The organism is Paenibacillus sp. FSL R5-0713, assembly GCF_037973325.1.
Classification (GTDB): domain Bacteria; phylum Bacillota; class Bacilli; order Paenibacillales; family Paenibacillaceae; genus Paenibacillus.
The window spans coordinates 5190434-5421119 of the sequence record NZ_CP150229.1; the positions used below are offsets into that span (position 1 = coordinate 5190434).

195 protein-coding genes, 11 tRNA genes, 3 rRNA genes and 2 other annotated features (1 of these 211 only partly in view) are annotated in these 230686 nt (G+C 47.7%); of the genes, 23 read left to right on the top strand and 186 right to left on the bottom strand.

What is annotated here, in order from left to right; all coding sequences use genetic code 11:
• Positions 1-760: the 3' portion of a tRNA 2-thiouridine(34) synthase MnmA gene (gene mnmA / locus MKZ12_RS23115; RefSeq protein WP_150364602.1), read on the top strand. It extends 365 nt beyond the left edge of the window; only the last 760 of its 1125 coding nucleotides appear in the window; its start codon lies beyond the left edge, outside the window; its stop codon occupies positions 758-760.
• A gap of 130 nt (positions 761-890) precedes the next feature.
• Here mnmA and crcB read toward each other — a convergent pair whose 3' ends face one another.
• From crcB to MKZ12_RS23135, 4 genes are read right to left on the bottom strand one after another with little or no spacing between them, the layout of a single operon-like run.
• Positions 891-1250: a fluoride efflux transporter CrcB gene (crcB, locus tag MKZ12_RS23120; RefSeq protein ID WP_339256984.1), complete on the bottom strand. Its 360-nt coding sequence runs from the start codon at positions 1248-1250 to the stop codon at positions 891-893.
• Entirely contained in the window at positions 1247-1648 is a 402-nt protein-coding gene (locus tag MKZ12_RS23125) for a CrcB family protein (RefSeq protein ID WP_339256985.1), read from the bottom strand. Before MKZ12_RS23125 ends, crcB begins: the two co-directional genes overlap by 4 nt.
• A 33-nt stretch (positions 1649-1681) precedes the next feature.
• On the bottom strand, positions 1682-2989 hold the full coding sequence (locus MKZ12_RS23130) for a replication-associated recombination protein A (protein ID WP_339236977.1): 1308 nt from the start codon (positions 2987-2989) through the stop codon (positions 1682-1684).
• 42 nt (positions 2990-3031) lie between these two features.
• A complete protein-coding gene (locus MKZ12_RS23135; RefSeq protein WP_339256987.1) occupies positions 3032-3919 on the bottom strand; it encodes a LysR family transcriptional regulator in 888 nt (295 codons plus the stop codon).
• Between the two features lie 136 nt (positions 3920-4055).
• Between MKZ12_RS23135 and MKZ12_RS23140 the strand changes: the two genes are divergently transcribed.
• Positions 4056-4799, top strand: coding sequence for an SDR family NAD(P)-dependent oxidoreductase (locus tag MKZ12_RS23140; protein WP_339256989.1), 744 nt, complete (start codon positions 4056-4058; stop codon positions 4797-4799).
• The gene (locus MKZ12_RS23145) at positions 4796-5698 is read left to right on the top strand and encodes an EamA family transporter (protein WP_339256991.1); all 903 of its coding nucleotides are present in this window, start codon (positions 4796-4798) and stop codon (positions 5696-5698) included. The genes MKZ12_RS23140 and MKZ12_RS23145 overlap by 4 nt, the downstream gene beginning before the upstream one ends.
• A 125-nt stretch (positions 5699-5823) precedes the next feature.
• On the opposite strand, the gene MKZ12_RS23150 is transcribed toward MKZ12_RS23145, so the two are convergent.
• From MKZ12_RS23150 to MKZ12_RS23220, 15 genes are all read right to left on the bottom strand, one after another.
• Positions 5824-8004, bottom strand: a complete 2181-nt coding sequence (locus MKZ12_RS23150; RefSeq protein WP_339256993.1) for a UvrD-helicase domain-containing protein — start codon at positions 8002-8004, stop codon at positions 5824-5826.
• A 136-nt stretch (positions 8005-8140) separates the two neighbouring features.
• A complete protein-coding gene (locus MKZ12_RS23155; protein ID WP_339236988.1) occupies positions 8141-8311 on the bottom strand; it encodes a hypothetical protein in 171 nt (56 codons plus the stop codon).
• A 41-nt stretch (positions 8312-8352) separates the two neighbouring features.
• A complete protein-coding gene (locus MKZ12_RS23160) occupies positions 8353-9144 on the bottom strand; it encodes a DUF4097 family beta strand repeat-containing protein (protein ID WP_339256995.1) in 792 nt (263 codons plus the stop codon).
• Positions 9145-9182: 38 nt separating this feature from the next.
• Positions 9183-9848, bottom strand: coding sequence for a TetR/AcrR family transcriptional regulator (locus tag MKZ12_RS23165; RefSeq protein WP_339236992.1), 666 nt, complete (start codon positions 9846-9848; stop codon positions 9183-9185).
• 153 nt (positions 9849-10001) lie between these two features.
• Positions 10002-11801: an ABC transporter ATP-binding protein gene (locus MKZ12_RS23170; protein WP_339256997.1), complete on the bottom strand. Its 1800-nt coding sequence runs from the start codon at positions 11799-11801 to the stop codon at positions 10002-10004.
• An 85-nt stretch (positions 11802-11886) separates the two neighbouring features.
• A complete protein-coding gene (locus MKZ12_RS23175) occupies positions 11887-13185 on the bottom strand; it encodes an NCS2 family permease (RefSeq protein ID WP_339236997.1) in 1299 nt (432 codons plus the stop codon).
• Between the two features lie 471 nt (positions 13186-13656).
• Entirely contained in the window at positions 13657-14415 is a 759-nt protein-coding gene (locus MKZ12_RS23180; RefSeq protein ID WP_091020457.1) for a tRNA threonylcarbamoyladenosine dehydratase, read from the bottom strand.
• Between the two features lie 18 nt (positions 14416-14433).
• Positions 14434-16212: an aspartate--tRNA ligase gene (aspS, locus tag MKZ12_RS23185; RefSeq protein ID WP_091027644.1), complete on the bottom strand. Its 1779-nt coding sequence runs from the start codon at positions 16210-16212 to the stop codon at positions 14434-14436.
• Positions 16213-16424: 212 nt separating this feature from the next.
• Complete coding sequence (gene hisS / locus MKZ12_RS23190) at positions 16425-17678, bottom strand: histidine--tRNA ligase (RefSeq protein WP_339257000.1); 1254 nt, start codon at positions 17676-17678, stop codon at positions 16425-16427.
• An 822-nt stretch (positions 17679-18500) separates the two neighbouring features.
• Complete coding sequence (locus MKZ12_RS23195; RefSeq protein WP_339257002.1) at positions 18501-19769, bottom strand: SEC-C metal-binding domain-containing protein; 1269 nt, start codon at positions 19767-19769, stop codon at positions 18501-18503.
• A gap of 668 nt (positions 19770-20437) precedes the next feature.
• Positions 20438-20884 (bottom strand): hypothetical protein, encoded by a 447-nt coding sequence (locus MKZ12_RS23200; RefSeq protein ID WP_215074538.1) that lies wholly within the window; start codon positions 20882-20884, stop codon positions 20438-20440.
• Between the two features lie 105 nt (positions 20885-20989).
• The gene (locus MKZ12_RS23205) at positions 20990-21496 is read right to left on the bottom strand and encodes a type 1 glutamine amidotransferase domain-containing protein (RefSeq protein WP_339237008.1); all 507 of its coding nucleotides are present in this window, start codon (positions 21494-21496) and stop codon (positions 20990-20992) included.
• A 264-nt stretch (positions 21497-21760) separates the two neighbouring features.
• The gene (locus MKZ12_RS23210; protein ID WP_253440218.1) at positions 21761-21928 is read right to left on the bottom strand and encodes a hypothetical protein; all 168 of its coding nucleotides are present in this window, start codon (positions 21926-21928) and stop codon (positions 21761-21763) included.
• 91 nt (positions 21929-22019) lie between these two features.
• Positions 22020-22466: a D-aminoacyl-tRNA deacylase gene (gene dtd, locus MKZ12_RS23215; protein ID WP_339257003.1), complete on the bottom strand. Its 447-nt coding sequence runs from the start codon at positions 22464-22466 to the stop codon at positions 22020-22022.
• Positions 22467-22478: 12 nt separating this feature from the next.
• Complete coding sequence (locus MKZ12_RS23220) at positions 22479-24656, bottom strand: bifunctional (p)ppGpp synthetase/guanosine-3',5'-bis(diphosphate) 3'-pyrophosphohydrolase (protein ID WP_339237014.1); 2178 nt, start codon at positions 24654-24656, stop codon at positions 22479-22481.
• Positions 24657-25029: 373 nt separating this feature from the next.
• On the opposite strand from MKZ12_RS23220, the gene uraA reads away from it, so the two are divergent.
• Entirely contained in the window at positions 25030-26346 is a 1317-nt protein-coding gene (uraA, locus tag MKZ12_RS23225; protein ID WP_339257005.1) for a uracil permease, read from the top strand.
• 161 nt (positions 26347-26507) lie between these two features.
• On the opposite strand, the gene MKZ12_RS23230 is transcribed toward uraA, so the two are convergent.
• From MKZ12_RS23230 to MKZ12_RS23255, 6 genes are all read right to left on the bottom strand, one after another.
• Positions 26508-27023: an adenine phosphoribosyltransferase gene (locus tag MKZ12_RS23230; RefSeq protein ID WP_124115601.1), complete on the bottom strand. Its 516-nt coding sequence runs from the start codon at positions 27021-27023 to the stop codon at positions 26508-26510.
• A gap of 37 nt (positions 27024-27060) precedes the next feature.
• Entirely contained in the window at positions 27061-29469 is a 2409-nt protein-coding gene (gene recJ / locus MKZ12_RS23235) for a single-stranded-DNA-specific exonuclease RecJ (RefSeq protein ID WP_339257007.1), read from the bottom strand.
• A gap of 40 nt (positions 29470-29509) precedes the next feature.
• Entirely contained in the window at positions 29510-30469 is a 960-nt protein-coding gene (locus tag MKZ12_RS23240; protein WP_339257009.1) for a cation diffusion facilitator family transporter, read from the bottom strand.
• Positions 30470-30542: 73 nt separating this feature from the next.
• The gene (secF, locus tag MKZ12_RS23245) at positions 30543-31454 is read right to left on the bottom strand and encodes a protein translocase subunit SecF (RefSeq protein ID WP_339237024.1); all 912 of its coding nucleotides are present in this window, start codon (positions 31452-31454) and stop codon (positions 30543-30545) included.
• On the bottom strand, positions 31444-32694 hold the full coding sequence (gene secD, locus MKZ12_RS23250; protein ID WP_339237028.1) for a protein translocase subunit SecD: 1251 nt from the start codon (positions 32692-32694) through the stop codon (positions 31444-31446). Before secD ends, secF begins: the two co-directional genes overlap by 11 nt.
• Positions 32695-32785: 91 nt before the next feature.
• Positions 32786-33025, bottom strand: coding sequence for a post-transcriptional regulator (locus MKZ12_RS23255; protein ID WP_036617497.1), 240 nt, complete (start codon positions 33023-33025; stop codon positions 32786-32788).
• Positions 33026-33252: 227 nt separating this feature from the next.
• On the opposite strand from MKZ12_RS23255, the gene spoVB reads away from it, so the two are divergent.
• Positions 33253-34887, top strand: a complete 1635-nt coding sequence (gene spoVB, locus MKZ12_RS23260; RefSeq protein WP_339237030.1) for a stage V sporulation protein B — start codon at positions 33253-33255, stop codon at positions 34885-34887.
• 3 nt (positions 34888-34890) lie between these two features.
• On the opposite strand, the gene MKZ12_RS23265 is transcribed toward spoVB, so the two are convergent.
• Complete coding sequence (locus MKZ12_RS23265; protein WP_339237033.1) at positions 34891-35649, bottom strand: DUF421 domain-containing protein; 759 nt, start codon at positions 35647-35649, stop codon at positions 34891-34893.
• A gap of 182 nt (positions 35650-35831) precedes the next feature.
• Between MKZ12_RS23265 and MKZ12_RS23270 the strand changes: the two genes are divergently transcribed.
• Positions 35832-36224: a TIGR04086 family membrane protein gene (locus MKZ12_RS23270; protein WP_339237035.1), complete on the top strand. Its 393-nt coding sequence runs from the start codon at positions 35832-35834 to the stop codon at positions 36222-36224.
• Positions 36225-36352: 128 nt separating this feature from the next.
• Here MKZ12_RS23270 and yajC read toward each other — a convergent pair whose 3' ends face one another.
• From yajC to MKZ12_RS23600, 66 genes are all read right to left on the bottom strand, one after another.
• Positions 36353-36667, bottom strand: coding sequence for a preprotein translocase subunit YajC (gene yajC / locus MKZ12_RS23275; protein WP_339237038.1), 315 nt, complete (start codon positions 36665-36667; stop codon positions 36353-36355).
• Positions 36668-36734: 67 nt separating this feature from the next.
• Complete coding sequence (tgt, locus tag MKZ12_RS23280) at positions 36735-37871, bottom strand: tRNA guanosine(34) transglycosylase Tgt (RefSeq protein WP_253440252.1); 1137 nt, start codon at positions 37869-37871, stop codon at positions 36735-36737.
• Positions 37872-37914: 43 nt separating this feature from the next.
• Positions 37915-38943, bottom strand: a complete 1029-nt coding sequence (queA, locus tag MKZ12_RS23285) for a tRNA preQ1(34) S-adenosylmethionine ribosyltransferase-isomerase QueA (protein ID WP_339257011.1) — start codon at positions 38941-38943, stop codon at positions 37915-37917.
• Between the two features lie 7 nt (positions 38944-38950).
• Positions 38951-41035: a SpoIID/LytB domain-containing protein gene (locus tag MKZ12_RS23290; protein WP_339257013.1), complete on the bottom strand. Its 2085-nt coding sequence runs from the start codon at positions 41033-41035 to the stop codon at positions 38951-38953.
• 122 nt (positions 41036-41157) lie between these two features.
• Positions 41158-42168 (bottom strand): Holliday junction branch migration DNA helicase RuvB, encoded by a 1011-nt coding sequence (ruvB, locus tag MKZ12_RS23295; protein WP_091020485.1) that lies wholly within the window; start codon positions 42166-42168, stop codon positions 41158-41160.
• A 55-nt stretch (positions 42169-42223) separates the two neighbouring features.
• Complete coding sequence (gene ruvA, locus MKZ12_RS23300) at positions 42224-42838, bottom strand: Holliday junction branch migration protein RuvA (protein ID WP_339257015.1); 615 nt, start codon at positions 42836-42838, stop codon at positions 42224-42226.
• On the bottom strand, positions 42835-43338 hold the full coding sequence (gene ruvC, locus MKZ12_RS23305; RefSeq protein ID WP_076252971.1) for a crossover junction endodeoxyribonuclease RuvC: 504 nt from the start codon (positions 43336-43338) through the stop codon (positions 42835-42837). The genes ruvA and ruvC overlap by 4 nt, the downstream gene beginning before the upstream one ends.
• Before the next feature lie 306 nt (positions 43339-43644).
• Positions 43645-44337, bottom strand: coding sequence for a BofC C-terminal domain-containing protein (locus tag MKZ12_RS23310; RefSeq protein ID WP_339257017.1), 693 nt, complete (start codon positions 44335-44337; stop codon positions 43645-43647).
• A gap of 242 nt (positions 44338-44579) precedes the next feature.
• A tRNA-Pro gene (locus MKZ12_RS23315) sits at positions 44580-44653 on the bottom strand.
• 7 nt (positions 44654-44660) lie between these two features.
• Positions 44661-44739: transfer RNA gene (locus MKZ12_RS23320), tRNA-Leu, on the bottom strand.
• A gap of 17 nt (positions 44740-44756) precedes the next feature.
• Positions 44757-44833, bottom strand: a tRNA-Arg gene (locus MKZ12_RS23325).
• A gap of 6 nt (positions 44834-44839) precedes the next feature.
• Positions 44840-44914 (bottom strand) — tRNA-Gly (locus MKZ12_RS23330).
• 23 nt (positions 44915-44937) lie between these two features.
• Positions 44938-45015, bottom strand: a tRNA-Asp gene (locus tag MKZ12_RS23335).
• Between the two features lie 27 nt (positions 45016-45042).
• Positions 45043-45116 (bottom strand) — tRNA-Met (locus MKZ12_RS23340).
• Between the two features lie 18 nt (positions 45117-45134).
• Positions 45135-45210: transfer RNA gene (locus MKZ12_RS23345), tRNA-Val, on the bottom strand.
• 6 nt (positions 45211-45216) lie between these two features.
• A tRNA-Glu gene (locus MKZ12_RS23350) sits at positions 45217-45288 on the bottom strand.
• A gap of 4 nt (positions 45289-45292) precedes the next feature.
• Positions 45293-45368 (bottom strand) — tRNA-Asn (locus tag MKZ12_RS23355).
• Positions 45369-45452: 84 nt separating this feature from the next.
• Positions 45453-45569 (bottom strand): 5S ribosomal RNA (gene rrf / locus MKZ12_RS23360).
• A gap of 75 nt (positions 45570-45644) precedes the next feature.
• Positions 45645-48570 (bottom strand): 23S ribosomal RNA (locus MKZ12_RS23365).
• 311 nt (positions 48571-48881) lie between these two features.
• Positions 48882-50433: ribosomal RNA gene (locus MKZ12_RS23370) — 16S ribosomal RNA — on the bottom strand.
• Together the 16S, 23S and 5S rRNA genes with 9 tRNA genes alongside form the textbook arrangement of a ribosomal RNA operon.
• A gap of 544 nt (positions 50434-50977) precedes the next feature.
• Positions 50978-52606: a LysM domain-containing protein gene (locus MKZ12_RS23375; RefSeq protein ID WP_339257019.1), complete on the bottom strand. Its 1629-nt coding sequence runs from the start codon at positions 52604-52606 to the stop codon at positions 50978-50980.
• Positions 52607-52802: 196 nt separating this feature from the next.
• The gene (gene ilvE, locus MKZ12_RS23380) at positions 52803-53687 is read right to left on the bottom strand and encodes a branched-chain-amino-acid transaminase (RefSeq protein ID WP_339237053.1); all 885 of its coding nucleotides are present in this window, start codon (positions 53685-53687) and stop codon (positions 52803-52805) included.
• 146 nt (positions 53688-53833) lie between these two features.
• Positions 53834-54706, bottom strand: a complete 873-nt coding sequence (pheA, locus tag MKZ12_RS23385) for a prephenate dehydratase (protein ID WP_339237055.1) — start codon at positions 54704-54706, stop codon at positions 53834-53836.
• A complete protein-coding gene (thrB, locus tag MKZ12_RS23390; protein ID WP_339257021.1) occupies positions 54703-55671 on the bottom strand; it encodes a homoserine kinase in 969 nt (322 codons plus the stop codon). Before thrB ends, pheA begins: the two co-directional genes overlap by 4 nt.
• Positions 55668-56738, bottom strand: coding sequence for a threonine synthase (thrC, locus tag MKZ12_RS23395; RefSeq protein ID WP_339237058.1), 1071 nt, complete (start codon positions 56736-56738; stop codon positions 55668-55670). Before thrC ends, thrB begins: the two co-directional genes overlap by 4 nt.
• A 104-nt stretch (positions 56739-56842) precedes the next feature.
• On the bottom strand, positions 56843-58129 hold the full coding sequence (locus MKZ12_RS23400) for a homoserine dehydrogenase (RefSeq protein WP_339257023.1): 1287 nt from the start codon (positions 58127-58129) through the stop codon (positions 56843-56845).
• A gap of 58 nt (positions 58130-58187) precedes the next feature.
• Positions 58188-58625, bottom strand: coding sequence for an ACT domain-containing protein (locus MKZ12_RS23405; RefSeq protein ID WP_017692625.1), 438 nt, complete (start codon positions 58623-58625; stop codon positions 58188-58190).
• Positions 58626-58854: 229 nt separating this feature from the next.
• Positions 58855-60165 (bottom strand): GTPase ObgE, encoded by a 1311-nt coding sequence (gene obgE / locus MKZ12_RS23410; protein ID WP_339237061.1) that lies wholly within the window; start codon positions 60163-60165, stop codon positions 58855-58857.
• A 17-nt stretch (positions 60166-60182) separates the two neighbouring features.
• Complete coding sequence (locus MKZ12_RS23415; protein WP_339257025.1) at positions 60183-60980, bottom strand: Spo0B domain-containing protein; 798 nt, start codon at positions 60978-60980, stop codon at positions 60183-60185.
• 90 nt (positions 60981-61070) lie between these two features.
• Positions 61071-61382 carry a 50S ribosomal protein L27 gene (gene rpmA / locus MKZ12_RS23420; RefSeq protein WP_017692622.1) on the bottom strand — a complete coding sequence of 104 codons (312 nt, stop codon included), beginning with the start codon at positions 61380-61382 and terminating at the stop codon, positions 61071-61073.
• Positions 61383-61405: 23 nt separating this feature from the next.
• Positions 61406-61735, bottom strand: a complete 330-nt coding sequence (locus tag MKZ12_RS23425) for a ribosomal-processing cysteine protease Prp (RefSeq protein WP_036605912.1) — start codon at positions 61733-61735, stop codon at positions 61406-61408.
• A 14-nt stretch (positions 61736-61749) separates the two neighbouring features.
• Positions 61750-62061: a 50S ribosomal protein L21 gene (gene rplU, locus MKZ12_RS23430; RefSeq protein ID WP_017692620.1), complete on the bottom strand. Its 312-nt coding sequence runs from the start codon at positions 62059-62061 to the stop codon at positions 61750-61752.
• Between the two features lie 14 nt (positions 62062-62075).
• Positions 62076-62160: a sequence feature (ribosomal protein L21 leader region), on the bottom strand.
• Positions 62161-62216: 56 nt separating this feature from the next.
• Positions 62217-63467, bottom strand: a complete 1251-nt coding sequence (locus MKZ12_RS23435) for an Rne/Rng family ribonuclease (RefSeq protein WP_339257027.1) — start codon at positions 63465-63467, stop codon at positions 62217-62219.
• A 107-nt stretch (positions 63468-63574) separates the two neighbouring features.
• Positions 63575-64435, bottom strand: a complete 861-nt coding sequence (locus MKZ12_RS23440; RefSeq protein WP_339257029.1) for a M50 family metallopeptidase — start codon at positions 64433-64435, stop codon at positions 63575-63577.
• Positions 64428-65276, bottom strand: a complete 849-nt coding sequence (locus MKZ12_RS23445; protein WP_339257031.1) for a M23 family metallopeptidase — start codon at positions 65274-65276, stop codon at positions 64428-64430. Before MKZ12_RS23445 ends, MKZ12_RS23440 begins: the two co-directional genes overlap by 8 nt.
• Before the next feature lie 150 nt (positions 65277-65426).
• On the bottom strand, positions 65427-66221 hold the full coding sequence (gene minD / locus MKZ12_RS23450; protein WP_024633965.1) for a septum site-determining protein MinD: 795 nt from the start codon (positions 66219-66221) through the stop codon (positions 65427-65429).
• 3 nt (positions 66222-66224) lie between these two features.
• Entirely contained in the window at positions 66225-66887 is a 663-nt protein-coding gene (minC, locus tag MKZ12_RS23455; RefSeq protein ID WP_017692615.1) for a septum site-determining protein MinC, read from the bottom strand.
• Positions 66888-66961: 74 nt separating this feature from the next.
• Positions 66962-67495 carry a rod shape-determining protein MreD gene (mreD, locus tag MKZ12_RS23460; RefSeq protein ID WP_036605906.1) on the bottom strand — a complete coding sequence of 178 codons (534 nt, stop codon included), beginning with the start codon at positions 67493-67495 and terminating at the stop codon, positions 66962-66964.
• On the bottom strand, positions 67495-68367 hold the full coding sequence (mreC, locus tag MKZ12_RS23465; RefSeq protein ID WP_339237077.1) for a rod shape-determining protein MreC: 873 nt from the start codon (positions 68365-68367) through the stop codon (positions 67495-67497). Before mreC ends, mreD begins: the two co-directional genes overlap by 1 nt.
• A gap of 185 nt (positions 68368-68552) precedes the next feature.
• Complete coding sequence (locus MKZ12_RS23470; protein ID WP_024633969.1) at positions 68553-69587, bottom strand: rod shape-determining protein; 1035 nt, start codon at positions 69585-69587, stop codon at positions 68553-68555.
• A 184-nt stretch (positions 69588-69771) separates the two neighbouring features.
• Entirely contained in the window at positions 69772-70461 is a 690-nt protein-coding gene (gene radC / locus MKZ12_RS23475) for a DNA repair protein RadC (protein WP_339237080.1), read from the bottom strand.
• Positions 70462-70498: 37 nt separating this feature from the next.
• Positions 70499-71110, bottom strand: coding sequence for a Maf family protein (locus MKZ12_RS23480; protein WP_339257032.1), 612 nt, complete (start codon positions 71108-71110; stop codon positions 70499-70501).
• Between the two features lie 93 nt (positions 71111-71203).
• A complete protein-coding gene (locus MKZ12_RS23485) occupies positions 71204-71446 on the bottom strand; it encodes a DUF4321 domain-containing protein (RefSeq protein ID WP_047841183.1) in 243 nt (80 codons plus the stop codon).
• A 145-nt stretch (positions 71447-71591) separates the two neighbouring features.
• Positions 71592-72815: an SPOR domain-containing protein gene (locus MKZ12_RS23490; RefSeq protein WP_339257034.1), complete on the bottom strand. Its 1224-nt coding sequence runs from the start codon at positions 72813-72815 to the stop codon at positions 71592-71594.
• Positions 72816-72932: 117 nt separating this feature from the next.
• Positions 72933-74252, bottom strand: a complete 1320-nt coding sequence (gene murC / locus MKZ12_RS23495) for a UDP-N-acetylmuramate--L-alanine ligase (RefSeq protein WP_339261502.1) — start codon at positions 74250-74252, stop codon at positions 72933-72935.
• Between the two features lie 56 nt (positions 74253-74308).
• Positions 74309-75685 (bottom strand): folylpolyglutamate synthase/dihydrofolate synthase family protein, encoded by a 1377-nt coding sequence (locus tag MKZ12_RS23500; protein ID WP_339257036.1) that lies wholly within the window; start codon positions 75683-75685, stop codon positions 74309-74311.
• Positions 75686-75763: 78 nt separating this feature from the next.
• On the bottom strand, positions 75764-78430 hold the full coding sequence (locus MKZ12_RS23505) for a valine--tRNA ligase (RefSeq protein ID WP_339257038.1): 2667 nt from the start codon (positions 78428-78430) through the stop codon (positions 75764-75766).
• A gap of 67 nt (positions 78431-78497) precedes the next feature.
• Positions 78498-78779 (bottom strand) — a binding site (T-box leader).
• A 155-nt stretch (positions 78780-78934) separates the two neighbouring features.
• Complete coding sequence (locus MKZ12_RS23510; RefSeq protein WP_339257041.1) at positions 78935-80467, bottom strand: LysM peptidoglycan-binding domain-containing protein; 1533 nt, start codon at positions 80465-80467, stop codon at positions 78935-78937.
• Positions 80468-80772: 305 nt separating this feature from the next.
• Positions 80773-81678, bottom strand: coding sequence for an RluA family pseudouridine synthase (locus tag MKZ12_RS23515; RefSeq protein ID WP_339257043.1), 906 nt, complete (start codon positions 81676-81678; stop codon positions 80773-80775).
• The gene (gene hemL, locus MKZ12_RS23520) at positions 81675-82979 is read right to left on the bottom strand and encodes a glutamate-1-semialdehyde 2,1-aminomutase (protein ID WP_339237097.1); all 1305 of its coding nucleotides are present in this window, start codon (positions 82977-82979) and stop codon (positions 81675-81677) included. The genes MKZ12_RS23515 and hemL overlap by 4 nt, the downstream gene beginning before the upstream one ends.
• Before the next feature lie 26 nt (positions 82980-83005).
• The gene (gene hemB / locus MKZ12_RS23525; protein ID WP_017692601.1) at positions 83006-84007 is read right to left on the bottom strand and encodes a porphobilinogen synthase; all 1002 of its coding nucleotides are present in this window, start codon (positions 84005-84007) and stop codon (positions 83006-83008) included.
• A 100-nt stretch (positions 84008-84107) separates the two neighbouring features.
• On the bottom strand, positions 84108-85670 hold the full coding sequence (cobA, locus tag MKZ12_RS23530; RefSeq protein WP_339237099.1) for a uroporphyrinogen-III C-methyltransferase: 1563 nt from the start codon (positions 85668-85670) through the stop codon (positions 84108-84110).
• A gap of 4 nt (positions 85671-85674) precedes the next feature.
• On the bottom strand, positions 85675-86631 hold the full coding sequence (gene hemC, locus MKZ12_RS23535; RefSeq protein WP_339237100.1) for a hydroxymethylbilane synthase: 957 nt from the start codon (positions 86629-86631) through the stop codon (positions 85675-85677).
• 2 nt (positions 86632-86633) lie between these two features.
• Positions 86634-87284, bottom strand: coding sequence for a bifunctional precorrin-2 dehydrogenase/sirohydrochlorin ferrochelatase (locus MKZ12_RS23540; RefSeq protein ID WP_339237102.1), 651 nt, complete (start codon positions 87282-87284; stop codon positions 86634-86636).
• 5 nt (positions 87285-87289) lie between these two features.
• Positions 87290-88078, bottom strand: coding sequence for a cytochrome c biogenesis protein CcsA (gene ccsA, locus MKZ12_RS23545; RefSeq protein ID WP_339243188.1), 789 nt, complete (start codon positions 88076-88078; stop codon positions 87290-87292).
• Between the two features lie 53 nt (positions 88079-88131).
• Entirely contained in the window at positions 88132-89517 is a 1386-nt protein-coding gene (gene hemA / locus MKZ12_RS23550; RefSeq protein WP_339237104.1) for a glutamyl-tRNA reductase, read from the bottom strand.
• A gap of 343 nt (positions 89518-89860) precedes the next feature.
• Positions 89861-90262 carry an adenosylmethionine decarboxylase gene (gene speD / locus MKZ12_RS23555; RefSeq protein ID WP_339237107.1) on the bottom strand — a complete coding sequence of 134 codons (402 nt, stop codon included), beginning with the start codon at positions 90260-90262 and terminating at the stop codon, positions 89861-89863.
• Positions 90263-90598: 336 nt separating this feature from the next.
• Positions 90599-91186, bottom strand: a complete 588-nt coding sequence (locus tag MKZ12_RS23560; RefSeq protein ID WP_339257045.1) for a non-ribosomal peptide synthetase module — start codon at positions 91184-91186, stop codon at positions 90599-90601.
• 267 nt (positions 91187-91453) lie between these two features.
• Positions 91454-92110, bottom strand: a complete 657-nt coding sequence (gene yihA, locus MKZ12_RS23565) for a ribosome biogenesis GTP-binding protein YihA/YsxC (protein WP_339237111.1) — start codon at positions 92108-92110, stop codon at positions 91454-91456.
• A 156-nt stretch (positions 92111-92266) separates the two neighbouring features.
• Positions 92267-94606 carry an endopeptidase La gene (gene lon / locus MKZ12_RS23570; RefSeq protein ID WP_339237113.1) on the bottom strand — a complete coding sequence of 780 codons (2340 nt, stop codon included), beginning with the start codon at positions 94604-94606 and terminating at the stop codon, positions 92267-92269.
• Positions 94607-94692: 86 nt separating this feature from the next.
• A complete protein-coding gene (gene lonB, locus MKZ12_RS23575; RefSeq protein WP_339237116.1) occupies positions 94693-96447 on the bottom strand; it encodes an ATP-dependent protease LonB in 1755 nt (584 codons plus the stop codon).
• Between the two features lie 165 nt (positions 96448-96612).
• Positions 96613-97710: a flavodoxin-dependent (E)-4-hydroxy-3-methylbut-2-enyl-diphosphate synthase gene (ispG, locus tag MKZ12_RS23580; protein ID WP_339257047.1), complete on the bottom strand. Its 1098-nt coding sequence runs from the start codon at positions 97708-97710 to the stop codon at positions 96613-96615.
• Between the two features lie 120 nt (positions 97711-97830).
• On the bottom strand, positions 97831-99084 hold the full coding sequence (clpX, locus tag MKZ12_RS23585) for an ATP-dependent protease ATP-binding subunit ClpX (RefSeq protein WP_253440333.1): 1254 nt from the start codon (positions 99082-99084) through the stop codon (positions 97831-97833).
• Between the two features lie 12 nt (positions 99085-99096).
• The gene (gene clpP / locus MKZ12_RS23590) at positions 99097-99687 is read right to left on the bottom strand and encodes an ATP-dependent Clp endopeptidase proteolytic subunit ClpP (RefSeq protein ID WP_036605886.1); all 591 of its coding nucleotides are present in this window, start codon (positions 99685-99687) and stop codon (positions 99097-99099) included.
• Positions 99688-100066: 379 nt separating this feature from the next.
• Entirely contained in the window at positions 100067-101407 is a 1341-nt protein-coding gene (tig, locus tag MKZ12_RS23595; RefSeq protein ID WP_339237122.1) for a trigger factor, read from the bottom strand.
• Between the two features lie 138 nt (positions 101408-101545).
• Positions 101546-102388, bottom strand: a complete 843-nt coding sequence (locus MKZ12_RS23600) for a hypothetical protein (RefSeq protein WP_339243189.1) — start codon at positions 102386-102388, stop codon at positions 101546-101548.
• Positions 102389-102715: 327 nt separating this feature from the next.
• On the opposite strand from MKZ12_RS23600, the gene MKZ12_RS23605 reads away from it, so the two are divergent.
• Together MKZ12_RS23605 and MKZ12_RS23610 are read left to right on the top strand one after the other, a co-directional pair.
• Positions 102716-102789 (top strand) — tRNA-Arg (locus tag MKZ12_RS23605).
• Between the two features lie 651 nt (positions 102790-103440).
• On the top strand, positions 103441-104670 hold the full coding sequence (locus tag MKZ12_RS23610) for an MFS transporter (RefSeq protein ID WP_339257048.1): 1230 nt from the start codon (positions 103441-103443) through the stop codon (positions 104668-104670).
• 125 nt (positions 104671-104795) lie between these two features.
• Here MKZ12_RS23610 and MKZ12_RS23615 read toward each other — a convergent pair whose 3' ends face one another.
• The 3 genes from MKZ12_RS23615 to MKZ12_RS23625 form a co-directional block, all read right to left on the bottom strand.
• A complete protein-coding gene (locus MKZ12_RS23615; protein WP_339257050.1) occupies positions 104796-108755 on the bottom strand; it encodes a S8 family serine peptidase in 3960 nt (1319 codons plus the stop codon).
• A gap of 382 nt (positions 108756-109137) precedes the next feature.
• On the bottom strand, positions 109138-109908 hold the full coding sequence (locus MKZ12_RS23620; protein ID WP_339257052.1) for a class I SAM-dependent methyltransferase: 771 nt from the start codon (positions 109906-109908) through the stop codon (positions 109138-109140).
• 372 nt (positions 109909-110280) lie between these two features.
• A tRNA-Arg gene (locus MKZ12_RS23625) sits at positions 110281-110354 on the bottom strand.
• 337 nt (positions 110355-110691) lie between these two features.
• Between MKZ12_RS23625 and MKZ12_RS23630 the strand changes: the two genes are divergently transcribed.
• Positions 110692-110985, top strand: coding sequence for a DUF4870 domain-containing protein (locus tag MKZ12_RS23630; protein WP_253440343.1), 294 nt, complete (start codon positions 110692-110694; stop codon positions 110983-110985).
• A gap of 167 nt (positions 110986-111152) precedes the next feature.
• Here MKZ12_RS23630 and MKZ12_RS23635 read toward each other — a convergent pair whose 3' ends face one another.
• On the bottom strand, positions 111153-111509 hold the full coding sequence (locus MKZ12_RS23635; RefSeq protein WP_339237134.1) for a hypothetical protein: 357 nt from the start codon (positions 111507-111509) through the stop codon (positions 111153-111155).
• Positions 111510-111540: 31 nt separating this feature from the next.
• On the bottom strand, positions 111541-111840 hold the full coding sequence (locus MKZ12_RS23640) for a hypothetical protein (protein ID WP_339257055.1): 300 nt from the start codon (positions 111838-111840) through the stop codon (positions 111541-111543).
• Positions 111841-112033: 193 nt separating this feature from the next.
• On the opposite strand from MKZ12_RS23640, the gene asnB reads away from it, so the two are divergent.
• Positions 112034-113878, top strand: a complete 1845-nt coding sequence (gene asnB / locus MKZ12_RS23645; protein ID WP_339257057.1) for an asparagine synthase (glutamine-hydrolyzing) — start codon at positions 112034-112036, stop codon at positions 113876-113878.
• 148 nt (positions 113879-114026) lie between these two features.
• Here the strand turns inward: asnB and MKZ12_RS23650 are convergent, their stop codons facing one another.
• The 9 genes from MKZ12_RS23650 to MKZ12_RS23690 form a co-directional block, all read right to left on the bottom strand.
• A complete protein-coding gene (locus MKZ12_RS23650; protein ID WP_339257059.1) occupies positions 114027-115724 on the bottom strand; it encodes a methyl-accepting chemotaxis protein in 1698 nt (565 codons plus the stop codon).
• 368 nt (positions 115725-116092) lie between these two features.
• Positions 116093-116953 (bottom strand): STM4011 family radical SAM protein, encoded by an 861-nt coding sequence (locus MKZ12_RS23655; protein ID WP_339257061.1) that lies wholly within the window; start codon positions 116951-116953, stop codon positions 116093-116095.
• Entirely contained in the window at positions 116950-118320 is a 1371-nt protein-coding gene (locus MKZ12_RS23660) for an STM4012 family radical SAM protein (protein WP_339261505.1), read from the bottom strand. Before MKZ12_RS23660 ends, MKZ12_RS23655 begins: the two co-directional genes overlap by 4 nt.
• Positions 118321-118405: 85 nt before the next feature.
• Positions 118406-119191: an STM4013/SEN3800 family hydrolase gene (locus tag MKZ12_RS23665; RefSeq protein WP_339257063.1), complete on the bottom strand. Its 786-nt coding sequence runs from the start codon at positions 119189-119191 to the stop codon at positions 118406-118408.
• Positions 119184-120449, bottom strand: a complete 1266-nt coding sequence (locus MKZ12_RS23670) for an STM4014 family protein (protein WP_339237150.1) — start codon at positions 120447-120449, stop codon at positions 119184-119186. Before MKZ12_RS23670 ends, MKZ12_RS23665 begins: the two co-directional genes overlap by 8 nt.
• Before the next feature lie 3 nt (positions 120450-120452).
• Entirely contained in the window at positions 120453-121295 is an 843-nt protein-coding gene (locus tag MKZ12_RS23675; RefSeq protein WP_339237153.1) for an STM4015 family protein, read from the bottom strand.
• Positions 121296-121646: 351 nt separating this feature from the next.
• Positions 121647-122270, bottom strand: a complete 624-nt coding sequence (locus MKZ12_RS23680) for an XTP/dITP diphosphatase (protein ID WP_091011846.1) — start codon at positions 122268-122270, stop codon at positions 121647-121649.
• Between the two features lies 1 nt (position 122271).
• Positions 122272-123027 carry a ribonuclease PH gene (gene rph, locus MKZ12_RS23685; RefSeq protein ID WP_253440370.1) on the bottom strand — a complete coding sequence of 252 codons (756 nt, stop codon included), beginning with the start codon at positions 123025-123027 and terminating at the stop codon, positions 122272-122274.
• 118 nt (positions 123028-123145) lie between these two features.
• On the bottom strand, positions 123146-124201 hold the full coding sequence (locus MKZ12_RS23690; protein ID WP_339237159.1) for a GerMN domain-containing protein: 1056 nt from the start codon (positions 124199-124201) through the stop codon (positions 123146-123148).
• Positions 124202-124393: 192 nt separating this feature from the next.
• On the opposite strand from MKZ12_RS23690, the gene MKZ12_RS23695 reads away from it, so the two are divergent.
• Positions 124394-124960, top strand: a complete 567-nt coding sequence (locus MKZ12_RS23695) for a phosphatidylglycerophosphatase A (RefSeq protein WP_105601152.1) — start codon at positions 124394-124396, stop codon at positions 124958-124960.
• 160 nt (positions 124961-125120) lie between these two features.
• On the opposite strand, the gene MKZ12_RS23700 is transcribed toward MKZ12_RS23695, so the two are convergent.
• From MKZ12_RS23700 to MKZ12_RS23720, 5 genes are all read right to left on the bottom strand, one after another.
• Positions 125121-125774, bottom strand: a complete 654-nt coding sequence (locus MKZ12_RS23700; RefSeq protein ID WP_339257066.1) for a ferric reductase-like transmembrane domain-containing protein — start codon at positions 125772-125774, stop codon at positions 125121-125123.
• Between the two features lie 36 nt (positions 125775-125810).
• Positions 125811-126854, bottom strand: a complete 1044-nt coding sequence (locus tag MKZ12_RS23705; protein WP_339257068.1) for an FAD:protein FMN transferase — start codon at positions 126852-126854, stop codon at positions 125811-125813.
• Positions 126851-127267, bottom strand: a complete 417-nt coding sequence (locus MKZ12_RS23710) for a hypothetical protein (protein ID WP_339257070.1) — start codon at positions 127265-127267, stop codon at positions 126851-126853. The genes MKZ12_RS23705 and MKZ12_RS23710 overlap by 4 nt, the downstream gene beginning before the upstream one ends.
• A gap of 214 nt (positions 127268-127481) precedes the next feature.
• Complete coding sequence (locus tag MKZ12_RS23715; RefSeq protein ID WP_339257072.1) at positions 127482-128474, bottom strand: MBL fold metallo-hydrolase; 993 nt, start codon at positions 128472-128474, stop codon at positions 127482-127484.
• Between the two features lie 28 nt (positions 128475-128502).
• Positions 128503-129246: a methyltransferase domain-containing protein gene (locus tag MKZ12_RS23720; protein ID WP_339257075.1), complete on the bottom strand. Its 744-nt coding sequence runs from the start codon at positions 129244-129246 to the stop codon at positions 128503-128505.
• A gap of 233 nt (positions 129247-129479) precedes the next feature.
• Between MKZ12_RS23720 and MKZ12_RS23725 the strand changes: the two genes are divergently transcribed.
• On the top strand, positions 129480-130355 hold the full coding sequence (locus MKZ12_RS23725) for a DUF72 domain-containing protein (RefSeq protein ID WP_339237186.1): 876 nt from the start codon (positions 129480-129482) through the stop codon (positions 130353-130355).
• 140 nt (positions 130356-130495) lie between these two features.
• Here the strand turns inward: MKZ12_RS23725 and MKZ12_RS23730 are convergent, their stop codons facing one another.
• The 9 genes from MKZ12_RS23730 to MKZ12_RS23770 all read right to left on the bottom strand — a co-directional run bounded on the left by MKZ12_RS23730 (position 130496) and on the right by MKZ12_RS23770 (position 144880).
• Positions 130496-131578, bottom strand: a complete 1083-nt coding sequence (locus tag MKZ12_RS23730; protein WP_339257077.1) for a nucleotidyltransferase domain-containing protein — start codon at positions 131576-131578, stop codon at positions 130496-130498.
• Positions 131579-131734: 156 nt separating this feature from the next.
• Positions 131735-132001 (bottom strand): CD3324 family protein, encoded by a 267-nt coding sequence (locus MKZ12_RS23735; protein ID WP_339237191.1) that lies wholly within the window; start codon positions 131999-132001, stop codon positions 131735-131737.
• 334 nt (positions 132002-132335) lie between these two features.
• Positions 132336-134495, bottom strand: a complete 2160-nt coding sequence (locus tag MKZ12_RS23740; RefSeq protein ID WP_339257079.1) for a glycoside hydrolase family 88 protein — start codon at positions 134493-134495, stop codon at positions 132336-132338.
• A 56-nt stretch (positions 134496-134551) separates the two neighbouring features.
• On the bottom strand, positions 134552-135373 hold the full coding sequence (locus MKZ12_RS23745) for a polysaccharide deacetylase family protein (RefSeq protein ID WP_339257081.1): 822 nt from the start codon (positions 135371-135373) through the stop codon (positions 134552-134554).
• A gap of 17 nt (positions 135374-135390) precedes the next feature.
• Positions 135391-138744: a glycosyl hydrolase gene (locus MKZ12_RS23750; protein WP_339257083.1), complete on the bottom strand. Its 3354-nt coding sequence runs from the start codon at positions 138742-138744 to the stop codon at positions 135391-135393.
• Positions 138745-138788: 44 nt separating this feature from the next.
• Positions 138789-140294 (bottom strand): extracellular solute-binding protein, encoded by a 1506-nt coding sequence (locus MKZ12_RS23755; RefSeq protein ID WP_339257085.1) that lies wholly within the window; start codon positions 140292-140294, stop codon positions 138789-138791.
• 18 nt (positions 140295-140312) lie between these two features.
• Positions 140313-141200 (bottom strand): carbohydrate ABC transporter permease, encoded by an 888-nt coding sequence (locus tag MKZ12_RS23760; protein ID WP_253440410.1) that lies wholly within the window; start codon positions 141198-141200, stop codon positions 140313-140315.
• A 12-nt stretch (positions 141201-141212) separates the two neighbouring features.
• Positions 141213-142142: a sugar ABC transporter permease gene (locus MKZ12_RS23765; RefSeq protein WP_339261506.1), complete on the bottom strand. Its 930-nt coding sequence runs from the start codon at positions 142140-142142 to the stop codon at positions 141213-141215.
• Positions 142143-142474: 332 nt separating this feature from the next.
• A complete protein-coding gene (locus MKZ12_RS23770; protein WP_339257087.1) occupies positions 142475-144880 on the bottom strand; it encodes an AraC family transcriptional regulator in 2406 nt (801 codons plus the stop codon).
• Positions 144881-145095: 215 nt separating this feature from the next.
• Here MKZ12_RS23770 and MKZ12_RS23775 point away from each other — a divergent pair, with 215 nt between their 5' ends.
• The 3 genes from MKZ12_RS23775 to MKZ12_RS23785 all read left to right on the top strand — a co-directional run bounded on the left by MKZ12_RS23775 (position 145096) and on the right by MKZ12_RS23785 (position 149897).
• Complete coding sequence (locus MKZ12_RS23775) at positions 145096-146451, top strand: dipeptidase (RefSeq protein WP_339237208.1); 1356 nt, start codon at positions 145096-145098, stop codon at positions 146449-146451.
• A gap of 1091 nt (positions 146452-147542) precedes the next feature.
• Positions 147543-148157 (top strand): TetR-like C-terminal domain-containing protein, encoded by a 615-nt coding sequence (locus MKZ12_RS23780; protein ID WP_339257089.1) that lies wholly within the window; start codon positions 147543-147545, stop codon positions 148155-148157.
• 153 nt (positions 148158-148310) lie between these two features.
• Positions 148311-149897 carry an oleate hydratase gene (locus MKZ12_RS23785; protein ID WP_339257091.1) on the top strand — a complete coding sequence of 529 codons (1587 nt, stop codon included), beginning with the start codon at positions 148311-148313 and terminating at the stop codon, positions 149895-149897.
• A 587-nt stretch (positions 149898-150484) separates the two neighbouring features.
• Here MKZ12_RS23785 and MKZ12_RS23790 read toward each other — a convergent pair.
• The 4 genes from MKZ12_RS23790 to MKZ12_RS23805 all read right to left on the bottom strand — a co-directional run bounded on the left by MKZ12_RS23790 (position 150485) and on the right by MKZ12_RS23805 (position 153779).
• Complete coding sequence (locus MKZ12_RS23790) at positions 150485-150856, bottom strand: hypothetical protein (protein ID WP_339237218.1); 372 nt, start codon at positions 150854-150856, stop codon at positions 150485-150487.
• 115 nt (positions 150857-150971) lie between these two features.
• Positions 150972-152186 carry an N-acetylglucosamine-6-phosphate deacetylase gene (nagA, locus tag MKZ12_RS23795; RefSeq protein ID WP_339237221.1) on the bottom strand — a complete coding sequence of 405 codons (1215 nt, stop codon included), beginning with the start codon at positions 152184-152186 and terminating at the stop codon, positions 150972-150974.
• Positions 152183-152911: a glucosamine-6-phosphate deaminase gene (gene nagB / locus MKZ12_RS23800; RefSeq protein WP_221820902.1), complete on the bottom strand. Its 729-nt coding sequence runs from the start codon at positions 152909-152911 to the stop codon at positions 152183-152185. Before nagB ends, nagA begins: the two co-directional genes overlap by 4 nt.
• Positions 152912-152915: 4 nt before the next feature.
• Positions 152916-153779 carry a MurR/RpiR family transcriptional regulator gene (locus MKZ12_RS23805; RefSeq protein ID WP_017692537.1) on the bottom strand — a complete coding sequence of 288 codons (864 nt, stop codon included), beginning with the start codon at positions 153777-153779 and terminating at the stop codon, positions 152916-152918.
• Positions 153780-154006: 227 nt separating this feature from the next.
• On the opposite strand from MKZ12_RS23805, the gene MKZ12_RS23810 reads away from it, so the two are divergent.
• Complete coding sequence (locus MKZ12_RS23810; protein WP_339257093.1) at positions 154007-154357, top strand: hypothetical protein; 351 nt, start codon at positions 154007-154009, stop codon at positions 154355-154357.
• 165 nt (positions 154358-154522) lie between these two features.
• Here the strand turns inward: MKZ12_RS23810 and MKZ12_RS23815 are convergent, their stop codons facing one another.
• The 7 genes from MKZ12_RS23815 to MKZ12_RS23845 all read right to left on the bottom strand — a co-directional run bounded on the left by MKZ12_RS23815 (position 154523) and on the right by MKZ12_RS23845 (position 161532).
• On the bottom strand, positions 154523-155062 hold the full coding sequence (locus MKZ12_RS23815) for a DUF4303 domain-containing protein (RefSeq protein WP_339257095.1): 540 nt from the start codon (positions 155060-155062) through the stop codon (positions 154523-154525).
• A 488-nt stretch (positions 155063-155550) separates the two neighbouring features.
• Positions 155551-155775 (bottom strand): helix-turn-helix transcriptional regulator, encoded by a 225-nt coding sequence (locus MKZ12_RS23820; RefSeq protein WP_017692532.1) that lies wholly within the window; start codon positions 155773-155775, stop codon positions 155551-155553.
• Between the two features lie 258 nt (positions 155776-156033).
• Positions 156034-157023 (bottom strand): YhcN/YlaJ family sporulation lipoprotein, encoded by a 990-nt coding sequence (locus MKZ12_RS23825; RefSeq protein ID WP_339237251.1) that lies wholly within the window; start codon positions 157021-157023, stop codon positions 156034-156036.
• A gap of 268 nt (positions 157024-157291) precedes the next feature.
• Positions 157292-158251: a DUF4340 domain-containing protein gene (locus tag MKZ12_RS23830; RefSeq protein ID WP_339257097.1), complete on the bottom strand. Its 960-nt coding sequence runs from the start codon at positions 158249-158251 to the stop codon at positions 157292-157294.
• On the bottom strand, positions 158248-159642 hold the full coding sequence (locus tag MKZ12_RS23835) for a GldG family protein (RefSeq protein WP_339257099.1): 1395 nt from the start codon (positions 159640-159642) through the stop codon (positions 158248-158250). Before MKZ12_RS23835 ends, MKZ12_RS23830 begins: the two co-directional genes overlap by 4 nt.
• 4 nt (positions 159643-159646) lie before the next feature.
• Positions 159647-160363, bottom strand: coding sequence for an ABC transporter permease subunit (locus MKZ12_RS23840; RefSeq protein ID WP_339237259.1), 717 nt, complete (start codon positions 160361-160363; stop codon positions 159647-159649).
• Positions 160360-161532 (bottom strand): ATP-binding cassette domain-containing protein, encoded by a 1173-nt coding sequence (locus MKZ12_RS23845; RefSeq protein WP_339257101.1) that lies wholly within the window; start codon positions 161530-161532, stop codon positions 160360-160362. Before MKZ12_RS23845 ends, MKZ12_RS23840 begins: the two co-directional genes overlap by 4 nt.
• A gap of 244 nt (positions 161533-161776) precedes the next feature.
• On the opposite strand from MKZ12_RS23845, the gene MKZ12_RS23850 reads away from it, so the two are divergent.
• The gene (locus MKZ12_RS23850) at positions 161777-162850 is read left to right on the top strand and encodes a glycosyltransferase family 4 protein (RefSeq protein WP_339237264.1); all 1074 of its coding nucleotides are present in this window, start codon (positions 161777-161779) and stop codon (positions 162848-162850) included.
• 64 nt (positions 162851-162914) lie between these two features.
• Here MKZ12_RS23850 and MKZ12_RS23855 read toward each other — a convergent pair whose 3' ends face one another.
• Together MKZ12_RS23855 and MKZ12_RS23860 are read right to left on the bottom strand one after the other, a co-directional pair.
• A complete protein-coding gene (locus tag MKZ12_RS23855; protein ID WP_339257103.1) occupies positions 162915-164399 on the bottom strand; it encodes a DHA2 family efflux MFS transporter permease subunit in 1485 nt (494 codons plus the stop codon).
• Between the two features lie 263 nt (positions 164400-164662).
• Positions 164663-165061: a hypothetical protein gene (locus tag MKZ12_RS23860; RefSeq protein ID WP_339237270.1), complete on the bottom strand. Its 399-nt coding sequence runs from the start codon at positions 165059-165061 to the stop codon at positions 164663-164665.
• Between the two features lie 145 nt (positions 165062-165206).
• Between MKZ12_RS23860 and MKZ12_RS23865 the strand changes: the two genes are divergently transcribed.
• Both MKZ12_RS23865 and MKZ12_RS23870 read left to right on the top strand, forming a co-directional pair.
• Positions 165207-166445, top strand: a complete 1239-nt coding sequence (locus tag MKZ12_RS23865; protein WP_339237273.1) for a glycosyltransferase family 4 protein — start codon at positions 165207-165209, stop codon at positions 166443-166445.
• Complete coding sequence (locus MKZ12_RS23870; protein ID WP_339257105.1) at positions 166442-166612, top strand: hypothetical protein; 171 nt, start codon at positions 166442-166444, stop codon at positions 166610-166612. Before MKZ12_RS23865 ends, MKZ12_RS23870 begins: the two co-directional genes overlap by 4 nt.
• A gap of 182 nt (positions 166613-166794) precedes the next feature.
• Here the strand turns inward: MKZ12_RS23870 and MKZ12_RS23875 are convergent, their stop codons facing one another.
• The 22 genes from MKZ12_RS23875 to modA all read right to left on the bottom strand — a co-directional run bounded on the left by MKZ12_RS23875 (position 166795) and on the right by modA (position 184554).
• Positions 166795-167328, bottom strand: a complete 534-nt coding sequence (locus tag MKZ12_RS23875) for a GNAT family N-acetyltransferase (protein ID WP_339237277.1) — start codon at positions 167326-167328, stop codon at positions 166795-166797.
• Between the two features lie 255 nt (positions 167329-167583).
• On the bottom strand, positions 167584-168300 hold the full coding sequence (locus MKZ12_RS23880; protein ID WP_339257107.1) for a glycosyltransferase: 717 nt from the start codon (positions 168298-168300) through the stop codon (positions 167584-167586).
• 45 nt (positions 168301-168345) lie between these two features.
• The gene (locus MKZ12_RS23885) at positions 168346-168486 is read right to left on the bottom strand and encodes a hypothetical protein (protein ID WP_339257109.1); all 141 of its coding nucleotides are present in this window, start codon (positions 168484-168486) and stop codon (positions 168346-168348) included.
• A 16-nt stretch (positions 168487-168502) separates the two neighbouring features.
• Positions 168503-169219: a glycosyltransferase gene (locus MKZ12_RS23890; protein WP_339257111.1), complete on the bottom strand. Its 717-nt coding sequence runs from the start codon at positions 169217-169219 to the stop codon at positions 168503-168505.
• Entirely contained in the window at positions 169216-170157 is a 942-nt protein-coding gene (locus tag MKZ12_RS23895; RefSeq protein WP_339237286.1) for an NAD-dependent epimerase/dehydratase family protein, read from the bottom strand. Before MKZ12_RS23895 ends, MKZ12_RS23890 begins: the two co-directional genes overlap by 4 nt.
• Positions 170139-170966: an SDR family oxidoreductase gene (locus tag MKZ12_RS23900; RefSeq protein WP_339237288.1), complete on the bottom strand. Its 828-nt coding sequence runs from the start codon at positions 170964-170966 to the stop codon at positions 170139-170141. Before MKZ12_RS23900 ends, MKZ12_RS23895 begins: the two co-directional genes overlap by 19 nt.
• Positions 170963-171949 (bottom strand): polysaccharide biosynthesis protein, encoded by a 987-nt coding sequence (locus MKZ12_RS23905; RefSeq protein WP_339257113.1) that lies wholly within the window; start codon positions 171947-171949, stop codon positions 170963-170965. The genes MKZ12_RS23900 and MKZ12_RS23905 overlap by 4 nt, the downstream gene beginning before the upstream one ends.
• Positions 171942-173033 (bottom strand): UDP-N-acetylglucosamine 2-epimerase (non-hydrolyzing), encoded by a 1092-nt coding sequence (gene wecB, locus MKZ12_RS23910; RefSeq protein WP_339237292.1) that lies wholly within the window; start codon positions 173031-173033, stop codon positions 171942-171944. Before wecB ends, MKZ12_RS23905 begins: the two co-directional genes overlap by 8 nt.
• Positions 173034-173047: 14 nt before the next feature.
• Positions 173048-174673 carry a glycosyltransferase family 4 protein gene (locus tag MKZ12_RS23915; protein WP_339257115.1) on the bottom strand — a complete coding sequence of 542 codons (1626 nt, stop codon included), beginning with the start codon at positions 174671-174673 and terminating at the stop codon, positions 173048-173050.
• A 66-nt stretch (positions 174674-174739) separates the two neighbouring features.
• Positions 174740-175879 (bottom strand): glycosyltransferase, encoded by a 1140-nt coding sequence (locus MKZ12_RS23920; protein WP_339237296.1) that lies wholly within the window; start codon positions 175877-175879, stop codon positions 174740-174742.
• Between the two features lie 60 nt (positions 175880-175939).
• Positions 175940-177034: a glycosyltransferase gene (locus MKZ12_RS23925; protein WP_339257117.1), complete on the bottom strand. Its 1095-nt coding sequence runs from the start codon at positions 177032-177034 to the stop codon at positions 175940-175942.
• A 355-nt stretch (positions 177035-177389) separates the two neighbouring features.
• Positions 177390-177731 carry a hypothetical protein gene (locus tag MKZ12_RS23930; RefSeq protein ID WP_339237300.1) on the bottom strand — a complete coding sequence of 114 codons (342 nt, stop codon included), beginning with the start codon at positions 177729-177731 and terminating at the stop codon, positions 177390-177392.
• Positions 177732-177735: 4 nt separating this feature from the next.
• Positions 177736-178032 (bottom strand): hypothetical protein, encoded by a 297-nt coding sequence (locus MKZ12_RS23935; RefSeq protein ID WP_339237302.1) that lies wholly within the window; start codon positions 178030-178032, stop codon positions 177736-177738.
• A complete protein-coding gene (locus MKZ12_RS23940; protein ID WP_017692510.1) occupies positions 178029-178370 on the bottom strand; it encodes a hypothetical protein in 342 nt (113 codons plus the stop codon). Before MKZ12_RS23940 ends, MKZ12_RS23935 begins: the two co-directional genes overlap by 4 nt.
• Before the next feature lie 23 nt (positions 178371-178393).
• Complete coding sequence (locus MKZ12_RS23945) at positions 178394-178681, bottom strand: hypothetical protein (RefSeq protein WP_017692509.1); 288 nt, start codon at positions 178679-178681, stop codon at positions 178394-178396.
• 121 nt (positions 178682-178802) lie between these two features.
• Positions 178803-179555 (bottom strand): amino acid ABC transporter ATP-binding protein, encoded by a 753-nt coding sequence (locus tag MKZ12_RS23950; RefSeq protein ID WP_339257119.1) that lies wholly within the window; start codon positions 179553-179555, stop codon positions 178803-178805.
• The gene (locus MKZ12_RS23955) at positions 179552-180262 is read right to left on the bottom strand and encodes an amino acid ABC transporter permease (protein ID WP_339257120.1); all 711 of its coding nucleotides are present in this window, start codon (positions 180260-180262) and stop codon (positions 179552-179554) included. Before MKZ12_RS23955 ends, MKZ12_RS23950 begins: the two co-directional genes overlap by 4 nt.
• A gap of 217 nt (positions 180263-180479) precedes the next feature.
• Positions 180480-181235, bottom strand: coding sequence for an amino acid ABC transporter permease (locus MKZ12_RS23960; RefSeq protein ID WP_339257121.1), 756 nt, complete (start codon positions 181233-181235; stop codon positions 180480-180482).
• A gap of 23 nt (positions 181236-181258) precedes the next feature.
• Positions 181259-182098, bottom strand: coding sequence for a transporter substrate-binding domain-containing protein (locus MKZ12_RS23965; RefSeq protein WP_339237311.1), 840 nt, complete (start codon positions 182096-182098; stop codon positions 181259-181261).
• 296 nt (positions 182099-182394) lie between these two features.
• Positions 182395-182727, bottom strand: coding sequence for a hypothetical protein (locus MKZ12_RS23970; protein ID WP_339257123.1), 333 nt, complete (start codon positions 182725-182727; stop codon positions 182395-182397).
• A 271-nt stretch (positions 182728-182998) separates the two neighbouring features.
• On the bottom strand, positions 182999-183685 hold the full coding sequence (modB, locus tag MKZ12_RS23975) for a molybdate ABC transporter permease subunit (protein WP_339257125.1): 687 nt from the start codon (positions 183683-183685) through the stop codon (positions 182999-183001).
• Positions 183682-184554, bottom strand: coding sequence for a molybdate ABC transporter substrate-binding protein (modA, locus tag MKZ12_RS23980; protein ID WP_339257128.1), 873 nt, complete (start codon positions 184552-184554; stop codon positions 183682-183684). Before modA ends, modB begins: the two co-directional genes overlap by 4 nt.
• Before the next feature lie 238 nt (positions 184555-184792).
• Between modA and MKZ12_RS23985 the strand changes: the two genes are divergently transcribed.
• Positions 184793-185797, top strand: coding sequence for a helix-turn-helix transcriptional regulator (locus MKZ12_RS23985; protein ID WP_339257130.1), 1005 nt, complete (start codon positions 184793-184795; stop codon positions 185795-185797).
• A gap of 139 nt (positions 185798-185936) precedes the next feature.
• Here MKZ12_RS23985 and MKZ12_RS23990 read toward each other — a convergent pair whose 3' ends face one another.
• The gene (locus tag MKZ12_RS23990; protein ID WP_339257132.1) at positions 185937-188009 is read right to left on the bottom strand and encodes a beta-galactosidase; all 2073 of its coding nucleotides are present in this window, start codon (positions 188007-188009) and stop codon (positions 185937-185939) included.
• A 175-nt stretch (positions 188010-188184) separates the two neighbouring features.
• On the opposite strand from MKZ12_RS23990, the gene MKZ12_RS23995 reads away from it, so the two are divergent.
• Complete coding sequence (locus MKZ12_RS23995; RefSeq protein WP_339257134.1) at positions 188185-189042, top strand: AraC family transcriptional regulator; 858 nt, start codon at positions 188185-188187, stop codon at positions 189040-189042.
• 116 nt (positions 189043-189158) lie between these two features.
• Here the strand turns inward: MKZ12_RS23995 and MKZ12_RS24000 are convergent, their stop codons facing one another.
• From MKZ12_RS24000 to MKZ12_RS24140, 29 genes are all read right to left on the bottom strand, one after another.
• Entirely contained in the window at positions 189159-189494 is a 336-nt protein-coding gene (locus MKZ12_RS24000; RefSeq protein WP_339237327.1) for a DUF3024 domain-containing protein, read from the bottom strand.
• Positions 189495-189606: 112 nt separating this feature from the next.
• Positions 189607-189876, bottom strand: coding sequence for a 30S ribosomal protein S14 (rpsN, locus tag MKZ12_RS24005; RefSeq protein WP_339257136.1), 270 nt, complete (start codon positions 189874-189876; stop codon positions 189607-189609).
• A gap of 233 nt (positions 189877-190109) precedes the next feature.
• Complete coding sequence (locus MKZ12_RS24010; RefSeq protein ID WP_339257138.1) at positions 190110-191306, bottom strand: GTP-binding protein; 1197 nt, start codon at positions 191304-191306, stop codon at positions 190110-190112.
• Between the two features lie 336 nt (positions 191307-191642).
• Positions 191643-192908 carry an MFS transporter gene (locus MKZ12_RS24015; protein WP_339237331.1) on the bottom strand — a complete coding sequence of 422 codons (1266 nt, stop codon included), beginning with the start codon at positions 192906-192908 and terminating at the stop codon, positions 191643-191645.
• On the bottom strand, positions 192905-194098 hold the full coding sequence (locus tag MKZ12_RS24020; RefSeq protein WP_339257140.1) for an MFS transporter: 1194 nt from the start codon (positions 194096-194098) through the stop codon (positions 192905-192907). The genes MKZ12_RS24015 and MKZ12_RS24020 overlap by 4 nt, the downstream gene beginning before the upstream one ends.
• 14 nt (positions 194099-194112) lie before the next feature.
• A complete protein-coding gene (locus MKZ12_RS24025) occupies positions 194113-194865 on the bottom strand; it encodes an ABC transporter ATP-binding protein (protein ID WP_339257142.1) in 753 nt (250 codons plus the stop codon).
• On the bottom strand, positions 194866-195675 hold the full coding sequence (locus MKZ12_RS24030) for an ABC transporter ATP-binding protein (protein WP_339257144.1): 810 nt from the start codon (positions 195673-195675) through the stop codon (positions 194866-194868).
• On the bottom strand, positions 195656-196552 hold the full coding sequence (opp1C, locus tag MKZ12_RS24035) for a nickel/cobalt ABC transporter permease (protein WP_339257146.1): 897 nt from the start codon (positions 196550-196552) through the stop codon (positions 195656-195658). The genes MKZ12_RS24030 and opp1C overlap by 20 nt, the downstream gene beginning before the upstream one ends.
• A complete protein-coding gene (gene opp1B, locus MKZ12_RS24040) occupies positions 196552-197484 on the bottom strand; it encodes a nickel/cobalt ABC transporter permease (protein ID WP_339257148.1) in 933 nt (310 codons plus the stop codon). Before opp1B ends, opp1C begins: the two co-directional genes overlap by 1 nt.
• 13 nt (positions 197485-197497) lie before the next feature.
• Entirely contained in the window at positions 197498-199126 is a 1629-nt protein-coding gene (gene nikA, locus MKZ12_RS24045) for a nickel ABC transporter substrate-binding protein (protein WP_339257150.1), read from the bottom strand.
• 214 nt (positions 199127-199340) lie between these two features.
• The gene (locus MKZ12_RS24050) at positions 199341-200642 is read right to left on the bottom strand and encodes an opine metallophore biosynthesis dehydrogenase (protein ID WP_339257152.1); all 1302 of its coding nucleotides are present in this window, start codon (positions 200640-200642) and stop codon (positions 199341-199343) included.
• A 66-nt stretch (positions 200643-200708) separates the two neighbouring features.
• A complete protein-coding gene (locus MKZ12_RS24055; RefSeq protein WP_339257154.1) occupies positions 200709-201665 on the bottom strand; it encodes an SAM-dependent methyltransferase in 957 nt (318 codons plus the stop codon).
• Positions 201666-201708: 43 nt separating this feature from the next.
• Positions 201709-202569 (bottom strand): diaminopimelate epimerase, encoded by an 861-nt coding sequence (locus MKZ12_RS24060; RefSeq protein WP_339257156.1) that lies wholly within the window; start codon positions 202567-202569, stop codon positions 201709-201711.
• 330 nt (positions 202570-202899) lie between these two features.
• Positions 202900-204081, bottom strand: a complete 1182-nt coding sequence (locus MKZ12_RS24065) for an amidohydrolase (protein ID WP_339261508.1) — start codon at positions 204079-204081, stop codon at positions 202900-202902.
• 95 nt (positions 204082-204176) lie between these two features.
• Positions 204177-205238 carry an LLM class flavin-dependent oxidoreductase gene (locus MKZ12_RS24070; protein WP_339257158.1) on the bottom strand — a complete coding sequence of 354 codons (1062 nt, stop codon included), beginning with the start codon at positions 205236-205238 and terminating at the stop codon, positions 204177-204179.
• Positions 205239-205475: 237 nt separating this feature from the next.
• Complete coding sequence (locus MKZ12_RS24075) at positions 205476-206348, bottom strand: LysR family transcriptional regulator (protein WP_339237357.1); 873 nt, start codon at positions 206346-206348, stop codon at positions 205476-205478.
• A 69-nt stretch (positions 206349-206417) separates the two neighbouring features.
• Positions 206418-206966 (bottom strand): NADPH-dependent FMN reductase, encoded by a 549-nt coding sequence (gene ssuE, locus MKZ12_RS24080; RefSeq protein WP_339257160.1) that lies wholly within the window; start codon positions 206964-206966, stop codon positions 206418-206420.
• A gap of 25 nt (positions 206967-206991) precedes the next feature.
• A complete protein-coding gene (locus MKZ12_RS24085; RefSeq protein ID WP_339257162.1) occupies positions 206992-207909 on the bottom strand; it encodes an ABC transporter permease in 918 nt (305 codons plus the stop codon).
• 60 nt (positions 207910-207969) lie between these two features.
• Positions 207970-208902 carry an ABC transporter permease gene (locus tag MKZ12_RS24090; RefSeq protein ID WP_036605816.1) on the bottom strand — a complete coding sequence of 311 codons (933 nt, stop codon included), beginning with the start codon at positions 208900-208902 and terminating at the stop codon, positions 207970-207972.
• 41 nt (positions 208903-208943) lie between these two features.
• Positions 208944-210590: an ABC transporter substrate-binding protein gene (locus MKZ12_RS24095; RefSeq protein ID WP_339257164.1), complete on the bottom strand. Its 1647-nt coding sequence runs from the start codon at positions 210588-210590 to the stop codon at positions 208944-208946.
• 198 nt (positions 210591-210788) lie between these two features.
• Entirely contained in the window at positions 210789-212132 is a 1344-nt protein-coding gene (locus MKZ12_RS24100; protein ID WP_339257166.1) for an LLM class flavin-dependent oxidoreductase, read from the bottom strand.
• A gap of 342 nt (positions 212133-212474) precedes the next feature.
• Positions 212475-212753 carry a glutaredoxin family protein gene (locus MKZ12_RS24105; protein ID WP_339257167.1) on the bottom strand — a complete coding sequence of 93 codons (279 nt, stop codon included), beginning with the start codon at positions 212751-212753 and terminating at the stop codon, positions 212475-212477.
• Between the two features lie 200 nt (positions 212754-212953).
• A complete protein-coding gene (locus tag MKZ12_RS24110; RefSeq protein ID WP_339257169.1) occupies positions 212954-213922 on the bottom strand; it encodes an aminoglycoside phosphotransferase family protein in 969 nt (322 codons plus the stop codon).
• A 422-nt stretch (positions 213923-214344) separates the two neighbouring features.
• Positions 214345-216054, bottom strand: coding sequence for a glycosyltransferase family 2 protein (locus tag MKZ12_RS24115; protein ID WP_339257171.1), 1710 nt, complete (start codon positions 216052-216054; stop codon positions 214345-214347).
• A gap of 66 nt (positions 216055-216120) precedes the next feature.
• Entirely contained in the window at positions 216121-216960 is an 840-nt protein-coding gene (locus tag MKZ12_RS24120; protein ID WP_339257173.1) for a GT-D fold domain-containing glycosyltransferase, read from the bottom strand.
• Between the two features lie 713 nt (positions 216961-217673).
• Complete coding sequence (locus tag MKZ12_RS24125) at positions 217674-218405, bottom strand: sugar phosphate nucleotidyltransferase (RefSeq protein WP_339257175.1); 732 nt, start codon at positions 218403-218405, stop codon at positions 217674-217676.
• On the bottom strand, positions 218402-219175 hold the full coding sequence (locus tag MKZ12_RS24130) for a glycosyltransferase family 2 protein (protein ID WP_339257177.1): 774 nt from the start codon (positions 219173-219175) through the stop codon (positions 218402-218404). The genes MKZ12_RS24125 and MKZ12_RS24130 overlap by 4 nt, the downstream gene beginning before the upstream one ends.
• Positions 219172-220287: a glycosyltransferase family A protein gene (locus MKZ12_RS24135; protein WP_339257179.1), complete on the bottom strand. Its 1116-nt coding sequence runs from the start codon at positions 220285-220287 to the stop codon at positions 219172-219174. The genes MKZ12_RS24130 and MKZ12_RS24135 overlap by 4 nt, the downstream gene beginning before the upstream one ends.
• A gap of 41 nt (positions 220288-220328) precedes the next feature.
• Positions 220329-221285 carry a glycosyltransferase gene (locus tag MKZ12_RS24140; protein ID WP_339257181.1) on the bottom strand — a complete coding sequence of 319 codons (957 nt, stop codon included), beginning with the start codon at positions 221283-221285 and terminating at the stop codon, positions 220329-220331.
• A 771-nt stretch (positions 221286-222056) separates the two neighbouring features.
• Between MKZ12_RS24140 and MKZ12_RS24145 the strand changes: the two genes are divergently transcribed.
• Positions 222057-223622 carry a M4 family metallopeptidase gene (locus MKZ12_RS24145; protein WP_339257182.1) on the top strand — a complete coding sequence of 522 codons (1566 nt, stop codon included), beginning with the start codon at positions 222057-222059 and terminating at the stop codon, positions 223620-223622.
• A 173-nt stretch (positions 223623-223795) separates the two neighbouring features.
• On the opposite strand, the gene MKZ12_RS24150 is transcribed toward MKZ12_RS24145, so the two are convergent.
• A complete protein-coding gene (locus tag MKZ12_RS24150) occupies positions 223796-229045 on the bottom strand; it encodes a WIAG-tail domain (protein WP_339257184.1) in 5250 nt (1749 codons plus the stop codon).
• A 480-nt stretch (positions 229046-229525) separates the two neighbouring features.
• On the opposite strand from MKZ12_RS24150, the gene MKZ12_RS24155 reads away from it, so the two are divergent.
• Positions 229526-230659 (top strand): YheC/YheD family protein, encoded by a 1134-nt coding sequence (locus MKZ12_RS24155; protein ID WP_339237397.1) that lies wholly within the window; start codon positions 229526-229528, stop codon positions 230657-230659.
• The last annotated feature ends 27 nt before the right edge of the window (positions 230660-230686 follow it).

Here is a 230686-nt window from a genome sequence, read left to right on the forward strand (position 1 = left end):
AGATTATGTAGCTACAGGACACTATGCTCGTCTGATTGAAGAAGATGGCACATTCAAACTACTGCGCGGTGTGGACAACAATAAGGACCAGACGTATTTCCTTAACGCACTCAATCAGAACCAGTTGTCCAAAGCCATGTTCCCGATTGGTCACTTGCCCAAACCGGAAGTACGCAAAATTGCAGAAGCGGCTGGCTTGTATACTGCCAAGAAAAAAGACAGCACAGGTGTCTGCTTCATCGGTGAGCGTAATTTCAAAGAGTTCCTGAGTAACTATCTGCCTGCCAAAGGTGGAGACATGGTTGATATCGTGACCGGTGAAGTCAAAGGCCGCCATGATGGTCTGATGTACTACACACTTGGACAGCGCCAAGGTCTTGGCATTGGTGGTTCAGGCAATGGTGAGCCCTGGTTCGTTGCAGACAAGAATCTGGAGAAAAATCAACTGCTTGTTGTTCAGGGCGATGCCCATGCAAGCCTGTACTCCACTGGTCTAACCGCAACGGGTGTGAACTGGATTGCTGGTACAGAGCACATGCCTAATGTGCCATACCGTTGTACTGCCAAATTCCGCTATCGTCAGCCGGATCAAGGTGTTACACTGACCTGGCAGGAAGATGGAAGTGTGGACGTGCAATTTGATCAGCAGCAAAAAGCCATCACGCCAGGACAAGCCGTTGTTTTCTACGACGGAGAAATCTGTCTGGGTGGGGGTACGATCGATCAGGTGCAAAAGGTACCTGTACCCGCAATGCAATAATAGAGCTTGTCCATAAAATGCGGATTATACACAATACCGTGTATCCCTATTAAAAAAGCCGTCTTTCATGTATACCATGAAGGATGGCTTTTTTCCTGCTTTTCTTTGCAAAATAAATAAAAATAGTTCGTTATGCAGTCAACCAGAATCCTGCCAAGGAGGCCAAAACCCCAACTCCAACCGAACTGACGACATAGAGCGCCGCGCTAGCGTATCGTTGACGACCCATAAGTCCTAACGTTTCATAGCCAAAAGTGGAGAATGTGGTGAACGCACCGCAGAATCCGGTTCCCCAGATCACCCAGATTACATCTGAGATCATTACCGATTGATGCCACCCGTATAACAGCCCCAGCAACAGTGAACCACTGATGTTAATGATCCATGTCCCCCATGGAAAAGTCGTTCCCAGCAAGCCCGAGACCCATTTGCCTAGACTGAAACGCAGTACTGCACCCAGTACACCAGCCAAACCAATCCATACGATCATGAGGCATCACCCTCTTGTCTTGGCGATCCCAACATACGCTGTCCGATGCTCATTCCCAACGCACAAAGCATTAATCCTGCTAACACACTTGCGATCATATAAAGGGCGGCATTCACCCATTCGCCCCCTTCGGATAAACGAACAATATCCAATGTAAACGTGGAGAACGTCGTAAATGCGCCGGTAAAACCTGTGCCAATTGCCAGTCGAAGTTGTGGTGTTATTTTGCCTGGAATAGCGATGGTAAAGAACCATCCTAAAAAAAGACTTCCCATTGCATTGATTAGCAGCACTGCCCAAGGGAACCCCCCGTAGACAGTTGGTATCGCTAACTGTATAGCATATCGGGTTAATGTCCCAAGAAATCCACCCGCTCCTATATACATAAGCTCTTTCATGTTGTGTGCATCTCCCGATTGATCTGTCTGTTCTTAAAATTCCCTGCGCCGCTGTTGGTTCAGCCTGATCTTCGATTCGTTGCCTTGTTCCGTTGCCTCATAGAATACTCTACGTGAAAGCTGTTTTGGTAAATATTCCTGTTTCACATAATGCCCCGGGTAATTGTGCGGATATTGATAGCCCTCATGCCCTAGTTTCACGGCACCCGAATAATGCGTATCTCGCAAGTGCAGCGGAACTTCTGCCGATTTCACTTCATCAATGGCGTTCATGGCTTTGGAGATGGCGGTGTATACCGCATTGGATTTTGGACTTTCGACCGCGAACAGAATCGCTTGTGCGATGTTCAGCTTGGCTTCGGGCCAGCCGTTATTCCGGTATGCATCAAGTGCTCCAATGGCCTGGGTCATGGCTTGCGGGTTCGCAAGCCCAATGTCTTCACTGCTTGCTGCAATCAGACGCCGGATGAAGGTCATTGGGTCCATACCGAGCTTCTCCACCGCGTATAGAAACCAGAATAGCGCCGCATCACTAGACCCCCGGATACTCTTGTGAAAAGCAGACAGCACATCATACTGGGTAGATTCATCGGCCTTCACAATAGGGCGCCGAATAGACTCTTCAGCTACACCAAGCGTAATATGAATGGAGCCATCCTTCTCCGGTGGCGTCGTCAACGCAGCCAGTTCAAGTGCGTTAAGCGCACGCCGAATATCCCCATTAGCCATCGTGGCAATATGCTCAAGCGCCTCATCGTCTGCCTGTAATTCCATGAACCCCAGACCTTTGTCCGCATCACTCAATGCTCTGCGCATCGCAATAAGGGAATGATCCTTGTTCAGCGATTCTAGCTGGAACAGAGTTGAACGGCTCATTAGGGCCCCATTGACGTAATGAAAGGGATTCTCTGTCGTCGCGCCGATAAAAATAATCGTGCCCTTCTCTACCGCTGGCAATAACGCATCCTGACGTGAGCTGTTAAACCGATGCACCTCATCGAGGAACAAAATGGTTTTGGTTCCATACAGCTGTTTGTTCGTTTGCGCCTGTTCGATGACTTCACGCACATCCTTGACAGAAGCTTCCACTGCATTCAGGCGAACGAACTGTCCCTGCGTTTGCTGAGAAATAATATGTGCCAGGGTTGTCTTGCCACATCCCGGAGGGCCATATAACAAGATGGACGAAATCTGATCCGCCTCGATGGCGCGCCGTAGTAATTTCCCCGGTCCAATAATATGTTCCTGTCCAATATATTCATCCAGATGCTCTGGCCGCATGCGGTCCGCGAGCAATCTGGCTTGTGGTTTGGAGTCCTGCTGAAACGAAAATAAATCCATTGCTTATCACTTCCTTAACGGATTGCCTTAACATGTGTACATTTACACTTCTGATGTATTACCACTCTCTATCATATCATACTCCCGTGGTAACATAGCTATAAATGCGCCAAGCGCACTGCTGACAAACGCATCCTTGCGTGTAATAAAACGAGTCATCATTCTACTTATGCCAGAAGGTAGCGAATGTTTGCGAAGATTTCCACTTGCGATTTGCTGCCGAATCACAATCTCTGGTAACAGAGAAATCCCCATTCCGGACGTCACTCCACTAATAATCGCCTCCAGCGTTCCAAACTCCATAATCACTGGACGATTTACCCCACTTGAGAGCAACCACTCCTCTAAAATCTGTCGGTAGGAGCATCCCATGCTGTAGACAAGGATCGGTTTACGGGTAAGCTCTTCTTCGGGCCCCACACCCGACGAGACCACAAATAACTCTTCATCATATACATCGATGGACTCGATATCGGGATGATCACAGGAACAACCAATGAAAGCCCCTTCCAATTCATACCCAATAACTTGATCAATAAGCATCTGCGAATTGCCCGTAGCCAGTGACAAGGACACTTCGGGATAATGTTGATAATATTTTGCAAAAAGCTCAGGTAAACGAACTGCTGCTGCCGTCTGAGTAGACCCTATTTGCAACGGACCCGATGGTGTGCTCGTCGCCCGTAGTGCCTTGGAAGCATCATTCAGCAAACCAATAATTTTATCCGCATACGTCAGCAGCATCTCTCCGGCTGGAGATAACGTCATGCCCCGGTTATGACGAATGAACAACGTTGTACCCACTTCTGCTTCCAGATGCCTGATACGTGCCGTTACATTGGATTGAACATACCCCAGTTTAGCAGCAGCTTTGGTCAGATTCCCTTCCTGTGCAACACACTGAAATATTCTAAGATCCCCGCTCTCCATGGTCCCCCCACTCTGACATCATTAAAAATGATATCCACTTCATTACCAATCATTATACTTCATGTGCAAACCGGACTACAATTCATGTAGATCCCTAACCAGTCCTCTGACTGGATGATGATAAGGAGTGTTCAGCATGACATACTGGAAAAATAGAGTTGCTTTGATCACAGGTGGCGGAACAGGCATAGGCCGTGCTGTAAGTCTAATGCTGGCTAAGCGTGGAGCGTTGGTCGCCGTCAACTATTCGCGCTCCAAAGATGCAGCAAGCGAGACTGTTCAACACATTTTGGATACGGGCGGCCATGCATTCGCCGTTCAAGCTAATGTTGCCAATGATCTTGATGTCCGGCGCATGGTCACCACAATAACTGAAACCTATGGCCCAATTACTGCACTTGTAAATAACGCCGGAATCACGCATCACATCCCCATGCACGATCTGGAGTCTGTTACAGATGACGTCTGGAATGAGCTGGTGGATGTGAATGTGAAAGGCATGTTTCATTGCGTGCGTGCAGTGACGGAAGGCATGAGACAGGCTGGTGGGGGTTCCATCGTGAATCTGGGCAGCATTGCAGGCAGTACGGGTTCTGGCTCATCCCTCCCTTACGCCGTCTCCAAAGCGGCAGTTCACGGCCTGACCTTATCCCTTGCGCATGCACTCTCACCACACATTCGGGTGAATGCTATCGTCCCTGGCGCAGTTGCTACAAGGTGGTGGGCTGGAAACGAGGAGCGAATGCATCGTCTCAGTGGAGAAGTATTATTGCAGAAAATTGCCTCGCCTGAGGATATCGCACACATGATCTGTGCTGCGCTTGAACAGCAATCCATGACCGGGCAGCTCATTACTGTAGATAGTGGACAAACGTTATGAACTCCAGACATGAAAAAGGTATCCGCACCATCCAACCCTTGAAGTATACAATTTTGATCATTCTGACAACGCTAATCATGGGTACTTCGTTTCCAATCGGCAAGATCGGTATGTTATATGCTCCACCTTTCCTGCTCATGGGTCTACGTTATGTACTGGCAGGCAGGTTGATGGCCTGGTATCTACGTAAACGCCCATTACCTACCCAGTGGCAGTCTTGGTTGAAAATAATCCTTATTGGCCTGTTCCAATCCGCAGGAGTGATGGGCTGCGCCTACTACAGCATGAACTGGATTACCTCTGGCGAATCGGCCATTATTACATTTACCAATCCGTTGCTGGTCATTATCCTCAGTGCTTTCTTATATAGACTGACCTACCGCTTCAGTCAGTGGATCGGTGTTATGCTCGGTTTCATGGGGATTATGTTAACCTTTGGATGGCAGATGAGTTTTAGTCCTGGCACCTGGATTGGATTCGGTGGTGCGATCTCCTTTGCCGTGTCCACAATGCTTATCAAACGCTGGGGCGATGACTACGATACTTTTGTCTTAACAGCCTATCAGATGCTCGCGGGAGGTGCTGCGCTTCTTCTACTGAGCGTATGGACTGAACATCCTCACTTTATAGTGAATACCACCTCGGTTATCGTACTGCTTTGGTTAACGCTTGTTTGCTCCATCATGCAATTCTCGCTTTGGTTTTATTTGCTGCAACATAGTGATCCGGCTCAAACCAGTTCCTATCTGTTCCTGGCACCATTCTTTGGTGTATTGTCGAGTTGGATCTTGCTGGGAGAACATGTCCAGTGGTTTGCATTGGCAGGTGGTTTACTCATTGCTATCGGCATATTCCTGGTGAACCGTCGCTCGTCCAGAATGGGAAATAGGGTAACATAACCCTAAACTTCCACTGTCGTTCTTTCTCAGAGGTTTAAGCATTCTTGCACAAATGCAGAAAAGGCATGCGCTTATGGGACATTTCCCCATGAACGTCATGCCTTTTAATGTTTAACAGACTTTATTCACCCAAGTTCTGGCCAACCCTGAATAGTTACGGGCTCGCCGCCCGGATTATGTGTTGCGGCTGCGTACTCTGGCAAATCACCATCATGGAAGAGCCACAATTCGTGCAAGGCCCGTGTACACCCCACGTACAACAGCTTTGCATCACCGGCATTCGGCAGATAATGCTTCTGATCTACGTCTGCCACGATAACGGCATCAAACTCCAACCCTTTGGACAGATAAACAGGTAAAACAGAGTGTCCACCCGTGTACTGCTTTTTGCCACCATCGATCAGGTTCAGATCCCAGCCTGCGGCCTGAAGGTCACGGTGAAGTTCCTCTGCTTCATGCAGGGTACGGGTCAGGATGGAGACCGTTCGGTAGTCTTTGACAGTTAACACCTTCAAAGCCTGCTCCAGACTTGCCGTCCGCCCTTCGCCTCCATAAGCCAATGTCCGAACCGGATCACCACTACGGAAAACAGGGATCGCCGTAATTCCGCTCTTGACACCACGTTCCAGAATCGTATTGGCATAGTCGATAATTTCCATCGTTGAACGATAACTTCGGGTCAATGCAAAGTATGCATTCTGCTCCTCAGGAAACAGAGAACTCATCTCATCCCACGCATGAACACCACGGTACTCATGAATCCCTTGGGACAAGTCACCCAGTATGGTGAAGGAATGCCCTTTGACGAACTGATCCAATAACGCCACATGAAAAGGGGAAAAGTCCTGCGCTTCATCGATCACGACATGATCGAACCGCTCCGAACCCTCAATATCATGAACCAATGTATGAATGTATACCAATGCAGGCAGATCCTCTTCACGGACGATATCCTGCTTCAGATCTGCTGCCGTTTGTTTCATGACCAATTTTGGAATAAGCCCGCTGAGCGAGGCTGGCACTGAGCCACCCTTTGCAGCTTTGAAAAGTTGTTTGTATAACGTAAGCGGCTCGTATTGAGGCCATTTTTTGGCATAAGCTTTCTCACGAGTAGATGCTTTTTTCTTGCGTTCTTTACGCACAGCTTCTGGCATCGGTTTCTTAAGTTCCATCTCAATCCAGCGGTGAACCCGCGCCATGACCCGTTCTTTGCGTTTGGCCAGCGGATAATGTTTGTATTCCTCACCGAACCAGTTCTCAATCTCCGTCTTGCTAAGCACCTTACCATCCCATGGACTGAAATCCATATCCGGTACGGAGTCCGCTTCCATCCCCGACAGCCACTCTCGAATAAGTTCCATGAAACGGATCGATCCTTTATACCGTCCAGGTACATCATCATTCAATTCAGGCCGTGCATCTGGTGTTTCGAACCAGGTGTTGAGCGTATCTGACGTATTCGCCAAAGACATCTCCAGCCCCAGCAGGTTCATCGCCCAATCCGGGAATGTCCGCTGCTGGATGTCCCCTACTCCGAGTTCCGGGAGCACATCCGAGATGTAATCCAGGAACATGTGGTTGGGTGCAAAAATAACCATTTTCTCCGCAGATACCTGCTCCTTGTACTGATACAGCAAAAAGGCCAGCCGATGCAGGGCAACCGTTGTTTTCCCGGATCCAGCCACACCCTGAATGATCAATGCGGTGTTTCTCGCCGCACGAATGATCAGATCCTGCTCCGCCTGAATCGTAGATACGATGTCACGGAGCTTGTTATCCTTGTTCTCCCCCAGACGATAAACGAGGAATTCATCAGATACCGCTGGCTGGTCGCTGTCACGGTTATATGTATCCGCCACACGTTCCAATATCCGCTGTCGAATGACAACGTTTCGTTTCAGGTACACCAGACCTTCAATTAGCCCTTCCGGGGCTTCATACGTTGCGGAGGCTTCGCCTCCTGTAAATGAGTAAAACAGGCTGGCGACAGGAGCACGCCAGTCGATGACGAGCGGATGCTCTCCCACCTCTTCGCGGTCTACGCCGACTTTGCCAATATACAGCGGTTTCCGTGCACCACTGCCCTGTTCTTCGAAATCCAAGCGTCCGAAATAGGGTTGCTGCGCGCTCTTGGACAAGGCGGTGCGGCGCTCTTCGCGTCCAGCTTCCAGCACTTGTTCTGTGAAGTCGTGGCCGGTATACACCGGAATATTTTGCAGTCGTTGCAACTGACTGTCCACTTCCTCCATCGTTCGCTCTAACCTGTACTCTTCTTCTTGATAGGCACTTTGAAAGCTGTCTGACATGTTTCAGTTACCTCCTAAGAATATGTTTTGCTCTGTATCGCCTAGATCTGGAAATACAAAAGGATACTTACTATATCACATAGGGCAATTGAAAGCCACATCCGTTTTGTAGGCTTACTTTTGTAATATATGAGGCTCATCTGAATTGATAATTAATGATGGCACTGACAAGCGCACAACAACCAAACAAAATAAACCACCAGGCCCACTTGTTTCTGGTCTGCCTGTGCCTGCTGTTCAATACGCCGTAAATCCCAATTAGCAATACGATGGTGGAAAAACTAATTCCTACGATCCAACCAGCCATGATATCTGCCCCCATTGTTTTCAGTACACACGATTAGTCTCTTATTTCCTGTGTTTTAAATGAAAAGCTCCTCCTCGAATATCCACTTGGAATTCACTTTTTCCACTTTTGTGTATTAGATTATTGCTGTCCCCGTGAAGGGGAGTCAAATCAAATTCACTTTTAAGTGCTCCTGATCTTTCTTTAAGTATAATTTGGAAACCTTCGTTATCTGGAATGGAGACTACTGCCTGTCCCCCCGTGGATACGGAATACAAGCTCTCCGGCATATTAAGACATTCCATATTTAAACTTCTGCCTGTAATGGTAAATTGCAAGTGACGGAATTCTCCCGAAATGTCGATTTTGGCTGAAGTGGATTGAAGATTGAATTTATCTGCACAAAGATGTTGTGCACTCACTGTGGATGCCACTGCGTACAATTCAAGCTCACCCATCTTCCCTGACAATTCTACACGACCTGAGGTGATCTTACATTGACAGCGAGTGGCCAGAAGTCGATTCAACCGGAGTTGTCCTCCTGTGGAGTTTAGCAAAATACGTTTATAAACCCGAGCTGGTAGATGAATTTTCAATGCTGTTCGACCTATATTTAACCCGATGAGACCTCTCATCTTTCTTCCGTCTACGATGTTTAAGGTTCCTCCACGTATGTCAACTTGCATCAGTCTTCGCTTGGAGAACCACACATCCGCATATTGCGTGACGTGAATCAGTTCATCCACACTCGGAAGAATACTGATATCTCCTGATAACCAATTTAGCTGTATATCATGAATGGATTGATCAATATCTAGGCTCTTGCATAGGGCAAGCTCACTATTTTTGAACATCGTTCCCATCTCCATTTCAAACAAGCATGTGTGTGTGCTTACTCCGGATTCACATAACCTCCCGTGCTGGCATGCCGATTGGTAATACGTTGAATAAGCTGTTCACTTACGATATCCACTCCCAAAAGCTTCATCATGTGCTGTAGAAACTTGAGTCTTTCCAATGTCTGTGCCTCATCCCGTCCAAAAAGAAGAGGGTTGATCCAGATATTAACGAGTAGCATGAAGATTTCAGCGCATTCCAGCGGATATTCGACAGAGATCGATCCATCACTCTTGCCTTGCTCCATGATATTGGCAATAATTCGTGCGTCTTTTAGAACACCCTTCCTGATTCCACCAAGTACAAACTGTGGATTCTTGATCTGAGTGCTTAGAACCTGATCAATGGAGTTAGACTGAATGCCAGGATCAACAATAATATTTTCCAAAATACTGATGAGCTTCTGTCTGGCATTCGGAGCATGCGTGTTCTGGATGAGTTCCATAAACATGTCTTCTGCCCGCCCAAGCTCCTTCTCCATCACTGCACTAAGGATATCCTCCTTGGACTTGAAATGATGATATATTGCACCTTTGGACATACCTAATTCATCTATAATGTCTTGAATACTGGTCTTTTCATATCCCTTTTCGGTAAACATTTGAGTTGAGACTGCCAGAATCAGGTCCAGTGTCTGCTCAGGGTATTTATTTCTGGCCATAATGCCCTCCTTATACATACCAACGGTCGGTATCTATAATATAGAGTATGTTGGTCCTACTGTAAATATGAGGAATTTCAAAAAAAAAAAAAAGGAAAAGGATCTCCGTTGAAATACCTCAGAGGTATAACGGAGATCCTGCAATAATGGGAATTACTCTTCGTTTTGTACTGTAGCTGCGTTTCCTTCCTGTGCCACAAACTGTTTCTGTGCTAATTCACGGTATACCGGATGATTGCCAATTAATTCAGCATGAGTTCCTGTTCCGGTCACATGTCCATGCTCTAGTACAACAATCTGATCGGAGTCCACCACGGTGGACAATCGGTGTGCGATCACGATTGTAGTTCTGCCCTCCATCAAATTGGACAATGCCTGCTGTACTTCATACTCCGAGGTACTGTCCAGACTGGACGTTGCTTCATCCAACATGAGAATGTCAGGACTTCGTAGTAGCGCCCGTGCAATAGCAATCCGCTGACGTTGTCCCCCGGATAACTTAATTCCCCTCTCGCCTACTTCCGTCTCATATCCCTGTGGCAACTTGTCGATAAAATCGGCAGAATAAGCCATCTCGGCAGCTCGACGGATCTCATCCATCGTGACCTCACGGTCCAATCCGTACGTGATATTGTCTTTGATCGTACCCGCCATAAGGGGACTTTCCTGAGATACATACCCAATCTTGCTGCGCCAGGATGACAAAGAATAGTCCGTTATCGCTTGTCCCCCATACGAAATATGGCCTGAATCGGGCATATAGAACTGCTCCATCAAAGAGAACAGTGTTGATTTACCGCTACCGCTTGGACCAACAATCGCGGTCACTTTACGTGTAGGTACCGTCAGATTAATTCCGTGCAACACTTCTTCACCTGTGACATAGGAAAAGTGTACATCATGGAACGCAATCGTCTCATTTCCTTTTGGAGCTACCTTGGTGCTGTGATGCGGCTCTTCCTCATCAGCAAGAATAGCTTGTATGCGCTCTGTCGCACCTACAACTTTTTGCAAACGGGAGTATAGTGTTGTGAACTGCCCCATTGGCATAATGACCTGGAACAACAGCAATATAAAGGCGACCAGTTCACCTGGTGACAGCATACCAGACGCTACACGCATTCCCCCTACACCAAGAATAACGACCAATACTGCCGTCATGACAAATGTAAACAAAGGACCGATCAGCGCAAGGATGCGTGCTTCCTGCAAGCCAAAAGCAAACATTTTACGAATCCGGGAATCCCCGGCTTCTGATTCCTGTTTCTCCGTTCCATAGGCTTTGACCAAGCGAATCTCACCAATAACCTGACTAAGTACGGATGTAAGACCTGCCATCTCATCCTGCTGTTTCTTGGAGATTTTGTACATCTTCCTCCCCACTGGCAACAGGATCAACAGCGTAAGTGGCACCAGACTCAGAATAATGAGTGACATCACCCAATCCAAATAAAAAAGTAACGCCACCCCACCTACAACGGCAACGATGTTCGACACAAAGGAGACCAGATAATCTGCAATCAACGTCATGATCTGGCTTGTATCATTCGTAATCCGGCTCATCGTATCGCCTGTCCGATTGCGATCGAAATATGGCATTCGCAGCGACAATACTTTGTTCCACAGCTTCGTGCGAAGTGTGGCGACCACACGTTGTCCTGCGTAATTTAACATATAAATGCTGATACCCGAGGCAATCGCCTGAATCACAAATGCACCGAGCAACAATAAAATAACCGATTTGTTCAGTGCCGAAGTGGTTAGTCCATCAATCAGACCTTTGGTCATCAGTGGCACAATCAGTCCGGCCGTCGTCTGAATCAAGGTCAGGATGAGGGCCAGGATCAGGATCAGTTTTGGCGGGTTCGTGGAAGCGATCAGCTTGACGAAATCCTTAAATCCTTTTTTTCCTACCTTCGGTTCCTTCTGCCCTGCTTGCTGCTGTTCTTCCATTCCCGTTCCTCCCGTTCTACATCTGCTCACCAGAAATCATACGTATGAACTTATATAACGTTGCCTTTTGTTGTATAACACAACTTTACAAGATGCCGTGCAGCACAAAATTGGCCAAAAAGAGGATGGATATGCCATACATGACCACAGGCACCTGTTTACCCTGACCTGCTGCCAGCTTCGCAAGTGGATAGGCAATAAATCCAAACGCCATCCCGTCCACGATGCTATATGTGAATGGAATCATGACCATGATCAGAAAAGCAGGAAAAGCCTCTGTAAAGTCACCAAAGTCCATATCTTTCACACCTTGCACCATCAGACCGCCAATAATGATCAAAATGGGTGCAATCGCACTGTCTGGAATGTAACCGAGCAGAGGGATGAAGAAAAAGGTTGCCCCAAACAACACGGCTGTAACGAGCGGAGTTAACCCTGTGCGTCCACCTGCGGCAATACCAGCTGTCGTCTCGGCGGCGGCCACTGGAGGACTGCTTCCAAATATGCCTGCCAGCACGGTACTAATCGATAGTGCCCGCAGACTTCCCTTGAAGCGCTTCGGACGACCAATCATCTGTGTCTGAGCTGTAATTAAACCGATATTTTCGAACACCACAATCAGCAGCAACAAAAATACCGCGATCCAGAATGCTACATCAGCCAGCTTCATCAAGGACAATTCACCAAACAAACCGCCATATTGACGTAGCGCATCCATCGCTGATACGGATTCACCCGGATTCACTGCTCCAAGTACATAGGCAAGACCTGTCCCGACCAAAATACTAATTAGAAGTCCGCCTTGCACATTACGGATAAATAAAATCAAGGCCAGCACCAGCGTAACGCAGGCTGTAATGACATTCGGATCATTAAAGTGACCAATCGCGACAAATGTGGTCTGGTGCGCGATAACGATTCCACTTTTTTGCAAACCAATAAACGTGAGAAACAAACCAATCCCCACCGTAATGCCATGCTGCAGATTTTTCGGGATTGCTTCGCTAATCATTTTGTATAATGACGTAAACGCAACAATGGCAAACAGTATACCTGTAACGGTTACAACAGCCAGCGCTTCTTGCCAGCTTAATTTCATGGAATGTACAAGTGTATACGTGAAAAATGCATTAATCCCCATTCCGGGTACAACGATAATCGGTGATTTTCCGCCAAATGCCATGAGTAAACAGCCTGCGATCGATGTCAGCAGGGTTCCAACCATAGCTGCCTGCAAAGGCATTCCGGCATCGGAAAGAATTGTAGCATTGACCATAACGATATAGACCACGGCAAAATAGGAAATGGCTCCCGCCACAACTTCCTTCTTCCACTGGTCTCCTGGCTCCATGCCAAGACGTCTGGCCATCCATCCGTGTTTCATTTCGTTCTATTCCCCTCTCTCTATATAAGCTGAATAACTGAGTATTTACACTCCACCACTACGTTAACAGAACAACCTTCCGATCGCTGTTATCCCCAGATTTTTTGTTTGAATTTTTAAATGTACGAATCCGGTGATAGCGTATGCTTCCGATGTAGCTTTCTTTAAGAAAGCTTTTAGGCGAACGCTCTGCTTCTTCAGGTTTCTTCTGTCCTCTTCGTTCTTGTGTAAACCTTATTCAGCTTATATAGCCGCAAATTCTTTTATGTATGTATCATCATTTCGCGCAGCAGTGAATATCATACACGGTTTTGACGTTGAAGTACATGACGTAACTCTGACATTTCTTCAGGAATGCGGTTCGTCTATCATAGACGTTTGATGTCTCATCCGCTCCATCTTCCGGGGTATAATCATACAAAAAAGCGCAGATGCCTTAAGGGCATCTACGCTTCTTCTGTTGGCAGCAAGTTATTGCTGCTTGTTCTCTGCAATTTCTAACAAATCCTTAATTGCAACACTGACCATAATCAGTCCGGCTACCGGAGGCACGAATGAGTTACTCGCAGGTGGCTGTTTGGCCTTGCGAATTTCCGGAGCATTCTCGGGAACGATTTTTTGGGTTACGTCCTCGCGCGGTTTCATCGGCTTTTCAGTCGAGAAGACCACTTTTACACCTTTTTTAATGCCGTCTTTACGAAGTGTGGTACGCACAACACGGGCAATCGGGTCCATGGTCGTTTTCGAAATATCCGCAACCTGGAATTTCGTTGGATCCATTTTATTCGCCGCACCCATGCTGGAAATCATCGGAATTTTACGTTTCAGGCACTCTTTAATGAGATGGATTTTGTAGATAATCGTGTCGGATGCATCCAGCACATAATCCAGTTCATATTTGAACAGTTCCTCATACGTTTCTTCCGTGTAAAACATATTCAATGCAATGGCATCACATTCCGGATTGATCAGTTTCACCCGTTCCACCATCAGGTCCGCTTTTTTCTGTCCCACTGTTGTGGTCAGCGCATGAATCTGGCGGTTGATGTTGGTAATGTCCACGACATCTTTATCAATCAGAATGATGCGTCCAACGCCGCTACGGGCAAGAGCTTCTACAGCAATTCCACCCACGCCGCCAATACCGAGCACAGCGACTGTACTATTTTTCAATGCGTCCAGACCTTCAGGTCCGATCGCAAGCTCTGTTCTTGAAAATTGATGGAGCATTGAGAATCGATGCCTCCTTTATTTCTTTTCCGCTACCGGTTTACGGGCTACGCGAATATGAAGTTGTTCCAATTGCGAGTCATCCACTTCGGAAGGTGCATTCATCAGCAGATCCGTTGCACTTGCCGTTTTCGGGAAGGCAATCGTTTCACGCAAATTCGTGCGGCCCGCCAGCAACATCACCAAACGGTCAAGACCAAAGGCAATTCCGCCATGCGGTGGAGTTCCATATTCGAATGCTTCCAGCAGGTAGCCGAATTTCTCATTCGCTACTTCTGGAGAGAGTCCAAGGGCAGCAAACATTTTCTCCTGAACGTCACGTTTGTAGATACGCATCGAACCGCCACCTACTTCATAACCATTGAGAACAAGGTCATAGGCTTGAGCACGAATAGCACCCGGGTCTGTGTCGAACAGATGTACATCTTCGTCTTTTGGACGTGTGAACGGATGGTGTTCTGCCACATAACGTTTAGCGTCTTCATCATATCCAAGGAGTGGGAAGTCCACAACCCAAGCAAATTTGAATTTGCTGTCATCGATCAGGCCGAGTTGACGGCCGATTTTCAGACGCAATGCGCCCAGTACGTCAGCAACCACTTTTTTCGTGTCTGCGGAGAAGAGCAACAAGTCGCCATCCTCAGCACCTGTACGTTCTTTGACAGCTTCGATTTCTTCAGGCGTGAAGAACTTCACGATTGGCCCTTTGAACTCGCCGTCTTTTACTTGAATCCAAGCCAGACCTTTCGCACCGTAACGTGCAGCAAATGGTCCGAGATCATCAATCTCTTTACGACTCCATGTGCCACAACCTTTAGCGTTGAGCACTTTCACTTCTCCACCTTTTTCGATGACGGAAGCAAATACTTTCACACCACTGTTTGCTACGATATCGTTCATTTCAACCAGTTCCATACCGAAGCGCAGATCTGGTTTGTCTGAACCGTATTTACCCATTGCATCTGCATACGTAATCCGTTGGAAAGGCAGTTCCAGCTCAATGCCTTTTGTTTCGCGCAACAATTTAGCCATCAGTTCTTCCATCATTGGCAGCAAGTCATCCTGTTGCAGGAAGGAAGTCTCGATGTCGACTTGCGTGAATTCGGGTTGACGGTCTGCACGCAGATCCTCATCCCGGAAACAGCGAGCGATCTGATAATAACGCTCAAGTCCACCCACCATCAGCAATTGTTTGTAGATTTGTGGGGATTGTGGCAAAGCGAAGAATTCACCTTCATGCACACGGCTCGGTACGAGATAATCACGCGCACCTTCCGGGGAGCTCTTCGTCAGGATTGGTGTTTCCACTTCAACGAACTCTTCGCCATCCAGGTAGTCACGGAACACTTTGGATGCTTTGGAACGCAGTTTCAGTGTTTCAAACATTTCCGGACGACGCAGGTCCAGGTAACGATATTTCAAACGAAGGGATTCATCCACTTCTACACCATCTTCAATGAAGAATGGAGGTGTTTTGGCTGCGTTCAGCACTTCGATTTCAGTGATTTGAACTTCAATTTCGCCAGTAGGCAGGTTTTTGTTCACTGTTTCTGCATCACGTTTAACGACTTTACCCGTTACAGCGATAACATACTCGCTACGTACACGATCTGCAATTTGCAGAGCTTCGCCGGAATAAGCCGGGTTAAAGACAACTTGTACAATCCCGCTGCGGTCACGCAGATCGATGAAGAGTACGCCCCCCAAGTCACGACGGGTTTGAACCCAACCGTTCAATGTTACTGTTTCACCGATGTGTGCGGGTGTTAATGCGCCGCAATGATGACTTCTTTTCATAACCAAACTCCTCATTATGTGAATTTCCGTTCTGCATGGGCAAGTGGTACCTGCTCTTCAACAGTCCGGTTACGTGTAGATCATGTATTCGAAAAGGCTTGTTACCTCTGGCTCACCAGCTCCCCATTCGTTAGAAACGTTGATGAACCTCAGTAATTTTGCCGGATCAATGTGTTAATGGAACGTTTTAATCTCCATGTTACAGTTCGTGCTTATTTACTTTCGCGAATGGCTGATACCAGATCATCAAGCTTCACGGTTTGTTGCTCTCCCGTATCCATCGACTTGAGGGCGATCTCACCACGCTCCAGCTCGTCATCACCAAGGATGGCGGTATAGCGGGATTTGAAACGATCAGCTGATTTCATCTGTGCTTTCATCTTGCGGCCCAGATAATCACGTTCCCCAGACAGTCCAGACTGACGAATTTTGAACAACAGTCGGTTCACTTCACGATCAGCGGCCTCTCCCAGAGCAACAAAGTACACATCCAGTGGAGCGAGCGTAGTCACCTCAATATTTTGGTGCTCCAGAATCAGTTGAATACGCTCCAGACCAATACCGAAGCCGATGCCCGGCTGATCAGGTCCGCCGATATCTCCAACGAGACCATTGTACCGGCCACCGCCACCAACCGTATCAATTGCTCCAATCCCTTGGGCTTTTAATTCGAACGCAGTCAGCGTGTAATAATCCAAGCCCCGTACCAGACGATTGTTCACAGCATAATCTACTCCGAAATCATCCAGGTATGCCTGCAGCTTGGCAAAGTGACTCAAAGACTCTTCATCCAGGCTGTCCAGTATGGACGGTGCCCCTACGAATTTGTCCTGATCGACTTTGCAGTCGAGTACACGCAGCGGATTACGCTCCATCCGGGACTGACAGTCCTTGCACAGGCTGTCTTTCATTGGTCTGAGGAACCCAAGCAACGTCTCCCGGTATTCTGCACGGCTGGTCGAGTTACCAACGGAGTTGATCTCCACTTTAACATCCTTCAAGCCGAGCTCTACACACAACTGGTAGCCCAGTGCGATGACTTCGGCATCAATCGCCGGGTCCAGTGCACCGATGGCTTCTACACCAAACTGGTGGAACTGACGCTGACGACCTGCCTGCGGACGCTCATACCGGAACATCGGACCGATGTAATACAACTTGCTCACATCCGGTTCGCCGTAGATTTTATTCTCTACATACGCACGGACAACACCGGCTGTTCCCTCTGGACGAAGAGTCATGCTGCGATTGCCTTTGTCATCAAAGGTATACATTTCTTTCTCAACGATATCGGTAGTCTCTCCTACACCACGTACAAATAAAGAAGTCTGTTCGAAGATCGGTGTACGAATCTCGCGGTAATTAAACCGTCGACACAGATCTCGTGCTTTTTCTTCTACGTACTGCCATTTCTCGACAACTCCAGGAAGTAAGTCCTGCGTCCCCGTCGGTTTTTGAAAAGCCATCTTGATCCCTCCAGCATTGATTTTTTTCTCTAAAAGTTAAAAAATTCTACACGTGATCACTGCGCGGGCAGAACAACCTTACAATCGCTGTTATCCTCAGATTTTTTAAATTTTCATTCTAAATGTGAAAATCCGGTGATAGCATATGCTTCCGATGCAGCTTTCTTTCAGAAAGCTTTCAGGCGAACGCTTCGCTTTTACAGGTTTTTTCTGCCCTCTCCGTTTTTGTGTATTCCTTTTAAATCAACTTATATAACAAAAAAATCCCTCGCCCTGTCGCTGTATATACAGCAAACAAAGGGACGAGAGATTGTGTAATATACATTCACCCGTGGTACCACCCACATTTCGGAAACCTGACACTTTAGCCGTTCAGGTGATCTCTGATGATTCAGGATTGCCTATTGCACCCTGATCAAGCAGATATTCCGCTCTACGTGTAACGCACGTCCTGCGCAGGCCGGCTACTGTTTAACAGATCATGTCTGCCATGTTCGCCGTCTGTTCTCGGGGAAGTCATTCGTCCGCTCATCAAGAGAATCCTTACAGCCCTGGGGATTCCTCTCTGGTCATGTGGGCACGGAGTACTTGGTCCCGTCATCAAATCAGTAATATAGTTCAAAAATCGACTTGTATTGACTATAGTCAACGTATTATTTTCTGATTGTAATGAACCGCAGTGCTAAAGTCAAGGGTTAACATGAAAAGATAGCATTAAAAAAATTCTAAGCACACGCCGTACTGGATAGAGAGTACACTCCAATTATGGCGGATAGAAGCTGGATTCCTCAAACGAATTCCAACTCCAATCCCTACATAACTCTATTGTTTCAGCATCCACTTCAGCAGATCAGGCATGCTCGCCCATAGACGGGAGTGCATAATGACATATTCAATCGCTTCATTGGAATCGCCCATTCCGACAAAATCAGGGAGGTTATGCGGCAGGCGTTTCAAACCCAGCAGGTAATCCGGCACATGTTTGTTCATCCCCCGAGCCACACGGTACAGCTTTTCGAGCTGCGAGGTTATTCCATTTTTCTTATACTCCAGAATGATCTGGTCATAGGCAAAGGCCGTTGAGGCGCCACCTTTTCCATACTTCTCCATCAATTGTTCTGCATGCTTCAATTGGTTGCTGTACAAATACACAGCAGCGAGCAGATAACGTGCTCCGGTATTGTCTTCTGTATTAAGTTCCAACATACGCTCCAGGGTTTGTGCAGCTTCTTGGGTATCCCCACCAAACCAGCAAGATTCCGCGTAGCTTTTGCATACCCGGATATATGGACGAGTCTCTTGAAGCCCCCAGAAGTGCCCTTTGTTCTTCTCAAAAAACAGGTCACCCAGTTCGCGTTCTCCAGCAGCAATTCCGGCCTTGAGGTAAGCCCGTGCATCTGATTCGTTGTCCGATTCCTCAGCCAGTATAAGATATGCATCCGAGCTGTCAGGATATACCTCCAGCACCGTTTTCGCCAGTTGTATTCTGCGTTTGGCAGAACTGGCTTCCCTCGCCTTATGTAGCAGAGCCTCCGCTTTGTCCTTTGGTGTACCTGGACCGTTCAGCACCATTAGCTCGTCCGTTTCGCCGCCCATTCCGTATTCTTCAATGTAACTGAACATCTCATTGACCTTCCGGGAGATCGTACCTGTCGTTACCTCATATTTAGTGGCCATATCAGGTTTTGAGACATTGAAGCCGTATTCCTCGGACAGCAAATATTCAATTGCAGCACAGAAGGAACCTGTCTTCTTCACAGTGGGGCGCGTCTGGCGGGAATAACCGTTCCATAACATCAGAGCTTCCGAAATCAGCTCTCCCTCGTATTGGTTCCGCATGTTCTCAATCAGCTCCAGGGCCAACTGTTCGTGAGAAGGATGTTCCCATTTCAGCTCTTGCGTTACCATCCTTTTCAGTTTGGTTGGAGTCAGCTTGCTCTCAGGCTGAACTGTAGCTTCTTGGACAGGCTGCTCCGTTGATATCAGGCGCAGTATAGATTCTGCGGGTGAGGACTCCTTATTCAAACAGCACTTCTTATATTTTTTCCCACTTCCGCATGGGCATAACTCATTTCTTCCAACCTTACTCAAAACTAATTCCCCCTTAAATCTGTCACTAGCCAGTTGTATGAGAACACAGTTGCATTAACATTTAGGTGCCGTTTCTCGTACGAGGCATTCTATATGATTTGCAGTTTCCAGCGAGCAAGCAGAACGGCTACCCCGCCCTTGTATAAGGACGGGGGGCGTTTCTGCGAGTATTAGAAGGATTAGAGACAACCCGAAACTCCTTTTATACTGTTCATGTGCAATAAGGCGGTTCTCTCTGGCGATGTGTTCCTCATACACACTGTCGTTGAATTGCATTCGCCTGAGCCCAAATGCTAAATGCTTGCTTTATGCTTGATATACCATCCGATGAAGCTAAACTATGAAACAACTGGCTTTAATATATTCGAATCCATTCCTCTATTCTAGCAAAAATTATATAAAGGGGTAAGCTTTACACAAAACATATACATTTTCATTCCAAAAAAATAGCCTGCACACGGTGTGCAGGCTCAAAAGATATATAAAAAAAGGGGGTCATGTGTGTTATTATAAGCCCACTATGTTAAAGGCTTATGTAACTAATATTACAGTAATATTACAAAAATGATAGCGCTTTATTTCTTTAAAAAGTATAGACATAATTAAAAGCCCTTGCACATTACTCGACTCTGTAGTCAAGCAGTGCAAGGGCAAAAGGGATCTACACGTTAATTCAGTTCTTCCACATAGGCATGGTTGGAACGAAGCTTATGAACAATCTCGTCATAATCCTCATCCCTTACTTTGGCAGACAGAACATAGTGCAGATCATCATAATCGGCCGAAGACACGTCCGCAGCATCCAGCATGTCTCCATCCTCATTCACTCTGTCACGAGAGTCCCGTTCTGCATCACGATCCACATTGGATACCACAGGGATCACATTTTCGCTGGCTGGAACACCGGGAGCGGCACCAACACCCATTGCTCCGTTCGTGCCTACGCCACCCGCAGTATTATATGGTACCAGTGGTACCATAACCCGCGTGTCTCTACCAATCGCACTATCGAGTTGACCTACTTCCAAATGCTCTGTACGGAACGTCTGAAGTGAGGTTCTTGCTCCCTCCGCCTCGTCTTCGGTTCGAAAATACGCCTGAATATGTTTTGTCATGTCAAACCCTCCTTTTTCGGAATGAAATGCAAACGTGAAGTTTGTATAAGTCACGATGTAACGTAGTTACAATACTTCAATGTATGTCAGTTAAAACTGGTGAAGTTAAATCACTTTTAGCAGTTCACGCACAAATGCTGGCTCATCTTCAGGCGTTCGGGATGTAATATAGTTTCCATCCACAACAGCCTCATGATCCTTGAACTCTGCTCCTGCGTTTACCATGTCATCCTTGAGCGGTGGATAGGATGTAATCGTACGGCCTTTCAACAGATCGGCACTAGCCAAAATCTGCGGACCATGGCATATCGCCGCGATTGGTTTCTTCGCACTGTTGATCTCGGTGACAAACTTCAAGATGTGCGCATCACTTCGCAAATTCTCAGGGGATGATCCACCAGGAATCACGACTGCATCATACTCTGAAGCGGATGCGTCAGCAATCGCCTTATCTGTCGTATAGGAGGCTTTTCCTCCTTTACCTTTAAGGGTCTCACCAGCTTTTAAACCGATAATCTCCACTTCGTGTCCAGCTTTTTTTACTTCGTCATACGGCACCTGCATCTCCGAATCTTCAAAGTCATTCGCCAATAAAAAAGCAACTTTACTCATAATGTATGTTCTCCTTTCCGTGTTCGAACTTTCTTTATGAATCGGGCCTTGCAGTACAATGGCACTTCGTTGTGCCTCGTTTTGTTATTACCCTCACCAGAGCAATTTATAACAATCCGATGTAATTTCATTTTCTAGGAAAATCGACTAACGAGTATTTTATAAAAATCAACTCATGACAAAAAGACCTGATTCGGTGAGGAATCAGGTCTTTTTCAAAATCTGTATAATCCAAATTTCAGATGTTTATACAAGTGTGGACAATCAAGATCGCGGAAGATGACTCTGTTTCCCTTTGTCGGAATCCTCAAGTGCCCAGATCGTTGCAACACACTCAGCAGCCGCACGGGCAAGATGCAATGATTCATACAGGTTGCCAGGGAGTAACAAAGGTTCTGTACGGATACGTGTTTCTTTCGCAGATTGGCGCATAATTGGCTGGATACTCCTTTGATCATAAAATAGTCATCAACGAATTATCCTTCATTATGGCCTGAACCCGAAGAAATTATGCACGTGGTTCCTAACGAACCGGACTTTCAAGCATCAAAGTCACGGGTCCCCAGTTGGTAAATGTTACATCCATCATCGCTCCGAAACGGCCGGTTTCAACCTGAATCCCTTTATCTCGTAAAAGTTGATTAAACGTCTCATATAAACGTTCTGCCGCTTCCGGTCGGGCCGCAGCTGCAAAGCTAGGACGCTTTCCTTTGCGACAATCTCCGTACAGGGTGAACTGGGAAACGGACAGTACAGCACCGCCTACATCAAGCAGGCTGAGGTTCATCTTCTCCTGATCATCCTCAAATATCCGTAACCCGCTAATTTTGTCAGCCAGATACTGAGCATCCTTCTCCGTGTCCTCATGGGTAATACCTACGAGCAACATTAATCCGGATTCGATCTTACCCGTCAGATCGTCTCCCACAGTCACCTGAGCCTCTTTACAGCGTTGAACAAGCACCCTCATCTTACAGGCTCCTTACTGCATAATCCGATGCACCGAATAGACATCTTTCACCCGTTTGATCCGATCTACAACGGATTGCAGATGATCCGTATTACGAATCAGAATTGTGACGTGCACCAATGCTAATTTATTTTTATCTGTCCGTCCGGTAACGGCAGAAATATTGGTTTTACTTTCAGATACAGCCTGAAGTACCTCATTAAGCAAGCCATTCCGATCATGGCCTGTAATCTCAATATCCACACTGTAACTCGCTTCGATATTCTCTTCCCACTCGACCTCAATAACACGTGCTGCTTCTTCTCCGTCTGCACTTGTCGGAATATTCGGACAGTCACTACGGTGCACGGAAACGCCGCGTCCGCGTGTAACGTATCCGATAATGTCATCCCCAGGCACAGGATTACAGCATCGTGCAAATCGAACAAGCAGATTATCGATGCCCTTGACACGAATGCCGTTGGTTGGTCGATTTCTCCGTTCAGGTGCAGGTTTCAGCTCGCGCATCTCGGAATTTAATTCCAGCAAACTGGACTCTTCCTGCTCTTTACGCAGCTTTTCTGTTGCTTTGGTTACGATCTGTGCAGCAGTAATTCCACCGAAGCCAACAGCGGCAAGCATGTCCTCAATATCATTAAACGCATATTTTTTGGCAGCTTCCATCAACTTGTCATCCGTCATCCACGCAGAAGGATCAAGCCCCATGCGTTTCAGTTCACGCTCACAGCTCTCCCGACCTTTTTCAACGTTTTCTTCACGGCGTTCCTTCTTAAACCATTGTTTGATCTTCGCTCGTGCATGAGAAGATTTCGCAATTTTCAGCCAGTCCTGACTAGGTCCGTAAGAATGTTTGGACGTCAAAATTTCGATGATATCACCTGTCTTCAGATGATAGTCCAGCGGAACAATTCGACCGTTCACTTTGGCACCGATGGTCCGATTACCAACCTCCGTATGGATTCGATAAGCAAAATCCAAAGGAACAGACCCGATTGGCAATTCAATGACTTCTCCTTTTGGAGTAAATACAAATACAAGATCCGAGAAGAAATCCATTTTGAGCGATTCTACGAATTCTGACGCGTCCTGTGCTTCATTTTGGAGTTCAAGAATTTCGCGGAAGAACGTAATTTTATCTTCAAATTGCGGACCTGCCGCTGCGCCTTCCTTATATGCCCAGTGAGCAGCGATACCAAATTCAGCAGTCCGGTGCATATCCCATGTCCGAATCTGTACCTCGGTTGGTTCGCCATTGGGACCGACTACTGTTGTATGCAGCGATTGATACATATTCGCCTTAGGCATTGCAATGTAGTCTTTAAAGCGTCCAGGCATCGGTTTCCATAACGTGTGTATAATTCCCAGGGTAGCATAACAATCCTTGATATTATCCACAATAATACGAATGGCAAGCAGATCATAAATTTCATTAAACTGCTTGTTTTTGGTCGTCATTTTCTTGAACACGCTGTAGATATGCTTCGGACGGCCAGAAAGGTCTGCCTGAATGCCCATCTCATCGAGCTTGTTCGTAATTCCGTCCATAACCGTATCGATATATTGCTCACGTTCGGCACGCTTTTTGTGCATCAGGTTCGCAATACGGTAATATTGCTGCGGATTCAAATAACGGAGGGCGATGTCCTCCATTTCCCATTTGATCGCAGAGATCCCCAGACGGTTCGCAATCGGACAGAAAATTTCCAGCGTCTCATATGAAATCCGGCGCTGGCTTTCTTCCGATTGAAACTTGAGTGTCCGCATATTATGCAGACGGTCAGCCAATTTGATCACGATGACACGGATGTCCTGCGCCATGGCGATGAACATTTTGCGGTAGTTCTCGTTCTGCTGTTCTTCCTTGGAGCGGAACTTAATACGTTCCAGCTTCGTCAAGCCGTCAACAAGCATGGCACACGTATTGCCGAAATGATTGCGGATCTCTTCAAGTGAGACCGTAGTATCCTCTACTACATCATGAAGAAGCGCTGCTATTATGGAGATGGTGTCCATCTGCATGTTCACAACAATGTCGGCAACCGCAAGCGGATGCAGAATATACGGTTCTCCCGATTTTCGCGTCTGTCCATGGTGGGCCTGATCAGCAAATTCGTAAGCTTCTCGTATGCGCACCAGATCGGGTTCTTTGATATATGCCCCGGCCTTCTCGAGTAATTGCTCTATGCCCATTCTGATCTGTTCCGTGTCCTTTCTATACCAAATGGAACCCGTGACATTGCTGCAACACAGGTTCCCCGTAAAAGTAATTTCCTATAATTATGACGCTTCGCCCGTTTCCCGTCAACTGCTGACGAATAAGAGCGCTTATCCATTTTTTATATTGGTGCTCTGTATTACTTTTAACCGGTTTCCCTATGACTCACAAGGGATTGAATGCATTTTTTATTTCTTATGTATTATTGCCGTTATTTGCTGAAATAGAAGGATAATTCATGAAAATATAAATTCCATCGCTCTGCTGCGTCAAAAATGTTATTGCTTAATTAAGAGAAACTCTGTAATCTATTGAAAGTTTGTGTTTCGGAAAAGGAGATGAAATTCATTGCAACGCGAAATTCAGGTTAATCAAAAGATGCCACTTGGCTCAGGTTCACTGCTTAGCCTTCAGCATTTGTTCGCCATGTTTGGCAGTACGGTGCTTGTACCAAACCTGTTCGGTGTCGATCCAAGTATGATCCTGCTGATGAACGGAATTGGAACACTATTGTACATACTGATGTGTAAAGGAAAGATACCCGCATATCTTGGTTCCAGTTTTGCCTTTATCGCACCTGTCACAATGGTATTAAAACAACATCCAGAGAATGGCTACTCCATGGCACTTGGAGCTTTTATCATAACAGGACTTGTTTTCTGTCTCGTGGCCCTCATTATTAAATTTGCGGGTACCGGATGGATTAACGTAGTCTTCCCACCAGCGGTTATGGGCGCGATCGTTGCTCTGATTGGTCTGGAGCTTGTACCTGTGGCTGCAGGAATGGCTGGATTGATTAATTCTGATCCCGTGGCTAACCCCAATTGGGTGCCTCAAGCCAAACCCATTATTTTATCCTTGGCTACGCTTGGCATCACGGTCATTGGTGCAGTAACGTTCCGTGGATTCCCCAAAATCATTCATATTCTAATCGGTATTGTAGTTGGTTATATTCTTGGTTACTCTATGGGTCTGGTTGATAAACAAGCTATTGGAAACGCAGATTTCATCTCACTGCCAACCGTAACCACACCTACATTTGACTGGTCCGTTATTTTCACCATTTTACCTGTAGCGCTTGTCGTTATCGTAGAGCATATCGGACATTTGCTTGTAACGAGCAGCATTGTGGGCAAGGATCTTTCGAAAGACCCGGGCCTTCATCGTTCCCTGCTCGGTAACGGGGTCTCCACCATCCTTTCCGGGTTTGTAGGATCTACTCCCAATACAACTTATGGTGAGAACATCGGTGTTATGGCACTGACTCGCGTCTACTCCACATATGTCATTGGTGGGGCAGCGGTTATTGCCATCGTGCTCTCCTTCTCAGGAACATTCTCGGCGCTTGTAGCCAACATTCCTGTACCTGTAATGGGTGGAGTATCACTACTTCTCTTCGGGGTTATTGCAGCATCGGGTCTGCGTATTTTGGTTGAACAGAAAGTCGACTTTGCCAAGCCAACCAATCTGCTGCTTACCACACTTGTACTGGTCATTGGACTGAGTGGTACTGAGGTTGTCTTCTACGGCGTTCATCTAAAAGGAATGGCACTGGCAACCATCGTCGGAATCCTGATGAGCTTATTGTTCAAACTGTTTGAAGTAATGGGTTGGTTGAATGACGATTCGCAGAAACAGCCTATCACTGAAAAAACACCTGATTAATTTCACAGTATCGTATATAAATCAAAAAAGCCTGTTCTATCCAACCTCAATGGTTGGATAGAACAGGCTTTTTTATAATCATTAATGCTGTATATTATTTCCCGGGAAAAGGGAAAAGCAATTCAGGTTTTAATCACAACACTCCAAGTGGAGATTTAAACTTAGTAGTTCATCAATGTGAATACATCGATTTTTTCAGGCAATTTAGCACGACCATTCAAATCAGTCAGCTCGATCAGGAATGCAGCACCGACAACGTTCCCACCCAATTGTTCAATCAAATTGATGGAAGTTGCAATCGTTCCCCCCGTTGCGAGCAGATCATCTGCGATAAGGACATTTTGACCTTTCTCAATCGCATCTGTGTGCATAGCGAGTGTATCCTTGCCATACTCGAGATCATAACCGACTTCAATCGTCTCTCCAGGCAGTTTTCCACTTTTGCGAATCGGAGCAAAACCGACACCAAGAGCGTACGCCAGAGGGGCGCCCACAACGAAACCACGTGCTTCAGGTCCAGCAATGACATCAATTTTGAGATCAGAAACCATCACTTTCAATTCATTGATCGCATTGCGGTACATTTCTCCATCTTTCAACAATGTCGTAATGTCCTTAAAGCTGATTCCCGGTTGTGGAAAGTCAGGAATGACACGAATATAATCTTTAAAATCCAAAATAATCTCCTCCTAAAATAAATACACAAACTTCCATCTAAGATACGCCCTTCATCCGGGATATCATCCATTGTGTCAGTTGCGGTGTGGCTGCATCCAGCATCACCTGTTCTATCTCGGCCATGTTTTCGAGCGCCTGATAGTGACGAGAAGCGGTTAGTTCACGCTTAGGCGGGTTATCCACAAACGCAATTTTGCCGTTATCACGGGTAATGAAGGAAAGCTCTTCGAATACATCCAACATCATCGTAATCATGCGCGGCGAACAACCACACTGACGACTGAGCACAGGAGTAATCTCTTGTTCCTCCACGGGTTCAGCTTTCCATTTCAACACCTGCATATAAATACGCTTAAAGAGATCTCTGGAAGGCATCTGAAGGCGATCTCGGCGGTTGCCTGATCCGTGCAGAAGGATGATATTCTCAGCTCCACTGAACAAAGCCAGCATGGCATCAAGTTGTTCCGGGGTTTCCGGCGTATCAAACACAAATAACGTCCGGACTTCTTCCTGTCCATAATGCTGTGCAGCAGCATTACACGGAAATAACCCGACCTTTCTATCATATACCCAAAGGCAAGGTTCATACAATGAATTTCCCTCGGAAACGTCTGTTTCTTTCCGAACAATAGCACCAACAGAACCTGATTTGTATCGCAGATGCACCTCAAGTGAGCTCAAAAATTGCTTCATCGCATTCAATGGCTCGGCATTACCGCGCATATCAAACACTTGAACCTGAGGAACATGAATGTCCTGAAGCATCAGTTGCGGTTTTCTCATCCCATTCCATTCATTAATGGACAGTTCTCCCATCACATCAATAACGGAACCTGGGAGAAGGAACTCCGCTAACGCCCCCTTGCCAAAAGCGACAGTTTCAAGTTGCTGACCATCCTGTTCCAGAACCAGTTTCAAATGGCGTTTCTCTCGTCCCATCGTTCTGGTTTCCTTCACAGTCACGCTTCTCAGTACGAATCTTGGCGAAGGATTGCTCATCCCGAAAGGCTGCAATCTGTCGATCTCCTGGATCACTTTCAGCGGAACATCACTGATTCTGCATTCATCATCTGCAAGACGCTGAGGTACAAAGTCCTCTTCAGTCAATACAGATGCAGCAAACTCATTCAAGCCATCCTCAAGTTCTTTCAGCTGATCCCGATGCAAGGTCATACCTGCTGCAGCAGGATGGCCCCCGTAATGGTCCAGACTGTGTTTATTAACTGTGAGCGCCTCATAGATATCCAAGCCCTCAATGGAGCGCGCAGAGCCCTTACAAACACCGCTATCTGGATCAATTCCAAGAATAAGAGTAGGTCGGTAATAACGCTCCAGCAACTTGGAAGCCACAATACCCACCACTCCAACATTCCAGCCTTCACCAGCCAATACGATAACATCCGGAACAGCTCCTGAACGTAGCTGTATCTTTTGTTCCAGCTGCGCAGTTGCTTCTTGTAGTATGCCCTCTACGACTTGCTGCCGCTCTCTGTTCAGTAGATCAAGTTGACCCGCAAGCGTATGAGCTTCATCCAGGTTCTCCGTGGTGAGAAGTGATACCGCTCTCCCGGCATGATCCAAACGTCCACTGGCATTAATACGAGGAGCCATGGCAAAGGCAATATTAATTGAAGTCACCTGACTTTGATCCACTCCACTGATTTCCAGTAATGCCCCCACACCTGGAAGACGTGAACCACGCATCGACTCTATTCCATAACTGACGATAACCCGGTTCTCCCCTTCCAAAGGCATCAGATCGGCCACGGTACCGATGGCAGCAATCTCCATCCATTCACCGGGCACTTCCCCGATCAGTGCCTGGGCAAGTTTCAGGGCTACTCCCGCTCCGGCCAAACCTTTAAAGGGATACGGACATCCCGGAAGTTTGGGATTAATAAGGGTAAAGGCTTCTGGCAAAATTTCAGGCGGCTCGTGATGGTCTGTCACAATGACTTCGATACCCAGTGTTGCCGCATAGGCAATCTGTTCAACAGCGCTGATTCCGGTATCCACGGTAATAATCAACGAAACACCTTGTTGATGGGCCCAATCCAATGCATGGTTGTGCAATCCATACCCTTCATTCGAGCGATGAGGGATATAGATATCGTACGAGGCACCAAGATGACGCATCAAATGGATCATGAGCGATGTGCTGGATACGCCATCGGCGTCATAATCACCATAGATCAAAATATGTTCTTCGCGCTCCAAAGCCAATTTGATGCGAGGCACAGCTTCATTCATGCCGAGTAGCAGATAGGGATCATGCATTTGATTCAGATCAGGATGCAGAAAACGTTCGGCCTCCTTCTCATTGTGCACGCCTCGACTCACAAGCAAACGTCCAACAAGTGGGGAAACGGAAAGCGCCTGCGAGAGTCCCGCAGCCGCCTCCAAATCGATATTCGGTGTATTCCACCGGTATTGCGAATAAAGCAAAGATAACGCTCCTTTCCTGATCTACTGGACCCGCGCTTCACTACTGAATTAATGTCGCTTCGTGATCGGGCAGTTCATGATTGGATTTATAGGGATAGCCTGGATCATAAGGCACCGCTTGAATCTGTACCTCTTTCACATGACTGAACCGGGTAAGCAATAGTGTCTTGGCCCGATTTGCAATTTCCTGTGCTTCCAGTATGGAGATTCTCGGATTCACACTAACGACCAACTCAATCGTAACGTCATGTTCCTGTTCCCGAGCAACCAAGTGCTCAATGGTAATAATGCCGTATACGCGCTGTACAGTCTCTTTGAAATCGGACGCATCCTCCTGCTCCAGTTCCTGAACAAGTGAACCATATACTGTGTCCACAATCATTCGGTAACCCTTATGAAGTACAAAACAGGAAGCAATCAATGCAGCCGTAGGGTCCAGGTAGAGCAGCATGCTCAAACCTGTCTCTTCACCAGCCATAGATCCTATAATGCCGATTAACACGGTGAGAGAACAATAGAGCGCACGACGATGTTGCTGTGCATAGGCTAAAGCCTGAGACTGGTTTCGTTTGCGAAAATATCTGTACTGAAATTGAAAAATCGCTTCTTTTACAGCCAGAGCTGCAACAGCCACCAAAAGTACCGACTTGCCGGGTGCTTCCGGTTCACTTCCGGAGAGACTACCCAATGCGGAGATGGCAAGCTGTAATCCACCCATGAGGATCAGCACAGATAACAATACGGAGATTCCCGGTCTGGCAACACGTGAGTGTTCTTTAAACCGCTCCCTGCGAGCCTTACTCTTATCACGTACAGACTTGGAGGGAAAGAGACCTGCCAGGGCAGAACCAGCTTCAGAAGCAGAATACAAGCCGTCAGCGAGCAATGATTTGCTGTTTGCCATATAACCGACTCCCGCTTTGATTACCGCAAGTCCCATATTACCAGCAATACCACTCCATGTGGCAGCCTGAGCAGATGGGATATGTTCTCTGGTCATGAATATTCCCCCTTATTTCTGTACATAAAGTTGCAAAACCGCGCCTGGCAGACGCGGCTTCACAATAAGATGTTTAGTTAGATTCTTTAGCCACTGTTTTTGGCTTGTTCGTTTGTTGTTTACCTTTAAGCGTAAACCATAATGGAGCTGCAATAAAGATCGAAGAATAGGCACCAAAGAATGTCCCGATCACCATCGCCAGAGAGAACATGCGAATAGACTCTCCGCCAAAAATAAACAAACAGAGTGACGCTATAAATACAGTAAATGTTGTGTTAAGCGAGCGCGTCATCGTTTGAGATAAACTCCGGTTTACCACTTCACGCAGATCAGCTTTTGTTGATTTTTTGGCAAAACGCAGATTTTCCCTAATCCGGTCAAAGATAACGATGGTATCGTTGATAGAGAATCCGACAATGGTTAGCACTGCCGTAATAAAGGTCAGATTCACTTCAAGACGGAATATAGAAAATACACTTATAACTACGAAGGCATCATGGAATATGGAAACAACTGCTGCCAAAGCGAATCGCCATTCGAATCGAATCGCAACATAGATCATGATTCCGATACTGGCAATCAGCACCGCATAGATTGCATTACGCTCAAGCTCTTTGGCCATTTCTGGATCAACGGTATTCACTTCATAAGAAGCAGTCTCATCCAGTTTGCTAAATTCTTGCTTGAATTTGCTTTCTTGGTTTTCATCCAGTACGTTCGAGAATCGAATATTAACCCGATCAGATCCAGTTGTAATCTGGACTTCCTTTGTGTCAACACCCAGTTCATTCACGATTGGATTGATTTGCTCCGCTGTAATGGCTTTGGATACGGTAATATCCACATTTGATCCTGAACGGAAGTCAACGGCGTAGTTTAATCCAAGTGAGAGCAAACTGATAATCCCTACTACAGTCAAAATAATCGAGAATGTATAGGCAATTTTACTCCCTTTAATATAATCGAAATTCCAATTAAAGCGCACGAATTTCACTCTCCTTCACTCCGAAGTACTTAGGCTTCTTCAACACGTTAGCCCGTACGAGCAGGGTCAGCAGGAAGCGGGAGAAGAAAATATTCGTGATAATACTGGTCACAATATCAAAAATCAGCACGAGGGCAAACCCTTTAACCGCACCTGTACCCAAGAAGAACATAACAGCGGCCGCAATAATGGTTGTGACATTGGAGTCGATGATTGTTCGGAAGGAATGTTTACCGCCCGCTTTAACCGAAGACAAGATCGACTTACCACTACGCATTTCTTCTTTAATCCGTTCGTACGTGATGATATTGGCATCCACCGCCATTCCTATACCCAGGATAAACGCCGCAATACCTGGAAGGGTGAGCACGAATTCTCCTAAATAGAAGATTGCAAGTACCAGCCACGTATGTGTGATCAAGGCAAAACTCGCGATAATGCCAGGAATACGATAAAGCCCGATCATGAACACTAGAATAATAACGGAACCAATCAATCCCGCTTTAATCGTCTGATCCAGAGAGAGCTTACCAAGTGTTGCACCAACACTTTGTGAATACTTCTCTGTAAGTTTCAGTGGCAATGCACCCAGGTTAATGGTGTCACGAAGCTGGTTTGCTTCATCACGTGAATAGGCACCTGAGATTTGGGCAGATCCATCTGTCAACTGTTGTTGAACTGTTGGTGCAGAAAGTAGCTGATCATCCAGATAGATAGCAAGAGGTTGTCCGATCAAACGTTTGGTTATCTCGGAAAACTTGGCTTTGTCTTTCACTTGGATGTCAATCATCGGCTGATTCAAACTTGTAAAAACAACTTTGGCTGCATTCTCAACAAATTCATTTCCGCGAAGTTCAATTTTGGTGTATTCGCCTTCCTTGTCATTCTCAGCTTTACTACGGAAGGTCAGAACAGCCGGTTCTTTCATTTTGGCTCTAACTTCAGCCTCATCCGTAACCCCTGCCAACTTCAATCGAATCCGGTTGCTTCCTTCAGTGGTTACCTCCGGTTCGCTTGTTCCGAGCGCATTGGCGCGGCTTTCAAGACTTTTGGCCGTTTGCACCAAAGATGCTTTGGTGACTTGTTGTCCTGCTTCGAGCGGCTCTGCTTCATATAAGATCTCGTAGCCTCCCTTTAAATCAAGGCCCAAGCGTATATTTTTGAGCAGTTCCGGGCTTGTTCCCACCATTACCCCTGTGGTGACAAGCACGACCAGAATGAAACTGATAATTCTTTTCATGCCGTTCCTAGATCCCCTTTCGTTCTCAATATTCCTATTATAGCGATGCCGTAAAAAGCAGTCAATTTTCAACAAAAAAGATCCCTTTCGTCTAGAAAGAGGACCCCCGGTATGCAGACACGGTCATAAAGTTCATAAAGCTTGTTGCTTTCAGTGACAAAATGTCGTTCACCAGCTGGTGAAGCGGTGGAATGCCCTGTTTTTCATATTTATGACTGACGCAATTCCAGACATCTTTGCTGGTGACATATTCGTAACCGACAAGCCTTAATTCCTCCGCCTTGCTTCGGCAGAGCATCTCTATTGACTGTTCCAACTCCACATCATTCATTTCTTCCAACGGGGAGCCTCCCTTCGTACATCCAAGCCTTTATGCGGCATCAATATTACATCATTCGACTTCGCCTGATCATATTCCTTCTTGCTGGTTATGGTTCTTTTTGTTAATCGTGTCCAAGTTGTCATGAGAAGATGAAGGACTGGCATAGGATGAAGAACAACGGCTTTGTCCCGTTTATGATGATAACCTGTACTTTCAACCGGGAAAGAGGGGTAGTCTTGAAGAAACAGACATTTATTCAGGGGGCCATGATCCTGCTCGCGGCAGGCATAATTAATCGAATACTTGGTTTCATCCCGCGTATTGCGCTGCCACGAGTCATCGGTGCAGAAGGTGTTGGCATCTACCAATTGAGCTATCCCTTTTTTATCGTACTGGTGACATTAATTACGGGTGGTATTCCGCTGGCCGTAGCCAAGCTCGTAGCCGAAGCTGACACTGGCGCCAATCGTTATTCCCCCCAACGAATCCTGCAAGTAAGCTTAAGCTTTACGTTGACCCTGGGTGTGGTATTCATGTTTTTGTGCATCCTATTTGCACCCTGGGTTACCAAGTATGTGCTCACGGATGAGCGGGTGTATCATACGTTCGTCAGTATGAGCCCCATGATTGCCATTATCGCCGTATCAGCCGTCTACAGAGGGTACTTCCAAGGCAAGCAAAACATGATGCCTACTGCCATATCATCCATTGTTGAAACGATCATTCGCATCGTCTGTGTCATTTGGTTTGCCTGGCTTCTCCTCCCCCACGGTATTGCACAAGCTGCTGCTGGTGCCATGCTGGGAGCGCTTGTTGGAGAATTTGGCGGTATGCTTGTACTCTTGTGGAAGTATAACAGGCAGAAGAAAGAGTTACCGCTCGTTATGCAACAGAACATGTCCAATCTAACAACCAAACCTTCAGCCAAAGCTTTAAACCCAATTCCTTCAGTTATGAAAGAAACCACTACTCCACAGCCCGGTTTAATCCGGCGATTGCTTGCAATCTCGATTCCCGTTACAGCAGGCCGATTGGTTGGTTCTCTATCCTATCTGGCCGAAACTATCGTTACTGCCCAGAGTCTGGCTCTGGCAGGCATATCCAAAGGAATCGCTACAGCACAATATGGTGCACTACAAGGTATGATTATTCCTTTGCTGCTGTTGCCGGGAGCACTGACTTCATCGCTTGCGACATCACTTGTGCCTTCACTGTCCGAAGCTTCTGCTCAGGGAGATCGCGCGCTGATTCACAAAAGAATGCATCAGGCATTACGTTTGGCGCTCGTGACTGGTGCTCCGTTTTCTGTGTTTATGTATGTGCTTGCCGAACCGATGTGTCTTGTTCTGTATAATGATGCATCGATCGGAAGCATGCTGAAGCTAATGGCTCCTTTTGCTTTATTCATATATATTCAAGCTCCTCTTCAAGCTGCGTTGCAAGCCCTTGATCGTCCAGGTAAAGCACTGCTAAATACATTCATCGGTGCTGTTATCAAAATCACGTTAATTTTGACGCTCGCTTCCCGTCCTGAATATGGGATTTTCGGTGCAGTCATCGCCATCTGTGTGAATTCTACTGTCGTTACCTTGTTACACGCCCAAAGCGTTCGTAGTCTGCTACAGTTCCGCTTCAAAATTATGGATTGGGTCAAAACGGGGGCCGGAATGTTTATTATGGGAGCAGCGACCCTACTCGTATACGAAGAGACTGCCATGATCTTGCCTTTCTGGCTCCGCATGATTCTCGCTCCTTTTGTCGGGCTTATTGTGTATTTCATCGTCATGGGCTGGACCAAAATGATTGACTTCCATGATCTGTCCCGTGCTCCTTTGATAGGTGCATGGTTCAAGCGTCGGTCAGGCAAATAAATTTCATTTTTTATCATCTTTTGGACTTACATAAATCTTACCATTATGGTCGATGGAGCATATAAATACATCTTTGAAATCCAGAATTCCGTTATGTTGAATTTGATTTTTCAGCCAAAATCTTGTTTTCTGGATGATTTCCAGATTCTGATCCTGAACTTTACCGTCCATAATGAGGGGCAGCGGCAGACCTTCGTATTTGATATTTGTCAGCCCATCAATCTGATTTTTCTCTGCTTTGGATTTACTGGAAGAAGTCCCTCCCGAATCAGAGCCTGAAGAATTGCTGTCGTTGGAAGCATTCTGATCCTTGGGAAAGACGGTCAACTTACCCGTAGTCTCCAAAATGGCATAATCCACCTCACCGATACTGTCAACATTCTGTTCGCGGAGTTGCTGCAATAGATCATCCAGATTATATCGTTGCTTCCGCATCTCATCTCGGTGAAGAACGCCTTTGGAGATCAAAACCGTAGGTTTGCCATCAATCATCAGGCGAAGACGCCGACTTTTAAGACCTATAAAGGCCATTCCGATCTGTACGATGATCAAGGTAAGCATGGGGGCAATCCCATGAGAGAGCGGTTTATCGATATCTTCAATGACAAAAGCAGCCATCTCGGCAAGCATAATGGACACGACAAGATCAAACATGGATAGCTTACCAATCTCACGTTTACCCATAACCCTCATTGCACAATACACCAGAAAGTACATGAGAATGGTTCGAAAGATATGTGATCCAACATCTGGGAAGTTCACAACAGGGGTCCTCCTTCGAAACTGAGTTATTGACAGTAGCTGAGTAGTGCAATCCATATTTTGACCTGAACCTTACAGGCTCATGCAGAAATAATCCGTTCATTTAATGGAAATCAGTTCATAAGTCAGAGGGCTTGACCATACACTGTATTAACTTCAAACTTGTACAAGGGGGTTGCTTCATGCAATTGATCCGCCGCTTGGTTTCGTTTCGAGTGTCCAATCCGATTCTGTCAGGCCTCTGTCAGGCTTTTGTATGGATGTTTATCGGAGCATTAATCCTCTCCTTTTTTCTCTGGGTGAGCGGAATGCGGGAACAGGACCTCTCGTTGTATACTTATGTTGTGCATGGCTTATCGTTATTGGTTGGTGGTTTTGTGGCAGGCAAACGTTCTGGTGAAAAAGGATGGTACTACGGAGGAATTACCGGAATCGTATACGGACTGCTCGTACTGTTAATTGGATTTCTCGCGTTGGATGCTTCATTTAATTGGAAAGATAGTTTGCAACTGCTCAGCGCTTTCTTCATTTCAGCTCTCGGTGGCATGTTCGGCGTTAACACACATCGCTCCTAGCAGACTGGTGAAGAACATCGACTTTCCCTCATAAAACAAAAAAAAGAGAACCGGGTCTCCAGGAGATCCGGTTCTCTGCCAGGGAATACGCCATATAAACGCACCCTCGTTATTCTATGTTACAGCAACTATTCAACAGCCGTATCACGAGTTACAGCACTGCTGATTGCATTACGATCAAACGTCAGTTTAGTTACATCGTTTACACGCAATACAACTACATCATCCGTAATCTCAGCGATCGTACCGTGAAGGCCGCCAATCGTTACAATTTTATCGCCCTTTTTCAATTGGCTCAGCATGGAATTCCGTTGCTTTTGCTTTTTGTTCTGTGGACGAATCATCAAGAAGTAGAAAATTGCAACCATGAGTACCAAAGGTACGATCAAAGATACAATGCCTCCGCCTGCTTGTGTTCCTGCTAGAGTCATTCCCTGAAACATTCAAACTCCCCCTTATCGACTATACGTACAGATATTACTTGTTACGCCGGTTTCCCTAAAAACTCAATCAGAAACCTTTGTCATTGTCATGAAGACCATATTGATCGAAAAATTCATCCCGGAAATCAAGCAAACGATCTTCCATAATGGCTTTACGTACATTACGCATCAAATTCTGCAAGAAATGAAGATTATGGATCGTTGTCAAACGCAGGCCAAATGTTTCATCTGCTTTGATCAAATGACGCAGATAAGCTCTGGAATAGTTGCGACAAGTGTAGCAATCACATTCAGGATCTAATGGCCCAAAATCAGTTGCAAACTTGGCATTGCGAACTACCAGACGTCCTTGGCTGGTCATTGTTGTTCCGTTACGGGCAATCCGAGTAGGTAGAACACAATCGAACATGTCCACTCCACGAATGGATCCCTCAATCAACGCATCGGGCGAACCTACCCCCATTAAATAACGTGGTTTATTGGTTGGCAACAAAGGTAACGTATAATCCAATACTCCATACATCAAATGTTTCGGTTCTCCAACACTCAGTCCACCAATAGCATACCCCGGGAAATCCATGGAAGTCAAATCTGCGGCGCTCTGACGGCGAAGATCTTCATGCATGCCTCCCTGTACGATGGCAAACAGACCTTGGTCATGCGGACGAGCATGACTTTCAAGACAACGTTCTGCCCAGCGACTCGTTCGTTCGAGTGATTTTTTGACATATTCATATTCAGCTGGATACGGTGGACATTCATCAAATGCCATCATAATATCGGAGCCAAGTGCATTCTGGATTTCCATGGCCACTTCAGGAGAAAGGAACTTCTTATCTCCGTTCAGATGAGAGCGGAAGTTAACGCCTTCTTCCGTAATTTTGCGCATCTCGCTGAGCGAGAACACTTGGAATCCGCCGCTGTCCGTCAGAATTGGACGATCCCAGTTCATGAACTTGTGCAATCCGCCAGCTTCACGAATGATTTCATGTCCTGGTCTCAGAAACAGGTGATACGTATTACTCAAAATAATCTGAGCATCCATGGCTTTTAACTCTTCAGGGCTCATTGTTTTGACGGTTGCCTGTGTACCTACAGGCATAAAGGTCGGTGTCTCAATCACACCGTGAGGTGTATGCACACGTCCCAGACGTGCGCCGGATTGTTTGCAAGTTTTGATATGTTCATACGTAATTGCTGCCATTGGTTTTAATCATCCTCTAAAAGTTAATCGTTATTCCGTTATATTAATATATCAACATGGCATCGCCGAAGCTGAAGAACCGGTATTGTTCTTGAATGGCTTCCTGATATGCCTGCATAATATGTTCCCTGCCTGCAAGTGCACTAACCAGCATAACCAACGTGGATTTGGGGAGATGAAAATTCGTAAGCATCCCATCGATCACTTTGAAGGAGTAGCCCGGATAGATAAAAATACTTGTCCATCCGCTGCTTGCTTGCAGTATTCCATCTTCAAACTTGCTGCCCACTGTTTCCAGAGTCCGGCAACTGGTTGTCCCAACCGCGAAAACACGGTGTCCATTCTCTTTGGTCTGGTTAATCAGATCTGCCGTTTCTTGTGACAAGGAGTAATACTCCTCATGCATGACATGATCTTCTACGTTGTCTACCGACATTGGTCTAAACGTCCCCAGTCCTACATGAAGCGTAATGAAAGCGACATTAACGCCCTTGGCACGAATCTGATCCAACAATTCATCCGTAAAATGCAATCCCGCTGTGGGTGCAGCCGCTGATCCTTCATGCTTGGCATACACGGTCTGATACCGTTCGCGGTCATCCAAAGTCTCTTTGATATACGGTGGCAACGGCATCTCACCCAGACGGTCCAGAATTTCCTGAAAGATTCCATCATACGTAAACGTAAGTGTACGTGCCCCCATCTCGCCTTCTTCTTCAATGATTGCCTTCAGTTCGTCTCCAAATACGATAACCGAACCGGCTTTCAGCTTTTTACCCGGCTTAACCAGTGCTTCCCACTTGTCGCCCTCCACATTTTTAAGCAATAAGACTTCCGCTTTTGCTCCGGTGTCTTCCTTTGTACCGAACAGACGGGCTGGAAGAACACGCGTATCATTCAGAATCAATGTATCCCCAGAATCCAGAAAATCGGTAATATCAGGAAACGTTTGATGATTAATCTCACCACTATCTTTGTTCAAGGTAAGCAAACGGGAAGCCGTGCGATCAAGCAACGGCGTCTGTGCTATCAATTGCTCTGGTAATTCAAAATCATATAAGTTCACATTCATTTTAGTTTCATTCCTTAACAATAGTCGCATTTTGATAATAGTGTTTCAATATTGCCTGGTAATCATACCCTTCATCTGCCATACCTTTGGCTCCCCATTGGGACAAGCCCAACCCGTGGCCATTGCCCTGGCCGATGAACATGAAGTTTTGACCCTGCGTTACCGCTCTTGCTTGACCATCACCACTCATCACCACAAGAGCATTACCGGATGATGAACCTGTACCAGAGGCAGACATTACAGCGGCACCATTTGAACCGGTTTTACTGGCTGTTTTGCCGTCAGCGCCTAATACAGTATAACTTCCGGTTCCTGCAATATCAAATAGAGTACTCGGTAATCCACCAAGCGCAGAACGGTATGTATCAGCATATTTCACCGTCATAGCCTGGCCGTTGGCAGTGACTTCAAGTGCTCTTCCAGAAGGTCCACGCTTGGTTACTTCCAAGGTTGAGATTGAAGCAGGAACAGACGCTGTCGTTTTACCCTGAAGGGATTTAACCAACTGGGCAGACGTGAATGGTCCTCTCACCCAAGCATAGTCATTGGATTGAGCCACTTTTGCCAGTACTACAGCTTCATTGCCTGGATTCATTTTGGCTACAGGTTCCACGGTGGACTGAATCAACGGAACAGGACGTACATTGGTGTTCTGAGCCGTTACCGTCACTTTTGCCAGACCCGCGTTGGTCTTGGTTGTTAATTCTTTGATGTTATCCTCACGAATGTACCCGCTAATGCCTGAACTGAGCAGCACATGGTACCACGTATGTAATCCTGCCTGCGCTGATGTATCCCCCGAGCTAATTACATTGGTGAACACATCTGCTCCGCCGTTCCATACCTCAGAAGGATGAGCCGTCTGACCACCCGCATTGGAGGAGAATACAGCTTCGATGATTTTGCCACCGCTCTTAACCACTTCTCCGGCCGTTGCATCCACTGCACTGGTTACTTTATCGTTCTCCGAACCAATCCCGTTATAGGCTTGGCTGAGTGTCGTATCCACGACATTGGCAATTTTGAAACGATCTCCTTGTTGAAGCGCATAGGATCGAGCAGCTACTGCTTGAACTTTCAGAGCCTCAGCAGGCCAGGAGGAATATACCTCTGCCCCTACGACAGAGTAAAGGTATTGTTCCAGTGGAACGACATTGACCAATGCTAGATCACCGCTGACGATGCTGATTTCCATATCTCCACGATACGTTCGCTGGGAACGTTCCACTACTTTGATGCCAGTGCTATTCCCTTGTACCAATGCTTTGGATTCAGTACCTGCAATCGTGTAATGCGGAGCTGTTTTAAGCGCATCCGCACTTAATCCCGCATCCTGACGGATGATGAGACCTGCACTATTGTTAACAGTTGAGAGACTTATCCCTGGAATGGCCTCCACACTTTTCTTCACTGAGGATAATTCCGCATCTGTTACAGCTTCACCTACCCATACCGCATATGCTTGGCTTCCTCCACTCAGTAGGAGGACCGGATAAGCACTACTAACTCCTGCTGATAAAAGGTTCGCTTGCGTTGCCTCTGCTTCCTGAAGCGAACCATACGTTCCAGCAGACAGGCGCTTACTTCCGGTCACAGTTGGCTTTTGACCAGCCAATTGAGCTGCTGCTACCTTTTGTACCCGTGTAACAGCTTGTCCAGCCAGTGCCTCTGTTGCATAGTTACCTGTGTAGAGTTGATAGATGGCATTTCCATTCACAGACGTTGTAAACAGCAACGGCTTATCCGCGGTTGCCTGCAACAATTTGGCTGCTGCAGATGCTGCCTTGAAATCCCCTGTTTCCAACACTTTCACTCTGAATCCATCTGCACTGAAACGGACCTGTCCAGCCGGAAGACCTACATTTGCGCCACTTTCCGATTGGATACTCCATTGTCCCGTTGATTCAAGTGTAATAAGTGGTGTAGTTGATTTATACGTACTGCCCAGATTCGCAAACATGGCTACACGGATTGTCTGTCCATCATTACCTGCTGCATACGCAGGCACTTGAAGACAACCTACTGTCAAAAGAGCTGCCGCCAGTACCTTCAATCGACGACTCCACTTCTTCGTTCGTATTGCTTTTCCCACATTCAGACTCCTCTCCATGCAATGCCTTCACTTTATATCGGATTAACACACGTAATATTTCAATGTTTATGGTGAACCTTCAATTGGTAAATGTTCAAATCGTGAACTTTCACAAGGTTCGATTATTTCCCGTCTCTTGGTGGAACAGGCAGACCTAAATGGTGATAGGCAAGATCTGTTACGATCCTCCCCCTTGGTGTACGCTGAATCATGCCAATCTGAAGCAGATACGGTTCATAAACATCCTCAATCGTCTGACTTTCTTCACCAATCGTAGCCGCAATGGTATCCAACCCTACGGGACCTCCCCGGAAGCTGTTGATCATCGATTTGAGCATCTTATGATCAATCTCATCCAGGCCACGCGGATCAATCTGAAGTCGTTGCAATGCTTCTTCCGCCAGTGTCTGCGTTATAATCCCATCACCACGCACCTGTGCAAAGTCACGTACTCGTTTAAGCAAACGGTTGGCAATCCTCGGTGTTCCACGTGAGCGCAATGCAATCTCTTGCGCAGCATCTCCCACAATCTCCACACCCAAAATCTCGGTAGAGCGCGAGACGATATAAGCCAGCTCATCAACCGTATAGAATTCCAAGCGGCTGATAACACCAAACCGATCTCGAAGTGGCGCAGACAGCAAGCCAGCACGTGTTGTAGCCCCAATCAGAGTGAATGGCGGCAGATCCAGCCGAACGGACCGAGCACTTGGACCTTTACCAATCATTATATCCAATGCCGAATCTTCCATGGCGGGGTACATGACTTCTTCAACCGTACGATGCAAACGATGAATCTCATCAATAAACAGCACATCGCCTTCCTGCAGATTGGTTAACAATGCTGCAAGATCACCCGGGCGTTCAATGGCCGGGCCTGACGTAGTTCGTAAATTAACGCCCAATTCATTGGCAATAATATTGGCAAGTGTTGTCTTACCCAGTCCAGGTGGTCCATATAACAAAACGTGATCCAATGCCTCATTACGAAATTTGGCAGCTTCAATATATATCTTTAAATTTTCCTTCACCTGATTCTGTCCGATATATTCATTCAAATACCGGGGACGAAGACTCAACTCAACATTTTGGTCCTCCATCATCAGGTTCGCGGAAATAATCCGATCATCCATGTTCATCCCTACCTTTTTTTGCAGGCTACAGCTATATTATAATATGCAATTTGTATTATCCCGTAAACAGCATTTGCAGCGCTTTTTTCATCAACACATCAACGGAATCCGCTGTAGTAACATCCTTTTTCAATTTGAGCCATACTTTATCAAGTTCACTGTCAGTATACCCAAGTGCTTTGAGACCTTCACGTGCCTCATCCCAGGCTGAACCACTTCCCGATTCTTCCAATGGAGGAGCGAACAAACCTGTTGCATACGCTGCCGCGCCAAAACTATCCAGCTTATCCTTGAGATCCAGAATCATGCGTTGTGCAGTCTTCTTGCCGATGCCTGGCAATTTGGTCAAGAACGTTAAATTCTCTTGGTAAATCGCTGTAACCACATGTTCTGGTGTACCTCCAGCGAGTATGCCCAGCGCCACTTTGGGACCAATACCGGATACTTCAATCAGTTTGCGGAACAAACGCTGTTCATCCCGTGTCACAAATCCAAACAGCAGCATCGCATCCTCACGCACATGATGGTGAGTGTACACGGTAATTTCGCCTTCTTGCTTAGCGAACGCAAATGGATTCGGACAAAATACGCGATACCCCACACCATGAACGTCCAACACAATATAATCATTCTCTACATGAATGAACTGTCCTCTTAGAAAATCAATCATTTTCGCAATACCTCATTCAACTTGGAATTTAATGTATAAGAGTGCGCGTGGCACACGGCTACAGCCAACGCATCCGCTACGTCATCCGGTTTAGGAATGACTTGAAGGCGCAAGAACATTTTGACCATCTCCTGCACCTGCTTCTTCTCAGCCTTACCGTACCCAACAACAGCCTGCTTGATCTGCATTGGTGTATACTCTGCAATAGGCAAACCCTTCTGTGCAGCAGCAAGTACCATGACGCCCCTAGCCTGACTGACAGACATCGCTGTTGTAACGTTCCGATTGAAAAAAAGTTTCTCCAGCGCTACTGCGTCCGGTTTGTACTTATCAATTAATTGCACCATACCTTCATATACATGAAGCAACCGTTCCTCTTCAGGGGTATGAGCTTCCGTCTGAATACATCCATATTGTACGGGTACCACTTTACTGCCGATTTTATCAACAAAACCAAAACCAACAATCGCAATCCCCGGGTCAATTCCCAAAAAACGCAAAACCATCTCTCCCTCACAAAAGCGAACATATGTATCGTTCATTTCATTATAACAAAAGATAGACCCTGCGGCAGGAAAAACTTTGTCTAACCCATTACTCGTCTTTATTCGTGGTTTTTTTCATGTTTATTCGTATTTTCATGTATTTCGGCACAAACGACAAAAAGGACATCTCTTCGATGTCCATCACCACATTCCACGTATATTGGATTTCTATCACTTAGTTTCGCGAAACACCAATGCCACTGGTCTCCAACCATCTAATTATTACTTCAGTATCTTAACGTTGTAAGTTAGCACAAAAGATTACCCGCCATTGCGGATTAAATGATGATCTTCATCCACCGCATAGTCACTAAACGTTGAGATTACGCTATCATACTCATCCTTGTCCTGAATCCGGATACCCTGCTGCAATTGCTCCAGCACCCCTTCAGGCAAAGAACTCTCCAACGTCCCCACATCCAATTGAAAAAACGTACGAATAACCTTCTCTTCTGCAGGCTTACCCTCATACAAATTAAGGTTCCCCACAGCATCTATGCTAATATACGCCTGCTGTTTGCAAAGCGGTGAAAGGTCATCTACACGTTGCTTCAAATGCAACTCATCTGATGTTCCAACGGTAGCATCCCATTCCGGATGTTGAACCAGCAGCATCTTCAACTGTGGTCTAGCCATCTTGCCCAACTGTTCTGTCTCCACTCCGCAAATGTACTGTGTTTCCAAAACCACACTCGTTAAATGATCCGGATCAGTATCAAGTTGCTCTACTAACGCCTGAATGTCCTGATCAGATCTGGTCTCCGGCGTAACAGGTCCCATCACACTAGTTGCCTCACTAAAATTAGTGGTCAGCAAACGTTCAATCGCCGATGAGATAGACAATCCGCTGTAAGCCAATATCGTAACTGCAAGCAAAGCAACCGTCATCCATACTGTTCGTTTCCACCGTCGCCAGCGTCTCTTGAATTGTTTCCTGAAGTTAAACGTGTTCACATGAACCCCTTCTATCACTTTTTAAACCTATTGTGACCTAAAGAACGAGGCTTTATGCAAGACTTGTCGTCTGAAGAGTAACCCATATATTCATGAAGCAAGGGACCATGGGCCAATAGCTGATGGCATATTGAAAGTTATGTTAAGCACACATCGTAATCGTAATCCCTTTAATATCGCAACGTAATAAAGATAAACACAAAAAAAGTACTATCTATAAGTTAGATAGTACTTTTTCGAGATCGGGATGACACGATTTGAACATGCGACCCCCTGGTCCCAAACCAGGTGCTCTACCAAGCTGAGCTACATCCCGTTATATATACCGGCGAGAGGACTCGAACCTCCACGGTTTCCCACTCGATTTTGAGTCGAGCGCGTCTGCCATTCCGCCACGCCGGCAAATTATGAAGTTATAATGGCGCGCCCTGAGAGATTCGAACTCCCGGCCTTTTGATTCGTAGTCAAACGCTCTATCCAGCTGAGCTAAGGGCGCAAATATTGGAGCGGAAGACGGGAATCGAACCCGCGACCCTCGCCTTGGCAAGGCGATGCTCTACCGCTGAGCCACTTCCGCATACGGTATTGATAGATATAAAATGGCGGAACCGACGGGATTCGAACCCGCGATCTCCTGCGTGACAGGCAGGCATGTTAGGCCAACTACACCACGGTTCCAGATCACTTTCCATTGGGAAAGTCTAATTGCGGGGGCAGGATTTGAACCTGCGGCCTTCGGGTTATGAGCCCGACGAGCTACCGGGCTGCTCCACCCCGCGTCGTTATTAAAAATCTTATGGTGGAGGCTGAGGGGATCGAACCCCCGACCCTCTGCTTGTAAGGCAGATGCTCTCCCAGCTGAGCTAAGCCTCCATAATATGACCCGTAGGGGATTCGAACCCCTGTTACCTCCGTGAAAGGGAGGTGTCTTAACCCCTTGACCAACGGGCCTTAATGGCTCCCCGAACAGGGCTCGAACCTGTGACAACTCGATTAACAGTCGAGTGCTCTACCAACTGAGCTATCAGGGAATAATATGCATTTGCAGGGCAAATGCAATCCATCGTACAATGTCCACATGCAGAGCTTGTTTTCTATGTATGATGAAAGAGTTCGCTTGGCGGCGTCCTACTCTCCCAGGACCCTGCGGTCCAAGTACCATCGGCGCTAGAGGGCTTAACGGTCGTGTTCGGGATGGGTACGTGTGGAACCCCTCCGCCATCGCCACCAAACGCATAGCTTACATTTCAGAGATCGTTCTCTGAAAACTAGATTCGAAACGAAAGTGTGCGAATTACAACTTGCTATTGGATAAGCCCTCGACCGATTAGTACTGGTCAGCTCCATGCATTGCTGCACTTCCACCCCCAGCCTATCTACCTCGTCGTCTTCAAGGGGTCTTACATACTGGGAAATCTCATCTTGAGGGGGGCTTCACGCTTAGATGCTTTCAGCGTTTATCCCGTCCGTACATAGCTACCCAGCGGTGCTCCTGGCGGAACAACTGGTACACCAGCGGTACGTCCATCCCGGTCCTCTCGTACTAAGGACAGCTCCTCTCAAATTTCCTACGCCCACGACAGATAGGGACCGAACTGTCTCACGACGTTCTGAACCCAGCTCGCGTACCGCTTTAATGGGCGAACAGCCCAACCCTTGGGACCTACTTCAGCCCCAGGATGCGATGAGCCGACATCGAGGTGCCAAACCTCCCCGTCGATGTGGACTCTTGGGGGAGATAAGCCTGTTATCCCCAGGGTAGCTTTTATCCGTTGAGCGATGGCCCTTCCATGCGGTACCACCGGATCACTAAGCCCGACTTTCGTCCCTGCTCGACTTGTAGGTCTCGCAGTCAAGCTCCCTTATGCCTTTGCACTCTTCGAATGATTTCCAACCATTCTGAGGGAACCTTTGGGCGCCTCCGTTACTCTTTAGGAGGCGACCGCCCCAGTCAAACTGCCCACCTGACACTGTCCCCGCACCGGATTACGGTACCAGGTTAGAACCTAGATACGATCAGGGTGGTATCCCAACGTTGCCTCCACGCAAGCTGGCGCTCACGCTTCAAAGGCTCCCACCTATCCTGTACAGATCGTACCCAAATTCAATATCAAGCTGCAGTAAAGCTCCATGGGGTCTTTCCGTCTTGTCGCGGGTAACCTGCATCTTCACAGGTATTAAAATTTCACCGGATCTCTCGTTGAGACAGCGCCCAAGTCGTTACGCCATTCGTGCGGGTCAGAATTTACCTGACAAGGAATTTCGCTACCTTAGGACCGTTATAGTTACGGCCGCCGTTTACTGGGGCTTCGGTTCACAGCTTCGGATTGCTCCTAACCACTCCCCTTAACCTTCCAGCACCGGGCAGGCGTCAGCCCGTATACTTCGCCTTACGGCTTCGCACAGACCTGTGTTTTTGCTAAACAGTCGCTTGGGCCTTTTCACTGCGGCCCCCTCGTGCTATTCACACTACCGGGGCACCCCTTCTCCCGAAGTTACGGGGTCATTTTGCCGAGTTCCTTAACGAGAGTTCTTCCGCGCGCCTTAGAATACTCTTCTCGCCTACCTGTGTCGGTTTGCGGTACGGGCACCTTCACCTGGCTAGAGGCTTTTCTTGGCAGTGTGAGATCATGACCTTCGCTACTACAATTTTCGCTCCCCATCACAGCTCAGCCTTATGATGTGCGGATTTGCCTACACATCAGCCTCACTGCTTAGACGGACATCCATCAGTCCGCGTCACTACCCTACTGCGTCCCCCCATTGCTCATAACGGCTTACGGTGGTACAGGAATTTCGACCTGTTGTCCTTCGACTACGCCTTTCGGCCTCGCCTTAGGTCCCGACTTACCCTGAGCGGACGAGCCTTCCTCAGGAACCCTTAGGCTTTCGGCGGATCAGATTCTCACTGATCTTTTCGTTACTCATACCGGCATTCTCACTTGTATAATGTCCAGCGCTCCTTACGGTACACCTTCAACCCTTATACAACGCTCCCCTACCCCTGATGCAAAGCATCAAGCCATAGCTTCGGTGGTGTGTTTAGCCCCGTTACATTTTCGGCGCAGAGTCACTCGACCAGTGAGCTATTACGCACTCTTTCAATGGTGGCTGCTTCTAAGCCAACATCCTGGTTGTCTGTGCAACTCCACATCCTTTCCCACTTAACACACACTTGGGGACCTTAGCTGATGGTCTGGGCTGTTTCCCTTTTGACAATGGATCTTAGCACTCACTGTCTGACTCCCGGAAGTAAGTCTATGGCATTCGGAGTTTGACTGAGCTTGGTAACCCTTGCGGGCCCCGCACCCAATCAGTGCTCTACCTCCACGACTCTGTTTTCCGAGGCTAGCCCTAAAGCTATTTCGGGGAGAACCAGCTATCTCCGAGTTCGATTGGAATTTCTCCGCTACCCCCACCTCATCCCCGCACTTTTCAACGTGCGTGGGTTCGGGCCTCCAGTGCGTGTTACCGCACCTTCACCCTGGACAGGGGTAGATCACCCGGTTTCGGGTCTACGTCCACGTACTAATTCGCCCTATTCAGACTCGCTTTCGCTGCGGCTCCGGCTCTTCACCTTAACCTTGCACGGGAACGTAACTCGCCGGTTCATTCTACAAAAGGCACGCCATCACCCCTAAAACGGGCTCTGACTTTTTGTAAGCACACGGTTTCAGGTTCTATTTCACTCCCCTTCCGGGGTGCTTTTCACCTTTCCCTCACGGTACTGCTTCACTATCGGTCGCTAGGAAGTATTTAGCCTTGGCAGATGGTCCTGCCGGATTCATACGGGGTTTCACGTGCCCCGCACTACTCGGGATCCGTCTCGGAGGGAACAGACTTTCAATTACAGGGCTTTTACCTTCTTTGGCGGGCCTTTCCAGACCTCTTCGCTTAACCGGTTCCTTTGTAACTCCATGTGAGACGTCCCACAACCCCAAAGAGCAAGCTCTCTGGTTTGGGCTTCTCCGCGTTCGCTCGCCGCTACTGACGGAATCACTATTGTTTTCTCTTCCTCAGGGTACTTAGATGTTTCAGTTCCCCTGGTATGCCTCTACATAACCTATGTATTCAGTTATGAGTAACTGGAAATTACCCCAGCTGGGTTTCCCCATTCGGACACCCCCGGATCAAAGCTTGCTTACAGCTCCCCGAGGCAGTTTCGTTGTTCGCCACGTCCTTCATCGGCTCCTAGCGCCTAGGCATCCTCCGTGTGCTCTTAGTAGCTTAACCATTGCGCTCGTGTTCGAGCTGTCGCTCCGCTTGGTTTGCTTGCGCAAATCCAAAAGTCGCTCCATTTCGATCACTCGCTCCAGCAATCTACCGTTTTTATTGAAACTTGTTATACACAAGTTCAGCTAAAAAGGAATGTTCTAATTCGCATTTACTTTCGTTTCGATATCTAGTTTTCAAAGAACAAGCTCCATGCAAAAGCAAGCTGTTTGAGAGTTTGAGCTCTCAAAACTGAGCAACGAGTGAGTAACTAGCCGACCTGGCTAGATTTTATATTTGAATGTTTCCACTCGGGAAACGATTCTCCATAGAAAGGAGGTGATCCAGCCGCACCTTCCGATACGGCTACCTTGTTACGACTTCACCCCAATCATCTATCCCACCTTCGGCGGCTGGCTCCTTGCGGTTACCCCACCGACTTCGGGTGTTATAAACTCTCGTGGTGTGACGGGCGGTGTGTACAAGACCCGGGAACGTATTCACCGCGGCATGCTGATCCGCGATTACTAGCAATTCCGACTTCATGCAGGCGAGTTGCAGCCTGCAATCCGAACTGAGACCGGCTTTTTAGGATTCGTTCCACCTCGCGGCTTCACAGCCCGTTGTACCGGCCATTGTAGTACGTGTGTAGCCCAGGTCATAAGGGGCATGATGATTTGACGTCATCCCCACCTTCCTCCGGTTTGTCACCGGCAGTCACCTTAGAGTGCCCACCCGAAGTGCTGGCAACTAAGATCAAGGGTTGCGCTCGTTGCGGGACTTAACCCAACATCTCACGACACGAGCTGACGACAACCATGCACCACCTGTCTCCTCTGTCCCGAAGGAAAGGTACATCTCTGTACCGGTCAGAGGGATGTCAAGACCTGGTAAGGTTCTTCGCGTTGCTTCGAATTAAACCACATACTCCACTGCTTGTGCGGGTCCCCGTCAATTCCTTTGAGTTTCAGTCTTGCGACCGTACTCCCCAGGCGGAGTGCTTAATGTGTTAACTTCGGCACCAAGGGTATCGAAACCCCTAACACCTAGCACTCATCGTTTACGGCGTGGACTACCAGGGTATCTAATCCTGTTTGCTCCCCACGCTTTCGCGCCTCAGCGTCAGTTACAGCCCAGAGAGTCGCCTTCGCCACTGGTGTTCCTCCACATATCTACGCATTTCACCGCTACACGTGGAATTCCACTCTCCTCTTCTGCACTCAAGTCACCCAGTTTCCAGTGCGATCCGGGGTTGAGCCCCGGGATTAAACACCAGACTTAAATGACCGCCTGCGCGCGCTTTACGCCCAATAATTCCGGACAACGCTTGCCCCCTACGTATTACCGCGGCTGCTGGCACGTAGTTAGCCGGGGCTTTCTTCTCAGGTACCGTCACCTTGAGAGCAGTTACTCTCCCAAGCGTTCTTCCCTGGCAACAGAGCTTTACGATCCGAAAACCTTCATCACTCACGCGGCATTGCTCCGTCAGGCTTTCGCCCATTGCGGAAGATTCCCTACTGCTGCCTCCCGTAGGAGTCTGGGCCGTGTCTCAGTCCCAGTGTGGCCGATCACCCTCTCAGGTCGGCTACGCATCGTCGCCTTGGTGAGCCGTTACCCCACCAACTAGCTAATGCGCCGCAGGCCCATCCCCAAGTGACAGATTGCTCCGTCTTTCCAGTTTCCTTCAGGCGAAGAAAACAACTATTCGGTATTAGCTACCGTTTCCGGTAGTTGTCCCAAACTTGAGGGCAGGTTGCCTACGTGTTACTCACCCGTCCGCCGCTAAGCATCAAAGAAGCAAGCTTCTTATCAACTCCGCTCGACTTGCATGTATTAGGCATGCCGCCAGCGTTCGTCCTGAGCCAGGATCAAACTCTCCAATAAAGTATTGAAAAGAGCGATAAGCTCATTTTGAATCTGACGAGATTAAACATCTCATTTGTGCTCCAGTCGATCCAAGCCAAGGCTTGTTTCAACTTTCGCGTTCATTCTGCAAGCAGAATGTTTACTCACTCGTTGTTCAGTTTTCAAAGATCAAACTTGTTTCTTCATTTATTGTGTTTCCCGTGTCAGCCGTGTGTTTCAGCGGCGACTTAAATAATATATCATACGGCTGAATCTAATGCAACAGTTTTTTTCATTTCTTTTCTTTACTAGTTTTGCATTAGCTAAAGCGATCATATCGGTTCCCTAACTTGTCCTATTATCGCGGTACGCTCATAGGGTACAACAAATATTTTAGCACATATATGAAAGGGGTTTCAATATTTCTCTACAAAATGCTCCCATTATTCCTGAAAAATTATATTTCCTTTATATGCAATTCATTGTTCATTCAGAGTTAGCGGGAAGCCAGCTCCCTATTACAGAGTTAACTTCCCGCTAATATTATAGGTAACTTACTTCTCTATCGATCGCAGTCCTCTGGTTAGTTTTGTATCCATGGATTACGACGCTTTTTATTTGATTTCCGTTGGTTGGAAGTAGCTACACCCTCTCTGGATGTTTTTCCTGACACGGATACTTTGGATTTGTTCTTCAGAGGAGCCTTGCTCGTTCTGCGTTTTGCGGCTGCTGGCTTATTTCCGGTTTGCTTGGACTTCGCCTCCGAATCTGATCCAACCTCTTCAATGCTTACCTGACTTAAGTTAGCGTCTTCACGCCCTCCCTTTTTGCCACCACTGCCTTGCCCTTGAGGAGGATACATTTCGCCAAATGCTCCAAGCGGGGACGACGGAACCATGTTCTGTGTAGGATACGGATTCTGATATGCATACTCAATAGGCTGGTTTGGCATCGTTGATGTAGACATTTCAGGTGGCATACCATACGAAGGACCGTACATGTTCATGTTCCAAGCCGGTTCCTGGTAACCATAAGAAGGATAAGTATACTGAGGGACATGTGTATGTGATCCACATCCGCATGGAGGATACGGAAGCATAGAGTATGGAGATATGAATGGTGGCTGATGATTCATATGACTAGGTGCTGCATACGTTGGAAATGGACTATTCACTTCGCCAGCTGGTGCAATCGGAAATGAGTTGTTTTGCATTTCTGGAGACAGATTTGGCATAACGTTATTGTGGTTATAGCTCTGCTCCGCACCCGTCCACGGGCTGTTAGTCATTTCACTGCCACTGTAAGGGCTAACTTCCGAAATCCCTGGAAACGGCGCATTGTTACTCACTTCTGCCGTGTACATATCTTGCTGAATACCATACACCTCTTGTGCAGGAACCGGAATTTGAACATAAGGATGCTCCGCTGGCGCATGATGCAACTTGTTACCACAACCACAGGGCTTTTTCGTTGCTGGTGCAACCTCAGTTGGAGGCTCGGTATTAGGCATTACAGGCAAAGGCATAATTTCAGGCGAAAGATTAGGCATTGTGTATTTCTTGGATTCCGCTACAGGTTTAACTTGAACTTCGGGTTTAACCTCTTCTTTTTTCGGCATTTCCTTTTCGGGTTTCACTTCAGGAAGTTCTGGCAACTGCGGCAGCACCTCCAGTTCAGGCTTCACATTCGGTTTTTCTGGATTAGCTGGTGGTGGAGCAGGTACTGGGACTGGAACCTCTGATACCGGAGCAGGAGGAGTTGGTGCAACTGGAGCAGGTTGTTCCGGTTCTTTGACTCCCGTGTATTCCTTACCTTCAGGCGACAATTTTTCATTTGCAGCAATGTTGCTGGCACCCGAGTTAGACATCGTGTTTCCTTGTGCATGCATCGAGGGAATGTAGACCGTTTCCCCCACCAGAAGAGCATTCGGATTTTTCAACTGTGGATTGGCATTGATCATATCTTTTAAAGGAACTCCCCAGGCTTGTGCCAACTTCCATAACGAATCTCCTTGCTGAACCTTGTGACTGTGGAGCATACCCTCCGGCTTCGGTGTTACTGGCTCTGCAGGGATTTTGACTTTCATGCCAATACCCAGCTTGTCGGGATTTGTGATTTGCGGATTAGCCGCGATCAATTTGTCCAGCGCAACATTGTATTTTTGGGACAGCAGATATAATGTGTCGCCTTTTTTCACCATGTGTATTTTCACAGGGAACTAACCTCCTAGACGTCATACTTGGGCAGTACATTCGCCCATACCGTTACTACATCCTATGCAGAAACCGGGCTAATGACATCAACTAAACAAAAAAAATCCTCCTGTCGTTAAAAATTCCCATACACCAGGTATGCTGAATTTTATCGGACAAGGAGGATTCCTGTTCCCTATGCTATACAATTCTTACTTAAGATTCCCACACTTTATAACCATCTTTGTCAACAATCTGACGGAATGCTTCCAGCAGTCTCAGCGTTACAGGACCTGCGACACCCGTACCAATTGTTCTTCCATCCACTTCACATGCAGCGATAACTTCTGCAGCTGTCCCGGTGAAAAAGACTTCGTCTGCGATATACACATCATGCAGGGTGAATGGCACTTCTTTTAATTCAAGCTCCAGTTCTCCACATAGATCGATAATGGCTTGACGTGTAATCCCTTCAAGAGCACCGAGATAACAAGGCGGCGTGTATACTACACCATTTTTGATGATGAAGATGTTATCACTTGAACCCTCGGTAACGTAACCTTGGGAATTCAACATAATCGCTTCTCCAGCACCTGAATAGTTAGACTGGATTTTAACCAGGATGTTATTCAGATAGTTCAATGATTTAATTTTCGGATTCAAAGCGTCCGGGATGTTCCGACGTTGGGAAACGGACACTGCTTTTAATCCAGTCAGATACGCTTCCTCCGGATAAATCGCCAATTGCTCCACGATGATGATTACGGATGCCTTAGGGCAACGAAGCGGGTCCAAACCAAGATTACCAGGGCCACGTGATACGATAAGACGAATATACCCATTACGCATATCATTGCGGCGCACCGTTTCAGCCATCACTTCCAACATCTCATCCATGGACAGCGGGATGTTCAAACTGATGGATTTTGCCGAATCATACAAACGATCCAAGTGAGCCTTACATCTGAAAATATTTCCGTTATAGATCCGAATACCTTCGAAAATCCCGTCTCCGTACAAAAATCCATGATCATATACCGAAACGGTTGCGTTCTCTTTGGTCACATACTGACCATCCAAATAGATCCACTGCTCTGCCACCGATGACTGCACCTCCATAAAATATCCATTTCCCTAACTCCGAACGTTATAACTCGTCCATTGTACACCAAATGAAAAGCTCTTACTTGTTCATTCTATCCAGAATTATGACAACCTTCTAACATTCCAACCATCATACAGGTCGATTACCTCGAAGGATATGTATAACAAGGATAGCTACCAAGAACACGCACCTGACAATTCAACGCCTCTATCTCAGCCATGGCTGCAGTGAGCAATACCGAATCGACCGTTTCCACAACATCAATGTAGAAATAATAGCTGCCCAATCGTTTCTTAGTTGGACGAGATTCAAGACGGGTCAGATTCAGCTTCCGCCAGGCAAATGCCGACAATACCTGATGCAACGCTCCCGGTGCATCTTCTGGCAATGTCACGAGCAAGCTGGTTTTCACATGATCCGGTTCACGAGGAATAACCACAGGTTCATGGCCGATAAGCACAAAACGGGTATAGTTATTGTCATGATCTGTAACTCGTTCAGCCATAATGTCCAGACCATGCTTCTGAGCAGCAAGCTTGGTACCGATGGCTACCCAGCCCTTACCCGGATTTTTCTTCACAATCTCTACAGCTTCGGCTGTACTGTTCACACCTTCAAGATCCGCATCAGGCGAATGCAGCCGAATAAAGTTCTGACACTGCGGAATAGCCACAGGATGAGACATGATCTTGGTAATTTTACTAAAATCATACTCGCCGCTCTCCGTCCTGAATTCAACCCCATGTCCAATGACATTCTGGATGGACGGGTATATCCACTCTGCTTGCATTGGAATATCCACTTCATTCACAAGCCAGTCCATGTGAAGGCTAACGGAACCTTCAATTGTATTTTCCATCGGAATGACACTGTATTGTGTTTTTCCACTATCTGTTGCTCGAAAAACATCTGAAATCAGCTTGGAGTGAAGCAAATCTAACGGTTCACTGTTAAAAAGGAAATCAATCGCCTCATGGGAAACTGAGCCTTCAGGTAATACTGCAATTCTTTTCATGCATTAACTTCCCCTTTGATTCTGTCCAAAAAAGGACGTTCGTCTTGATCAGGCAGCACGGTTACACCGTCCAAATCCGGATCGAGCCACAGTGCAGAAGCAGATATGCCCTCCCGCTCCATGGTGTTCAGCAAATATTGTTCCACTTCCGCTTTGCGGGTGTCATGACGATCCACCAAGGTTAATACGGTCGGTCCCGCTCCGCTCAGGGCAGCTCCCAACGCTCCATGATCGACAGCATGTTCCAATATCTCAGCCATGCCTGGCACCAATGATGCCCGGTACGGTTGGTGAATTCGATCTGACATCGCCTTCTGAATCATATCCAGTCGCCCACTCGCCAAAGCGGCAACGAGCAGCGAGGATCTGCTAATGTTATGCACCACATCAGACATGCCAAATTGCTCTGGAATCACATTCCTTGCTTTTGAAGTAGACAGTTGGAATTCAGGTACAACAACCAAAGCCTGCAAATCCTGGTGTGGCTCAATACGAATATGATCTACCCGCACACCATCCCATGCAGCCGTAATAATACCCCCATAGAGTGATGCACCCACATTATCAGGATGCTTCTCGAGGGAGGTGGCTATATCCAGAAGTTTCGCATCCGATAAAGGAGTACCAATTAATGCATTCGCTGCCGCCAGTGCACCAACGATGGCTGATGCACTACTGCCGAGTCCACGCGTAAGTGGAATATTGGAATACATGGAAATCTCCAATTCAGGTACAGACACCCCAGCTTCATCGAATACCATCTGTGCGACTTCGTAAATCAAATTCGATTTATCCGTAGGCAGGCCTGTCAAATGATCGCCGTAAAGATGAAATGTGGTCTGCTCGGCAGGTTTCATCTCCAACCAGGCATACAGAGACAATGCCATGCCCAGAGTATCAAAGCCCGGACCGAGATTGGCTGTGCTTGCAGGTATTTTTACAGTTACCTTTTCACGCAAACTCATACAGATTGCTGCTCCAATTGTGCAATGGCCGCCATTACTGCTTCTTCCGTATCTTCAACAACAAGCGGCTCAGTCGCTACTGTTTTGATCGCAATATTCGGATCTTTCAGGCCATTACCTGTCAGTACGCAAACTACAGTCTCTCCGCCTTTAAAGTACCCTTCGCTCTTCAGTTTGTATACACCAGCAAGGGAAGCCGCAGAAGCAGGTTCAGCAAAAATCCCTTCCCGAGATGCAAGCGTACGATACGCTGTCAGGATCTGTTCATCCGTTACATAGTTAATCTGTCCACCAGATTCCTCAGCTGCAGCTACAGCCGTTTTCCAGCTCGCCGGATTACCGATTCGAATCGCTGTGGCTACTGTTTCAGGCTCAAGAATCGGTTCACCTTTGACAATCGCCATCGCACCTTCGGCTTCGAAACCAACCATGCGTGGCAGCGTGTTGGATTTACCAGCCTCTTTGTATTCTTTGAAGCCTTTCCAATAGGCCGAGATATTCCCCGCATTACCAACTGGAATAGCCAGAACGTCAGGCGCTTCGCCCAGTTGTTCAACCACTTCAAACGCTGCTGTCTTCTGTCCTTCGATCCGGAACGGATTCACAGAGTTTACAAGCGTGATCGGATGTTTGGCTGTGATCTCACGCACAATCTCCAGTGCACGGTCAAAGTTACCATTAATCGCAATCACTTTGGCTCCATAAATCATGGCTTGGGCCAGTTTACCCAGTGCAATGTTATTATTAGGGATCAGCACGATACAATTGAGGCCACCACGTGCGGCGTAGGCTGCTGCAGCTGCTGATGTGTTACCTGTAGATGCACACATGATCGTACGGCTGCCCTCTTCCATCGCTTTGGCAACCGCCATAACCATACCGCGGTCTTTGAAAGATCCTGTAGGATTCAAACCTTCATACTTGAAGTATACTTTTAAGCCGAGCTCCTCAGACAGATTCTCTGCATAAATCAACGGTGTATTCCCTTCCTGAAGCGTAAGCAGTGGTGTATTTTCATTAACCGGAAGGTGCTCTCTGTACGTTTGCAAAAGTCCTTGATATCTCATTGTGGGTAAACTCCTTTATGTTTTAATAATCTGATATGATGACCTGATGATACGGGTATAATTTATAACGGAAATAATGAAGATGCAGTATGGGGTGAGGACAATTATCCTTCGACCCGGTATACACTCTTAATGCGACGAATGACGCTGAGTGATTCAAAATGTTTTAACACTTTATCCATGCTTGCCTTACTTGCATTATGCGTAACGATAATGATCTCGGCATCCGGGTTGTGCTCATTCGGCTGTTGAACAACCGACGCCAGACTGACATCATATTCAGCGAAAATTTGTGTAATTTGTGCCAATACACCGGCTTTGTCGTCCACGTGCAGTAAAATAAAGTTTTTCGACACGATCTGCTCATCGCTTTGCATTCGCTTCTGCTTATAAGGAACAATTGCTTTGAGACCGTTCACGCCAAGTTTGAGGTTTTTGGTAACCGCCACAATATCAGCTACAACCGAAGTTGCCGTTGGCAGTTCTCCCGCACCCGCACCGTAGAACATGGTCTCCCCTACAGCTTCACCGTGTACATATACTGCGTTGAACACACCATTGACTGAAGCAATGGGGTGATTCTGTCTAACCATTGTCGGCTGTACGCTAATCGTAATCTCATCGTCAATCCGGTCCGCAATACCAAGTAACTTCATCTCATAGCCCAGTCTTCTGGCATAGGTTATGTCTTCACGAGTAACGGAGGATATGCCTCTAACAGTTACATCCTTCAACTCCACATTAGTGCGGAAACCCAGTGTGCTCAAGATCGCCATTTTGCGAGCTGCATCAAGTCCTTCCACATCGGAGGTTGGATCCGATTCAGCGTATCCCAGCGCCTGTGCTTCGGCTAGCACTTCTTCATAGGATGCACCTTCCTGACTCATTTTGGTCAGAATAAAGTTCGTTGTTCCGTTCACTATCCCCATAATGCGAGTAATCCGATCAGAAGAGAAACCTTCAATCAGCGTACGAATGATTGGAATCCCTCCCGCAACACTCGCCTCATAGAACACATCACATTGCTTTTCCTGCGCCTTCGCCAAAATCTCTGTACCATGCAGTGCCATGAGATCTTTGTTCGCTGTTACGATATGCTTCCCACGTTCCAACGCTTCAAGAATATACTCTTTCGTCTGATCAATGCCACCCATGACTTCAACGATGACATCAATATCCGGATGACGAATGACTTCCCAAGGATCTTCAGTGAGTTTGGCACGGTCTACAGCAATAACACGTTCTTTCTCTGTATTTTTCACCGCGATCTTCTCAATGACAATCGGCGATCCAACCTGACTGCTCAGATCCTCCTGATTCCCTTCCACAATGCGAACGACTCCCGTTCCCACAGTTCCCAGACCCAACAATCCGACTTTTACTGGTTTCACTAACGATCTACCCCCTAATGTCTATTCTTGTCTGTCAGTCCTGTATATTAAAGCCTCATTAACCTTGGCCTACAATACGTGTGCGTCTTACTCCAGGCATATCTTGCATTCGATCCAGCATTTCACCAATTTCGCCATGAAGATGTGTCGTTTCCACTGAAATGACAACATTGGCTCTTCCTTGAAGCGGTATACTCTGATTAATCGTGAGCACGTTGGCTCCATAACCTGCTACATGTCCAAGCACACGAGACAAGATCCCTGACTGATGCTCCAGATCAATAGAGATCGTTACAATTCTCTCCCGTTCAAGCTGGTTGATCAGATGAATTCCATCCTTGTACTTGTAAAAGGCGCTCCGGCTTAATCCAACCTGTTCAACCGCCTCATGCACTGTTTTAACATCACCAGAAGCCAGTAGTTCTTTTACCTGCATGGTCTTCACCACTGCCTCCGGTAAAATATCTTCCCGTACCAAGTAATAGCGTTCGTTCACAGAACGTCCTCTCCTCAAAGACTCATGTATTCATATAGTGGACATTATATAGGATCTACGACAAAAGGGCAATACATGACATGCCTATTTTTTGAAATGTATTCCTCACAGTATACAAGTTTATGCCTCTCCCATGTCAGGAAAAAACAAAAAAAACGCAGAGCTGCGGGTCAACTTCCCACTTCTCTGCGTCTGTATATCAATCTGTCTCTCCACGGAAGACGGTTACTTAGTAGTAACTGCTGCCTTCCACAAATTCAAATTCAAAGTCTCCAATACGCACGATGGTGCCTTCTACAGCTCCACGCTTACGCAACTCAGCGTCCACACCCATATAACGCATTGTACGTGCGAGTTTCAATATAGCTTCATGCGAGTTCAATTGCATCCGTTTCATCATGCGATCAATCTTGGCACTTTCGACAACGAACATTTCATTCTCACGCAAGATGCGGAAACCATCGTCCTCTTTTTTGTCCAAGCTGTACACTTTACGTTCGGATACGTCTGCTACCTCTTCAACCACTGGCTCGTCCGGAATCTGATCCAGGAGATCAGCGGCACGATACAAGAGCTCTTGAATCCCTTTACGAGTCAGAGATGAAATAGGCATCACTTCAATATCCGGTTGCACCTCACGAACTTGCTGCAAAAATTGCTCCAAATTTGCTTCGGAGTCCGGCATATCCATTTTATTGGCTGCTACAACCTGCGGTCTCTCAGCCAAAAGCGGATTGTACAGTTTCAGTTCATCATTAATTTTCTGCCAGTCTTCAAATGGATCGCGTCCTTCTGAACCCGACATGTCCACCACATGAATAATAATACGGGTACGCTCGACATGACGTAAAAACTCATGTCCCAGTCCGATTCCTTCATGTGCGCCTTCAATCAGACCAGGCAAATCGGCCATAACGAAGCTTCGGCCTTCTCCTACACCGACTACACCCAGGTTCGGTGTGATGGTTGTGAAATGATATGCACCAATCTTTGGCTTGGCTGACGAAACGACAGAAAGCAGTGTGGATTTCCCGACACTCGGGAAACCAACCAGACCAACATCTGCCATCACTTTTAGCTCTAATACGATATAACGCTCTTGGCCTTCTTCACCATTCTCGGCAAGTTCAGGCGCAGGATTGTTCGGTGTGGCAAATCGGATGTTACCCCGACCACCCCGACCACCACGAGCAATAACAACTTGTTGACCGTGACGTGTCATATCCGCCAGTACTTCTCCACTGTCTTCATCCAGAATGACAGTTCCTGGTGGAATGCGCACAATCATGTTCTCAGCGTTTGCACCGTGCTGACTTTTATTACGTCCCTTCTCACCACGTGGGGCCTTGAAGTGACGCTGGTAACGAAAATCCATCAACGTCCGCAGACCTTCATCCACCCGGAAAATGATGTCAGCCCCTCTGCCTCCATCGCCCCCGGCGGGTCCACCGTTTGGAACATACTTCTCACGACGGAAGGAAATAATTCCGTCCCCTCCGTCTCCGGCTTTTACATAAATCTTCGCTTTATCTACAAACATTGGTTAACCCCTTCTTCCTATATTCCACACGGCATTCTGAATTGTATAAACGTATCCTCAGACGGAAACTGCTCCGTTCTGACTTTTTTTCCTTGGAGTACGGCAGTAAGCTGCCGCAATGTTTCCGGATCGGGTGTTTGATCCCCCTCCAGTCGGACAACCACATCTCCATGATCCTGCCCGAAGTTCAAGGTCAGTTTGCGAACCTCTCCCCAAGAAGACCGGCCGCCGCCATATTGATAGGCTCTGATTGCATCCGCAATCGCCCCGGTAAGTGACTCGCCATCCTCGGGAGAGACCAGAGCACTAAGCTGCAACTCTTCTTCTATTTCCACATGCAATTCCAGCGGCATTCCACTGGCCCGAAAAGATTGAAGATAAAATACGAGCGAAGGAATACCCAACCTGGAGATTCGACTCTCTTCCGTAACCCGCTCTTTTATTCTTTCCACACATTGCAGGGATTTATCAAGTTTGCCCATCCGAAGATATCCATATAACACCTGAAGGTCGTTCATCCAGTCGTGTCGATGATGATTTAATGAAGCAATTGCTGTCTTTTCCATGGATTGTATGATGGTTCTGCGTTCCGCCTCCGCCTGTTTCTTCATCGCATTCACAGAAATGAACAATACTGCGACGGACCACAATGCGCATACGACGCTTGAGATCATCGCCGGATACAACATAACGAAAACCAAAGGAATCAGAAGTGAACATGCCGCAATCCACGGCACTCTTTTCCAAGATTTCATGGCTTCTCCCCGTTCTACAAAACTCGGTTGGTCTACACCCACCGTATCCAAGTATAACATGTCTTTTCTGCCAGTTCATTACCGAATAACCGTTGAATACAAAAAACCTTCGGCAAAAATGCCGAAGGCTCCTTAGGCGGAATGCCGATATTACGCTTCTACTGCTGCTGCTACAGGAGCAACATTAACAGGATAGATGCTTACTTTTTTGCGATCGCGTCCCCAACGTTCGAATTTTACAACGCCGTCGATTTTCGCGAACAAAGTGTCATCTTTACCAATGCCAACGTTAGTTCCTGGGTGAATTTTCGTTCCGCGTTGGCGAACGAGAATGCTACCACCAGTTACAGTTTGACCATCAGCACGTTTAACACCCAGACGTTGAGCATTACTGTCACGTCCGTTCTTCGTGGAACCTACACCTTTTTTCGATGCGAATAACTGAAGATTTAATTTCAACATGATTGGTTGTCCTCCTTCTTTGCTTATTTGAATTGCTGTATTTTAATATACTTCCCGTATGACTCTGCAATATTAGAGAGCATAACCACCATGGATTCGAGTAACAGCTGTACCTGGGACCAGGTTTCCCCTCTCTCCAACAAAGGTAAAGAACCACTTAAAAAGCCATTCTTCATCTTGGCATCCATTTCGACACCGGTCAATGTTTCAATTGAGTTCACCGTACCCACTGTAACAGCGGATACCCCGGCACATACGATATCTTCTCCCCGCTTGGCAAAATTGGCATGCCCTTCGATGGAAAAGCGTTCGATGTTCCCGTCCTCATCACGAAAGATTTGAACGATAATCACTTATCGCACCTTCTTTACGCTTTGATTGTTTCGATAGTTACTTTAGTGTACGGTTGACGGTGACCTTGCTTCACATGGTAGTTCTTTTTAGGTTTGTATTTGTATACGATAACCTTTTGTCCTTTGCCATGTTTCTCCACTTTAGCCGTTACAGTAGCTCCGGAAATCAATGGTGTACCTGCTGTCAAACCTTGATCGTTAGATACAGCCAGGACACGGTCGAACGTTACGCTTTCGCCATCGTTCGCAGTCAATTTCTCGATGAACAGAACATCGCCCTCTTGGACTTTGTACTGTTTGCCGCCTGTTTCAATAATTGCGTACATTTGCCTTGCACCTCCTCATGTCTCAGACTCGCCCGTTCTCAGGTGACAGCCTCCTTGCGGAACTGTTCTTATACCCGGCCAGTGCGGTTACAGCATGTGCAAGACCAATAGGCTAAACACATACTTGAAGATTATATCACGCAATATATCAAAAATCAATGCAAAGGTGAAATATATCTTTTTCCCGTTCCATGACAGGAAGAACACGGCTCAACATAGGGCAACGTACTTTCTTCCCGCACTTTCTTACGGGTAAGTTCGAGCAAACCCAGCTTGGTCCAACCCATTACAAACGCTTTGGTCCGATCCTTTTTGAGTTGACCCTCCAAGGTTGACGCAACTTCATGCCGATTCGAGGCTTCCTCCATATCAATGAAGTCGACAATTATCATGCCACCGATATCCCGCAGACGCATCAGACGGGCAATCTCCACTGCTGCCTGCATGTTGGTCTCCGTCACGGTCTCTTCTAGACTGTCACCGCCAGCTCCAGTATATTTGCCTGTGTTCACATCCACTACAGTCAGAGCTTCAGTATGGTCAATGACAATATATCCGCCTCCGGGCAGCCAGACTTTTCGGGCAAAATCCTTATTCAACTGTTCCTGTACACCATAGGCAGCAAAGATGGATTCTGTACCCCGATACACCTGAACTTTGGGTTGATGACCAGGACTAATCTCTTCCAGCAATGCTTTTACCTCACGGGCTTGTCCTTCACTATCGGTGATGACCTCATCACTGCCTGGTGTGTACACATCTCTGATGATTCGCTGCACCATGCTATGATCCCGATGCAGGAGGCTTGGCGAAGGCAAACTGTCCGCTTTTTCACGAATCAGGTACCACTGCGCACGTAATGTTTCCAAGTCCGACTTGATGGCTTCATGCTGCTCTTCTCCAGATACGGTTCGAATAATAAGTCCTTCTTCATCCCGCCTCAACTGCTCCCCAAGTGCCTTAAGACGAGAACGATCCCCTTCACGGGCAATCTTCTTGGAAACCGCCACATAGTCGGCAACAGGCATGTAGACAAGCCAGCGGCCCGGAAGTGAATAATGAGTCGTCACCCGGGCTCCCTTGCCTCCTACCGGTTCTTTCAGAACCTGAACAATGACTTCCTGACCTGGACGAAGCAACTCCGAGATGGAAGGCTTCACCTTAGGTTGCTTCTCCAGATGGGGATGTAACACATCATCCACATACAGAAACGCATTCTTTTTCTGACCGATATCCACAAAAGCAGCCTGCATACCCGGTAGCACATTAACTACCCGTCCCTTGAAAAAGGAACCCAACAGTCCACGCTCGCGTGTACGCTCTGCTGTAAATTCCACAGCTTTGCCTTCTTCCAGAAGCGCCATTTGCATGAGGTTATGTTCATTATGTACGATCATTTGTTTCATGGCTTCACCTCTAGAAGACAATTCAATTCATCCACATCCATTTCAGCTCTCTTTACCATTCTCATTGTACATGTATTAACCCATTTCAGAACAGGTCCACCAGAACACTACAATTTATCGCCATTTTGTTGAAAATAGGACCCGATAATGCGTTGTTCAGGCAATACGGCCATAATTTGTCCCTGTCTGTTCATCACGTATACCATATGGTATCTTTCTCTCTTTAATAGACGCAAAATAGTGTCCAAAGGTTTCGCTGGAAATGAGATTATTGGCTGCGCCAAACTGCCAGCAGCCGCGTGACGAGTGAACGCCCCTTCTCGATTCATCAGAAAACGAATAAAGCGATAAGGTACATTTCGGTAATCCGTCAGATTGGAATAGAACAAAAAAAGACCGATTAACAGAATGTTTAACGGTAAGCCGTTGTCTCCAGTAAACCATCGGCAGATCGCATATAAAACAACTCCTACGCTACACAGAATACTAATTCTGTAGGTCCACATTAATGTTGTATAGTAGGGTGCCCACAGGCTGACAAGCGCCTGAACAATTTTTCCTCCGTCCAGAGGAAGTACAGGCAGCAGATTAAATAGGGCGATGAGCAGGTTTCCCTGAATGATATAATTGAGAAAAACCGGATCGCCGAGATGGCCATACTGCAACAATAAAACCACACCAACCATCAGCATGTTTTGTAATGGACCTGCAAGAGCAATCATGATTTCCCGGTAGGCTGTGATCGTACCTCCATCTTCAATAACCGCTACTCCTCCAAAAGGAAGCATCTGGATTGACAAAACACGATATCCCAGAAGGGCCGCCGCCGCAGCATGTCCACATTCATGAATGAATACGATGGCAAACAGCGTAATAAGTTCAATGAAATGTCCAGTCAGGAGGGAGGCCATCATGATAATTACAAAAAACGGATGAAACGTAATACGGACCCCCCACACCCTAATCAAGGGCAACAACTTCCGCTGGGTCTACGTACTCCTCCCCCTCTTTGACCGCAAAATAGAGCGTGGCCGGTTGCTCACCACCCGTAGCTTTGAGACTCCCCACTGGATTCCCCGCTTCCACCCAATCATTCACGTTCACTTCACTTTCGTTCAGCCGACCGTATATTGCCGTGACATTGCCTGTATGTTGAATCACAACGGTGAATCCACTTGCTGCATCTCCGATAACCTCCATGACACGTCCAGCATCCGAACTTGCGACCTGTACAAGTTCTGCACCAGCAGCATCCGGAACGATCTCAATTCCTTTCATGCTCAGCGCGAATGGCTGAACCACTGTTCCTGAGATTGGTTTACCCAGTAATTGTCGTATGCCTGAGCCATTGACAGCATCCGTCGTATGACCAAGAACAGGCAGAAACGAAGGCGTTCCTCCAAAATGACGTTCATACCAGGCTGCTGCAGAGGCGAAATCCATATCTCGATGGAGTGCATCGGCAATGACTGTTTTGGGAGCTTTCGTCCACGATGTATCTAATTGAAACAGCCCCCATACTCCGCCGAATATCAAAGCGCTAATGACCGTTCGTTTTAAAAGTGACTTGATTAGGTTGAATCTCGAATGCCCCCCTGGAACGAAACGACCGTTCTCTTTTTTCCACAACCATTCTGGATCTCTTTCTTGTATCCCTTCACTAGGCGTAAACGGTTTCCGGTGCATGATCTCATTCTTGTCCAACAATGAACCTACTTTTTGCTCCTGTAAGACCTCCACAGTGGCTCCATCCATCAGTCGCCGAATGCGTTCTTCTCGTCTCTGCTTGATTCTGAGTTTCGTGTTCATGGAATATCCTCCCGCCGAGGCTTGTTTACTACATCCTATGAAGAGGTGGATGATAATATGAACAAGCCTGCCGGTCAGATAACAAAAAAAGCCGGGCTATGCGCCACGGCTGTCATGTATTTAAAATTATGAATAAGTTCGTTTAACGAGTTAACCCATTCCGAAGAACTTTTTGAAGCGAGAAAAAGCACCCTTTTTCTGCTCCAGCTGCATTAATGGGACCGTATCTCCCAGAATGCGGCGTGCAATATTCCGATACGCAATCGCTGCAAGTGAATCCGGATTCATGACCGTGGGTTCTCCTGAATTGGCAGCTTTGATGACTAGTTCATCATCAGGCACGATGCCAATCAGGTCAATATTAAGTACTTGTAAAATACCATCGATATCTAACATGTCACCCGATTTAACCATATTATTGCGAATTCGATTCACCACCAGTTTAGGTGATTGAATATGTGAACTCTCCAGCAGGCCGATGACACGATCCGCATCACGTACTGCAGCATTTTCCGGTGTAGTGACCACGATGGCCTGATCTGCTCCTGCTACCGCATTTTTGAACCCCTGCTCGATCCCTGCGGGGCAATCAATAATGACGTATTCAAAATCTTTTTTCAATTCAAGGATAATATCCTTCACCTGTTCTGGCGATACCGAGTTTTTGTCTCTCGTCTGCGCCGCAGGCAACATGTATAATTCTTCGAAACGCTTGTCTTTGACCAAAGCCTGATTCAGACGGCAGCGGCCGTCCGCAACGTCGCACAGATCGTAAATAATACGGTTTTCGAGTCCCATCACGACATCCAAATTACGAAGGCCGATATCGGTATCTACCAGACAAACCTTTTTGCCGAGCAGCGCCAGCGCTGTCCCGATGTTTGCCGAGGTGGTTGTTTTACCCACGCCGCCTTTACCCGAAGTGATCACGATCGCCTCTCCCATGAGCTACACTCCTTTAAACACATTAAAATCTCGGCGTAACCGAACGATATTGCTCATTTTGTCTATCTGCATCTGATTGTCCTGTAAGTAAGCAAATTCCATTCCGGTCTCTCGGCTCTCCCATTCATCGGGAGGACGACTGATGATATCCGCAATCCGTAGCTGCGTCGGTGCAAATACCGATGCTGCAATAATTGCTTCCTCGTCCCCGCCAATTCCGGCATGAGCCATACCTCTGAGTGAACCCAACACATATATATCTCCGGTACACGTCACTGTGCCCCCCGGATTGATATCCCCAAGAAACAGGAGATTTCCTTCATGATGAAGCACCTGACCTGAACGCACCATACCACACATGGTTACAATCGGCGGCGGTCCTTTAACCTCCGGTTGGAGTGCAGGTGAATCGATGGATCGAATAAGCAGATTCCCTTTTTGTTTCAATATATCGAGAATTGCTTCTTTCTGGTCCTCTGTCACTTCGCGGGCACCCAACTTGATATCCACATGAACAATCGGTCCGGTCAAAATATTTTGATGGCTGTGTTCCAGCTTATAGCGGAGCTCATAGAGCAATTCCTCGAATTCACATTGATCGTCCAACAGGAAAACCAGGCCGTCTCGGATGCCTTTAATCGTTACGTGATTCGATTTTACCGTCATAAGCCTGTCCCTCCCATCTCATTACATTTCGTGCCCGGGGCCCCAAGTTCCTGCTTTGCGCTCCATAAATGTATTTAGGAAGCTTCTTCTGTCTTGCTCCGTCTCTTGCCGATCCGCTCCAGTTGTTTCCGAAGCGGGACATATATGATCAAGGCAAACACAAAATGAATGAACAAATTAGGAATCATGTATTCAATCAACGCCCAGTCAAAGGTCACGTGGTTAAGTTGGAAGAGCTTGTACAGGAAAAATAGCATGGTGTCATTCAGCAGACTTCCCAAAATGACAACCGATACCATAACGGGCAGTGGTGCACGAGGTGCTTGAAAAATGAGTCCCATCATGTACGCCGATAATCCCATCGAAAATCCATAAGGTCCAATCATCTCGCCGTAGAATACAACGTCATGCAATAGTCCAAAAAATATACCGAGCACTAGTGCCGTGTGTCGGTGATGATATACGGCGATAAACAAAATGACGATATAGACCAGATTGGCAGAAATACGCATCTGCCAGCCAGAAGGAATGAGCAGCGGCAAAATCGTACCTTCCGCAATGAACAAAACGAATAACAACAGGAACAAAACTTGCTTGCGCGTTACCATTATTCTTTTACCTCAGGCGGGATAATGACAATCAACTCTTTCCAATCAAGGAAACTTGCATATGGCTCAATTGTAGCTGTTTTGGTTAAACCATACTCACTTTTCTCGACACTCTTCACTTTCCCAATCCGCATGTACTTCGGAAAATTGTTTATAATTCCAGAGGAGATGATCTCATCATCCTTTTGGATATTAGAATCTTCTGAGATTTTGGTCATCTTGAGCATGCCCGTCTTCGGATCATAACTCTCAATCATACCAAACACTTTCTCCTTACCTACTGCCGTTGCTGCAATAGCGTTGGATGTTGGATCATTGGCATCCATGGACGTTAACAGATTAACTGTTGATGTATAGGAGCTGACATGACTAATCACGCCGACTAGCCCTTCTTGCGAGGTTACAGCCATCCCCGGCTTAATTCCCGCATTTTCACCAATATCAATGTTAATGGTTCTGCTATTCGGATCTGAATTGGCACTGATAACCTGAGCAATTCGTGAACCATAATTATACCGATTCTTCTGTTCTTCGGTGAAATTGAGCGCTTTCTGAAGCTGCTCATTCACTTGCTCCATATCATTGTACTTCAGCCGATCCCGGGTATAGTGACCCATCGCGATACGAAGCTCTTCATTCTCTTGATATACCGTACGCATGTTCGCTACATCTTTAAAAAAGCCCGCTACATAAGAAGCGGGCTTGTAAAATACGTATTGTACAAATCCAACTGAATCCTTCAGGAATTTCTCCGGCCAGGATAGAGTGGTTCGCGGACTGAGCGTAAAGCCCATTAACGCGATAAATGTAACAAGGCCCACCAGCAAAACAAAAAGTCTTTTGTTGCCTAGCAGTTTAAACAGTTCGAACACCCTCTAACATCCATATTCTCTTCCGAGCCATGCCCGGCGGGGAGACTGTCAGACTTGTAGTCCCTGCGAGAATATCAGCCGATCCTCCCCTGTTAAGCGGGTAATAGCTCATCCCCGGGGTTAACCGGGTCCTCTATAAAGATATCTTGCCACTTATTCGCAATGTCAAGTTAGGCAAATACCGATTAACGTTTGGAACGAACTGCCGAACTGCTTCTGCTTTTGAACAAATGAATATTCTCTAGCGCTTTACCTGTTCCGATTGCTACACAATCCAGCGGATTCTCAGCCACGATGACAGGCATTCCTGTCTCACCAGCCAGAAGCTTGTCCAGATTGCGCAGAAGCGCCCCACCACCTGTAAGAACGATTCCACGATCCATAATATCGGCCGCAAGTTCTGGTGGGCATTTCTCAAGGGTTACTTTTACCGCTTCAACAATTGCATTCACCGTATCAGCCAATGCTTCGCTGATCTCGTCCGAAGTAATCGTAATGGTCTTCGGCAGACCTGTAACGAGGTCACGTCCACGAATTTCCATCGTTTCTACTTGCTCCAATGGCATTGCTGATCCGATGTCCATCTTCAACTGCTCCGATGTACGCTCACCGATCATCAGATTGTATTGGCGTTTGATGTATTGAATAACGGATTCATCCATCTCGTCACCTGCTACGCGAACCGAACGGCTCGTTACAATCCCACCAAGAGAGATAACAGCCACTTCCGTTGTACCGCCACCAATATCGACAACCATACTACCTGTTGGCTCCCATACAGGCAGATCCGCACCAATTGCAGCTGCAAAAGGCTCTTCAATTGTATAGGCTTCGCGTGCTCCAGCCTGTTTCGTTGCATCTTCAACCGCACGTTGTTCTACAGCCGTGATCCCGGACGGTACACATACCATCACGTTTGGATGACGTTGGAACATGGAGCGTTGTTTCTGCGCCTCACGGATGAAATATTTGATCATTGTTGCCGTTGTATCAAAGTCGGCGATAACGCCATCTTTCATTGGACGAATGGCACGAATGTTACCTGGTGTACGTCCAATCATTTTTTTGGCAGCTTCACCTACTGCTTCAATGCTTTTTGTATCTGTGCGTATAGCGACTACCGAAGGTTCGCGCACCACAATTCCTTTTCCTCGTACATAAACCAACGTATTTGCTGTCCCCAAGTCAATACCCAAATCTTTCGTAAAACCACCAAACATAACATATTCTCCTTTTCTGCCTCATATAGCCGCTCTATTCAGATCCAGAGCGTGATAATTTCATTCCCACGTAACACGTGGAGCTAATATTCGCATTTGTTTTTTTTTCATTTGTAAAGTGAACCTATCTTTTACGGACAACGCCGTTAACATTCATAGGAAAACATCAACGCCAACCATTATATTATACTAAGCCCTTCTCCTTCAAACTTACGTACGTTCCATCTCCGATAATTATATGATCAAGCACGTCAATACCAACAATAGCGCCTGCTTCAATCAGTCTCTTGGTTATTTGGATATCCTCCGGACTGGGCGTAGGATCACCGCTCGGATGGTTGTGTGCGCACACAATAGATGCGCTGCTGCATTTGATGGCAGCCCGGAACACTTCACGCGGATGTACAATCGAAGCGTTAAGGCTGCCCATGGAGAGTGTTTCCTGGGCAATAATATGATTTTTGCTATTCAGAAAGAGACACACAAAATGTTCTTTTTGCAAATAACGCAATTGTTCGATCAGGATGTCAGCTGCATCACGCGGTGTACGGATTGAAGCCGACTGTGTGAGTCTGCTCTTGGCAATCCGATGCCCCAGCTCAATGCCAGCTTTCAATTGTACAGCCTTGGCATTGCCAATCCCTTTCATCGCAGTCAATTCTTCCAGACTCAGATCCATTAACGAGCGAATGCCACCCGTTTCGGTCAGAATCCGCTGTGCCATATGCACCGCGGATTCCTGTCTTGTGCCTGTTCGAAGTAAAATGGCCAGCAATTCAGCATGGCTTAAGGCGCCCGCCCCATATTCCATCATGCGTTCTCTCGGGCGTTCTTCCTGGGGGATGTCGCGCATCATGTATTGAGGCGACTCCATATGTTCCCTCTTTTCATTTCACAACATTTGGCTTCATTCATGTTCGTGGCAACACATGTACGCCGAACCCGTCCAGCATGTCACTTAGCAAGGATAGCGGCAAGCCAACCACATTAAAATAACATCCTTCAATACGGTCGACCAGTGAAGCGCCAATGCCCTGAATGGCATAAGATCCTGCCTTGTCCGAAGGCTCACCTGTCTTCACATAAGCACGGATGGTCGCATCCGACAGTTCTTTCATCGTTACATCGGTCTGGCGATAATGAACTAACGACTGTCCATTGCCCGCATCAATACAAGCGACGCCCGTAAACACCCGATGCACACGGCCCTGCAGCTGGGATAACATACGTTCAGCATCCGCTTCATCTACGGGTTTGCCCAGAATCTCACCATCCAGAACAACAACGGTGTCACTACCAACAATAATGGCTTCCTGCTCGCGGCCTTCAAGCCCCCGATACACAGCAAGCGCCTTGCGCAAAGCAAGCTCCTGTACCGTCTGTTCAGGGGTCCACTCTGGCGGTGTATCTTCATTGGCATGACTTGGTATTACATCAAACGCTAGGTGGAGTGATGCGATCAGTTCCTTGCGCCGAGGCGATGTGGAGGCCAGAATAATAGGGCGCTGCTTTGTGTTATCCAAAATGAACGGCTCCTTATGCCACGGCAACATCCTGTCCGGATCACGATAATAGATGTCACTGGTTAATTTTTTTCGTCATAACTCGTCATTCTCCTACAGTCTGCGATATAGCCACACAGCGGCAATCATACCGATCAGACTCAGAAGGCTCATTTGAAATTGAAGTGAAATATCATAACTGATAATATCAAGATCAGCCTGCGGCGACCAACGTATGGTCGTGGCTTTCGTAAGAAAGGCTACTGCCTTAACAGGCTGCAGTGCCTTGGCGATCCACGCTCCGGCCATCCAGCCGAGCAGCAGAAACAGCAATAACATGCCGAAGTTTTTTTTCATCGGTAATCTTCCCTCGCCATTTTTTGACACCCACATTATTATACGGGGTTTTGTACGTCAATACAAACACAAATCCGGCAAGGGGAACTATTTCCAGTTCCTTGCCGGATGGGTAATTCCAAGCGTTGTTATGGGAAAGAGCATGTTACTGCTTAATCGCTTCGAGCCATTTTTTCTGCTGTAGTACATATTCCATCAGATCGGACTGCACGGACCACATGTGCACATCATCCGGATTTTTGTTGTACTCTGCAATAGCCGTTATTGCATCGTTCATTGATTTCTCCATTCCACCAACAATAGGCTGTACCTCCGCAGTCAGGCCGGGTGAGAGACTATTCAAACCGGTTAACCATGACTGGTGTTTATTCTGAATCGCGGTCATCGTTTCTGCAGAGACTGCTGTCGGTGCAGATTGTCCCAATTGCTGAATGGACAAGGTAGACAATTGTTCGACCAGTGCAGAACTGTTTGTGAAGAAAAGCTGCACATCCTCTTGCTTGCCACCGAATATAGCCGGATTGATCTCAGGGTTCACGATCTCCTTGACATACAGTTCGACTCCCTGAGCTTTAAGCCTGGAGCTAAGTAGCTTGGCCTCTTCACGGTCAGCCGAAATGCCTGCATATACTCGATTACCATCTTCAGGATCAGACCCTGCGGCTATACCTGCCTGAGCCAGTTCAAGCTTGGCCTGCTCAGCTCGTTCAGGAGAACTGAACACGCCGTATTGAAGTGCATAATACGTGCTGCCAGTCGCCGCTGTCTGCTGTTCTGTACCTGCAGTCCCGTCCTGACCGGTCACAGTGGAAACTGCCTGATTGGCGGGCAGAAGATCGTCTGGCTTGACGGCTCCTTCTTTATTAAAAAATGAGAGAATCACCATGCCAAAGAGTGCTCCGGTAACAAGTGCCCCAGTGACAGAACCAATCATTTTCCAGCCCCTTGGAGGACGATTGCGCTTATAGGAATAGTTCTCCGAATCTGCAAGCCAGTCGTGGCCCTGATCCTCTTGGGCATTAGACCGATAGCGACGCTCTTCCTCCGGACCTTCTGAATAATTATCATAACCGTAACCGGAACGGTTTCCTAGATAATGGTGCTCATCAAAATTCGAGTTCGAATCAGGGCTCACCCTCTCGTCAGGTTCAGGTACAGTAGAGCTTGTCAGCACCGTCTCTCCCCAGTCTCCGGGAATATCCTCTGGCGTCCATGATGGGGTCGTATCCATCTGCTTAGGCGTTAGCAGTTGATTATGCGGTAATTCTTCACTTAACGACACCAATGGACTGGATGCGGAACTCCTCTTGTTTTCAGGCTTGTCCGACTCATGATCCCCGAAGCGAAACGTCATTCTAGCATTGCTCACCCGTACCCTCTCCTTTGTCCCATTTATATCAGCTATATGCAGAGAAGGCAGAAGACATTCCAATTAACGCAAAAAAACGCCTGCTTCATATCGAAGACAGGCGGTTTCGCAAATGATCTATTTCAAGCCTTTGGCAAGTGTATCTCCAACTTTCCAGATATCACCTGCACCCATCGTAATCACCAGGTCTCCTGGCTGCAAACGATGCTGCAGATCAGCTACAACTTCTTCTTTCGTAGGAAGGTACCGTGCAGAAGCATTACTGTTTTGAACGATTAGTTCAACCAGTTTGGCGGAGGTTACCCCTTCGATCTGTTTTTCGCCCGCAGGAGAATAGATATCCGTAATAAGCACCTCATCCGCTTCCGCGAAAGCACGACTGAACGCATCCAACAGGAAGAACGTACGCGTATAACGCTGTGGCTGGAATACCGCAATAATACGTTTGCCTGTCGCTTTGGCTGCACTAATAGTCGCTTCAATCTCCGTCGGGTGATGCGCATAATCATCGATGATCAGCATATCACGCGCCTCGCCCAATACCTGGAATCTGCGTTTGGCTCCGTGGAACTGGATGATCGCTGCCACAATCTTCTCAAATGGAATACCTGCTTCCAGACAGGTAATTACAGTAGCCATCGCATTATAAACGTTATGCTTACCTGGCACTGATAATTCCACCGTGCCCATAGGAGCACCCTGATGATTCATCGTAAAGGAGATACGGCGATCGCCCAATACAATATCCGTTGCCATATAATCCGCAGCACGATCAATACCATAAGTTGTAATCCGTGACTTGAGTTCTGGCAAAATCGCTTGAACATTCTCGTCGTCTGAGCACACAATGGCTGTTCCTTCCGGACGAATCTGGCTCAGGAACTGCACATAAGCCTTTTTGAGTTCCTCAAAATCACTGTTGTAATTCTCCAGATGATCTGCCTCAATATTGGTTACAATACCGAGCCATGGATGGTACTGCAAAAATGAGCCATCGCTCTCGTCCGCCTCGGCAACTACCCAGTCGCCCTGGCCTGCCTTGGCGTTGGTGCCCACATTCATGATCTCTCCGCCAATGATATATGTCGGGTCCGTATCACATTTATCCATAACCAGTGCAATCATGGATGAGGTGGTGGTTTTACCGTGGGCTCCAGCCACAGCCACACCTTTACGTTCATTTAACAAACGTGCAAGCATCTGGGAACGATGCAGAATCGGAATGTTGAGCTCTGCAGCTGCTACCCGTTCCACATTATCAGCAGGCGCTGCCGTAGAGTATACAACCAGGTCTGCTCCAGTGACGTGCTCTGCTGTATGGCCGATATATATTTTCGCTCCCTTGGCTGCCAACTTCTCGGTCAACTCCTGTGAAGCGACATCCGATCCGGTAACGGTGTATCCCATTTCCAACATAACTCTAGCGATGGCACTCATGCCATATCCGCCAATCCCTATAAAATGAACGTGTTCCGATGTATTTAACAAAACTTTCACCAACCTTTTTCAGAATCGGTTTGATGCAAAAGGGCTGCCCGCACATCCGCAATCAGGTACAGTGTGCCGGAGACCACCCCCAGATCCTCCGCTTCCGTCCGTGACTTCAATAGATCAAGAGCCTTTGCCCATTCGGGCTCGACGATGATTTCCAGTTCCTGCTTCGCAAAGGCGGGACGTACCCGTTCGACAATCTGCAGCAATTCATCTGCAGCCATTTTGCGTCGGAAGTCTGGCTCGGTCAGGATCAGCGTATCCACTAGTGGCAGTATATGCTGCAAATATGATTCGTGATGCTTATTTGCCAACATACCCATCATCAAAATTAACTTGTTGTGAGGATAGACATCCGTAATGCTCTTGGCCAGCGACTCTGCCCCTTCCGGATTATGTGCTCCATCGAGCACAATTCGGGGTTCATCGACGACTTTTTCGAATCTCCCTGCCCAAAAAGCATTCTCCAGTCCAAGTGCGATATCGTTGTCATCCAGCATAAATGCCATGTATTGTCTAAGCAATTCGAGCACCATCAGTGCGGCCGCTGCATTGTCACATTGGTGTGAGCCCTGCATGCGGATGCGAACGTCCAGGTCACGAAAAGGGCCTGTAAAATGAAAAGATTGTCCGTTCTCATTACTCTCCAGTCGATGATAAGAGAATTGATTTCCAGCCAAATACAGGCTTGATTGAAGCTGCTGTGCTTTCTCCTGAATCACTTTCACAGCTTCGGGTTGCGTCGCGCAGGTTACAACGGGTACTCCCGGCTTGATAATGCCTGCCTTTTCTCCAGCGATCTGCTCAATCGTATCTCCAAGCACATCCGTATGATCCATACCAATGTTGGTGATGACGGACACAACAGGCGAAACAATATTCGTTACGTCCATCCTTCCCCCCAGCCCCGTCTCCCATACCACAACATCAGGGTAGCACTCTTCTGCATAATACAGAAGCGCGAGAGCCGTAGACACCTCAAACATCGTTGGGGAACCAAGCGGTGTAGATGCCATTTCCATAACCAGCGGTCGCAAACGGTTAGAGATCTTCAACAGTGTCTCTTCCGGAATATCCTCGCCGTTGTATTGAAAACGGTTCGTAAACTTGGTGATATAAGGCGATGTAAAGGTACCCACATCATATCCAGCCTGAAGAAGCACTGACGTCAAAAAAGCGCAAGTCGAACCTTTGCCGTTCGTTCCCGCGACGTGAATAAATTTGAGACGTTGGTGAGGATTGCCTAACATAGACATCAGACCCTCGATTCGTTCCATTCCAGGTCGGATGCCAAAAGGAATAAGGCCATTGATCCAGTCCACGGCCTCGTTATACGTAAGTAAAGGAGCTGCTGCATCTGTCCCGTCTAATTCCGTCATCTGATTCACCTTCGGTTCCGAGTTTGAGTGAAAAAAGCGGCCGGATGGCATACTGGCTCTCCATCCGACCCAAATATATTAACCTTTCAGTTCCTTGATTCGTGCGATCACTTTATCCCGTTTATCGGAATAATCTGCTTGCTTGGCGCGCTCTTCCTCAATAACTTTGGCAGGCGCTTTGGCTACAAAGCCTTCATTCGACAGCTTTTTCTCCACACGGAGTACTTCGCCCTCAAGGTTCTGCAACTCTTTCTCCAGACGAGCCACTTCCTGTTCGATATCAATAAGACCTGCCAGCGGCAAGTATAGTTCTGCCCCTGTGATGATTGCAGTCATTGCCTTATCCGGGGAGCTCAGATCCAGCCCACTATCGAACTCGGACGTGTTACAGAAACGTTTGATGTAATGACTGTTACGTTCGATGATGCTGGACGCCTCAGGGCTGTTTGCTTTCACCATCAATTCAATCTTTTTGCTCATAGGCACGTTCACTTCTGCACGGATGTTCCGAACTGCACGAATGGTATCCATGAGCAGGTTCATCTCGGCAACAGCCTCTGGATTCTCAAAAGCAGGATCATATACCGGCCATGCTGCCAACGTAATCGTCTCACCTTCATGCGGCAGATGCTGCCAGATCTCTTCGGAGATGTATGGCATAAACGGATGAATCAGGCGCATGGTCTGATCCAGCACATAAGCCAGTACGGATTGTGTTTTCTTCTTGGTAACCGGATCTTCCCCATAGAAGGACAGTTTAGCGAACTCAATGTACCAATCACACAGGTCATCCCAGATAAAGTTATACAGCACACGACCTGTTTCCCCAAATTCATACGCTTCGATTAGACGCGTAATATCGCGGGAAGTTTCGTTCAGACGGTGCAAAATCCAATAATCCGCTGTACCAAGCTCTCCGCTGATGTCACGATCCTCATAGGTGAATCCTTCCAGATTCATCAATGCAAAGCGCGAAGCGTTCCAGATCTTGTTGGCAAAATTACGAGCCTGCTCCACCCGTTCCCAACGGAAACGGAGATCCTGGCCTGGCGTGCTGCTGGTTGAGATCATGTAACGCATTGCATCTGCGCCATATTTCTCGATCACATCCAGCGGATCTACACCGTTGCCCAGTGATTTGGACATTTTACGTCCATCTGCATCACGAACAAGACCATGCATCAGCACATCCTTGAACGGAATCTCATCCGTGAATTCCAGTGCAGTGAAAATCATACGTGCAACCCAGAAATATATGATGTCATACCCTGTCACAAGTACACTTGTCGGATAATAACGTTGCAGATCTTCCGTATCTTCCGGCCAGCCTAGTGTGGAGAATGGCCATAAGCCGGAGCTAAACCAAGTATCGAGTACATCTTCGTCCTGTCTAAGCTTGCGTCCTGCATTCTCTGGTAGCGTTGTAGGATCTTCAGCAGATACGATGATTTCACCCGTTTCCTCATCATACCAGGCCGGAATACGATGTCCCCACCACAGTTGACGGGAAATACACCAGTCACGAACGTTCTCGATCCAGTTCAGATATGTTTTCTCGAAACGGTCTGGAACAAAATTAACCCCTTCGCCGCTCTGTTGTTTCTTGATCGCTCTCTCTGCAAGTGGCTTCATCTCAACAAACCACTGAGTAGACAGATACGGTTCAACAACAGCGCCGGTACGTTCACTGTGTCCAACCTGATGCGTATGATCCTCGATGTTGATCAATATGCCTTGCTCTTTCATATCAGCAACAATCTGCTTGCGGCATTCACTGCGATCCAGTCCCTGATACTTACCAGCTTCTGCATTCATTGTGCCACTCTCATCCATTACCGTAATCTGTGGCAGATCATGACGAAGACCTACTTCAAAGTCATTCGGATCATGTGCAGGCGTGATTTTTACTGCACCACTTCCGAACTCTTTATCCACATAATCATCAGCGATAATTGGAATTTCGCGTCCAATGATAGGCAGTACAAGGACTTTGCCAATCATATCTGCATAGCGCTCATCCTTCGGATGAACAGCGACCGCTGTATCACCCAGCATCGTTTCAGGACGCGTTGTTGCTACTGTAACGTAGCCACTTCCGTCTTTGAGCGGGTAACGCAGATGGTACAGGTGACCCTGAACCTCTTTATATTCAACCTCAATGTCAGACAGGGCTGTCCGGTTCACCGGGTCCCAGTTAATGATGCGTTTGCCGCGGTAAATAAGGCCTTTTTCATACAGTTGAACAAATACTTTGCGAACCGCTTGGGACAGACCTTCATCCAGCGTAAAACGTTCACGTGAGTAGTCAAGGGACAAACCCATTTTGCCCCATTGCTGACGAATGGTTGTGGCATATTGATCTTTCCAATCCCATACTTTCTCCAGAAACTTCTCGCGTCCCAGATCATAACGAGTCAGACCTTCTTCACGCAGCTTCTGCTCCACTTTGGTTTGGGTAGCAATACCTGCATGGTCAGAACCCGGAAGCCACAGTGCATCATAACCCTGCATCCGTTTGGTGCGGATCAGAATATCCTGTAGTGTAAAGTCGAGCGCATGCCCGATGTGCAGCATCCCGGTCACATTTGGGGGTGGAATTACAATCGTATACGGCTCGGCATCTTTACGTTGACCGGCTTTGAAATATCCGCGCTCCATCCAGGTGGAGTACCATTTGTCTTCTGCCGCTTTAGGATCGTAAGTGGTCGGCATTTCTGTTGCAGCTGATTTTTTTTCCTCAGACATGTGTCATTCCTCCGTTACTTCATCTTCATCATCTTCGCCAAAAAAAACAAAAAAAACCTTTCATCCATCAAAGGACGAAAGGTTAGCTTTCGCGGTACCACCTTTGTTTCACGCCGACAGCAAGGTAGACTTCCCCCTCTGTACAGGACGTGACACTTCAAGCAGATAACGGCTGCTACCGGCCCATCCTACCTCAGAAATAAATGACGATAACGCTCATTCATCCCTTGAATTCAAACAGGCAACTCCCGGGCGACTTCGATCAGTTGGTTCCTGCGGAATCTCACAGCGTTGCAATTCCACTCTCTGAAAGGTCATACTGTCTACTACTCCCGTTCCACGTTGTTCTTCAAAAAACCTACACACATCATACCTTGCTCGTGCGCGATAGTCAACCTGACAACAGCGGATAAAGTGCGCTGGAATGCAGGTTTAGGGCAAATCATGCAAAAACCCGCAATCCTCAAGGGGATCACGGGTCCTAACGAAGGCTTTAACTACGGATTAAGGGATGTACAATATCTGACCTTCTTCCACAACTTGTTCAGATAATCGATTATACAACTGAAGTTCCCTCGTGCTCAATTGATATCGATCCGCAATGGCATCCAGTGTATCTTCCCGCTGGACGATACACAACTTCACTTTACGGAATGGCGTCTGGTCCACAATCGTTCCCAGGAACAGATTCTTCCATTCCACATCCTCAGGTGCATACGTTTCTTCCTGTATCACACCGGCTGGAACCTCTTCGCCTCTCTCCACTTCAGCATCTCGTGCTGATCTGCCGGAGGATAACAAGGAAGAGATCCCCACACCCTCCTCTTGTCTTGGAGCGGATTCCTTTTTACTGCCAAAAGCAACCTTCATCTCCGGCTTGTCTTCCGTCTCAGCAACAGGTTCAGGGACAAATGCTTCATTCTGCACAAACTCATCTACCTCAGTCGCTTCAAAAGACTGGCGTTCTTCCTCTGCATTGCCTGCTTCGGACGTACCGAATACACCTTGCCAGTTCTCCGCTTGTGGTTCAACCGGAACATCAACTGCCTGATTCTCCTGCTGAGGTACAGATCTCGCTGATTCGAAATGCCATACGTCCGGTCCGTCCGGTACATCTGGTGCTGCGAACTCATTGGATAATTGAGCAGCAGGCTCTTGGACTTCTTGATCTGAATTTCTAGGCTCTGTAGGCAATGCATCCAAGGAAGGCTCGGACCACGCTGAAGACTCATCTTCCAGAGGAAGCAATGGTTCCGACTCTGGGTAAGAAGACAACCGATCAGCCGTCTCAGCCATAAATGACGAGATGGGAGAAGGTTCGCTGTATGGCTCCTGGGATGCCAGTTCATCTCCATTCGCTGTCAGAAATGCAGGATCTTCGTTTGCATCAGGTTGTCTGTTTTCGTTAGCGTACTCGGCACTTTGCTCCGCCGATTGGAGTGGCTCCGCCGAGGATAAGTTTGCATATTCCTGATGATATTCCGGGGCACCATAGGCAAGCTCTGCTGCATTCGCAAGTCTCTCTTCCTCACTCCGCTGGAGCAGATACTCCTGTGCAAATGTGTTAGGATCGCTATCTGTCTCTTCTGCTTCATCGGAACGGTTGGATTGCTGAGCATCCGGTGAGTGGACTACTGTAAACTCATCTGCTGACCACACTTGCGGCTCTTCAGCATGAAAGCCCTCGATGCCTCGCAACGACAACACGCCAGTAATGTTCAGACTACGATTGGACAACAGATCCACGTCAAAATTCTCGATCTCAATGGAAATATCCTCAATCGATCTGACTCGGTTCAGCGGCACTGTAATCTCCACGGGAATGAAATGTTTGAGCTCCTCTGAAGCCTCATTTTCTCCTCTGTACGCACCTGTAAGTAAAAGATGCCCTCTTAACGTGGCATGATCATCCTGCCCGATGACTTGAATGCGCGGGTATAATTCAATCTCCTCCAATTCCTCAATCGCAGGAACTCCCTCAGACAAATGAACGCGCTCATAAATATCGAACCGCAAACCATAAGGTTGATTCAACAAAGGTGGCGTCCTCCTTTCGGCATATGTTCACCATGATCCTTCTCATGGGACTGATCCATGGTCCAAATCCTTCGTTACCCCATCTATATGCCTTGAATGAGATGAGCATGCCACCTTTTGAAAAACCTTGCTATATAAAGCGAAATAGAGAATGTTGCACCTAGCCACTTCGATGACAGAATAACCTTCCGATCACTGTTATCCCCAGATTTTTTTGATTCCCTTCTTCAAAGGGAAAATCCGGGGATAAATTATGCTTCCGAAGCAGCTTTCTTTCAGAAAGCTTTTAGGCGACATAAATAGTATTAATACATCTTTTCGCGCTCTGCCAGTTGTGTAAAATCGGACGGCCAAGGGTCATTTACTTCAATCATGGCTCCAGTTAACGGGTGGTTAAACTTCAACACTTCTCCGTGAAGCGCCTGCCTATCAATGGCATCCGCTCTTCCTCCATACAACTCATCACCGATGAGCGGATGTCCCGCATAACTCAGATGTACACGAATTTGGTGTGTGCGTCCTGTGTCCAGCTTCAATCGTACAAGAGTTGCCCGTTCCCACACTTCGACGATCTCCACATGCGTAACAGCTTCTTGACCACCTTCAGAGACACGTCTGCGCTGTTTGTGATGTCTGTCCTTGCCAATGGGAGCATCAATTTTGTGCAGTTCGCGGGATAGTTGTCCCCCTGCCATGGCTACATAATGGCGACCAATCTCTTTGCGGCGCATCGCTTCATCCAGTTTGGCGAGAGCAAAAGCATTTTTGGCATACAGGACAGGTCCGGTTGTATCCTCATCCAGTCGATGAACATGGCGTACACTTGCCTGTATTCCGTTCATCTCATAATAGGAGGCAACCACATGATCCAGCGTGATGGCCTGATCAGCGCGGCTTCCATCCGGATGCAGTTTCATGCCTGCCGGTTTGTGCATAACCAAACAGAAATCATCCTCAAACAAGACCTCCGCCTCAGCCCAGCGTGGTTCGACATCGATTGGCTGGGACGCAAAAAGGGCCAGCCGAAGCCGGTCCCCTGCGAGTTGTATTCCTCGGTTTGCTTTAAGCTGACGTAGCAGTTTCTCCGGAAACTGAAGTTCAGACAATAGCCATTGCTCTGCAGCCATCTGTTTGTCCGAGCTGCCGGTTACGGTTTTTCCTGGCATCAGCTCAAGCCATTCCCCACGGCGTTTCCAACTTTTGATCGTCATAGCGATTGAAGAGCTTTACGATTCGCCTCGATCGTATCGTCAATATCTTGCTCCGTGTGCACACCAGAGACAAACATGCCTTCGTATTGCGAAGGCGCAACACTCACACCTTGATCAATCATGGCCGCAAAATAACGACGGAATTGATCCAGATTGCTTTCTTTGGCAATATCATAATTAGTTACCGGAACGGCACTGAAGAATGGACAAACCATGGAACCCACACGGTTAATGGTTATCGCGACACCCGCCTCAGATGCATTTTTCTCGAATCCGGCTTGCAGACGTGCAGACAGTGTCTCCAGACGGTCATAGACCTCTGGTGTTAACAATTTGAGCGTGGTATATCCTGCTGCCATAGCCAGCGGATTCCCGCTTAGTGTACCTGCTTGATAGATCGGTCCCGTAGGAGCAATCTGTTCCATCAGATCCCGGCGACCACCATAAGCACCAACCGGGAGTCCGCCACCGATAACTTTCCCCAGACAAGTCAGGTCGGGTGTAACCCCATATCGTCCCTGGGCACAGTTCAACCCTACGCGGAAACCGGTCATGACTTCGTCAAAAATAAGCAGGCTGCCATATTGCGTCGTCAAACTGCGCAAGCCTTCCAGGAAGCCGGAAGCCGGAGGTACAACCCCCATGTTACCTGCCACAGGTTCCACAATAACAGCGGCAAGTTCTTCACCATAACGTTCAAAAGCAAGTGTCACAGACTCCAGATCGTTATAAGGTACCGTAATGGTATTCACAGCTACGCCTTCAGGCACACCTGGACTATCTGGCAGACCCAATGTTGCAACACCTGAGCCAGCCTTGATCAGCAAACTGTCTGCATGTCCATGATAAGATCCTTCAAACTTCAGAATTTTACTGCGTCCGGTTACCCCGCGTGCCAGTCGAATGGCACTCATGGTTGCTTCTGTACCGGAATTAACCATCCGCACAATATCGATGGAAGGTACACGCTCACAGACCAGTTTCGCCATCTCGGTCTCCAGCAAGGTAGGTGCACCAAAGCTTGTTCCTTTAAGGGCTGTCTCACGCAAAGCTTCTACAACGTCAGGGTGTGCATGTCCCATGATGAGTGGACCCCACGATCCTACATAGTCAATAAAAACATTGCCATCAATATCGTAGATTTTGGACCCTTCGCCGCGCTCCGCATAGATTGGCGTAAGTCCCACCGATTTGAATGCGCGTACAGGGCTGTTCACCCCCCCGGGTATGTACTGCTTCGCTTCCTCAAACGCGCTACGTGAGCGCTCATCATTACGACGATTACCTTGTTGTACAGTCATGTGTATCCTCCCCAATGTCGATTATTTTATTTCTCAGCCAACCAGCGAGAAGCGTCTTTTCCGTAGTAGGTAATGATCATATCTGCACCCGCGCGTTTCATACTGAGCAGGATTTCCATGGCTACTTTTTTCTCATCGATCCAGCCTTGAATCGCCGCCGCCTTAACCATGGCATACTCGCCACTTACATTATAGGCAACAAGCGGAAGATCAAATTGATCCTTGATGGTGCGCATAACATCCAGATAGGAAAGGGATGGTTTTACCATCAACATGTCCGCTCCTTCCAGCACATCCGTTTCGGCTTCACGCAGAGCTTCTCGTGCGTTGGCCGGGTCCATCTGATACGACTTGCGGTCCCCGAATTGTGGCGTTGAATCTGCTGCCTCGCGGAATGGGCCATAGAATGCAGAAGCATATTTTACAGAGTAGGACATGATCGGAATGTGACTGAATCCATTCTCATCCAGCCCGGCACGGATCGCTTGTACAAATCCATCCATCATGTTGGATGGTGCAATAATGTCCGCTCCTGCTTTGGCTTGGGACACTGCCGTTTGCACGAGCAGATCAAGTGATTCGTCATTTAACACATCTCCGCAGATGTGACCGTCAATCTCCACGGTGTGTACCATACCGCAGTGACCGTGATCTGTGAATTCACACAGACAAGTATCTGCAACAACCAGCAGCTCTGGGTACCACGATTTGATCAATCTCGTCGCTTCCTGCACAATGCCATCTTCAGCGAAGCCAGATGAACCCACACTGTCCTTCGTCTCAGGAATACCGAACAATAACACGGCTGGAATTCCCAACTCGGCAATTTCTGTTACTTCTTCCTGAAGACGATCCAGCGAGAAACGGAATACCCCAGGCATGGATTTGATTTCGGATTTAACATTTTCTCCATACGTTACATAGATCGGTTGAATAAAATCATCCACGGTTAGATGGGTCTCTCTGACCATATTGCGAATACCTGTGGATTGGCGTAAACGGCGATGCCGTACAATTGGAAAACTCATACGTGTAAACCTCCCTGAAAGTGTAATAGAGCAAAAAGGGAAGCGCGCTGGTATCCTATCGAATTCAGCACGCTTCGTATGTCAACATATTACTTGTGTATTAATTCCGAAGAACGCCTTCCTTGGCGCTTGTCCGTTTCCAGTCACATAGAACTGTGATCAAGCTATCCATCGTCGCTTCCTCTGCCATGAGCGTAACACGCAGTCCAGCGGCCTCTGCAGTCTTCGCTGTAACCGGTCCGATACATGCAACCTCCACATCTTTTAACAAAGGCAGCGGATCTTGCAATCCCATCCGTTTCAACATACTCATGAAGTTGGTAACCGTCGATGAACTTGTGAAGGTCACCGCATGTATACCGCCTTCTTCAAGCAGCTTGAGCAGTTCATCATCATCTTCACCAGCGAGGATCGTATCATAGATGATGGCTTCGGTGACTTGAAGTCCTCGTTCTCGCAGCTGGTCACGTAACCACGTACGAGCCAGATCACCGTGCGGAAGCAGGACTTTCTGGCCTTCCTTCAGTTCACTTTCAAAAGTCTCAAGCATGCCTTCGGCCTGGAAAGGACCTTTGACGACCTCTGCAACGATGCCATGTTTGCGCAAAGCGTCTGCTGTGGATGGTCCTACGGCAGCAATTCTTGCCTGATGAATCGAGCGAATATCCTTGCCTTCCTGTTCCAGATGGCGGAAAAAGAACTCCACGCCGTTCACACTTGTGAAAAATACCCAGTCATAGGTATTTAAAGCACTGAACGCGTCTTTGACACTTTGCTGCGCAGATTCACTGGAAGGCATGACCGTCTCAATGACCGGAAACTCATACGGTTCGCCGCCGAGTTCCTCAATGCGATTCACGAGTTCACTCGCCTGACTGCGAGCACGGGTCACCAGAATTCGTTTGCCAAACAGCGGCAGCGCCTCTGCCCATTTCAACTGTTCCCGTTGATTCACGACATCCCCTACCACAATAACAGCAGGCGGTTGGAAATTGGCTGCGATCACTTTTGCTTCTATATCTTCAAGGGTACCTGTAATGGTATCCTGTTCCGCTCGTGTTCCCCAACGAATCAGTGCTACTGGTGTTTGTGCTGGACGACCATGACGAATCAACTGTTCGCTGATATAGCCAATTTTGGCAACACCCATCATAAATACAAGTGTACCCGTCGCATTCGTCACTTTATCCCAATGGATGCTGCGATCGAGCTTGTCCGGACTTTCATGCCCCGTAATGATGGAGATAGAGGACGCATAGTCACGGTGTGTCACGGGAATTCCGGCATACGCTGGCACACTTATCGCAGCTGTTACCCCAGGCACAATCTCAAATGGAATGCCGTTTTTGTGCAGCAAATCCGCCTCCTCGCCCACGCGTCCAAAGATCGTCGGATCGCCACCTTTAAGCCGTACCACAACCTTGCCTTCCAGAGCCAGATCAACCAACAGTTGATTGATCTCTTCCTGTTTCATCGTATGCCGATCCGGGCGCTTGCCCACGTAAATCTTGACCGCGCCAGGTTTCATTTGTTTCAACAATCTCGGACTTGCCAAACGATCATAGACTACAGCATCGGCTTTACCGATGGATTCCCACCCTTTTACCGTAATTAGCTTTGCATCCCCAGGACCTGCTCCTACCAAAAAGACCTTCCCCACCATGTCTTCATCCCCTAACTTCTGCCAGTATCTGCTCTGCTCCCCGTTCGATCAATCTCCAAGCCACTTCTTCTCCCAGACGAACCGGGTCTTTGCCAGTCAGAGCTTCCTTAAGAATCAGTCCACCATCCGGTGTACCGACCATACCTGTTAATTGTAACGTGTTTTTGCCATTCAGGGAATCTGCATCTTGCTGAGGCAGCCACACCGCATGAGCACCAATCGGGACCTGACAGCCCCCATTCAATACACTGAGAAAACGGCGTTCCGCCTGTACAGGAAATGCTGTCTCGGGATCATTATACAGCTGCAACAAGTGCAACAATTCCTCATCGTCTTCACGGCATTCGATACCAAGCGCCCCCTGGCCCACAGCCGGAAGGCAAGCTGTTTCGGTCAAGTACTCGGTAATCCGGTCTTCCCAGCCCATTCGGTACAACCCAGCAGCAGCCAGAATAATCGCATCAAGGCCTTCAGTCTCCAGCTTCCGCAGACGGGAATCGATATTGCCGCGAAGCGATTCCAATTGCAAATCTGGACGATAGGCTTTTAATTGACTGGATCGGCGCAGACTGCTTGTCCCAACTCTTGCGCCTTCTGGCAATTGATCCAGCGTAAGTCCACCATTGGAAATCAGCGCATCCCGTGGATCTGCACGACGGGGAACAGCGCCATTAATTAATCCTTCGGGTAACTCGGAGGGCATATCCTTCATGCTATGCACAGCCATATCAATGGTACGATCAAGCATCGCCTGTTCAATTTCTTTGACAAACAATCCTTTGCCTCCCACTTTTGACAGCGTTACATCCAGAATGAGATCTCCCTTTGTAACAATCTTATGTACTTCAAAGTCAAAAGCTAATCCTTCCCGCTCACAAATGTCGCGTAAATCCTGAATGACATGACCTGTCTGGGTTAGCGCAAGCGCGCTCTGTCTACTTCCAACTTTAATTGTACGCATATCTATACTTCCTCCTGATTACGGGATATCCAGTCCCCGATTTCTTCTTCGGTCCACCACCGGAAATGGCCTGTACGAATATCTTCTAGTATGTTCATCTCAGTTAACTGCCGAAGCAACGTACTTCTAAGACTAGCAGAAGATACGCGTGCCTTCACCTCGGTCCTCATCTGGTGCAAAAACTCAAGATACGTCTCATACTCATCACCGAACTGTCGTTCGAGTGTGGCTCGTATCTCAGCAGCTGCTGCCGGCCCCGCCCCTGCTGTGGATATCGCTATGCTTAATCTTCCACGTCTGACTACGCTTGGCGTAATAAAGCTGCTGTGCTCCGAAGACATCGCGTCATTCACCAATATGCCCGCATTCCCAGCATCCCGAACCACAGTTGAATTGACCTCTGATCGGTCAGTCGCTGCATATACGAGAAAGGCCCCCCGCAAATCTCCATTGCGGTAGGACCGGTCTATCCATTGAATTCGGGATTCATGATGCAGTTGTTTTAATAAGGGAGTAAGCTCCGGACTAATGACCGTAATCTGAGCCTCGGCATGCAGCAATCCCTTAATTTTACGTTCGGCAACACGTCCACCACCAACTACACAGCACTTCTTGCCTGAAGTATTCACAAATATTGGCGTGTAACGCTCCATTTCCCTCACTCTCCCGTCCAACGATGAAACGCTGAATACGCATTGGATAAAAAGCTCACAATGACCAATCCGTATCCAATCAGTGTCCATCTTGCCATGATGATCGTAGAGAACTGTTTTCTTCTCTTGAATACGAAGTAACCTACGTAGATGGCTATAGCAAGACCTGTAGCAATTACTTTGAGGTCCAGTAGCAAGATCCATCGTCTTTCCGCCACAATGGATAATACGGCAAGCATTACAGAAACACCAAGGAGCGGCGTTCCTATCAATGTAGCACCATCCATGTACTTACCGATCACTTCCAGGCTTGGCAGCCGGCGCATCGTATCATTCCACTTTTTTTTCTTCAACTTATGGTGCAAGAAAAGATATAACAAGGCAAATACCGTAGCAACGGTTAACGCCGCAAAACCAAGATTCGCCAAGGTGATATGCATGATGAGTAATCCATGTACTGTTTGCCAGTTATGCAGGGATATCTCTCCGGCCGTAAACCACAGGCGGTTTAATACCGTAACGGAAAAACCTACAACATTCAGCAATAAAATCACAAATTCAGAACGCTGGATACGAGTCATGACAAGAGACATCAGCACAATACTGAATGAAAATATAAACAAAAAATCAAAGGTGGTGTAGATTGGAAAATGTCCTTCAGTCCACATGCGCAAAATGACATGTGTGACCTGAAGTCCCCAAACAACGACAAGAAACCCTGTGCCTGTCCGCTTCGCCCCCGCATTGCGTCGAATGCAGTCCGAGAAATAGAACAGTAGGCTCAGGGCATACATATAGATTAAAGCTTCATAGACTTGTTCAGCAACGGTCAAGCTGCCCACCCGCCTTATACGCCTGCCGGAGCATAAGCCGGCACGGGGTCTTGCCGGTTTTCGTTAAGGTGAGCGGCTGGTTTAGCCAGAGCTGTGGCGTCACTCTGACTCACTTTTTCAGCGGCCATCTCCACTGCATTTTCCAAAGCGAAAATCTGAGTAAACATGCGCAGAGCTTCATCACCTTGCTTCGTTCCTGCCATTTCCTTAATCCGATTAATCGGATCTGTCGTCATTTGATTCACAATACTCTTGGTCAAACGACGAATGACTTTACGCTGATGTTCATCAAGCTCAGGCAGTTTATTAAACAGGCTATCCATCGTTTCTTCATGAATGGAGACACCTTTTTCCTGCAAAGCGCGAATAACGGGACGAACACCCAACGTTTTGAGCCAATGGTAATAATCTTCCATCTCAAGCTCAATCATTCTCTCAATCTTGGCAGCTTCCACCTTACGCATCTCCAGGTTGCTCTCCACGATTCCTTCCAGATCATCAATGTCATAGAGATATACGTTGGATAACTCAGCAATCGCCGGATCAATATCCCGTGGAACCGCAATATCAATCAGGAACAATGGACGGGATTGACGACGCTTCATGCTCTCCCGTACCACTGCCGCATCCATGACATAACGTTCAGCTCCAGTAGAACTAATCACAATGTCCACTTCATTAAGACGATCTAATGCTTGTTCCATCGTACAAGGTGTGCCCCGGAACTTGGCTGCCAACTCTTCGGCTCTTGCGAGCGTACGATTTGCCACGATGACTTCGGATGCCCCGTTGGCATAGAGATGTTTCACGGTTAGTTCACTCATCTTGCCGGCACCCAATATGAGCACCTTCTTATCTGTGAACATGCCAAAGATCCTCTTACCAAGCTCAACAGCAGCATAACTGACAGATACGGCGCTCTCCCCGATGGAGGTCTCCGAATGGGCCCGTTTGCCCAGTGTAACTGCCTGTTTGAACAGCATATTAAACCAGGTACCTGTTGATTTCTCTTCCTGCGCTTTAAGAAAAGCCTGTTTCACCTGTCCAAGTATCTGAGTCTCACCAATGACCATGGAATCAAGTCCGCAGATCACACGGAACAAATGGCGCATGGCTTGGTCATCTTCATATATATATAAGTGTTGCGTAAATTCTTCCCGTGGTACATTAAACCATTGTTCCATGAATGTTCGAATAAAATAACCACACATGTGAAGACGGTCCACCACAACATACAACTCGGTACGGTTACATGTGGCTACGATTACACCTTCCAATACACTCTTGGTCAGCTTGAGCTGCTGCAGCGCTTCAGACAAGTCCTTTTCTGCAAATGTGAATCGTTCCCTAACCTCTACAGGCGCCGTGCGATAATTCAAACCAACGACAACGATGTGCATTGCAAGTTCACCTGCCTAATAAATTTCCAATCAAAGTGCTTACTGCATATGTCTATCCATTTATGATTGACATGGTTAATTATATCACACATCATAGCCGTGACCGGGTCATTTTTATGAAATGTTTATGAAATCCCCATGTTCATCATCATATGCACTGTCATTTATTGTAGTGTCTCACCAAAGTTCCCCGTTATGCGTTAAAAAGTGTCGATTATGAATATTCATAATGATATGGACATTTAAAACAAATAGCCATGGAATGATTCCATGGCTATTAAAGTTTGGGAGGTTATGCGTCCATCCCGATATGTGAACATTGTGTATGCAATATACTATTTATTTAAACCCATTCTGAATGTTTGTTCATCTCTGGTGTTTCAACTTGCAATTCGCCCAATCCACGTACCAGCTTCTTTGCATACGTTTTTTCAGGTTTTAATACGGATACCAGGTAGTCAATGGCCAACTGTGGGTCAACGGTATCCCCGCAAGTGTAACAATCAATTGCTGCAAAACCTCTCTCAGGATACGTATGAATGGAGAGGTGACTCTCCGACAAGAGTACAAGAACGGTCGCTCCCTGTGGGTCAAACTGCTTGGACTGCACGGACATTACTGTCGCACCACATGCCTCCGCTGCTTCAACCATTTGAGCTTGCAAGTACTCCGCATTGTTCAGTAGATTAAAGTCGACACCCCAAGTATCAACAGCAACGTGTCTTCCGAAAGTTGAATATTCCACCCTTCGGTTCCCCCTTCCTAGGAATAAAATGTTTGAAAAATTTCATCCGCTAGGACCTACGTCATTCACTTCCCGAGGGAAAAATCTCTCGCAACATATAATGTCCTGAGTGAATCCTGGTTCCTATATTGTTTTCAACGAGATTAAAAATAACATTGAATCCGAGTGAAATCAACCCTTTTCCAGAAGATTGTAAAATAAATATTTTCACTTCCGGATGATTTGACCCTACAACAAAAAATCCCCCTGAAACCTCCGCATTGGCAAGTGCCAAGACCCGGAAGATACAAGGGAATTCATTACATTTTTATACGTGTATAGACATACACTTTCAGGTTAATAAGCTTCAAGCTCAAACAACCGTTTTTGATAACGAACAAGAGTCTCATCAATCTGATGAAGCTGATCAGCAGTCGCATCTTTTCTAGTGTCCAGCAGTGAATCAATCTCGGCATACACACGGTTGATTTCGCGTTCTACATGTCTGGCCAGGAACAGATGTTGCAATTCGAGCAACGTATTTTTGTATTCATAGATCACTCGGGTATTCTCCCCGGTTTTCTCCACAATTTTACGGACAGTGCCTTGAGCATAAACATACGTCATGGTGAACCCTTTATAGATTCGATGAACGACCCCGTCACCCTTAAAAGTCATAAAGAGCTTCCGGACAACATTGGTCAGATGCAGATTCACCAGGCGGCAAGATAACTCACAGATATAAAATCCTTCTATGCGGTCAAAAGGGAAATGAACCTCTTCTCCACTTACATCCCCCAACACAACCTCCTGACATCCATTGTCCAACACCTTAACCCGATGATGGAGTCGGCCGTCTTCCGTCATGCGCAAAAACTGATGCATCTGGGGTTCTGACAATTTCATAGTGGCCTTAACATACTCTGTGGCTAACCGCTGAGCCATACAAATCTCCTCAATTCTTTCCCGATTGTTTTGCCTTCCTGCACTGTAGCAGTAATCTCAAAATTCTTCAGGCCGGCGAAGCCGGTGTTTTGGGTACTGTTGGCAACATGCACCTATGCTCATTATACACTACCTTAACGCTATATTTCTCCAGACCCAGATGATGAATTCTCACGAAATCCCATAAATAACCGGATTAATCTTGATCTCATCCAAGATTCACTTAACATGCTCACTTTCCCACACTAAAACTGTATACTATCTCGGTTATCCGTTAATTTCGTTGTTTTCTTCCTCTTCAGCAGTACCCTCTGCATCCAGAACTGGTGCATACTTATCTATGCGGGCATGGCGGGTAATGATGTCCCATAACTCCTCTTTCCCCAATCCCTCTTCGGATGAAAACGGCACAAACAAATCCCCTGAACGAAGACCCAGTGATTCCTTAATAACTTTGATATGTTTGGCTCTACGTGTTTTGGGAATCTTGTCCATCTTGGTTGCTACGACAACCAAAGGCAATCCATTGTGACGAAGCCATTCATTCATCATCTTATCTTCCTTGGATGGCTCATGTCTCATATCCACCATCTGCATAACCAGTTTCAATTCCTCGCGTCCGAGCAGGTATTTCTCCATCATTTTACCCCAGGCAAAGCGCTGCTCTTTGGAAACCTTGGCGTAACCATATCCCGGGAAATCGACGAAGTAGAGATCCTGATTAATTTTATAATAGTTCAGCTGCTGTGTTTTACCTGGTGTCGCACTCGTCCGAGCCAGATTTTTACGATTGATCAAACGGTTGATCAGGGAAGATTTCCCCACATTGGATCGACCCGCCAACGCAATCTCTGGCAGACCGTCCTCTGGGTATTGTTCAGGCCGAACGGCACTGATAATAAATTCAGATTGATTTACTTTCATATTGTATCTTTCCTCTCTTGAACGCCTTTGCTATGCATAACCTGTTGAAGTTATTATGCCATGGATTGTTCTATCATACCAAAAAAACCGTTCCAGCGGACGCCGAAGCCTCCGCAGAACGGTCTACTCTTCATACGAACCTTTCGGATACGTGGATTACAGGTGGATTCCTGCCTGCTCAACAAGCGCATGCTGCAATACCTGATCCATATGGGCGACCGGGACAAACTCCACATCTTCCTTGATGCTGTCTGGAATGTCACGCAGATCCCGTTCGTTATCCTTAGGCAATAATATTTTTTTATAACCTGCACGATGGGCTGCCAGTGATTTCTCTTTCAAACCACCAATTGGCAACACACGTCCACGCAATGTTATTTCACCAGTCATGGCGATATCCTTGGATACATGTTTGTTCGTCAGAGCTGAGATTAACGCTGTTGCCATCGTAATCCCGGCAGATGGACCATCCTTCGGAATCGCTCCTTCCGGAACGTGGATATGAATATCGTTCTTCTCATGGAAATCAGGCGCGATCCCAAGCTGCGTAGCTTTGGAACGTGTGTAACTGAATGCGGCTTGTGCCGATTCCTTCATGACATCCCCCAGTTTACCTGTAAGAGTCAATTTACCCGTTCCAGGCACAACAGTCACCTCAATGACAAGGGTATCTCCGCCAACTTCAGTCCACGCCAGACCCGTTACGGTACCAATCTGATCTTCCAGTTCGGCCATGCCATAACGGAACTTGCCAGGTCCAAGATAGTCTTTGATCTCATCTGATGTGATGTTAATCTGACCTTCCACACCAGACACGATATTCTTGGCAGCTTTCCGGCACAACGAAGCCATCTGCTGTTCCAGATTACGTACACCTGACTCCCGTGTATATTCACGAATTACACGCAACAACGCGTCATCCGGGATTTCCAGTTGCCCTTCTTCCAGACCATGGTCCTGCTTCTGTTTGGGCAACAAATAGTTTTTCGCAATTTGCAGCTTCTCCAGCTCCGTGTAACCAGGGATGTTGAGCATTTCCATCCGATCCAGCAATGGACGCGGAATATTGTGTACCGTATTGGCAGTTGTTACAAACATAACGTTGGATAAGTCAAACGGCAATTCTACAAAGTGATCACTAAACGTATTATTCTGTTCCGGATCAAGGACTTCAAGTAACGCTGCAGAAGGGTCTCCGCGGAAATCTGAAGCCATCTTATCAATCTCGTCGAGCAGGAATACCGGATTAAGTGAACCGGCCGTTTTCATTCCCTGAATGATACGACCAGGCATGGCTCCTACATAGGTGCGTCGGTGTCCACGAATCTCGGCTTCATCGCGCACGCCGCCAAGAGAGATTCTGACAAACTCCCGTCCCAGCGATCTCGCGATCGAACGGGCAAGTGATGTTTTACCGACCCCTGGAGGTCCAACTAGGCAGAGAATTGGCCCTTTAAGCTTCTTGACGAGCTTCTGGACCGCCAGATATTCAAGCACACGTTCTTTGGGCTTTTCCAATCCGTAATGATCTGCATTGAGCACATCCTCGGCTTTTTGGATATCCAGATCATCTGCTGTCATCTGGCTCCAAGGAAGGCCAAGCAGCCAATCCACATAGTTGCGGATGACTCCGCCCTCGGCTGAGCTTGCAGGCATTTTCTCCAGTCGATCAATTTCTTTCTCAACCTTTTCTTTCACCTTGTCCGGCAAGCCGAGTTCTTCCATCTGCGTGCGAAGTTCCTCAACCTCACCCGCTCGGCCTTCTTTTTCACCCAGTTCTTTCTGGATTGCTTTCATCTGCTCACGCAAATAATATTCCTTCTGCGTTTTCTCCATCTGTTTCTTCACACGTTGGCTGATCTTGCGTTCAAGCTCCAGCACTTCGCGCTCATTGTTCAGGATATCCAGCAATTTCTCCAGACGTTCCCGAACGTCGATGGTCTCCAGAATTTCCTGTTTATCCTTGATCTTCAAGGACAGGTGACTCGTGATGACATCGGCCAAACGCCCTGGTTCTTCAATGTCAGACACCGCAGCAAGTGTCTCTGGTGTCACTTTTTTGGACAGATTAATATAATTCTCGAACTGGTTCAGAACGGTACGCATCAAGGCATCCGTCTCCGGATGGGTATTCTCCTCTTCAGGCAGCTCTTTTGCCAGTACTTCATAATATTCCTCGTTGTCCGTATATTCAATAATTTCAGCCCGTTCCAAGCCTTCCACGAGTACACGAATCGTACCATTCGGAAGCTTCAGCATCTGTCTGACCTTGGCCACGGTTCCGATTCTGAAAATGTCTTCTTGTGTTGGTTCTTCAATATTTACTTCGGCTTGGGAACATAGGAGAATCAGATGTTCTTCTACCATCGCTTTTTCTAAAGCCTTGACCGATTTCTCCCGGCCCACATCGAGATGCAGTACCATACTCGGGTAGACGAGAAGTCCTCTTAAAGGCAGTAAAGGAAAACGACGACCTTTCGCTTTGCTCGGTCCCATCGCTTTCGCACCTCCAATGGCTCTCAGGTTGTAGTCATTCATTATTCTATCAAATGTTCACATAAAAAACCAATGAAGGGAAGCGTTTAGCAGCTTCCCGAATCTGTAACCTGTCCTGGACGAGGCACGTCAGCACGCAAATAGGAAGCAGATGCCGGTGGAAAAATCTCCGGTGCAGGGGTAACTGTCTCCTCTGCAAGCTTCGTCTGTTCCAGCTGTTGTTCCGGAACCCAGGCGAACACTTCACGGAATACGTCCTGTACCGTATCTACCGGAATAACGCGCAAGCCATCCAAGTTCTCGAAAATGGACTGCCAGTTCTCGGCGGGAATAATAACCGTCTTCGCTCCCGCCTGAAAAGCAGCCTCCACCTTGGCCAGCACGCCACCAATTGGCTTGACCCGACCATGAATACTGATCTCGCCAGTCATCGCTGTCTCATGATCCACAGGACGTCCCTGAATGGCTGATGTAATGGCAGTCGCCATGGCAATTCCGGCTGATGGACCATCAATAGGCGTCCCACCTGGGAAATTCACGTGTAAATCGTAATCATTCGGACGAATACCCATGGCTTTTAATACGGTTAACACATTTTCAACCGAGCCTTTAGCCATACTTTTCCGCCGGAGTGTACGCGAACCGCCTCCAATCTCTTCTTCATCCACAACGCCTGTGATGTTAATTCGGCCTTGATCTTTAAGAGCCGGAACAGCAGACACTTCAATTTCCAAAATGGTTCCCATATTCGGTCCGTATACCGCCAAGCCGTTAACAAACCCCACCTGAGGCTGTGAAGGGACCTTTCGGTCAGGCCGTGGCTGAATCTGACTGCTACCAGCCACCCACTCTACATCGGAAGCTTGAAGCGTCTCACGCTTCTCTGTCAGCGCAAGTCCAGCAGCCAGCTGGATGATATTGACCGCTTCACGTCCGTTGGTTGCATATCGCTTGACCACCTCAACGGCTTCCGGACACGGACTGAACCCTATTTTCTGGACAGCATCTTCTGCAATTCGTCCAATCTCTTCAGGCAACAAAGGACGGAAATAAACTTCCATGCAGCGCGAACGCAAGGCCGGTGGCAGTTCATGAGGGGAACGTGTCGTTGCTCCAACAAGGCGGAAATCGGCCGGCAGGCCATTTTGAAAAATATCGTGGATATAAGCAGGAGTATGCGTGTCTTCAGAGTTATAGTACGCACTCTCCAAAAACACCTTGCGATCCTCCAACACTTTCAACAGCTTATTCATCTGAATCGAATGCAATTCACCAATTTCATCAATAAAAAGCATTCCCCCATGCGCTTTGGTCACAGCCCCCGGTTTTGGTTGGGGAATACCTGCAACGCCCATGGCTCCTGCTCCCTGATATATCGGATCATGAACCGAACCAATTAAGGGGTCCGCAATACCACGCTCATCAAAACGGGCTGTTGTTGCATCCAGCTCGGTGAATTTCGCGTCTGGTTTGAAAGGGGAAGATGGATTCTTCTTCGCCTCTTCTAGCACAACCCTTGCGGCAGCTGTCTTCCCGACTCCGGGAGGGCCATAAATGATAACATGTTGCGGATTCGCACTGCATAATGCAGCTTTAAGGGCACGAAGCCCGTCTTTTTGCCCAACAATATCATTAATGGTAGCTGGACGCGTCTTCTCCGACAGCGGCTTGGTGAGTGAGATCGAGCGCAGCTTGCGCAGTTTCTCCAGTTCCTTGCGAGATTCACGCTCAACAGCACTGCGGTTGGTTTTCTGGCCACGCAGCAGGTTCCAGAAATACAAACCAATCACCACTCCAAAAAATAACTGAATCAACATTATGAACATTCCGAAATCACCCATGTCTCAACATCCTCCTTCTGTCCCTATTCTCATATGAGATCATGCTAATACTTGGTAGTATAGCCTTTTCAACGAGACGTAAACGGGCAATGCGGAATTTGTAGACGAGAATATAAAAAGCTCGCCATTGCTGGCGAGCTTTTGTTGTGACAGGATATGAATCAATCAGTGCGAACGACCAGGAATAACACCTGTCTCTTCGTAAGCTTCGACGATTTTGTCGATCTCTTTTTTCAATTCCTCAACCATGATTTCTTCAGGCACTTTACGGATCATCTTGCCATGACGGAACAAGAGACCTTCTCCACGAGCACCGGCAATCCCGATATCCGCTTCTTTAGCCTCACCTGGACCATTAACCGCACATCCCAACACCGATACTTTAATCGGCACCTTAAGTTTGGAGATATACTCTTCCACTTCGTTGGCAATGGAGAACAGGTCGATATCCAAACGTCCACATGTTGGGCAGGAAATCAAAGTAGCTGCATTCGTAATCAGTCCAAATGTTTTGAGCAGATCACGAGCAACCTTGATTTCTTCTACAGGGTCCGCACTCAGTGAGATCCGCATCGTAGAACCAATACCCATGGACAACAAGGCTCCCATACCTGCAGAGCTTTTGATCGTACCGGAGAACAGTGTACCTGCTTCGGTAATCCCGAGATGCAACGGATACGGAATGATCTGAGCTACTTTGGTATATGCCTCAATTGCCATCGGCACATCCGATGCTTTGAGAGACACGATGATATCGTGGAAATCAAGCTCTTCCAGAATACCAATGTGATACAATGCACTTTCTACCATAGCATCAGCCGTAGGATACCCATACTTCTCAAGAAGGTGGTTTTCCAGAGACCCCGCATTTACCCCGATCCGAATTGGAATACCGCGTTCTTTACATGCTTTCACGACTTCTTCCACTTTGGAACGTTTACCGATGTTACCTGGATTAATCCGTACTTTATCAATACCGTTCTCAATCGCAAGCAAAGCCAGCTTATAGTTAAAATGAATGTCCGCTACGAGCGGTATATTAATGCGTTTTTTAATTTCCTTGATGGCTGCGGCAGCTTCCTCGTTATTCACCGTGACACGTACCACTTGACAGCCCGCTTCTTCCAGTCGCAGAATCTCTGCAACCGTTGCTTCAACATCTGCCGTTTTGGTTGTACACATACTTTGGATAATGACTTCGTTACTGCCACCGATCGTTACGTTTCCCACTTTCACGGGACGTGTATCCTGTCTTAAATACATGAGTGATTTCTCTCCCCACAACGTCAAAGCTCCACCCTGACAGAGACATGAATTCGCCTTCTGCCAAAGTGGAGAACTGACAAGTCTATATTTCAGAGTTCAACGGGATTCAGGCCTTCATTAGGCGCTTTCTTCCTGCTTATCGTCCTTCGATTGGCTTAGTTCAGGCACAACTCTTTTCTCAACCACTTCTTCGGTAATGACACAATTCGTAACATCTTCACGTGAAGGCACTTCATACATGATTTCAAGCATGATCCCTTCAATGATGGCACGTAATCCACGTGCACCTGTGTTACGTTTAATTGCTTCTTTGGCAATCGCAAGCAATGCAGCTGGTTCAAATACCAGATTCACATTATCCAGCTCAAGCAGTTTTTGGTACTGTTTGGTAAGCGCATTTTTTGGTTCGGAAAGAATCCGTACCAACGTATCTTCATCCAGCGGCTCCAAAGTGGAGATGACTGGCAGACGGCCTACAAACTCCGGAATCAGACCAAATTTCAGCAAATCTTCCGGCAATACCATGCCCAGGTATTCGCCTGGTTTCAGATCTTTTTGCTCGGAAACGGTATTGAAGCCAATGACTTTTTTACCGATACGGCGTTTGATCATTTGCTCCAGACCATCAAAGGCACCGCCACAGATGAACAGAATGTTCGTTGTATCGATCTGAATGAATTCTTGATGAGGATGTTTGCGGCCACCTTGTGGTGGTACAGAAGCCACAGTTCCTTCAAGAATTTTCAAGAGAGCCTGTTGCACACCTTCGCCCGAGACATCACGAGTGATGGATGGGTTTTCGGATTTACGCGCTACTTTATCAATCTCATCGATATAAATAATGCCACGCTCTGCTTTTTCCACATCATAATCAGCAGCCTGGATCAGTTTGAGCAGGATGTTCTCTACATCCTCACCCACATAACCTGCTTCTGTTAATGACGTAGCATCCGCAATCGCAAAAGGTACATTCAAAATTTTTGCCATCGTTTGTGCAAGCAACGTTTTACCAGAACCCGTAGGTCCTAACAGCAAAATGTTACTCTTCGACAATTCAACGTCTTCGATCTTGCTTTGGGTGTTGATCCGTTTGTAGTGATTATACACAGCAACAGACAATGATTTTTTCGCTTGTTCCTGTCCAATAACATATTGATCCAGAATATTACGAATTTCTTTTGGTTTTGGAATATCTTTGAGGTCTATTTCTTCATCATGACCGAGTTCTTCCTCAACGATTTCGGTGCAAAGTTCGATACATTCATCACAAATGTACACGCCTGGTCCAGCGACCAGCTTACGTACCTGCTCCTGAGATTTACCGCAAAAAGAGCATTTCAGTTGCCCTTTCTCATCGTTAAATTTAAACATGAAACCACCCCTTTAGGAATTGATCGGTCTACTGAGCACCTGGTCAATAATGCCGTACGTCTTAGCTTCTTCAGCGCTCATGAAGAAGTCACGGTCTGTATCCCGCTCAATTTTCTCAAGAGGTTGACCCGTACGATCGACGTATATTTGATTCAGTTTCTGACGTGTTTTAATAATCCATTCTGCGTGTATCTTAATATCCGCAGCCTGTCCTTGAATACCGCCAAGTGGCTGATGAATCATTACTTCACTGTTCGTCAGCGCATATCTCTTGCCAGGTGCACCGGCTGTTAGCAATAACGAGCCCATGCTTGCTGCCATCCCTACGCAAATGGTAGATACATCCGGCTTGATAAATTGCATCGTATCGTATATACCCATCCCTGCGGTGACAGAACCACCAGGTGAGTTAATGTACAAGCTGATATCCTTTTCAGGATCGTCGGCTGCCAAAAACAAAAGCTGTGCTATGACAAGATTGGCTACATCGTCATCAATCGCACTGGTTAGAAAGATAATGCGATCTTTCAGCAAACGTGAATATATATCGTAAGACCGCTCGCCTCGATTGGTTTGTTCTATAACCATTGGCACCAGACTCATGAGACCAACCTCTTTTCTACATGTAATTAGACATAGGCCACCTGTAAAGCAAACCCAAATTCATTCTAACACTTTCCTGTGACAATGTCATTTTTCACAAGAGGGGTCAGATATCAGTTTGATTACTTTTTTAGCCTGATCATATTTAACCATGTTTTCTATGTATGTGCAAATTGAAGCCATCCTATGCCGTCTTGCCGTTTTTTATTTGCTTGAAGTACATAGGTATGTAAAAAGTGTACACAGATCAATAAAATTAGTTTACATCCATATAATTACTTCATTTTCTATAAAATGGATGTAATAATTTAAAAATAAGGCACGCAATAATTCACGTGCCTTATCGTTTATTCAACTGACAAGTTGATCACAGCTTGTCTTATTTTTCGTCAGCTTCTGCAACAACTTCTTCTGCCGGAGCTTCAACCGGTTCAACAACTGTGCTGTTCTCAACAAGAACGTCAATCGTTTTACGCAGTTTCACTTCATCGCGAAGGCTGTCCAGGGAACCATTACCTTCGAGGATGCCACGGATCTCTTCAGCAGGACGCTTGTAAGATTCAGCCATTTTCTCGAGTTCTTGATTCACTTCTTCATCAGATACTTCAATGTTCTCCGCTTTACCTACAGCTTCAAGCACCAGGTTGTTGCGAACACGTTTGGAAGCATCTTCTTGCATTTGTCCTCTCAGGTCAGCTTGAGTCTGGCCAGAGAAGCTCAGGAACATTTCAAGGTTCATACCTTGGTTACGCAGACGGTTGTCGAAATCACGCATCATGTTTTGTACTTCGCTGTCAACCATTGCAGCCGGAATGTCCACTTCAGCGTTCTCAGCCACTTTTTCTACAACTGCATTTTCTTGTGCAGCTTTAGCTTCGTCTGCTTTACGGGATTCCAATTGTGTTTTCAGGTCAGCTTTGTACTCTTCAAGCGTGTCAAATTCGCTAACATCTTTAGCAAACTCATCATCCAATGCAGGAAGCTGTTTGCGCTTGATTTCGTGAATTTTCACTTTGAATACCGCTTGTTTGCCAGCAAGTTCTGCTGCATGGTAGCTCTCTGGGAAAGTCACTTCAACGTCTTTGAAGTCACCTGTGGACAGACCCACAACTTGCTCTTCAAATCCAGGAATGAATGTGTTGGAACCCAGTTCCAGGGAATAACGCTCAGCTTGTCCACCTTCGAAAGGTACGCCATCAACGGAACCGTCGAAGTCGATTACTGCAACGTCGCCGTTAGCAGCGGAACCTTCGTCAAGTACAACGAGTTCAGCGTGACGTTGTTGAAGACGCTCAAGTTCTTCAGTCACGTCTGCTTCAGTTACTTCACCTTTTGCTACAGCAACTTCGATTCCTTTGTACTCACCCAGAGTCACTTCAGGTTTCACAGTTACTTTCGCTTTGAACTTGAATGTTTGTCCTTTAGCGAATTGTTCAACATCTACGTCAGGACGATCAACCGGGAAGATATCCGTTTGGTCGATTGCTTCTGTATAAGCTTCAGGAAGCAAAATGTCGATTGCTTCTTGATAAAGACTCTCTACACCAAAACGTGCTTCGAAGATGGAACGTGGTACTTTACCTTTACGGAATCCAGGTACGTTTGCTTGTTTAACCACTTTATTAAAAGCTTTGTCGAGTGCTGCGGTTACACGATCCGCATCCACTTCAACCTCAAGAACCCCAAGGTTCTTCTCTATCTTTTCCCAAGTTGCTTTCATTGTATACTTTCCCCTCCAAAATTCACATGTTCACGTAGGCAATCACGTACAAAATAACCATTTTAGTATAAACAAGATTAGATTCTTTTTCAAGGGGAATCCCTTGATAGAGTTTAAGGAAAACGTTTCCGGCCTCGATTACCCGTCCAAACCGGCAGATACAAACTGTTTCATGGAACGATAAGCCTGCTCGAGTCGAAAGCGCATCGCCCCTGTCACAGCATACATTGAGCGTGTATTCTCCTCATCATGCGAACCACCTAGACTGTCTGCAACGGTCATATGTAGGGCTGCTGCCCATATATCTGTCATGGAATCATTTTCTTCCAGCATCGATATATAATCGCGGGTTCCATACACCGCCATGACATATTGTATCCACAGTTCCTGGGCAAAGTAAAAGAGCGTAGGTTCGTGAACCTCCGTCTGATCTGCCACTCGTTCCAGAATCTGAACAATTTGAAGCGGGAATTCCTCTGGTTTAAGAGGCACCGTATCGATCTCGACTTCAACCTGCTCTTCGCCTCTCGTAAACTGGATCATACCTTGAACACCTCGGCGACGCAAGGTTTGCAACACCCGAAATTGAAGCAAAGGGTGAAGCGTCTTGTCTTTTAACCAATGGGTTAGTGCCTCGTCAATCTTCGGTAGATCCAGATAGGCCAGCTGCTCCAAGGCCAGCATCGTCTGTTCGGATAGCGGCTCCTCCATTACAGTACGAAGCATCTTATCTGCATATCCATCATCCTGTTCAAGCTTCATTCGAGCATGATGCCGTGCCATGTCATCCTCACTGATCTCTTCTTCCTCTTCCCGTTCTTCAAGAATGGCAGGCGAGGTTTCTTCATATTGAGGGAACGCCGCCTGAAGCCATTCGAGCAGGGCCCGCCATTCATCATAATGGCGCTCTTCCTGTCCCTGACATTGCAGCAAAAAGTGAAGCAATTTCATCGCTTCACCATACCGTTCATTTTCAAGCATAACTGTCAATTGAATCTGGTAATAGTCCAGCGTCTTAGGAAACAGCACAATATTGTTGTTATGCTCGGTTTCCGGGGTCGTGGATTCCTTAATGGGAGCACCTCCTCTATATCCTGAATCTCCAGTTGGAATCAACTTAAATAGATGTATATATTAAAACGAATGTCGATCTATTTTTTGAGTTCTCCTGATATTCTAACATAACCGTAAATATAATGAAAAAAACGTTACTGCCGCCAAATATCATATACGAAAAACAGATTAAAATAAAATGCTTGATATTCCTGTATGCATATGATAAAATCAATTTTGCTTGAAAAAATTCATGTCTCAGTAGCTCAGCTGGATAGAGCAACGCCCTTCTAAGGCGTCGGTCGGGGGTTCGAATCCCTCCTGGGACGTAAAAAAAGAGAACTTCCTTCGGGAAGTTTTTTTGCGTTCTGGGGATGAGAACCCCAACGGTTCGTCGAAGCATTCGCTTCGGTAGCACCACTTCGCAGTCTCGACTGCAAGGAGAGTATCCCTCCTGGGACGTAAAAAAGAGAACTTCCTTCGGGAAGTTTTTTTGCGTTCTGGGGATGAAAACCCCAACGGTTCGTCGGAGCATTCGCTTCGTTACATATCTATGTCCCTTCATCAATATGTTTGCATTAGCTCATTCCATGGGTCACCATTTCTTAATATCGTTGTTAGTATCGAAGATCTAACGAACCTAGGACACTTTATTAGACCCAATTTCAGCATCATGGAGTTCTAACGAATTTTAGAGAGCTTATTTCACCATTCCGGCGGATTAACTCACTCAGATTGCAGTAGATTACTTGATTAACGTTGCTGAGGCTCATTAGAATCTGCGCATAGCGGTTATCCATTACTATAAGACCTCTGCGATTCGTTAGAGGTTTGTCAGCCCATGATCGTCAGAGCTCCGCATTCTTGTGGGTGCTTTTTTCATTTCATTGCTCAATATTGACACGGAATGTTATGCTTGCGAAGTGGATAATGTTACAATCCATACATATCAACTTCATAGAAAACAGGAGATTTTATCAATGTCATCTTCAATACAGCAGCACTCGTCCCTCCATGCCGAGGAAGAACATTCTTCGACATCCAAAAGATTCGGCCTGTTATTAGCAGGCATTATCGTTATCGCCGCTACCATGAGGTCACCGATCACAGCAACCGGACCTGTAGTGGAGATGATTCGCTCAGATACAGGTATCGGCCATACGATGGCCGGGCTTCTGACCTCACTACCTTTGCTCGCCTTTGCAGCAGTCTCTCCTTTTGCACCACGTCTTGCCAAACGGTTAGGACTGGAATCTGCTCTGCTATTGGCTGTTATCATCGTGACCATCGGAGTGGCCTTACGCTTGTTGCCTTCCGTTCTCTCTTTATATACCGGAACCGCAATATTGGGATGTGGCATTGCATTAAGCAACGTGCTTTTGCCAAGTTTGATCAAACGTGATTTTCCATTGCGGGTGGGGATCGTCACCGGGTTATATTCTGTATCCATGAACATATTTGGCGCCATCGCCTCAGGCGTGAGCGTGCCCTTAGCCGGATCTACATCTATGGGTTGGCGCGCTTCGTTAGGTGTGTGGGCCCTGTTGTCCATACTTGCGCTTCTCTTGTGGCTCCCCCAGATCGCAGCAGGACGCAAGCAGATGTTATATGTTACCTCCCAGAGCGAAGGGACACCCGTGCGTCTAAGGACCTCTACACTAGCCTGGTTCATTACTTTATTTATGGGTCTGCAATCTCTAATATTCTATACGACGATTACCTGGCTACCCGAAATTCTCGCTGAGCAAGGGTTCAGCCCCACTTCAGCAGGGTGGATGCTCTCCTTGATGCAGATGGTTAGTGTACCGGCTACCTTTATCGTTCCGATCCTGGCCGGCCGAACGCAGAATCAGCGTGTTCTAACCACGATAACGTGCTCTTCATTAATTGTCGGGTATGCATTATTGCTAAGTGGCATCGCTTCGCTCGTTACCATCGGTGTCACATTGGCTGGAATCGGTGCCGGAGCTTCGTTTGGACTGGTAACCATGTTCTTCGTCCTTCGCTCAAAAGATGCCAGACAAGCTGCCAGCCTGTCCGGTATGGCCCAGTCCTTCGGATATATGCTGGCGGCAGTGGGACCTCTACTGTTCGGCATGCTTCATGACTGGACAAAAGGATGGACCCTTCCGTTGCTCATTCAGGTCATTCTGGCCATTGCTTTATTAATCGCAGGGCTTCAAGCCAGTAAAAATCGGATGATCGGTTAGTCATACCATTCATTAACAAAAAATAAATTAAAACAAAACGGCCTCTATCCTCGAAAATCAGGATGGAGGCCGTTTATGCTAGAACCATTCCTTCATTAAATTACTCAGTTTCAATGAGGAAGAACTCACTTCACTTTTACCTTAATCGTGTCTGTGCTGGTAACTCCAGCTGCGTTAATTAACTCGGCCCGATACGTATACGTACCCGATGCTTTGCCGGACAGTTTAGTCACAGCACTTTGCGCAAGAGGTGATACCGCACGGAGTTCTTGCGTGTCGATCAACTTATCATTCTCATAGAGACGATACTCGGTAGCATTGGTCCCCCACCATAGGTTCATGGTCACCTTATAATTGCCATCGCCGTCCCAGTTATCCTGAGATAGAACTGCTTTGCCTGGCGCTGCGTTGGTAACCTTAACAGTCAACGTCTGACTCCGCGTTGTTCCCTTGTCGTTAGTGAGCTCAGCCACGTACGTATATGTGCCATTGGCTTTGCCTGTGATTTTCGTCTGAGCAAACTGCGCCCAAGGCGCGTTGTAAGTCAACTTCTGCGTATCAATTAGAACCCCGTCCTCATATAACTTGTAGCTAGTTCCGTTCTCGCCCCACCATAGGTTCATGGAAACGATATACGAACCCTCCGGCAGGCCGTTACCTATCCAGTTATTGTGAGACAATACAGGTGTACCCGGAGCCTTGGTAGCTGGAGTTTCAGGTTCGGTCTCCACAGCTTCCAACTTCAGTACCGTATTGGCTTTACCCGAAAGCCCCTGTTGGTCTTTTACCGTAAGTTCAACGGCATACTCACCTGCTTCTATTCCTTCCAAAGGAAGGCTAAAGGTGCCATCAGCTTGTACCTCAAAGCCTCCCTCTTTATAAACCGAACCATCCTCTTTACTCACAACATACGTTGCTTCCAGGGAAGCTGCCGCATCAAAAGCAATGTCCCATCCGCTGGCAAGCGCAGGCGCAACACGGAAGTACAAATCTTCCACGCTACCATTAAGGACAGCAGACTCATCCGCTTTGAACTCCAATGTTTCTGGTGCAGTTACAGCCGGAGCTGTCTTTTTCACCAAAAATGGCGAAGTGTCTTCCTTATAGGTTTTGCCGTCCGTTCCAATAGTAGTGATATCAACGGTGTATAAACCATCCGGAATCTCTGTCACTTCATCGGTTGTGTAATCCGCATATGTGCCATCCCAGGCAAGATTATATCTTGCGTTAGCATTGAAATTATAATAGTTACCGAAGATGGAGCCGATATAACCATCTTGATAATATCCACCTTCCGGATTAAGACCATCAAAAATCTCAATCAGGGCGAATGTCATCGGATTGTAGAATTCCATCGCTACATTAAGCGTATCCAACGTACCATCAGCCTTCAATGGATAGTGGAAAGGATTTTTTTCAGTGCCTTTTACGGTTTCAATATATTTAACTCCACTCAACGTAACGTTGAAATGAGCAACATATGGCACAGTAAATGTATTGGTTCCGTTCGAGAACTCAATGTATCCTTGTGCTTCTGTAGTCGCAGTAACCCCTCGTGGAACGGTAATTGTCACTGCAAGTTCTTCCTCACCATTCAGTGTGAAGGAACTCTTGTCTACCGCAACGGATACACCAGCAACATTACGAGTTGGATTCACATTTACAGTGTAATCCCCTCCACTGCCATTCCGCGCTTCAACTTTAATCGTTTTGGTAATCGTCTTTTCATCTGTGCTCAGGAAATTACCGTAGTTGATGCTTCCGGTGATATTCTCCTTTTCAACAACAGCGCCACTTTCGGTATATTGAGTTACATCAAGCACTTTGACAAAAGCAGCAGGATCAATAGTATTCACTGCTTGAATACGGCCAGCACCTTGATCAAATACATCAAATTGGGTTGTATCCAACACTTTACTATTGTTCATCAGCGCAACTTTGATATCAAATGGCGTCCAGTCCGGATGCTTCTCAATCAACAGTGCAATCAATCCTGCTACATGAGGTGTAGCCATACTTGTACCTGATTTACGGTCATAAGCTTGTGCGTAATCTGCGTCTGGCTCATCCTTGCCGTAGGCAGGAATCGTAGACAGAATGCTTGTACCTGGTGCAACAATATCCGGTTTGATGTCCAGTGTTACCTTGGCAGGTCCGCGTGAACTGGATGAATTCATTTCATCACCCGGCGTTTGGCTGCGTTCAAAATCACTAAAGCTCACTTCAACGGCTTGGCCTGCGTCCAACTCAGCCTTGATAACCTCTCCATCTTCCTTGGACATGCTCAGTGTTGGAATGAGTTCAAAGTTATCGCCCAGACTTACACCGATTGGGCCCGGAATGTTGTTATATACAATAACAGCCACGGCTCCAGCCGCTTTGGCATTGGCGATTTTCTCTACAAATGCGAGTTCACCACGTTGTATTAATGCTACTTTGCCTGTAAAATCCTTACCTTCAAAATCAGTGGGCTTACCCAGTGCTGCAAATTCAAGCTCATATTTCCCAGTCAAAACAGTCTCAGGGTCTGCTGACAGGCTCCATCCCATCACATCCAAACGGTAAACCGACTCTGTAACAGCCATTGGAGCTTCAGTTGGAGCAATTACAGGCTCTTCTTCCACAGGAGCAGCTTCAGGAGAAGCTTCAACTGGTGCAGAAGGTGATGCAGATGGCGTATTTTCTTCAGTTGCAGCCTCTTCTACATTCGAAACTCCAGCTTCGTCAGAAACGACATCCTCCACAGCTGCTGCACTATCTTCAGTAGCAGTTGCGGGTACACCTTGCTCCGAACCTTCAGGCTCTTCTGTTTCAGATGCCGTCCCCAGTTCAGGAGATGATTCAACCTCTGGCACCGGTTGTTGCTCAGGCAGAGTCTCTTCGCCTTCCTCACCAATCCAGAAGTGAGTATCCGCTGTAATAAGCTGGCTAGGGCCCGTGGAGTTACCTACAGTGATGGCCATGGCAGATGCCCCCGGAGAACCGAGTGTATAGCGGTTCGGTCCGTCATTGCCACTGGCAACTACTGCTGTCACACCAGACAGCATCGCATTATTCAGGGCTACCGAGGTAATATAACTTGGATCGTTAGCGGCATTCCCCAAAGAGAGATTAATTATATCCATGCCATCTTCAACGGAACGATCAATTCCGCCGAGCACCCATGAGGTTTGACCACTACCATACGGCCCAAGTACACGGTATGCATAGATATCTGCTTCAGGAGCAACGCCAACAATCCCGTAATCCCCTGCTTCACGAGCAGCAATGGTACCAGCTACGTGCGTACCGTGGGATGTGTAAAAGGCACTTCCCCTTTCGTTAAACTCAGGTTCCCCTGAACTTTTCCATTCCTGATATGTCGCTTCATACGGATCATTGTCGTTACCAACAAAGTCCCATCCGCCTTTGTAAGCTTCCTGCAAATTAGGATGCTCATAGTCAATCCCTGTATCGATGACACCCACTTTGATGCCATTTCCTTTGTAACCTAGATCCCATACTTCAGGTGCACCAATAAAAGGCGCCGTGTCTTTCATGTACGGGTTCACTTCATCGGTCTCAGGCGCTATTGTAACTTCAAGGTCAGGATATACGCTGACCACGCCAGGTATTTGAAGCAATTGTCCCACTTGGTTTCCTTTAAGCTCAATCGCTACACCATTTAGGGCATATGCATACTCTTCCAATACTTCATGTTTGATTTTCTTCTGAGTGAGGCTATGTACAAATGACTGTTGTTGTTGCTCAACTTGAGTCACAGCCTTTGTTTCCATAGAGGAGGTAAAAGATTTTCCGGAGAGGGTTGATTCACCTTGCGCTACTGCAACAGGTTTATTGGAAAGCTCAACGATCACTCGGGTGTTCTCTCCACCCAGCCCTTCCAGGCTTTTATCCAAAAATGGATCTGCGGCAAGTTTGGCTTCCCGTCCTGCAAGAATTTCTCTCCATTGTTTGGCTTCGGCTGTACTCGGTAAGTTTTCAAGCTGAATAAATGAATCTGCGGGAGCGGCTCCAGCCGCGGGGAGAATAATGGAAAAGACCATCAGAACACTTAATAACGTGGATATCAATCGTTTACTCAAGGCTTTGCCCCTCCTTTTAAATGTGAATACCTCACCAAATGATGGGTTCCTGCTGTTTGTGCGTACTGCAATACGCACTCCAATTTCACCACCTATCTGCAAGAAGATTGACCCTTGGTAAATTATTCTATCAAAATACCACATTTTCCTTCTAAATACTTACATAAATGATATAAAAATTACTTATATGGGTCTTGAGTATGATAAAAATATCTACTTGTAATTATTTGTCGTTCGAATATTTTATTTTTAAAATAATGCATTAAAAAAAAGACCAAGCGCCTCTTTGTCAGCAAGAGAATCTTGGTATATGGTAAAGTTATTTAGTGTACAAAGCATAAAATCAATTCGGTTAACATCGATAACTATCACAAAATCAACTTCATTCCGGCTTCACGGCTTCAATACGCAGACGCTTGTAATCTGCATACAAAGCATCACTCTCCCAAAGTTTAGGCACCACGATCTGACTGGTTTCATGGCATATTTGTTGTATCTCATCATGACTGAAACCTTCAAAATAGTCTCCTCCAAAATGAGCCAACCATCCTACTATACCCTGCTCACCATCTTCCAATCTGGTAGGACGGTCATAGTGATAGGCATGACGTACCAGAAATCCGCCTTGTTCCAAAATATAGCTATATTCTCCGATCGACGGAAAATACCAAGGATTACGTTCAGAAGCACGAATGCCCGTGTTTCGCTCGATAACCTCTTCCAAGGCATTCACGATAGTCTGCACGTTCCCTTTACCACCGAATTCTGCTACAAATCGCCCTCCGGGCTTCAAAGATTTCCATATACTGTCCGCCACTAATCTCGGACTTCGCATCCAGTGCAAGGCAGCATTGGAGAAGACGGCATCATACTGTCTATTCGTCTCAAACTGATGACCGTCTCCTTCCACGAACTCAATTTCAGAGAATTTCTCCCTCGCACGGCGAATCATGTCCGGCGATGCATCCATACCAACAACTTCAGCTTCGGCGAGAGAAATTTCGTACGTCAAATCCCCCGTACCGCAACCCAGATCAAGAATGTATTCCCCTTTTTGAGGTTGAAGCCAAGAGATCAGGTTTTTGCCATATTCGGAGACAAAAGCCAGTTTGTTGTCATAGTCATCTGCTTGCCATTGATTTATTGATTTCATGGATACCACCGTCGCTTCCGTTATTGATATCCTCATTGTGGCACAGAATTGTTTATTATTTAAATATATAAATTCTATATTGTTTATAGGTATAACCAATAAATGAATTCAGGAGGGATACTCTCCTTCCAGTCGAGACTGCGAAGTGGCGCTAACGAAGCGAATGCTCCGACGAACCTTCGGGGTTCTCTTCTCCTGAACGCAAAAAAACTTCCCGAAGGAAGTTTTCTTTTTTTACGTCCCAGGAGGGATACTCTCCTTCCAGTCGAGACTGCGAAGTGGTGCTAACGAAGCGAATGCTCCGACGAACCATCGGGGTTCTCTTCCCCTGAACGCAAAAAAAAACTTCCCGAAGGAAGTTATCTTTTTTTACGTCCCAGGAGGGATTCGAACCCCCGACCGACGCCTTAGAAGGGCGTTGCTCTATCCAGCTGAGCTACTGAGACAAATATGTATTATAAATTTTCGGCGCGGTTCTTATTATACTCTGATTTCTATATTTTTCAATAGTTTTATAAAAAAATTAATAATTATACTTCAATGCGAGTTCCACAGGCATCCTTCGTAATCAAATTCGGAATTTTTGAACAACCTTTCTAAATGTACTTTCGGTATTATTCTCATACTCCATTCCCTTTAAGAATATGATTGCTTGAACCAGGTTATATTGAGGAGATGGGGACATTTAGAGCAAGATTAACATAAGACATGTTCAATGTTAGAATTGCTGGGTAATCTTTTGCATACATACATTTCAATGATGCATTGAAGGAGAGAATCGTCATGAGACAACTTTTATCAGCCCTATCCTACTTTAGTATTTTCTTTGCCCCGTTCCTGTTTCCAATCATCGTATGGATTGTTGCCAAGGATGCTTACATTGAGGGACATGCAAAACGCGCCTTATTCTCACATGTATTCCCCTTTCTTGCTGCCATCCCGCTATTTTATTTCTTCGTGACTGCACATAGTTTGGGTTCAGCCGTCGGCTTTGTCGTTCTATTCTTTGTGATCTACGGATTAAGCTTTGTATATAACGTGGTCAAAGGGATTCAAGTGCTGCGTGAGTACGCTTGATCACCTATCCGCCCGGACTGACTTGCATAACAAAACCCCGCTGTTTATTAACAGCGGGGTTTTCCAGTTGCAGCTGTGGTTAGAACAATTCGTTTACTATCGATGTATGCTCGACATGAAACTCCTATTCTGCCATCCATCAATCCAACTCATACAAACCTTCCCAGTTAAGCCTTTCCGATTAGATAACGCTGAAGCGTTGGACCAAGCAAACCAAAGGCAAACAACTCATTTTGAAACTGAGCCTTATCTTCCTCCACCGTCATACCTTCGCTGTTCTCAAAGGCGGTTTCTGTCGCCTCTTCAAATGCGGTGTGCATATTATTGTTATACCAGTCGATCGCTGAATCAGAGTGATTGCGTACAATCCGAACGACTTCCAGTGAATTTCCAGGTTGAGTAGAGGCCACGTATACAAGTAATGACGGATCTCCGGCATTTCCAGGTTGTACTTCCACTTCTGCACAAGATAATCCATCTACCTCGGTTAATCTGCGTATTTTAGCATCTTGAATGGCATACATTGCTCATCGCGCTCCTTTTCTTTTGTGCTTATCATGTCGTTTGTTCAATCTGGTATCGTGTCTCCGGTGTGCCTAATCGGTAAATCTCCCGATACACCTGCTGTAATATCGTTTCATACGCCCGGTTTACGGACTCCTCCGGTGTATCTGGCAATGGGAACACCATGCCAGGAAAGGCCTCTTCCTCCTTTTCCTGCATGAGGCTCAGCAGTCCCAGTAAGTGCTCCGCTTCCTGCGGCGTTGCCTGAATGATCCATTCATACGATGTTACCGACGGATCCGGAATAACGGAGCGGCCCATGACAGACACATAATACTTCATACTGTCCATTGCACGTTCTCTCCTTCACAGGCATGTTTAGGTCGTTGTCCCTAGAACTAGTTTCCGAAGAGGACAGACATTTTATGCCTGCTTTCGGCATATATTTGTTACGACCTCTGACGAAAAAGACAACATTTGCTGGTTGCCCGTAATTAAGCAGCCATACGGATGAATGACTCGACCAAGAAAGGATGAACAAACCATGTGCGGTATTACCGGCTTCATACAGTGGAATCGGGATCTGACCCAGGAATCAGAGCTGCTGGTCCGTATGACGGATAGCTTGTCGAACCGGGGACCCGACGCTTCAGGTACATGGATCTCCAATCCTTGTGCCTTTGGACATCGGCGTCTTAGTGTAATGGACCCCGAGAACGGGGCACAGCCCATGCATGCGTTACAGGGAGATACCTCCTATACCGTCGTGTATAACGGAGAACTATACAATGCACCCGAGTTGAAAAAGGAATTGCTCCAGCGGGGGCATCCGTTCCGCACGCAATGTGATACGGAAGTGTTGCTCGCCTCTTATATCGAGTGGGGACCGGCATGCGTTGACCGGTTTAACGGTATTTTCGCTTTTGCCATATGGGATGGGGGACGCGAACAGGTTTTTATGGCACGAGATCGCCTTGGCGTGAAACCTCTGTTCTACAGTAATGCCAAAGACACACTCGTATTCGGCTCAGAGCCCAAAGCTCTGCTCATTCATCCAGATGTAGAAGCCGCGGTTGGCCCGGAAGGGTTGGCCGAAGTGTTTATTGTAGGACCTGCGCGGACACCAGGACACGGTGTATACTCTTCACTGAGTGAACTCAAGCCTGGGCACGCACTGATCTACAACCGAAACGGGATCCGAACCTATGCCTACTGGAAACTGGAAAGCCTGCATCACGAACATAATCTGGAAGAGACAGCAGCCGAAGTGCGAACACTCTTGCAAGATACACTGGAGCGCCAGTTGGCTTCGGATGTCCCAGTATGCTCTCTTTTATCAGGAGGACTGGACTCCAGTGCCTTGTCTGCTTTAGCCGTGGATTATTACAACCGGACCGGGCAAGGCCAAGTCAGTACGTATTCTGTCGATTATGTGGATAACGCCAAGCATTTCCAGGCGCATTCCTTTCAGCCAGGTGCAGATGGCCCCTGGATTAAACGAATGGTAGATGAACTCAAGACCGATCATCACTGGATTGAGATTGAGAACGGAGAGCTGGTTCATGCCCTGACACAGGCTATGCTAGTAAGGGATTTGCCGGGCATGGCAGATGTAGACTCCTCGCTCTATCTGTTCTGTAAAGAAATCAAAAAAGGGGCCACGGTTGCCATTTCAGGCGAAGCAGCGGATGAAGTGTTTGGCGGTTACCCCTGGTTCCATCGAGAAGATATGCTGAACTCCGGTACGTTCCCGTGGTCTGTAGCACCTGACATGAGAGCAGCGCTATTATCCCCGGATATTCGGGAATGGATTCGGCCACTCGACTATTTGGCAGACCGCTATTCCGATGCAGTGGCTGAAGTGCCTCTTCTGGATGGGGAAACGGGTAAAGATGCACAAATGCGGGTGATGTCCTACCTGAACATTACACGTTTCATGCCTACACTTCTGGATCGCAAAGATCGGATGAGTATGGGGGCAGGATTGGAAGTGCGGGTTCCATACTGTGACCATCGCCTGATTCAATATGTATTCAATATCCCTTGGGAGATGAAAATAACGGGCGGGCGGGAAAAAGGTATTCTGCGCAAAGCACTCGAAGGTGTCCTGCCTGATGATGTGTTATATCGCAAAAAGAGTCCTTACCCGAAAACACATAATCCGCAATATCTGGCCGCGGTTAAACAACAGGTCCTTGACATACTGGACGATCCAACCTCGCCAATTTTGCCTTTGATCGACAAAGCCCAAATTCGCAACTTAGCTTCTTCTCCAGATGCCGCATCCAATCTCCCATGGTTCGGACAATTAATGTCTGGTCCACAACTGTTCGCCTATCTAACGCAGATCAATACCTGGTTGCGGGCGTATAAAGTCGCTATTCGTTAACCTGTCTTATCTTGCAGCACATGGTTCTAGATCAAGACCAAAAAGGGTGCCCAGACAGCAGTTAGCTGTACGGACACCCTTTATTATGTGAGAGGCTACTTAAGCCTACGCCCAACCTTTCACCCACACTTTACTCTTAAGCCGGAATTTATTGAACTTTAAATTGACGGACAGTCTGTTGCAACTGCTCTGCCATGGACGAGAGATCATTGGCTGCGGAAGCGATCTCCTGCATTGCAGACAACTGTTCCTCTGAAGAAGCACTCACCTCTTCCGTTCCCGCTGCTCCACTTTCCGTCACTTCCATAATGGTTTTCATGGAAATACTAATCTGCTCTACACCTGCTGACATCTGCTCGATTGAAGCAGAGACTTCTTGTGTTTGACCCGCTACATTACCAACTGCTTCCCGAATTTCATTAAATGTAGCACCTGCCTGGTGAACAAGTTCAATTCCCTCTTGCACCTCTGCCGTCACTACACTCATGGATTGAGCAGCGTTCCGCATCCCTTTCTCCATGGAGGCTACCAAAGGCACAATCTGTTCCGCTGAACGTGCTGATTGTTCAGATAATTTACGAACCTCTGTGGCAACAACCTGGAACCCTCTCCCATGTTCACCAGCTCTAGCGGCCTCAATGGCAGCGTTAAGGGATAAAAGATTGGTCTGGGCTGATATTTCAGAGATGCTCTCCACCATTTTCACAATATCCCGAGAATGTCTGCTCAATTCTTCGATAACTGCCGACAGACCTGAGACCGTATCATGTATGGAATTCATCTGTCCTACAGCGGATTCAACGGACTCACTGCCAGATACCGTCTTCGCTGAAACTTTCGTCGCTTCCTCTGACATATTTAAGGTGTTCACCGTAACCTGCTGAAAACCTGTCGTCAACTCAGTCATCGTCTGGAATCCGTCACTGACCATACGTACCTGGGTATCCATTCCCGTCGCAATCTCCCCCATCGTGATGGCCACTTGTTCCGTGGCGGTGGATGTCTGCTCCGTACTTGCGGTCAGTTCTTCGGAAGAAGCAGCTACGTGTTCTGCGCTATTCCCAACCTGATGAATAAGTGTACGCAGATTCCCGGACATGATGTTGAAGGCTTGGGCCAGATCACCAATCTCATCCTTGTTACGAACTGTAATAGGTTCACCAGTCAGATCCCCTTCCGCAATGCGACTTGCGGCTTGAGCAACTGCAGCGACAGGCAGGGAGATCAGTCTGCCTATGATGAACGCAACGAGTGTTCCAATGAGAATGGAAGCGACCCCAATAATAGTAATCCAACGAAGAACTTGAGCAATCTGAAGATTGGCATTCACAACGCCAGCATCCATGGAGTCTTGTTGATGTTTCTCCATATTATTGACAATGGCTTCAAACTCACCGATCAGAGCTGGAGCCGTATCCTGCATTAGTCTCGAGATCTCGCTGTTATTCCCCTGTCTTGTCAGTGTCATAATATTCTTGGCAAATTGATGATACTTACTCATCGCTTCATCTGATTGGGTGAGGTAGTCTTTCATGCTCTGACTTGTAACCGTTGATTGTAACTCCTTGCTTAACGCTATGTAGTCTTCATATGCCTTATTGAATTCATCCTCGTTAACCTCATTGTCTTCCATCACAAAATTCCTCAAAGCAATCTGCTGTGTTTTAAGATCTATCGTCATATTTTTGATGAGCAATAGTTTACTTGTTCTATTATTAATTAATTCTGTATACGTTTTCTCAATGGATACAAATTGGGTATACGCTATAACCGTTACAGCCACCAGTAATAACAGTACCGATGAGAAACCCATAAGTAACTTGCGGCTAATTGATATTCTTTTCATGTCTATTCCCCCGAGATTCAAATAACGTGCGCGTTTCCCCGACATCGGTCCCCCTTCCTCAGATTAACGGAAATAAGACTTTAGGCCTATAAATAGATACATATACAGATTGTATGTATAAATACTATTCGAAACAGGTCTTTTTTCCTATTTATATTAACCCAAAAAACACAGAATTTGAATCATAAACCCGGAAAATATTTCAACAAGAATAGTCAAGACCCTTTTTCATCAAAAATATTAAACAATATGTAACTGAGAATATCAAAAAAAAAACACTTTTCAGCGTAGCCTGTTCAAACCCAAGGTCTGATCCCGCTTACACTGAAAAATGCATTTCAGAGTTATACTGACATATGAAATTCGGATCAAGGAATCAGGACCGGATTACGCTCCAACAGCCCACTACCAAATGTTTCTCTGAAGGGAGAATCCTCCATATGAATGTAGCCGATATAACAACCACATTTTTTCATGCGGCAAGGCCGATCCTCGGCCAAAGCTTGCAGACCATCGCGATAGAGATGCCCAATGATCCGGCGATCCTTGTAACACCGCTTCACATGCCCTGACCCTTGTACATAAAATACTTCCGAACCGGCAGCACAACGTTTGCCCAAACTCTCATAGTCCTGCAGATTACCTTCAAAAAGCGGATCGATCCCACGTAAAAACTGAATTTCCTCCGGCGTGTAATACTTGGGCCGATCTTTGAAGGCATTTACCCACATATACACATCATCCGGCAAAGCCTGTCTCATGGACTCAATTGCGGGGAAAGCACTACGGAGTCCGACAGTACCGACACTAAAAGCAAGTCCCATCTGACGCAAGGTCAGACATTGTTTTACAAAAGAAGACTCTTTTGTCTCACGAGGATGATACGTCGCCCAAAAAGCTGCTTTATTCGCATCCAGCTCCCTCGCCCAATCCAGCTTGACGGACAGGTTGGTTTGGATCGCAACTTTATCCACATGTGGCATATGTGACAGCTCAACCATAGCTTCTCGATACCAGCGTCGTACCAACGCTTCACCATAAGGATTGAAGAAAATAGAGAAGCGGTGACCTTCGTTTTCCTGCGCCTTAACCCAATTCACAAATTGACGCAATTGTTGTTCATCCACTTCCAGCGTCTCTTTGGAATCGACAGTTTTGCTAAAAGGGCAGTATGGACAGTCATAATTGCAGGAAGACAACTTGCCGCGATAATACAAAGTCGCTCTCATGAGAAAACAAACCCTTCCATCTGTTCACGAATTTCGGCGGATATAAGCCAATCTCCAATTGCATCGGAGTAACCCAGTCCTTCTTCTGTCAGACGTAATACACGTTCGCCTTCCTCCAGTTCAACCCGCCCCATATCTTCCGTAAACAACTCGCTAAGCCAAGGATAATCAGCCATCACATCGGTACCGAAGCGCTGTTGGTAGTCAGACAACGTCAATCCCTCTCGATGCAGCAAGGCTTTCAGAATAAAGCGACGTCTCTGTTCCTCACGACTTAACACGATACCATAATCCGCCACATCGTAGCGCTCAGTCGCCACATAATCGGCAATGATGCTCTGTGTGGCCTTGTAACTCACGCCGTACTTGGATGCATAGTGTACTTCACTCGTATAAGAGCGTGCGCCGCATCCCAGACCAACCATGCCCTCCTCCTGACAGCTATAAGGCAGAAGCACTTTGGAGGACGATTGTTCCTTGGCAAATCTTCGCATCGAATACTGCACATATCCTTTACTTTTTAAAGTCTCACGTGCAGCAATATACAGCTCCATCCGAATGTCAGGTCCCTGACGACGAATATCATCAGGCTTCACGATCGTATTTTCCCGAGTATACAAAGGATAGATAAAGACTTCGCCCGGCTCGTAAGCCAAAACTCTTTCCAGTGAATAGATCCACGATTCGACCGTTTGACCTGGCAGACCATAGATCAGATCCAGATTCAACAATGGGAAATCATAACGGGTAAGCTTCTCAAGCGCCCGTTCGACCTCCTGCGGTTTTTGTGGACGATAGATGGCAGATGCTTCAGCTTCTATGAAACTCTGGATACCCATACTAATACGATCCACACTTCGCTCCTTCATAATAGCCAGCTTGGCTTCCGTAACGGTATCCGGGGACGTTTCCACCGAAATCGATGCTTGCGCAGGGTCCAGCCCCATCACATGTTCAGCAATATCAAACAGACGATTCAACTGAACCTCATTTAATAATGTAGGCGTTCCTCCACCAATCGCGAACCGCGAATACGGTCTTCGAGATGTAATGGGTGCCCACTGTTTCGCCTGACGTTCCAGCGCATCCACATAACGTTCATGCGTATCATCCCGTCGATCCGGCAGGGTGAACAGATTACAGAATCCGCAACGTGCAGCACAGAAGGGAATATGCATATATAAAAAATACGTATCGGTATTTTCTCGTTCCCACATTGGTCCCAGCGGCAGTGGTGGGTCAAGCTCCCGATATGCGGTCTTGTGCGGGTATGAGTACAGATACGAACGATAAGGGGATGCGAGTACTTCACGAAGACCTGTAATCGTTGTATTGGATCCGGACTGATCGGAATCGCCTGTTGTCATGGGTTGTGAATGATTGTCCATCGGTCTCCTCCTGTCTCCGGTTGTTATCATCATCATAAGATTAATACGTTAAGAGCAATACATCCTATACTAAAAATTCACGGTATGGCACCGTCCAGACGACATCATGTGCAAGCCGGTGTCCTTGATACCCGTCTTCACCGTAAGCTGTACCATGATCGGAAAAAGCTAAACAAAAGGCAGGCCGGGAACGTTTCCTCATCGCCTCGAACAATGGCCCAAGTGCCTCATCTACATATCGAAGTGCAGCTCGCTGAGTCTCCACCGAGTCCTCCCTGGCACCTTCCACAAAGTAACGATTGGGGCCATGAATGGCAGACACGTTCAAAAACATAAATATCTTTTCATCCGGCGGCGTCTGTTCAAGCAGCTTTAATGCATGCTGTACCTGATGTTCTGTCGATTTGGGGTTGGTTACCCCAAAGTTCATTCGCCAGTAGCTCTGTTGGAAATAGCCGGGCAATACTTTCGCAAGCGGGTTTTTTTTCGTAAAAAAAATGACGCCGCCAATACAGATGGTACGGTAACCTTCAGCTGCGAACCCGGACACGATATCCGGTGTATCAAACAGCCAGGTATGCGGATGAGTCTTGAGTCCGGTATTCCGGGAATGGAACAATCTTATATGCGATGCCTTATCCGTATTGGCAGGGGTCGGCATAAAACCACCAAAAAAAGCATGGTGTGCCGCATATGTAAAACTGCCTGGAGTATGACGCTTCTCCCACGGACCGGAACCACACAGATTGGGACAATTCGCCTCTTCCAGCTTGGCTACGTCATAGCGTAACGTATCCAGCGTAATCATTAACAGATCATGGGAGCCCACAATGGTGTTCATATCAGGCATGTTGAATAGGCTCCTTTCGCAAAAGTTCCATTTCCCACTCATAGGTTCCAAGGCCATGATGCTCAACCCTGTATAACAGATCTCCAAACGGATTCACATCCAGCACATAGGCACGCAGATTCGAATCACTTGTAAGCATCACATCAATCCCGGCTGACCACGAGTTGGGAAAAGCAGACATGGCTGCCTGCGCTGCCGTCCGAACCAGCGACATCCGCTGTTCATCCAGACCAGCTTCAGCAGGCAACATACGTTCATTGCGCAGATGCAGATTGGTTATAGGGGTACGACTTAGTCGCATAATCGCATGGCCTGCCTGTCCACCCGCAACCAGTTGGCGAATATCATAGGCCCGCTGATCAAACGTGGCTTTGGGCATCCACCGTTCAATCTGTGCGCCTTCTGCACATAACCAGTTCATTAACGCAGCAACCTCGCCATTACGGGAATACTTGCGTAAACGTCCTTCATTATAAAAAATTGTCTTGCCCTGCGCCTGTTCCATTCCCATCGTCGTTATGGCGATTTCGTCACCCGTACGTGGGTTAATCTGATACGCGACAACACCTGAGGCACCCGAACCACACGCAAGCTTCACAAATACACGGTTCATACCGGCCGATTGCATCGCTGTACGCAAGTCAGTGTAACTTCGAATCGGCAGTGAAGACTGGAGCGTAGGAGGTACATGAACCCCCTGAGAGTATAGATGCTGCTGACATGTTCTCTTGTCAAACATCAATTGGATGTCAGCAGGATCATTCATGAATCGAACTTCAGGCCATATTTCCCGAGTCTCACGGCCGATTCGATCCAGACATGCTTTCCAGCCGCGGAACCACTGAGCAGGGGCATAGATTCTTCCCCACTCCTGTTCCAACGCAAGTACCTGCTCTGCTGTGAATGCCTCTGCCGCCATTTCTTTTGTTAAGCATGACGTATCATTCATAACTCCAAGGAATAACAATTCACGCTCTACTTCCCAATCCTCACCAGGAGCGTCAATCCGAACGAGGGGCACAGGCAGATTGGAATCTACTATATCAACGATCGTTCCCCCCTGTCTCCAGTTCTGGAGCAATTGGGCATAAGGCAATACAACGGCAGGTTTCATCCCTAATCTATACCTGGCTTCTTGCATCCCTTGCGTTCGTCGGTTATGAGGATTTCCGATCAATAATAATGGCTGCTCCCGATCCAGATCAGGAACATCATCTGATTGATGCAGACTTTCAACTATTTTCGTAAAACCTGACATCCTCTACTCCGTTAATGACGGGTAACGCCAGTCATCCTCATCACTTTGTTGCTGGTCGCTAACGTCTACGGATATACCCGATTGGTTCCAGCGACGGATCATTTCATCGGTCATGTAATGGTAACTTAGATCGAGATGTTTCAGCTGCTTGATCTTGTCACTGGCAAGTAAGGCCTCTGCCCCTTCATCGGACAACGTTCCTTCCGATAGATCCAGTACTTCAAGTTGATCCAGAATAGGTGCTTCCGCTGCTGCTTTCGCAATCTCATCCTGAATTTCACTGTCTTTCAGACCCAAGTAAACCAGCTTTGGAAATAATCCTTTCTCTAACAAAGGCAGTATATCTTCAATTGAACCATTGAAGCCATAATTATCGACGCCAATATATAATTCCAGTTTACGCAATTCAGGCAATTTGGCATGGGTGATCGAAGATAACACTTCTTTCGGGAGACCGCCACAGATAATAATCAATTCTTCAAGCTTGGCATGCTGGAGCGGTTCCAGACTAAGGCCGCTACTGCCCTTAATCGAGAATGATGTTAATTCTGGAAAGGCACCCAACAAGGGGGTAAGATTCGTCTGAATAATCCACGACACTTCACATTCTTCGAATCCCATATCCCCGATGAACAGTTTCTTCAATGACGGAAAGCTTGAAGCCGACTGGATGAGTGTGCTCATGAACTCTTGAGGTGAGCTCTCATAAGCCTGTCCCCAATCTCCGATGACCAGACTTTCCAGTGAGCTGGCCTCCGGTTTAGCCGCCAAATCCTTAATTAATTTTTCCATACGAATGCCGTCCTCATAATCATCGTAGGATACAACAAGCTTCACTTCTTGCATGAGCAAATCCCTCCGTTTAAGGTTCATATATGATTCGTTAATTTGAATGTTAACCCATACCACACACAGCTTGCAACTTCTTCCAACTCCAGTCCCAATGAGGTTCCCAATCATGCAATGTTAAGCATTTCTTATGTAGGTACAGGAACATACGTTCTGAAACAAAGTCGCGGAAATAGCCCCCATCATTAGGTATATGGAAGGAGCTTACCTAACCCCGTTGGACAACTTCAATTCATATAAAAAAAGCGTTAATGGCTGGTGAATCATTCCATCGGAATGCTCCTTTCCTTCCATTAACGCTTTTGATGTTCACATCTGATACGCTAAATCAAAAAGTCTCGTTGCGACTCAGCCTTCAAGTCTGGATACGAGTGCTCTCAGCGCATGACCACGGTGGCTAATCGCCTGCTTTTGTTCCAGCGTCAGCTCTGCCATTGTCATCTCGTATTCAGGTACATAGAAGAGAGGGTCATATCCAAAACCACCAGCACCCGCAGCTTCAGCCGTGATCCAGCCTTCCGCAGTGCCTTCCGATTCATATTTATCACCAGTTGTCGGGTCGTACAGGACCAATGCGCAGACGAATCGAGCCGGACTGAGAAGCGGCTGCTCAGTGTCCTCACCGGATTTCAACGATTCCAGCGTCTCCAGCAACTTCGCATTGTTCTGTGCATCCGTTGCTCCTTCGCCTGCATATCTCGCTGAATAAACTCCGGGCTCCCCGTCCAACAGATCTACACAAAGTCCAGAATCGTCTGCCAGTACGGGCAAACCAAGCGCGTCGCCTACCGCCTTCGCTTTCTTCCAGGCATTTTCCGCAAACGTTACGCCATCTTCCACCACATCCGGCAGCTCCGGGTAGTCAAACATGCTCTTGACCTCTTTGCCAAGCGGTGCGAAAGCATGTGCGAATTCACGGACTTTACCCGCGTTGCGGGTTGCGACAATGAGGATTGGGCTGTCCAAACTCATCTTAGGCTTCCCCTAATCCACGCGCGCCAATCTTGAGCGCAATCGGTCCAAGTACTTCTTTTTGACGCTCGATCATCTCCAAAATTCCCTGCTCGCCCAGTTCCAGCATTGCGTTCAGCTCACGGCGATCAAATGGCGCTTCTTCACCTGTTCCCTGGAGCTCGACGTATTTGCCGCCGCCTGTCATTACCAGATTCATATCCACCTTGGCTTTGGAATCTTCATCATAGTTCAGATCCAGTACAGGCTGTTCACCCACAACACCTACACTTACTGCTGCTATGAAATCCGTAATCGGGAATACTTGCAGTTTGTGTTGTTGAGAAATCTTGTTCACAGCGAGCGCCAACGCTACAAACGCACCGGTAATGGACGTTGTGCGTGTGCCTCCGTCAGCTTGAATAACATCGCAGTCCAGCGTAATCGTACGCTCACCAAGCGCCTGCAAATTGACCACTGAACGCAGTGCCCGACCAATCAGACGTTGGATTTCCATGGTGCGTCCAGTCAATTTGCCGCGATTGGCTTCACGTTGGTTACGAGTATGTGTTGCACGTGGCAGCATGGAATATTCAGCCGTTACCCAGCCTTTCCCTTGCCCTTTCATAAAGGGAGGAACACGTTCCTCCACTGTAGCTGTACAGATCACCTTTGTATCTCCAACTTCAATCAGTACAGAGCCCTCGGCGTATTTATTCGTGTTCACTGTTAAATTCAGCGGGCGCAGCTGTTCGCTGTTTCGTCCGTTTGATCTCATTTTTTCTGCCTCCTACGACTTAAGCATCCTGTAATGTTGAGCTTGTTAACAATTTTACGAATCCCTTATATTTTACCAAAGAGTTCAATTAAAAGCATCCTTATGCATTCTGCGTTCATTAAATCGGAATTTCGTTGATATATTCAGGCTTGGAAACAGGCGTACTGTAATCCCGGTTATCATCACCCATGACCGTTTTTTGGCCGTTCCATTCGATCTGCACTTTGGCATCCTTGCCGGCTGTATTCTCCGCAGTGGTTAATACAACAGACTGTAACAGCTCGCTAGGTACGATATCCCCTTCGGCAAACATATCATCTTTCAAGGCAACTGTTACTGTGCCATCCTCGGCCGTTTTGACCGATTGCAGCTCTGTTCCGCCTGTCATGACTTCTTCCAGTTCGCCGCCTTTGTCAGGTCCCTTGATCAGCTCATTCAATGCTGCCTGCACCCGATCTTCGCCAGGGGTAACGAGACGTGTAACTGGAACATAATATTGGATGCCTGCTGGTGAAGCTGCTGAGAAATAGACCGTGACCGGACTGCTGTTCGCCACCAAAGTATCACCCAGATCCAGATTGATTCCCACAGCCCGATTCAGCGGTTCAGGCAACGGCGTACTGTTTACCGGCATTTGTGTTAACTTTTTGCCATCCACCCAGATCTGCACATTCTCCACATCTGGTGTTCCCGTCAATGTCCAAGTAACAGCTTCTAGCATTTTCCGTTCTTCCTTCGCATCATACTTGGCAAAATTACCCGAGAACTCCACGACTGCCAGCTTGTCATCCGCGTGAATCGTTACATTCTGTACAACCGTTCCCTGCGGGAGCACGCCCTGGAATCCTTCTGGCAACATACCCGCGTAGGCCCCGCCTGTGACAAGTGTATCCAGTGCTGTCTTGGGACTGCTGGCATCTGTTCCAGAAGGAAGAGTCAGGGATACCGGAGCGAGCAGTCCCTGCTGGTCTTGCAGATATACTGTCGTTAACGGGAGCGTTGCGAGTGCCCCATTCCCTTCGGCTGCCTGAATCATGGCTGCTTCCTGAATGGGCGGTGGCGGATCAACAGCTTCGGAAGACTGGGCTCCAAACATGCCACAACCTGACAACACCATAGGAATGCTCAGCAGCGCAGCTGCCGATACCGTACGCAAAGATTGGATCTTTCTCATGATCACGTTCCCCCTCATCATTTTTACAGTTTGTACTACCATGTATACGAGCCTTTGTCCAAAAAATAACTAAAAGATAAAAGCTTCGCTGAAAAGTTATACGTTCGATGATCTTAAAGAAACGTAAAACCGGTTAATACGTATTAGGAAGCAAGAGTAGGGACATTGCTAACTTCAGAGGAGGAATCGCCCATGGAACATCCTGAGCAAGAAAAAATCCCTTACAGCCTGAATAGCCGCAAGGTCGCGGAGGCAACTAGGGAATGGCTGCATAAGCGGGGCGTCACGATCCCTGAGATCGCAGAACTGGTCATGTTATTGCAGAAAAAATATTATCCTGGTCTTACGATGGAAGAGTGTATCGAAAATGTGGAGATGGTTCTCCGCAAACGTGAGGTACAGAACGCCGTCCTGACCGGGATTCAGCTTGATATTCTGGCGGAACAGGGGCAGCTCATATCTCCTTTGCAGGAGATGATTGAGAATGACGAAGGGCTGTATGGCGTGGATGAGATTTTGGCATTCTCCATCGTCAATGTATATGGCAGTATCGGATTTACGAATTATGGCTATGTGGACAAGCTGAAGCCAGGGGTGCTTGAACGACTGAATGACAAGAGCCTGGGTCCTGTCCACACCTTTTTCGATGATATTGTCGGTGCAATTGCATCGGCAGCGAGCAGTCGGATCGCCCATCGCAAACAATCCGAGCTTGAAGAAGCACTGGGAGAAAAACCGGTCAGCGATGACACGGTATAACACGTAACTCGTTTCGTACCTGAAATCATGTGGAAGATTGGACATGTATGTGGATGCTTAGTGCAATAACTGTTTGAAGAAATAACTGTTCATGGAAAAAGCGGCCTGATGGCCGCTTCTTTTGCATGTGTACCATAATTTTTGGATGATCCACATGTTATTATTTGAGATGTTTAGGTCGTACCGTTCCCGCCAGACCATAACCTTCAACCCACTTCTGCTCGGCAGCTGGCTCAGCGGATGTCCATTTCGGTCCAATCGTGATCTCCGGGCCCTTGCGTTCTCGCAACATGCCACGTAATACGGTGATACCAAGTATACTGAGTCCGGTAAATACATACATCATTCGCATGATAATGTTGCCAGAATCTGATCCTGTTACCATGCCGTGAACCAGCAGACCAATGAACACGGGGTAGGACAGCATGTGGAACAAGAACCACCATTTGCGGCCCAATTTGCTCCGCAGGTCACTGGATAACAGGACGATCACTAATCCATAGAAGGATAACGTTCCCAGACCACTGCCAATCGGATGCACGGAGGCGGTAAAAGGAATCAGAAGTTCTCCCCAGCTAAATGGGCTGTAATGATCAATATATAACGTTAACGCATGCACGAGTCCAAGTCCGAAGGCGAGCCAGGTCGTTCGAGTATGCCATTTGAACATGGCTGCTTTTGGTTTGCCCTTGGCCATAGGCATCCCTTGAGCAATGCCCAGAAATACACCGACAAAGAGTAGCACATAAGCAGCAATTCCACTAATTCGAATGATATTCCACGTCGGCAGGTAATCTACAATCCATTGTGCCATAACCGGCTCCCCCATATCTGTTAGACTTGTCCTCGTTTAAATCAGACTGAAGCGATGATCCGGATCAAAACCGGGCCAGTGCTCAGCGAGCGTATCCGTATTTCCTCTAAAATAAGTGCTTCCCTCCTGTGTTATCCACAGGACGTCATGACGATCATAGTGTCGGTTTAACCAGCCCACCGCCTCGGCACTCCCCAGAATGCAGACCGTCTTGGCAATAATCTCGCATTGCGACGCATGCTGTCCCAAAACGGTACACTGTAGCACATCCGTATCCGCCGGTTCCATTGTCCGGGGGTCAATGAGATGATGCGCAAGGCTTCCGTCTGAATTTTGCCATTGCCTATGCGAGATACCCGAAGTGGCAACAGCTCCTCGCTGTAAACGAATCGTACCTGACACATCCCCCTGTTCTTGCAAAGGATCTGTTACTTTCAAGGTCCACTGGGGATAGTCCGGTGTACCCCATACTTGAATATCTCCACCCGCGTTAATTAAACCCGCCGGGATATGCAATGTTCGCTGCAACCAGTCCGCAATGCGCTCCACTGCCCATCCCTTAACAATTCCTCCCAGATCCAACTCAGCTCCAGGGTCCAGATGAACCATCCGGCTACCTTCCCGCTGAATCCATCCCGGACGACTGTGGTCATGACGATCTTTCATCATTCCTGAACTTTCAGGTGTTCTCGTTCGCAAAATGCGTTCAAGCAGCGGGCGCTGCAGTTGTCGTTGTTGCACTTTCTCGAAGCTTAGATCATATCCCGAAGCCTGAAGAGCCTGCGAGATACCCGGTTGGAAAATCCCTTCAGTCAGTCCAACATACCCATAGGCCAGACTCAAAACTTCATCCATCGCAGCGGAAATGGGCATCCATCCGTTTGCATGATTCAGACGATTCAGTTCACTATCTGCGACAAACCGGCTAAAGCGCTGCTCTTGCGTCTCAAACCAATTCTTCACTAAGTTTGCTGCATGTTCAACTTGTTCCTTCCCAGCAGACAGCTGTACTTCAACATCCGTGTTCATCGCACGGAATTGAAACCGGAGCGGACGAGCAACTTGCACTGTGCGGCTCATGATGCACCTGTGCGTGACTGATAGTTGCCACTGCTATATCCGGAATCTGAATCCTGATTATGTTGGCTCGGACGTTCAGAATCTGAGTACCTTCTCTCGTTATTCATGCTCTGATCAGGCCCAGCAGATTGTGTGTTATCGGTTGTTCCATTATATTGACTATCATCATTATCATTGTCCTGTGTATTCCAGTTGCTGCTGTCCGTTGTGCTGTTGAACCATTCATCCATCACATCATCCCGCGTATCCACCTGGCTTGAAGCAGTAACGCTTGTGTCTGTACCATTCGCTGCTGCGTAGGCTAAATCAAAAGCATCCGAAGTTCTTACATATTGAAAGAGTGCAGCCACAGTCAACGTTGCTGCCGCTGAAGCTTGCCATTTTCTCCATTGATTTCGTTTTTTTCTGGTCATCGCTCATCCCTGCTTTCTTTAGGGTGTGTCTCATAATCTGCTTCCTTCGGAGTTCTAAGACACGCCCTAGCGAAGTTCATAGTTGTATGATAGACTCGGTGGCTTAAAAATAGATGAATGAACTGTTAAGACAAGCTAAAAAGACCCCGAACAGGTGAGTTTCCTGTCCCGAGCCTCTATATAAGATCGAATTATCATTTTCTTAACGATATCATCATTCCGTATAGATTTGAAAATAGAGCGAACCATCCGATTGCTGCACTTGCTTCACTACTTCACGTCGAATTAACTCCTGCAAATGAGCCAACGTCTCACTCATGGCAAACCGCAGTTGATGGGTACCAAGCCGATTGCCAAACATGTATAGACAGATGTCATACGCATTCGCGGGTGACTCCTGCATTCGATCTGCCAGCTTCTGAAGTCGTTCCTCATGGTGTTCGAGCAGTTGAACGGTCCGTTCGTTGAATGTGGAAAATGGATTCCGATGCCCCGGATATGCCTGCTTGACGTTCAGCTCTCCGAGACGTTGCAATCCTTCCATATAAGACAATAATGGCTGAGGGTCACTGCCGGGTTGCAGACTGATATTCGGTGAAATCTGTGGCAAAACTGCATCTCCGCACAGAATCTCCATGGACTCCGGCGCATAAAAGGATAAATGGCCTGGGGCATGTCCCCCCGTCTCGACAGCAACCCAACGTTTCCCGCCCATATCGAGCCACTCGCCATCTTCAACAGGTATGACATTCGGAAGGGGCGTGATCTGCGAAGTAAATGTCTTCATATGTTCATATATCTGTTCAGTCTTGTCTTCTGGCATACCATGACGACCATAATAATCAGGTAATATTGTATTGATGCGTGAATCAGGTCCCCACATATAATCGGCCTCTTGGCGGGAGCGTGTGGACATTCGAACAGGTGCCCCCGTCACCTGTTGCATCCAACCCGACAACCCAAGATGATCGGGGTGATGGTGGGTCAGTACAATTTGACGAATATCGCCAAAGGTCAGACCGAGATCTGCCAGCGCTTCATTCCACTCCTGTTCTGTTTCCGAATTACGCGGTCCCGGATCTATAATGGTTATCTTTCCATCCGGTTCTGATAACACATAACTGTTCACCCATCGCAAGGGAAACGACATGCTGATCTTGACCCGGTATATGCCCTCTGTCATGGACATCTCTTCTGTTCGCTTCATATGATCCCCCTTTCCTCACGATCTCCGTTCACTCCACAGGACGACGCCCCACAAAAATCATGCGTGGAGAAGTCTGCTCGTCATATTTCTCTTCATCATAGCCGCCGTGAACCTGATCTACCCGGAGCCCAGCTGCACTTAACATCTGACTCAGTTGATCACGTGTGTACAACTTTACACGCTCCTGATATACTCGCGGTTCATGTCCGGATGTGGTGTCGGTAATACGAATTTCCTTTTGCACAAATCCATCTTCAATCTTGCGGAATTCCTCAATTCGCTGCCCTTCATCCTCTCGGACGGAGTGCGGCACCAGATGACGAGTCACATACGCCGTATTCATAAAATCAATAATATAGCTGCCACCCGGCCGAAGCATGCGATGAATGGCTCGTAATACTTTCAGTTGTTCTCCGTCCTCCAGGAAATAACCAAACGATGTGAACAGATTAACTACGGCGTCGAAACCACCTTTCAGCGGCAGTTCACGCATATCCGCATGACACCACGATACTCGGTGTTCGGTGTCTGTTAGGCGCGCTTCGCGTAAAAGCACATCGGACAGATCAACTCCGGTCACTCGCAATCCTGCATCAGCAAGTGCCAGGGAGTGTCGCCCCATACCGCAGCATAGATCCAATACTTCAGCATTAGGCTTAAGCTTCAACCAATTGATCATTTTATGTACTTCATGATAGGCACCGTGCACATCCCGATGCTTGTATACGAGAAGATAATCTTCTCCAAAACTCTTTTCATACCATTCCGTCATTCAATCTCGCCCTCCACCTGGTCCTTGGCCCTCTATCTGTAGTGCGCTTTGTACAGGCCTGTTCATTTCCCCTAGCTTTAATGTATTGTAACGTCTTTATTCTGCAAACTCAAAAAAATCCCGGTACATTGCCTTCATTGAAGAGCCAAAATGTACACGATATAATGTTAGACATACGCCTGCAAATCGGTTAATTATAAGAGATTGTTCAAAAAGCAACAGGAGGTGTTCTTATGATTCACATCGGACTTACCGGATGGGGGGATCAGGAAGATCTCTATCCGAACCGTACCAAAGCCAAAGACAAGCTCAGTCTATACGGACAATATTTCTCCACCGTGGAGGTGGATAGTTCCTTCTACGCCGTACAGCCGCGGGATCGCATGGCACGATGGGCTGCTGAGACACCTGAATCCTTTGCTTTTATCATCAAAGCCTATCAGGGAATGACCGGACATCTTAGAGGCAAACCCTACTTCACCAGCACGTCGGAGATGTATAAAGCCTTTCGGGAATCACTGGAACCCGTCATAGAAGCAGGCAAAATGCAGGCAGCCTTATTTCAATATCCGCCCTGGTTCGAATGTAATAAGGACAATGTGAAAGAGCTTCGTGAAGTAAAGCTTCGAATGGAGGGCATTCCGTGCGCCCTGGAATTCCGCCATCGCAGCTGGTATGAAGATGACATGCGTGAGCGAACACTTGCGTTCATGAAAGAGCAAGGCTGGATTCACAGCGTCTGTGACGAACCTCAGGCGGGGTTGGGTTCCATTCCCATCGTGCCCCAGGCCACGGATTCGGACATGACACTGGTTCGCATGCATGGGCGCAATGTGTCCGGTTGGCATCAGAATGGTGCACCCAATTGGCGCGAGACCCGTTATCTGTACCGTTACAACAAGGAAGAGCTGTTGGAGTGGAAAGGATATCTGGAGCAATTGCAGGAGCAGAGCAAGGATGTCTATGTTATTTTTAACAACAACTCCGGTGGCGATGCAGCGGCGAATGCACAGATGATGATGGATCTGCTGGATTTGCCAGTGAAGCCTTTTCCTGACCGTACTGAACCGGAGAAGGAAGAAGGACCGGAGCAGTTGGAATTATTTTGATCTGTGTTTGGGGTCAACTAAAAGCGGCAAGCCCGAGGGCATTGCCGCTTTTTTCATCTCGTTATCTATAGCCACTATATCGATTGTCTTCATTTGAATTTATCGAACTTTCGTTAATTATTCAGGGCTCTAAGGTATAGTCAATGATTCATATAATGGGCATATAGTTGCTCGAAGGTTGTAAAACGTTCGACTTCTCTGCCGACCTTATCATATTCGTCTAGATATTCATTCATCACTTCAAGGAACTTTTCTTTCACAACTGGTAAATTGCTTGCATCAAAGTACTGCATAATATCAAATTTCTTAGTTCCTTTCTCCAGAGCCATTTCATCAAGATACCCTTGTGCTCCATAGACCGAAAGAAAGACGTAGGAAGCATCGTTCGTCATAACACTGTTCAGAATTTTATTACCGTAGTTGCACCACAATTCTTCATATGTTCCCCTCAGATTATCAAAAGTCGGAGCAGATTTAATTATGAAGTTATCACACATCGTGCTATATAACCTCGTAACACTATTCAACATATTAAAGGAGGCTATTCGAATATCTTCAATGGTATGAGCTTCGATGATTGACATGTATAAGGAATCGAGATCATCAGGAACATAGCGAAACGTACGAATCTCTTCCAAATATCGCTTGATTCCTCGTTGTATGCACGTGTTATTCATACTAACCAAGGCATTGACTAAATTAAACAGAACGTCGGCAGATGCATGTCGCACTGAACCGATATCTTCACCTAGCATCGTATCACTGTATGCTTGCTTAGCCAGATCGATCCATTTATTTGCTCGATCAAGACACGCTTCTCCTATCGGGTTCGCAAGTGCATCAAGTGCTTTTTGCCTGAAGTCGTTCAATTTCTCCAAATCCTCAGGCTTTGCATAGTAGAGTATTTTGAGCTCAGTTAAGCTCGATACGTTGGGACTCTCCAAAGTGGATTGCTCTTGTATTCTTGAATTCCATGGCGTGCAATAGATGTCATATCCAACGTCATCTAAGATAAAGCAATCGGATATTTCCCATCCTTTTTCTGTATTATTAATGATAATTAAATCAAGATCGCTCTTCTCGTGAAAGTCTCCCGTGCTAAATGAACCCGTAAGCCCAATAATTGCGATATCGTCTATAAAATCTCTTTTTGCGCGTTCAATCACCATGTTAATGAGTCGTTCATTTTTGTCCAGTAACTTCTTCTTTATGATTTCGTCCATTCGTTGCACCCCTTCGTATGATCGGGCCGTCCTTTATCACAACAACCTGAACTTGAGTCTATCGATTTAGATGTGCGGTTACTATGTATAAGTTGATTTAATTCATCTTTGAACAAAATCCGCTAAACCGTCGATATGACGATTTAGCGGATTTCATTAGTTCTTTGTATAGACAATTTTCTTTATGCTTTCGCAGGACAAGAAATATCGCCCCGCCAACTCCTCTATGCTGACTCCATTGTGGAATAAAGATTTAATCTCAGCGTTTCGAGCAGAGACTCTACTCTTGCTGTTCGTTTTCTCGCCCCATTTTAAATGTGCCTCTTTGGGTTTGGGGATATAAACCAATTCCCCTTGAACGTATTCTTGAATGATACGTAGCAATTCTTCCGGAAAAATAGACTCGGCTTTTGAATATTTCACGGGCATCACTCCCTTATTTAATAAATCAATAAGGTGCAAAGCCAGTTAGCAGAATATTACGATTCTTCGTTGGCAATATGATTGTTTCTAAACTCTATGCAAAGCATTGCCATATCCTCCACTGGCTTTGCATAGAGCCGTGCATGTAAGAATCCTACCCCGATTGTTTTCAATAGCCTCACCTCCATGGAAAACAGATAGTTGTTATGTGTTATTATATCAGAGCCTGTTGTTCAAGTGTTTAACGGATGAGTCGCCCTAATGCAAATTGACGGCACCAAAATTCTAAGTATTTTCTGAAATACTTATAGGTAATTATCCGATCCTTTTTTGGTTAAGCCTCAGATAGATGCCTCTGACGGAGCTGCTGGTTCATCTTATGTGCTTCAATACCTGCCAAGAGCACAATGCCAATCCCATGGGTGTCGTTCAGATTCCACCCCAGGTCATCGCGATAATACAAGGCAGTAAACGAGTACCCGGAACCCCGGCATACCCCATATACATTGCCCTTATAGTCAATTGACAAGCGCGTCATTCCCTCCCATCCTTCGCGTACCGCCTCCAGATAAGGCTCTGGCTGTTCCAGCCAGCCAGAGCGAATACCACGGGCATAAGCGTAGATGAACATGGATGTGCAGGAGGTTTCTTCATAGGAATCCGGGCGATTCAGCACCTGATGCCAAAGTCCATTTTCCCCTTGCAGCGCCAGATACCCTTGACTTAGATCACGATAGAAACGTAACAGTTCCGGCCGCTTCGCATGATCATGTGGCAAGATCGTTAACAGTTCGGTCAATGAAAAGAGCACCCACCCGTTCCCGCGTCCCCATGGAATACCTGTTGCCCGACCACGCACAAAATCATACACATGGGACATGATCTGTTGTTCAGGAAGGTAGAGGTATTTACGGAACATCAGGAACTGATTGATCGCATCATCCCAGTACGCCCTATCTCCTGTCAACTGACCATAACGCATCAGAAATGGTGTACTCATGTACAAGTCATCACACCACATCGTCTCCTGACGCATCTCCCCACTGCCGCGAACCCGGTAAAAGGCACCATCCTCCAGACGTTCCTGCTCATCCGTTATGTAACCCGCAATCCGATCCGCGGTATCTCTTCCACCACGAATATCGCCCAACTCCATCGCAGCAAGCAGCGTGGACCCAAACGAACCGCAATCATCCAGACTGTCGATGGCAGACAGTTGATTATTGATCCCTGCCGCACCGTATGCTTCCCGATCCCACAGACCATAGCGGTCAAATGAAGTGCTCAGTTCAATATGTTGCCGAACATACTGAATGTAGTCGTCCCGTCCCAATTCCTGTCCCGTCTGGAGCAGTCCAAGCAGGGTAACACCAAGTGGATAATTCCACTTTCCGTAATGTATGTTCTCCAGATAGGGACGAACATGAGTGTCGGGCAGGTCTACCCGCCAATAGACACCTTGTGCGCCATCATCAAATACGGTATCTGTTCGCACGATGTCGGTGTGGGATGGCTCAGCGCCAGGAACAAACACACCTGTGTACAGCCAAGGGTCAGAGCACCCCGCAACCGGATAAGGTGATTTTAGTCTCCAGCCTGTGGAACCCGTACGCTTAGCATCTTCCAACGTGAATCCCCATGAGCCACCTTGTGCCTGGATTTCACCTTTCACGACCAGATCCCAAGAACCGTAACGGCGCGGGAGTTCAACGTGCAATTTAGCACTGCTTCCAGCAGAGTATATTTCCTTGCCATCTACATACAGAGTCAAAGCACCATCATGATTGCCTTTTAAAATAATTGGCGATGATCCTGGTAAGGTTACATCCAGCCTCGTCCATGCATAGGCCACAGCAGGTTGTTCCGTACCATAGATGCGTGCAAATGAACCCTTGCTCTGTTCCTCCCCTGTCCAGTTCCTGCTTGGATACCAGATAAGACCTGTTTCTTCTTCCGCCATGCCATCACGAGGAAGAGATAGTACAGGTTCATCGACAGGTTCTGAATATAACCAGCCTTCCTGACCCTGACGATCTGTCCCAGGAGTAAGGAAGTGCAGCGGGAAATTTTTGAAAGAGGCTGTTCCGTAGATCCCGCCGAATCCCACTTCTGTTTTGACAAAACACAGCAACACATCATTCCAGCCATAGTGAACGGAAATCGGAATCTGGGTTCTTCGCTCGGGAAATAATTCCTGCAACAACTCGGACTTGAATACCTCTTCTCCGTTCACATAGATCATTACTGGACTATAACAGTTCAGGCCTGTATTTAACGTTGCATTCTGCTCGCTCCATAACTTACCCCATACATACACGTACTGCCCTGTACGCGCCTCTGCACATTTCTCATTCAGATTCAGGTCGTAGCGATAATCCCCCAGTCTGCGAAAACCTCCCTGATGATAAGCTCTGAACAAAAAGGATTGTTGCGGGTGATCGCCAATATAACGCTGAGCCACCGTGGTCAATATATCCGGAATTGAATCGTACACCTTGCCTGCAATCGCCTCGTTCTCATGGAAATAACGAATGATCGTCAGCCCCTTCCTTATACCTTGATTCGTTCGCTTAGCCGCAATGTCTCCCCACCCTGCACTTCAACTACCTGCTGATCTGCCGTGAACCAAACCGGGATGGCAGACGGATTATGAATGATGGATCGATCGGCTGAACACTCCAGTCGTTGCACCGCTTTCCAATAGGCAATCACTTCGATGTTCGTGGCGTACCAGATGTCGTTCCTGCGACCAATCTGCTCACCAAACTGTTCGATGATCTCCCAGTTGTCGTTATCATTGAACTCATAACTGTGGCCCCAGACGTAGAGTAATAGTGGTGTACCTGTTTTGGAATGTTGGATAAAACGTTCAGCATGCCCCGCCAGATCATGGTTATGATGACAGGTCGGATGCCATTCAAGCGGCCGGTCTGGCAGTGTGTATTTGCCATGAGATTCAACGGTACGAGCATAGTCGATGCCGAGCCACGCAAGCTTTGTACTTAACGTACGGTCGTATCCTCCATTGGGATAAGCCATGCCTCGTACCGGATAACCGACGAGCTTCTCCAACGCTTTTCGGTCCTCGATAATCTCTTCGGTCAATAGTTCATTCGGAACATAAGGCAGCGTAGGGTGAGTAACCGTGTGAACGGCCACTTCATGACCCGCATACAGTTCAGCAACTTCCCACGCCTCAATACGTCCTGGATTACCCAGGGTACCGGAGTTCAGATTAAAGGTTCCCCGTAGACCATACCGATTACAGATTTCCACCAGTCTGCGATCATGCACCACTCCGTCGTCATAACTTAGCGTTAACGCTTTCATCACACCACCTGGATAGCGGTCAAACTGAATACGATGTCCCATCCCTTACTTCCACTCCTTTATCCTAATTCTTCAACAGGTACATGACCTGCATCCTGTAATTGATGATGTTCCGAATCAAAATACGTACCTTCCAGCAGGCCGATCAATGTATTCGTAATCCGCACTTCAATGTCGTTGTCTCCCCGACGCAACCAGGAGGCCTCTCCCTTCCAGCGATACGGAGACCAGCATCTCACACCCAGACTATGTCCGTTCACCCGCACTTCCACCACATCCTGCACACGCCAATCGCTAAATTCCATTTCAAACGAAGTAATATCTTCCCCTGGCTCATCCAGCCAGAACGTGCGTTTATAACTCATTTCCCCGGCAAAATGAGGATACAGCGGCTGAGGTTCAGGTCCGATGCGAAGGGCTGTGTCTGACTCCCGCACGAGCGAAGCGATGCCTTCATGATGAAACTCCACCCCGAATCTCCCTTGCAGATATAAGGGATCAACGATACCATCCTCATCTTTCGTCACCTGCACAATCACCGTCATTTCATTGAGACCGCTGTGTAGCCATTCCGTAATATCACAAGCGATATTATTGTGGTCGGTTATTTCGATTGGATCGAATTGTTCTTTTTCAAGTGGTTGCCCATTAATCTCCATCGACCAACTGCCCGAAATCGCCGCTTTATCCAGGAATAACAGGCATGCAGGTAACGCCGTTCTTAGCTCAAATGTGGTCGTATAACGGCACTCGATCGGGTAAGCAACGGATGCCTTTTTCGGTGTGCCAAATACCTGACTAAACTGGACTGGCAGATGCTGCTGCTCCGATAATTCTGCTGCCTGATCAATAAACGGTTTCACAGCTACATGCTGGCTTTCCAGTATTATTCCGTTAGCATTGGTTGCCTGAAGATGGAATTGTCCCATTCGCAGGATGTTAGGCTGCACCGTTTCCAGTCGCCATGGTCCCTCCGCAGGAATACTGATCTTAGTGGCTTGCTTCACTTCTGCTGAAACATCCGTTTGGAATGTCGAATTTATTGGGTCTGTGACATCCACCTTCGTTAGTCCAGTCTCTACCTTCACTGGTTGTAAAGTAAGGCGTACAGCATGCGCTTCGTAAGGCGCCAGCGTTAGTGAAATGCACCATTCCCCGCCACTGCTCGTATACGGCAATGCCTGAAGCTGCCCCGTCTCCAGATCGAGTCGTTCCGCCACCAGACAAGCACCATCTGTCAGCTCCGCTCCATCCCACAGCTGTCGGGCAACCAACTTCAATTGCCCCTTCAGCTCCTGACCCTCCTGATTAGTCAAGAAAATCATATGCTCCCCAGCCGACAATTGACGGGTGTGCATCAGCAGAGAGGCACTTTCCTCCTCCATGATCCAGCAGATGGGTTCAGGCAATACCTGATCGAGCAGCAGAGAGATTAGCTCCAGCGAAAAGTCATCTCCCTGCCCTGTTCCTGCGGGTAGAAAATACGCATTCCCCTCACCTTGATGCCACATGGTTTCACGGTTATCGTGATCTGTTGTCACGCTACGGCCCCAGTACACCTCTTGCGGCTGCTCGCCCGCACCAAAGAACTGGGCAGCTTCATCTCCCTCCGGACTTCCCGGCTGGATGGCAATATGCGGAGGCATCCCAACAGAAATGGCGGTTCCTCCCTGCTGAACGAATCGCTTCACCTGTTCCCAGGCCGCGGCCTCCAGATTCAGCATCGGTGGCAGAATCAATACGTCATAACGGGCAACGCCAATCTGAATGATGCCATCCGTTAAGTCAGCTTCAGCCAACAATTCGGGATCAAGGTGATCATAGTCACGTCTGTTTTCGAGCAGATGGGTCGTGATTCGCATCCAGTCCTTCGTCAGGCGATTCAGTTGCACCCGTTCAGCTTCGTCCTCGCCGCTATACTCGAATCCATGCAGCGGATTGCCCATCAGACTCCAGAATGTCGTCGTTGGGTCAAGTACAGCAATACGAATGTCTGCTGCTCCGGTGCTCATGAGATAGCTCAACCGTCCGGTGTAATCCCCTAACTGCCGGAAATGCTTCCAGTAGGGATTTTGCAAAAATTGAGACGGCGGTGCATCATGCTTCGCAAGCCCACCGATCGTATAGAAAAAGGCGTGAAAGTTATAGAAATTGGTGCCCATGGCGGCCATTCGGTCAATCATCCACTTGGCATCCTGTAGCGTCATGGACCAGCCTACACTGTGAAAACATTCAATCAGATTGCGACTTCGCCCCAGTTGTCTGGCAAGCGAACTGACCATCTTGGGATTGTCACGCATCTTTTGACCGTAACGTTCCAGAATCCACGATAAGGATCGTCCGATTTTCTCATGTGCTGAATCACCGCCTGGCATATGGCTGAACAACTGGGTGGTCATCCGTACGCCAGGTACCTCAGCCGCGTACTGGATTCCTGCTTCCTTACACCAATCATGCACCTGTTTGTGATAGGACTCCCTGAGAAGCAGATGCAGGGACTGATAGTAGTCATACCGAATCCGGTGCGCGTCCGGAACATCAGCATATAACAGGGCCGGTAGCGAATCGATCAGACTATAACCACAACGCTCACTGAAATAAAGGGGAAGCTGTTGGGACCAGGGGATACGGCCCAGCGGTGCAATCTCATCCGAGAACATGCCTTTGATTACGCTCTCAAATTGATCTCCAACCGCTGACTTATAACGCTCGTGCGTCAGTTCAATAAATCGGCTCATCGCTTCCTTGTGACAAGGATCAACAAAGTTGCCGTAATATTTGAAATCATCGATCTCCATCTCTTGAAATACAATCAACTCCCAATCACCCTCGGGCACATCCCACAACAATCGAAACGCTGTTCGGTAGGTGAAGAACCTCTTCCGGTTATACGAAGTAAGTCCGGTCTCCTGATACACCTGATCCGTCTGAATATTGCCGATTTTGCTGCGCAGATCGATGGATTCATGCCATAACCGTTTACCCTGTGCATCCTTGGGAATCGCCTTTGCAACCAATACTCGTCCCCATGGCAGCTCCAGATTCACAGCTTCTCCGCCCTGAACCATCAGTTGATGATGGATGAGCTGACGCTGCTTGGCTTCAGGAAAATCAAGAGTCACTTCCCCGCCAGCCATTCCACTCGGATAAGGATACTCGTCATATAACCATACCTGCATTCCGTGAGTGGCCGCCGCTTCCACTGCAATCCGCACCTTATCAAACCACGCTTCGGAGAGATACGGAATTTGCAGTCCCTGACGTGGACAGATAAAGAATCCACCCACGCCTTGTACGGCCATCTCAGCCACCTGCCGCTTCATCTGCTCATCTTCCATATCCCCGTTCCAGAACCAAAAGGGATGAACCCGGTACTGCGCCTCGGGATTACTAAATGCATCCCCGTTCCACATGTCGCCTTCCTCCCTACCTGTTCAAGAGTATCGTTGGTCTCCAACTACTTCAGTGCAGCGTACAGTTCATTGACTTCTTTCACATAATCGTCTCCGCCGTTGTTCTTCCACAGGGTAACAGCATCTTCGAATCCTTTCTCATCAATCTGACCTACGATATATTTGATCCGTGCATCGTTAATGATATTGTCCAGCTGCGGTCCTTTCTGGGCGTACACATCCGAGATCAGCGGTTCACCAGGATTGGCGATGACAATCTCTTCGTTGGCTTTCTGCACCTGTGCAACTTTTTCACGCACAGGTGTCTGTTGTACACGAAGGGTTTTGTCCTCCGGCACAAACATCAAAATCTGGTTTAAGCCCTGCAGATCGCGGAGTGCAAGCTTATCAGTGGATGGGATAATGTAGTCCCCTTTTTTCTCATACTGCTTGCCTTCCAGTCCATTCCCAAGCAGCGCCTGCAATTCTGGTTCATTGAGTTGATCCAGGAAACGCAGTACCTTCTTCAGTTCCTCTTCCGTTTTGACACTGCCTTTGGAGATGGCAATCATTCCGGAATATCCGGACGTTGGCATATCACGCAGCCCCTTCGGACCTTCCATGGCTTGCAGCACATCGACACGTCCTGTCGCATTCGGATCTTTATCCAGTATTTTCTGGTCCATACGCTGTGCGTTATCTGCTACATCCACCATGACACCCGCTTGCCCGTTCACAAATGGATCAGGCAGTTTCGTTGCATCCATCACGGCAAAGTCCTTGTTCACCAGACCCTCGCTGTAGATCTGACGGAAAAATTTCAGCGCTTCCATGTATTCTGGTGTCTCATGCGCAGGGATTAGCCCTCCGTTGCCATCCTCTCCCCATTTATTGGGGGCACCGAACCACACCTGCATGTTATCCCACGGGCCCGTGAATTTGCTGGCTACCAGACCGTACGTATCATCCTTTCCGTTACCGTCCGGGTCATCCTTCGTGAACGCTTTCAATACATTGTAAAATTCATCAATCGTCTTGGGCTCTTCCAACCCCAGATTCTCCAGCCAGTCTTTACGGATAGTCACCCCATTACGTCCCAGAGGGCGAGCCCGATATATCCCATACGTTTTGCCATCGATAGAGGCATTGTTGGTGATGATTTCATTCATCTGGCTCAGGTTCGGATAGTCCTTCAGATAAGGACCCAGTTCCCAGAATGCTCCGGTTCGTGCCGCATTGATAAAGCTTGGCGATTTCCCCAATACGACCATAATTTGCGGAAGTTTGCCTGAAGCCAGTGTGATATTGAATTTGTCCTCATAGGAACTGCTCGGCACCCATTGCAGATTAACATCAACCTTGGTCAACTCCTCCAGCTTCTGAATCACAGGGCTGTTGTCCGGCGGATTCTCCGCTTCAAAGTTCGGCAGCATAATCGTGAGCTGATCGGTGCCACCCGCAGCGGTTCCTGAATCTGCTTTGTCCGTGGAGCATGCGCCCAGAATTGTACTAAGTACCAATGACGCTGAGAGCAGCAGTGCCCCTTTTTTGAATCCCGTTTTTTGTCCCATACGTTCTCCCCCTTGGCTTTAGCCTTTGATTGAACCTAACATGACACCTTTGGCAAAATGCTTCTGCAAAAACGGATACACCAGCAAAATTGGAATCGTACCTACAACGATTACCGCCATTTTGATCGACTGCTCTGGTGGCTGGACAAAATTAGGGTCCATGTTTGCCATATCTCCGACACTGGCTTGCGAGAGCAATACGATCTGTCTCAGCATGACCTGCAGCGGCCATTTGTCACTGTCGGAAATGTACAGAAGTGCCGAGAAAAAGTTGTTCCAATGTCCCACGGCGTAAAACAAGGCAAACGTGGCAATGACCGGCTTCGATAAAGGCAGTACGATTCGCCACAGCACGCCGAGATCCGAACAGCCGTCGATGCGGGCCGCTTCCTCCAGCCCGGGCGGCATTTGCTGAAAAAAGTTTTTGACTACTATTAAGTTAAAAGCGCTGATCGCGCCAGGAAGCATAAGGGCCCAGTAAGAATCGAGCAGTCCCAGTCCACGAATGACGAGATACGTTGGGATCATGCCACCGCCGAATAACATGGAGAAGATCACCATGTTCATCATGACGTTACGGCCCCAGAAGTCACTTCTGGATAGGGGATAGGCCATCGTCAGGGTGAAGAACAAATTCACCAGTGTACCTGCCACTGTGATGAAGATGGAAACGCCAATGCTGCGAAAGATCGTGGAAGAAGAGAAAATATACTCATATGCGCTGAAAGAAAACACCTTCGGAATAAGGAAAAAACTCCGTTCGGTGATCTCGGCTTCCGTTGCGAAAGAATTCCCTATAATATACAGGAAAGGAAGGACAGTTAATATGCCCAGAATCCCCAGCATGGCGTAATTGAAGATATCAAATACCTTGCCGGCAGGGCTGTTGTATAGACGGCTGTTCATGGGCGCTCCTCCTTAATAAATTCCGGGGTGACCGAATTTTTTCGCAAGTTTATTACTGCCAAGCACCAGAATGATGCCCACCACAGACTTGAATAGTCCAACAGCGGTACTGTAACTGAAAGCCCCTTGCGTAATCCCCACCGTGTACACATACGTATCAAATACGTCTGCGACATCCCGGTTGAGGGAGTTGGTCATGAGATAGATCTGCTCAAATCCGGTATCCAGAAAGTTTCCCAGTCTGAGAATGAGCAAAATGACTATAGTCGTACGAATCGCGGGAAGCGTAATATGCCACATTCGCCGCAATCGTCCTGCTCCATCCACAATGGAGGCTTCATACTGTTCGGTATCCACACCGGCTAGGGCAGCCAGGAAGATAATTGTGCCCCAGCCCATCTCCTTCCACATCATCTGAACAATAATGAGCGGCCGGAACGAACCCGGACTGGAGAGCACATCAATGGGCTTACCTGTAATCCAGGCAATCAGATCATATAAGACTCCGCCCTGCGGGGTCAGAAACACGTACGTGATACTCGCGATAATCACCATGGATACAAAGTGGGGTACATAGACCAGCGTTTGAATGGTTCTTTTGAAGAATGCAACCCGAATTTCATTTAATAACAAAGCGATAATGATGGGTGCCGGGAAAAAGAAGATCAGATCATACAGCGCAAGGACCAGCGTATTGCGTAATAGTCGGAAGAAGTCCGGGTTGGAGAAAAAGTTCGTAAAGTTCTCCAGCCCCACCCAGTTACTCTCCCGGATGCCCAAGAAAGGCTGGTAGTCCTGAAAGGCAATGACGATCCCCCACATGGGCAAGTATTTAAAGATGACAAAGTACAAAAAGCCGGGAAGCACAAGTACATATAACCATTTGTTTCGTTGGATCTGCCTTTTCCAGTTCGACTCTCGTCTCATGGGCCTTGTGGCCATATCCGCTTGAGCAGTTGCAGTGGCGTTGGTGTTCCAATCTGTCTTCCCCTTCATCATGTCTCCCCTTCCCTAGTTATGTAAGCGTTATCAATAATCCTGATACTCAGACTATACAGCCCTTCTTTTTCCGGCAACCTTCATTTTTTGCATGTCTACGACATGATGGTCGGGAAACCCGCTATAACGCCATTCTTCCTTGATATTGGACATATCGTAGCAGATAGAATTGCACATTTTTGCAGGTTTATCCTTCTTTGTATGACGGTAAAAAAAGAAAAAAACGACATCCGTTAAAGCTGGATGCCGGTCAGAAATGACAGACGGATGAACGGTTATTGTCCGAACCATTGCTCGCGATACTGACTCGGTGTAATGCCCTCCTGTTTCTTGAAGATCCGATTAAAATAACTATGCTGATAGCCCACAGCTGCCGCAACATCATTGATTTTCATCGTTGTCTCCCTTAACAATTGCTTCGCCGCATCCATTCTCACACGTGTCAGATAATCAATAAAATTAATACCAGATACCTGTTTGAATGCCTTGCTCAGTGCATAGGGTGTCATCTGCTCCGCGTCAGCGCAGTTTTCCAGCGAAATATCGCTACGATAATGCGTATCGATATACAACATTGTACGTTCCACCACCTGTTTCAGCGGTTCCTGGGATCGTGCTTCAATCTCTTGGATATACGGTGTGAATACCTCATTCATCATCCATTGTCTCATCTGAAAAGGTTCACGAATACCGGATAGCCGTTCATACATGTTGCAACCACCAAACAGCTTATAAGGTGTGACCCCCGTTTGCAGCATCATGTGCTGAATACTTCCGAGTAATTGCAGCATCATCTGCTGCACCTGAAATTCGGTACTACCCGTCCGCGTAATCTCGCTCATGAATTGTTCCAGCACACGTTCCGCTTCATCCTGCTTGCCCAACCTGATCGCCTGCAGCAACTCACGTTCCAGTCCAAGCGGATAGGAAGCTGCTTCGTTTCTGTGGAAACACGCCTCATCCTCCAGATCGAGTATCTGACTTCCTTCCTCCACACTGCGATATGCCACGGCCTGTTCCATCTCGACGAATCGTCCGGGCAGTTCCTGAAGTGAAGCTGCTGGGCGGCTGATCATCAAGGTCACCTTCATTTTGAGCGTTCGTCCAATCACCTCCACGAGCTCCTGTCCCCATAACATCGCTTGTGACTTCACAGGTTCGTCCTGAGGAGCGATCACAAGCATGGCGGAAGACAGGTCATGAAAGTTCATGACACTGATCTGCCTGAAATGATTTTTTGCCACTTCCTGTGTGATATTCACTGCTGCAAAAGTGACCAAACCCGTGTCCTGGCTTCCGAATCTGCCTTGCAGCTGCTCGTATCCCGTAAAATACATCTGCACCAGCAAATACTGCTGACCCTCCAACTCAAATCCGAGATGACGCATCCGCTGCTGGAGATCCTGCTCGTTATAGGCATATAGATGTCCCTGCACAAGTTGTAAGACAAAGCTGTCGCGCAGATGGGGAAGCTGCTCCTGCAGCTGGCGATGTGCCGTTACACTGCGGGAGGTCAGTTCGTTCCATTGTTGCTCCAGCAGCTCAAACTCGTCCAGCTTCTCATCCGTTGGTGTAGTTTCGTTTCTGCCAGGTGTAAGCAGGTGCAGCATCCGTGCTACAGGCGAATAGATGCGGCGGGAAGCAAACCAGGATAACAACAATCCCAGGATGAGACTGCCTGCACTCGCAATGACGATGATCTTGGATACCAGCTTGACGGGCGAAGTGACTGAGGTCAAAGGTGCCGCGGAGACGTACGTCCAGTCCGAATCAATCCGACTCAACGAGCCATACGAGACAGAATAGGTCTGATCCTCATATCGGAACAGGAATGAGCGGCTATCGGCATGCAGGGCCACTTCTTTTTTTAGCTGCTGTTCAAAAGCAGAAGTCTCCCCCGCCGTTCCCGGATTCCCTGTAACCAGTGTGTTGCCTTCCTGATCCATAAGGAACGTTAAACCTTCATCATACGGAGTAAGCGTTTTCAACAAACTGGCGACTTTCTCGTTATCCAGCGTAATAATCAGTGCACCAAATGGATTCATGCTCTCCCCTGGGATCTTATGTACAAGAACGAGTGCATTGCCTGCATCCGTATGCAGTAGACTATTGTTGGTCGAAGGGGCGGTATCTCGGTTGATGCCCGAAACCCAGTCTGTCCAGTACACGTGGTTGCCCATGGAGAGGTAACGATCATACGCTTGTACTTTGGCAGCATCATTCAATTCGTTATAATCCCGATTAAACAAGATCGGCTTCGGTTCCTGCAAATATAGCTGTGCTGACTTGATCAACGGGTGGGAACCTTGTAGTACATATAATGTAGTGACAATCTCCTGCGTTTCATTAAAATAATACACAAAATCCAGCGTTCGTAACGCATTGCCAAACCTCGGTTCAAAAGCCCAATGAGATAAGTTCATCTCCAGATAGGCCAGTTGATCATCCACATTGCGTGCCCGATTCTCGATCTGGTTCTGATGCATCCGATTGAATTCGGTTTCCATCCGGCCAACCACCTGTTGATACATCACGATACCTGTGATTAACCCGGGAATACTGGCAATGAGTAAAATAAGCATCAGGCTGTTTCGATAAAATCGTCCTTTATGTCTTCCTGCTTTGAAATCGGATAACCGCTTGAATCTGCCCAATATTCGATCATTCCTCGTCGGTTCCATCGCTACTCACCTGCCTGCTTGCATCGGGTCTGACTGTCATGGAAACTTCCTCAACTCCCTTGAGAATATATGGATGAAATCCTTTTCTTGTATTATACGCATAATCATCAGGTGAATGAAATGATCTGTAACCGATCATTTTTTTAACCAATGTTTTATTAACATGACAAAATGGATTACAATGAGATAAAGCAAACATCAAGGAGGCCTTTTTAATGAAAGAACAGACTTACTTTGAACAAAATAGAGAAAAACACCTGGCAGAACTGAATGAATGGTTATCCATTCCAAGTATCTCCGCCATTTCAGAGCATAAAGAGGATGTTAATCGTGCAGCACAATGGGCAGCAGATGCGCTCACACGTGCAGGCATGGAAAACGTAGAGGTCATTCCAACGGCTGGACATCCGATTGTCTATGCAGATCACCTGCATGCACCCGGCAAACCGACAGCTCTGATCTATGGTCATTATGATGTACAACCTGTAGATCCCCTTAATCTGTGGGACACGCCTCCTTTCGAACCTACCATTCGTGATGGCAAGCTGTTCGCTCGTGGTGCAACGGATGACAAAGGACAGATCTTCCTACATATCAAGGCTGTAGAGGCCATTCTCGCCGAAAACAAAGAACTTCCGGTTAACATCAAGTTCTGTATCGAAGGTGAAGAGGAAATCTCCAGTCCGAACCTGCCCATCTATCTGAATGACAATACGGACAAGCTGCGTGCAGACATGATACTGATCTCGGATACGTCCCTGCTTGAAAAAGGGAAACCGGCGATCTCCACTGGCCTGCGTGGTCTATGTTCGCTTCACGTGGATCTGAACACAGCCAATACCGACTTGCACTCCGGTTCATTTGGTGGTGGTGTACCCAACGCACTTCATGCACTCGTATCCCTGCTTGCATCGTTGCATGATGAGCAAGGCCGTGTGAGTGTAGATGGATTTTACGATGGCGTTCTGCCACTGTCTCCTGAGATGAGAGAAGAATTTGTGAAACAGGGCTTCAATGAAGAACAGCTTCGTCAAGACCTCGGACTGGAGCAATTGTACGGCGAAGAAGGTTATTCGTTCGTGGAACGTGTTGGCGCTCGTCCAACATTGGAACTGAATGGGGTATGGGGTGGTTTCCAGGGTGAAGGCAGCAAAACGGTTATTCCGAAGGAAGCTCATGCCAAAATCACCTGCCGCCTCGTAGCGGACCAAGACCCACAACATGTATTGGATCGTATCGAAGCACATCTGCGCGCTCACGTTCAACCGGGTGCAACCCTGCATGTGAAACAGATCGAGAAAGCTTTTGCTTTCAATATCGATCCTGCCAATCCCATTCTGCAAAAAGCGGCAGATGCATATGAGCATGTGTATGGCGTTCGTGCCCTCTTTACCAAAGATGGCGGTTCCATTCCAATTGTTGAGAAGCTCTCACGTGTACTCGAAATCCCTGCTGTGATGATGGGCTTTGGTTTGCCGGATGAGAATCTGCATGCACCGAACGAGCACTTCAACCTGGAGAACTTTGATAAAGGGTTGTTGACGATTGTTCAGTTCTTGAAGAGTTTGTAATAGTTAGTGCTCATCGTTTCTAAAATAAGTGCTGGGGCAAGGTGCTGAGTAGACGTTCCGGTGCCGAATCGTTCTTTCGATCGCTGTTATCCCCGGATTTCCTTGATCCCCTTTCTAAAGGGAGAAATCCGGGGATAAAGGCGAACGCTCCGCTTCTTCAGAATCGATTTCGTCCCCTTCACTACGTTGCAGCTCTCGCAGACTGATTTTAGGATTGATCCTAACTTTTTATATGAGTTAGTGTAATAGGGATAGTAAAAGAACGGCCTTCGGGTCGTTCTTTTTTTATTTGATTTTGTTTTAATTCTTTGTTTTTTTTCTTGTGTTTTTGTTGCTTTGCTACTTTCGGGCTTTGGGGCTTTGTTCTTTGTTTCTTTTGTGATGTTGTAGTTATTTTATTTCTTTAGTGATGCTCTAGTTTGTCCAATCGCTACTTTTCATGATGGAGGGCATTAGTAATATAGAGAGGATAAAAAACTTGGCTACTGACAACTCTTTGAATGTTGTCTCGATTGTTATGTAATAGCTTGTTTTATCATGGTTGCTTAGAGGATTGGGTTGAATTGGATGGTGTAGTGTAGCAGATAATCAAAACGATGGGCTTCGGGTTCTCGGACTGTTTTTTGATTTATTCTTCTTCACTCGTTGTAGTTCTTCCTATGACTGATTTTATAGACGGGGTCCCGGTTTTAAAGGTTTAGTGTTATAGAGATAATATACGCGACCTTATCGGCCTTTTTATTAGATTAATTACGTCTCCTTCTCTAGGTTTCAGGCTTTTACCGTGGCTGCTTTATTGTGACTTATTTTAATGAGGGTTAACTTTTAAGGGTTTTGATAGAGACAAGATAAGCGATGCCCTTTCGAGGTTTGTTTGGAACGGTGATATCTCAGATATCCACTGGTGGAGTCACATGGTGCGGATCGGGTAACAAATGTCGTTGATAGCTATAGGTGCCATGCTTCATTACAAGGGTGGTCAGCCACGGGGATATTTGAATGGGAGGATCCTTTGGGATTCTTGCGTTTTCACTTGCTTATACTCAGGGCTTCGCTGCGGGAGTTTTGCCATGAGGTGTTTATCTCCTGTTATGCCCCGACAAGCTAATTTGAATGATGAGGTGATTATTGTGTCTGCTTCTCACCTAACCAAACATGCGCTGGCTCACTCGCTCAAATCACTGATGGAGCATACTCCGCTGAACAAGATTACGGTCAAACATCTGGTGGATCATTGCGGATTGAATCGGCAAACCTTTTATTATCATTTTCAGGATATTTACGCGCTGCTTGGATGGATCTATCAGACTGAAGCGGTGGAGAGCCTTACGGAATACCGAAGCTACAGCACATGGACGGACGGATTCTATAAAATCTTTTGTTACATCGAGAACAATAAATCATTCTGCTGCAACACACTCGACTCGCTCGGTCGTACCCACCTGGATACATACCTCTATGAAGTAACGCATGATCTGATTATGGGTGTGATTGATGAGCTAGCCTGTGGGATAAAGGTCCGCAGTGAAGACAAAGAGTTTATCGCCAACTTCTATACCCTGGCCTTCACCGGGCTAATCATTCAGTGGATGAGGGGTAATATGCAAGAACCGCCAAAACAGATTATTGAAAAGCTCAGTGAGCTGATCGAAGGTAATGTCCTGAAGGCATTGCATAGGTATGAGAATAAGCTGCCATCCGATTAGGATGCGCGGCTTTTTTGCATACAATCTAACTCTAGGTTTTAGACATTTTTCCAAAAGTGACTAAAAACCAGACATACCTATTCTTTTGATCATACCTTATGGGACCTGCAAGGTTTACATTAGGGATGTGACTACAGTACCTTTTGGAGGCGAATGATCGTGAAGAAAGAACACGGTAATAAACAGGTCTATTTTGTAGGCGGCGGCATTGCATCTTTGGCGGGTGCAGCTTATCTGGTCAGAGATTGTGACTTTCCTGGAGAACACATTCACATTATCGAAGAAATGCCGATTCTCGGTGGTAGCAATGACGGCGCTGGTAATCCCGATCAAGGATATATCATCCGCGGCGGTCGAATGCTCAATGACGAGGCTTATGAAAATCTATGGGAGTTGTTAGCGTCCATCCCTTCCATCGATCGTCCGGGCATATCTGTCCGACAGGAAATTACTGAATTTGACGATGCCAATCCCACACATTCCAATGCGCGGCTCATTAACCGTGACGGCAAAGTCGAAGATGTGCTCTCCATGGGTTTTGATATGTCCGACCGTCTGGCGATGGGCAAGCTGATTATTACTCCTGAAGACACGCTGGGTAAACTGCGAATCAACGACTGGTTTGGCCCTCACTTTTTCAAAACGAACTTCTGGTATATGTGGGCGACCACCTTCGCCTTCCAACCTTGGCACAGCGCCGTGGAATTCAAAAGATACATGCTTCGCTTTTTTCACGAATTCCCAAGAATTCAGACGCTGGAAGGTGTCACCCGCACACCGTTCAACCAATATGACTCAATTATCCTGCCACTGTATAACTATCTGGAACCGTTTGGCGTAGATTTCACGCTGAAATGTACTGTCACCGATTTGGACTTCAAAGAGGGCGACGGCATTACAGTAAGTCAGATGCATGTGCTCAAGGGAGGTAAAGAGGAGGTCATTGACATCCACGAAGGCGATCTGGTCATTGTCACCAATGGCTCGATGACCGAAGGGGCCGACCTCGGCTCCATGACTTCTGCACCGAAACTGAACGGCAAGGGCAGCTCATGGAAGCTGTGGGAGAACATTGCCGCCAAGAAACCGATACTAGGTAATCCCTCTTCATTTAATGATCATGTGCATGAGTCCAAATGGGAGTCGTTTACGGTCACCTTCCAGGATTCGGTCTTCTTTGATCTGATGGAGAAATTCACACGCAACCGGGCAGGTACCGGCGCTCTGGTTACGTTCAAGGATTCCAGTTGGTTCATGTCTGTCGTTCTGGCCTTCCAACCACATTTCCGTGGTCAGCCGGAGCATGTCAAGGTGTTCTGGGGATACGGATTATACCCGGATAATGTTGGCGACTATGTGAAGAAAAGAATGAGTGATTGTACCGGGGAAGAAATTATGCGGGAGTTGATCGGCCATCTTCATTTTCAGGAACATCAAGAGGCGATCATGGCTACCGCCAACTGCATTCCATGCATGATGCCTTACATCACTGCCCAATTTATGCCTAGACTGAACAGCGACAGACCAAAAGTTGTGCCTGAGGGCTCCACCAACCTGGCCTTTATTAGCCAATTCTGCGAGATTCCCGATGACGTGGTATTCACGGAAGAATATTCGGTCCGGGCAGCACGGATTGCCGTCTACACTCTTCTCGGAGAGAACCGACCAATTGAGTCGATTAACCAGTACCAGTATGATGTTCGGACGCTGTTCAGCAGTTTTGTGACATCGTTTAGATAACTGTTTAGCATGAGGATTGCGAAATAACAGAAGCTTGATTTTCGTCGAACCAGTTAATAAGTTAATGTTGGTGTAACGTCTGATGCCGGATTGAAAGGTTTTTTATAAGGCAAATAGAGATTTCCGTCAGTGATGACAGAAATCTCTATTTCGTTAAGTATGAAGCCACACACATAATCTCCATCAAGATTGCCAACTGTCGTCTAAAGAACCTTACAGGCCTTATTGCTCGAAATTTTGCAGGTTTGAGAATCTAACGAATCGTAGGCGCCTTATTTTGAGTCTAAGCATAGTTTTGTAACGTAATATCGCTCATTTTCATTACATAGCGTGTCTGAGATTCATTACGATTTGTATGACAGCAAAATCTTGGAAATAAGACTTCGCAGGTTCGTTAGAACTGAGCGTCCCTTCAGAGATTATTACGTATGAGAGGCACTCGTCTGCCATGTCTTATTGTCGAGATCCTAGTCCGTACTTTATTGAAACCTGACTTATCATGCTTCCGTGTTGCTCATGTATACTCATGTGGTTGTTCTTATTATTCTTGGTGTTACTTTTCATTTTTTCATTGTTACCCATCGCGCTTATGTGCGGAAAGTCGTAAACTTCAGCATGTGCACAAGTTTGGAGAAATGTGCGATCTCCTGTTGGACGCCAGAAGTATCAGTCCCCGACATGGCCTGATTCGCTCGTAATGTTCTACGGGTGTTCAGCATACCTTCGATCAGTTTCATGACCGTGTTGCGGCCACGATGATCGACAATCATATACTTTTTGCGTGCATCCAGCTCTACCCACACGATGTTGCTGAATGATGTGAACAGATGCTTGCGGTACTGCTCCATATCGGTTTCATTGTAATGCTCGCCATAAAAGGCATAGTATCCGTGTATGTGCAACTTCTCCGCCAACACTGTGATGAACGGATCATGTTCGAGCATAGCGTTACGTTCCATGTTTCACGCCTCCGTTATGCGTGATCCGCAGATCCCGTCTTTTTGAGATCTATTTTAACATATTACGCAAGCTGTTGCCTCTCTTGCCTCTCCGCAAACATATCCCAGCTACAACTTACTCGCCGACCCGTCTGCCCTTCACCCACACACCCTCAATATCCAGCTCAGCGTTCAGCAAAACGATATCTGCCTGTTTTCCCTGAGCCAGGGAACCTGTCCGGTGATCAATGCCCAGCAGGCGTGCCGGGGTCAGACTTGCTGCACGTGATGCAGCGTTCAGACTCAGGCCCACTTCCTGTACCAGGTAACGGAAACCGCGAATCATCGTCAGTGTGCTTCCGGCCAGTGCGCCGCCGTCCTTCAGTCTGGCCTCACCGTGCTTCACGATGACGGGCAGGTCGCCGATCTTGTATTCCCCGTCATCCAATCCCGCAGCAGACATGGCATCTGTGATCAACACGAGTTGATCATTATGTTGCTTCAATTGAGCGAGGATGGAAATCGCCGCAGGGTGCACGTGAATACCATCGGCAATCACCTCAGCACTGATACGCGGATCACTTAGCACCGCTCCGGCAGCTCCCGGTAGCCGGTGATGCAGCGGTGTCATCGCATTAAACGTATGCACTGCATGATGAAGTCCGGCTTCAACTGCTCGCTCCACCTCTTCATAGGTCGCATCGGTGTGGCCGAGTGCCGCTGTAATCCGCTGTTCACGCAGCCACGAGATGACTTCCAGTGCGCCTTCACGTTCCGGTGCCAACGTAACTTGACGGATTAGGCCGGGATATTGCTTCTCCCATGTTTCAAGCCAGGATACATCAGGTAGAATGATATGTTCCGGATTTTGCGCACCAGGCCATTTCGGACTGAAAAACGGACCTTCCAGGTGCACACCCTCAAGCTGTGCATACGGCATCTCACCGGAACGATAACGAGCTACTTCAGCAAGTACGCTGTCCAGTCGCTCTTTCGGAGCGGTCATGGAAGTCGCAAGCATCGCTGTTGTTCCCTGCGTACTATGAAAAGAAGTGATCTTGTCCAACACCTCCGGGCTTGCATCCATAAAGTCTTCTCCGTTCCCACCATGCACATGGATATCAATGAATCCAGGCACAATGAGGCCATGGTCCGGTACAGACAGCTGCAAAGCTTCTCTCCGAATCTGTTCAGGCAGACCTTCCGGTACCCCAGCATAAAGGATTTTTCCATCCCTCCAGGCTAATACACCGTCTTCCAATATCTCATTGGAAAGGAGCAGCTTGCCCCGAAGAAGAGAAATATTTTGTTCACGCTGGCTCCCAGGTTCATGATTATTCGCTCCGGTCATCTCACCAGCCTCCCTGCTGCACGGTCCAGCAATACCACCACATTTGGATGACATTGCAATAGCGATGCAGGACAGGCCGTTGTAATTGGGCCCATGAACGCTTCGCGAATAATCTCGGCTTTTTCCTCCCCACGGGCAATGAGCAGAATCTGTTTGGCTTTCAAAATGGTACCAACACCCATCGTAATCGCCTGAGCCGGAACCTCATCGATGCTGTCGAAGAAACGTGCATTTGCCTTACGTGTCTCTTCTTTCAGATCCACAACATGTGTTCGTCCTGTAAGTTCAGTTCCCGGTTCATTGAAGCCAATGTGACCATTATGTCCAATGCCCAGCAGCTGCAGATCCACGGGTCCACGATCATCCAAGCGCTGTTCATAAGACTTACATTCCTGTTCCAGATCGGCAGCCTGACCATCAGGTACATGCGTTCTCGCAAGATCCATATCGATATGATGAAATAATTGTTCGTTCATGAAACTGCGGTAACTTTCGCGATGCTCTGTTGGAAGTCCTACATACTCATCCAGATTGAATGAAGAAGCCTGCGAGAAGCTGACCAGTCCCTTCTGGTACAACGTGATAAGCTGTTTATATATGCCTACAGGCGAACTTCCCGTTGCAAGTCCGAGGACTGCACGTGGTTTGGTCTGCAATAAACTTGCGATGACTCCTGCACCTGTGGCATTCAAATCTTCTTCATTTTCAAAAATACGTATATTCATCTGTTTAAGCACCTCCGTTGTGTTGTACGCGATAGGACTGCACGTTGTGATAGGATTGTTCCAGTCTCGGGATAAAACGGTCGAAGTCGGCACTTACCATGCCTGTGAACAAAATATCGACCACATGCAGCAGTGCAATACGTGAAGCCATATCTCCACGCCTCATGCCCTCTTCCAGAGAAGAGGTGAACAGTGGGATATCAGATACCGTTGCGAGTGTATTACTTCCATAGGAAGTCAGTGAAATCGTAGAAGCTCCGGCTTGTTTGGCACAATGCAGGGCATCAATGGTTTCGGGTGTTTCGCCTGAATAGGATACGGCCATTGCGACATCCCCCTCAGCGAGCGAAGATGCGGATGTGATCTGCATATGGGAGTCGGAGAAAGCAGTACAACTTTTGCCAATCCTCACCAACTTCTGATAGAAATCCTGTGTCACAATCGACGAGGTCGCCACACCGTACAGATCAATACGGCGAGCCTGGCACAATAATTGCACCGCCTGCTCCAATCTGCCCAGATCCAGCAAACGGGTAGTATCAGCAATAGACGCGAGGTGATTGGCTTCGATCGCTTCAACAATTTTGGATAGTGAATTGCCCGCTACAATGTCCTGATACGCCGTTTCATCAGAAGCGTGGGACAATTCTGCGGCGAGCTTCATTTTGAAATCGGGGAAACCTTTGAAATGAAACGACTTGCAAAAGCGGGTCACCGTCGCCGCACTTGTACCACTCTGCTCTGCCAGATGACTAATCGTCCAGCCGGGAATGTCCGACGGAGATTGCATAATGACTTCGGCAATACGTCGCTCCTGAGACGGAAGGTTATTCAGTTCTTGCTGCAACGCACGTAATATGGCTGCCATAAGGACCTCACTTGTATGAAAATTATTTTTATATATTTTTAACTTAATAAGAAAATCATTTTTATAACTTCATTCTAATCAAGACGATCCTGCAAATCAAGAGCAATTTCTCACGACTTTTGCAATGATACTGAACTTGTATAGACACTCACCAGCTTGATACACATCATAGGTATCCTTTATATTGAGAATCGAGATATGATCGTATTAAAAAAAGGAGCGATTCAATGAATCGAAGACAACGGGAAAAGTTCATTCCTTCCATCTGGCTTATTGCTACCAAACCAACAGAAGGGCACGCCTATTATGCCCTCTATGCCATCGACTGGAAACGCGGAGGTCGGCTCAGTTGGGAAGGCTGGAATCAGCTCGAAGACCTGCTGCAATTTCATATTCCGATCAAACGAAAAGCTGGCGGGCGGAAATCTTCTTCCACGCCTGCCGCCAAAATAGCGAAAAGAGCGCTCCATCTTCATCTGAATGAAGCACAGTTCGAGGAACTGGAGCAGCTCTTTTATCAGCCATTTTCGAAGAAAAGATGGAGGACGTTTATTCGAATGAATAGGAATCAGACGTGATAAAGTGATATGAATTAGGTTATTTATTTTTCAAGCTAAAACAAAAAAGCCTCTCCCCTTCTTTAGATAAAATAAAGAATTAGGAAAGACTTTCGCGGTATTAAAATTCAATTCGTTTTCATTTAATTTGCATTTAACTCAAAACTCAACTCAAGTTAACTCGTTCTAGTTCATGTCATCATATCGTTCTAGGAACGTGCTGACTAAGCCGGGTACCGTCATTTGGTGAACCGATTGATTCTCAATCTCCTCCGCCAGATCGTCATCTGTGAGGGAAACAAAGAAGGTAATGTCTGCTTTAGTTTGTCCATATCGAGCAAAAACGTCATCGGCTGTCTCATTCACGACTTTAGCGATGATTCGAATGATCTCATTCTTATACTCCCGAACCTCTTCTGTTGCATACAACAATCGGCTGATGTGGTTAAAGTGCGTATCCTCGCCATACTGATATTCGGAGCAGCCCCATCTGTAATAGATCTCGTCCTCCTCACTGTCGCATAGCCCTTGCTCTTTCATTCTCGAAATGTGCGTTGCCAGGGATTCCTCGGTATTCACCGCCATAAACAGCGTTACCCAATCACTGTCCGTTCCAAATGCACAAGCATATACTTTCTCATGCTGCACCTTAGCCAGCGTCTGTTCCAGATCGGGTAGAAACCCCGCTCTAAATTGTTTTTCAAATTCACTTAAGAAACGGTCCATTCAGCTCATCCTTTCATGTTTTATATAAGTTGAATACCGAATCATTACACTTGCCACTTCGCTGACAGAATAACCTTCTGATCACTGTTATCCCCAGATTTCTTGTATCACTTTTTAAAAGTGGAAATCTGCGGATAAAGGCGACCGCTCCGCTTCTTCAGGTCATTTCTGCCCTCTCCGTTCTAGTGTAAATATGTAGTTTAACTTATATAGATGTAGTACAAAAAAATCTCAACCAAAATTTGTTCAAGCTATTGTTTACTTCAAAGCCTTACCTACAATCTCTTATCTACTTCATATATGTAAATCATTATGGCCTAGTAAAATAATGAAAACAAGCGATGCTACGTTTCGGATATTCCCTCAAAAATATTGATAGTTCCCTGAGTCCATGGTCCATACCAGCAAAAAAGCCTTGCCCCATTCTTCATGACAAAGAATAGAGAAAGGCTTTCATGCTGCTACTTCATCCTAACTGTAATTCGCAACTAGATCTTCAGTTCTCCAAGCTTAATCAGCTCGACAACTGCCTGCGAACGACCCTTAACATTGAGTTTCTGCATCACATTCGAAATATGGTTACGCACCGTTTTCTCGCTGATGAATAACTGCCCTGCGATGTCACGCGTTGTTTTGTCTTGAACCAGTAATTCGAATACTTCGCGTTCACGGTGGGTTAACAAAAATTTGCTTTTATGATCGATACCCTTCAATGTTCACCCCTCCTTGCTCGGGTTGTGTTGGTGTAACAAGGTTAAGGGGATACAGTCAACTCATCTTATGTCAGATCAAGGGCGTTGGTTCAGTTTTATAAGAAAAATGGGCAGGAATTATGTGTTTTATTGTCCCAAGTGAACCTGTGCCGTGGCATATGTAATCCAACATTTGAATCATTGATATTAAAACAAACATGCCCTTGCAGCTGATGATATCATCCGCGCAAAGGCACACTTGTTTATTGAGCTTGGAATCTACCGATTCATTCGATTCATGACCCCACCGTTATGATTACGGTTCATCAGGCCATCGTCAAGGATGCCATCGCGGTGATTCATTCCTGCTCCGTTGGTTGGGAAGATACGCTCCACCATCGATTGGAACGTATCAATCATGCCACTAACGGGCTTACCATTACGAATATCTGTGGCATAGTTCTCGACATGCTGCACAAATTCCGGATTGGCTGATACATATACATTCTCGATGTTCGGCGCAAACTGCTTGATTTTGGCTGAAATCTTGCCTTTAATCTCAGCTGATGTGTTATCATCCGTGCTATCTACACGTTGTCCTTCACTTTTCATTCCATAATGACCATCGTTCGTCCCACGTGCTTTGCCGCTGTTTGTGAGACCACGCATCATTCCAACCGCTCCTGTACCCATCGTGCCGTAGATGCCACGATCATTGCCCATATGGCTGCGATCCGTTGCTGAATTCGTGTTCAGCCCTGGAGCAATTCCACTTGTGCTGTACGGTGACATTGTGCCTGTACCACCATTCACACGCATGCCTCCCATATCGTGGTTCATGTTGCCACCACGCATGGTATCACTCGCATGATTACGCATCGTTCCATCCAGCATGCTTGTACGACCGTTGGACTTGCTCTCCAACTTGCCTGCATGACCATCTGCCAAACGCACCGCAACATAAGCATTACGATCCGTTAACATGACACGGGCGGATTTCACTTCCTTCATCTCCGTAATGCGTTTAGCCAGCTCCTCACTGGATTTCAGGTCAGTGACATTATGCATGCGATAACTTTTCGCACGGATGCCATCCATGCCATTCGTTTCCACACCATAACGGTTAATGCCGCTCGCTTGCTGACGGACACTTTGCGTATGCATATTGTTGGTATCCCGATTCGTGCCACATCCTGTCAAACCGGCCATTACAAAGATTGCAGTAGACAATGATAACGTAATAGCTGTTGCCTTTTTGACTGCTGGCATGTACTCATCCTCCAATGTATGTTGGTTTTGGTCACAAAGATAGGATGCGCTTCTGTGCGTGACGATATGCTGAAAGGATATGGTACCTTACCCTGTAGATTTGGATGCTCAATTTTTGCTCACAGCTTATTGATCTTTGGATTTTGAACTGCAGACCATAAGGTCTTCGCTAGAAAATAAAAAAACAGTACTGCGTGTTCGCAGCACTGTCTACATGTAACTTAAAATTTATTTCAAGTCATTGATGAACTCTTACCTTTTGCGCCACTCATTTTCCTTCTGTTGATGTCTTAATTGTATCCGGGAATTTCTCGGCTTCCGTTAGACTCGTCGTCTCCAAGGCATATGCCCACTGACCATCCGGCGTAATAATCCATATCTGATCCGGTTCGGATGGCAACGTAAGTCCCCGATACACATCTCTCACTTGTTGCCCATTGACCGTCTGCTCAACAGACAGGGTGAATCGTGGAACAGTACCTTTCAGCTCAGACGCTTTGCGCACATCATCTGCTGTTGACAGGTTTTTGATTTTACCGATAAGGGATACAGCGTCTGCGGCTTCAATCGTTTTTCCATTCAGTGTCCAGGTCTGCTCTGCAGCACCGTTCTCCGATGTCGATGTTAACATCCAGGTAGCGGCTTCACCTTCCCACTCCAGAGATCCCACATTTGTCTCATCCATGTTGAACGGTGTAGTATCCAACAGATCACGACGTGACAAGGCTATGTTATTAATCGCCTCTGTCTGTACGGCAACTACGGGACCCTCATCTACGCGCACATATCGTGCGTCATCTGCTGGAAGCTGGGCACCAATCGCCAGTTTGATCTCCCGATGATCTTTGAGTTGGATATCCATACGTGTCGCATCTGTTCCTAATCCGTACTTATCCAGATCTGCCGGCGCTTCTTCCACCACCATTTCCTGGTTCGCGCCACTCAGAGCATCTAACCAACTGCTAACACTATAACCGTTCAGAGGATAAGCTTTCGGCTCAACCATCTGCCATACGCCATGTTCAAGCGTCAAAGTTGAAGATGCTGCTGCACCGGATGTTTCTGCGGTGGAGTCATGTATTGTGATGGATTGAATATCTTCGGATTGAATACCGAGCAACTTGGCTTGCACCGCTTCTTCCTCCCGAAAATAATTTTGACTAGCCGCGTACACCCAACCCACAATGAGTACGATGACCACCAGAATCGTTGGAACCCATTTTCTCATACCCGTCTGCGCCTCCACCATAAGAGTACACCGATGATCACAAAGATAAGCGGAAACGCTACAATAGCCACGAAGAAAATCGTTCTGGCCTGTTCGCCGCTCAGGTATGCTGTCTCATATCCGGCTTGGACCCGTGGACGAATCGTCAATCCATTTTCTTTCTCACTCAAATAATTCACGGTATTCAAAATAAAGTCCCTGTTTCCGCCATTCGCAATATCCGAATCCTGCATGAAAATCGACGAGCCCAGAATAACCGCCTTCGGTTTGCCATCCGTCGTATCGGCTGCATAACCAAGCTCCACTGGCCCCTGAATATCCTCTTTAGCATCATTGGTTGTTTCATTTTGCAATAAGCCTCCGATATTCGTCTCCCCATAACTGTCATTGGAAGAATGGATTAACGGTGAAAGGGTGTATTTATCCTGTTCTTTGCTGGTCAGCGCGATCGACAGCGACAACATCGGGTACAATTGGCTTGCAGCAAGTTTGTCCGTAATTGCATGTGTTCCATACTCCGGTACCACCCAGAGTGGTCCCATCGTACTGGCTTGTTGATTATCCACCATCACTGCATGCTCATCAACGACACCATAGTCTGCCATGAGGGCATCGATGTTTTTCCAGCTGGATTTCATATCTTCTACGAATCCGAGGGATAATAACAGCTTGCCTCCATTACTCAGATAAGTGCGAATGGCCTTCATTTCTGCATCACTGAGATCACGTTGTGGACCTATAATGGCAAGCACATCTGCATCTTCCGGAACCTTCCCGGCCTGATTCAGCTGCAATTCTTCTGTCTGCACATTATTTTGTTCCAATGAGGATTGCAGCGTAGTCATCTGATCGAGACTCAGCTCCTCATGTCCGGTCAGGAAGACCATTTTATGCATCTCGGTGGATGACATATTCATAAGCGCCTGTGTCAGCTTTTCCTCACCTGTGAACTGATAGGATCCGTCACTGCCGTCACCTGCCGCGGTGAACAAACTGGCGATATCAATCACTTTGTGTTGATCTCCCTGCTCCAGCACAATGGAGCTGCCTGTTATGCCGTATTTGGATGCAAGTGCAGGTTCCTGCGTCAGATTATACTGTTTTAGTTTCAGCTTACTGTTCCGTTTCGTGTATTCCTCCACCATATCCGTGACCTCACGGTTCAGCACGGTATTGTTGGCATTTTCGACGGTTAACACCAGAATGTTGACGTCATCCTTCACGTCTTTGATCGCAGTAAGAGACTGGTCAGACAACGTGTATTGTTTATTCGAGGTCAGATCGAGCTGGAAGCCGCCAAGTGAATTCAGGAACAGTGTTAGCAAAATAAAGATGCCAATCACCGCTACAGACAGCACGGTACTGTTGGTATGACTTAACCATTTTTTCATCTTCTCACCTCCACCGCTTCCGTTCGACAATTTGAATGCTTAACAGCAGAAACACACCTGAAAGTGTGACATAGTACAATATATCCGGTCCGCTAAGCACGCCTTTCATGAAGCTGTCAAACCGGTTAGTCAGGGCAAACGGATCGAGCCACTGCTGCAAAGCAGATCCTGTATTACCTGCGAATGAATCAAGCATCCACAAAACGAGCAAAATAATAAAACCCGCCACCGCAGACACCATCTGATGCTGGGATAACGTGGAAGCGAACAGTCCTATTGCCATCATGCTTCCGCCCAAGAACAATAAACCCAGCGCAGACATCCATACCGTCGTCATATCCAATGTTCCATAGAACGACATGATGAAGGGGTACACCAGACTGCACAGGATGAGCACGACCAGAATGGCCAGAGAAGCAAGGTATTTGCCAAAAATAATCTCTGTTACACGCGCCGGGGAAGTCAGCAGCAGTTCATCCGTTCCTTGTCTGAATTCTTCCGCAACAAGCCGCATCGTTAACAAAGGTACAACAAACAGCAGCATGGATAAGGTATCCCCCAGCACGAGTCGATAATCGACAATACTCGGCTGGTAATATACGAAACTGGAGTAGAACAGCAAGCTGGTCATCAGTACATATACGGCAAAAGCAAAATAGGACGTTGGAGACAGAAAATAAGCTTGCAGCTCTTTGTTACATACCGCCATCATTCGTCTCATTTGGAGTCCTCCCCTTTGCGCGAATGGGACGAAGCATCCTTTGAAGTGTTCGTTAATGTACTACTTGTTGGACTCGGTGATTTTCCCGATACACTCGACGAGTCGTTGTCGGAAGTTACATTCGCCTGATCCATCACTGCCCCAGCAACCTGATCCCCATCTGCCGAATCCGCGTTTGTATCTTTTATATCCGTTGTTGTCTCGGTTGTGGTCAGCTTCAGGAAAATCTGTTCCAGACTGAGATTCTCCTTTTTCATCTCCAGAACCGGTAATCCTGCACCGGACAAAAGGTAAAATAGCTCCTCCCGGAAATCTTCCGAGTTCTCTCCAGTAAGAAGCATTTTAACCGTATTCGCTGTATCAGAAGTAAGTGAAGTATCTCTGGTGGTATTCGCATCTGATGTTTGAATGACTTCACTCCGCACTTTCTCCCATGGTTTCAGCACATTATGTAATTGCTCCGCAGTGGCCTTCACTTCAATCGACACCTTGAACTGATCCCCCATTGCTGATCCGAAATGCTGTGGTGAACCATCCAGCACGAGCTGCCCCTGATTAATGATCAACATTCGATTACAGAGTGTGCTCACTTCAGGCAAAATATGCGTACTGAGCAACACCGTATGATTCTCCCCCAGTTCCCGAATCAGATCTCGGATCTCAATAATCTGATTTGGATCAAGGCCCGAGGTTGGCTCATCCAGCACCAGAAGATCCGGCTTGTGAATAATGGCTCCTGCCAGCCCTAGGCGTTGCTTGTATCCTTTGGATAACCCACGTACCATTTGTCTCTCCCGACCCTGGAGTCCCAATCTGCTTACCATCTCGCTGACTCGCAGCTTAACCTCACGTGCCGGAACATCTCTCAAATTCGCTACGAATTTAAGGTAGGACTGCACTGTCATATCCGGATACAGTGGCGGAGTTTCAGGCAGATATCCAATCTTGGAACGAACACGCTGACCCTGGTCATGCACCGGTACCCCATCCACCAGGATGGAACCCGCGGTTGGATGCACATAGCCCGTAATCATACGCATCGTTGTTGTTTTTCCGGCACCATTGGGGCCGAGAAACCCGACAATTTCACCACGTTCCATGGTGAAATCCAATTGATGTACGCCGCGCTGCCCTTCGTAAACTTTGCTGACCTGTTTCACTTCGAGCACATCATTCATCCTTTCCCGTTAAAATACCCGTGTACCATCGTTTAAGGTAGATGTGTACACGGGAAGTTCCTTGTATAATACGTGATCTATCCTAAGCCCAGCTTAATGTCACTTAAAAGAAAGCTTAAAAAAATGTGTCCAAAATGTGTACACATTAAACAACACCCACACCCTATACTTCAAGCCAACGTAACATAGAGTACAGGAGAATGTGCTCCTGACCAAAAGTCAGAGGGTGAATCGTGTGAAAGTATTATTCACGTTTTATGTTCCAAGCGGTGGCGTGGATACGTTAAACCGACTGCGCACCGCTGTTCTGAAACGCCATGGCATTGAAGCGCACCTACTTTATCTCAACACAGGCTCGGGATTGCAGAACAACAGTGATACCCCCATTTTCACCGCATCCAGTGACGAGGATATCCATCATATCATTCATACTCATCATTATGATGCCATCATCGCCACTTCAGACATCGCTATGCCCGGCCGCTTGAGAGCGCTTGGCTATACAGGAAAAATTATTTTTGAAGCGCAGGGACTCGGAACACGCGATCAGGCTCTGGAAACGATACAGATGGGTGTACCTTACCTTCAGGCCCATTGCGATGCTGCCGTTATCCCTCCCACAGACCACCTTCTGGATATGTTCATTCATATCTGTCCTTGGCTACATCGGTTTGTTATTCCCAATATGCTGGATACAGACACCTTCGCACCAGTTCTGGTGGATACTCCACCCTATCCAGTGCTGGCCTGGGTAGGACGACTTGAACACAATAAAAACTGGCGGGAATATTTAATCATTTCGAGTGAAATCATCAAAAAAAATCCGAAAGCCAGACTATGGTTATTCCATGATCCCACTTTGGCTAATCCAGAAGATGAAGTCATGTTCCGGCACATGTTGGCAGAATACGGGCTTGAGGATCGGATCGGCATCTTCGTCAATGTTCCCCATTCTCAGATGCCCGCATACTATTCGATGATTGCTGCGTCAGGGGGAATCATGTTATCCACTTCCCTGCTAGAAGGATTCGGCTATGCCGTCGCTGAAGCCATTAGCTGCGGTTGCCCAGTGCTCAGCACAGATTCGGATGGTGTGCGCTCATTCATCACACATAATAAGACTGGAAAGTTTTATCCCATTGGAAATATAAAGGCTGCTGTAGACGAAGCAAGAGACCTCATGAAGAACAAGAAACTGCGGGAGTATATCCGCATTCAGGGCAGACAGCATATGAGCTTGTCTTTCTCACCTGATCGATATGCCCATTCTTTCCGTGAAATGATGACAGCACTGCGAATTTTTCATTGAGCATAACAAAAAGGCAGTTCAGCAAGATTCTCTGAACTGCCTTACTATGTCACTTTAAAAAGTCTTAGTGTCCCATCATCATCGCGGGATCAGGCTTGTCGCCATTTTGAAGTTCTTCTTCCGGCATCGGTTTTGGTTTGCGCAGAATCAGACTGAGCAGACATCCAAACATTGCAATACAAGCGGCCAGGAAGAACGTATCATTGAAACCACTCACCAGACCTTGAACTATAGCGGTCGGCTCTGCACTCGTTGTATTGTCTGCGATTCTGGAAGTAAGGAAACCTGTGAGCCCTGCAACCGCAAAGGACACGACCACTTGCTGTGCAGCGGCCGTAAGCGGTGTAACCCGTCCAACCAGCTTACGTGGTGCAGCATTCAATACATGCGTATTGAGTGGCATCATGGACAAGCCCATACCCAGACCCATCATGATCAGGGCCGTGATAATCAGGCCAAGACCTGTCTCTGCCGTGATGGAGGACAGAATAAACAAGGCTCCCGAGATAATTCCCAGACCCACGAAGGCCAGAGGTCTGGCACCAATTTTATCAAACAACCGACCACCAAGCGGCATACCCACGCCGGAAGCCAGAGCCTGCGGAAGCAGAATCAATCCCGTTTCCAGTGCAGTATACCCTTTGATCTGCTGCAAATAAAGCGGGATCAGGATCATCGCACCGAACAGCGCCACTTGTGACACCCATGCGAGAATAATCCCACGCGAGAAATCAGATGATTTGAATACCCGGAGTTCGAGCAATGGATTTTGATGACGAAGTTCCACAATAATGAATAAGATGAGCGCCACGCCACCTACGATTACACCAGTCAGTGTTGTTGTAGATGTCCAGCTCGTTCCCCCCTCACTCACACCGTAAGCGAGCATTGAGAATGCGATTGGCGCCAGAATCATGCCGAGCAGATCCAGTGCAGGCGTGCGTCCACGATCTGTATCAGGCAAAAATTTGATACATAGAATGAAAGCTGCAATACCAATGGGCAAGTTAATCAGGAAGATCCAGTGCCAGCTCAGGGATTCAATAAACCAACCGGACAATACCGGGCCCAGTGCAGGGGCAAGCAACATGGGAATTCCGAGCATGCCCATGATGGAACCTCTTCGTTCAGGAGGAGCCAGTCGAAATACCATCGCCATACCAATAGGAGCAACCATGCCTCCCCCAAGGCCTTGAATGACACGGTAAATGATTAATTGCTCAGGTGATTGGGCAATGGAGCATAACACAGAACCCAAGGTAAACATGGCAATGGTGAACAGGAATACTCTTTTGGCACCGAAACGGTCAGTTAACCAACCTGCCAGCGGAATAACTGCAGACAAAGCCAAGGTATATCCTGTAACCGTCCATTGGATGGTCTTCAGATCCGTCTCGAAATATTGAACGAGATTCGGAATGGCCACATTAACAACGGTACTGTCCAGAATAACCATGATCATGCCGACGATAATAGCCAGGAGTGGCAAAATAATGGTTTTAATCGAAAACTCTGCCGGCTCCTGTGATACTGCTGTTTGTTCTTTCACGTTCTCCACACTCTTTTCTGGCAGAAGAATCACAGGCTACTGCCTGCATCTCACTAGCCTATATTCTCTCAACTGATTTCAAACTATCGTTTTAAATCGTCGTTTTAAACTTTCGTTTAACACTGATCTAATTCTAATGAAAATACCTTTGCTGTCAAGCTATTTTTTCAGAATTTTCTACTATGGATGCAATATAAAAAAATGGAACAGGTACTTCCCTGCTCCACACGTGGGTTAATCACGACTATTCAATGATGTCCATATCAATCTGCAAGCTTCATCATCTGATATTCTGACATTATGCCCAATGTCTGACCGTGAATACTTCTGTAATACATGCGAATAACCAGATGATTCGGTGAAGAGCTGTTGCTGATAATCCTCAGCTCATAAGGATCGGAAGATACATCCAGATTATGAATGACTTGATTACCACCCGCTCCCCCCGAATTCGAACTTATATGAAAAAGATGTCGATACAGTTCTCCGTGCCTACTGGCTCCGCCAACAAATACATCTGTCCCTTCATCGCTCCCCACATAGGCCAACTCCACGTCCATGTATTTGATGGGAACAAACGTCTGTAACAAATTTTCATGGATATTTAGCACATATACAGCCACTGTAGATCCCTCCTTCGGCGTATGAGCCTTTCTATACATAGGATATGCTCCCCCTTGTCTATTGTCATTTGCATTCACCCATTTTCAACCAGATACACAAAAATGCCCGATCTTCCGGTCCTCTTTTTTCATAGAATAGAAGCATAGAAGCTCGGCCGGTGCAGGCCGTGACAAGGGGGTAGCTATGAGAGTTCTGCTCGTTACGTATTGGGAGCTTACACATATGGGAGGCATATGGACATATGTTAAACAACTGGCCGACAGGCTGATTTCACTTGGTGTAGAGGTTGATATCATGGGCACAAATGGTGCTAAAAACGAGGTATATGTTCGTAATCTGAACCGCGCTTTTTCCAAGGATACGGTGTGGCCCATGCTGCAAGCCAAACTCAATCCGACCGATCTGCCACAATTCACTGCCGATCCGCTTCTCGCTTATTATGAACTGAACAGATACGCCTTCGAGATGGCCGCCGCTTATCTGGGAGTAGACCACTATGACGTAATCCATGCGCAAGATCCCGTAGCCGCCGTAGCCATTAAACGCATCTTGAACCGCAATATCCCACTGGTCACCAGCTATCATGGGGCACTTGCCCGCGAGGCCTTTTACGATGCTCAAAACTCCAACCCGCAACTTACTCTTTCTACCTATCTGCAATCCAAACGCGGACGTTATTTTCTCTCATTGGAAGAGCGAAGTGCAGCACAGTCTGAGCTGATTCTGGTGTCCAGTCACTGGATCAAAAGTACACTTACAGAACTCGCGGTTCCAGAGTCGAAGTTCAGGCAAATCCCCTATGCTATCGACCTGCCAACCTACCGTGCCTCAGCAGCCGTGAAATTTCGCCAACGACCACCCGCGGGCAAGAAAGTCATTGCCTTTACCGGAAGGCTTGAATACATCAAGGGTGTACATGTATTAATCAAGGCTTTAGCCAGTCTGAAAAGCAAACGTACCGATTGGGTGTGCTGGATCGCAGGAGAAGGCAATCTATCCGATGAGTTGCGGGCACAGGCCACGGCAGCAGGCATTGGCGCTGATGTTGTGTTCTGGGGCAAACTCGACAATATCCCTTCCTTCCTGCGCCACGCAGACATCTATGTCCAGCCCAGCCTGCAGGATACTCAGCCGTTCTCCGTGACCGAAGCACAACTGGCGGGTATACCTGTTATCGTCAGTGGTACAGCCGGCATGCCTGAGATGGTTGAACCGGGACGTACAGGATGGGTTGTTCCTCCACAGGATGTCGACTCGCTCAGTGAACTGTTGAATGCATTACTGGAGGATAACGTTACCCGAAGAACAGTGGGGGCGGCGGCAAAAGCCTGGGCTGAACAACATCGTTCATTGGAAGAAATGGGAATGCGTACTTTTCAAGTCTATCAGGAGGCTATTTACAGAGGAGGACAACCGATATGACGTTGCTTGTACCGAGTGATCTATACAATCGCTGGTTTTCGACTCCAGTTTCCACGCCTCACATCGACGTGGATTACGCTATCATGAATCAATTGATGCAGAAGCTGCCCAAGGGCTATGTATTTCCCGATCCCGTGTCGATAGAGATCATGTATTCAAAGGATTAAGTTGTCCCATTCCATGCTGTCTTCATGTAACATGCCGGAATATCAAACAAGGGGTGTACCATTTGTCATATGAATGACGGTGGACACCCCTTGTTTGCTTTTATTGTGTTGTGTTCTAGCGAATCCAGAACACGCTAATTGATTCTTTTTGCACAGATCCGACATGTAACGAATTCCAGATCTTATTCATCTGTCGCCAACTTGGAATACATATTCAGATCGTTGAACGTTTCGCCTGCCCTTTCGTAAGCTCTGAGGGTACCTTCGTATGTGAAATTGAGCTTTAATAATAGCTTGATAGAATTCACATGATCGGGGTCAACCTTTGCTTCGATTCGATTCAGCTTCATCGTCGAGAAGGCATGAGCTAACAAAGAAGAGATCGCTTCTGTCGCATATCCTTTTCCCCAGTGTGATCTGGCAATGTCATACCCAATTTCTGCTTTGAGATTGTCATAATCCAGCAAGTTATAACCGCATGAACCTATAATTTCATTGGACTCTTGCGCGATGATAGAGAATCGAATAGCCTTGTTTTCCTGAGAAAGATCGTCCAGAATATTAATCATGGCTATGGCTTGACTTTCATCCGTAAAAGGAGTGATATTCATGAATCTAGTAACCTCCGGATCAGACCAAATTTCAAACAAGCTGGCCGCATCCAATACGTTCATTTTTCGCAAAAATAACCGTTCTGTGTGTAACTCTGTAATCAATACTTCACCTCCATTCGTTTATTAATGATTCGGTGTAAGATATTGATATCTGCGCATAGTCCAGTCCCTTCCGTGTATGAATCATTTCATTATACAGAGACTTCGGCATCCCTTCTACCTACCTGTCCATGGATCGTCATAGAACAAAAAAAGAGCTCCCCCACTTATAGCACATTAAACATGCTTCATAAGGGTGCTCTCATATCCATTTAACCACCTATTCCATTCAAGCCATCATCTGCACATCCGTCTACTTCACTTCCAATACCCGCCGACCTGAAGCAAATTGAGCAAAATAGGTCTGTGCTTCGCCTGAACACGTTCCATCTCGGCCACCAGAGCCTTGAAGTGACGTTTGGTCCCCATTGAATCATGCAGACGATAACACATCAAGGGTTCATTGTAATAGAACAGCTCATACATTGGAAACAGTCGCAACCACATCTCGTAGTCATGAGTGTAGCGAAAATCGGTATCGAACAAGCCAAATCGCTCAAATGCATCCATCTCCAACATAACGGTACAGCCGTTGATCGGACAACCTTCAAGCAGTACCTGCAACATCTCCAGACGACTGCCCACTTCCGGATGCACCGTATCCAACCACTCACTCTTCTCATTCACATAGTGGTAGGCACCATGACAGAATGAAGCCTTGACCTCACGCATAAACTTCAACTGTTTCTCCACACGGTCCAGCAGCATCACATCATCTGAACTGAGCCAGACAAAGTAATCCCCTGTTGCCTGTTTGATGCCCTCATTCAATGCCGTTGCGGTACCACCGTTTTCTTTGCGGATATAATGGATAGAATCCATGAATGGCTCTAGTCGCTCCACGTGCTCGGTTGACCCATCATCCACCACGATCACTTCAATATGCGGATAGGTCTGGTGAGTGGCACTGTGAACAGCCTGCTCGATATACGCACAATTATAAAAAGGGATGACGATCGATACTTTCGGCTCCATTCGGGGCCCCCTTCCTCCGCTTATCTCTGCATAGCGATTGCTTTCCTACATTTTATGAAGATCCATTCGATCGGCATTGGACATCCGCGGTGTTACGGAAGCACATTTCATTCTGATACCACCTTTACTGTCATCGGGTAAAATGCTGCGCAAAGAGGGCGTCACTCCGCCAACTTGTGGCTTCATAACTGCCCTCCCAACGCTAACCCCCAAGCGCCGCTATGCGCTGCAACAACGGTTCGCGATATCTCGACCATACCATGGATGCCTCTCTGCCGATGACATCCGCATGACGAACTGATCCCATTCCCCCATGCCACCGATAGGCCGTAAGCGGTTCGTTCAGGTATGGGAACCGATGACCGTTCAGTACAATCCGCATCCAGAGATCCAGATCATGCGTGTAAGGCAGAAGCTCATCGAACAGCCCTACTCCGCTGAACAGATCCTTACGAATCATGACCGTGCAGCCATTGACCGGATTGCCGTTGACAAACCGCCGCAGTAAGTCCAGATCGGACATCGGTTCTGGCCCACCATGCATTTTGGTAACGGCTGAATGCTCGTTGATATAGTGAAAATTCGTGTACGAGACGAGCACATTCTCGCGCTGCATAAACTCGAGCTGATACCGGATTTTATCTGGATACAGAATATCGTCCGAACTAAGCCAGGCTACATAATCACCAGAGGCATGACGAATCCCATGATTAAGTGCCGAGGCCGTCCCGCCATTGCTTTTGCCAAGCACATTAATATAAGGAAGATAAGGCTGAAGCAGCTCTGCATGCCGGGTGGAACCGTCATTCACAACAACGATCTCCACATCCGAATATGTCTGGTTCAGCGCACTTTGAATCGCCTGAGGCACATAAGGGCAGTTGTAGAATGGAATGACAATGGATACTCTCGGACTCAACCTGTCGTCCTCCCTTGCTGGTCACGAACATCACTCAGGATATCCTGAAGTGATGTGGCAAATGGAATCATCGGCTGCCAGCCAAGCTTGCGCAGCAGTGATAATTCCTCCTGTTTCCCCGAACCGTCCGGACCAGAAGATGCCCCATCCCAGCGAACAGGGACTTCCGCTTCTGTCATGGACAACAGCAGATCTGCAACTTCACCAAGACTCCGCTCGGTGCCAGACACCACCGGGTATACTGTACCGCTGGCTCCCTGTATCAGGAGGGTTGCGTACGCTCTGACTGCATCCCGCACATCCAGAAAGTCACGGGTATTGTCCCGTCCCGACAGGCGGAACGCCTCCGTTTTGCCCGCCTGCTCACAGGCAACAACATGGCGTGCAAGCAGGGAACAGATGCCTGTGGAAGGACCCGCCCCAATCAGATTGCCCGGCTCCGCCAGCATGATCTGTTGTCCGAAGAGTGACATCCACGACAAGGACACCATCTCTTCCAGCGCTTTGCTGAGGCTATATGGATGTGGAGGCTGGGGAATCCGGCCAGGTTCCTGCGTATATTTTAACCTCGATCCTACAATAACGGTTCGTGCTGCCGGACAACTGCGAAGCGCATCCAGCAAATACAGCACGGCCATCACATTGGTCTCCAGGACCAGTAACGGATCAGACCATGAATCAGGCACTGAATTTTTGCCAGCGAGATGCAGCACATAGTCGGGCTGCACCTTGCCGATCAGATGACGCACTTGCTGTTTATCATTCAGATCACAGACATGGACTTGGGTACCTATTCCAAACGAATGTACATCCGGTCTCCGGACTACCGCCGCAACCACTGCACCAACTTCTCGAAAATAAGATACAGCATGTCGCCCGGTAAAACCGGAAGCGCCTGTAATTAGTACTGTCTTGCCCGTCAGCTCTGCTCCATCCATAATGCCAACTCCTTCAGCATTGTAGAATAATCCGGCAGGTCTGTCTTCACATCCTCGCGAGTGGACACCAGCGTACGGTCCTGTACTACACTGTCATCACGCACAATCGTCACATCCTGCTTGTTCCAGGTCTGCTTGAACAACACAAGCAGATCATGCTTGCTGACAGGTGTTGGATGAGCTAGATGGATCAGACCACTAATGGATGAGGCCAGGTAATGGTCAACCCATTTGGCCAGTTCAAGTGTGGTCACACCATTCCAGAATACGCGGGTATACCCGCCGACTTCACCTGTGCTGGACATAAACCATTGCATCAGACCAATGCCGCCCTGCCGAATTTCGGGTCCAATGATGGACGTACGAATCGTCAGATGACCTTCATCCTGGACTTCACCAAGTGCTTTGGTAATGGCATAAGCTGAAGTCCCATCCGTAACATCATCTTCCCGGTATGCTCCCCGATCTCCGCTGAACACACAGTCTGTGCTGATATGAATCAGACGTGCACCAATCGTATCCGCAACCCGCCGCAGACGATGCGGCAGAAACCCATTGATATGATAGGCCGTAATTTTGTCCTCATCTGCAAAGCTGTTCAACACACCTACTGCATTAATAATCACATCCGGGTGCACCGCTTCTACCAATCGATCAACCATGAAGCTGTCGTTCACATCCAGGAGCAGACCATTGGGGTCCGTTACATCACGAGTTGTGTAGAAGACGCTGTGTACACCTTGACGGCGGAAATAGTCGACAAGAATATGGCCGGCCATTCCGTTTCCACCAAGTATCAGCAGTTTCATGACAAGAATCCTCCGCGCTTGAGAATTTCACGAATCTCCTCTTTGGTCATCAGTTGGTGTTCAGAACTGAAGCTGTTAAAGGAGACAGGTGGACAATTGGTATAATGTTCACGCAGACCTGGTATGCCCAGGGTGGGAAGAATTACCAGATACTGCTCATCGTAGACAACGGTGGTCATGCTCTCGAATTCACTCATCAATATTTCATGAATTTTCTCACCTGGACGAATGCCCTGTTCCACAATGGCCACATTCTCCACACCGGAATCCTCAATTAACACTTCCGCGAGATCCACGATTTTGCAGGTTGGCATCGTCATGACAAAGATCTCTCCGCCGACACTTTCCACCGAGGCTTTGAACAGCAGGGTAATTGCATCCTTTAGCGTGAGAAAGAACCGAGTCATGCTCATATCCGTGATGGAGACCTGGCCTTTCTGACGAATCTGATTCTTGAACAGATGTACCACACTGCCGTTCGTTCCCAGAACATTTCCGCCCCGTACCGTAACAAACTTGGTTTCACTGTGTAACAAATTGGCATATACAATTAATTTCTCGCCGATTGCTTTGGTCATGCCGTAGAAGTTGGACGGATTGGCAGCTTTGTCAGTCGAGATATAGATTACTTTTTCCACCTTATTTTCAATGGCAGCCTCAATCACGTTTTGTGTACCAATCACATTGGTTTTGAGCGCTTCATACGGTTGGTCTTCACACACTGGAACATGCTTGAGTGCCGCCAGATGAAATACATAGTCCACATGCTGGCAAGCCGCCGTCAAGGCATCCTTGTCACGAATATCTCCAATCCGGAAATGAAGACGTGGGTCCTCAAATTCACGACTCATAGCCACTTGGCTGGACTCGTTCCGGGAATATACAATAATTTCTTTGGGCTGCTGGGGCAGCAGTTGAGCCACAAGTTCATAACCCCATGATCCCGTACCGCCAGTCACGAGTATACGCTTATTTTCAAACATGCATTTTCCCTCCAAGCAGAAATTTAACTACTTTACCGGATACATCTGTTGCTTTGTAACCTTGCGGGCAATCCCAATCAGTGGACATCTGCGTCATGACTTTCACGCAATCAGCGATGCGTGCCGCATCCAGACCGGAGACCACATTGCTGCCGCAATCCACCGTTTCCGGACGCTCGGTAGTTCGGCGCATGGTTACGGTCGGCACGCCCATAATGCAGCACTCTTCCTGCACCGTACCACTGTCCGTGAGCGCACAACGTGCATGACGTTCGAGCATCACAAAATCGAAGAATCCAAACGGCTCGTGAAACTCTACCAGCGGGTTCATCTCCAGTTGCAGATGCTCCGCAATCCGAATTGCTGTACGCGGATGAATGCTGCAGATTACACGCAGCCCGTGTTCCTCTGCGACCTGATTAAGTCCTTTCATAATCTCCAGCAGATGAGGGGCATGATCCACATTCTCGGCTCGATGGGCAGTAACCAAAAAATATTGCCCGGACTTCAGCTTCAGCTTTTTGAGGATTTTGCTGGAGTTCACCTGTGCGTCATAGTGCTGCATCACTTCATAGATGGGATTGCCCGTGAGCACAATGCGCCTGCTTGGTACACCTTCGCTGACCAAATGTTTCTTGCTCTGTTCCGTGTAAGGCATATTAATGGTGGAGATGGCATCAATAACCTTGCGATTCTTCTCCTCAGGCACATCCAGATCAAAGCAACGATTGCCTGCTTCCATATGAATAACAGGAACACCCATGCGCTCAGCCAATACTGCACATAATGCACTATTGGTATCCCCGAGCAGCAGCAGTTTATCGGGCTTCTCCTGCAATATCAGATCTTCCATTTGCGTAAACATCGAGGACAGCTGTCGTCCCAGAGAGGCCGCTTCATCCTGAAGAACGTAATCCGGTGCGCGCAGGCCCATTTCCTTGAAAAAGAGACCACTGAGACTTTCCGTGAAGTTCTGTCCCGTGTGCACCAGAATATGTTTGGACGCATACTGGTCCAGCTTGGAGATGATCAGGCTGAGCCGTATGATCTCAGGTCTCGTACCCAGCACCGTCATGATCTTCATCGTAATCCCTGCCTTCATCTTGTATTGGAACCCTTGCGCCCTGCTCGGCTGCGTCCCGCCTTGGCAGATTTGCGTCTGCGGGTAGCTGATTTGCCCATATGCGGACGTGGTCCCTTCGTTGTACGGGATCTCCCTTTACGTCGGCCAGTTCCGGAAGTACGTTTCAGCCCCTCACGGTCTCGGCGAGAATGAGATGCAAGTGACTTACGACGGCGTTTCCGCGTTTTGCCCCTCTGTTGAATCAGCTTTGCAGCTGGGCCAGTACTTGAGGCTACAGGGGCATCTTGACCCAATGCAATCGGAGGTAATGAGGAATGTGGCAACGCCTGTATGACCGTCAGCGGGAATAACAGGGCCCGAACCGTAACCGGCTCCAGAACCAGTACCGTGCGTAGTCCTCCCTCCCCATGGGTATACACAGGTCCATTCGGAGGTTGGATATAAGCAAACCATCCGGGAAAACGCAATAACCACTGTGTCACCATCGTATGCAATTTCGTTCGGTAGGTTTCAACCCCGTAGAGCCTTTCCGCTTCTGCCCGATTGCGCCATCCCGTATTCGAGGCCAGCTCCGAATCATTCAGCAAGGTTGCCGCCAAGGTGACAAGTGCTTCGGTATCCCCCGGCGGGGCCAAAAATGCACCACTGCCTACGGATTCCATTAATTCCTTCAGTCCACCCTGAGCGAAAGCGATGACCGGTTTGGCAAAATAGAGACCCTCCAGTGCGGTCATGCCAAATCCTTCTTTGACCATGCTTGGGATGACCACAATATCCATGGCGCTATACGCCAGAGATACGTTCTCTTCAAACGTAGTGAAGGTAAATCGGCGTGAATACCCGGATTTTTTCACCCGTGATACACACTCGTCGTAATACTTTTTATCCGATGGTGCCCCGATGATCCAGAAGCGACAGCGCGAATGCGTTTCACAGATCCTCAAGGCCATATCCACAAAAGGTTTCAACCCTTTGGCATCATATATAAAGGAAGAAATATAACCGATACAAGTCTGTGATGCCTTAAGACCAAGTTCCTTGCGCTTGCGCTCACGCAGATGAACCCAGCGGTCCGGTGCGGGCAGAGCCGGTTCCCATGTCGGCGAAATGACAGTTAGTTTGTCACTCATGCCAGCTTGATGAAATGGAGCGACCGCTGTCTCGGATATACCGATAATCCAGTCTGCATAGCGACCAATCATCTGAATCGCCTCGGTTGTATGTTCATTCGTATGAATGATCTCGGTAATCTTCCAGATAATTGGAATCTGAAGCGACTTCGCCGCTACAGCCGGCATTACATTGACACAGGTATTCGTTAACACGAGATCGGGAGCAGTCTCCCGTATGAGGGAGACCACTTCCTGATATGCTGGTGTATGGCGAAGTTGCTCTGCATCATTTGCAATGCCCAGGTAAGGTGTGTACACACCGTGAAGCATCGGCAGATTGCATATTTTGACCTGAATGCCGAATCTTCGTGCAAGCCCTGCCAGCTTCCCATCCTGGGGTACAATGAGCACACACTCAAAGATCGTACCGATCTCTCTCATAAAATGAAGCAGCAGCTTCTCTGCACCTGTAATGCTGCGAGTATTGCACACATGTGAAAATAACATCATCTTTGGTTTCGTTGCCATGGCCGCACGGACCCTGTATGCGGATATCCGATACAGGGTACTGTGCACACCTCCTCCCGGCCAGGATTAAGGAAATATAATGGTTAACATTTCATTAATTCTTTTGCCATACGTGTGGTCTTTTAGGGTACGCTCGAGTCCACGAAGGGCAATCTCACGGCGTTCCTTTTCATGCGTAAGATAATATTCCACCTTTTCGAGTAACTCCTGCGGCGAGGAATACGTCTCAATCTCCACACCCGGTTTGTAGAAACGCGTAATGTCATCCCTTGCGTCGGTCAACTGTAGTGTTGTGGAAGCGGCAATTTCAAACGTTCTTGGGTTCGGTGAGGCTGGCGGGATTTTGAGGTGATTATTATTGACGGAATCATCTTCGTGGGATCGATGCAGGTTAATGACAATTTTGGTGCCATTGTACACATCATTGGTCTCCTGTGGACTCATCCAGCGGCCAAGTTCAATCTTCTCGCCATAGGCAGTATAGTCAGGCAGACGGTCCCACCAGATTCCGTTAAATACTGTATTGTGTGACATCAACTGAGGCATGATTGGATTAAAGAAGTATACCCGGTTCCAATAAGCCGAGCCGATAAAGCTGACATCCCGTTTTAACGGGGAAGGGGTTGTAATCGGAAAATAATGATTGGTGAACGCGGCAAAAGGGAGATAATGGACTGACGCGCAGCCGTTTTGTCGATATAAATCGATGCAGTTCAGTTCCAACGTGAAGATATGGTCAAAATGTTTGACGATATCAAGCGTCATGTCTGTATAGTACGGATCATCAGTCAGCCAGATGGCCGTCTGAATGCCGGCTTGGCGGATCGCATCGATATGCTCGATGGGTATATCCATTCCATCCAACACAAGCACCAGATCAGGACGCGTCTGCAGCGCAATCTCAGAAACCGGTTGACGCGGATCCGTGAGGGTTACCTGAGCCACCATTCCCTGTAGCGTGGCCATGATGGCCTCATCCAACGGGGAGTATGGGAAACCTTTACCCGAAGATACATACAGCACGTGAACTTGTCGGAAAGGCAACGGTTCCTGTGCACAATTTACAATATAGTTGGCGCGACCGCGCAGATATCCTTCTTCTTTACCTGCGTCATATCCGGCATGTTGCCCATTTTTGCGCGCTTGATCAGCCAGGCTCAGTACCGGTGCATGAACCTTTTTGGTTTTACGGTGTTTGAGAGACATACCGCCACTCCTTTATTTTTTGGGATAGGTTACTCGTTGTGCTGTTACTTCAGACGGGGGTTACAGATGTTCCAGCAACTGACCAATACGGCGAATGAACGTGTGCTGGTTCATCGTGGTGAGAAGTCCCCGCCATGCCATCGCCTGTCGTTCTTCTTCATGCTTCAGATAATAGTGGATCTTGCGCTGAAGTTCTGCTGCGTTGGTGAAGGTCTCGATGTCATATCCCGGCTTATAATAACGGGGCAAATCCGCACGTGCATCCGTAATCTGCATGGTGCCGCAGGCACTAATCTCATACGTGCGCGGGTTAATGGAATGACCTTCAAGATGATGTGTGTTGCGATTGTCTTCCCCATTCTCGCAAGTCCGGTGAATGTTAATGACAATCTTGGCGCCATTGTAATAATCGACTGTCTCTCCCGGAGCAATCCATCCTTCGTGGATGAAGCGGCCCAGTACATCAAAACGTGCCAGCCGGTTCCACTGACTACCTGCAATGAATACCTTTTTGTCCGCAAGAAATGGAGCCAGCTCATCAAACAAGGCAATCCGGTTCCAAAATCCGGTACCGATAAAACAAATATCATGCTGATGTTGCGGTGCCGCGCGACGCGGTTGAAACATCCCCGGATTCACTGCGAGTGGCATATAGATAACCCGGTTCGCTCCATGTCCTTGATAGAATGGTACAGCGGCCTCTTCATGTGTGAACACGACATCATAGTGTTGACACAGGGACACAGTATCCTCGGTAAAATACGGATCATCCACAAACCACACAGCTGTTCGAATACCGAGTGCACGTATGCCCTTCACCTGCTCCAGATGATCCGGGGGAAACACATGCAGACCATTCATAACGAGCACAACATCTGGCCGATGCTGACTGGCTTCCTGCAACATCGTTGCTGGCGATCCAACAACGCATTCACGTACAGACTGTTGCAGGGCCAGGGTGACACCTTCATCGATGGCATCGAACCCTTGCGGAATATACAGCACCTTCATGTCCCGCAGGGTCGGTTCAAACATCTGCACCCGCTCCATCATGGCTTGACAGCCGCCAAATCTGCGGCCTTCTGCATATCCGCCGCGGTAAGCTGTCTCCGCTTCAGTTAGCGGACGGTGTCTTCGTTTTGCCACATTCTTCACCCTGTCTTCCTTCAGGAGATCTCACTTCCAGACTCTCCCCGAGATTGGTCTTCCCTCTAAAGGATATGCCTCGGGGTCAGATGCATCATGGACGGGTGTCCTGCAAGGCGCAAAATTGGCGCTTGCCCTCCACATCCGCCTGTACGGGCATGTCCGCTTTTGCGGCGATGCAAATAACCCGGGGGGATCTGTCCCCCCGGGCTATCATCATTTGTTTGGCATCACCAGCATCGAATATGGAATACAGCCGAAATAAGCCGATGCTTACGAAGGTTGCTTCGGAAACAGTGCAGTTGCTCACGTAGTCTTCCCTACGCTCCGCTGCTCCATTTCTAGCTTCATTCCATCTTCTCAGTTACTGTGCTTTGTACGCCAGCTGATGTCCGTCCTCGAATCCCTTGGCGAAACCCGCGTTGAATCCCTCGTTGTACGCCTCGTTGTATCCCTGGCTGTACGCACCGTCCGGATTCGGATCGGTAGGGGTAGCCGGGACGATGGGTTGTACAGGCTTCGGACTCCGGTACCGCCGTACCGTCCGTTTCTTTTTTTTGAGCCACGCACTGCGTCCTTTAAGTGGGCGTTTGTGAAGAACACGTTTGGCTCTGAGCGCACGCAGCTTGCGAATTTTGCGCAGACGGGCTCCACGAGTTACCAAAGCTCTTTTGGTTCTCAGTCGTATTTTCTTCTTCTTTAACATGTCATCATTCCTCCTGTATATCCCGAACGATACGAATTGCACACTCGGGGTCTTTGAGCCACGGCAAGCCTGGCTCCCCATGCTGGATTCGAGCCAGCCTGATTCCCGTTACCATGCGAGACATCTCTTCCTGATAGCGACTCAGCAGACGAATGTTTTCGGCCAGACTGCGGGCGGATACTTCCGAATGAGCAGTTACACTGGCTACACTGTCCAGAATGCGTGCCAGCGCCTGCTGACTGTGTGCAATGGATTCAATGAGGGCCAGTTTAGCTTCCTGCTCACGCCGCATCAGACTCATTTTCCCATGTCTCCCAGATCCATGCCGCCAAACATGCCACCATCCATACCGCCGCCATCTTCGCTGTCGTTCTGTACCATCACCGCTTTGAGATTGTTGCACAGTCCGGTCTCCATCCGGGTTAAACCTTCCAGCAATTCCACCAGCTGATCATGCATTTTGAGTGGCTCGCCGACCTGATCCCCATGCGTCAGAAAAGTATCCCCATTCAAATGATTCAGCGTCCAGTTCCGTACCTTCTCGGCCTCAATCGCTTTTGCCTCCAGAATCAGGGCAATATTCCACTGCATCTTGGCTGCTGCGTCCAGCATCAGAATGAGGCTCTGTTCTCTACTCATGTTCCTTCACCCGCCTTCCGGGCTTATTCTTCCTCTTGAACCGCGATCTCCCGCATGACTTGGGTCAGCGTTTCGGCTACAGCCTCTTCCAGATCTGCAAGGCCTCCCAAGTAAGAGATAATGCTTTTGTTGATTTGCCCAGAGCTATCCAGCAGACCGTCAACGCCATCCAACTCCGGTTCGATATCTGGCAAATGATTAATGATTTCAGACATGCGCACAGCGACTTGGCGTTTGGCATCCAGCACACGTGCGATCTGCTGGTGAGAGTGTGCAATATGTGTGATGATTTCATCGATTTTGCTCTGCATGGTCCTCCTCCTTACCGTCACGGCCTGCTTCACCCATAGAAAAACCCGGCCTATCAGCATTTGCCTGTTACAGCATATGCCGGGCCGGGATCGTCAGTTACTACAGCTTGCGCCTATATCGTCAGATGACATAACTCCAGTCAGAAGAATACCGACTGAGGAATTGGCGAGTCCGTTCCTGCTTGGGACGCACAAATACCTCTTCCGGGGTTCCTTCCTCTACAATGGAACCCCCGTCCATGAAAACAACCCGATTTGCCACCTCACGGGCAAACCCCATTTCATGGGTAACGACAATCATGGTAATCCCCTCTTGAGCAATTGAGCGGATGACAGACAACACCTCCCCCACAAGCTCGGGGTCCAGTGCCGAGGTCGGTTCATCAAACAAAATCACTTCGGGATTCAGTGCCAGTGCTCTGGCGATTCCTACCCGCTGCTGTTGTCCACCGGACAACATACTTGGATATTCATTGATTTTGGCAGACAGTCCGACTTGTTCAAGCACACGCAAGGCACGAGTACGGGCATCAGCTTTGGATATTTTCTGGGCAATAATCAAACCCTCCGTGACGTTATCCAGCACCGTCTTATGTTTGAACAGATTATAATGTTGGAAGACCATCGCCGTTTTCCGTCTCAATTGCACAATGTCATGTTTGCGTGCATGCTTGCAATCCACAGTCAATCCACTGATCTGAACCTTGCCTTCATCGGCACGTTCCAGAAAATTGACGCAGCGCAGCAGCGTTGTTTTACCTGATCCACTCGGTCCAAGGATCGCAACGACATCACCCTGCTCCACCGTCAGATCAATCCCCTTCAATACGTCCTGCTTGCCAAATGTTTTGTGTATGTTCGTTAGTGTAATCATGACACGCCTCCTTTGCTGTACACGGCAACCCGACGCTCAAGCAAAGCAGTGATCCGCTCGGCAATGAGGGTCAGCCCCCAGTAGATGAACGCGGCGGCGATAAAGGCCTCCAGAAATTTCAGACTGACGGATGCCACCACATCCGCTTTACCGAGAATGTCCATCTGTGACACGGTAAAGGCGAGTGTTGATCCATGCAGGAACCCGACAAACATGCTGCACAGATTAGGCAATACCGCCCCGATCGCTTGAGGAATGATGATGCGCCTTAAAGCCTGGAATGTGCTCATACCCACAGCGTGTGCAGCTTCCATCTGACCGATATCAACGGCAAGAATGCCTGAACGGATAATCTCGGACATATAGGCGCCCGCAGTAAGCGAGAAGGCAATGAGTACAAATACGAGAATCGGGATCGATGAAGATTGGAAAGCCCAACCGTAACGTTCCGACAGCTTATCAATAATCATCGGAACACCATAATAGATGAGGAATAGATGCATCAGCATCGGTGTTCCACGCAGGAAAGAAACGTAGAAGTCAGCAATGCGATGAATCCACCGCACACGATAAATACGGATCAGAGCCGTAGCCAGACCAATTCCGAAGCCTGCAATTAACGGAACAATCGTAATGACGAGTGTCAGTGGCAATGCCTTCAGAATTTGAAAAAAAGAGGTATAGATAAACTGGAGATCAATCGACATATGCTCACCCCGCTATTCGTTTTTCAGTGAGAGTTCAAAAAATCTGGTTTTCAGTACCGAAAAGATGGAATGAAGTTAGAAATGGAGTAGCGGAGCGTAGGGAAAACTACGTGAGCAACCGCAATGTTTCCAAAGGAAACATACTTCGTAAGCCTCCCGCTTATTTCGGCTGAATTTCAACTTCGATGCTGATGATGCCGCGAGGCATGATTCGTAATCAAAAGCGGACTTTTTGAACAACCTCTCTCAGGCGTTTGGCGCGAACGGTCGATTTGTGTACAACCCTCTTGCGTTCATGACGCTGTAGTCTGCGTTCTGCAACGGCAAATCCTTTTTCCAGTACAATGACAATGACATAATAGACCACAGACAGACTGATATATACCTCAAGTGCGTGGGACGTGGCGGAGATTAACGTCTGCCCTCTGCCCACCATATCCATGACACCAATGGAGAAAGCCAAAGAAGTATCCTTTAATGAACCGATTAACGTATTGGCCATGTTAGGAAAAGCAACAATCAGTGCCTGCGGAACGACAATCCGCCGAAAAGACTGGAATGTCGTCATACCCGCAGCATAGGCTGCCTCCGTCTGACCTTTATCCACACTGCGCACTGCGCCGCGAAAGATCTCGGCAAAGGATGCCGCATCACTAAACGCATAGGTCACAATGACAAATAACAACGGGTCGGTTCTCGACAGGTCGATGCCAATCGGTTTGAGCAACTCGGGAAGTCCGTAATACACCAGGAACAATTTGATCAGGATCGGTGTGCCCCGCATGAATGAGACGTACAGGGTAGCCAGCTGGCTTAGTACCGGAATCCGATACAGACGGGGAACGGCCAGAAGCACGCCGCCCACCAGTCCGAGCACGATGGAGCCACCCAATACAATCAGTGTTATATGCAAATATCGTAGCAGTTCCGGGATGAAATCCAGAACCAATGACAGATCAAATGATTTTCCCATGACCGCTGCACACCTCTCTCAGACTACTCTTCAACCGTATAGTCAGCCCCAAGCCACTCTGTACTCAGCTTGCCTAATGTCCCATCTTCTTTGATCGATTTGAGCGCTTCGTCCACTTTGGTTTTGAGCTCCTGCTCATCCTTGTTCAGAATGAAATACACTTTGGAATTGGAGAGGGCATCTCCCACCGTTTTCAACTGGGCATCCACCGCTTTATTCTGATAATCAATGGCAAACTGAGTGCTGATCGTTGCATCCACCCGGCCTGTTTTGATCTGGGTAATGGTATCCTCACCTGCTCCGGAATAGACGATATCAATGCCGTTACCGTTCGCTGCATTCCATTTCTCAGCAAGTACAGCCGCATTACTCGTAGCGCCGACAATCAGTTTTTTCCCCTTCAGATCCTCAATCGATTTGACTTCCTCATTTTTCTGACTGACGACAATTTTATTTGGGAAAATATTATAGGCTTCATCATTAAACAGGAACTTGGCCTGTCTCTCTTCATTTACTTCCATCTGGTGAGCGATCAAGTCAATTTTTTTCGTTTCCAGACTCAGCAGCAGGTTTTTGAAATCCATAGTGCTGAATTCGAATTCGTAGTCAGGCAAACGTTTGTCGATCTCCCGGATCAATTCCACATCATAACCTGTTAACTTGCCATTTTCATCAATGAAGCAGACATTCGGGAACTGTGTACCTGTTCCTACAATGATTTTTTTCACTTTGGTATCGCCTGCTGCCGAAGCAGATTCTGACTCATTACTTGCAGTACCTGTGCTGCATCCAGCCAGAACCGCCAGCATTGTAATGAACAGCAGTGCTGTCCGGAATTGTTGAATCCCCCGTTTTTTAACCATTCCCAATCTCCTCCACAGGCTGTTATCACAGCAAATATGATGTGTGCTCCCATTCCGATACTTATTAACAAACCATTCTTACTTGTATAGTCGGAATTAGGTTGAACAAAGAATATCATTACAACTTATCTTTGGGCAATAACTAAACTAATAGGACATCCTGATAAGGTTATAGAACTTCTCTATCGTACATGAAGAAGCCATCCCCAATATCATTGGTGGATGGCTTCTTCATGTATGACTCTCGTTCAATTATATCTTTTGGCGTTACACCATATCTTGCTTTACTCTCTCATCTATCTGCGACTTGCCCATTTAATTTTACGCGCAACTTCCACTCGCTGTAATTGCAAGAGGCCGATCCGTTCCTCGAACTTCTTGCGTTCATCCATGGAATGAGCGGCATGAATCTGATGGCACAGACCAGTAAGTTTACTGTTAATATAATCGAACCTTGTCCATAATTCCTCTTCAGGTGTGCGCTGCTGGTCCGTCGCCGTCTGAAATATTTTAAGTTGGTGGATTAAGGATTGCTGCCATTCCTGATCTTGAATTTGGATGGCAAAATGCAAAAGATCCAGATAGTCATCGATTTGCAACGAAACGCCGCAATCAGGTCTAGTGTTCATCGTCGTCTCTCCTTATTTCAGTACTTGGCTGGAATCAATTACTTCTATCTTACAGGAACAAGCCCACTGAAAGCGAGTACTGAATGATTAAATTTTGGTATTTTTTTTATTTTTTTATGTTAAAACAGCTTTACATTTCCATTCGTTCCAATTCGGTTAACATTTGATATTAATGCATATGAAATATATGATAAAAACCCGCGTTAAGGAAGAAGTTTTTTCCTTAAAACGGGTTTTAAGTGATGAGATATATCGTATATCTATTTAAATTTCAGTCGTTTTTACCATCTCGCTGCTGTCTGGTCATCAATAACATGATAAACGAGATGATGATAATGGAAACAGTCCATGCCCAAGCCATGGTCTGATTGCCTGAATCCACAGCGACATAGATTGCCGTGGGTACCGTTTGTGTTTTGCCCGGAATATTGCCTGCAATCATCAGTGTCGCTCCGAATTCCCCGAGTGCCCGGGCAAAGCCCAGGATGAAGGCGGTCATCAGCGCTCTGGCTGCGAGCGGCAAGGAAATGTAACGAAAGACCTGCCACTCATTCGCCCCAATCGAACGACCTGCATCTTCCAGATCCCGATCGACACCACTGAATCCCGATTTCATGGTCTGATACACGAGTGGAAAAGCAACCACCACCGCAGCAATCACCGCTGCCCACCAGGTGAAAATAACCGGTGCAGAGAATATGGCTTCAATCCATTGTCCAAGCAGACTTTTACGCCCCAGTATGACAAGTAACAGAAATCCGACCACCGTTGGTGGAAGGACTAGTGGTAGCATAAATGCCGTTTCCACCAGAATCTTTCCCCGAAATGAAGTACGTGACATCTTCCAGGCTACCGCAATTCCGAACACAGTGGCCACCACGCTGGATAACAGCGCAACCTGAAGCGACAGGCGCACCGGCGACCAGAATACGGACCAGTCTATGGCGTTCATATTCATTCCGGAATTGTGAATCCGTATTTCGCGAAGATATCCAGTACTTCAGGGGTTTGCAAATACGCATAGAATTGTTCGGCCTCTGTGCGGTGTTTCGTTCCTTCAATAATGCCTATCGGATAATTGGCGGGTGTGTAGCTGTTCTTGTCCACCTCAAACGCAATTTTCACCTGATCTGAAGTAAGAGCATCCGTTTTATATACAAATCCGGCATCTGCATTACCTGTCTCTACATATTGAAGGACCTGTCTAACGTCTTTCCCCTGCACTAGCTTGCTTTCCAGTTCATCCCACAACTTGGCATTGGTCAGAGCTTCCTTGGCATAGGTTCCCGCAGGCACACTTTCCGGAATGCCAATCGCTACCGTCTTGATGGAGTCATTGGTGAGATCCGTTTCGCCGGTTACGGTATTGGTCCCTTCTGCTGGCACAATCGCCACCAGTGAATTCTGTAGCAGATTCTTCTGATCGCCTGATGCAATCAGGTTCTCATCCACCAGCGCATTCATATTTTTCGTTGCCGCCGATACAAAGATATCAGCGGGGGCGCCCTGTTCAATCTGCTGTTGCAAGGCACCCGAGGCGCCAAAATTGAAATTAAGTTCTATATAAGGATTAGCTAGCTCATAATTGGCTTCAATCTCTTTCATCGCATCGGTCAGACTGGCAGCCGCAGAGATCGTCAGATCTACCGTTTCCTGAGGATCACTGTTGCCCGCTGATGAACCTTCACCTGATGCCGCTGGCGTTGAAGTCGTTCCTTCTGCACCCGTGGATGTATCCGTAGTGCTCGTGCTTGCGCCACAACCAGCCAATACTAGAGCCAGTCCCAGTGACATACTTCCCAAAATATATCCGATTCTCTTTCTCATTCAGTTCTCCCCCAACGTTATCTCTGGTTATAACTAGTTATAATTAATTATATCTAATTATACACAAGACCAAAAAAATGGGAAGGTGATTTCAATCACAATTGATTTTTGTTACCTGTCTTCTGCGTTTCTTGCGTGTTCTCAGGTTTATGGCACACCTCAATTAATGATATAGTACAAGAAACATTCCATTACGATGAATGATCGGATCTATATCTTTGAAGGAGGATCTTCACTTATGACGGAGGAGCAATCCTACACAACCGAAGAAATATCCAAGCTACTCAAAATATCGAAACTGACAGTCTATGACCTGATCAAAAAGGGAGACCTTGTCGCCTACCGTGTGGGTAAACAAATGCGGATTGATGCAACGGATCTGGAGGCATATAAACGCCGATCCAAGCAACTCCAGTCCTCAGGTCAGCGTATCCCGAATACGGTTCAGACCTCGGTATCAGGGACTCAGCCAGGTCATGGTGATGCTCAGGAAAATTCCTTACAAGTGAGTTCTACCCATACAATGACTTCTGCACCACGGCATCTGGTCATAACAGGTCAGGATGTCAGTCTGGATATCCTAATGCGCCATATGGAAAAACAAACCCGGGACATTCGTCCGCTGCGCTCGTTTATGGGCAGTCTGGACGGACTTATCTCAATGTATCGTGGTGAATCCGATCTGGTCAGCACCCATCTGCTCGACGGAGATACCGGTGAGTATAATCTGCCGTATATTCGCAAAATTCTGACAGGACGATCCTATGTTGTGGTAAACCTGCTGTCACGTCCTGCCGGGCTATATGTACAGCGTGGCAACCCGCAGAACTTGCAGCATTGGACCGATCTGAGCAAGCCTGAACTAAGACTAGCTAATCGGGAGAAGGGTTCTGGTGCGCGGGTATTGCTGGATGAGCAACTTCGGTTGCATGGTATTTCTGCCGCAGGCCTGATCGGATATGAAATGGAAGAAACCAGTCACATGGGCGTGGCTGCCAAAGTGAGTTCTGGCGAAGCCGATGTCGGAGTTGGCATTGAGAAAGCTGCACGACTTGTGGGCCAGGTTGATTTTATCCCGCTCGTTCAGGAACGCTATGATCTGGTCATGCTGAGGAAGCAGGGTAATGAAGCCTGGACAGAATCGGTGCTGCGAATTCTCCAATCCCCGGAGTTCAGGCAGGAACTGCAATCATTCGAGGGCTATGATGTATCGCGAACAGGTGAAATTTTGTATGAAGCATAGTTATACCGTCCTTAACAGTTCATGCTCAACGTGAGTTACACATCACATCATGCATATATCAAACGCCTTGCAATGGATGCAAGGCGTTTTTGGTATTTCTTTGTATATATATAAGTCATGATATGGATGAATGGATGGATTAATATGGCAGATCGATCTCAAAAATGAACACACCATACGCGGGCATGCTGATCTCATCCTGAAGTGTTGTACCCGACAGCAACTCTTTGGCTTGCTTTTTAAGTTGGATGGCCACTTGGTGTTCCGAGTAGTTGAGTAAAAATACATAAGCTTTATCCTTACCGGAACGGATCCCAAGCTCAACTTCGGACGGCACCTCCACCAGATCATCCACAGGCGAGACTAGCCCGATTTCATCCAGAAGAGCATCGACGACCGGTTCATTGTAAGCCGCACCATAATACCATACCTGCCCCTGACCCACCGTACGTTTGGTCAATGCAGGACTACCTGCATAATATTCGGATGCATACTCGGCCACGACCTGTACGTCGGGATGCTCCACATGAAGAACTTCGTTAAATCCGGCCGTTGGCGTTCCCTCCTCAAGCCGCTTACTCTCTCCATTCCATTGCAACGTGGCTGCGGAAACGGTTCCCTTGATTAAGGTGAAGTCCTCTACGGTTACACCACACAACTCAGCGACAGCCCCTGGGAACGGTCTCATATAACAATGTCCCTTGAGATCCTTATAACCGGTGCGTGCACCGAAAAACAGGGTGCCCCCTTGACTGACATAGGCTTGCAGCAGTTCTGCTGTCTCGTCTGTCATGATGGCCGGGTGAGCATAGATGATCACCTTATATTCGGTTAACGCCTCCAATGTTGTCGTGGATTGCAGGGTCACCAGATCCGTCGGAATATGACGATACTGGAGCTGCTTATACCAGGAGCGTACACTCTGTTGCTGAAGCGGACCGTGCCACTCATCCAATTCTCCGTCCCAGATGTTATCGTAATCCTGCAGGATCGCAACATTGGCTTGATAAGTAGTGCCCGCAATAACGCGCCCGATCTTGGCAAACTCTTCGCCTACTTGCGCAACCTCGCGTACCCTTCTGTTGGGTTGATTATGGTAATCATTGATGCCATGCCAGTACATCTCGGTGCCAAATGTTGCCGTCCGCCAGCGGAAGTAGACAAGCAGATCTGTTCCGTGGAGAACAGATTGAAATGACCATAATCGGATCTGCCCCGGTCTTGGTGTGCCCATGCCTATACTATCTACCCAACCTCCTGGCCCAGACTGCTGTTCCATGACGCAAAAGTTCGGTGACATATTGCGTACATTGGACAGTTTCATGCTCCAGGCCCGGTCCTGTAACGAATTGTCGTCTGTCCCCGGGAAGATCGTGGCAAACTGTGGATACGAATCATAGGAGAAGAAATCCAATAAGTCCTCTGTCATTTCATGATTATCCAAGTGTCCAAACGTACCGTTTGTGGTGATCCAATGTTTCGGGTCCAGTTCCCGAATAATGTCCACCTGAACCTTGGCAAATGAAATAGTATTGGCTGAGATGAATCTCTTTTCATCCAATGCCAAATGAGGATTTGGCGAAGGACTGACCATATTTCGGGTAAGGTGGACTTGCTCCCAGTCGGTATAGGTCTGACTCCAGAAAACGGTTCCCCAAGCCTGGTTCAGATTCTCTAATGATTCATAACGATTCTTAAGCCATTCACGGAAAGCGACATGATCTGCCTCAGCGTAGAACACATCCATATGGCAATTGAATTCGTTATCGATCTGCCAGCCAATGAGAGCCGGATGATCTTTATAGGCAATCACCATATTACGCACGATTTTCTCACATTGCTGTCTGTAGATGGGGCTGCTGTAGTTGGTATGGCGTCGCATGCCGTGTTGATACAATACGCCGTCTTTATTCGCATTTAATACTTCAGGGTATTTTGAGGTTAACCACGCTGGTGGAGTTGCAGTTGGTGTTCCCAAAATAACGCTCAAACCATATTGATGTGCCAGATCCATTGCCTTCTGGAAAAAACTAAAATCGAACTGGTCTTCTTCCGGTTCAAAGATAGACCATGCGAATTCAGCCATCCGAATAACAGTAATATTCATCTCTCGCATTCTGCGGAAATCGTCCTCCCACAACGCTTCCGACCAATGCTCAGGGTAATAACAGACCCCCATTTTCAATTCATCCATATGTATAGACTTTGCCATCTTCATTTGCCCCCTTAACCTGCCATATTGCCTCCATTCTATTGGAACCTTCACTTATAATAAATGACAAGATTATGCGACTTATAATAAAATATTGTCATGACTATAGATTTAAATCACAGTTGGCTGAATCTATTTGCATTGATTACATAAAAATATTGCGTTCAAATGGAGGATGCACGTGAAAGAACACATCTTTCTCCCCAAGCCGATTTTCCCCAGACATGTATGCTTTCCCGATTTTATTGGAGGGTACAGTGACTTTCCGAAGCATCGTGTGCATCGAGAATATGGCACTACTGAAATTAACTTGGATCAATGTTACAACCTGCACCTTGTACTCAGCGGCAAAGGATTCCTTGACACCGGAACCACACGATATGAGTTAATGCAAGGGCAGGGATTCCTCTATGGCCCCGGTCTCAGACAAACCTACTACTCCGATTCGGATGATCCTTGGAGTATTCGTTGGATTCACTTCTACGGCGTTCGTCTCGAAGAATTGTTAAATGGAAAAGGCGTTGACGAGCCATGGCTGTTTCAATGTTCCAACTTCCCGGTGGTTACCGCGCTCATGGATCGATTAATGGGGCTCGGAAGAGGTTATCAAGTGGAAGACGAGCACAGCATGGCAGCTACGCTGTATGAGCTTCTGACCCGATTGCAATCTGCGGCGAGCAGAATCAATGTTTCGCTTAATCACACTTCAGAGCGAATTCGTGAAGCTGGGAATTATATTCGTTCCCATAGTAACGAGCACATCACGCTTGAACATGTAGCGGGAATTGCCGGATACAGCACAACGTACTTTAGCCGTAAGTTCAGTCAGACGTTTGGCATCTCCTTCCCGGAATTCCTCATGGAATCCAGATTACTCCATGCAAAGCAGCTGCTCGCGACAACCAACCTTTCCATTAAACAAATTACGCTGGAAACAGGATTTTCACAGTCGAGCTATTTCATCCGATGTTTCAGAACCCAGGAAAACGTAACACCCATGCAATTTCGCATGATGCACAATCATTCGTTATAGGCACGGCACATATTTCTTAATCAAGCTGACGCAAAAGAAGACACTGCATACAACATACAGAGTCTTCTTCGCTCATTTTTCATAAGTGCTCATTCGTATCCTCGACATCGTCGCCCTTACTCACGCCAGAACAGTCCAGCCTCATCCCGTTCCACCTGTTCAAGCATATCCTCAAAATCAGAACAAGGTGTAATAATATCTACCGGGTTCCAGCTGCTTTGTTCATCTCTGGCATACACTTTCCACTGATTTTCTTCCCAGTAGAATCGGGCAATGTGCATCTTATCCCATTGATACCGTTCCTCGGCGGGTCTTTCTTCGGTCAGGATCAGTTCATTGTCATTCATCTCATATGTCAACTTCACCATCGTACGCAGTGGCGCAGGTACCTTCTCATGAATATATCCGTTCATTACGGACTGAATTCTTCGTAACGTAAACAAGTCCAACATGAAGATGCACACCCTTTCAGCAAAATAACACCCTGCTCTACACACCGCATGTAGCCAAACACACAACAATCTGCCTTCATGCAAAGATGGTCAGCCACATCCCTTGATCATATTACCAGCTGGATTTAGTTACACCTGGAATCTGTCCTTGATGGGCCAGTTCTCTGAACTTGATTCGAGACACCTTGAACTTGCGTAGGTAACCCCGCGGGCGGCCCGTCACTTCGCAACGGTTCTTCAAACGAGTCGGAGATGCATTCCGCGGCAATTTCTGCAATGCCTCGTACTCCCCTTTTTCCTTCAATTCCAGGCGCAGGTCCGCATATTTTGCCACGATCGCCTGACGTTGCTTCTCACGTACCACTTTAGATTTTTTAGCCATGAATTATAGCTCCTTTATCCATTGAATGTATGTTTATAAATTGAACTAAAGAATATTTACACTGCACACTCCGATGACAGAACAACCTTCCGATCGCTGTTATCCCCAGATTTTATTAATTCCTTTGATAAAGGGGAAATCCGGGGATAAAGGCGAAGCATATGCTTCCGATGCAGCTTTCTTTCAGAAAGCTTTTAGCTTCGCTTCTTCAGGTCCTTTCTGTCCTCTCTGACTTATACAGCTTCCACAGGCCATGGCAGCGGATTGTCAAAATGACCCCAGTCTGCCAGCATTTCTTCATCACTAAGCAGGCACTGGTCCAGCTCATCTTCAATACTGACACGTTCCATGTCGATTCCAATCATGACAAGCTCCGTCTGGCGATCTCCCCACTGGGCATCCCATTTCTCCAGAACATCCGGTTCGTTACGCAAAATTTCTTCTTTGTCTGCTTCCGGCAAAGCCACGACCCAATGTCCCGCAGGACCAAATTGAATGGATGGTCCTGCCTGACTCAAGCTTGCAGCAACATCTCCTTGGGCGGCAAGCCATACCAAGCCTTTGGCACGTACCACTTCTTCCGGCCAGTAACTCATGAATTCAGCCAGACGGGAAGGGTGGAATGGCTTTCTGCGGCGATAAACGAAGGAAGCAATGCCATATTCCTCTGTTTCCGGTGTATGCGACTCCTTCTCCAGCTCCTGAATCCATCCAGCGGACATGCTCACCTTTTCAAAATCAAAACGGCCTGTATTCAGAATCTCAGACGGATTCACCTGTCCATTCTCAGTGCGAATGATTTTGGCATTAGGCTGTAGCTTGCGGATGATGCCTTCCAGTTTATTCAGCTCGGTGTCATCGACCAGATCACATTTGTTCAGCAGCAGTACATCACAGGTTTCGATCTGATCAATCAACAAGTCTACGACGTCACGGGTGTCCTCATCTCCGGTCGCCTGATTACGATCCAGAAGACTCTGTCCTGATCCAAAATCATGCCAGAATCGATTGGCATCCACCACCGTTACCAGACAGTCCAGTCTGGCCAGGCTAGTCAGGTCAATGCCCGACTCCTCATCCGCATATGTAAAGGTCTGTGCGACAGGTACAGGTTCACTGATACCAGTGGATTCGATCAAAATATAATCATACTTGCCTTCATTCACCAGCTTCTCAATCTCCTGCATCAGATCATCCCGCAAGGTGCAGCAGATACAACCGTTCGATAACTCCACCAGCTTCTCTTCGGTTCGAGACAAGCTTGCCTCCCCCTTAACCAGCGCAGCATCGATATTCACCTCACTCATGTCGTTGACGATTACGGCAACCTTAAGCCCTTGTCTGTTGTTCAACACGTGATTTAAAACGGTTGTTTTCCCTGAACCGAGGTAACCACTTAGTACGGTTACCGGAATTTGCTTTTGTGTCATAGAAATCTACTCCTTATATGTGCAGTCTGCGTAATCCAGACTTTAATAGTAATTATTACGATTAATAACATTGACTATAATCCTGTTGCACAGTCGTTGTCAAACTATTTTTACGAAATACTCCAGGAAAATGGATATGAGAAACATCTATCGACGTACTTTCAGAGAAGGTAGACCGTCTTCAGTTGAAGTTTTTCTTAAGATAATTGAACTGTTCAGATCCTTTGAAAACTTATAAATTTTAAGATATAAAAAAGACCCATGATCTGTCTCCTGCCGCTTGTATCCTGATGATACGTGCCGGAAAATTCAGTTCATGAGCCTTTACTTTACTATTCAGCTTGCTGCCACAGATCTAGCCTTATTGCCCGCTTCCATCCGTTGCCTGAACACCAGCACCAGAACCATCGCTGCAATAGACAGCAACGTACAGATCATGAACATGGTCGAATATGAACTCACCTGCACAATAAGCCCCATTGCCAGTCCACCCAGAGAGAATCCGAGGTCATACGAGGACATGAAGATGCCCATGAGTACATATCTGGAATCCGCAGGCAGCACAAAAGACAAGTATGTGGTTAATGTCGGGTACAACAATGCCAGAGCAAAACCGCTAAATACAGCAGAAAGATACACCAGTGGCCCGATGGTCTCCATGAGACTGAGCAACTGGGTTCCCATTGCTGCACACAGCATCAGCCCTGCCATAAGCCAGGTATTCCAGCTGCCGTCAGACGGAATTTTTTTACGCAAAATAAACCTGCACAGAATGACAACCAATCCCTGAATCGTCAGAAACACGCCTGCACTTGCCATTCCGGTGGATACCATATACAAGGGAAGGAAGGTCGCTGTTGCCCCAAAAACGCAGGACGCAAATAACATCACTACACTGCTGATCAGCAGTGGTGTACTGCGCCAAATGCCGCCGAATGAACGAAACATGTCACCCAAGGTATACGATTTGTTCTGCACGGTACTCCGTGGCAGATCCACATTATATCCAATCAGAAGTGGCAGAGCCGCCAGTCCGATCATTAGCAGCGTAAACGCCAGATCACTGGCATTTTCCCAGATTTGTATGGCAAGGATCGGAATGACCAGAGAAGGAACCATCGTAAACAGGGTGTACATGGACAGCCCTTGTGCCCGGTCTTTGTCCTCCAGCTTTTCCACAATGCCTGCCTGCATCGTCATGGAGAAAAAGGCCGTAGCCACCCCTTGCAAGGCCCGCAGCCACAGATACGTCTCCACACCAAAAACAACAAATAACAGCAGCGTTCCGGCATGCAAAAGCAATAACCATTGCATCACACGAAGTGGGCCATGCTTACCCAGCAGCTGTGCTGCGAAAGGTCTCAAGAGCATACAGGTGAACATATATGCCCCCATCATCAGACCGATCTCAGCCTGATTCAATCCGGCGGCTTCACTTCGCAAAGGCAGAATAATCGTCAAAGCCGAATTCGCCGCAAAAAACAAAAAGGCCAGCATATAAAACCGGATAAACGAAAAGGATACCGGATTTAATTTTCCATTGGATGTTGCCGTCATCGAAGACTTCAAACGTTCGTCACCACTTTCTCTTCTGGCAGTCAACTCACAGATGTACCTGTCACGGGTCTACGCCGTTCATAGGCAAAAACGATCATTACCGCTCCTAGGATAGCACACATCCTGTACATAAATGAATAGGAAGAGAAGTCAGCAACGGGTCCCATAATCACACCACCCAGAGAAATACCCAGATCCGTCATCGCGATAAATAACCCGATCAGGACGTTCCGATTCAGCTTAGGCAACACAAAAGACAAATAGGTCGTAAGTGTTGGATACAGGATCGCCTGAGCAATTCCCATGAATACAGCCCCCACATAGAAAAAGACTACGCCTCCTGTCACGGCATAACTGACACATTGCGCAGCTACGACGAGCAAACACATGGTGCCCATCATGAAAGGAGAATGCCAACTGCCATCAGACGGAATCCTTTTCCTAAGCATGATTCGAGCCAGCACCACCGTCCCAGCCTGAAGCATCAGATACACACCCGCATTCCCATTTGGTACTTGACTCGCATACAGCGGAATAAAGGTGGTAATCGCACCAAATACAACGGAAGCGGCGAGCATTAACACACTGCATCGAAACAGAAACGGATTCTTCACCAACTGACCAAAGGATTCCCACATACTGACGTTCTGCTCCGAAAGATTCTCAGCAGGTTGCTCCTTGTTTGGTTCCATTTTGGCGGTGTACCCGAAGACGCCAGTACAGACGGCAATGCCGATCAGAACCACTGTAAAATAATCCATGCCTCCCGCCTGCCAGATTCCTAACGCGATAACAGGCCCCACGATTCCCGGAATATAACTGAAGAGTGAATAATATGAAATCCCCTGAGAGCGATCTTTCTCCGGAAGGGCATCAATAATGCCAATCTGCAAAGCCATGGAGAAGAACGCTGTGGAAACTCCTTGCAAAATACGAGCAACCAAATAACCGCCGAGTCCCGTAAAGGGATATAAAATCAGCGCAAATCCATTGATAATCAGAATCAGACGCAATATTTTGATCGGTCCGTACTTTTGAATCATCCGACCTGCCCATGGTCTGAAAAACATGGTTGTGAACATATAAGCGCCCATGATCAGTCCGATCATTGTACCGCTCGCGCCCAAGAACTCCCCTTGCAATGGGATGATCACGTTAAGAATGGCATTGGCACTGAAATAAAGAAGAACCAATATGTACAAGCGCAAAAAAGGCCAAGACATCGCTCCACTCACAATGGGTATTCCCCCTAAAATGGTATTAAATGATCCAATAATCTCTTCGCATAGTCGGACTGTACGTCTTTGAGTTGCTTGATTGGAACGATCTCTGCAACCTGTCCCTCTCTGAAAATGATCACCCTGTCACAGATATAGGCTGCCGCCTGTATATCATGCGTGATAAAGACATAGCTTAGCTTGTAGATTTCCTTAAGCTCTTTCAACAATTGCAGCACCTGAATCTGAACAGACACGTCCAGTGAGCTGATCGCTTCATCGAACACAATGCATTTGGGGGCGGTGGAGATGGCCCTGGCTATACACACTCTCTGTGCCTCCCCCCCGGACAGTTCGTGCGGATATTTGGATCTATAGGCGGAGTCCAATCCAACTTGGTTCAGCAGCAGATCGACCTTCGCCGAGTTGCCCTGATCCTTCCGCAACTTTTGCTGCGCTTGCATGGGTTCCATAATGGCGGCTTCCACGGTAAGAAATGGATTGATGGAAGACGTATAATTTTGAAAAACGGCGCTGATGTTACCCATCCGTGCACGTCGATCCTGTACGTCTTTACCATCCAGCGAGATCATTCCACGATCCGGCCGTTCAATGCCGAGAATCAGACGGCCCAATGTGGATTTGCCGCTTCCGCTTTCACCGATGATGCCCAGACATTCGCCATGCTGGCATTCAAAGGTAACCTGTTTCAACACTTGTTGTTGGTGCTTGGAGAACAGTCCGCCCTGGTTATATGATTTTTCGATACCTTCCACCTTTAGCATCTATGAGTCCCCCTGCATCAACGCCTTAAAATGATTGCTCAGCTCAAGCCGGGTAGAGACCAGATACTGCGTATAGGCATGCTTAGGCTGTGTCAAAACAGAATGTATGCTGCCACGCTCGACGATCTTGCCGTCTTTCATGACCATCACGTCATCTGCAATCTTCTGCACGACTCCGAGATCATGGGAGATGAACATCATGGAACAGCCCACGCGTTCGCGTAATTGAATCAATTGTTCCACCACTTCATATTGGGAGATCGTATCCAGCGCCGTTGTCGGTTCATCCGCAATAATCAGATCGGGCTCAAGCACCAATGCCAGTGCAATCATGATTCGCTGCAGCATCCCACCGGACAGGTGATGTGGATATTGATTCAGAATCTCGCGCGGATGTCTGAGCATGACGCTTTCCATGGCATGGATGATTTTCCGCTCAATCTCGCGGGTGTTCCAGCCAAAATGCTGCTGAAGTGTCTCCCTGATATGCACACCAATGACACAGGAGGGATCAAAAGCACTCATGCCATTCTGCAAAATCATACACAGATGCTTGCCCCGCTTACGCCGCATCTCCGGTTCCGAAAGCTGGTTCAGGTCTTCGCCCTGAAATAAGATCGTGCCCGATTGGCGAATCCACGGCTTGTTCAGTCGCATGATGGCCCTGCACGTGACGGACTTGCCGCTACCACTTTCCCCCACGATGGCCATACAGCTTCCCTGTTTAACTTCGAATGAACTGTTATGAATGATCACTTTGTCTGTGTTGATGTCCCATACTTTCAGATGCTCAACCTCGACTATATTCATAATCGGCCTTTCTCACCTCACTTTCGTAAGACTTGTCAGACTTACCTTGAGAGGTCATCAATTTGGGGTCCAGAGCCACTTGAAGGGCATCCGATAGAAAATTAAAAGCAGACACCACCACTACAATGGCCAGTCCCGGTGCCAACATCAATTCAGGTCTGGAGAACATGACTTCCCTCGCCTCATTGAGCATCATCCCCCACTCCGCATGCGGAGCTTGAATGCCAAGCCCCAGAAAGGAAAGGCCGGAGATCTGCAACATCATTGAACACATGGAGCCACTCGCAATGACGGCAATATCGGCAAAGGTAACCGGAACAATATGTTTGGTTATAATTCTCAGATTAGGTGTGCCGGAGGCTTTGGCGAATTTCACATAATCCATATCGGAGAATTGCATCACAGATGTGCGAATAACGCGGGCAAACCAGGCCCATTTCATGCACACAAAAGCAATCAAAATGTTCTCCAGTCCTGCACCCAAAATGCCAACCACCGCCAGTGTCATCACGTATCCGGGAAAAGACAGCATAATATCACAGACTCTCATGATCCATGCATCCACTTTTCCCTTGAAGTAACCCGCGACGAATCCAACAATGGCCCCGATCAGAACAGACAGACTAAGTGCAACCAGAACCCATAACACACTTGGACGGATGCCATAGATAAGCCGGGATAATACACATCTGCCCAGATGATCATTGCCTAGTAGATACTCCCAGGACGAGGAGGCATAACGAAGCTTCATATTCACTTGTCCAGGATCATGTGGTGCAATTAAAGGGGCCAGTATGCCCGCCATAATCATGACGATAATCACCACCAAAGAGGTCATGGCCAGCTTGTCTTTACTCAGATTTATCAGTATTCGCATCAGAATTCCTTTCTCAAACGGGGATTCATCGCAGCATTCAAGATGTCGGATAACGTGTTAAACAAGACAAAGGTGACAGCCAACATCAGAACATACGCCTGAATAATCGGAAAATCCCTGCTTAAAATGGATTTCACGCTGAGTCTTCCGAGTCCGGGCCAGGCAAATACATTTTCGATAACCACCGTACTGCCCAGCACGATCGGGATCGCCATACAAAAGATGGACACGGCCACCTGTAATGAATTTCTCAGAATATGCAGGGTGACTTTCTTCTCGCTCAGACCACTTGCCCGTGCATATAACACATAGTCCTCATTCATATTACTCAACATGGAACTTCGAACCGTTCGGAAGTAAATGCCCGTATAACTCACTGTGATTACGATCACCGGTAGAATGTAGCCTCGATACGAATCCATGCCACTGGTAGGTAACAGGTCCAGCTTGACGGAAAAATACCAGATCATCATGGCTGCAAGCCAGTAGGATGGCATGGCGGTAAGGAAAAATGATACACCTCTGACCGATCGATCCAGCAGCTTGCCTTCTCTCATCGCACAGATCACACCCAGCAGAATGGACAGCGCAATAATGAATACCGATGAGACAAGTGTTAACTTCAATGTGTTCATAAAAGCAGGCCCCATCAATGACCACACGGGTTCACCAGATACATAAGAGTTGCCAAAGTCCAACTGCACAACAGCCATGATCCAGTTCACATACTGGATCATGAATGACTGATCGAACCCCAATGCCTGGTTGGTCTGGGCAATTAATTCCTCCGTAATCTGCGGAACTTCCTGTGCCTGTAACACAACAACCGCCGGGTCCAAGGGAGATAGATTAATCAGAACAAACGTTATAAATGAAATGATAATCAGTAAAGGGATGGTTAACAGAATCCTTTTGACGATATAACTTCCCATATCCATCTCCGCTCTATTTAAAATTCATTTGTTCAAAAGGTAGTTCATATTGAGTCTGCTTGAATGAGATTCCATCAAGATTCTCGGGAGCGACAACGGTGACACGCCCGTTGGTAATCGGAATGAACACCGCTTCATCATGGACGATCTTCATAATATCGGCATACAGGGATTGGCGGGAAGCCTCATCCGTGGAGATCATGACCGCATCGATTTTCCGGTACAATTCATCTGCTTCAGCAATTCCGCTTGTCGTATGTTTGTATGCCGAATCTGACGTAAATGCAGCGATGGTACTCTGAGGATCATAGGCCAGTCCCCAGGTTTGATTAAAGAGCAGATCATATTCCCCGGTTGCTCTCCGATTCGCAATGGAAGTGGACTCTTCGCCCAAGATTTCAAGCTGAATTCCCAATTCTTTCATCGAATACTGGATCAATTCGGCCTGTATTTTCTGTGAAGACGAGTTGCTGTCATAATATAATTTCATGGCTAAAAGCTGACCGTTCTTCGTTCTCACCCCTTCACCATCTGCCAATGTCCAGCCAGCTTGGTCCAGAAGCTTTTTAGCCAATTCCGGATCATACTCCCGTTTCTTAAGGTCTACCTTGGCGTAATTGACATTGGCCGAAAATAGCGTATCCGCTACAGTCTGCGTTCCGTTGAAAATATCTTTACTGATCGTTTCCCGATCAATGGCAACCCATAGCGCTTCCCGCACTGCCGTTTCCTGAACCGGACTATTCTGGCGACTGCTGTTGGCTACGATCATATTGGTGTTCATCGCTTCACTTCGAACCACTTGATAATCACCAGATTCAGCTAATTGGTCCATGGCCTCGACATCGATACTATCTGCTCCCCGGTCATCGGTGAACACAAAGTTAATCTCTCCTTTTTGCAATGCCAGAAATGTTGTTTCCCCTGCCGGAAGAACTTTGGATGTGATCTTCTTAATTGCAGGTGCACCACCCCAATAGTCTTCATTGGCTTCAAACGTGGCGTTCTCTTCGACTTTATGAGCAGTAAGCTTGTAAGGTCCTGTACCATGGAAACCACTTACTCCGTCTTTGGTTCCGCCATCCTTGAAATCCTTGGGAGATATGAAGACGTAAGGTCTTGTCATGGACAATTCCACCAGTGCCGGATAATAGGCTTCCGACAGCGTCAGCTCCACCGTATGCTCATCGATAACCTTCACATTCGTGACTTTGGTAGACAGCTTGATCCAAGCGTGTTTTTCGGCATTCGCTTGTACTGCATCGATATTTTGTTTAACCGCCTCTGCGTTGAACGGCTCTCCATCATGGAATTTCACATCTTGTCGCAGATGAAAGGTATAGATCTTGCCATCCTCGGAGATATCCCATGATTCTGCCAGCAATGGCTTGATTCCGTCAGGCGTGTTTTCCACCAGTGACTCATATACCATCCCTTGGGCAGGCATGGAACCTGTGTATAGATGGGGATTCATATCATTAATATCTTTGGCAGAAGCATAGATAAGTTCCGTTTGTACCTGGCTATGGGCAGGCTCCGTTTGGGCGCTCTCTTTCTCTTTTGTGCTCTGAGCGCATCCTGCCAGCACCGTAATGGCAGATACCAGCAATAATATAGATGTAAAAGTAAGACCCTTTTTCACAACATTTCCTCCCGATGAGCAAATAAAATTCAAACATTACACAAGACCACTACGTGGTCAGAACAACCTTCCGATCGCCGTTATCCCCAGATTTTTTGATCTCTTTTCCAAAGAGAAAATCCGGGGATAAATGCGAACGCTCCGCTTCTTCAGGTTTTTTCTGCCCACTCCGTTACTGTGTAAAACTAAATCCAACTTACTTAAATTAATATAATTAGACTCTACTACTTACAAGTCCGGTGCAGATCATGCGGATATCCTCTTCAAAGGATTGGATCACAAAGGCATCGGATAAAAGTTGATCTGGATGTGCATCAGCAACTTCCTGAATCTTCGCCTCGTATGTGGCGATAAAATGATCCATGGTTGGACAGCTCACATCCAGGTGTCTGGCAATGCCCTGAATGATTTTGATGCGGTAGTAATCTTCCTTGGGCATACGGGGGATGTCCAGTTCCCCTTCGCGGTTCATGAACGTTTGACGGAATGGGACTGCTGAAAAGTCAAAATATTTGCCTTCCGAATCGGGTTCCGAGAATGGATCAATCAACAGCGAGGTGTACCGTATGTATAATAAATACTCTTGATGGATGACTTGCAGCTGATTGAAATTCTCGATATCCTGGCGTGATATACTCTCTAATCGAACCGGATAGTTGTCATCCGTCATGAATTGAAGCAGGTTCACTCCCTGGATATGGAGTCGGTCCGTAATATTCATAATCTCCTGCCACTGTGCCCGCATTTGCCGTATCAACACTTGTGTTATAGGACCTTCGGGATACATCTTGTATACATATTTCTGAATATCCGATGCTTCAAAGATGGCCTTTAATGAGAAGTCGTTCATGAACAAGGGCGGATGTACATACAACGATATATTTCTCGTTTCGGCCTCCAGTGGGGAGGGCATGACTTCCAACGAAACACCTAAACGCTTATAAGCTTGGCATAGCTTGCTAACCTGTTCAGACGGGTATTGATTGGAACCGATATAGACCTTTTTCTTGACCCCCGTTGTTATGACATGATTAGACGGATGTTCGTGCATCCAACGGGTGTCTCCGAGGTAGGTCGAGAAACTGATCACTTCAGGCACTCTATTACGCTCTCTCATATAATGGGTCACCAATCGATTCGACCCAAACGTCGGAGAGACCAAAACGATACATTTCAGTTGTTTGATGAATTGTTCACTCATTTGTTCCAATACATCAATATAAGCATCCGTAGTTACAGCCAAAATGAGTGTGTCCCACTCACCCTGAATGGTGTCATATCCCTTGAACACATGATCAACGAAACATTCACCTGCAAGCGGTTGATGTTTTTCATTTTGAATGCTGACCTCAACACGCCCATTGCTCTGTTCAAGGGCCGCGAATACGGACGCTGAACGAACCGATGGTCTCCCAGCAATACCAATGCAGCAGTTGAGATAATCTTTGAATGTTACCGCAAGCTGAATGGATGCAGGGCCGGTTCCAAATATCAGAATTCGCTGAAGATTGCTCATAATAACCTCCTATATTCAAAGTTCAACCTGGAATCCTTTTGGACGTACTTGAGACGCACTTGCATCCTATGCTTTCTGGTACAATGCAATATCGAACACATCATCCGGGCGCAGGATCTGGTCTACCAGCTTCCACTTGGTACTGTCAGTCGCTCTCATCGGATAATTAAATAAGGACTTTAACTGGTCACCATATCTCATGGCTACAACCACCTGTGCATTTGTCAGGGCATGCAGTTGATCAAGCAGATCATATTTAGGGGCCACGGTAGAGCTGAAAATGATATGTGTTGCTGCCTTGGTATACTCCAGATTTTCCAGCAAGGTTGACTCCAGATGAATCTTCAAACCTGCGCCCAGCGTCTTCACCACCTTCTGCCCGAGTGTAATAGATTCTTCGTCAATATCGATCCCGACAACCTGTGCACCTGTTCGCTTGGCGATGAGTAATGGTGTCATGGGGAAGGAACCGGAGCCTACCAGCAATACTTTGGAATCGGAGGTAACCTGGAAGCTGCCGAATTCTTTATCGATACACTCTTCGATGTTTCTGAAATAATCGGCAATCTGTACATCCCCCTTCTCTAGGGCGTGTCTGGAAGCTCCGAAGGAAGCAGATTTTGCCGAATTTTCGTTCCAAGCAAGGAAGTTTTCCGCAGGCGTGCCGGGGCACGTCAAGGGAAAGTGACGCAGCAGGGGGCGAAAAGGCGGTAAAAGATGCACTTCAGCGAGTTTCGAGACACGCCCTAACTTCAATGCACGATATTTCTCCATGATCGCCACACACTGGGCGGATTTATTTCTTAACTGCCATATAAGCGAATCCAGTTCTTCCAACTCCGAATGCCCCAACTGTTCCCAAGCTGCCTTATTCTCCGAATCGGTCACAAAGAGGGAGTAGTCATTGATCACAGCCTCCAGCTCTGCACTATGCTGAATCGTATGATCGTACTTGCTCGCGAGCTTATCGAATTTCTCTGCAAACTCACTCATACATGTCTGAAAATGGACCAATGTGATCATTTCTTTTCCCCCTATTTGTTGTCTCGATCATCTATCATGTACCTCATGCGTTTACAACGCTCCATTCTGCTGGAGCATCTATGAAGGCTTTGCCTTGTGCGACAATGCCAACCGATCCCTCAATCGTAATACTCTCAAGTTCCGCGCCATTCCACTGGGCCATCACTTTGATCGCACCACCAGGCTGCTTGATGTACTGCGTAATCTGCCTCTGCTGGCTCCATGCGAGATAGGCACCCACGGAGGCCGTACCCGAACCACACCCTCTCTCCCAGATCAGACTATCCAGCTCTGGAACATAGATGAGAGGAGCCATTTCTTCCGAGTACGATCGATATAACAAGATACCGATCAGCTTATCTCCCAGGGTTACTCCCAGTAACCTTGCAAGGGTCTGTGCCCTCTTCTTCATCGGATCGTCGAAGTCATCCACTTCAATCACGATATGGATGAACTCGGCGTACCGGATGATTACCATATCCAGCTCGATGCCTTCGTACCGGATGGTTCGCTGTTCAATCTGCTTTGGAACCGGCATGGTTACCCGGCAGTCATATTCATTCTGCTGCTTCTTCACATGGCACATGATCAATTGATCGATTCCGGAAACTTCCAGCACGATGTCCATAGATTTCTCTTGTGCCAGCCCTGCTTCAGATGCGTGGTGTGCTGCAAGTGCCATGCAGGCATTGCCACAGAACTCGCCGCCGGACATTTCCAGACGGGCCACAGCTTCCGGTCTCCTTGTTGGTTCAATGAATCCCACTTGCTCGGCGTAAACGTTATCATACGACATTAGGCGGGTAGCAATATGACTGTATTGCTCGGCTGCATGATCCGTTTTAACCAGAATCGTCATGTTTTGAGTGGGACTGAACTTGATAAAATCGATCTCCTGTTTCATCGCAGCGACTACTCCTGTTCTTCTTTTTTGTTTAATAGTAATAATTACGATTAAAAGGTCGAGAAAAATATAGCACATCCTTTTGGGAAGCGTCAACAAATATTTCCATTTTAAAAAGACTGCAACTCATTCGTTCCTTCATTTCCCCTCTTGCAAAAAACCAAACAGAGCTGACGTTTCTGCGCCACCCCTGCATAAATATACCATCTGATAAGATTAAACGAATTGATGTTCCTACCGCTCTTGCTATAAAAGAAATACAAAAAAAAACGGTTGCCGCAGAACGGAACCGTTTCGATCTGGATAGGATCCAGAGATTCATTGTCCCTATCACTCTTGATGTGCTTGCACATTGTGCAGTGCTTGCTCAGCTAATGCAGCCAGAAGATGTGCTCCCAGCGGCAATGCCCGTTCATCCACATCAAAGCCAGGGTGATGCCACTCATGCGGGCCAGAGGTGCCCAGGAAGAGGAACAGGCCCGGAACTTCTTTTTGATAAAAAGAGAAGTCCTCCCCTGCTGGAGAAGGCAGCGGTCTAACGCGATTTAATCCAATCTCACTTGCAATTTGTTCCGCTGCAAACGCGAGAGCTTCATCGTTGACTACGGCAGGTGGTCCCTGAATCCAGCGAACCGTAGCCCGTGTGCCATAGGCCGCCGCCACACCGGCGACCACCTGATTGAAACGCTCGCGAATCCGGGCGCGCACTTTCTCATCAAAGGTCCGCACTGTGCCATCGAGTATCGCTTCATCCGGAATGACGTTCCAGGCTGTGCCGCTGTGGAGCTTGGTGACGCTGATGACGGCACTCTCCTGTGCGCCCACATTGCGACTCACAATCGCCTGTAGAGCCGTAACGATATGTGCGGCAACCACAATCGGATCAATGCCTGCTTCCGGCACAGCCGCATGGGTACCTACACCTTCCACTTTGACAACAAAACCGTCTGCCGCCGCCATCAATGCGCCTTCCCGAATGCCTACCGTACCCACCTGAAGATCAGGTTTGTTATGCAAACCAAATACCGCCCGAACCTCGGACAATGCACCGCTCTGGATCACTTGCCGTGCACCCGTTGCTTTTTCCTCCGATGGCTGGAACAACAAGCGTACTTTCCCCGGGAGCGTGGACTCGCGCTGTTTCAGTAATCGTGCAGCACCAATCAGAATCGCCGTGTGTGCGTCATGTCCGCAGGCATGCATCTTTCCAGCCACCTGCGAGGCAAATTCCAGCTTCGTCTCTTCCTGAATGGGCAGCGCATCAATATCCGCTCTTAGGGCGATCACCGGGCCGTCTCCTTGGCCTACTTCAGCGACAAGCCCTGTCCGCAGCACATATTCGTCTGCAATACGGACACCTTCCTCTTCCAGCCAGCTGCGAATGGCTGCCGTCGTTTCCTTTTCCTCGCCAGACAATTCCGGGTTGCGATGCAGGTGTCGCCGAATGGTGATTAAATGTTCCGCGAATGCTTCCTCCCGTTCACCGTGAAGCTCATGCTCGGGGCCCTGTATTTGCTCTACAGCCTGCTGCTTGGGCTGTTCCAGATCACTTTTCACCACATGGCCTCCCATTCGTATATATTCTCTGCTATATTAACTGCCTACTTCTATCCGATTGCGGCTTCCTGTGTCTTGGATTCCAGTGCAAATTCACTTAGTCCCTGCTCTGCCAGAATTTCACGCAACAATTCAAATGAACGAATTCGCTTGGCAAAATCCCGTGTAGCTGTAGTCACAATGAACTCTTCCACCGCAAAATCCTGCTGAAACTTCAGCAGTGCCTGACCTACGGTTTCCTTCGTACCCCGGGTCACACTTGGCTCCAGAATCTCGATCCGATAGGTTTCGTTCGATTGACGTCCGAATTCTTCCGCCTGCTCCACAGAACCAACCGTCAGCACTCTTCCACTCTCCAGATGGATCTTCACCAGCATATGCTCGCTCGCAAGTCCTTCCGCTTCTTCCTCACTGTCCGCCACAATTAGGGATAAAGCCAGTGCAGCGTAAGGCACCCTTCCCTGAGAACGATCGAATTGCTCGCGATATACACGGATGGCCTCAAGCGCTACCTCAATATTACTGTTAATGAATAGAGAAAAGACATATGGAAGTCCCAGTTCCGCAGCCATACCCGCACTATCAACACTGGCTCCAAGCACGTACAACTCCGCTGGAATGTCGGACACAGGCGAAGCAGTGAGCCCGGCAAGTGGATGAGTTGGATCTTCAAGCGGCTCATTGTGGATGTATCGTCTCACCTGAACAACTTTCTCTTGAAGAGATGCCGCATCCTGAATCCCTTCCTGTAACGCCTGTGTTGAACGCGGTAATCCACCTGGTGCACGACCAATTCCCAGATCAACTCTTCCTGGTCCGAGTGCTGCGAGGATATTGAAATTCTCGGCGACTTTGTATGGACTGTAATGCTGGAGCATCACTCCGCCAGACCCCAGACGAATCCGCTTCGTATGTGCAAGCAAGTGGGAGATGAGTACCTCGGGGGAGGAACCTGCAACATGCCCTGAATCGTGGTGCTCTGATACCCAGAACCGATGGAATCCAAGCTGCTCTGCCCGCTGTGCCAGCTCAATCGTATGCCGAAAAGCATCCACCGCCGTTTCCCCTTCATAGATGGGAGTCTGATCCAAAATGCCCACACGAATACCCATATCCTTCTCCTCCTTGATTGTGCTAAACCGCTGATATTGAATCACTATTAAGTTGAACTAGAGATGTTACACGTTATCACTCCGATTGCAGTACTCTTCCGATCGCTCTTATCCCCAGATTTTCTGTACTCCCTTGGTCCAAGGGAAAAATCCGTTGATAAATGCGCACGCTTCGCTTCTTCAGATTGGTTCTGCACTCTCCGTTTTGGTGTAAAAGTCGGATTCAACATAGACGCTCTATAACTGTCGCAGCAGTTCCCCGAAGGGCTCCGCCAATGGCGAATATTCTTCCTTTAACGTGACAACGCTGATCTGCAACGATACCCCTGCCACCTCATGTACCTGAATGGGGAACAACTCCTGATTCTGCACTTCCTTCTTCACCGTGAGTCCCGGGAGAAAAGCAATGCCTGCCCCTTGCATAACCAGTTTCTTCGCTGTCTCCGAATTGTCGACATGATATGTAATATTCGGCGGATGTTCCAGCGAGTCGAAAGCCCGGTGAATGCGAAGCCAGTCCAATGAACCACATTCGAAAAAGACCAGTTGCTCATGCCGGATCGCTTCCATGCTGACATGCCCGCTCTCCATGAATGGATGTCCTTTGTACACATAGAGCTGGATTGGATCTTCATAAAAAGCAACCGTACGGATTGCAGGATGCATCACCTTGCGTACAAAAGCAAGATCGATCTCCTGACCAAGCAATTTGGCAATCAGCTGATCCGTCGTTGCCGTCGTCAGTTTGATATTAATTTCGGGGTAAGCTTCCTTGATCTTGGGTAGAAAATCGGGAATGACATAATTCGAGACCGATACTGTACTCCCAAGTCGAAGTGCATCCGGTGTTGTCTTGCGTTGTTGAATCTTCTGCTTGCCCTTCTGAATGACTTGCAGCACTTGCTGCGCATACGGCAGGAATTTCCGACCTTCTTCTGTCAGGACAATTTGCTTGCCAAGCCGATCAAACAACTTGCAGCCCAGCTCCCTTTCCAGTGACTGAATGCGAGCTGTGACCGAAGGTTGGGACAAGAAGAGTACTTCGGCAGCCTTATTGAAGCTTCCATAATGATTGATATATACAAATGCTTCAATATTCTCGATATTCATGAGTGCCTCCGTATCCACGTCCGCAGACGTTTGATCTTATATTGATTTATCCAATATACTTACTTGGTTTTATGATATCGTAATCCCATCCTTTTCCAGTGTCAATCTCAATTCATCCAGCGAGCGATCCAGACGTGTAGTAATATCTGCCGAGAGTACGAATTGTCCATCATCCAGTCGTTCAATTCCCTGATCCACAGCATACACACCACCCAGGATATGTCTTCCACCAAGGGCTGCCAGTACAGGCTTCAATGCATAATCAATGGCGAGCAGATGAGCAATAGAGCCACCGATAACGAGTGGAAGTGTCAACTTGCCCCGTAGACCTTCTTGCGGAATCAGATCCAGGAACAATTTAAGCACTCCCGAGTACGATGCCTTGTATACCGGTGTAGCTACAATGACTGCATCCGCGGCTTCAACGACAGCCAGTGCATCCCGAATGAATGAGCTGTCGAACCGGGCTTGCACCAGATCCTCAGCGGGTAGATCCGCAACATGAATGACTTCAACGGTGATGCCTGCCTCCGTTAATTTTTGGCTGCTGTAATCCGTCAGACCTGTCAAACGCGAACGTTTGGATGGTGATCCGGCAATAATGACGACATGTGACATAACGTATTCCTCCTTCGAATAGCGGTCAAGCCGCTCCTTTTACTTTGGGGTCCAACCGATCGCGAATATCGTCTCCAATCAGATTAACCGCCAGTACAAACAATGTGATCGCAAGCCCCGGGAACGTACAGATCCACCAGGCAACCGTCAGATAACCTCTCCCTTGGGAGAGCAATGCACCCCAATCGGGAATTTCTTTCAACACCCCAAGCCCAAGAAAACTCAGTCCTGAACCCGTCAGGATCGATGTTCCTACGCCCAGCGTGGCCATGACCAGCAACGGTGACAACGAATGCGGCAGTACATGTTTCCAGAAAATACGGGCATTGGAACCGCCCAGTGAACGTGTCGCTGTAATGAAAGGCAGTCCTTTAACCGATATGACCTGCCCACGCATGACCCGTGCGTACCCCGGAATGGAGGAAACGGCAACAGCCAGTGCAATATTCATCAGTCCTGGGCCGAGGGCAGCTGCAACAGACAATGCCAGAAGCACGCCGGGTACCGCCATCAGAATATCAACAGTCCGCATGGTGATCGTGTCGACAATGCCTCCGGCATAGCCGGAGATAATACCAAGCGTACTACCGACAATACCACCCACAAGAACCGAAGCGAATCCAATGAGCAACGAATCCCTGCTTCCATGCACAACCACACTGAAGATATCCCTGCCAAAATAGTCCGTCCCGAACAGGTGCGCAGCAGAGGGAGCCTGCAGAATGGCATCCGTCATCATCTGCGTTGGATCATAGGGCGCAATCCAGCCTGGCACAATCGCACATGCCACGGTAAAGACCACCACCAGCAATGCTGCATAAAAGAATAATCGGGATACCGCGAATGAGACGCGATAACGCCAAGGGCGGCGATTCCATAGACGGATACGTCCTGCACCGCCTGCCCATGCTTTTTTGTCACTAACCAAAGGTTTCATGCTCATGAGCAACAACGCCTCCTTCCATACTCCTTGTCAGACCACTGCTGACTATTCCATCCAATATCATGTTCGGACTGCACGCCGAACCCGGGGATCAATATACGAATACGAGATATCCACCAGCAGGTTCAGGACCACATAGATAATGGATGTAAAGAAAACAACGCCTTGTACCACGGGCAAATCCTTGGCCATTAGTGCATCTGCAATAATTCGGCCGATTCCTTGTCTGGAGAAGACGGTCTCCACCACAACGGTTCCCGCAAGCAGATCACCGATCAGCATGCCGATTACTGTTACGGCAGGGATCAGTGCATTACGAAGTGCATGACCATACATGATGGCACGTTCCGAAAGGCCTTTGGCCCGTAAGGCCACGATAAACGGTTCGTTGATGACTTCCAGCATACTGTTCCGTACCATCCGTACAATAAATCCTGCACCCACGAGACCCAGTGTAGCCGCCGGAAGAACCAGTGAACTGAAACCGTCGGAACCCATGGCCGGGAACCAGCCAAGCTGTACCGAGAATAACAGGATGAGCAGGATTCCCGTCCAGAAGGTTGGCATGGAGATACCGAATAGTCCAACGAGCCGGGCGACAAAATCAATTACGCCATTGCGGTGAATCGCAGACAATACACCGAGTGTAATTCCGATTGTAATGGCAATGATGGAGCTGAGAGCAGTCAAAGCCAGTGTAGCTGGAAAATGTTCCAGTATCTTCGGCAAGACCGGATCAGAATTGATCATGGATTTGCCAAAATCCCCACGCAGCATATCACCGAAATAGTTCGCAAACTGGATGTAAAACGGCTGATCCAATCCAAGTTGCACCCGCAGATTCTCGATCATCTCCGGGGTAGCGGAGGACGGGTCCAGCATGAGCAGCACCGGATCACCCGGCAGAAGATACATGATGCAGTACACCAGCACCGAAGCTCCGAATATAACCAGAAGCGATGTTGCAAGTCTCGACAGTATCGTTTGAACCATACCGGGATATCTCCTTCCTGAATCGGGATTGGTCGTTCCTATTAAGGCTGAATGCGGACGTCGTTAAAGAGCGGATAACCGAGTGAATCGAACTTGATGCCTTCGACCTTTTTGGATGCTGCAATAGTATACGGGAATACATAGATCGGTAGAATGACCGCTTGCTCAATCAGGTATTGTTGAATCTGATTGTAGATCTCGACACGTTTATCCGCGTCACTCTCAACAGCTCCCTGCTCCAGCAGTTCATCGATCTTTGGATCAGACAAACCGGATAAGGTTGGACGCTGCCCCTCTGCACTCGTATGATAGAAGGCGTACAAGGCATTTGGGTCGGAGTTGACCTGGCTATTGCCATAGAGATCATAATCCCAGTTCTGATAGATGACCGTTGCTACGTCTTTCGTAATCTCCACTTCAACGGCGATGCCTACCTGTTTCAGCTGTTGCTGGATAATCGCAGCAATGTCATTGCGTTTCTCCCGATTGGGTGTTCCATCAACATAACGCAGGATCAGCTTCTGGCCGTCTTTGGCACGAATGCCGTCAGCACCTTTCACCCAGCCTTGTTCATCGAGCAGCTGATTGGCTTTGTTGATGTCAGGGTTAATGCTTCCTTCCAGCGATGCATCATAACCCAGAATTCCAGGAGACAGTGCAGACCACGCTCGTTCATAGTTGCCCAGATACAATGTTTTGACAATCGATTCCACATCTACAGCGGATTGCACTGCCTGCCTTACTTTCACATCATCCCAAGGCGCTTTGCGCAGATTGAAAAAGAGTGTATATGGCAATCCAACTGTATTGGCCTGCAACAATTGTTGGTTCGGATCGTTCTTTAATGCAGCGATATTTTGCGGCGGAACGGTCTCGGCAGCGAGTACCTGACCACTCTGAACACTTCCGATGCGTGTCGCTTCTTCCGGTACGATCTTGAATGTGATCGTATCCACATGAGGTGCGGCTTTATTTTCAACCGTCTCAGGTCCCCAGTTGTAATCCTTGTTTTTGGCGACGACGATATCCGCATTTTCATCCCACTTCACAAAGGTATACGGACCTGTGCCCACCGGATTTTTACCCAGCTGATCACCATATTTTTGGGCAGCTGTAGGGGATACGATCCCCAGTAGCGCCTGACTCAGATTGCCGAGAAAAGCTTGCGATGGTGAATCCAGATTTACCTTGATGGTATATTCATCAATGACTTCGGAGGAGCTGTACGGTCTAATCAGGGCTAGAGAATTGGCAGCTTTGGTGGCCGGATCAATCACTCGGTCCAGATTGTATTTCACGGCTTCCGCATTAAACGGTGTACCATCGTGGAACTTCACACCTTCACGCAGCTTGAACGTATAACTCTTGCCGTCCTCGGATACGCTCCATTCTGTGGCAAGCCAAGGTTTGATGGAGCCATCAGGCAGCTGCACAACCAGATTGTCGTAGATCGTCCGGATGGCGCGTACCGTTACGGCAAGCCCACTGCGATGAGGGTCCAACGTATCCGGTGAAGTCGCGAGTGCAAAAGTCAGGTTGCCTCCTTCGGCTTGCTCGCCCTGTTCTCCGCCCGAAGCCTGAGCAGCACCGTTCGCACTGCCCCCCGCCGCTGCTCCGCAACCCGATAATACCATCACCAATACTGCTGCCAATGCCATATATTTCATCCATGAGATAGACCTGTTCATATCGCTTCCCCCTCTGTGTATACAGGTGTCATTATAATGATGCGTAAACCTAATACTTGATATATCCTATGAGTTAAGTCGGTTTTAAAATAGTGTTAATTGTATTAAATGTTTGCTGAAGAAGCAACACGTTCTCAGGATCGGAAATGGTACTGTCTTCGTAATGCGTTCTGCGCTAATTCAATAGGTTTAACTCCGTTATGCCAAATCAGATACTACCTGCTTTCTGGCAGCTGTATAACGGTTAACCGGAATTTGCACCCCAAGGTTACCTCGCAATGTATCGTGTTCATAGTCCGTACGATACAGGCCGCGCTCTTGCAGAATTGGAACAACCAGTTCTACGAAATCAGACAATCCACTTGGCAATTCGGAAGCAATAATGAAGCCATCTGCCGCTTCCGTCTCAAACCATTCCTGAATTTTGTCAGCGACTTGCTCTGGTGTGCCCAGGAATTTGCTGCGTGGTGTTGCTGCCCGCAGAGCCACTTCACGCAAGGTCAACCCTTGCTCCTTGGCATCCTTCTTAATCTTGTCCGTGCCACTGCGGAAACTGTTGCTTCCAATTCCGTTCAACTCCGGGAAAGGCTCATCCAATGGATATTGGGAGAAATCATGATGTTCGAAGAAACGTCCCAGGTAATCCAATGCTTTGTCTATCGTGACCAAGCTTGCGATTTCCTGATATTTCTGTTCAGCTTCCTCTTCCGTCCGTCCAACAATAGGATTGATGCCTGGCAGAATGACAATATCCTGTGAAGAACGTCCATAGGAAGCAGCCCGTGTTTTGACATCCTTATAGAATGCTTGTGCATCTTCAATGGTATCGTGTCCGGTAAAGACAGCATCCGCTTCTTGCGCAGCCAGGTTTTTGCCATCTTCTGAAGAACCTGCCTGGAAAATTACCGGCTGCCCTTGCCGTGAACGGGCAATGTTGAGCGGACCCTGTACGGAGAAGAATTCTCCTTCATGATTAAGGGTATGCAGCTTGGATGGGTCGAAGAATACACCGCTCTCTTTGTCTCTTACAAATGCATCATCTTCCCACGAGTCCCACAATCCTTTGGTTACCTGCAGATATTCCGTAGCGATGCGGTAACGTTCCGGATGCGTTGGGTGGTTGCTCTTGCTATAGTTCTTCGCTGTACCTTCCAGCGGGGAGGTCACAACGTTCCAGCCTGCACGGCCATCACTGATCTGATCCAGGGAACCGAACTGTCTGGCTACGGTGAACGGATCACTATAGGATGTCGATAGGGTACCCACCAGTCCAATCCGTGAAGTAACGGCAGCCAAAGCGGACAGGATACTGATTGGTTCGAAACGATTCAGGAAATGGGGAATGGATTTCTCGGTAATATACAGACCGTCTGCGATAAATACAAGATCGAACTTGCCTTCTTCCGCTTTCAGCGTCTGACGTTTGTAGAACTCAAAGTTAACGCTGGCATCTGCCTGAACTTCCGGGTGTCTCCATGTCGTATTGCTGCCTCCGACGCCGTGTACAATTGCTCCGAATTTCAAACTGCGTTTCGCTGTCATGTGCATTCCGCCTTCCTTGGATTAAAATCTTCAAAAGAATGTTCAAGGGTCGTTCTGAAGGGTTAACATATGCGAATCAACTAAAAGTTAACTATTCCTATGAGTTTGGTTTGTTTTAATTTCACAAATCTTATCACTGCCCCGTAAAAGGGTCAACAGCGCGACTAATAGATTTTTTCTATATGTGTATTGAAGATGTGAATGCACGTATCATGGAGTTAGATGCAGAGCATTTACATCTCCTAAAGGCCTCCGGTTCATAAACATTCCAACTGCTGCATCATGCCTATTGCATCATGCAACAGCTGGAACTGCCAGATTCAAAGTGTACATGGATCCTCGTCAGACTGCTGCTGCTTCGTCCGCTCGTGCCAGAAGTTCAGCCAGCTTTTCCAGATCAGGTTCCAGCAAGGCTTCGAACTTGCCGTCCCCTCCCACTTCAATAACGGGTACATGCCGAATGCCATATTTAGCTTCAAGCACATCACGCAGTACGTCATTACCCTGTACTTCAATGTTCTCGAAAGGCTGGTTTCGCTCTGTCAGAAATGCTTTCACTTCCCCGCAGAAATGACAGCCTGTTTTGCTCCACAGCACGACTTTTTTGGTTGTTGATGACATCGACATACCTCCTGCTAGGTTTTAAAATTAAGGTCCGGGGAATTCCTCCGAATGCTCTAGACCTTCAATTCCCATCTGTTAAATAAGAATTATGGCTATAAATGTACTCCTGCGCCCTTCATGCGTCAATGGATCTGCTAATAGAATAATCCTATAGTTAAATAGAAAGATTAAATTTTATATTTGAAAGATGAACGATTTTACAGGAAAGATTGCCTATTATTTCGCCAAACCTGTTCAAAAGCTTGTTTCGCTAATACAGTGTAAAACTTGATCTGATCCGGACTTCGATCTATAGCCCACCTTAATGTATCGAAAGCTTTCAACAGCAACACATGTCTCGCTTGATTCAGTTCATGTTCCTGCTCTTGTATACTTGTCCCATAGCCTTCTAAAAACGCTCTCAATTGTTCGTTATCAGGCCCATTCCCTTGTAGCTGGCATTGCATGAGTTGAATGATATCCCCATACGGCACGACAGTAACCTCTGCATTTCCCCAATCCAAAAGGGTTATCTCACCCGTAGAACTCACAATTGTATTCTTCAAGGAGAGGTCGCCATGGCACAAACCAAAGCGGAACTTTTGCATTTTTAATTGTTCAAACCATTGCCTTACGACCTGTGATTCCTTCATCGTAATGACACCAAGCTCGATCAGCGGGTCCTGCTCCGTCAGACTATTGATATTGTACTGAACATAACCTTGCCAACTGCCATCTGATCCTGGATGCGGGGGAGAATAAAATTGATTTTGTACCTCATCGTGCATTTCCCTTCCAAAGCCATTCACTGAGATGGATTGAAACTGTTTTGTGTACTCTCCGAGTTTTCTCCAAATCACGGTTGGAGACACTGTCGTGTCCAAACCGTTATCCCCTTCCACAACCGTTTGAATCATATAGGCATGTTCGGCGTTGACTCCAACGGACAATGTCTTTGGCCCAGGAATACCGGCACTTGCTGCCCGTTCGATACACCATTTTTCTTTCACAAAGGTGGAATATGTATCTGGATCGTTCATGCGTACAACCACTTTACGACTTGCCGTCTCCACCAGGCAGACCTGATTAACAAAACCTTTGCCGAGGATATGATGTGAGCATGTTACTTTTTCCAGCAGAAAATCACTGGCAATCTGTTCAGCTTGTCTGACTACAGAATTCTTCATCCCGCAACCTCCCTCAATCGCTTTACTTTAAGTGGTCTATATAAGTTGAACTAATCATTTATACGATAACGGAGAGGAAAGAAAAAACCTGAAAAAGCGAAGCTACAAGCTTTCTGCAAGAAAGCTACTTCGAAAGCATACACTTCGCCTACAAGCTTTCTGAAAGAAAGCTGCATCGGAAGCATACGCTATCCCTGGATTTCCCCTTAAGAAAGGGAATCGAAAGCATCTGGGGATAACAGCGATTGGAAGGTTATTCTGTCAACGTAGTGTCAGTATAAATAATCTTAAGTTCAAATTATATAGTTACCATCTCATATGTAATATTCGGATGCGGAATGAATCAGAGCGATTACACAGGATATCGCTGCATCTTCCATTCCGCATCATGCTGCTGATCCGGATATACAGATTGCCTGACATTACAGATCCGGGTTCAAGAGCTGAGGTGGGGCGATAATCGGCCATCCTTCTTCCAACGAATTCAGCTGTTCCGCAGACACACTGATAATATGCCCGGAATGTATACCCCAACGTTCTGCGGCATAGACCGATACAAATCGTCTCCGCTTGCCTCCGCTGATCTGATATCGAATCTCGGGTGCATCCACTGCGGCAACAATACTTCCTTCTGCCCAGAGATGTGGAGAATCCTGGACCGCTTTATTCTGCACCTGATGTGACTCCATCGGCCAACCTTGCACGTCACCTGCTGATATCAGTGCATCTCCGGCAGGAATGGCGAGCAGATCCGGTTTGGCCACCTGAACAGGGGATATTCCACGAGGTACAGGAATGTTCAGCTTACGCCGCCGACCGCTAGTTAACGTATAGACATCACCTTTCGCATCCGACAGGAACGCACCTTCCGGGTAGAACTCACAACTGCGTCTAAACTGTAATGCTGGATCTTGGCTACCCTGTGTTGAGATTCGCTGACGCGAATCGATTGTGCTCATGTCTCTATCCTCCTGTTGGCCGGATGAGGTACCAGAGGTGTGTTGGCTCGCCAACCGGGACGTCTCGGCAACCAGGCCATGAGGATCTCCCCACTTTTGGTTATAAAACTGCTCGTTATCCTTGTTCACTACTGCAAAATCCTGCTCACCCAATGCTTTCATGCTGACACTTCCAAAGTGATGGATAAAGGCATCCCCGGCTACCGCAAGCTGGTATCCTGCCAGCTTCACCCGAATGATCCAGTCGTCATCTTCATAATTGCCCACCGCATACCCTTCGTCCAGATAACCTACCCGTTCCAGCAGTTCCCGCGAGAATAGCCAGCAGAATCCGACCAGACGATCCGTGATTCGATGTTTGTCTGCATCCGGACGATTCTGTATGGCGGCAAAAGACCACATCTCTCCTACCTCACGATATGGGACCTCGATCTGCTGATCCCCGCCAATATAGTTGGTCACCGGACCCACCACACCAATCTTCGGATCACTGGCAAGACATGTCATCATATTATCCAGCCAACCCGGAGTAACCAGCGTATCGTTGTTCAGTACAATGATATGTCGTCCTCTCGCCATCATCAGCCCGTGATTAACACCTCCGGCAAACCCCCGGTTTTGATCCAGTGCTGCTACCCTCACCATGCCGCCTTTGCGGAGCATAGCCTTGGCAGTTCCATCCTTGGAGGCATTATCCACGACAATGATTTCGTAGGGGGCAGGTGTATGCTTTTCAATACTGGACACACATTGCAGCACATACTCCCGCTGATTGTACGTGGGAATAATGATGCTAACTCCTTCAAAAACCAGACCAAAGGAACTCTGTCCCTGGCGGACACCTTCGTCGTATCCTCTATGATAACCCTGTTTGTAGAGCCTGGCTCTGGTTGCACGGCTGCTTTTACCGTTGCGTCTGGATTTCCGCGTTGAGCGACGAACTGCTGCATGCAGGACGACCCTGGCAGGTCGCGAGACATCGCGCTGTGAGGCAGGGCGGGCCGTTTTTTTGCCGCTGCTTATACTCCCATTCCGGCTGTTTTCACTGCGAGTGCTGTTATTTGACGTGATGTTGTGATGACTGTGACCCTTTCGACGGATGTCGTTTCGAACATTAACCTTGTTGCTGCGGCCATGACGTTCTTCCCCGCGCTGTTGATCGGGTGTGCTCATATTGCTCCCTCCATTTCCACTCGTCCGTGAGGCCAATGCGCATATGACCAGCCTCCGGACGGTCCACTAGAGTTGAAGCTCTCCTTTTACCAGTTTGTCAGCCAAATGTCCAAAATCAAAAGCGACCTTGCCGAGTTCACCCGCGATTCGTCGACACAGAATGACCGCCGGAATACCCGCTGCCACCAATGCGATATCGAAGGCATGTTCTGCGGTTAGCTGCATCACCCTCGGAATGTCCATCACTCCCGTCACAGAACCAATGATGCCTGTGACATGAATCCCCCGGTTATGCAGCAGTGCTCCAAGCTCTGCGGCCTGGCTGCCTATAAGCAAAACCCGTCGCCCTTGCAGCAATGGCAGCAGCAAGCCGGACTGGTGCAGACTATAATTGATGGTAGAGCTGGTCAACTTTAGCCGGGACCAGTCGATTCCGAAGTGACGCAATACGGGGAAGAGCAGCCCCTGGAATGTGGGCGCCCGCGAGATCGGGACGCCAACCCAGTCGGCGGCCTGAATGGCTTCCGCAAGCATCGCGCGGATGTCGGGGGTTGAGCATGGCACCCCTGCATAGGGCAGAAACGGTGCCAGCTCCTGCACTTCCTGGCCGGGCAGCACCGTATCGGCTGCCAGCGTCAGCAGTTCGCCATCTCCGAGGCGAACGACAGACAAGGGGCGCTGTGCATCCAGCGCCGCCACGATGTGTCCAGCCATCTCATGCGGGCTGGACAGCCGGGTCAGGCTGGGCGCGTATTGGCGAAATCCTGCCGCGATCAAATCTGCCGCCGCCACGACAGGCAGAATGTGATCCGGCGGGATATGCTGCGCCACCAGCGCCTCCCCGCCGGCGAATACGCCGTCGCGGTAGCCCTCGGCATAGCCGCCGGGCACGGCCTGCGCCTGCACTGCATGCTCCGCGAGCTGTGCAGGCGCAGGCAAGCCCTTGGCGCTGCCCGCATGCGCGCCGGCAGCGCCATCCCGCCCAGCGGGAGCGACACCCTTCGGATGTGTCGCTTGGCGCGGGGCGGGGCCAGCACCGCTGGCAGGCATCGCCTGTGGCGTGCTGGCTTGCGGTGCTGGCATGGGCGCACGGCGCATCGCCGTGCGCTGCTTGGCGCGGGCAGCGGCACGCCCGCCCCGCGCGGGTGCAGGCTTGCGCCCAGCAGTGGCCTGGCGCGGGCCGGCTTTGCCTTTGCGGGTGCGGCTGGCTCTCGCCGCTTTGCTCGCGCTCGCAGGGCCAGCTTTGCCTGCTCTGCCAACAACAGTGCCTGGGCTGCTCGCTTTGCCTGCACGAACCTTATGCGCTGCGCCGGCAGATGTCCCCGCTTTCGTCAGGGTACTGCGTTTCCCTGACTTCACACCTTTGACTCCAGCAGGCCCGGTACCTGCTGCTATCGGAGTGCCACTGCCCATTAATACAGCCGGGTGGATGCCCCGGGGCTTACCTGACACAGTGACCTCAGCAGGCCCGGTGCGTGTCACTACTCTCACGCCATTCCCTCCTTTGGCATGCACGAGGATGGTCGCTGCGCAAAGCGCCGGAGCATCCTTCCAGCTCCGGCGCAGGGTGTTCTGCTCCCATGGGGCACCGCACAGCGGCAGCATCAGGCGCATTCATTTTAGGGCAATTGTCCTTTCATGCGAACGGCTGCTTCCTGGAGCGAATCAAATGTACCTGCATCACTCCAGTATTTCTGCAAAATGTCGTATTCCAGTCCGCCAGCAGACGCGTAGTGATTATTCACATCCGTAATTTCGAGTTCTCCGCGCGCAGACGGCGAGATATTGCGAATCAGGTCAAAAACATGATCATCATACATGTATATTCCTGTCACACAATAAGAGGTTTTCGGCTGGCTTGGCTTCTCCTCAATATACGAGATTCGCTGCGGATGCTGTGGATCAAAGACAGGCACCCCGTAACGTCGTGCATCATCCACCTCTTTGAGCAGGACTCGTGCTGTACCCGCAGGTTGCTGAATGTAGCGGTCCACATAAGGCTTCAGATCATCACTGAAGAGATTATCGCCGAGAAGCACAACGAATTTTTCGCCAGGAAGAATAAAGGATGTCGCCAGATCCAATGCTTCCGCGATCCCGCCTGCCTTTTCCTGAATACGATAAGTCAACTTGACCCCATGATCCGCTCCGCCACCAAGATACTCTGTATATAGCCCGGCGGAATGTTTGTTAATCACAATCAATATTTCATCAACACCTGCCTGGCGGAGCCTGTCAATGCCGTACATAATCATCGGATGTTTTCCGACTGGAAGCAGATGTTTGTTAATGAGCCGGGTCAGCGGATACAGTCTAGTTCCTGTTCCGCCGGCAAGAATTACACCTTTCATTCCACGTTCCCTCCTTCATCGGATATGTCCATATATTCAAGCGGATCGACATGCCATTTGTTCATAAAAATCGAACGATTACGCTCAAGCAGTTGTTTCCATGCTATCGGATCTGTCTTCTGGAAGCTGGCACTTCCCTGATGATGCACAAGAACATCTCCACATACCAGCAAGCGATAACCCTGCAATCTTGCTCTATAACAATAATCATCATCTTCATAGTGTCCCGGAGAATAGGCCTCGTCAAGCAGTCCAACCGATTCCACGACATTTCGTTTCATCAGCATGCACAGACCGACGATTCGGCGAACTTCCCTCCACCTTGAAGAATCCGCAATATTATTGGAATTGGCCAACTCCTGAAAATGTTCCATGTCACGGAACGTCAGTTCAATCTGCTGGATGCCGCTTGCATAGTTCGTAACAGGACCCGTGATCCCAATACTTGCGTCACTGTACAGAGCCATTCGCAGATTCTCCAGCCAACGGGGCGTGACCGTAACATCATTGTTCAACAGCAGCAGTTCATCACCGCAAGCTGCTCGAAGTCCAGCGTTACACGCGGCCGGAAATCCCCGATTGTCCGGAAACCTTACAAATCGAATTCGCTCTAGCGCGCAATATTCAGCCGTTCCATCCGTCGAGCCGTTATCTACAACGATAATTTCATACGACGCAGGATCGCCTGAGTATTGACGTATGGCATCAATGCAGGGCCTGATCAGATCCAGACCGTTGTACGTTGGAATAATGATACTCGTCAGTGTCATCTGGCGTTCCTCCTGTAAGCCACTTCTGCACGGGAGAGGGTGTGAGCCTGAGCTGAATTCCAACCTGTACCCAGTAATGTAGCCAGTGCCTCCAGATGATCTCCGATGATCAATCTGGCGACATCATTCCCACTTCCCGTGTTACCAGGACGCAACCGATTGGAACGAATAACATCCACCTGACTTGGTGCGGAGACGTTCATTCCATGCTGAATAGCTAGACTTTGTGCTTTAGGTGGAACGGCCAGTGATGCTGGCTTCACCGTCTGAATCATACGACGAGATAATGCATGAGGCACGGCTGTCATGGAGTTGGAACCGAGATCTGCCCGGCCTAATATTCGGTTCAGATATGCTTTGATCCTGCTTACCTCATCCTGCCCGGCAAACGCAGGAAGCAAAGACGTCAGATTATTCAACGCCACATCCTGTCCCCGATCAACGGCGAACAGAAAGGGTGCAAGCTGTTCAGCCGGGACGACCATATCTCCATCCACAAAGAGTACCGACTCCGCATCCGTCATCTTGGCTCCAAGAGCCCGCCCGACATCATGTCCTGCCCGATCCGGTTCATAGACTACTGTAAGACCAGGTTGCTTTAGTACCTGTTTCAAACTGTCATCTGTCGTTCCATTCAGTACGACAATGATATCCGTCAGAGGCAATCGCTTTAATTGCAATAACACCTGCCCCAGTGTGTGTTCCTCATTACAGGCACAGACAACGGCAGCAGCCGAATGACGAAGGGGAACTGGCACGATCTGCAATGAATGTCCCGAGGCATGAGCATAACCCTGCATAAATGCCTTACCTGCCTTCAGGGCTAGATCGAAGTTGCTTAGTTCCGTAACGTTCGCCGCGTGTGCATTCCATACGAGACGTGCGTGTTTGTCTGATGCTGTATTGTTCGCCTTCGCCTCGTTTCCTGCAACTTGCCCCGCTTCCCACATCAAGTGCAGATCCACTTGGCCAGACGTTGATCGGCTTTTTCTTGTTTTTTGAAGCTCCACATGCTTCTTGTTCCCACGACGCCTGTTAATTCCTATTCTTGCTGCTCTCGTTCGTCTATTTGTTGTCCGCCTGCGGCGGGCAATCCCTGATCGTCCCTTCATTTCCTCACCTCCAGCATGTTGCATCATCCGATGCGACATGCTTACCTCGCCAGGTTGCGAACACGTTTCAGATCGGTATACCCTCCGCGGGGGCCGAGCGTATCCGTAATCCACTTGATCGCTGCCATATGATCATTCAGCACCACTTGACTTAGCGGATCAGGTCCGCTTCGCTTTTTGATTCGTACTGCATTCATTCTACCCACAGGTACGTGGTGAACAGCGCGTACCCGAAGTCCACCGATCACAGCCTTGGCTTGTGCGAGTGGCGGAACTTCCAGTGAGGATATTCCCATGACCTCAAGTCCTTTTCGGCTTATTGCATGTGGGATAGCTGTCATGGATGCCCCCCGGAGATCGGATCTTGCGAGTATGCTGTTCAACATGTGTTTGGCCTCCACGACCGGATGAACAGGATGACGAGTAACTGGCCCATGGTAGTCGTTAAGTGCCACATCCGTTCCCTTCAGCACAGCTTTCACATAAGGTGCAAGGTGCTCTGCGGGAATGGCGATATCTGCATCAGTAAAAAGCAAAACCTGACCACAGGCCGCCTCTGCGCCTACTTTTCGTCCTCCATCATGCCCCAGTGCTTCTGCATACGTAAGCACTCGTGCTCCAGCTCGTTTGGCTGCGTTAGCCGTGCCGTCTGTTGAGCCATTCACAATGACAAGCACCTCAGCATCACGGCATATCCGCAGCGCTTCACGTACAACTGCACCAATCGTTTTCTCCTCATTCATAGCAGGGATAATCACCGACAGCAGCGGACGCTGAGAACCATCCCCATGGGCAGGTGCATCACTCATGCCATTTTCCGCTCCATTCTCTACTCCATCCCTAGCCTTTGACATCAGCTGTCTGGATGGAATAACGAACGTATAGGCCTTTGTACCCTTTTTGTGTCCAGACTTCCCTCTTCGTTTCTTCAGCACTGTTTTTCTGCGTGTCTCATTTGAGCGGGCTGCATAACGTGCTGTGGTACGGGTTTTGCGCAACAGTTTCACCTCCCGCATTCAATCATCGGCATGCCAAGGGAGTACACGTTATTCTATGTATTCGTGGAGCAGTGGAAACGGCGTATGTCCTTGCACGAAGCAGGTTCTCTCTGTGAACACGAGGGTACAGGCCTTGATTTTAGACAAAATACGTCAAAATATGTGAAAAACGCTACCTCTCCCCTACTTCAGACACAATTTTAAAAAAAATCTAAATTTGCATCTTTTCCAAAGTTTTACACTGTGATAATATACGTTCCAAGCAGTTTTATTTACAAAAATAACCTTATGGTGAACATAAGTTCCCATTTGTCTTTCTGAATCTATTTATTGACCTTAGGTTGATTAGATGATGATCTCATTCTCAAAACCTGTTAAACCGATTCATTCTACTCTTGAGAGGAGTGATGCCGTTCAGAACACACTGCCTTCGTCATTTATGCAAACCCGGATTGAACACCCCAGTTTTTCGTAAACGAATCTTCTGCCCGCGCAATTGGACAACCCCCGGCTTTCTGAAAGTGGAGTACAATAGACGATTAGACCTTCGGACTGAACTGAATAAAACGGTCACCCTTTCGTTTGGTGTCGTACTTAACACCTCCCGAGCTAAGGCCCAAGCCAATTTTGTTCCAATCGTTTCTTGTCTGATTCCACGCTTCAGGTTCAGCCCCACACTCCGCGCTGCCTAAGTTGCAGACGGAATTCCAACCGAGATTGGCATGATCATTTTCCAACCAAAAAATAAGCTAAAGAATGGGAGAGTTTACTATGAAATTCGCCAAAGTTATGCCAACAATTCTTGGAGGAGCTCTTTTGCTCGCTTCCGTATCCTCTGCTACTGCAGCTCCATTGTCTGATCAATCCATTCCACTTCAGGCCCCTTATGCCTCCGAGGAGGGTATTCCATTGAACAGTGGAACAGATGACACCATCTACAATTACCTTGGACAGCAGGAACAATTCCTGAATTCCGATGTGAAATCCCAGCTCAAAATTATCAAAAGAAACACAGATACATCTGGTGTGAGGCACTTCCGCCTGAAACAGTATATTAAAGGTATCCCGGTATATGGTGCAGAACAGACGGTTCACCTGGACAAAACTGGAGCCGTGAGCTCTGCACTTGGCGATCTTCCACCGATTGAAGAGCAGGCCATTCCGAACGATGGTGTAGCCGAGATCAGCGGAGAAGACGCAATCCAGATTGCAACCGAAGAAGCAACCTCTCGGATTGGAGAGCTTGGTGCCGCGGAGATCACACCTCAGGCTGAATTGAACATCTATCATCATGAAGAAGATGGACAGACGTATCTGGTTTACATTACGGAAGTAAACGTACTGGAACCTGCCCCTTTACGGACCAAATATTTCATCAATGCAGTAGATGGCAGTATCGTATCCCAGTTTGACCTCATTAACTTTGCCACTGGAACAGGTACAGGCGTACTCGGTGATACCAAAACACTGACAACCACCCAATCCGGCAGCACCTACCAACTGAAAGACACCACTCGCGGCAATGGCATCCAAACGTACACAGCGAACAATGGCTCATCGCTTCCTGGTACCTTGCTCACGGATTCGGATAATGTATGGACCGATCGTGCTGGTGTAGATGCTCACGCCCATGCAGCTGCTACGTATGATTTCTACAAAAGCAAATTCAACCGTAACGGGATTAATGGTAACGGATTGCTGATTAGATCCACCGTACACTACGGCTCCAACTACAATAATGCCTTCTGGAACGGAGCACAGATTGTCTTTGGTGACGGAGATGGAACGACGTTCCGATCCCTGTCTGGTGATCTCGATGTTGTGGGTCATGAATTGACGCATGGTGTCATTGAATATACAGCCAATCTGGAGTACCGTAATGAACCAGGTGCACTCAACGAAGCCTTTGCCGATATTTTCGGTAATACGATTCAAAGCAAAAACTGGCTGCTCGGTGATGATGTCTACACACCTAACATTCCAGGAGATGCACTGCGCTCCCTCTCCAATCCTACATTATATGGTCAACCTGACAAATACAGCGATCGCTACACAGGCACACAGGACAACGGCGGTGTCCATATCAACAGTGGTATCATCAACAAAGCCTATTACCTTGCTGCTCAGGGCGGAACACATAATGGTGTGACTGTTACCGGAATCGGCCGGGATAAAGCGATCCAGATTTTCTACAGCACACTGGTGAACTACCTGACACCAACGTCCAAATTTGCCGCTGCCAAAACAGCTACCATTCAAGCAGCCAAAGATCTGTACGGAGCGAATTCTGCTGAAGCTACTGCCATTACCAAAGCGTATCAAGCTGTGGGCCTGTAAAATCTTACTTTATCGTGATTGAACTTATAATGTAATCATCCTAATGGTATCCAAACGTTCAGACACCCCCCACCGTCCGAACGGATTAAGCTTAGTTCTAACCAAAAGCGGTGTCCCGGACAACTCTGGACACCGCTTTTGTCATTCGTGTAATAAGGATACAACAACCTGCACTATCCTTGCGAAGGTCCCGCAGCAATCCATGACAATAACCCGTACGTATGCTTGCAATCTGCCGTACGCGACACCTCAAGCACTGCTTCATCCTCACTTTGCGAGAGCAGGGAAATCTGGAATCCCCGATCATTGCTCATACCCACAATCACATAATGTTCTGAAGCAAATGACTCTTCAAAAACAACGGTTACCTCTGTGCTTCCTTCACTCTCTGGCAGGACAAAAGCTTCCATTCCGAATTGTTGTACAACCGGTTGCTTGCTTACGCTGCGAACGGGTTGGAAGGCCAGATGTTTGGCCTGAACTGCCCCCGATTGCAACTGGCTGCTGCCTACGGCATCATTACACAGATGCTCCTGTGTAACCGATTGTTCACTTAACACAAACTCCGTCGTTCCAGCGTTCTCCTGTGACTGTTCAAGCTGCGGTTGCTGAGCCTGATCTGCCTGTTCTGTGGTGAACAAGGCCGCCTCTGGTTCGCCAAGCTGATCACTTGGAGATAGCAACTCTTGTTGTTGCTCCGGCTCCTGATTCGATGTCTCGTGAATTTGTGTTACTTCCAGAACAGGACCGGGTATTCCTTCGACCAGGGTCTGCTGTAAAGGCTCTGCTGCTTCGCTCTCCGTTTGAATTAATCCCTCTTGTCTTCGGATCGCTGCCAGTTGCTCCAGCGTTTCTCCACTGAACTGACGAATCGCATTCCATATCTCTTCGCTCAAATGCGCCGGACCTACAATCCCTGCATTTAAGTGATTGGAAGTAATACTATGATCACTCAGTTTGCTGCCGTTCACGCTGCCATCGGCCAATTTGGCACTAGTGACGGACCCATTTTGCAGATGAACACCGCTTACCGCTTCTTCTTCCAGATGGGTTGTGCGAATACTGTGTTCTTGAATATGTTCAGCAAGGATCGATCCATCCTGAATATGCCGAGATTGCACACTGTTGTCTGCCAAGTGGATAGCCGATACAGCACCTTCAAGCAATTTATTACCGTTAACACTGCCGTCCGCCATTTTGGCACTTGTTATGGAACCATTGTGCAGGTGAATCGCACTTACCGATTCCGCTTTGAGGTGAGAGATCCCAATGCTGCGCTCCTGAATATGGTCAGCATGTATGGCTCTCTCCTGGATATGACGGGATTGTATACTTCCATTTGCAATGTGGACATCCGACACCGCATCTTCAAGCAATTTGCTGCTGCATACACTGCCATCGGTCAGTTTGGCACCCGTAATGGACCCATCTTGCAGATGAACCGCACTTATTGCTTCTTCCTCTATATGGGACGTACCGATGCTATGCTCCTGAATATGATCAGCAAGGATTGCTCCTGCCTGGATATGGCGAGTTTGCACACTTTCGGATGCGATATGGCTCCCGCATACAGCATCTTCGAGCAATTTGCTGCCGGTTATGCTGCCGTCAGCCAATTTGGCACTTGTGACCGACCCATTTTGCAGATGAACGGCACTTACTGCTTCCTCTTCCAGATGGGTTGTGCCGATGCTTCGCTCCTGAATATGATCAGCATGAATGGCTCCTGCCTGAATATGCCCGGACTGTACACTGTCCAATGCGATATGAATCCCCGATACCGTGCCTTCGAGCAACTTGCTGCCCGTTATACTGTTATCCGCCAGTTTGGCACTCGTGACAGATCCATTTTGCAAATGAATAGCACTTACCGCTTCCTCTTCCAAATGTGCCGTGCCGATGCTCCGCTCTTGAATATGATCAGCATGAATGGCTCCTGCTTGAATCTGACGGGATTGCACACTATCATCTGCCATGTGGATATCCGATACCGATCCTTCAAGCAGCTTGCTGCCCGTTACACTGCCGTCGGCCAACTTGGTACTTGTGACAGACCCATTTTGCAGATGAATGGCACTTACCGCTTCCTCTTCCAAGTGATACATGCCGATGCTGTGCTCCTGAATATGGTCAGCCAGGATTGCTCCTTCCTGAATATGGCGGGATTGCACACTTTCGGATGCGATATGGATTCCCGACACTGCATCTTTGAGCAATTTGCTGCCGGTTACACTGCTGTCGGCCAGTTTGGCACTGACGACGGACCCATTTTGCAGATGAACGGCACTTACTGCTTCCTCTTCCAGATGGATTGTGCCGATGCTTCGTTCCTGAATGTGTCCAGCATGAATGGCGTCTGCCTGTATATGCTCGGATTGCACGCTTTCGGATGCAATATGCATCCCCGACACCGTACCTTCGAGTAACTTGCTGCCATTTATACTGCCGTCCGCCAGTTTGGCACTCGTAACAGATCCATTTTGCAGATGAAACTCACTCACGGACTCCTCATCCAGATGAATTGAGCCAATACTGCATTCTTGAATATGATCAGCCAGGATTGCTCCTTCCTGGATATGACGCGTTTGCACACTTTCGTTGGCAATGTGAGTAGCTGATACTGCCCCTGCAGCTAATTTGCTGCCATCAACACTACCGCTTGCTAGTTTAGAGCGTGTTACGGATTCATCCTGCAAAATAATCGTACTTACCGCTTCTTCTTCCAGATGAGACGTTCCGATGCTGCGTTCATGGATATGATGAGGAAGAATTTCACCATCCTGAATATGACGGGAATGTACAGCTCCTTGCTGCAGATGAACAGCACTTGTCGACTCTGCCTGGAGATGCAAACCACTGATCAAACCTGGCTGAAGATGAGCCGCTGTAATGGATAAAGGGGCCAGATGGTCTGTTTCGACAGATCCAGGTGCCAAGTGATGTGATGTGACCACCTGTTCAGCAATATGCTCCGCATGAATGATGTCTGCCTTCAGATGCTGTGAGCTTATTACTTGAGTTCCCAAATGTTCAGCTTTCACGCTGCCTTCAGCCAAATGCACGGATTGTACTACAGATGGCTGCAAGTGCTCGCTACCTACAGCACCCTGTTGCAGTTCTGTCCCGGATACCGAGTCTGCTGCCAAATGGTCCGCACTTACGGACCCGTGCCGAAGTTTGTTTCCCGTAATACTTCCATCAGCAAATAATTCCGGTGTGCGTATTTCCTCCGACAAATGTTCCAGGGAAACGGCATGCTGCTTCAGGTGATATCCGCGAATCGTTCCGGCTGGAATATGTTTGGCGTTAATACTTTCTGCCATAATTTTGGAAGAAGTCACGCTTCCGTCTGCCAGTTTAGCTGACGTAACTGCAAAATCCGCCAGTTTATCTGTGGCAACACTCTCTGGTGAGAGCTTCGGTGAGGTAACCGCATGATCGGTTAGATGAGGTGGAAAAATGGACCCGCCAGCCAACTGGGCTGAAGTTATACTGCCAGGAGCCAATTTTTCCGTTGTGACCGCTGCCCGTGCAATAGCATCTGTTTCAACACTGCCTGGTTGAAGATGAGGTGCGCCTACGGCATGTTCTGTCAGATGATCTGATTTCACTGCATACGGCCTCAGGGCCTCGGAACCCACGCTCCCTGGAGCGAGATGTGTACCTGTGACTCCACCGTTCGCAAGATGCGAGGAACTAACACTTCCCGGGGCAAGCACTCTGCTGCTCACCGATGCCGTTCCAAGCTTTTCTGTTGTCACACTTCCATCCGCGAGCTTAACATCTGTAACAGCAGCATCCTGCAATTCATACGTACCTACGGAGGTCTCTGCAAGATGCCGCTCAGATACTACGCCATCTGCGAGAGCATCTCCGGATACACTTCCTGTCGACAGATGAGTTGCCTCGATACTCCCACTAGCAATATGAATGGAATGAATTGCGGAATTATCCACATGTACTGGCGTAATTCCCCGATTTGCAATGTGTTCCGCACGAATGGAACCTTTGGCAAGATGTTTACCCTGTACGGCTTCATCCGCAATTTTGGAAGAAATGATGCTTTGATCAGCGATCTTGGAAGCCGTAATGGATTGCTCCAGCAATTTTGCTGTTCCAACAGACTGGTCTGCCAGCTTGCTGCTGGTTACTGCACCTTCCGTCAAATGCTCACTGCCCACTTCTCCATTGCCAATCTGTTCCTTGCCAACGGCATGAGCACGAATCTGGCTTGAACCGATTGAACCGTCCAGTAGATGTCTTCCACTTAGTGAACCCTCAGCCAAATGTCTAGTTTGTATGGACCCATCCTCAATCTGGTCACTTCCAATACTGCCACTCGATAGGTGTGAACGGCCGACAGCCCCTTCTGCCAGATGAGTCTGTTTAACAGCACCTGCCTGAATATGGTGAGACTCGATGGATAGTTCTTCAATTTTGCTGCCTGTGACAGCAGCTTCACGGATTTTGGATGTAGTCACCGCATCATCAGCCAGTTTGGAAGTATGCACTGCTCCTCCGGTGAGGTGCCTTGTATCCACGCCGCTAATCGCGATCTTGTCTCCAGTTACGGCATGATTCTTGATTAACTCTTCCGTTACCAGCATGCGGCTGAGATGTCTTGTGCCGATCGAACCATCGGCAATTTTGGTCGAATCGATGACCTGATTGCCAAGCTTCTGAGAAGTTATACTGCCATCTCTGATTTTCTCGCCGGCAATAGAAGCATTTCGTATTTTGTGACCAGATACAGAACCGTCAATCAAGTGCTCCTCAGATACCGACGCTTCTGCAAGTTTCGCGGAAACAATGGCCCCGTCTGCAATATGAATGCTGGTCACTGCATAATCCTGCAATGCTTCACTGCCAACCGCATCCGGTTTCAGCTTGGAGGCATCCACAGAGAAAGGAGCCAGTTTGCTCTCCGTAACAGCAAATTCACTCAAATCATCCGTGTAGATGTAATGTCCGGTATGACCCGGCATCTGGTTCTGGTTCAGGATCTGCAGCCGATCCCTGTTTGTGATCTCTTGTTTATTGATGTCCTGCTTGTTAATGTCCTGCTCTTCTACCAGAGCGGGCGGAGCCACGCTGCTAACCTGAAGCTGCTTTTCGGAGTCATCTTGCGTCTCAACTTCCTTGCTATCAGACGCTACGTGGTCCGTCTTGATTTCGGCTTCGGCCTCTAGCTCCACCAACTCGTTCATTGTTGCAGGTAGTTCTGTTGATTCTAGCAGGAATTCTTCCGAAGCCTGAACAGCTCTCGAATCCCTTTTATTCGTACTCAATCGCTCTTCCCTATTCACAGTGAAACCTGAATTCATCTTATCTGCCCTGCGATCCGTCAGTTCCAATTCCTTGAATTTTGGGCTCACATGCCGCAGTTTCGGCGTCGGAACCTTCTTTTTGCCATTTTTACTCATGCAGCTTGCTCCTTCCTCAAACGTTCATCTCCGGCATCATATGCTTCCATATGGGCATCTGCCACTTCATTTATGACTTTTGCGAATGCCAGAGCACCAATGTATAGGCATCAAGACAGGAAGGTTCGATGAACTTCGTGGAAATAGGCGTGTCAGGATGGTAGAGGAAAGGCGGCTGTCCACGCCCCCGTCCCAATCATGTCATAGAATATTATGTCTATGTCGTGTCTGAGAACTCCTGAATTACATCGTTCACCGTCTTTTCTCCCCGTGCTGCGGCACTTTCCCTTGCTTGGAACGAAAATTCGGCCAAACCTGCTTCCTTCGGAGTTTTCAGTCATGACCTAAGCTAACGCTCGTGCATAGCGATGCACTTACACACCGGTCTGCGTTATCGCGATGTCTGAGCCATGCGGTGACAGGCCGGCATTCCATGAATGGACGATCCATGGTCGCGATAACATCGAAGGAGGAACGGTCATGCTCCAAGAAACGATCGGTATTATGTTCGATTCACGCATGTACCGGGGGATACCGGCCGGAAGGACCGGTCAGGAATCACTCGCGAATTATGAACAGGCAGCGGCCAGTTATGGATTAACCCCCTGCTTTTTGCGGCTGGAAGATATTGATTCGGATCAAAAAACATGTTTAGCCTATGTAAAAAAAGAAGGCAGATATGTTCGCGAGCGCATGTTATTGCCCTCCGTCATTCATAACCGTTCACTTCAGCTTCGACGGACAGAACAGCATCAGATCAGCAAGCTGATGTTGCAGGGCATTCAGGTATTCAACGTTCGCAACCGGTACCGTAAAGATCATATTCATGACATGCTTCATCAGGATCTCATCTTAAGAGAACACCTGCCCCATGCCGTTAAAGCTACGCCAGAATCTCTGGCCTATATGATGGAACATTATGATGACCTGGTCATCAAACCATGCAGCGGTAGCATCGGTCATGGTATTATGCGTGTCTTTGAACGAGATGGACAGTGGAAACTAACCTGTGAGACGAAGGCTGCACGTAGAGGATGGGCAACCTTCCGATTGAGCAAAGGACAGCTTCCTTCCTCCACCCTAAGGCGGATCTTTCGTCATGCCTACCTCATTGAACAGCGTATCCCTCTGGTGCGTTATGAGGGCAGACCGGTCGATCTGAGGGTATCCGTACAGCGTGGCGGTGATGGCTTGTGGGGAATTACCGGCATGTTTGCCAAAGCGGCTCCTGCGCATACGTTTGTCACCAACATCGCCCAAGGCGGTAAAGTCATGAAACTTGCAGAGGCTCTTGGTGGGGCAGTGGAATCCGAATTCGATCTAGCCCGACTGGAGCACAGAATTGAATTCGTTGCACTCCGAATTGCCCGTATATTAGCGGCCAGTCTTCCACATCTGGCTGATCTGGGCCTTGATCTCGGGATAACGCGCAATGGCCAGATCTATTTTATTGAATGTAATGGACGCGACCAGCGTTATGGATTTCGCAAGGCGGGAATGTCGGAACAATGGAAGACAACGTACAGCAATCCCATGGCTTATGGTCGTCTGCTGCTGGAACAGAATTCGAGAATTCCAAGACAACCGCAGACATACGATAGGAGATCATATTGATTTCGTGTGCATTCTGTGTCAATATTA

Excerpts from the sequence above, each read along its gene's own strand:
- nagA (WP_339237221.1), bottom strand. The coding sequence starts at position 152,186 with ATGACCGGAGCGAATAATCATGAACCTGGGAGCCAGCGTGAACAAAAT.
- MKZ12_RS23960 (WP_339257121.1), bottom strand. The coding sequence starts at position 181,235 with ATGGGAAAATCATTTGATCTGTCATTGGTTCTGGATTTCATCCCGGAA.
- MKZ12_RS23660 (WP_339261505.1), bottom strand. The coding sequence starts at position 118,320 with ATGACAACAGGCGATTCCGATCAGTCCGGATCCAATACAACGATTACA.
- pheA (WP_339237055.1), bottom strand. The coding sequence starts at position 54,706 with ATGAAAAGAATTGCAGTATTACCTGAAGGCTCAGTTTCCCATGAGGCG.
- MKZ12_RS23805 (WP_017692537.1), bottom strand. The coding sequence starts at position 153,779 with ATGGCAGCCATATTACGTGCGTTGCAGCAAGAACTGAATAACCTTCCG.
- clpX (WP_253440333.1), bottom strand. The coding sequence starts at position 99,084 with ATGTTTAAATTTAACGATGAGAAAGGGCAACTGAAATGCTCTTTTTGC.
- opp1C (WP_339257146.1), bottom strand. The coding sequence starts at position 196,552 with ATGCGAATACTGATAAATCTGAGTAAAGACAAGCTGGCCATGACCTCT.
- MKZ12_RS23900 (WP_339237288.1), bottom strand. The coding sequence starts at position 170,966 with ATGAAACTGCTGATACTTGGTGGAAACGGAATGGCCGGCCATATTCTT.
- MKZ12_RS23745 (WP_339257081.1), bottom strand. The coding sequence starts at position 135,373 with ATGGGACATCGTATTCAGTTTGACCGCTATCCAGGTGGTGTGATGAAA.
- MKZ12_RS23775 (WP_339237208.1), top strand. The coding sequence starts at position 145,096 with ATGAAAGAACAGACTTACTTTGAACAAAATAGAGAAAAACACCTGGCA.
- thrB (WP_339257021.1), bottom strand. The coding sequence starts at position 55,671 with ATGAGTTTGCGTGAAAAGGTAACTGTAAAAATACCTGCAAGCACAGCC.
- MKZ12_RS23950 (WP_339257119.1), bottom strand. The coding sequence starts at position 179,555 with ATGATTACACTAACGAACATACACAAAACATTTGGCAAGCAGGACGTA.
- MKZ12_RS23665 (WP_339257063.1), bottom strand. The coding sequence starts at position 119,191 with ATGCCTGATATGAACACCATTGTGGGCTCCCATGATCTGTTAATGATT.
- MKZ12_RS24075 (WP_339237357.1), bottom strand. The coding sequence starts at position 206,348 with ATGAATATCGAGAATATTGAAGCATTTGTATATATCAATCATTATGGA.
- clpP (WP_036605886.1), bottom strand. The coding sequence starts at position 99,687 with ATGAGTCTGGTGCCAATGGTTATAGAACAAACCAATCGAGGCGAGCGG.
- crcB (WP_339256984.1), bottom strand. The coding sequence starts at position 1,250 with ATGATCGTATGGATTGGTTTGGCTGGTGTACTGGGTGCAGTACTGCGT.
- MKZ12_RS23725 (WP_339237186.1), top strand. The coding sequence starts at position 129,480 with ATGATTCACATCGGACTTACCGGATGGGGGGATCAGGAAGATCTCTAT.
- tgt (WP_253440252.1), bottom strand. The coding sequence starts at position 37,871 with ATGGCAGCAATTACGTATGAACATATCAAAACTTGCAAACAATCCGGC.
- MKZ12_RS23435 (WP_339257027.1), bottom strand. The coding sequence starts at position 63,467 with ATGAAACAAATGATCGTACATAATGAACATAACCTCATGCAAATGGCG.
- MKZ12_RS23790 (WP_339237218.1), bottom strand. The coding sequence starts at position 150,856 with ATGGAACGTAACGCTATGCTCGAACATGATCCGTTCATCACAGTGTTG.
- MKZ12_RS23485 (WP_047841183.1), bottom strand. The coding sequence starts at position 71,446 with ATGAAAAAAAACTTCGGCATGTTATTGCTGTTTCTGCTGCTCGGCTGG.
- MKZ12_RS24085 (WP_339257162.1), bottom strand. The coding sequence starts at position 207,909 with ATGAGCATGAAACCTTTGGTTAGTGACAAAAAAGCATGGGCAGGCGGT.
- MKZ12_RS23865 (WP_339237273.1), top strand. The coding sequence starts at position 165,207 with ATGAGAGTTCTGCTCGTTACGTATTGGGAGCTTACACATATGGGAGGC.
- MKZ12_RS23630 (WP_253440343.1), top strand. The coding sequence starts at position 110,692 with ATGAGACAACTTTTATCAGCCCTATCCTACTTTAGTATTTTCTTTGCC.
- MKZ12_RS23635 (WP_339237134.1), bottom strand. The coding sequence starts at position 111,509 with ATGTATGCCATTCAAGATGCTAAAATACGCAGATTAACCGAGGTAGAT.
- MKZ12_RS23560 (WP_339257045.1), bottom strand. The coding sequence starts at position 91,186 with ATGGCTCAGCGGTTAGCCACAGAGTATGTTAAGGCCACTATGAAATTG.
- modA (WP_339257128.1), bottom strand. The coding sequence starts at position 184,554 with ATGAGAAAGAGAATCGGATATATTTTGGGAAGTATGTCACTGGGACTG.
- MKZ12_RS23180 (WP_091020457.1), bottom strand. The coding sequence starts at position 14,415 with ATGCTCCATCAATTTTCAAGAACAGAGCTTGCGATCGGACCTGAAGGT.
- MKZ12_RS23640 (WP_339257055.1), bottom strand. The coding sequence starts at position 111,840 with ATGGACAGTATGAAGTATTATGTGTCTGTCATGGGCCGCTCCGTTATT.
- MKZ12_RS24095 (WP_339257164.1), bottom strand. The coding sequence starts at position 210,590 with ATGAACAGGTCTATCTCATGGATGAAATATATGGCATTGGCAGCAGTA.
- MKZ12_RS23675 (WP_339237153.1), bottom strand. The coding sequence starts at position 121,295 with ATGCAAGAAGTGAAGCTTGTTGTATCCTACGATGATTATGAGGACGGC.
- MKZ12_RS23930 (WP_339237300.1), bottom strand. The coding sequence starts at position 177,731 with ATGTTAAAGAAGAAGAAAATACGACTGAGAACCAAAAGAGCTTTGGTA.
- cobA (WP_339237099.1), bottom strand. The coding sequence starts at position 85,670 with ATGGTGGGGAAGGTCTTTTTGGTAGGAGCAGGTCCTGGGGATGCAAAG.
- thrC (WP_339237058.1), bottom strand. The coding sequence starts at position 56,738 with ATGAGATATCAAGGACTTTTGCAAACGTACAGAGAGCACCTTCCGGTT.
- MKZ12_RS24155 (WP_339237397.1), top strand. The coding sequence starts at position 229,526 with ATGCTCCAAGAAACGATCGGTATTATGTTCGATTCACGCATGTACCGG.
- yihA (WP_339237111.1), bottom strand. The coding sequence starts at position 92,110 with ATGAAAGTAAATCAATCTGAATTTATTATCAGTGCCGTTCGGCCTGAA.
- hemB (WP_017692601.1), bottom strand. The coding sequence starts at position 84,007 with ATGAGTTTTCCAATTGTACGGCATCGCCGTTTACGCCAATCCACAGGT.
- MKZ12_RS23690 (WP_339237159.1), bottom strand. The coding sequence starts at position 124,201 with ATGAGAAAGATCCAATCTTTGCGTACGGTATCGGCAGCTGCGCTGCTG.
- MKZ12_RS24150 (WP_339257184.1), bottom strand. The coding sequence starts at position 229,045 with ATGAGTAAAAATGGCAAAAAGAAGGTTCCGACGCCGAAACTGCGGCAT.
- hemL (WP_339237097.1), bottom strand. The coding sequence starts at position 82,979 with ATGACTGTACAACAAGGTAATCGTCGTAATGATGAGCGCTCACGTAGC.
- MKZ12_RS23970 (WP_339257123.1), bottom strand. The coding sequence starts at position 182,727 with ATGAACACTAGACCTGATTGCGGCGTTTCGTTGCAAATCGATGACTAT.
- minC (WP_017692615.1), bottom strand. The coding sequence starts at position 66,887 with ATGACGGTAAAATCGAATCACGTAACGATTAAAGGCATCCGAGACGGC.
- MKZ12_RS23270 (WP_339237035.1), top strand. The coding sequence starts at position 35,832 with ATGCAATTGATCCGCCGCTTGGTTTCGTTTCGAGTGTCCAATCCGATT.
- MKZ12_RS23990 (WP_339257132.1), bottom strand. The coding sequence starts at position 188,009 with ATGGCAAAGTCTATACATATGGATGAATTGAAAATGGGGGTCTGTTAT.
- rplU (WP_017692620.1), bottom strand. The coding sequence starts at position 62,061 with ATGTACGCAATTATTGAAACAGGCGGCAAACAGTACAAAGTCCAAGAG.
- lonB (WP_339237116.1), bottom strand. The coding sequence starts at position 96,447 with ATGGGTGATTTCGGAATGTTCATAATGTTGATTCAGTTATTTTTTGGA.
- MKZ12_RS23770 (WP_339257087.1), bottom strand. The coding sequence starts at position 144,880 with ATGGAACCGACGAGGAATGATCGAATATTGGGCAGATTCAAGCGGTTA.
- MKZ12_RS23750 (WP_339257083.1), bottom strand. The coding sequence starts at position 138,744 with ATGTGGAACGGGGATGCATTTAGTAATCCCGAGGCGCAGTACCGGGTT.
- MKZ12_RS23760 (WP_253440410.1), bottom strand. The coding sequence starts at position 141,200 with ATGAACAGCCGTCTATACAACAGCCCTGCCGGCAAGGTATTTGATATC.
- MKZ12_RS23650 (WP_339257059.1), bottom strand. The coding sequence starts at position 115,724 with ATGAAAAGAATATCAATTAGCCGCAAGTTACTTATGGGTTTCTCATCG.
- dtd (WP_339257003.1), bottom strand. The coding sequence starts at position 22,466 with ATGAGGGTGCTTGTTCAACGCTGTAAAGAGGCTCAGGTGACTGTGGGA.
- MKZ12_RS23870 (WP_339257105.1), top strand. The coding sequence starts at position 166,442 with ATGACGTTGCTTGTACCGAGTGATCTATACAATCGCTGGTTTTCGACT.
- MKZ12_RS23720 (WP_339257075.1), bottom strand. The coding sequence starts at position 129,246 with ATGACGGAATGGTATGAAAAGAGTTTTGGAGAAGATTATCTTCTCGTA.
- MKZ12_RS23130 (WP_339236977.1), bottom strand. The coding sequence starts at position 2,989 with ATGGATTTATTTTCGTTTCAGCAGGACTCCAAACCACAAGCCAGATTG.
- MKZ12_RS23220 (WP_339237014.1), bottom strand. The coding sequence starts at position 24,656 with ATGGGCATAGAGCAATTACTCGAGAAGGCCGGGGCATATATCAAAGAA.
- nagB (WP_221820902.1), bottom strand. The coding sequence starts at position 152,911 with ATGAATATACGTATTTTTGAAAATGAAGAAGATTTGAATGCCACAGGT.
- MKZ12_RS23240 (WP_339257009.1), bottom strand. The coding sequence starts at position 30,469 with ATGACCAGAGAACATATCCCATCTGCTCAGGCTGCCACATGGAGTGGT.
- MKZ12_RS24110 (WP_339257169.1), bottom strand. The coding sequence starts at position 213,922 with ATGAAGAATTCTGTAGTCAGACAAGCTGAACAGATTGCCAGTGATTTT.
- tig (WP_339237122.1), bottom strand. The coding sequence starts at position 101,407 with ATGAAAGCAACTTGGGAAAAGATAGAGAAGAACCTTGGGGTTCTTGAG.
- aspS (WP_091027644.1), bottom strand. The coding sequence starts at position 16,212 with ATGAAAAGAAGTCATCATTGCGGCGCATTAACACCCGCACACATCGGT.
- MKZ12_RS23505 (WP_339257038.1), bottom strand. The coding sequence starts at position 78,430 with ATGTCTGAGGAAAAAAAATCAGCTGCAACAGAAATGCCGACCACTTAC.
- MKZ12_RS23885 (WP_339257109.1), bottom strand. The coding sequence starts at position 168,486 with ATGAAGCCACAAGTTGGCGGAGTGACGCCCTCTTTGCGCAGCATTTTA.
- MKZ12_RS23710 (WP_339257070.1), bottom strand. The coding sequence starts at position 127,267 with ATGACCAGAAAAAAACGAAATCAATGGAGAAAATGGCAAGCTTCAGCG.
- MKZ12_RS23705 (WP_339257068.1), bottom strand. The coding sequence starts at position 126,854 with ATGAGCCGCACAGTGCAAGTTGCTCGTCCGCTCCGGTTTCAATTCCGT.
- rpmA (WP_017692622.1), bottom strand. The coding sequence starts at position 61,382 with ATGTTGAAATTAAATCTTCAGTTATTCGCATCGAAAAAAGGTGTAGGT.
- MKZ12_RS23140 (WP_339256989.1), top strand. The coding sequence starts at position 4,056 with ATGACATACTGGAAAAATAGAGTTGCTTTGATCACAGGTGGCGGAACA.
- MKZ12_RS23600 (WP_339243189.1), bottom strand. The coding sequence starts at position 102,388 with ATGCTTGAAAATGAACGGTATGGTGAAGCGATGAAATTGCTTCACTTT.
- asnB (WP_339257057.1), top strand. The coding sequence starts at position 112,034 with ATGTGCGGTATTACCGGCTTCATACAGTGGAATCGGGATCTGACCCAG.
- MKZ12_RS24055 (WP_339257154.1), bottom strand. The coding sequence starts at position 201,665 with ATGATCACATTGGTCCATTTTCAGACATGTATGAGTGAGTTTGCAGAG.
- ruvB (WP_091020485.1), bottom strand. The coding sequence starts at position 42,168 with ATGGATGATCGGATTATTTCCGCGAACCTGATGATGGAGGACCAAAAT.
- MKZ12_RS24050 (WP_339257152.1), bottom strand. The coding sequence starts at position 200,642 with ATGAGCAATCTTCAGCGAATTCTGATATTTGGAACCGGCCCTGCATCC.
- MKZ12_RS23940 (WP_017692510.1), bottom strand. The coding sequence starts at position 178,370 with ATGAGTAGAGAACAGAGCCTCATTCTGATGCTGGACGCAGCAGCCAAG.
- ispG (WP_339257047.1), bottom strand. The coding sequence starts at position 97,710 with ATGTATTTAAGACAGGATACACGTCCCGTGAAAGTGGGAAACGTAACG.
- MKZ12_RS24070 (WP_339257158.1), bottom strand. The coding sequence starts at position 205,238 with ATGGGTATTCGTGTGGGCATTTTGGATCAGACTCCCATCTATGAAGGG.
- secD (WP_339237028.1), bottom strand. The coding sequence starts at position 32,694 with ATGAAAAGAATTATCAGTTTCATTCTGGTCGTGCTTGTCACCACAGGG.
- MKZ12_RS23915 (WP_339257115.1), bottom strand. The coding sequence starts at position 174,673 with ATGGCAACGAAACCAAAGATGATGTTATTTTCACATGTGTGCAATACT.
- MKZ12_RS24025 (WP_339257142.1), bottom strand. The coding sequence starts at position 194,865 with ATGCTAAAGGTGGAAGGTATCGAAAAATCATATAACCAGGGCGGACTG.
- MKZ12_RS24135 (WP_339257179.1), bottom strand. The coding sequence starts at position 220,287 with ATGAAGGGACGATCAGGGATTGCCCGCCGCAGGCGGACAACAAATAGA.
- MKZ12_RS24090 (WP_036605816.1), bottom strand. The coding sequence starts at position 208,902 with ATGGTTCAAACGATACTGTCGAGACTTGCAACATCGCTTCTGGTTATA.
- modB (WP_339257125.1), bottom strand. The coding sequence starts at position 183,685 with ATGAATATGAACGCCATAGACTGGTCCGTATTCTGGTCGCCGGTGCGC.
- MKZ12_RS24115 (WP_339257171.1), bottom strand. The coding sequence starts at position 216,054 with ATGAGCACACCCGATCAACAGCGCGGGGAAGAACGTCATGGCCGCAGC.
- murC (WP_339261502.1), bottom strand. The coding sequence starts at position 74,252 with ATGAGTGCCATCGCTAGAGTTATGTTGGAAATGGGATACACCGTTACC.
- MKZ12_RS24100 (WP_339257166.1), bottom strand. The coding sequence starts at position 212,132 with ATGACAGCGAAACGCAGTTTGAAATTCGGAGCAATTGTACACGGCGTC.
- MKZ12_RS23200 (WP_215074538.1), bottom strand. The coding sequence starts at position 20,884 with ATGACAAAACATATTCAGGCGTATTTTCGAACCGAAGACGAGGCGGAG.
- MKZ12_RS24130 (WP_339257177.1), bottom strand. The coding sequence starts at position 219,175 with ATGACACTGACGAGTATCATTATTCCAACGTACAACGGTCTGGATCTG.
- hemA (WP_339237104.1), bottom strand. The coding sequence starts at position 89,517 with ATGCACATCGTTGTCGTTGGTTTGAATTATCGCACGGCGCCTGTAGAG.
- MKZ12_RS23610 (WP_339257048.1), top strand. The coding sequence starts at position 103,441 with ATGTCATCTTCAATACAGCAGCACTCGTCCCTCCATGCCGAGGAAGAA.
- MKZ12_RS23170 (WP_339256997.1), bottom strand. The coding sequence starts at position 11,801 with ATGGAAGAACAGCAGCAAGCAGGGCAGAAGGAACCGAAGGTAGGAAAA.
- obgE (WP_339237061.1), bottom strand. The coding sequence starts at position 60,165 with ATGTTTGTAGATAAAGCGAAGATTTATGTAAAAGCCGGAGACGGAGGG.
- MKZ12_RS23500 (WP_339257036.1), bottom strand. The coding sequence starts at position 75,685 with ATGACGGAATTAGACGGGACAGATGCAGCAGCTCCTTTACTTACGTAT.
- MKZ12_RS23765 (WP_339261506.1), bottom strand. The coding sequence starts at position 142,142 with ATGGCCACAAGGCCCATGAGACGAGAGTCGAACTGGAAAAGGCAGATC.
- minD (WP_024633965.1), bottom strand. The coding sequence starts at position 66,221 with ATGGGAGAGGCGATCGTGATCACTTCGGGTAAAGGCGGCGTGGGTAAA.
- MKZ12_RS23830 (WP_339257097.1), bottom strand. The coding sequence starts at position 158,251 with ATGAGAAAATGGGTTCCAACGATTCTGGTGGTCATCGTACTCATTGTG.
- rpsN (WP_339257136.1), bottom strand. The coding sequence starts at position 189,876 with ATGGCTAAAAAATCTAAAGTGGTACGTGAGAAGCAACGTCAGGCGATC.
- MKZ12_RS23695 (WP_105601152.1), top strand. The coding sequence starts at position 124,394 with ATGGAACATCCTGAGCAAGAAAAAATCCCTTACAGCCTGAATAGCCGC.
- MKZ12_RS23145 (WP_339256991.1), top strand. The coding sequence starts at position 4,796 with ATGAACTCCAGACATGAAAAAGGTATCCGCACCATCCAACCCTTGAAG.
- MKZ12_RS23150 (WP_339256993.1), bottom strand. The coding sequence starts at position 8,004 with ATGTCAGACAGCTTTCAAAGTGCCTATCAAGAAGAAGAGTACAGGTTA.
- MKZ12_RS23780 (WP_339257089.1), top strand. The coding sequence starts at position 147,543 with ATGCCCCGACAAGCTAATTTGAATGATGAGGTGATTATTGTGTCTGCT.
- MKZ12_RS23985 (WP_339257130.1), top strand. The coding sequence starts at position 184,793 with ATGACGGAGGAGCAATCCTACACAACCGAAGAAATATCCAAGCTACTC.
- ruvA (WP_339257015.1), bottom strand. The coding sequence starts at position 42,838 with ATGATTGATTTTCTAAGAGGACAGTTCATTCATGTAGAGAATGATTAT.
- MKZ12_RS24125 (WP_339257175.1), bottom strand. The coding sequence starts at position 218,405 with ATGAAAGGTGTAATTCTTGCCGGCGGAACAGGAACTAGACTGTATCCG.
- MKZ12_RS23515 (WP_339257043.1), bottom strand. The coding sequence starts at position 81,678 with ATGACGATCAAAAGTTGGAAACGCCGTGGGGAATGGCTTGAGCTGATG.
- MKZ12_RS23445 (WP_339257031.1), bottom strand. The coding sequence starts at position 65,276 with ATGAACACGAAACTCAGAATCAAGCAGAGACGAGAAGAACGCATTCGG.
- MKZ12_RS23955 (WP_339257120.1), bottom strand. The coding sequence starts at position 180,262 with ATGTCGATTGATCTCCAGTTTATCTATACCTCTTTTTTTCAAATTCTG.
- MKZ12_RS23945 (WP_017692509.1), bottom strand. The coding sequence starts at position 178,681 with ATGCAGAGCAAAATCGATGAAATCATCACACATATTGCACACTCTCAC.
- MKZ12_RS23470 (WP_024633969.1), bottom strand. The coding sequence starts at position 69,587 with ATGTTTGGTGGTTTTACGAAAGATTTGGGTATTGACTTGGGGACAGCA.
- MKZ12_RS23935 (WP_339237302.1), bottom strand. The coding sequence starts at position 178,032 with ATGAGTCTGATGCGGCGTGAGCAGGAAGCTAAACTGGCCCTCATTGAA.
- MKZ12_RS23715 (WP_339257072.1), bottom strand. The coding sequence starts at position 128,474 with ATGAAGCGAACAGAAGAGATGTCCATGACAGAGGGCATATACCGGGTC.
- hisS (WP_339257000.1), bottom strand. The coding sequence starts at position 17,678 with ATGGCTTTTCAAAAACCGACGGGGACGCAGGACTTACTTCCTGGAGTT.
- MKZ12_RS23815 (WP_339257095.1), bottom strand. The coding sequence starts at position 155,062 with ATGGACCGTTTCTTAAGTGAATTTGAAAAACAATTTAGAGCGGGGTTT.
- MKZ12_RS23730 (WP_339257077.1), bottom strand. The coding sequence starts at position 131,578 with ATGGACGAAATCATAAAGAAGAAGTTACTGGACAAAAATGAACGACTC.
- ccsA (WP_339243188.1), bottom strand. The coding sequence starts at position 88,078 with ATGTATGCCCTGAGCCTACTGTTCTATTTCTCGGACTGCATTCGACGC.
- MKZ12_RS23835 (WP_339257099.1), bottom strand. The coding sequence starts at position 159,642 with ATGAAAAAATGGTTAAGTCATACCAACAGTACCGTGCTGTCTGTAGCG.
- radC (WP_339237080.1), bottom strand. The coding sequence starts at position 70,461 with ATGGAGTCGCCTCAATACATGATGCGCGACATCCCCCAGGAAGAACGC.
- MKZ12_RS23680 (WP_091011846.1), bottom strand. The coding sequence starts at position 122,270 with ATGAGTTTGGACAGCCCAATCCTCATTGTCGCAACCCGCAACGCGGGT.
- MKZ12_RS23920 (WP_339237296.1), bottom strand. The coding sequence starts at position 175,879 with ATGTCTCTCAAACACCGTAAAACCAAAAAGGTTCATGCACCGGTACTG.
- MKZ12_RS23255 (WP_036617497.1), bottom strand. The coding sequence starts at position 33,025 with ATGAATGATGTGGAGTTGGAACAGTCAATAGAGATGCTCTGCCGAAGC.
- MKZ12_RS23155 (WP_339236988.1), bottom strand. The coding sequence starts at position 8,311 with ATGGCTGGTTGGATCGTAGGAATTAGTTTTTCCACCATCGTATTGCTA.
- MKZ12_RS23125 (WP_339256985.1), bottom strand. The coding sequence starts at position 1,648 with ATGAAAGAGCTTATGTATATAGGAGCGGGTGGATTTCTTGGGACATTA.
- MKZ12_RS23785 (WP_339257091.1), top strand. The coding sequence starts at position 148,311 with ATGATCGTGAAGAAAGAACACGGTAATAAACAGGTCTATTTTGTAGGC.
- MKZ12_RS23160 (WP_339256995.1), bottom strand. The coding sequence starts at position 9,144 with ATGTTCAAAAATAGTGAGCTTGCCCTATGCAAGAGCCTAGATATTGAT.
- wecB (WP_339237292.1), bottom strand. The coding sequence starts at position 173,033 with ATGAAGATCATGACGGTGCTGGGTACGAGACCTGAGATCATACGGCTC.
- MKZ12_RS23670 (WP_339237150.1), bottom strand. The coding sequence starts at position 120,449 with ATGTCAGGTTTTACGAAAATAGTTGAAAGTCTGCATCAATCAGATGAT.
- MKZ12_RS24145 (WP_339257182.1), top strand. The coding sequence starts at position 222,057 with ATGAAATTCGCCAAAGTTATGCCAACAATTCTTGGAGGAGCTCTTTTG.
- MKZ12_RS24030 (WP_339257144.1), bottom strand. The coding sequence starts at position 195,675 with ATGAATATAGTCGAGGTTGAGCATCTGAAAGTATGGGACATCAACACA.
- mreD (WP_036605906.1), bottom strand. The coding sequence starts at position 67,495 with ATGGTAACGCGCAAGCAAGTTTTGTTCCTGTTGTTATTCGTTTTGTTC.
- MKZ12_RS23415 (WP_339257025.1), bottom strand. The coding sequence starts at position 60,980 with ATGTTATACTTGGATACGGTGGGTGTAGACCAACCGAGTTTTGTAGAA.
- ssuE (WP_339257160.1), bottom strand. The coding sequence starts at position 206,966 with ATGTCACATGTCGTCATTATTGCCGGATCACCATCCAAACGTTCGCGT.
- MKZ12_RS23755 (WP_339257085.1), bottom strand. The coding sequence starts at position 140,294 with ATGGGACAAAAAACGGGATTCAAAAAAGGGGCACTGCTGCTCTCAGCG.
- MKZ12_RS23880 (WP_339257107.1), bottom strand. The coding sequence starts at position 168,300 with ATGGAGCCGAAAGTATCGATCGTCATCCCTTTTTATAATTGTGCGTAT.
- MKZ12_RS23825 (WP_339237251.1), bottom strand. The coding sequence starts at position 157,023 with ATGCCAGCAGTCAAAAAGGCAACAGCTATTACGTTATCATTGTCTACT.
- MKZ12_RS23965 (WP_339237311.1), bottom strand. The coding sequence starts at position 182,098 with ATGGTTAAAAAACGGGGGATTCAACAATTCCGGACAGCACTGCTGTTC.
- MKZ12_RS24060 (WP_339257156.1), bottom strand. The coding sequence starts at position 202,569 with ATGAAACAGGAGATCGATTTTATCAAGTTCAGTCCCACTCAAAACATG.
- MKZ12_RS23175 (WP_339236997.1), bottom strand. The coding sequence starts at position 13,185 with ATGAAACACGGATGGATGGCCAGACGTCTTGGCATGGAGCCAGGAGAC.
- MKZ12_RS23810 (WP_339257093.1), top strand. The coding sequence starts at position 154,007 with ATGAATCGAAGACAACGGGAAAAGTTCATTCCTTCCATCTGGCTTATT.
- MKZ12_RS23205 (WP_339237008.1), bottom strand. The coding sequence starts at position 21,496 with ATGAGTAAAGTTGCTTTTTTATTGGCGAATGACTTTGAAGATTCGGAG.
- MKZ12_RS23165 (WP_339236992.1), bottom strand. The coding sequence starts at position 9,848 with ATGGCCAGAAATAAATACCCTGAGCAGACACTGGACCTGATTCTGGCA.
- MKZ12_RS23655 (WP_339257061.1), bottom strand. The coding sequence starts at position 116,953 with ATGAGAGCGACTTTGTATTATCGCGGCAAGTTGTCTTCCTGCAATTAT.
- MKZ12_RS24000 (WP_339237327.1), bottom strand. The coding sequence starts at position 189,494 with ATGTTGGACTTGTTTACGTTACGAAGAATTCAGTCCGTAATGAACGGA.
- hemC (WP_339237100.1), bottom strand. The coding sequence starts at position 86,631 with ATGCGTACAATTAAAGTTGGAAGTAGACAGAGCGCGCTTGCGCTAACC.
- lon (WP_339237113.1), bottom strand. The coding sequence starts at position 94,606 with ATGGGACCGAGCAAAGCGAAAGGTCGTCGTTTTCCTTTACTGCCTTTA.
- MKZ12_RS23860 (WP_339237270.1), bottom strand. The coding sequence starts at position 165,061 with ATGTATAGAAAGGCTCATACGCCGAAGGAGGGATCTACAGTGGCTGTA.
- MKZ12_RS23840 (WP_339237259.1), bottom strand. The coding sequence starts at position 160,363 with ATGAGACGAATGATGGCGGTATGTAACAAAGAGCTGCAAGCTTATTTT.
- MKZ12_RS23210 (WP_253440218.1), bottom strand. The coding sequence starts at position 21,928 with ATGCGCCAATCTGCGAAAGAAACACGTATCCGTACAGAACCTTTGTTA.
- opp1B (WP_339257148.1), bottom strand. The coding sequence starts at position 197,484 with ATGGGAAGTTATATCGTCAAAAGGATTCTGTTAACCATCCCTTTACTG.
- MKZ12_RS23895 (WP_339237286.1), bottom strand. The coding sequence starts at position 170,157 with ATGGATGGAGCAGAGCTGACGGGCAAGACAGTACTAATTACAGGCGCT.
- queA (WP_339257011.1), bottom strand. The coding sequence starts at position 38,943 with ATGAATGTGAACTTATATGATTTTGAATTACCAGAGCAATTGATAGCA.
- MKZ12_RS23995 (WP_339257134.1), top strand. The coding sequence starts at position 188,185 with ATGCACGTGAAAGAACACATCTTTCTCCCCAAGCCGATTTTCCCCAGA.
- rph (WP_253440370.1), bottom strand. The coding sequence starts at position 123,027 with ATGAGATCAAACGGACGAAACAGCGAACAGCTGCGCCCGCTGAATTTA.
- MKZ12_RS23700 (WP_339257066.1), bottom strand. The coding sequence starts at position 125,774 with ATGGCACAATGGATTGTAGATTACCTGCCGACGTGGAATATCATTCGA.
- MKZ12_RS23620 (WP_339257052.1), bottom strand. The coding sequence starts at position 109,908 with ATGAAATCAATAAATCAATGGCAAGCAGATGACTATGACAACAAACTG.
- MKZ12_RS24010 (WP_339257138.1), bottom strand. The coding sequence starts at position 191,306 with ATGACACAAAAGCAAATTCCGGTAACCGTACTAAGTGGTTACCTCGGT.
- MKZ12_RS23540 (WP_339237102.1), bottom strand. The coding sequence starts at position 87,284 with ATGGAGCGTTACACGCCAATATTTGTGAATACTTCAGGCAAGAAGTGC.
- MKZ12_RS23905 (WP_339257113.1), bottom strand. The coding sequence starts at position 171,949 with ATGTTTGAAAATAAGCGTATACTCGTGACTGGCGGTACGGGATCATGG.
- MKZ12_RS23135 (WP_339256987.1), bottom strand. The coding sequence starts at position 3,919 with ATGGAGAGCGGGGATCTTAGAATATTTCAGTGTGTTGCACAGGAAGGG.
- yajC (WP_339237038.1), bottom strand. The coding sequence starts at position 36,667 with ATGTTTCAGGGAATGACTCTAGCAGGAACACAAGCAGGCGGAGGCATT.
- MKZ12_RS24105 (WP_339257167.1), bottom strand. The coding sequence starts at position 212,753 with ATGTCATCAACAACCAAAAAAGTCGTGCTGTGGAGCAAAACAGGCTGT.